Source organism: Pantoea sp. NGS-ED-1003 (assembly GCF_000738765.1).
GTDB lineage: Bacteria > Pseudomonadota > Gammaproteobacteria > Enterobacterales > Enterobacteriaceae > Pantoea > Pantoea septica.
Genome location: NZ_JPQA01000009.1, coordinates 1 through 228,918, shown reverse-complemented (window position 1 = coordinate 228,918; position 228,918 = coordinate 1). Strand labels below are relative to the sequence as shown.

Annotated in this window: 209 protein-coding genes, 6 tRNA genes, 1 other RNA gene and 1 pseudogene (2 of these 217 cut by a window edge); 131 read left to right on the top strand and 86 right to left on the bottom strand. The window is 59.8% G+C overall.

Features of this window, described 5'->3' with window-relative positions; genetic code table 11:
- Positions 1 to 3, bottom strand: partial view of an ABC transporter ATP-binding protein gene (locus tag JS46_RS18330; RefSeq protein ID WP_033754082.1) — the 5' portion only. 831 nt of this gene lie to the left of the window's left edge; the window shows 3 of its 834 coding nt (coding positions 1-3); it begins with the start codon at positions 1 to 3; its stop codon lies beyond the left edge, outside the window.
- Positions 1 to 850 carry the 5' portion of an ABC transporter permease gene (locus tag JS46_RS18325; RefSeq protein WP_033754079.1) on the bottom strand. Its footprint begins 8 nt before the window's first position, so 850 of the gene's 858 nt are visible here — the first part of the coding sequence; its start codon is at positions 848 to 850; the stop codon falls past the left edge of the window. Before JS46_RS18325 ends, JS46_RS18330 begins: the two co-directional genes overlap by 11 nt.
- Positions 847 to 1,899 (bottom strand): ABC transporter permease, encoded by a 1,053-nt coding sequence (locus JS46_RS18320; protein WP_033754077.1) that lies wholly within the window; start codon positions 1,897 to 1,899, stop codon positions 847 to 849. Before JS46_RS18320 ends, JS46_RS18325 begins: the two co-directional genes overlap by 4 nt.
- Complete coding sequence (locus JS46_RS18315; protein WP_033754075.1) at positions 1,899 to 3,467, bottom strand: ABC transporter substrate-binding protein; 1,569 nt, start codon at positions 3,465 to 3,467, stop codon at positions 1,899 to 1,901. The genes JS46_RS18320 and JS46_RS18315 overlap by 1 nt, the downstream gene beginning before the upstream one ends.
- 606 nt (positions 3,468 to 4,073) lie before the next feature.
- On the opposite strand from JS46_RS18315, the gene mgtA reads away from it, so the two are divergent.
- The 7 genes from mgtA to JS46_RS23585 all read left to right on the top strand — a co-directional run bounded on the left by mgtA (position 4,074) and on the right by JS46_RS23585 (position 19,590).
- Positions 4,074 to 6,770: a magnesium-translocating P-type ATPase gene (gene mgtA, locus JS46_RS18310; RefSeq protein WP_033754073.1), complete on the top strand. Its 2,697-nt coding sequence runs from the start codon at positions 4,074 to 4,076 to the stop codon at positions 6,768 to 6,770.
- 10 nt (positions 6,771 to 6,780) lie between these two features.
- Positions 6,781 to 6,867 carry a magnesium transporter protection protein MgtU gene (mgtU, locus tag JS46_RS24840; RefSeq protein WP_369799184.1) on the top strand — a complete coding sequence of 29 codons (87 nt, stop codon included), beginning with the start codon at positions 6,781 to 6,783 and terminating at the stop codon, positions 6,865 to 6,867.
- A gap of 271 nt (positions 6,868 to 7,138) precedes the next feature.
- Entirely contained in the window at positions 7,139 to 8,833 is a 1,695-nt protein-coding gene (locus JS46_RS18305) for a ShlB/FhaC/HecB family hemolysin secretion/activation protein (protein ID WP_033754071.1), read from the top strand.
- A 2-nt stretch (positions 8,834 to 8,835) separates the two neighbouring features.
- Positions 8,836 to 9,363, top strand: coding sequence for a toxin-activating lysine-acyltransferase (locus JS46_RS18300; protein ID WP_033754067.1), 528 nt, complete (start codon positions 8,836 to 8,838; stop codon positions 9,361 to 9,363).
- A 12-nt stretch (positions 9,364 to 9,375) separates the two neighbouring features.
- The gene (locus JS46_RS24760; protein WP_033754063.1) at positions 9,376 to 9,831 is read left to right on the top strand and encodes an ESPR-type extended signal peptide-containing protein; all 456 of its coding nucleotides are present in this window, start codon (positions 9,376 to 9,378) and stop codon (positions 9,829 to 9,831) included.
- A 1-nt stretch (position 9,832) separates the two neighbouring features.
- On the top strand, positions 9,833 to 19,120 hold the full coding sequence (locus tag JS46_RS18290; RefSeq protein ID WP_051905652.1) for a hemagglutinin repeat-containing protein: 9,288 nt from the start codon (positions 9,833 to 9,835) through the stop codon (positions 19,118 to 19,120).
- Positions 19,117 to 19,590 carry a hypothetical protein gene (locus tag JS46_RS23585; protein ID WP_072010461.1) on the top strand — a complete coding sequence of 158 codons (474 nt, stop codon included), beginning with the start codon at positions 19,117 to 19,119 and terminating at the stop codon, positions 19,588 to 19,590. The genes JS46_RS18290 and JS46_RS23585 overlap by 4 nt, the downstream gene beginning before the upstream one ends.
- A gap of 46 nt (positions 19,591 to 19,636) precedes the next feature.
- Here the strand turns inward: JS46_RS23585 and JS46_RS23580 are convergent, their stop codons facing one another.
- Positions 19,637 to 19,819 (bottom strand): SymE family type I addiction module toxin, encoded by a 183-nt coding sequence (locus JS46_RS23580; protein WP_072010460.1) that lies wholly within the window; start codon positions 19,817 to 19,819, stop codon positions 19,637 to 19,639.
- Between the two features lie 20 nt (positions 19,820 to 19,839).
- On the opposite strand from JS46_RS23580, the gene JS46_RS23100 reads away from it, so the two are divergent.
- From JS46_RS23100 to JS46_RS23095, 3 genes and pseudogenes are all read left to right on the top strand, one after another.
- Positions 19,840 to 21,993, top strand: a complete 2,154-nt coding sequence (locus JS46_RS23100) for a VENN motif pre-toxin domain-containing protein (protein ID WP_051905651.1) — start codon at positions 19,840 to 19,842, stop codon at positions 21,991 to 21,993.
- A 763-nt stretch (positions 21,994 to 22,756) separates the two neighbouring features.
- Positions 22,757 to 23,473 (top strand): Imm63 family immunity protein, encoded by a 717-nt coding sequence (locus tag JS46_RS24390; RefSeq protein WP_160173337.1) that lies wholly within the window; start codon positions 22,757 to 22,759, stop codon positions 23,471 to 23,473.
- Positions 23,474 to 23,619: 146 nt separating this feature from the next.
- Positions 23,620 to 24,453 (top strand): annotated as a pseudogene (locus tag JS46_RS23095) (hemagglutinin repeat-containing protein); the annotation flags it as partial.
- A gap of 178 nt (positions 24,454 to 24,631) precedes the next feature.
- Here JS46_RS23095 and JS46_RS18270 read toward each other — a convergent pair.
- The 3 genes from JS46_RS18270 to smpB all read right to left on the bottom strand — a co-directional run bounded on the left by JS46_RS18270 (position 24,632) and on the right by smpB (position 26,457).
- Positions 24,632 to 25,234 (bottom strand): serine acetyltransferase, encoded by a 603-nt coding sequence (locus JS46_RS18270; RefSeq protein WP_033754060.1) that lies wholly within the window; start codon positions 25,232 to 25,234, stop codon positions 24,632 to 24,634.
- A 332-nt stretch (positions 25,235 to 25,566) separates the two neighbouring features.
- Positions 25,567 to 25,930: a transfer-messenger RNA gene (gene ssrA / locus JS46_RS23570) on the bottom strand.
- Between the two features lie 44 nt (positions 25,931 to 25,974).
- On the bottom strand, positions 25,975 to 26,457 hold the full coding sequence (gene smpB / locus JS46_RS18265) for an SsrA-binding protein SmpB (protein ID WP_033754058.1): 483 nt from the start codon (positions 26,455 to 26,457) through the stop codon (positions 25,975 to 25,977).
- Positions 26,458 to 26,616: 159 nt separating this feature from the next.
- Here smpB and JS46_RS18260 point away from each other — a divergent pair, with 159 nt between their 5' ends.
- Together JS46_RS18260 and JS46_RS18255 are read left to right on the top strand one after the other, a co-directional pair.
- The gene (locus JS46_RS18260) at positions 26,617 to 27,051 is read left to right on the top strand and encodes a type II toxin-antitoxin system RatA family toxin (protein WP_033754055.1); all 435 of its coding nucleotides are present in this window, start codon (positions 26,617 to 26,619) and stop codon (positions 27,049 to 27,051) included.
- Positions 27,044 to 27,337: an RnfH family protein gene (locus JS46_RS18255; RefSeq protein WP_033754051.1), complete on the top strand. Its 294-nt coding sequence runs from the start codon at positions 27,044 to 27,046 to the stop codon at positions 27,335 to 27,337. Before JS46_RS18260 ends, JS46_RS18255 begins: the two co-directional genes overlap by 8 nt.
- A 68-nt stretch (positions 27,338 to 27,405) precedes the next feature.
- Here the strand turns inward: JS46_RS18255 and bamE are convergent, their stop codons facing one another.
- From bamE to nadK, 3 genes are all read right to left on the bottom strand, one after another.
- Complete coding sequence (gene bamE / locus JS46_RS18250; RefSeq protein ID WP_033754048.1) at positions 27,406 to 27,753, bottom strand: outer membrane protein assembly factor BamE; 348 nt, start codon at positions 27,751 to 27,753, stop codon at positions 27,406 to 27,408.
- Positions 27,754 to 27,949: 196 nt separating this feature from the next.
- Complete coding sequence (recN, locus tag JS46_RS18245; protein WP_033754045.1) at positions 27,950 to 29,611, bottom strand: DNA repair protein RecN; 1,662 nt, start codon at positions 29,609 to 29,611, stop codon at positions 27,950 to 27,952.
- 83 nt (positions 29,612 to 29,694) lie between these two features.
- A complete protein-coding gene (nadK, locus tag JS46_RS18240) occupies positions 29,695 to 30,573 on the bottom strand; it encodes an NAD(+) kinase (RefSeq protein WP_033754042.1) in 879 nt (292 codons plus the stop codon).
- 123 nt (positions 30,574 to 30,696) lie between these two features.
- Here nadK and grpE point away from each other — a divergent pair, with 123 nt between their 5' ends.
- Positions 30,697 to 31,278, top strand: a complete 582-nt coding sequence (gene grpE / locus JS46_RS18235) for a nucleotide exchange factor GrpE (RefSeq protein WP_033754166.1) — start codon at positions 30,697 to 30,699, stop codon at positions 31,276 to 31,278.
- A 55-nt stretch (positions 31,279 to 31,333) separates the two neighbouring features.
- Here grpE and ung read toward each other — a convergent pair whose 3' ends face one another.
- Positions 31,334 to 32,017: a uracil-DNA glycosylase gene (gene ung, locus JS46_RS18230; RefSeq protein ID WP_033754039.1), complete on the bottom strand. Its 684-nt coding sequence runs from the start codon at positions 32,015 to 32,017 to the stop codon at positions 31,334 to 31,336.
- Positions 32,018 to 32,277: 260 nt separating this feature from the next.
- On the opposite strand from ung, the gene grcA reads away from it, so the two are divergent.
- Complete coding sequence (gene grcA, locus JS46_RS18225) at positions 32,278 to 32,661, top strand: autonomous glycyl radical cofactor GrcA (protein ID WP_033754038.1); 384 nt, start codon at positions 32,278 to 32,280, stop codon at positions 32,659 to 32,661.
- A gap of 217 nt (positions 32,662 to 32,878) precedes the next feature.
- Here grcA and srmB read toward each other — a convergent pair whose 3' ends face one another.
- Positions 32,879 to 34,207, bottom strand: coding sequence for an ATP-dependent RNA helicase SrmB (gene srmB, locus JS46_RS18220; RefSeq protein WP_033754035.1), 1,329 nt, complete (start codon positions 34,205 to 34,207; stop codon positions 32,879 to 32,881).
- Positions 34,208 to 34,362: 155 nt separating this feature from the next.
- Here srmB and JS46_RS18215 point away from each other — a divergent pair, with 155 nt between their 5' ends.
- The gene (locus JS46_RS18215) at positions 34,363 to 35,112 is read left to right on the top strand and encodes a tRNA1(Val) (adenine(37)-N6)-methyltransferase (RefSeq protein WP_033754032.1); all 750 of its coding nucleotides are present in this window, start codon (positions 34,363 to 34,365) and stop codon (positions 35,110 to 35,112) included.
- Here the strand turns inward: JS46_RS18215 and nadB are convergent.
- The gene (gene nadB, locus JS46_RS18210) at positions 35,097 to 36,755 is read right to left on the bottom strand and encodes an L-aspartate oxidase (protein ID WP_033754163.1); all 1,659 of its coding nucleotides are present in this window, start codon (positions 36,753 to 36,755) and stop codon (positions 35,097 to 35,099) included. The two genes, JS46_RS18215 and nadB, sit on opposite strands and share 16 nt — an antisense overlap.
- Before the next feature lie 394 nt (positions 36,756 to 37,149).
- On the opposite strand from nadB, the gene rpoE reads away from it, so the two are divergent.
- From rpoE to acpS, 11 genes are all read left to right on the top strand, one after another.
- The gene (gene rpoE / locus JS46_RS18205) at positions 37,150 to 37,728 is read left to right on the top strand and encodes an RNA polymerase sigma factor RpoE (RefSeq protein WP_010617748.1); all 579 of its coding nucleotides are present in this window, start codon (positions 37,150 to 37,152) and stop codon (positions 37,726 to 37,728) included.
- Between the two features lie 27 nt (positions 37,729 to 37,755).
- Positions 37,756 to 38,409 carry an anti-sigma-E factor RseA gene (rseA, locus tag JS46_RS18200; protein ID WP_033754027.1) on the top strand — a complete coding sequence of 218 codons (654 nt, stop codon included), beginning with the start codon at positions 37,756 to 37,758 and terminating at the stop codon, positions 38,407 to 38,409.
- Positions 38,409 to 39,365 (top strand): sigma-E factor regulatory protein RseB, encoded by a 957-nt coding sequence (rseB, locus tag JS46_RS18195; protein ID WP_033754023.1) that lies wholly within the window; start codon positions 38,409 to 38,411, stop codon positions 39,363 to 39,365. The genes rseA and rseB overlap by 1 nt, the downstream gene beginning before the upstream one ends.
- Positions 39,362 to 39,826: a SoxR-reducing system protein RseC gene (gene rseC, locus JS46_RS18190; protein ID WP_033754020.1), complete on the top strand. Its 465-nt coding sequence runs from the start codon at positions 39,362 to 39,364 to the stop codon at positions 39,824 to 39,826. The genes rseB and rseC overlap by 4 nt, the downstream gene beginning before the upstream one ends.
- A 217-nt stretch (positions 39,827 to 40,043) precedes the next feature.
- On the top strand, positions 40,044 to 41,843 hold the full coding sequence (lepA, locus tag JS46_RS18185) for a translation elongation factor 4 (protein ID WP_033754017.1): 1,800 nt from the start codon (positions 40,044 to 40,046) through the stop codon (positions 41,841 to 41,843).
- A gap of 9 nt (positions 41,844 to 41,852) precedes the next feature.
- Positions 41,853 to 42,827, top strand: a complete 975-nt coding sequence (lepB, locus tag JS46_RS18180; protein ID WP_033754015.1) for a signal peptidase I — start codon at positions 41,853 to 41,855, stop codon at positions 42,825 to 42,827.
- A gap of 133 nt (positions 42,828 to 42,960) precedes the next feature.
- Entirely contained in the window at positions 42,961 to 43,641 is a 681-nt protein-coding gene (gene rnc / locus JS46_RS18175) for a ribonuclease III (protein ID WP_033754012.1), read from the top strand.
- 45 nt (positions 43,642 to 43,686) lie between these two features.
- A complete protein-coding gene (era, locus tag JS46_RS18170) occupies positions 43,687 to 44,592 on the top strand; it encodes a GTPase Era (RefSeq protein ID WP_033754009.1) in 906 nt (301 codons plus the stop codon).
- Between the two features lie 4 nt (positions 44,593 to 44,596).
- Entirely contained in the window at positions 44,597 to 45,325 is a 729-nt protein-coding gene (gene recO / locus JS46_RS18165; RefSeq protein ID WP_033754006.1) for a DNA repair protein RecO, read from the top strand.
- Positions 45,326 to 45,391: 66 nt separating this feature from the next.
- Positions 45,392 to 46,123, top strand: coding sequence for a pyridoxine 5'-phosphate synthase (gene pdxJ / locus JS46_RS18160; RefSeq protein WP_033754003.1), 732 nt, complete (start codon positions 45,392 to 45,394; stop codon positions 46,121 to 46,123).
- Positions 46,123 to 46,503 (top strand): holo-ACP synthase, encoded by a 381-nt coding sequence (acpS, locus tag JS46_RS18155; protein ID WP_033754000.1) that lies wholly within the window; start codon positions 46,123 to 46,125, stop codon positions 46,501 to 46,503. Before pdxJ ends, acpS begins: the two co-directional genes overlap by 1 nt.
- On the opposite strand, the gene JS46_RS18150 is transcribed toward acpS, so the two are convergent.
- Both JS46_RS18150 and JS46_RS18145 read right to left on the bottom strand, forming a co-directional pair.
- Complete coding sequence (locus JS46_RS18150; protein ID WP_033753997.1) at positions 46,500 to 46,748, bottom strand: YfhL family 4Fe-4S dicluster ferredoxin; 249 nt, start codon at positions 46,746 to 46,748, stop codon at positions 46,500 to 46,502. The genes acpS and JS46_RS18150 overlap by 4 nt on opposite strands.
- A 50-nt stretch (positions 46,749 to 46,798) precedes the next feature.
- Complete coding sequence (locus JS46_RS18145; protein WP_033753994.1) at positions 46,799 to 47,638, bottom strand: MurR/RpiR family transcriptional regulator; 840 nt, start codon at positions 47,636 to 47,638, stop codon at positions 46,799 to 46,801.
- A gap of 170 nt (positions 47,639 to 47,808) precedes the next feature.
- Between JS46_RS18145 and yfhb the strand changes: the two genes are divergently transcribed.
- Positions 47,809 to 48,447 carry a phosphatidylglycerophosphatase C gene (gene yfhb / locus JS46_RS18140; protein WP_033753991.1) on the top strand — a complete coding sequence of 213 codons (639 nt, stop codon included), beginning with the start codon at positions 47,809 to 47,811 and terminating at the stop codon, positions 48,445 to 48,447.
- Positions 48,448 to 48,518: 71 nt separating this feature from the next.
- Positions 48,519 to 49,016, top strand: a complete 498-nt coding sequence (gene tadA, locus JS46_RS18135) for a tRNA adenosine(34) deaminase TadA (RefSeq protein WP_072010459.1) — start codon at positions 48,519 to 48,521, stop codon at positions 49,014 to 49,016.
- Positions 49,017 to 49,047: 31 nt separating this feature from the next.
- On the opposite strand, the gene mltF is transcribed toward tadA, so the two are convergent.
- Positions 49,048 to 50,505: a membrane-bound lytic murein transglycosylase MltF gene (gene mltF / locus JS46_RS18130; protein ID WP_033753984.1), complete on the bottom strand. Its 1,458-nt coding sequence runs from the start codon at positions 50,503 to 50,505 to the stop codon at positions 49,048 to 49,050.
- Positions 50,506 to 50,770: 265 nt separating this feature from the next.
- On the opposite strand from mltF, the gene purL reads away from it, so the two are divergent.
- From purL to glnB, 6 genes are all read left to right on the top strand, one after another.
- Positions 50,771 to 54,661 (top strand): phosphoribosylformylglycinamidine synthase, encoded by a 3,891-nt coding sequence (purL, locus tag JS46_RS18125; protein ID WP_033753981.1) that lies wholly within the window; start codon positions 50,771 to 50,773, stop codon positions 54,659 to 54,661.
- 35 nt (positions 54,662 to 54,696) lie between these two features.
- On the top strand, positions 54,697 to 54,876 hold the full coding sequence (locus JS46_RS18120; RefSeq protein ID WP_033753979.1) for a hypothetical protein: 180 nt from the start codon (positions 54,697 to 54,699) through the stop codon (positions 54,874 to 54,876).
- Between the two features lie 348 nt (positions 54,877 to 55,224).
- The gene (locus tag JS46_RS18115; RefSeq protein WP_033753977.1) at positions 55,225 to 56,652 is read left to right on the top strand and encodes a HAMP domain-containing sensor histidine kinase; all 1,428 of its coding nucleotides are present in this window, start codon (positions 55,225 to 55,227) and stop codon (positions 56,650 to 56,652) included.
- Between the two features lie 3 nt (positions 56,653 to 56,655).
- Positions 56,656 to 57,324 carry a two-component system QseEF-associated lipoprotein QseG gene (gene qseG, locus JS46_RS18110; protein WP_033753975.1) on the top strand — a complete coding sequence of 223 codons (669 nt, stop codon included), beginning with the start codon at positions 56,656 to 56,658 and terminating at the stop codon, positions 57,322 to 57,324.
- Positions 57,324 to 58,658, top strand: a complete 1,335-nt coding sequence (gene glrR / locus JS46_RS18105) for a two-component system response regulator GlrR (protein ID WP_033753973.1) — start codon at positions 57,324 to 57,326, stop codon at positions 58,656 to 58,658. The genes qseG and glrR overlap by 1 nt, the downstream gene beginning before the upstream one ends.
- Positions 58,659 to 58,806: 148 nt before the next feature.
- The gene (glnB, locus tag JS46_RS18100) at positions 58,807 to 59,145 is read left to right on the top strand and encodes a nitrogen regulatory protein P-II (protein WP_033753971.1); all 339 of its coding nucleotides are present in this window, start codon (positions 58,807 to 58,809) and stop codon (positions 59,143 to 59,145) included.
- A gap of 56 nt (positions 59,146 to 59,201) precedes the next feature.
- Here glnB and hmpA read toward each other — a convergent pair whose 3' ends face one another.
- Positions 59,202 to 60,386, bottom strand: a complete 1,185-nt coding sequence (gene hmpA / locus JS46_RS18095) for an NO-inducible flavohemoprotein (RefSeq protein WP_033753970.1) — start codon at positions 60,384 to 60,386, stop codon at positions 59,202 to 59,204.
- A gap of 331 nt (positions 60,387 to 60,717) precedes the next feature.
- Here hmpA and glyA point away from each other — a divergent pair, with 331 nt between their 5' ends.
- Positions 60,718 to 61,971 carry a serine hydroxymethyltransferase gene (gene glyA, locus JS46_RS18090; RefSeq protein ID WP_033753967.1) on the top strand — a complete coding sequence of 418 codons (1,254 nt, stop codon included), beginning with the start codon at positions 60,718 to 60,720 and terminating at the stop codon, positions 61,969 to 61,971.
- 116 nt (positions 61,972 to 62,087) lie between these two features.
- Positions 62,088 to 63,227: a 3-phenylpropionate MFS transporter gene (locus tag JS46_RS18085; RefSeq protein WP_033753964.1), complete on the top strand. Its 1,140-nt coding sequence runs from the start codon at positions 62,088 to 62,090 to the stop codon at positions 63,225 to 63,227.
- On the opposite strand, the gene csiE is transcribed toward JS46_RS18085, so the two are convergent.
- Positions 63,224 to 64,492 (bottom strand): stationary phase inducible protein CsiE, encoded by a 1,269-nt coding sequence (gene csiE, locus JS46_RS18080; RefSeq protein WP_033753961.1) that lies wholly within the window; start codon positions 64,490 to 64,492, stop codon positions 63,224 to 63,226. The genes JS46_RS18085 and csiE overlap by 4 nt on opposite strands.
- Positions 64,493 to 64,676: 184 nt before the next feature.
- Here csiE and JS46_RS18075 point away from each other — a divergent pair, with 184 nt between their 5' ends.
- The 3 genes from JS46_RS18075 to JS46_RS18065 all read left to right on the top strand — a co-directional run bounded on the left by JS46_RS18075 (position 64,677) and on the right by JS46_RS18065 (position 67,478).
- The gene (locus JS46_RS18075; RefSeq protein WP_033754161.1) at positions 64,677 to 65,276 is read left to right on the top strand and encodes a DUF1007 family protein; all 600 of its coding nucleotides are present in this window, start codon (positions 64,677 to 64,679) and stop codon (positions 65,274 to 65,276) included.
- Positions 65,267 to 66,250 carry a nickel/cobalt transporter gene (locus JS46_RS18070; RefSeq protein ID WP_033753959.1) on the top strand — a complete coding sequence of 328 codons (984 nt, stop codon included), beginning with the start codon at positions 65,267 to 65,269 and terminating at the stop codon, positions 66,248 to 66,250. Before JS46_RS18075 ends, JS46_RS18070 begins: the two co-directional genes overlap by 10 nt.
- 214 nt (positions 66,251 to 66,464) lie before the next feature.
- Complete coding sequence (locus tag JS46_RS18065) at positions 66,465 to 67,478, top strand: TIGR04086 family membrane protein (RefSeq protein ID WP_033753956.1); 1,014 nt, start codon at positions 66,465 to 66,467, stop codon at positions 67,476 to 67,478.
- Between the two features lie 50 nt (positions 67,479 to 67,528).
- Here the strand turns inward: JS46_RS18065 and suhB are convergent, their stop codons facing one another.
- Positions 67,529 to 68,332, bottom strand: coding sequence for an inositol-1-monophosphatase (suhB, locus tag JS46_RS18060; RefSeq protein WP_033753954.1), 804 nt, complete (start codon positions 68,330 to 68,332; stop codon positions 67,529 to 67,531).
- 122 nt (positions 68,333 to 68,454) lie between these two features.
- Here suhB and trmJ point away from each other — a divergent pair, with 122 nt between their 5' ends.
- The 5 genes from trmJ to sseB all read left to right on the top strand — a co-directional run bounded on the left by trmJ (position 68,455) and on the right by sseB (position 73,308).
- The gene (gene trmJ, locus JS46_RS18055) at positions 68,455 to 69,192 is read left to right on the top strand and encodes a tRNA (cytosine(32)/uridine(32)-2'-O)-methyltransferase TrmJ (RefSeq protein ID WP_033753951.1); all 738 of its coding nucleotides are present in this window, start codon (positions 68,455 to 68,457) and stop codon (positions 69,190 to 69,192) included.
- 108 nt (positions 69,193 to 69,300) lie between these two features.
- The gene (gene iscR / locus JS46_RS18050; protein WP_033753949.1) at positions 69,301 to 69,798 is read left to right on the top strand and encodes a Fe-S cluster assembly transcriptional regulator IscR; all 498 of its coding nucleotides are present in this window, start codon (positions 69,301 to 69,303) and stop codon (positions 69,796 to 69,798) included.
- A gap of 88 nt (positions 69,799 to 69,886) precedes the next feature.
- The gene (locus JS46_RS18045) at positions 69,887 to 71,053 is read left to right on the top strand and encodes an IscS subfamily cysteine desulfurase (protein WP_033753946.1); all 1,167 of its coding nucleotides are present in this window, start codon (positions 69,887 to 69,889) and stop codon (positions 71,051 to 71,053) included.
- A 155-nt stretch (positions 71,054 to 71,208) separates the two neighbouring features.
- Positions 71,209 to 72,495, top strand: a complete 1,287-nt coding sequence (pepB, locus tag JS46_RS18040; RefSeq protein WP_033753941.1) for an aminopeptidase PepB — start codon at positions 71,209 to 71,211, stop codon at positions 72,493 to 72,495.
- A 48-nt stretch (positions 72,496 to 72,543) separates the two neighbouring features.
- A complete protein-coding gene (gene sseB, locus JS46_RS18035) occupies positions 72,544 to 73,308 on the top strand; it encodes an enhanced serine sensitivity protein SseB (protein WP_033753938.1) in 765 nt (254 codons plus the stop codon).
- A 28-nt stretch (positions 73,309 to 73,336) separates the two neighbouring features.
- On the opposite strand, the gene sseA is transcribed toward sseB, so the two are convergent.
- The gene (gene sseA, locus JS46_RS18030; RefSeq protein ID WP_033753935.1) at positions 73,337 to 74,176 is read right to left on the bottom strand and encodes a 3-mercaptopyruvate sulfurtransferase; all 840 of its coding nucleotides are present in this window, start codon (positions 74,174 to 74,176) and stop codon (positions 73,337 to 73,339) included.
- Positions 74,177 to 74,317: 141 nt separating this feature from the next.
- Between sseA and JS46_RS18025 the strand changes: the two genes are divergently transcribed.
- The 13 genes from JS46_RS18025 to JS46_RS17965 all read left to right on the top strand — a co-directional run bounded on the left by JS46_RS18025 (position 74,318) and on the right by JS46_RS17965 (position 94,642).
- Positions 74,318 to 79,204, top strand: coding sequence for an alpha-2-macroglobulin (locus JS46_RS18025; RefSeq protein WP_033753932.1), 4,887 nt, complete (start codon positions 74,318 to 74,320; stop codon positions 79,202 to 79,204).
- Positions 79,205 to 79,207: 3 nt separating this feature from the next.
- A complete protein-coding gene (gene pbpC / locus JS46_RS18020) occupies positions 79,208 to 81,532 on the top strand; it encodes a peptidoglycan glycosyltransferase PbpC (protein WP_033753928.1) in 2,325 nt (774 codons plus the stop codon).
- Positions 81,533 to 81,692: 160 nt separating this feature from the next.
- Entirely contained in the window at positions 81,693 to 82,124 is a 432-nt protein-coding gene (ndk, locus tag JS46_RS18015; RefSeq protein ID WP_003848684.1) for a nucleoside-diphosphate kinase, read from the top strand.
- A gap of 186 nt (positions 82,125 to 82,310) precedes the next feature.
- Entirely contained in the window at positions 82,311 to 83,480 is a 1,170-nt protein-coding gene (locus JS46_RS18010; protein WP_033753922.1) for a bifunctional tRNA (adenosine(37)-C2)-methyltransferase TrmG/ribosomal RNA large subunit methyltransferase RlmN, read from the top strand.
- Positions 83,481 to 83,563: 83 nt separating this feature from the next.
- Positions 83,564 to 84,295, top strand: coding sequence for a type IV pilus biogenesis/stability protein PilW (pilW, locus tag JS46_RS18005; protein ID WP_033753919.1), 732 nt, complete (start codon positions 83,564 to 83,566; stop codon positions 84,293 to 84,295).
- A complete protein-coding gene (rodZ, locus tag JS46_RS18000; protein WP_033753914.1) occupies positions 84,285 to 85,286 on the top strand; it encodes a cytoskeleton protein RodZ in 1,002 nt (333 codons plus the stop codon). The genes pilW and rodZ overlap by 11 nt, the downstream gene beginning before the upstream one ends.
- Positions 85,287 to 85,323: 37 nt before the next feature.
- Complete coding sequence (gene ispG / locus JS46_RS17995; RefSeq protein WP_033753912.1) at positions 85,324 to 86,445, top strand: flavodoxin-dependent (E)-4-hydroxy-3-methylbut-2-enyl-diphosphate synthase; 1,122 nt, start codon at positions 85,324 to 85,326, stop codon at positions 86,443 to 86,445.
- Positions 86,446 to 86,546: 101 nt separating this feature from the next.
- The gene (gene hisS, locus JS46_RS17990; RefSeq protein ID WP_033753908.1) at positions 86,547 to 87,821 is read left to right on the top strand and encodes a histidine--tRNA ligase; all 1,275 of its coding nucleotides are present in this window, start codon (positions 86,547 to 86,549) and stop codon (positions 87,819 to 87,821) included.
- Between the two features lie 39 nt (positions 87,822 to 87,860).
- Positions 87,861 to 88,478 (top strand): YfgM family protein, encoded by a 618-nt coding sequence (locus JS46_RS17985; protein ID WP_033753904.1) that lies wholly within the window; start codon positions 87,861 to 87,863, stop codon positions 88,476 to 88,478.
- Positions 88,479 to 88,497: 19 nt separating this feature from the next.
- On the top strand, positions 88,498 to 89,679 hold the full coding sequence (gene bamB / locus JS46_RS17980; RefSeq protein ID WP_033753901.1) for an outer membrane protein assembly factor BamB: 1,182 nt from the start codon (positions 88,498 to 88,500) through the stop codon (positions 89,677 to 89,679).
- 164 nt (positions 89,680 to 89,843) lie between these two features.
- A complete protein-coding gene (der, locus tag JS46_RS17975) occupies positions 89,844 to 91,334 on the top strand; it encodes a ribosome biogenesis GTPase Der (protein WP_033753898.1) in 1,491 nt (496 codons plus the stop codon).
- A 396-nt stretch (positions 91,335 to 91,730) separates the two neighbouring features.
- Entirely contained in the window at positions 91,731 to 94,163 is a 2,433-nt protein-coding gene (locus JS46_RS17970) for a glucose/quinate/shikimate family membrane-bound PQQ-dependent dehydrogenase (RefSeq protein ID WP_033753895.1), read from the top strand.
- Positions 94,164 to 94,483: 320 nt separating this feature from the next.
- A complete protein-coding gene (locus tag JS46_RS17965) occupies positions 94,484 to 94,642 on the top strand; it encodes a type I toxin-antitoxin system Hok family toxin (RefSeq protein WP_033753892.1) in 159 nt (52 codons plus the stop codon).
- Positions 94,643 to 94,739: 97 nt separating this feature from the next.
- On the opposite strand, the gene JS46_RS17960 is transcribed toward JS46_RS17965, so the two are convergent.
- The 3 genes from JS46_RS17960 to xseA are packed head-to-tail and all read right to left on the bottom strand — an operon-like array spanning position 94,740 to position 97,515.
- Entirely contained in the window at positions 94,740 to 95,084 is a 345-nt protein-coding gene (locus JS46_RS17960; protein ID WP_033753890.1) for a protealysin inhibitor emfourin, read from the bottom strand.
- On the bottom strand, positions 95,081 to 96,094 hold the full coding sequence (locus tag JS46_RS17955) for a M4 family metallopeptidase (RefSeq protein ID WP_033753888.1): 1,014 nt from the start codon (positions 96,092 to 96,094) through the stop codon (positions 95,081 to 95,083). Before JS46_RS17955 ends, JS46_RS17960 begins: the two co-directional genes overlap by 4 nt.
- A 47-nt stretch (positions 96,095 to 96,141) precedes the next feature.
- Positions 96,142 to 97,515, bottom strand: coding sequence for an exodeoxyribonuclease VII large subunit (xseA, locus tag JS46_RS17950; protein WP_033753886.1), 1,374 nt, complete (start codon positions 97,513 to 97,515; stop codon positions 96,142 to 96,144).
- Positions 97,516 to 97,684: 169 nt separating this feature from the next.
- Between xseA and guaB the strand changes: the two genes are divergently transcribed.
- The 3 genes from guaB to JS46_RS17935 all read left to right on the top strand — a co-directional run bounded on the left by guaB (position 97,685) and on the right by JS46_RS17935 (position 101,686).
- On the top strand, positions 97,685 to 99,151 hold the full coding sequence (gene guaB, locus JS46_RS17945; RefSeq protein ID WP_033753885.1) for an IMP dehydrogenase: 1,467 nt from the start codon (positions 97,685 to 97,687) through the stop codon (positions 99,149 to 99,151).
- A 72-nt stretch (positions 99,152 to 99,223) separates the two neighbouring features.
- Entirely contained in the window at positions 99,224 to 100,804 is a 1,581-nt protein-coding gene (gene guaA / locus JS46_RS17940) for a glutamine-hydrolyzing GMP synthase (protein ID WP_033753883.1), read from the top strand.
- 99 nt (positions 100,805 to 100,903) lie between these two features.
- Positions 100,904 to 101,686: a DUF3750 domain-containing protein gene (locus JS46_RS17935; protein WP_033753881.1), complete on the top strand. Its 783-nt coding sequence runs from the start codon at positions 100,904 to 100,906 to the stop codon at positions 101,684 to 101,686.
- A gap of 15 nt (positions 101,687 to 101,701) precedes the next feature.
- Here the strand turns inward: JS46_RS17935 and JS46_RS17930 are convergent, their stop codons facing one another.
- The gene (locus tag JS46_RS17930) at positions 101,702 to 101,881 is read right to left on the bottom strand and encodes a hypothetical protein (protein ID WP_033753879.1); all 180 of its coding nucleotides are present in this window, start codon (positions 101,879 to 101,881) and stop codon (positions 101,702 to 101,704) included.
- A gap of 294 nt (positions 101,882 to 102,175) precedes the next feature.
- Here JS46_RS17930 and JS46_RS17925 point away from each other — a divergent pair, with 294 nt between their 5' ends.
- Complete coding sequence (locus tag JS46_RS17925) at positions 102,176 to 102,700, top strand: AlpA family transcriptional regulator (protein WP_033753876.1); 525 nt, start codon at positions 102,176 to 102,178, stop codon at positions 102,698 to 102,700.
- Here JS46_RS17925 and mgtE read toward each other — a convergent pair.
- From mgtE to ppk1, 5 genes are all read right to left on the bottom strand, one after another.
- Positions 102,694 to 104,127 (bottom strand): magnesium transporter, encoded by a 1,434-nt coding sequence (mgtE, locus tag JS46_RS17920; protein ID WP_033753873.1) that lies wholly within the window; start codon positions 104,125 to 104,127, stop codon positions 102,694 to 102,696. The genes JS46_RS17925 and mgtE overlap by 7 nt on opposite strands.
- 123 nt (positions 104,128 to 104,250) lie before the next feature.
- Positions 104,251 to 104,442 (bottom strand): YfgG family protein, encoded by a 192-nt coding sequence (locus JS46_RS17915; protein WP_033753871.1) that lies wholly within the window; start codon positions 104,440 to 104,442, stop codon positions 104,251 to 104,253.
- A gap of 121 nt (positions 104,443 to 104,563) precedes the next feature.
- Complete coding sequence (gene tehB, locus JS46_RS17910) at positions 104,564 to 105,157, bottom strand: tellurite resistance methyltransferase TehB (RefSeq protein ID WP_033753868.1); 594 nt, start codon at positions 105,155 to 105,157, stop codon at positions 104,564 to 104,566.
- Between the two features lie 38 nt (positions 105,158 to 105,195).
- A complete protein-coding gene (gene ppx, locus JS46_RS17905; protein ID WP_033753865.1) occupies positions 105,196 to 106,722 on the bottom strand; it encodes an exopolyphosphatase in 1,527 nt (508 codons plus the stop codon).
- A 3-nt stretch (positions 106,723 to 106,725) separates the two neighbouring features.
- Positions 106,726 to 108,786, bottom strand: coding sequence for a polyphosphate kinase 1 (gene ppk1, locus JS46_RS17900; RefSeq protein ID WP_033753863.1), 2,061 nt, complete (start codon positions 108,784 to 108,786; stop codon positions 106,726 to 106,728).
- 151 nt (positions 108,787 to 108,937) lie between these two features.
- Here ppk1 and JS46_RS17895 point away from each other — a divergent pair, with 151 nt between their 5' ends.
- From JS46_RS17895 to pstB, 3 genes are read left to right on the top strand one after another with little or no spacing between them, the layout of a single operon-like run.
- Entirely contained in the window at positions 108,938 to 111,022 is a 2,085-nt protein-coding gene (locus JS46_RS17895; RefSeq protein ID WP_033753861.1) for an ABC transporter permease subunit, read from the top strand.
- A complete protein-coding gene (gene pstA / locus JS46_RS17890) occupies positions 111,019 to 112,659 on the top strand; it encodes a phosphate ABC transporter permease PstA (RefSeq protein ID WP_033753858.1) in 1,641 nt (546 codons plus the stop codon). The genes JS46_RS17895 and pstA overlap by 4 nt, the downstream gene beginning before the upstream one ends.
- A gap of 12 nt (positions 112,660 to 112,671) precedes the next feature.
- Positions 112,672 to 113,439, top strand: a complete 768-nt coding sequence (gene pstB, locus JS46_RS17885) for a phosphate ABC transporter ATP-binding protein PstB (protein ID WP_033753855.1) — start codon at positions 112,672 to 112,674, stop codon at positions 113,437 to 113,439.
- Between the two features lie 258 nt (positions 113,440 to 113,697).
- Here the strand turns inward: pstB and purN are convergent, their stop codons facing one another.
- Positions 113,698 to 114,336: a phosphoribosylglycinamide formyltransferase gene (gene purN, locus JS46_RS17880; protein ID WP_033753852.1), complete on the bottom strand. Its 639-nt coding sequence runs from the start codon at positions 114,334 to 114,336 to the stop codon at positions 113,698 to 113,700.
- A complete protein-coding gene (purM, locus tag JS46_RS17875) occupies positions 114,333 to 115,373 on the bottom strand; it encodes a phosphoribosylformylglycinamidine cyclo-ligase (protein WP_033753849.1) in 1,041 nt (346 codons plus the stop codon). The genes purN and purM overlap by 4 nt, the downstream gene beginning before the upstream one ends.
- A 239-nt stretch (positions 115,374 to 115,612) precedes the next feature.
- Here purM and upp point away from each other — a divergent pair, with 239 nt between their 5' ends.
- From upp to hda, 3 genes are all read left to right on the top strand, one after another.
- Positions 115,613 to 116,239: a uracil phosphoribosyltransferase gene (gene upp / locus JS46_RS17870; RefSeq protein ID WP_033753846.1), complete on the top strand. Its 627-nt coding sequence runs from the start codon at positions 115,613 to 115,615 to the stop codon at positions 116,237 to 116,239.
- Between the two features lie 64 nt (positions 116,240 to 116,303).
- On the top strand, positions 116,304 to 117,587 hold the full coding sequence (gene uraA / locus JS46_RS17865; RefSeq protein WP_033753844.1) for a uracil permease: 1,284 nt from the start codon (positions 116,304 to 116,306) through the stop codon (positions 117,585 to 117,587).
- A gap of 91 nt (positions 117,588 to 117,678) precedes the next feature.
- Complete coding sequence (hda, locus tag JS46_RS17860) at positions 117,679 to 118,380, top strand: DnaA inactivator Hda (protein ID WP_222707497.1); 702 nt, start codon at positions 117,679 to 117,681, stop codon at positions 118,378 to 118,380.
- On the opposite strand, the gene arsC is transcribed toward hda, so the two are convergent.
- Together arsC and JS46_RS17850 are read right to left on the bottom strand one after the other, a co-directional pair.
- Complete coding sequence (gene arsC / locus JS46_RS17855) at positions 118,377 to 118,718, bottom strand: arsenate reductase (glutaredoxin) (RefSeq protein WP_033753839.1); 342 nt, start codon at positions 118,716 to 118,718, stop codon at positions 118,377 to 118,379. The two genes, hda and arsC, sit on opposite strands and share 4 nt — an antisense overlap.
- Positions 118,719 to 118,724: 6 nt before the next feature.
- Positions 118,725 to 120,188: a M48 family metallopeptidase gene (locus tag JS46_RS17850; protein ID WP_033753836.1), complete on the bottom strand. Its 1,464-nt coding sequence runs from the start codon at positions 120,186 to 120,188 to the stop codon at positions 118,725 to 118,727.
- A gap of 735 nt (positions 120,189 to 120,923) precedes the next feature.
- On the opposite strand from JS46_RS17850, the gene JS46_RS17845 reads away from it, so the two are divergent.
- The 9 genes from JS46_RS17845 (at position 120,924) to JS46_RS17805 (ending at position 129,596) form a co-directional block, all read left to right on the top strand.
- Positions 120,924 to 121,529, top strand: coding sequence for a DsrE family protein (locus tag JS46_RS17845; protein WP_033753833.1), 606 nt, complete (start codon positions 120,924 to 120,926; stop codon positions 121,527 to 121,529).
- 34 nt (positions 121,530 to 121,563) lie between these two features.
- On the top strand, positions 121,564 to 122,172 hold the full coding sequence (locus JS46_RS17840; protein ID WP_033753830.1) for a DsrE family protein: 609 nt from the start codon (positions 121,564 to 121,566) through the stop codon (positions 122,170 to 122,172).
- 128 nt (positions 122,173 to 122,300) lie between these two features.
- Positions 122,301 to 123,338 carry a substrate-binding domain-containing protein gene (locus JS46_RS22955; protein WP_051905647.1) on the top strand — a complete coding sequence of 346 codons (1,038 nt, stop codon included), beginning with the start codon at positions 122,301 to 122,303 and terminating at the stop codon, positions 123,336 to 123,338.
- On the top strand, positions 123,317 to 124,339 hold the full coding sequence (locus JS46_RS17830; protein WP_033753828.1) for an ABC transporter substrate-binding protein: 1,023 nt from the start codon (positions 123,317 to 123,319) through the stop codon (positions 124,337 to 124,339). The genes JS46_RS22955 and JS46_RS17830 overlap by 22 nt, the downstream gene beginning before the upstream one ends.
- Entirely contained in the window at positions 124,339 to 125,208 is an 870-nt protein-coding gene (locus JS46_RS17825; protein WP_033753825.1) for an ABC transporter permease, read from the top strand. The genes JS46_RS17830 and JS46_RS17825 overlap by 1 nt, the downstream gene beginning before the upstream one ends.
- Positions 125,208 to 126,023, top strand: coding sequence for an ABC transporter permease (locus JS46_RS17820; RefSeq protein ID WP_033754156.1), 816 nt, complete (start codon positions 125,208 to 125,210; stop codon positions 126,021 to 126,023). The genes JS46_RS17825 and JS46_RS17820 overlap by 1 nt, the downstream gene beginning before the upstream one ends.
- Entirely contained in the window at positions 126,020 to 127,009 is a 990-nt protein-coding gene (locus JS46_RS17815; protein ID WP_033753821.1) for an ABC transporter ATP-binding protein, read from the top strand. Before JS46_RS17820 ends, JS46_RS17815 begins: the two co-directional genes overlap by 4 nt.
- A 10-nt stretch (positions 127,010 to 127,019) precedes the next feature.
- Complete coding sequence (locus JS46_RS17810; protein WP_033753818.1) at positions 127,020 to 127,850, top strand: phosphodiesterase; 831 nt, start codon at positions 127,020 to 127,022, stop codon at positions 127,848 to 127,850.
- Positions 127,851 to 128,015: 165 nt separating this feature from the next.
- A complete protein-coding gene (locus tag JS46_RS17805; protein ID WP_033753815.1) occupies positions 128,016 to 129,596 on the top strand; it encodes a diguanylate cyclase in 1,581 nt (526 codons plus the stop codon).
- Positions 129,597 to 129,639: 43 nt separating this feature from the next.
- On the opposite strand, the gene bcp is transcribed toward JS46_RS17805, so the two are convergent.
- Together bcp and JS46_RS17795 are read right to left on the bottom strand one after the other, a co-directional pair.
- Positions 129,640 to 130,107: a thioredoxin-dependent thiol peroxidase gene (gene bcp, locus JS46_RS17800; protein ID WP_033753813.1), complete on the bottom strand. Its 468-nt coding sequence runs from the start codon at positions 130,105 to 130,107 to the stop codon at positions 129,640 to 129,642.
- A gap of 141 nt (positions 130,108 to 130,248) precedes the next feature.
- The gene (locus tag JS46_RS17795) at positions 130,249 to 130,827 is read right to left on the bottom strand and encodes a glycine cleavage system transcriptional repressor (RefSeq protein ID WP_033753810.1); all 579 of its coding nucleotides are present in this window, start codon (positions 130,825 to 130,827) and stop codon (positions 130,249 to 130,251) included.
- 143 nt (positions 130,828 to 130,970) lie between these two features.
- Here JS46_RS17795 and dapA point away from each other — a divergent pair, with 143 nt between their 5' ends.
- From dapA to ypfH, 6 genes are all read left to right on the top strand, one after another.
- A complete protein-coding gene (dapA, locus tag JS46_RS17790; protein WP_033753807.1) occupies positions 130,971 to 131,849 on the top strand; it encodes a 4-hydroxy-tetrahydrodipicolinate synthase in 879 nt (292 codons plus the stop codon).
- 14 nt (positions 131,850 to 131,863) lie between these two features.
- Positions 131,864 to 132,895 (top strand): outer membrane protein assembly factor BamC, encoded by a 1,032-nt coding sequence (gene bamC / locus JS46_RS17785; protein ID WP_033753805.1) that lies wholly within the window; start codon positions 131,864 to 131,866, stop codon positions 132,893 to 132,895.
- Between the two features lie 146 nt (positions 132,896 to 133,041).
- Positions 133,042 to 133,755, top strand: a complete 714-nt coding sequence (gene purC, locus JS46_RS17780; RefSeq protein WP_033753802.1) for a phosphoribosylaminoimidazolesuccinocarboxamide synthase — start codon at positions 133,042 to 133,044, stop codon at positions 133,753 to 133,755.
- A 125-nt stretch (positions 133,756 to 133,880) separates the two neighbouring features.
- Positions 133,881 to 134,741 carry a neutral zinc metallopeptidase gene (locus JS46_RS17775; RefSeq protein WP_033753800.1) on the top strand — a complete coding sequence of 287 codons (861 nt, stop codon included), beginning with the start codon at positions 133,881 to 133,883 and terminating at the stop codon, positions 134,739 to 134,741.
- Positions 134,741 to 136,711, top strand: coding sequence for a tRNA(Met) cytidine acetyltransferase TmcA (locus JS46_RS17770; RefSeq protein ID WP_033753796.1), 1,971 nt, complete (start codon positions 134,741 to 134,743; stop codon positions 136,709 to 136,711). The genes JS46_RS17775 and JS46_RS17770 overlap by 1 nt, the downstream gene beginning before the upstream one ends.
- Before the next feature lie 73 nt (positions 136,712 to 136,784).
- Positions 136,785 to 137,468 carry an esterase gene (ypfH, locus tag JS46_RS17765; RefSeq protein ID WP_033753793.1) on the top strand — a complete coding sequence of 228 codons (684 nt, stop codon included), beginning with the start codon at positions 136,785 to 136,787 and terminating at the stop codon, positions 137,466 to 137,468.
- A gap of 57 nt (positions 137,469 to 137,525) precedes the next feature.
- Here ypfH and JS46_RS17760 read toward each other — a convergent pair whose 3' ends face one another.
- The 3 genes from JS46_RS17760 to JS46_RS17750 are packed head-to-tail and all read right to left on the bottom strand — an operon-like array spanning position 137,526 to position 139,235.
- Positions 137,526 to 137,714 carry a YpfN family protein gene (locus JS46_RS17760; protein WP_033753791.1) on the bottom strand — a complete coding sequence of 63 codons (189 nt, stop codon included), beginning with the start codon at positions 137,712 to 137,714 and terminating at the stop codon, positions 137,526 to 137,528.
- A gap of 23 nt (positions 137,715 to 137,737) precedes the next feature.
- On the bottom strand, positions 137,738 to 138,865 hold the full coding sequence (dapE, locus tag JS46_RS17755) for a succinyl-diaminopimelate desuccinylase (RefSeq protein ID WP_033753788.1): 1,128 nt from the start codon (positions 138,863 to 138,865) through the stop codon (positions 137,738 to 137,740).
- A gap of 1 nt (position 138,866) precedes the next feature.
- On the bottom strand, positions 138,867 to 139,235 hold the full coding sequence (locus JS46_RS17750) for an ArsC family reductase (RefSeq protein ID WP_033753786.1): 369 nt from the start codon (positions 139,233 to 139,235) through the stop codon (positions 138,867 to 138,869).
- A gap of 381 nt (positions 139,236 to 139,616) precedes the next feature.
- On the opposite strand from JS46_RS17750, the gene ypfM reads away from it, so the two are divergent.
- Entirely contained in the window at positions 139,617 to 139,679 is a 63-nt protein-coding gene (gene ypfM, locus JS46_RS24835; protein ID WP_143806259.1) for a protein YpfM, read from the top strand.
- Between the two features lie 97 nt (positions 139,680 to 139,776).
- Here ypfM and acrD read toward each other — a convergent pair whose 3' ends face one another.
- From acrD to narQ, 3 genes are all read right to left on the bottom strand, one after another.
- Positions 139,777 to 142,893 (bottom strand): multidrug efflux RND transporter permease AcrD, encoded by a 3,117-nt coding sequence (gene acrD / locus JS46_RS17745; protein WP_033753785.1) that lies wholly within the window; start codon positions 142,891 to 142,893, stop codon positions 139,777 to 139,779.
- A 170-nt stretch (positions 142,894 to 143,063) separates the two neighbouring features.
- Positions 143,064 to 143,696 (bottom strand): response regulator, encoded by a 633-nt coding sequence (locus JS46_RS17740; RefSeq protein WP_033753783.1) that lies wholly within the window; start codon positions 143,694 to 143,696, stop codon positions 143,064 to 143,066.
- Positions 143,697 to 143,772: 76 nt separating this feature from the next.
- The gene (gene narQ, locus JS46_RS17735; RefSeq protein ID WP_033753781.1) at positions 143,773 to 145,461 is read right to left on the bottom strand and encodes a nitrate/nitrite two-component system sensor histidine kinase NarQ; all 1,689 of its coding nucleotides are present in this window, start codon (positions 145,459 to 145,461) and stop codon (positions 143,773 to 143,775) included.
- A 254-nt stretch (positions 145,462 to 145,715) separates the two neighbouring features.
- Between narQ and JS46_RS17730 the strand changes: the two genes are divergently transcribed.
- The 4 genes from JS46_RS17730 (at position 145,716) to JS46_RS17715 (ending at position 149,766) form a co-directional block, all read left to right on the top strand.
- Complete coding sequence (locus JS46_RS17730) at positions 145,716 to 145,988, top strand: YdgH/BhsA/McbA-like domain containing protein (protein WP_033753779.1); 273 nt, start codon at positions 145,716 to 145,718, stop codon at positions 145,986 to 145,988.
- Positions 145,989 to 146,262: 274 nt separating this feature from the next.
- Positions 146,263 to 147,756: an L-asparagine permease gene (ansP, locus tag JS46_RS17725; protein WP_033753776.1), complete on the top strand. Its 1,494-nt coding sequence runs from the start codon at positions 146,263 to 146,265 to the stop codon at positions 147,754 to 147,756.
- Between the two features lie 126 nt (positions 147,757 to 147,882).
- Positions 147,883 to 148,461 (top strand): GDP-mannose pyrophosphatase NudK, encoded by a 579-nt coding sequence (gene nudK, locus JS46_RS17720; protein ID WP_033753774.1) that lies wholly within the window; start codon positions 147,883 to 147,885, stop codon positions 148,459 to 148,461.
- 243 nt (positions 148,462 to 148,704) lie between these two features.
- Positions 148,705 to 149,766: a DUF1176 domain-containing protein gene (locus tag JS46_RS17715; protein ID WP_033753772.1), complete on the top strand. Its 1,062-nt coding sequence runs from the start codon at positions 148,705 to 148,707 to the stop codon at positions 149,764 to 149,766.
- Here JS46_RS17715 and ampH read toward each other — a convergent pair.
- The 4 genes from ampH to rpiB form a co-directional block, all read right to left on the bottom strand.
- Positions 149,763 to 150,932, bottom strand: coding sequence for a D-alanyl-D-alanine-carboxypeptidase/endopeptidase AmpH (ampH, locus tag JS46_RS17710; RefSeq protein ID WP_033753769.1), 1,170 nt, complete (start codon positions 150,930 to 150,932; stop codon positions 149,763 to 149,765). The two genes, JS46_RS17715 and ampH, sit on opposite strands and share 4 nt — an antisense overlap.
- A 146-nt stretch (positions 150,933 to 151,078) precedes the next feature.
- On the bottom strand, positions 151,079 to 153,079 hold the full coding sequence (gene tkt / locus JS46_RS17705; protein WP_033753767.1) for a transketolase: 2,001 nt from the start codon (positions 153,077 to 153,079) through the stop codon (positions 151,079 to 151,081).
- A 67-nt stretch (positions 153,080 to 153,146) separates the two neighbouring features.
- Entirely contained in the window at positions 153,147 to 154,097 is a 951-nt protein-coding gene (gene tal / locus JS46_RS17700; protein WP_033753764.1) for a transaldolase, read from the bottom strand.
- 276 nt (positions 154,098 to 154,373) lie between these two features.
- Positions 154,374 to 154,838: a ribose 5-phosphate isomerase B gene (gene rpiB, locus JS46_RS17695; RefSeq protein ID WP_033753755.1), complete on the bottom strand. Its 465-nt coding sequence runs from the start codon at positions 154,836 to 154,838 to the stop codon at positions 154,374 to 154,376.
- A gap of 394 nt (positions 154,839 to 155,232) precedes the next feature.
- Here rpiB and JS46_RS17690 point away from each other — a divergent pair, with 394 nt between their 5' ends.
- The 7 genes from JS46_RS17690 (at position 155,233) to maeB (ending at position 164,213) form a co-directional block, all read left to right on the top strand.
- Complete coding sequence (locus JS46_RS17690) at positions 155,233 to 156,564, top strand: MFS transporter (protein ID WP_033753753.1); 1,332 nt, start codon at positions 155,233 to 155,235, stop codon at positions 156,562 to 156,564.
- Positions 156,565 to 156,566: 2 nt separating this feature from the next.
- A complete protein-coding gene (locus JS46_RS17685; protein WP_033753750.1) occupies positions 156,567 to 158,312 on the top strand; it encodes a dihydroxyacetone kinase family protein in 1,746 nt (581 codons plus the stop codon).
- Complete coding sequence (locus JS46_RS17680; protein WP_033753747.1) at positions 158,309 to 159,082, top strand: triose-phosphate isomerase family protein; 774 nt, start codon at positions 158,309 to 158,311, stop codon at positions 159,080 to 159,082. The genes JS46_RS17685 and JS46_RS17680 overlap by 4 nt, the downstream gene beginning before the upstream one ends.
- Positions 159,079 to 159,888, top strand: coding sequence for a sugar phosphate isomerase/epimerase (locus tag JS46_RS17675; RefSeq protein ID WP_033753745.1), 810 nt, complete (start codon positions 159,079 to 159,081; stop codon positions 159,886 to 159,888). Before JS46_RS17680 ends, JS46_RS17675 begins: the two co-directional genes overlap by 4 nt.
- 4 nt (positions 159,889 to 159,892) lie before the next feature.
- Positions 159,893 to 160,750 (top strand): phosphogluconate dehydrogenase C-terminal domain-containing protein, encoded by an 858-nt coding sequence (locus JS46_RS17670; RefSeq protein WP_033753742.1) that lies wholly within the window; start codon positions 159,893 to 159,895, stop codon positions 160,748 to 160,750.
- A gap of 101 nt (positions 160,751 to 160,851) precedes the next feature.
- Entirely contained in the window at positions 160,852 to 161,817 is a 966-nt protein-coding gene (locus tag JS46_RS17665) for a sugar-binding transcriptional regulator (RefSeq protein ID WP_033753739.1), read from the top strand.
- Between the two features lie 116 nt (positions 161,818 to 161,933).
- Positions 161,934 to 164,213, top strand: a complete 2,280-nt coding sequence (maeB, locus tag JS46_RS17660; RefSeq protein ID WP_033753737.1) for an NADP-dependent oxaloacetate-decarboxylating malate dehydrogenase — start codon at positions 161,934 to 161,936, stop codon at positions 164,211 to 164,213.
- Here the strand turns inward: maeB and hemF are convergent.
- Positions 164,208 to 165,110, bottom strand: a complete 903-nt coding sequence (gene hemF, locus JS46_RS17655; RefSeq protein ID WP_033753734.1) for an oxygen-dependent coproporphyrinogen oxidase — start codon at positions 165,108 to 165,110, stop codon at positions 164,208 to 164,210. The genes maeB and hemF overlap by 6 nt on opposite strands.
- Positions 165,111 to 165,142: 32 nt before the next feature.
- Positions 165,143 to 166,009, bottom strand: coding sequence for an N-acetylmuramoyl-L-alanine amidase AmiA (amiA, locus tag JS46_RS17650; RefSeq protein WP_033753731.1), 867 nt, complete (start codon positions 166,007 to 166,009; stop codon positions 165,143 to 165,145).
- A 210-nt stretch (positions 166,010 to 166,219) separates the two neighbouring features.
- Between amiA and JS46_RS17645 the strand changes: the two genes are divergently transcribed.
- The 10 genes from JS46_RS17645 to JS46_RS17600 all read left to right on the top strand — a co-directional run bounded on the left by JS46_RS17645 (position 166,220) and on the right by JS46_RS17600 (position 174,937).
- A complete protein-coding gene (locus JS46_RS17645; protein ID WP_033753728.1) occupies positions 166,220 to 166,645 on the top strand; it encodes a GNAT family acetyltransferase in 426 nt (141 codons plus the stop codon).
- Entirely contained in the window at positions 166,641 to 167,102 is a 462-nt protein-coding gene (locus JS46_RS17640) for a DUF2919 domain-containing protein (protein ID WP_033754153.1), read from the top strand. The genes JS46_RS17645 and JS46_RS17640 overlap by 5 nt, the downstream gene beginning before the upstream one ends.
- Before the next feature lie 64 nt (positions 167,103 to 167,166).
- Positions 167,167 to 167,784: an RpoE-regulated lipoprotein gene (locus tag JS46_RS17635; protein WP_033753726.1), complete on the top strand. Its 618-nt coding sequence runs from the start codon at positions 167,167 to 167,169 to the stop codon at positions 167,782 to 167,784.
- Positions 167,785 to 167,962: 178 nt separating this feature from the next.
- Positions 167,963 to 168,979 (top strand): sulfate ABC transporter substrate-binding protein, encoded by a 1,017-nt coding sequence (locus tag JS46_RS17630; RefSeq protein ID WP_033753724.1) that lies wholly within the window; start codon positions 167,963 to 167,965, stop codon positions 168,977 to 168,979.
- Entirely contained in the window at positions 168,979 to 169,815 is an 837-nt protein-coding gene (gene cysT / locus JS46_RS17625) for a sulfate/thiosulfate ABC transporter permease CysT (protein WP_033753721.1), read from the top strand. The genes JS46_RS17630 and cysT overlap by 1 nt, the downstream gene beginning before the upstream one ends.
- Positions 169,815 to 170,690, top strand: coding sequence for a sulfate/thiosulfate ABC transporter permease CysW (gene cysW / locus JS46_RS17620; RefSeq protein ID WP_033753718.1), 876 nt, complete (start codon positions 169,815 to 169,817; stop codon positions 170,688 to 170,690). Before cysT ends, cysW begins: the two co-directional genes overlap by 1 nt.
- On the top strand, positions 170,680 to 171,768 hold the full coding sequence (gene cysA / locus JS46_RS17615; RefSeq protein ID WP_033753714.1) for a sulfate/thiosulfate ABC transporter ATP-binding protein CysA: 1,089 nt from the start codon (positions 170,680 to 170,682) through the stop codon (positions 171,766 to 171,768). The genes cysW and cysA overlap by 11 nt, the downstream gene beginning before the upstream one ends.
- Positions 171,769 to 171,843: 75 nt before the next feature.
- Positions 171,844 to 172,725 (top strand): cysteine synthase CysM, encoded by an 882-nt coding sequence (gene cysM, locus JS46_RS17610; RefSeq protein ID WP_033753711.1) that lies wholly within the window; start codon positions 171,844 to 171,846, stop codon positions 172,723 to 172,725.
- A 167-nt stretch (positions 172,726 to 172,892) separates the two neighbouring features.
- Positions 172,893 to 173,573 (top strand): response regulator transcription factor, encoded by a 681-nt coding sequence (locus JS46_RS17605; RefSeq protein ID WP_033753708.1) that lies wholly within the window; start codon positions 172,893 to 172,895, stop codon positions 173,571 to 173,573.
- A complete protein-coding gene (locus JS46_RS17600; protein WP_033753706.1) occupies positions 173,570 to 174,937 on the top strand; it encodes an ATP-binding protein in 1,368 nt (455 codons plus the stop codon). Before JS46_RS17605 ends, JS46_RS17600 begins: the two co-directional genes overlap by 4 nt.
- Before the next feature lie 87 nt (positions 174,938 to 175,024).
- Here the strand turns inward: JS46_RS17600 and crr are convergent, their stop codons facing one another.
- The 5 genes from crr to cysZ form a co-directional block, all read right to left on the bottom strand.
- Positions 175,025 to 175,528 carry a PTS glucose transporter subunit IIA gene (gene crr, locus JS46_RS17595; RefSeq protein WP_033753703.1) on the bottom strand — a complete coding sequence of 168 codons (504 nt, stop codon included), beginning with the start codon at positions 175,526 to 175,528 and terminating at the stop codon, positions 175,025 to 175,027.
- Between the two features lie 42 nt (positions 175,529 to 175,570).
- Complete coding sequence (gene ptsI / locus JS46_RS17590) at positions 175,571 to 177,298, bottom strand: phosphoenolpyruvate-protein phosphotransferase PtsI (RefSeq protein WP_033753701.1); 1,728 nt, start codon at positions 177,296 to 177,298, stop codon at positions 175,571 to 175,573.
- Between the two features lie 159 nt (positions 177,299 to 177,457).
- The gene (ptsH, locus tag JS46_RS17585; RefSeq protein WP_007889063.1) at positions 177,458 to 177,715 is read right to left on the bottom strand and encodes a phosphocarrier protein Hpr; all 258 of its coding nucleotides are present in this window, start codon (positions 177,713 to 177,715) and stop codon (positions 177,458 to 177,460) included.
- Between the two features lie 387 nt (positions 177,716 to 178,102).
- Positions 178,103 to 179,074 carry a cysteine synthase A gene (gene cysK, locus JS46_RS17580; protein WP_033753697.1) on the bottom strand — a complete coding sequence of 324 codons (972 nt, stop codon included), beginning with the start codon at positions 179,072 to 179,074 and terminating at the stop codon, positions 178,103 to 178,105.
- A 142-nt stretch (positions 179,075 to 179,216) separates the two neighbouring features.
- Entirely contained in the window at positions 179,217 to 179,984 is a 768-nt protein-coding gene (cysZ, locus tag JS46_RS17575; RefSeq protein WP_033753694.1) for a sulfate transporter CysZ, read from the bottom strand.
- A gap of 218 nt (positions 179,985 to 180,202) precedes the next feature.
- Between cysZ and zipA the strand changes: the two genes are divergently transcribed.
- The 3 genes from zipA to JS46_RS17560 all read left to right on the top strand — a co-directional run bounded on the left by zipA (position 180,203) and on the right by JS46_RS17560 (position 183,545).
- Positions 180,203 to 181,240: a cell division protein ZipA gene (gene zipA / locus JS46_RS17570; RefSeq protein ID WP_033753691.1), complete on the top strand. Its 1,038-nt coding sequence runs from the start codon at positions 180,203 to 180,205 to the stop codon at positions 181,238 to 181,240.
- Between the two features lie 66 nt (positions 181,241 to 181,306).
- Entirely contained in the window at positions 181,307 to 183,325 is a 2,019-nt protein-coding gene (ligA, locus tag JS46_RS17565) for an NAD-dependent DNA ligase LigA (RefSeq protein WP_033753688.1), read from the top strand.
- A gap of 1 nt (position 183,326) precedes the next feature.
- Entirely contained in the window at positions 183,327 to 183,545 is a 219-nt protein-coding gene (locus JS46_RS17560) for a DUF3820 family protein (RefSeq protein ID WP_033753686.1), read from the top strand.
- 27 nt (positions 183,546 to 183,572) lie between these two features.
- Here the strand turns inward: JS46_RS17560 and JS46_RS17555 are convergent, their stop codons facing one another.
- Positions 183,573 to 184,583, bottom strand: a complete 1,011-nt coding sequence (locus tag JS46_RS17555; RefSeq protein ID WP_033753683.1) for a bile acid:sodium symporter family protein — start codon at positions 184,581 to 184,583, stop codon at positions 183,573 to 183,575.
- A gap of 95 nt (positions 184,584 to 184,678) precedes the next feature.
- Between JS46_RS17555 and JS46_RS17550 the strand changes: the two genes are divergently transcribed.
- Positions 184,679 to 185,599, top strand: coding sequence for a LysR family transcriptional regulator (locus JS46_RS17550; protein WP_033753680.1), 921 nt, complete (start codon positions 184,679 to 184,681; stop codon positions 185,597 to 185,599).
- On the opposite strand, the gene JS46_RS17545 is transcribed toward JS46_RS17550, so the two are convergent.
- The 5 genes from JS46_RS17545 to JS46_RS17525 form a co-directional block, all read right to left on the bottom strand.
- Complete coding sequence (locus JS46_RS17545) at positions 185,596 to 185,940, bottom strand: FlxA-like family protein (protein ID WP_033753677.1); 345 nt, start codon at positions 185,938 to 185,940, stop codon at positions 185,596 to 185,598. The two genes, JS46_RS17550 and JS46_RS17545, sit on opposite strands and share 4 nt — an antisense overlap.
- Before the next feature lie 489 nt (positions 185,941 to 186,429).
- A tRNA-Lys gene (locus JS46_RS17540) sits at positions 186,430 to 186,505 on the bottom strand.
- A gap of 4 nt (positions 186,506 to 186,509) precedes the next feature.
- Positions 186,510 to 186,585, bottom strand: a tRNA-Val gene (locus JS46_RS17535).
- A gap of 41 nt (positions 186,586 to 186,626) precedes the next feature.
- Positions 186,627 to 186,702 (bottom strand) — tRNA-Val (locus tag JS46_RS17530).
- 38 nt (positions 186,703 to 186,740) lie between these two features.
- Positions 186,741 to 186,816 (bottom strand) — tRNA-Val (locus JS46_RS17525).
- A 271-nt stretch (positions 186,817 to 187,087) separates the two neighbouring features.
- Here JS46_RS17525 and gltX point away from each other — a divergent pair.
- Positions 187,088 to 188,503, top strand: a complete 1,416-nt coding sequence (gene gltX / locus JS46_RS17520) for a glutamate--tRNA ligase (protein ID WP_033753675.1) — start codon at positions 187,088 to 187,090, stop codon at positions 188,501 to 188,503.
- A 37-nt stretch (positions 188,504 to 188,540) separates the two neighbouring features.
- Here the strand turns inward: gltX and JS46_RS17515 are convergent, their stop codons facing one another.
- Together JS46_RS17515 and JS46_RS17510 are read right to left on the bottom strand one after the other, a co-directional pair.
- Positions 188,541 to 188,894: a YfeC-like transcriptional regulator gene (locus JS46_RS17515; RefSeq protein ID WP_033753672.1), complete on the bottom strand. Its 354-nt coding sequence runs from the start codon at positions 188,892 to 188,894 to the stop codon at positions 188,541 to 188,543.
- A 109-nt stretch (positions 188,895 to 189,003) separates the two neighbouring features.
- A complete protein-coding gene (locus JS46_RS17510; RefSeq protein ID WP_033753670.1) occupies positions 189,004 to 189,792 on the bottom strand; it encodes a formate/nitrite transporter family protein in 789 nt (262 codons plus the stop codon).
- Between the two features lie 354 nt (positions 189,793 to 190,146).
- Between JS46_RS17510 and JS46_RS17505 the strand changes: the two genes are divergently transcribed.
- A tRNA-Ala gene (locus tag JS46_RS17505) sits at positions 190,147 to 190,222 on the top strand.
- Positions 190,223 to 190,267: 45 nt separating this feature from the next.
- A tRNA-Ala gene (locus JS46_RS17500) sits at positions 190,268 to 190,343 on the top strand.
- Positions 190,344 to 190,448: 105 nt separating this feature from the next.
- On the opposite strand, the gene JS46_RS17495 is transcribed toward JS46_RS17500, so the two are convergent.
- The 5 genes from JS46_RS17495 to JS46_RS17475 form a co-directional block, all read right to left on the bottom strand.
- Positions 190,449 to 192,062 carry a rhodanese homology domain-containing protein gene (locus JS46_RS17495; RefSeq protein WP_033753668.1) on the bottom strand — a complete coding sequence of 538 codons (1,614 nt, stop codon included), beginning with the start codon at positions 192,060 to 192,062 and terminating at the stop codon, positions 190,449 to 190,451.
- Complete coding sequence (locus JS46_RS17490; protein ID WP_033753666.1) at positions 192,055 to 192,645, bottom strand: cysteine dioxygenase; 591 nt, start codon at positions 192,643 to 192,645, stop codon at positions 192,055 to 192,057. Before JS46_RS17490 ends, JS46_RS17495 begins: the two co-directional genes overlap by 8 nt.
- Positions 192,642 to 193,622 (bottom strand): ABC transporter substrate-binding protein, encoded by a 981-nt coding sequence (locus JS46_RS17485; protein WP_033753664.1) that lies wholly within the window; start codon positions 193,620 to 193,622, stop codon positions 192,642 to 192,644. The genes JS46_RS17490 and JS46_RS17485 overlap by 4 nt, the downstream gene beginning before the upstream one ends.
- Complete coding sequence (locus JS46_RS17480) at positions 193,622 to 194,707, bottom strand: LLM class flavin-dependent oxidoreductase (protein WP_033753662.1); 1,086 nt, start codon at positions 194,705 to 194,707, stop codon at positions 193,622 to 193,624. The genes JS46_RS17485 and JS46_RS17480 overlap by 1 nt, the downstream gene beginning before the upstream one ends.
- A 187-nt stretch (positions 194,708 to 194,894) precedes the next feature.
- Positions 194,895 to 196,085 (bottom strand): NupC/NupG family nucleoside CNT transporter, encoded by a 1,191-nt coding sequence (locus tag JS46_RS17475; RefSeq protein ID WP_033753659.1) that lies wholly within the window; start codon positions 196,083 to 196,085, stop codon positions 194,895 to 194,897.
- A 367-nt stretch (positions 196,086 to 196,452) separates the two neighbouring features.
- On the opposite strand from JS46_RS17475, the gene JS46_RS17470 reads away from it, so the two are divergent.
- Together JS46_RS17470 and JS46_RS17465 are read left to right on the top strand one after the other, a co-directional pair.
- Positions 196,453 to 197,691 (top strand): Nramp family divalent metal transporter, encoded by a 1,239-nt coding sequence (locus JS46_RS17470; RefSeq protein ID WP_033753656.1) that lies wholly within the window; start codon positions 196,453 to 196,455, stop codon positions 197,689 to 197,691.
- Between the two features lie 136 nt (positions 197,692 to 197,827).
- The gene (locus JS46_RS17465; protein ID WP_033753653.1) at positions 197,828 to 198,409 is read left to right on the top strand and encodes an NAD(P)H-dependent oxidoreductase; all 582 of its coding nucleotides are present in this window, start codon (positions 197,828 to 197,830) and stop codon (positions 198,407 to 198,409) included.
- A 54-nt stretch (positions 198,410 to 198,463) separates the two neighbouring features.
- Here the strand turns inward: JS46_RS17465 and JS46_RS17460 are convergent, their stop codons facing one another.
- Positions 198,464 to 198,820 carry a DUF2502 domain-containing protein gene (locus JS46_RS17460; protein WP_033753650.1) on the bottom strand — a complete coding sequence of 119 codons (357 nt, stop codon included), beginning with the start codon at positions 198,818 to 198,820 and terminating at the stop codon, positions 198,464 to 198,466.
- A gap of 171 nt (positions 198,821 to 198,991) precedes the next feature.
- Positions 198,992 to 199,981, bottom strand: coding sequence for an L-glyceraldehyde 3-phosphate reductase (mgrA, locus tag JS46_RS17455; RefSeq protein ID WP_033753647.1), 990 nt, complete (start codon positions 199,979 to 199,981; stop codon positions 198,992 to 198,994).
- Between the two features lie 216 nt (positions 199,982 to 200,197).
- On the opposite strand from mgrA, the gene JS46_RS17450 reads away from it, so the two are divergent.
- Positions 200,198 to 201,850, top strand: a complete 1,653-nt coding sequence (locus JS46_RS17450; RefSeq protein WP_033753644.1) for a thiamine pyrophosphate-binding protein — start codon at positions 200,198 to 200,200, stop codon at positions 201,848 to 201,850.
- 157 nt (positions 201,851 to 202,007) lie between these two features.
- Complete coding sequence (gene glk, locus JS46_RS17445; protein ID WP_033753641.1) at positions 202,008 to 202,973, top strand: glucokinase; 966 nt, start codon at positions 202,008 to 202,010, stop codon at positions 202,971 to 202,973.
- Between the two features lie 87 nt (positions 202,974 to 203,060).
- Here the strand turns inward: glk and JS46_RS17440 are convergent, their stop codons facing one another.
- Together JS46_RS17440 and JS46_RS17435 are read right to left on the bottom strand one after the other, a co-directional pair.
- Positions 203,061 to 203,786 (bottom strand): LytTR family DNA-binding domain-containing protein, encoded by a 726-nt coding sequence (locus tag JS46_RS17440; RefSeq protein WP_033753639.1) that lies wholly within the window; start codon positions 203,784 to 203,786, stop codon positions 203,061 to 203,063.
- Positions 203,783 to 205,474 carry a sensor histidine kinase gene (locus JS46_RS17435; RefSeq protein ID WP_033754151.1) on the bottom strand — a complete coding sequence of 564 codons (1,692 nt, stop codon included), beginning with the start codon at positions 205,472 to 205,474 and terminating at the stop codon, positions 203,783 to 203,785. The genes JS46_RS17440 and JS46_RS17435 overlap by 4 nt, the downstream gene beginning before the upstream one ends.
- A gap of 259 nt (positions 205,475 to 205,733) precedes the next feature.
- Here JS46_RS17435 and JS46_RS17430 point away from each other — a divergent pair, with 259 nt between their 5' ends.
- Together JS46_RS17430 and alaC are read left to right on the top strand one after the other, a co-directional pair.
- Positions 205,734 to 206,258 (top strand): GNAT family N-acetyltransferase, encoded by a 525-nt coding sequence (locus JS46_RS17430; RefSeq protein WP_033753636.1) that lies wholly within the window; start codon positions 205,734 to 205,736, stop codon positions 206,256 to 206,258.
- Between the two features lie 118 nt (positions 206,259 to 206,376).
- A complete protein-coding gene (gene alaC, locus JS46_RS17425; protein ID WP_033753634.1) occupies positions 206,377 to 207,612 on the top strand; it encodes an alanine transaminase in 1,236 nt (411 codons plus the stop codon).
- A 40-nt stretch (positions 207,613 to 207,652) separates the two neighbouring features.
- On the opposite strand, the gene ypdK is transcribed toward alaC, so the two are convergent.
- The 3 genes from ypdK to JS46_RS17415 form a co-directional block, all read right to left on the bottom strand.
- The gene (gene ypdK, locus JS46_RS24230) at positions 207,653 to 207,724 is read right to left on the bottom strand and encodes a membrane protein YpdK (protein WP_102990980.1); all 72 of its coding nucleotides are present in this window, start codon (positions 207,722 to 207,724) and stop codon (positions 207,653 to 207,655) included.
- A gap of 200 nt (positions 207,725 to 207,924) precedes the next feature.
- Complete coding sequence (locus tag JS46_RS17420; protein ID WP_033753631.1) at positions 207,925 to 208,953, bottom strand: HlyD family secretion protein; 1,029 nt, start codon at positions 208,951 to 208,953, stop codon at positions 207,925 to 207,927.
- 4 nt (positions 208,954 to 208,957) lie between these two features.
- Positions 208,958 to 210,562: an MFS transporter gene (locus JS46_RS17415; protein WP_033753627.1), complete on the bottom strand. Its 1,605-nt coding sequence runs from the start codon at positions 210,560 to 210,562 to the stop codon at positions 208,958 to 208,960.
- Between the two features lie 146 nt (positions 210,563 to 210,708).
- Here JS46_RS17415 and JS46_RS17410 point away from each other — a divergent pair, with 146 nt between their 5' ends.
- The 4 genes from JS46_RS17410 (at position 210,709) to JS46_RS17395 (ending at position 213,303) form a co-directional block, all read left to right on the top strand.
- Complete coding sequence (locus tag JS46_RS17410) at positions 210,709 to 211,494, top strand: IclR family transcriptional regulator (protein ID WP_033753624.1); 786 nt, start codon at positions 210,709 to 210,711, stop codon at positions 211,492 to 211,494.
- A 6-nt stretch (positions 211,495 to 211,500) separates the two neighbouring features.
- A complete protein-coding gene (locus JS46_RS17405; RefSeq protein ID WP_033753620.1) occupies positions 211,501 to 211,953 on the top strand; it encodes a universal stress protein in 453 nt (150 codons plus the stop codon).
- Between the two features lie 10 nt (positions 211,954 to 211,963).
- Positions 211,964 to 212,767 carry a hypothetical protein gene (locus tag JS46_RS17400; protein WP_033753617.1) on the top strand — a complete coding sequence of 268 codons (804 nt, stop codon included), beginning with the start codon at positions 211,964 to 211,966 and terminating at the stop codon, positions 212,765 to 212,767.
- A 254-nt stretch (positions 212,768 to 213,021) separates the two neighbouring features.
- Positions 213,022 to 213,303, top strand: a complete 282-nt coding sequence (locus JS46_RS17395) for a membrane lipoprotein lipid attachment site-containing protein (RefSeq protein ID WP_033753614.1) — start codon at positions 213,022 to 213,024, stop codon at positions 213,301 to 213,303.
- Positions 213,304 to 213,384: 81 nt separating this feature from the next.
- Here JS46_RS17395 and JS46_RS24755 read toward each other — a convergent pair whose 3' ends face one another.
- Positions 213,385 to 213,513 carry a hypothetical protein gene (locus JS46_RS24755; RefSeq protein ID WP_255351578.1) on the bottom strand — a complete coding sequence of 43 codons (129 nt, stop codon included), beginning with the start codon at positions 213,511 to 213,513 and terminating at the stop codon, positions 213,385 to 213,387.
- Positions 213,514 to 213,776: 263 nt separating this feature from the next.
- On the opposite strand from JS46_RS24755, the gene JS46_RS17390 reads away from it, so the two are divergent.
- Positions 213,777 to 214,652: an SMP-30/gluconolactonase/LRE family protein gene (locus JS46_RS17390; RefSeq protein ID WP_033753612.1), complete on the top strand. Its 876-nt coding sequence runs from the start codon at positions 213,777 to 213,779 to the stop codon at positions 214,650 to 214,652.
- A 58-nt stretch (positions 214,653 to 214,710) separates the two neighbouring features.
- Here JS46_RS17390 and JS46_RS17385 read toward each other — a convergent pair whose 3' ends face one another.
- Positions 214,711 to 215,931 carry an MFS transporter gene (locus tag JS46_RS17385; RefSeq protein WP_033753610.1) on the bottom strand — a complete coding sequence of 407 codons (1,221 nt, stop codon included), beginning with the start codon at positions 215,929 to 215,931 and terminating at the stop codon, positions 214,711 to 214,713.
- 275 nt (positions 215,932 to 216,206) lie between these two features.
- On the opposite strand from JS46_RS17385, the gene JS46_RS17380 reads away from it, so the two are divergent.
- Positions 216,207 to 216,443, top strand: coding sequence for a hypothetical protein (locus JS46_RS17380; RefSeq protein ID WP_033753607.1), 237 nt, complete (start codon positions 216,207 to 216,209; stop codon positions 216,441 to 216,443).
- Between the two features lie 36 nt (positions 216,444 to 216,479).
- Here JS46_RS17380 and JS46_RS17375 read toward each other — a convergent pair whose 3' ends face one another.
- Positions 216,480 to 217,379, bottom strand: coding sequence for a DMT family transporter (locus tag JS46_RS17375; protein ID WP_033753604.1), 900 nt, complete (start codon positions 217,377 to 217,379; stop codon positions 216,480 to 216,482).
- A gap of 202 nt (positions 217,380 to 217,581) precedes the next feature.
- Between JS46_RS17375 and JS46_RS17370 the strand changes: the two genes are divergently transcribed.
- The 3 genes from JS46_RS17370 (at position 217,582) to JS46_RS17360 (ending at position 220,699) form a co-directional block, all read left to right on the top strand.
- Complete coding sequence (locus tag JS46_RS17370; RefSeq protein WP_033754149.1) at positions 217,582 to 218,433, top strand: helix-turn-helix domain-containing protein; 852 nt, start codon at positions 217,582 to 217,584, stop codon at positions 218,431 to 218,433.
- Positions 218,434 to 219,003: 570 nt separating this feature from the next.
- Positions 219,004 to 220,449: a carbohydrate porin gene (locus JS46_RS17365; protein WP_051905646.1), complete on the top strand. Its 1,446-nt coding sequence runs from the start codon at positions 219,004 to 219,006 to the stop codon at positions 220,447 to 220,449.
- A gap of 34 nt (positions 220,450 to 220,483) precedes the next feature.
- The gene (locus JS46_RS17360; RefSeq protein WP_033753602.1) at positions 220,484 to 220,699 is read left to right on the top strand and encodes a sulfatase-like hydrolase/transferase; all 216 of its coding nucleotides are present in this window, start codon (positions 220,484 to 220,486) and stop codon (positions 220,697 to 220,699) included.
- Positions 220,700 to 220,781: 82 nt separating this feature from the next.
- Here the strand turns inward: JS46_RS17360 and JS46_RS17355 are convergent, their stop codons facing one another.
- The 7 genes from JS46_RS17355 to JS46_RS17325 all read right to left on the bottom strand — a co-directional run bounded on the left by JS46_RS17355 (position 220,782) and on the right by JS46_RS17325 (position 223,523).
- Complete coding sequence (locus JS46_RS17355) at positions 220,782 to 220,967, bottom strand: AlpA family transcriptional regulator (protein ID WP_033753599.1); 186 nt, start codon at positions 220,965 to 220,967, stop codon at positions 220,782 to 220,784.
- 103 nt (positions 220,968 to 221,070) lie between these two features.
- The gene (locus JS46_RS17350; RefSeq protein WP_033753596.1) at positions 221,071 to 221,319 is read right to left on the bottom strand and encodes a hypothetical protein; all 249 of its coding nucleotides are present in this window, start codon (positions 221,317 to 221,319) and stop codon (positions 221,071 to 221,073) included.
- A 395-nt stretch (positions 221,320 to 221,714) separates the two neighbouring features.
- Entirely contained in the window at positions 221,715 to 221,981 is a 267-nt protein-coding gene (locus JS46_RS17345) for an ANR family transcriptional regulator (protein WP_033753593.1), read from the bottom strand.
- 67 nt (positions 221,982 to 222,048) lie between these two features.
- On the bottom strand, positions 222,049 to 222,315 hold the full coding sequence (locus tag JS46_RS17340) for a hypothetical protein (RefSeq protein ID WP_051905645.1): 267 nt from the start codon (positions 222,313 to 222,315) through the stop codon (positions 222,049 to 222,051).
- Positions 222,312 to 222,521 carry a hypothetical protein gene (locus JS46_RS23090; protein ID WP_051905644.1) on the bottom strand — a complete coding sequence of 70 codons (210 nt, stop codon included), beginning with the start codon at positions 222,519 to 222,521 and terminating at the stop codon, positions 222,312 to 222,314. Before JS46_RS23090 ends, JS46_RS17340 begins: the two co-directional genes overlap by 4 nt.
- A 455-nt stretch (positions 222,522 to 222,976) precedes the next feature.
- Entirely contained in the window at positions 222,977 to 223,249 is a 273-nt protein-coding gene (locus JS46_RS17330; protein WP_033753587.1) for a hypothetical protein, read from the bottom strand.
- Between the two features lie 55 nt (positions 223,250 to 223,304).
- Positions 223,305 to 223,523, bottom strand: coding sequence for a hypothetical protein (locus tag JS46_RS17325; RefSeq protein ID WP_033753585.1), 219 nt, complete (start codon positions 223,521 to 223,523; stop codon positions 223,305 to 223,307).
- A 214-nt stretch (positions 223,524 to 223,737) separates the two neighbouring features.
- Here JS46_RS17325 and JS46_RS17320 point away from each other — a divergent pair, with 214 nt between their 5' ends.
- On the top strand, positions 223,738 to 224,433 hold the full coding sequence (locus JS46_RS17320) for a hypothetical protein (RefSeq protein WP_033753582.1): 696 nt from the start codon (positions 223,738 to 223,740) through the stop codon (positions 224,431 to 224,433).
- Between the two features lie 100 nt (positions 224,434 to 224,533).
- Here JS46_RS17320 and JS46_RS24225 read toward each other — a convergent pair whose 3' ends face one another.
- Positions 224,534 to 224,911: a hypothetical protein gene (locus JS46_RS24225; RefSeq protein WP_152560713.1), complete on the bottom strand. Its 378-nt coding sequence runs from the start codon at positions 224,909 to 224,911 to the stop codon at positions 224,534 to 224,536.
- 303 nt (positions 224,912 to 225,214) lie between these two features.
- Positions 225,215 to 225,895, bottom strand: coding sequence for a S24 family peptidase (locus JS46_RS17315; RefSeq protein ID WP_033753579.1), 681 nt, complete (start codon positions 225,893 to 225,895; stop codon positions 225,215 to 225,217).
- A 116-nt stretch (positions 225,896 to 226,011) separates the two neighbouring features.
- Here JS46_RS17315 and JS46_RS17310 point away from each other — a divergent pair, with 116 nt between their 5' ends.
- The 3 genes from JS46_RS17310 (at position 226,012) to JS46_RS17300 (ending at position 227,756) form a co-directional block, all read left to right on the top strand.
- Positions 226,012 to 226,233, top strand: a complete 222-nt coding sequence (locus JS46_RS17310) for a hypothetical protein (RefSeq protein ID WP_033753576.1) — start codon at positions 226,012 to 226,014, stop codon at positions 226,231 to 226,233.
- Between the two features lie 39 nt (positions 226,234 to 226,272).
- Entirely contained in the window at positions 226,273 to 227,049 is a 777-nt protein-coding gene (locus JS46_RS23085; protein ID WP_051905643.1) for a helix-turn-helix domain-containing protein, read from the top strand.
- Between the two features lie 86 nt (positions 227,050 to 227,135).
- Complete coding sequence (locus JS46_RS17300) at positions 227,136 to 227,756, top strand: replication protein P (RefSeq protein WP_235213015.1); 621 nt, start codon at positions 227,136 to 227,138, stop codon at positions 227,754 to 227,756.
- A gap of 201 nt (positions 227,757 to 227,957) precedes the next feature.
- Here the strand turns inward: JS46_RS17300 and JS46_RS17295 are convergent, their stop codons facing one another.
- The gene (locus JS46_RS17295) at positions 227,958 to 228,401 is read right to left on the bottom strand and encodes a hypothetical protein (protein WP_033753570.1); all 444 of its coding nucleotides are present in this window, start codon (positions 228,399 to 228,401) and stop codon (positions 227,958 to 227,960) included.
- 446 nt (positions 228,402 to 228,847) lie between these two features.
- Here JS46_RS17295 and JS46_RS23555 point away from each other — a divergent pair.
- Positions 228,848 to 228,918, top strand: a 71-nt coding sequence (locus JS46_RS23555; protein ID WP_001568368.1) for an IS1 family transposase, incomplete at its 3' end; no start/stop codon positions are given.

Here is a 228,918-nt window from a genome sequence, read left to right as displayed (position 1 = left end):
CATGGCGGGTATCCAGACGGTCGCGCAGGCCGTCGCCTGTCAGGTTAAAGGCCAGGCTGGCGAACAGAATCGCCGCGCCGGGGGCGGCGGCGACCCACCACTGGTCGAAAATCACTTTGCTGCCTTCCGCTACCATCGAACCCCATTCGGCGGTCGGCGGCTGTACGCCCATGCCGAGGAAGCCCAGGCCGGCGGCGGAAAGAATAATGCCGCCGAGGCTGAGCGCGGCGCGCACCACGGCGGTGGGCAGGCAGAGCGGCAGAATATGGCCGAACATCAGGCGCAGTCCGGTGATGCCCTGCATCCGCGCGGCGGCCAGATAGTCGCTGCGGCGCAGCGCCAGGGTTTCGGCGCGCGCCTGGCGGGCGAAGGGCGGCCAGCTGGTGAGCGCCAGCGCCAGCGCGCCGTTCATCAGGCCGGGACCGAGCATCGCCACCAGCGCCAGCGCGATCACCAGATTTGGCAGCGAAAGAAAGATATCGGTAATGCGCATCAGCACGCGCTCCGTCCAGCCGCCAACATAGCCGGCGGTAATGCCGACCAGCAGGCCGACCGGAATGGTCAGCACCAGGATCAGCGACACCAGCAGCAGCGTCGGGCGCGCGCCGTAGATCACGCGCGACAGCAGATCGCGGCCGAAGCCGTCGGTGCCGAACCAGTGCTGCGCCGACGGCGGCAGCAGGCGCGCCGATATGGTCTGCAGATTGGGATCGACAGGTGCCAGCAGCGGCGCGAACAGGGCGGTCAGCACCAGGATCGCTACCAGGGTCAGGCCGATGGTGAGCGAGGTAACGCGGCGGCGGCGGCGGCGCGGCCGCACGGTTTCGAGTTCAGAGAGTTGTTGCGTCATCGGGTTCTCGGATCGGTTAACCAGGTTAGGGCGTCCGCCACGGCGTTAAGCAGTATGAAGCAGGCGCCGATCAGCAGCGTAGAGCCGAGGATGGCCGGTACGTCGGCCGAGAAGAGCGCGTTGGTCATATAGCGTCCGACGCCCGGCCAGGCGAAGACGGTCTCGGTCAGCACCGAGCCCTCCAGCAGCGTGGCGTAGGAGAGGGCGATCACCGTCACCAGCGTGCCCAGCACGTTAGGGAAAATATGGCGCAGCAGAATACGGCCGCGACCGGCGCCCTTGGCGCGCGCCAGCGTCACATACTCTTTGCTGCTCTCTTCCAGCAGCGCGGCGCGCAACAGACGGGTAATGCCCGCCATCGCCAGCAGGCCGAGGATCACCACCGGCAGCCAGAGGTGGGCGATGGCGTTGCGGAACATCTCCGGATCGCCGGAGAGCCAGCTGTCGATCAGCACGAAGCCGGTTTTCGGCTCCAGCGTATAGACGTAGAGATCGTCGAGCCGTCCCGGACCGGCCGACCAGTGCAGCACGGCGTAAAACAGCAGCAGCCCGAGCAGGCCGAGCCAGAACACCGGCACCGAATAGCCGAGCAGAGAGACGAAGCGCGCCACGTTGTCGATCACGCTGCCTGGCTTCCATGCGGCGAGCAGCGCCAGGCTGACGCCGAACAGGGCAGCGAAGATCATCGAGCAGGTCGCCAGCTCGATGGTGGCGGGAAAGGTCTGCATCAGATCGTTCGCCACCGGCTGATTCGTCAGGTGGGAAAGACCGAGATCGCCACGCGCCAGATGTTCGAGGTAGCGCCAGAACTGCACCAGCACCGGCTGATCCAGTCCCAGCTCGTGGCGTACCTGCGCGTAGGTCGCTTCGCTGGCGTGATCGCCGGCGATCTGCTGCACCGGATCCACCGGCGACAGGTGGGAGAGCATAAAGGTAAAGGCCAGCAGCCCAAGCAGCGTCACCAGCAGCGACAGCAGGCTGGTGACCAGCCGCGACAGGCGCGGCCAGAGCTGCCGGGCGAACCCGGCCTCCGAGGCTGACTGCGCCATTATTTGCTGACCTGCGAGTAGTAGACCATGTCAGGGTTGATGCCCTGCACGTAACCTTTCAGGTTGTCGCGCAGCGCGACCAGGTTGCGCGCCTGCAGACCGATGACGTACGGCGAGTTTTTCAGCACCGATTCCTGCATCGCTTTGTAGAGCGCCACGCGCTTCTGCGGATCGCTCTCCGCGGTCGCCGCCAGCACCTGCTTGTTTAGCTCGGGAATATGCCAGTCGGAGCGGTAAGCGATGGTTTTGCTGCCGTCTTCCGGGTTATAGGCGAAAGAGGCGGCGTTGGTGTTGGGATCGAAGTAGTCCGCGCCCCAGGCGTTCAGCGTCGCCTGATACTTATGCGCCTTCACGCTAGTGGAGACTTCCGAACTCAGGCCCGGCTGCACGTTGATCTTCACGCCGCCTTTGGCGAAGCTGCCCTGCAGCGCCTGCGCGATATCGAGGTAGGGCGGCTGATTGCTGGTGGAGAGATCGAAGCTGACGTTGGTCAGGCCCGCTTTCTGCAGAATCGCTTTCGCCTTTTCAGGATCGTAGCTGTAAGGGGTATCGTTGACCGCGCCGAGGAAGCCTTTCGGCAGGAAGGTCTGATGCACGTCGAACTGGCCTTTCAGCAGGTCGTTGGCGATGCCCTTATAGTCGAACAGGTAGCGCGCCGCTTCCCACAGCGCCGGATTCTTCAGGGTCTCGTTGCCGCCGACGTTGAACTGAATGTAGTAGAGCGACGCCATCGGGTAGGCTTCCGTCTTCACGCCCGCCTTGCCTTTCAGCGCGGCGATCTGATCGGCGCCGAGGTTACGCGCGATATCCGCGTCGCCCTGCTCCAGCAGCAGACGGCGCGCCGCCGGCTCCGGCACGTTTTTAATCAGCACGTTTTTCAGCTTCGGCGCGCCGGCCGGCGAGGTCGGGTTAGCGCTCAGCAGCACCACCTGATGCAGCACCACTTTACGGATCTGATAGGGGCCGCTGCCCGCCGAGTTTGTCGCCAGCCAGCCGTTGCCCAGATCGCCGTTCTTCGCGTTCGCCATCACGGTTTTTTCATCGACGATAGAGGAGACCGGCGCGGAGAGCAGGCTCAGCACGTAGGTCGGGCTGACGTTGGCGGTCCAGCTGATCTGCACGTGGTTGTCGTCGACTTTCTTCAGGAAGGTATCGACATTCTCTTTTGTCCAGCCGAGCTGCGTCAGAATAAAAGAGGGATCGAGGTTGAGCTTCACCACGCGGCCCAGCGAGAAGATGACATCTTCCGGGCGCAGCGGATTGCCGCTGGAGAATTTAGCGTCTTTGCGCAGTTCGAAGGTCAGGCTGCGGTTATCGCTGCCCGGCTGCCAGCTGCTGGCGAGCGTCGGTTTCAGATCCGTCGGGTTTTGCGGATCGGACTGGACCAGGCGCTGATAGATATTGGTAAAGGCCTGCACGCTGGTCAGTTCAAACCCTTTAGCGGGATCGAAGCTGTCGGCGTCATCGATAGACTGAGCGATCACCAGGGTATCTTTTGGCGTGGCGGCCTGTGCGGCAAAGGCGGCGGTCAGCGAAAGCGCCAACAGAGAAGCAGCGGTTTTTTTCATGGTAATTCCTTGCCTTATAAAGTAGTCACGCGAGTGTACGAGAGGGCTTAAAGGAAGAATAGTCTATTATTGGCTAACCTTATGCAGAAAGGTTATAAGGGTGGCGCTCTGGTTATAAGAGACGCAAAGCGGTGTTAACTAAGTATAGAGAAACAGAACCTCAACGAAGCGTATTTAGCCTTAATTTATTCTTTATCCTTTTTTCGCCGCGCTTATAATAGCGGCAACTTTTTACTGGAGAATTCACTTGGACAGTCATTCGATTTGGTTACTGACACCGGCAAGCTGAATTTCCATGCTGCTTGCCATCCGGCGCGCAGCGATCCTCTTTAATAACGATTGCTCCCTGAAAACGCTATTTATTATAAGGCGATCGTTATGCTGTTTTTCACTCACGCGCTTTTTCCTCCACCTCGCTCGCGTAGCTGACCGGCTGCGCCCTGCGCCTGCGTCCTCTCACCGCATCGACAGATAACTGCGGCGAGCGGTTCGCGCCTGCGGCTTATTCGCCCGTCACGCTACGCACTCCCTTAAATATTTTCTTTGATTACGCACGCCTTACTTGGCGTGCCGGGATTGCTTTGCCTGTTACAGGGAGAACTCACCATGTCCGAATTAAAACTGGAAAGCCAGACGCTGGCGAAAAATAGCCGCCGCGCCGCGCGAAGCGGCGCAAAACATTATTTAATCGAGCAGGAAGCAAATCGCACGGTCGAGGCGACGCTGGCTCACTTGCACAGTCAGGCTGACGGGCTGAGCCAGCAGGAAGCGGAACGCCGTCTGGCGCAGTTCGGCCCTAACGAGGTGGCGCAGGAGAAAGCGCCGCCTGCGCTGCTGCAGCTGCTGATGGCCTTTCATAACCCCTTTATCTACGTGCTGCTGGCGCTGGCGGCGGTGAGCTTTTTCACCGACTACTGGCTGCCGCTGCGCGCCGGGGACGAGGGCGATCTTACCGGCGTCATCATCATCTGCACCATGGTGACGCTGAGCGCGCTGCTGCGTTTCTGGCAGGAGTTTCGCACTAACCGCGCCGCCCAGGCGCTGAAGTCGCTGGTGCGCACCACGGCGACCGTAATGCGTGACGGCGCGCCGCAGGAGATCGCCATGCGCGAGCTGGTGCCCGGCGATATCGTACTGCTCAGCGCGGGGGATCTGGTGCCTGCCGACGTGCGTCTGATGCGTTCACGCGATCTCTGCGTAAGTCAGGCGGTGCTGACCGGGGAGTCGCTGCCGGTCGAGAAGGTCGATCTCAGCGCCGAGGTGGCGGCGAAAAGCAGCAGCGGTCGGTCGACGGGCAAAAGCCTGCTGGAACAGGACAACATCTGCCTGATGGGCGCCAGCGTTTCGGGCGGCAGCGCCTGCGCCGTGGTGGTGGCGACCGGCAGTCAGACCTATTTCGGCTCGCTGGCGAAATCGCTGGTCGGCAGCCGCGCTCAGACCGCGTTTGACCGCGGCGTCAACAGCGTCAGTATGCTGCTGATCCGTTTTATGCTGATTATGGTGCCGGTGGTGCTGTTGATTAACGGCTTCAGCAAAGGCGACTGGACCGACGCCGCGCTGTTCGCGCTGGCCGTCGCCGTGGGGCTAACGCCGGAGATGCTGCCGATGATCGTCAGCTCGAACCTGGCGAAAGGGGCGATGGCGATGGCGCGCCGCAAGGTGATCGTCAAACGCCTTAACGCCATCCAGAACCTCGGCGCGATGGATCTGCTCTGCACCGATAAAACCGGCACGCTGACGCAGGATGAGATCCAGCTGTCGCACGTCCTCAACTGCGACGGCGAAGAGGATGAACGCGTGCTGTTGCTCGGCTGGCTGAACAGCAGCAGCCAGACGGGCGGCAAAAACCCGATGGATCGGGCAGTGGTGCGCGCGGGCGCGCGACGCATCAGCGAGGCGCAGCGCAGCCGCTATCACAAACAGGATGAGCTGCCTTTCGATTTTGCGCGGCGTCGCCTGTCGGTGCTGCTGGAAGATCTGCAGCAGGGCGAATCGCTGCTGGTATGCAAAGGCGCCGTTGAGGAGATGCTCGCCGTATCAACCCGGGTGCGCGTCAACGGCGAATGCGTGCCGCTCTGCGCGGCGCGGCGGACGGCGCTGCAAAAGCTGGCTGAAACCTATAACCAGCAGGGCTTCCGCGTGCTGCTGGTGGCGACGCGCGCGGGCGAGATTGCGCTGCCGCTGACGCAGGCGGAGGAGCGCGAGCTGACGCTGGAAGGGATGCTGACCTTCCTCGATCCGCCGAAGGCGAGCGCAGGCGAAGCGATTGAGGCGCTGCGCGCCAGCGGCGTGGCGGTCAAGGTGCTGACCGGCGACAACCCGACGATCACGGCGCGCATCTGCCGCGAAGTGGGGCTGGACGCCAGCGGCATGCTGACCGGCGATGAGATCGAGGCGATGAGCGACATCGAGCTGTCGCAGGCCGCCGAGCGCAGCAGCCTGTTCGCCAGGCTGACGCCGCCGCAGAAAGCGCGTCTGGTGCGGCTGTTCCAGCAGAACGGCCATACGGTCGGCTTCCTCGGCGACGGCATCAACGACGCCCCGGCGCTGCGCGACGCCGACGTGGGTATTTCGGTCGACAGCGCGGCGGATATCGCCAAAGAGTCCTCCGACATTATTCTGCTGGAGAAGGATCTGCGCGTGCTGGAAGCGGGCGTGCTGAAAGGGCGCGAAACCTTTGGCAATATCATCAAGTACCTGAACATGACCGCCAGCTCTAACTACGGCAACGTCTTTTCCGTGTTGATCGCCAGCGCCTTTATTCCGTTTCTGCCGATGCTGTCGATTCATCTGCTGCTGCAGAACCTGATGTACGACGTCTCTCAGCTGGCGCTGCCCTGGGACAAAATGGATGCGGAGTTCCTGCGCAAGCCGCGCAAATGGGATGCCGGCAATATCCGACGCTTTATGCTGTGGATGGGGCCGACCTCGTCACTGTTCGATATCACCACCTTCGCCCTGATGTGGTACGTCTTCGGCGCGAATCATGCGGGCGCGCAGTCGCTGTTTCAGTCCGGCTGGTTCGTTGAAGGATTGCTGTCGCAGACGCTGGTGGTGCATATGCTGCGCACGCAGAAGATCCCCTTTATTCAGAGCCGCGCGGCGCTGCCAGTGCTGCTGACCACCTTCGCCATTATGGCGCTCGGCATCGCCATTCCCTTCTCGCCGCTCGGCGCGATGGTCGGCCTGGTGCCGCTGCCGCTCGCCTATTTCCCCTGGCTGGCGGCGACGCTGTTCGGCTACTGCCTGGTGGCGCAGGGCATGAAGCGGATCTATATCCGCCGTTTCGGTCAGTGGTTCTAGGAGGGCGAACATGAAAAGAAGAGGACTCGACCGGGCATTTATCGGCGTCGCGCTTATCGCCATCGCGCTGATTCTGCTGACGGTGATAGTGCGCTAACTCGCGGGCGGCGAGGCGACTCGCCGCCGTTTTTCTGCTATTTCAGCTGGGCTGTAGATATTTTTGGTATTGATTTTTCCGCCTGCTCTTCTCTTCCAGCGATGCCGCTCTGGCCGCCCATCTCTATACAAAATTGTAAAATCCATTAAACAATCCGCCTGAAAATTCATCAGAAGAGAGTTGTCGCTAACCCGAATTTATGGATAATACGCAGCCAGTTTTACTTAAATTAACATAATTTACGATTACTTTACGCGACAGGGACTGTCTGATGCATCTTCGGCACAAATCTATTCCGCTCTCTTTCTCTCTGCTGGCTGGCGCTTTTTTAACCACGCAGGCCGCTGCCGCCGACGCGCTTCCTGACGCTAACGAACAGATCCGACAGCAACAACAGCGCCAGCAGGCGCTGGAGCAGCAAATTGAACCGAAGGCACCCGACGTGCGGCTTTCGCCGCCCGCTTCCAGCTTCGGACGCATCGACTTTCCCGCTGAAAAACCCTGTTTTCCCATCGCGCGCGTCGAGCTGCAGGGACAGCAGGCGCTGCCGCACTGGCTGCCGCTGCGTCGCATCGCCAGCCAGGCGCAGGGAAAATGTCTGGGCGCGCAGGGCATTAACTTGCTGATGAGCGCCCTGCAAAACCGGCTGGTGGATCACGGCTATGTCACTACGCGCGTGCTGGCGCCTTCGCAGGATCTCAACAGCGGCGCGCTGCGGCTGGTGATCCTGCCCGGCTACGTGCGGGAGGCGAAGCTGACGCCGGAGAGCGATCGTCATCTCTGGCTCTACAGCGCTTTTCCCGCGCACGCCGGCAACCTGCTTGATTTACGCGATATCGAGCAGGGGCTGGAAAACCTGCAGCGGCTGCCGACCGTGGAGGCCGATATGTCGGTGGTGCCCGGCGAACAGCCAGGCGAAAGCGATATCCAGGTGCGCTGGAAGCAGCAAAAAATGTGGCGTGTCGGCCTGTCGCTGGACGACTCCGGCACCCGCAGCACCGGCCGCTACCTGGGCGGCGTCACGCTGTCGCTCGACAATCCCTTTGCGCTGAGCGATCTCTTTTATCTGTCGGCCACGCACGATCTGCAAGGCCAGGGCGGCAAGGGCAGCAAAAACTTCACCGGCCACTACTCGGTGCCGTTCGGCTACTGGATGTTCTCCGTAACGGGCAGCGATTACGACTATCACCAGACGGTCGCCGGCACGAATCAGGATTACCGCTACAGCGGAAAAAGCAAAAGCCTCGATCTGCAGCTCAGCCGCGTGCTGCACCGCAGCGGCTCGCAGAAAACGTCGCTGACCTATGACGTGCTGACGCGCGAAACCCGCAACTATATCAACGACACCGAGGTGCAGGTGCAGCGGCGACAGACCGCCGCCTGGCGTATCGGCCTGCAGCACCGCCACTATATCCGCCAGGCGACGCTGGACGCGGGCGTCAGCTATCAGCGCGGCACGCGCTGGTTCGGCGCTCAGCCTGCGCCGGAGGAGTATTTCGGCGAGGCGACGGCGCTGAGCAAAATCGTGCAGCTTAACGCGCAGTTCAACCTGCCGTTCCGCATCGGCGATCAGCGTTTTCGTTACAACATGCAGTATCTACGCCAGATGAGCAGCACGCCGCTCACGCCACAGGAGCAGTTCTCCATCGGCAACCGCTGGACGGTGCGCGGCTTCGACGGCGAGCGCACGCTCAACGCCAGCCGCGGCTGGTATCTGCGCAACGACATCGCCTGGAGCACGCCGCTGCCCGCGCAGGAGCTTTATCTCGGCGTGGACTATGGCGAGGTGGGCGGCGCAGGCAGCGAACTGCTCACCGGCCAGCACCTGGCGGGCGGCGTGGCAGGGCTGCGCGGGCAGGCCTTTAACACCGGCTATGACCTGTTTATCGGCACGCCGCTCTCTAAACCGGACGGTCTGCGCACCAGCGACGTCACGCTCGGCTTCAACCTCAACTGGAGCTACTGAGCATGCGCGCGGGAAACTATGAGATTAAATCGCCGCTGATCCTCGGCGGCGAAGAGAGCGAAGCGGAAGTGCTGGGCGCCGCGGTCTGGCTCTGGATGCACTCGCTGCTGCATCGCGACGCGCCGCTGCACGCGCTGCCGACGCTGCTGCTGCCGATCGTCAAAAGGCAGCAGTACGTGCTGGTCGCCGAAGCGGGCGAGCCGGTTTTTTTCTTTAGCTGGGCCTGGCTGAACGAAGAGGCCGAGGCGCGCTATCTCACGCTGCCTGCGATCCATTTCCCGCCCGAGGACTGGAACAGCGGCGAGCGCATGTGGTGCTGCGACTGGATCGCGCCGTTTGGTCATACCGCGGCGATGAGCCGTCTGGTGCGCCGCGACCTCTTTCCTCACGCCTGCTGGCGGGCGTTAGACCATCGCGGCGAACAGCGCGGCAAGCGCGTGTTGAATTTTCATGGCGCCAGCGTTAACCGCGAGGCGGCCAAAAAGTGGCGACAGGCGCATCCGCTCGCCGTGGCGTTACCGCAAATCTGATAGGGACATTAGATGAACAGAAACCTCTACCGCATTATTTTCAACAAAGCGCGCGGCATGCTGATGGTGGTGGCTGATATTGCCGGTTCAGGCCGCGCAGGCGGCGCACGCGCATCGGGCCTGGGCCGCACGCTCAGCCGACTCATCGGCCGGGTTGGCGCGCTGAGCTTTAGCCTCTGGCTGGCGATGGGCGTCATCCAGCCCGCCAGCGCCGCCATCGTCGCCGATCCGCAGGCGCCGGGCGGTCAGCAGCCGACCATTATCAACAGCGCCAACGGCACGCCGCAGATCAATATTCAGACCCCTTCCGCCGGCGGCGTGTCGCGCAACAGCTATAGCCAGTTCGACGTCGGGCAGCAGGGCGCCATTCTCAATAACTCCCACAAAAACGTGCAGACCGAACTGGGCGGCATGGTGAGCGGCAACCCCTGGCTCGCGCGATCCCAGCCGCCTGAACGGCTTTGTTGAAGTGGCGGGACAAAAAGCGCAGGTAGTGATCGCTAACCCGTCCGGCATCACCTGCAACGGCTGCGGATTTATCAATGCCAACCGCGCCACGCTCACCACCGGTCAGGCGCAGATGAATAACGGCAACCTCACCGGTTTTAACGTCGAGCGCGGCGAGGTGGCGGTCGAAGGCGCGGGCATGGACAACTCACGCCAGGACTACACCGACATTATCGCTCGCTCGGTGAAAATCAACGCCAGCGTCTGGGCTAAGGATCTGAACGTCACCACCGGACGCAACCAGGTGGATGCGGCGCATCAGCAGGTCGCGAAACAGGGCGACGATGCCGCTTCGCGTCCGCAGGTGGCGCTGGATGTCTCCAGCCTCGGCGGCATGTATGCCGGGAAAATCCGCCTGATCGGCACCGAAGCGGGCGTCGGCGTGCGCAACGCGGGCAACATCGGCGCCCAGGCCGGCGCGGTAACCATCACCGCCGACGGCCGCATCGAAAACAGCGGCAGCATACGCAGCAGCGGCGAGTTGCAGGTCGCCACCAGAGAGGGCCTGAACAACAGCGGCGCGCTCTTCGCCGGCGGCAGCGCCACGGTCGCCAGCGCGGCAGAGCTGCAAAACAGCGGCTCCGTCGCCGCGCGCAATAACGTTACGCTGCAGGCCGCTCGTCTCAACAGCGCGACGTCAGGCATCCTTGCCGCAGGCGTGCAGGATGACGGCAGGCTCGGCGAGTCAGGGGATCTGATGCTCGCGGCCGATGGCGCGCTGAGCGCCCAGGGTGAGAACCTGGCGGGCGGCGGCCTGACCGCGCGCGGCCAGCGCCTGGATCTCAGCGGCAGCCGTACGCAGGGAAAAAACATCACCCTCGAGGCGCGCGACGGCGACATCGCTACGCGCGGCGGCACGCTGGTGGCGCAGCAGCAGCTCGCTGCCCGCACCGGCAAAATGCTGGATAACGACGGCGGCGCGCTGACCGCCAGCAAGCTCGATCTGCAGGCGCACGATCTCTCCAGCCAGCAGGGCCAGATTACGCAAACCGGCGGCGACGACCTCGCTATCGCGCTGCCGGGCAGCCTGAATAACCGCGGCGGACGCATTGCCAGCAACAGCGGCAGCCTGTCCCTGAACGCCGATACGCTCGATAACCAGTCCGGCGAGATCGCCCATGCCGGCAGCGGCGCGCTGACCATCGACGCGCGTAGTCTGCAGGGCGAAGGCGGCAAGCTGCTTTCCAACGGTCAGCTCAGCCTGCGCGACGGCGAGTTTAACCTCGACAAGGGAACGACCTCCGCGCAGCAGATCGACGCCGATGTCGACAGCCTGTCGAATCAGCAGGGCCAACTGGTGCAGAGCGGCAGCGGCGAGATGCGGCTGCATACGCGCGGCGCCCTGAATAACCAGGGCGGCCAGCTGGCGGGCAACGGCAATATCGACCTCAAAGCTGCGGCGCTGGATAACCGCTCCGGCGCCATCATCGCCGCACAGCAGGGCAGCCTGACGGCGCAGGTCAGCGGCGCGGTCGACAACCGCCAGGGCGAACTGGCGGCCAGCCGCGATCTCAGGCTGAACGCCGATCGGCTGGACAACAGCCAAGGCCGCGCGTCGGCGGCAACCGGCGCCGCCAGCCTCGGCACGCAGCAGGCGCTGGCGAATCAGGCGGGCCGTATTGAGGCGAAGGGCGATCTGACCCTCAGCGCCGCCGGTCTGGACAATCAGGAGGGTACGCTGCTGGGCGATAACCTCCAGCTGGGGCTGGGCCAGCGCGCGCTGGATAACCAGCGCGGCGTCATCGCCGCATCAGGCACGCTGCGCAGCGACAGCGGCGCGCTCAACAACGACGGCGGGCTGCTGCAGGCGGGCGGCGATCTGCTGCTCGACACGCACGGCGCGCGCCTGAGCAATCAGCTGAGCGGCGACAGCGGCGGCATCCTGAGTGCCGGCGCGCTGACGCTGCGCAGCGGCGAGCTGGATAACCGCCAGGGGATGCTGGCGGGCGGCGGCGCTACCCAGCTAACCACGCAGGCGCTGAACAACAGCGGCGGCACGCTGGTGGGCAAACAGCAACTGCGGATTGAGAGCGACGGCGCGCTGACCAACGACGCGGGCCTGTTGCAGTCGGGCGGTGACGCCCGTATCGACACGCACGGCTATGCGCTGAGCAACCGCGACAGCGGCAGCAAAGGCGGCATCAGCAGCCTGGGCGCGCTTACGCTTAATGCCGGGGCGATCGACAACCAGCAGGGCTTTATCGCCAGCCAGGGCGATCTCCAGCTAGACGGCGCACAGCTGGATAACCAGCGCGGCACGCTCGCCTCGCAGGCGGCGCTTTCCGCCGCTGCGGCGAGCGTCAGCAACCAGAGCGGCGCCATCAAGGCGGGCCAGGGGCTAACGCTGGAGGCTGCGCAGCGGCTCGATAACCAGGGCGGCACGATCGGCGCAGGCAAGGCGCTGCGCGTCACGGCCGGCGAGCTGCTTAACGGCCAGGGCGTGCTGGCGAGCGGCGACATAGGTAGCCTGAGCGTCGACGCGCTGGATAACCGCGGCGGACAGCTGGCGGCGCAGCAGGCGCTGACGATGCGCGGCGGCACGCTCGACAACAGCGACGGCGGTCTTATCCAGAGCGGCGATGGTCTCGATATCGGCGTAGATACGCTGCTCAACCAGAACAGCGGCGAGAAAGGCGGGCTGACCAGCCAGGGCGAGATGCTGATCCGCGCCGGGCGGATGGAGAACGCGCAAGGGCTGGCCCTGAGCGGAAAAGCCTTGCAGCTGGCGGCGGGCAGCCTGAATAATGCAGCTGGCACGCTGGTGGCACAGGATCAGCTTCGCCTGGACATCGCATCGCCGCAGAACGCGCTGCGCCTCAACACCACATCGATGCTAAACGCGCTGCGTCTCGATACCGCATCGGCGCTGAATAACCGGGCAGGCCTGCTGCAGGGCGGTAGCGTGCTCGTCGACAGCCACGGCCAGGGCGTCGACAACCAGAACGGTACCCTCTACAGCCTGGGCGATCTCAGCCTGCAAGGCGGCGATATCGACAATCAGGGCGGCACGCTGGGCGCGAAGGGCGACCTCAGCCTGCAAAGCGGCGAGCTGGATAACCGCAATAGCGGGCGCGTGGTGAGCGAGCAGGCGGCCAGCCTCACCACCGCGCATCTGGATAACCGCGGCGGGCAGATCCAGAGCGTCGGCGATCTGCTGCTGTCGAGCGCGCAGGGCGTTATTGATAACGCCGCCGGTCTTATCCGCAGCGGCGCGACCGCCGTGATCAACGCGCTGCAGCTCAATAATCAGGATACCCAGGGCGCGCAGCAGGGCATCGAAGCGGCAAACCTCAACGTCACCAGCGACAGCATCGCCAACCAGCGCGGCACGCTGCTGGCCGACCGGCAGCTGGCCATCAACAGCCGGGGCAGCGTCGACAACAGCCAGGGCGAACTCTCTGCCGGAGAGGATCTTTTGCTGCAGGGCGACGGTCTGGCGCTGACCAACAGCGCGGGCGGCGTCAAGGCGGGCCGATCGCTGACGATCCGTGCCGATCGCATCGGCGGTGACGGCCAGATCCTCTCCCGCGGCGATATCACGCTGGTCAGCCAGCAGAGCCTGAACAACAGCGGCGAGATGATCGCCAACGGCAGCTTCAACTTCACCACGCCGGGCGACGTCGTCAACAGCGGCAAACTGCTGGCGGGCGGCAAGCTGGATCTGCGCGCCAGCAATCTGCTGAACGCCGCCAGCGGCGAGATCAATGCCGGGCAGGACTGGCTAACCCTCAACGGGCAGCTCACCAACTACGGCCTGATCGACGGCAAGCAGACGCTGCTCAAAGCCGGCACCTTAACCAACATCGGCAGCGGCCGGATTTACGGCGATACGGTCGGCGTGCAGGCCGGCACTTTCAATAACCTGGCGGAAAACGGCACCGCTGCCACGCTGGCGGGGCGCGAGCGGGTCGATATCGGCGTTCAGACGCTGAACAACCGCGATCACGGCCTGATCTACAGCGCGGGGGATATGGCGCTGGGCGGGCAGCTGGACGCCAGCGGGCTGGCGACCGGCAGGGCCGACACCCTTAACAACCACAGCGCCACCATCGAGTCGGCGGGCGATATGCAGATCGACGCCGGGCAGATCAATAACGTCAACGACCATTTCAGCACCGAGCTGGCGACCGTTTCCACTGAGGCGATCACCGAGTATCAGCAGTCGGGCGACACCGTGCGCTGGAAAGCGGGCGAGCCGGGCGTGTTTGTCGATCGCAACTCCGCCGACTCGCTGCGGAACCTCAACACGCCGGGCAAAACCGGCAGCAACCACGACCGCTTCACCCAGTATGACTACACCCGCACGGTGCAGGAGACGCAGATCGCCGAAAGCGATCCGGCGAAGATCATCGCAGGCGGCAATATGACGGTGAACGCCGATAAGGTGTTCAACGATAAGAGCCAAATCGTAGCGGGCAACACGCTGACGATGAACGCGGGCGAGCTCGACAACGTCGAGGTGGCGGGCCAGCGCATCACCACCGACGACGGTAAAGTCACCAGCTACTACCGCATCCGCCATAAAGGCGGCGACAGCCAGGGCAAAAAACAGTCAGCCTATGCGCCGCCGGAGGTGATTGAGACGATTGCGCTGAAGCCGAGCCAGCTGGTCGATCACGGCGACATTAGCGGTACGCCAGTCTCGCTGGCGCCGCAGAGCGCGCAGGGCACCGACGCGGCGATCGGCCATACCGGCGGCGTCAGCGCCGCCGTGGCGGGCAGCGCGCTTGCGCCTGACTGGCAGGCGGTCGATAGCGGCGCGCTGCCCGCTATCGCCGCCGCCGCCCTGAAGCCGGGGCAGCGTTTTGAAGTCGCCAGTAGCGTCGTGCCGCAGCAGGGCGAAGCGGCGCGCGTGGTGCGCATCGTCGGGCCGGATACGCGCCTGCCGGACAACAGCTTGTTCAAAACCAATCCGTCGCCCGGCGGCAAATACCTGGTGGAGACCGATCCGCGCTTTACCCAGGAGAAGCAGTGGCTGAGCAGCGACTATATGCAGGAGAGGCTGACGCAGAACAGCGACAACGTCCTGAAACGCCTGGGCGACGGCTACTATGAGCAGCGCCTGATCCGGGAACAGGTGATCAACCTGACGGGTCAGCGCTATCTGGACGGCTACAGCAACGACGAAGACCAGTACAAGGCGCTGATGAACAACGCCATCGACTTCAGTCAGGAATACCACCTGACGCTCGGCGTGGCGCTGACGCCGCAGCAGATGGCGCTGCTGACCAAAGATATCGTCTGGCTGGTGAACGCGCAGGTCAGGCTGCCGGATGGTTCCACCCAGACGGTGCTGGTGCCGCAGGTTTACGCGCGCGTTCAGCCTGGCGATGTCGACGGCAGCGGCGCGCTGATTGCGGGCCGCAACCTCAACCTGAACCTGGGCGGCGGCCTGTTCAACAGCGGCACGCTGGCCGGACGCGAAGTGGTGAAGCTGAGCGCCGACAACATCACTAACCTGGCGGGCACCATCAAGGGCGCCAGCGTCGATCTCGCCGCCCGCACTGATATCAACAACATCGGCGGCGTGATCCAGGGCACCGACGCGCTGCTGGCCAGCGCCGGACGGGATATCAACGCCATCAGCACCACGCGCAGCGTTGAGAGCCGCAGCGACGACAACAGCTTTGCGCGCACCACCGTCGACAGCGTGGCGGGCATGTACGTGCAGGGCGACGACGGCAGGCTGATCCTGCAGGCGGGACGCGATATCAACCTGACGGCGGCGCAGGTGGTCAACAGCGGCAAGTCGAGCCAGACGGTGCTTCATGCGGGCCGCGACCTCAGTCTTAATACCGTCACCACTGCAAGCCGCGACGATATCGTCTGGGACGGCGACAACAGTCTGCAGCAGGGCAATACGCAGGAGATCGGCAGCGAAGTGGTGGGCAAAGGCGACGTTTCGCTGCTGGCAGGCAACGATCTTAAGGCGCGCACCGCCACCCTGTCGGCCGACCTCGCGCTGGCGCTGACCGCCGGGCAGGACGTTTCGCTGACGAATGGTGAGAACACCCAGGATCTGGACGAGCGGCATAAGGTGACCGGCAGCAGCGGCTGGCTGTCGAAGAGCACCACCACCACGCGCGATCTGATTGCGCGCCAGACGGCGCAGGGCAGCGCGCTGAGCGGCGACAGCGTCACGGTTGCGGCAGGTAATGACCTGCGCGTGCAGGGCAGCCAGATCGCCGGCACGCGCGACGTCGCGCTGCAGGCGGGCAACGATCTCAGCGTGGCGGGCGCGACGGAGCGCAACAGCGAACAGCATCTGGCGCAGGAGAAAAAGAGCGGGCTGTCGGGCACCGGTGGCATCGGCTTCAGTTACGGCACGCAGAGCCTGAAAACCACCGACACGGCGCAGGATGTGACGAACCAGGGCAGCACCGTCGGCAGCGTGAACGGCAACGTGACGCTGGAGGCGGGCAACCGTCTGGACGTTAACGGCTCCGAACTTATCGCCGGCAAAAACCTGACGCTGGACGGGCGCGACGTCAGCGTCACCGCGGCGCAGAACCAGAGCAGCCAGACCCATAAGGTGGAGCAGAAAACCTCCGGCCTGACGCTGGCGCTCTCCGGCACGGTGGGCAGCGCGCTCAATACGGCGGCGCAGACGGTGCAGGAGGCGAAGTCCGCCGACAGCGGACGGCTGGCGGCGCTACAGGGCACCAAAGCCGCGCTCAGCGGCGTGCAGGCAACGCAGGCCGCGCGCCTGGCGGCGGCGCAGGGCAACAGCCCGGAGAACAACAACGCCATCGGGGTCAGCCTCTCTTACGGCAGCCAGTCCTCTACCTCCACGCAGCGCAGCGAGCAGCGCACCGCCCAGGGCAGCAGCCTGACGGCGGGGGACAACCTGAGCGTGGTGGCGCGCGGCAGCGGCGTGAAAGGTGCCGACGGCGACCTGACGGTGCAGGGCAGCCAGTTGCAGGCCGGCAAGGATGTGCTGCTGTCGGCCAACCGGGATCTGAACCTGCTGTCGGCCGCGAATACCTCCTCGCTGGAGGGGAAAAACGAGAGCCACGGCGGCAGCCTGGGCGTGGGCATCGGCGCTGGCCAGGGCGGCATGGGCATCAGCGTCTCCGCCAGCGTTAACAAGGGCAAAGGCAGCGAGCAGGGCAGCGGCGTCACCCACACCGAGACCCAGGTGAGTGCGGGCAACCAGGTAACGATGGTGAGCGGGCGCGACACCACTCTTCAGGGCGCGCAGGTGAGCGGCGAGAAGGTGAAGGCGGAGGTGGGCCGCAACCTGACGCTGGCAAGCGAGCAGGACAGCGACCGCTACGACTCGAAGCAGCAGAGCGCCAGCGCGGGCGGCAGCTTTACCTTCGGCTCGATGACCGGATCGGCAAGCGTCAACGCCTCGCGCGACAAGATGCACAGCACCTGGCAGAGCGTGGAGGAGCAGACCGGCATCTTCGCGGGCAAAGGCGGCTTTGACGTGAGCGTCGGGAAGCACACGCAGCTGGACGGGGCGGTAATCGGCTCCACCGCGACGGCGGATAAAAACCGGCTGGAGACGGGCACGCTGGGGTTCAGCAATATCGGGAACCACGCGGACTATAAGGTGGAGCACCAGAGCGCGGGCATCAGCACGGGCGGCAGCATCGCCGGTCAGTTTGCCGGAAATATGGCGAACGGGCTGCTGGTGGGGGCGAACCACAGCGGCAGCGACAGCTCAACGACGAAGGCGGCGGTGAGCGAGGGGGCGATAGTTATCCGCGACCGGGATAACCAGGCGCAGGACGTGAGCGGGCTGAGCCGGGACGTGGAGCATGCGAACCAGACGCTCTCGCCGATATTCGACAAGGAGAAGGAGCAGAACCGGCTGCAGGAGGCGCAGCTGATAGGGGAGATTGGCAACCAGGCGGCGGATATCGCCCGGACGGAGGGGCAGATACGGGCCACCAATGCCGGTAAGGCGGAGCTGGCGAAGAACGGCATAACAGAGCCGGGAGAAGGCGCGTCGAAGGACGAGTGGGCGAAGTACAACGAGAAGCTGACGGCGACGGACAGCTATAAGGCGGCGCAGCTACAGTGGGGAACGGGCAGCGCCATCCAGCAGGGCATTCAGGCGGCGACGGCAGCGGTGCAGGGGCTGGCGGGCGGCAACCTGGCGCAGGCGGCCAGCGGTGCGGCGGCACCTTACCTGGCGGAGGTCATCCACGACATGACCACCACGAAGGATGCGAACGGCAAAGAGGTGGTGAACGTCGAGGCGAACCTGATGGCCCACGCGGTGGTGGGCGCGGTAACGGCTTACGCGGCGGGCAACAGCGCGCTGGCGGGCGTCTCGGGCGCGGCGATGGGCGAGTATATCGCGCAGCAGATGTATCCGGGGGTTAAGCGTGAGGACCTGACGGAAGAGCAGCGCCAGACGATAAGCGCGCTGGGCACGCTGGCGGCCGGACTGGCGGGCGGCGTGACGGGTGACAGCACGGCGGGTGCGGTGGCCGGGGCGCAGGCGGGAAGGAATGCGGTTGAGAATAACTCCTTGGGTGATATTGCGCAGGCCCAGTCTGAAGGCAAGACGCTGGATCAGAAGGCGGGTGAGTACGTTGAGGCAGAAAACGAGCGCTATAAGAAAGCAAACTGCGGCGGCATGAGTGCCGAAGCCTGCTCGGTGAAGATGTACATGGAACGGCGCGAAGCGCTGAAAGATACGGTATCACAGGGTGCTGACTTCGTGCCGGTCGTGGGAACCCTGAAAAGTGTTGCGGAAGCTAAGAGTGTGCTGGATTATCTGTTGGCCGCCGCATCCATGATACCGGGAGAGCGTGTTGCTACAGGGGTGCTGAAAACAGCAGAAAAAGCGCTGGCTAAAGGTGATGTGGCTGAAGCATCGAAACTGATTAATAGGGCCAGTGATGAGATATCAGGCTATTTACCGAGTCCCGGACATACATCTTTACCCAGTTCTGGTATCGGATCTAATGCTGCATTTTCAGTTACCAATGCACAATTAGGTAAAAAACTTGGAAAGCATGTTGAAGATTTCGGTGGTAATGCATCGAATGCGGCAGACAGGCAACGTGTATTAGATATAATAAATGATATCGGTTCTAATCCTGATAAGGTCGTCGCCGGTAAATTTGCAGGTCAAGGCGTATCACAAGGCGCTAACCGCGGAGATGTATTCTTCAGAATTAAAGGGAATGATGTTGTTGTTACTAAGCCAGATGGCAGTTTTGTCACTATCCTTAAGGATGGGGTTAATAATACATCGGTGAAAAATGCACTTAAGGGCGATCCGAAATGATAAATCCTTTAGGGCAATATCAAGAATGGGTTAGCCATGTTATTGGTAAGAGACTCTCAGGAGTGAGAGGGTTAATCTATGTTTTTGAAACGCCTGACTTCGAACATCCACAGCAATTACAGTTTATTTTTTCCAATACTGAGAACATAGCCAGTTTCAGGTGTGGTAAAGATGGTTCAACTCTGGAAGTAACAGACTTTCCTGTTCAGGGAGTTGATCTTGGAGAATATGGCAAGGAAGTGATTATGGATCTTTCAAATTTACCGTTATTTGTTGATTATATCGGAAAATCCTTATTGAAAGTTTATTCGATATTTTCTTCGGTAGAGAATGCCTATATAGGCATCAAGTTGGTTTTTGAAAGTGGTTTGTGTTTGATTGCCATAAATGTTGGTGATGAACTAAATATTAGTGACTTTTTATCATCATCATACGAACATGATGAAGGTATCAAATATCGAGAGTTATAAATAGTTAATCTCGGCCACCGCGCCGGGATTTTAATTTATCAGTCAGTTACCCTTCAGTCGCCAGCCGGATGATCAGCTGTCCCGGCCCGCTGATTACCTCTATCTTCTGCCCGGTCGTAAAACCCAGCGCTTCCAGCCAGCGGCCTTTGATCATGAGCTGTGGTAGCGGATTCGGCTGGCCTCTGTTAGGCCGGTATCCCACTTTGTAATAATGCGCCCGCGATCCGATGGCGGCGGTTGTGGGGCTGAGTGTCTCTGGCTTTTCCGGCGTGCAACCTGACGCTGGCGAGCGAGCAGGACAGCGACCGCTACGACTCGAAGCAGCAGAGCGCCAGCGCGGGCGGCAGCTTTACCTTCGGCTCGATGACCGGCTCGGCAAGCGTCAACGCCTCGCGCGACAAGATGCACAGCACCTGGCAGAGCGTGGAGGAGCAGACCGGCATCTTCGCGGGCAAAGGCGGCTTTGACGTGAGCGTCGGGGCGCACACGCAGCTGGACGGGGCGGTAATCGGCTCGACCGCGGCGGCGGATAAAAACCGGCTGGAGACGGGGACGCTGGGCTGGGATGACATTGAGAACCACGCGGACTATAAGGTAGAGCACCAGAGCGCGGGCATCAGCACGGGCGGCAGCATCGCCGGTCAGTTTGCCGGAAACATGGCGAACGGGCTGCTGGTGGGGGCGAACCACAGCGGCAGCGACAGCTCAACGACGAAGGCGGCGATGAGCGAGGGCGCGATAGTTATCCGCGACCGGGATAACCAGACGCAGGACGTGAGCGGGCTGAGCCGGGACGTGGAGCACGCCAACCAGACGCTCTCGCCGATATTCGACAAGGAGAAGGAGCAGAACCGGCTGCAGGAGGCGCAGCTGATTGGTGAGATTGGCAACCAGGCGGCGGATATCGCGCGGACGGAGGGGCAGATAGCGGCGACGAAAGCCGCGAATGAGCGGATGAAGGGGGTCACGCCGGGACAGCTGAAGGCGGCGGAAGCGGAATGGCGGAAGGCGAACCCGGGGAAAGAGCCGACGGCCAGCGACATCAGCGGGCAGGCTTACCAGACCTTCTATAACCAGGCATTCAGTGAGAGCGGGTTCGGCACCGGCGGGAAGCTCCAGCAGGCAATTCAGGCGGCGACGGCGGCGGTGCAGGGTCTGGCGGGGGGTAACCTGACGCAGGCAATAACTGGCGGGTCTGCACCTTATCTGGCAGAAATTATTCATAACCAGACGCTGAATCCGGATGGCTCGGTCAACGTACAGGCGAACCTGATGGCGCACGCGGTGGTGGGTGCGGTAACGGCTTACGCGGCGGGCAACAGCGCGCTGGCGGGCGCCTCGGGCGCGGCGATGGGCGAGTATATCGCGCAGCAGATGTATCCGGGGGTTAAGCGTGAGGACCTGACGGAGGAGCAGCGCCAGACGATAAGCGCGCTGGGGACGCTGGCGGCCGGGCTGGCGGGCGGCGTGGCCGGAGACGGAACGGCAGGTGCGGTGGCGGGAGCGCAGGCGGGAAGGAATGCGGTTGAAAATAACTGGCTACACGAAGATGAATCACGCCAGCTTGATAAGGAAATGCAGGAGTGCAAGAAATCCGGTGGCGACTGTAATAAGGTTGTTGAGAAATACATCAATATCAGTAATAAAAACAGTAAAGAGCTTAAGGAAGCCTGTACCGGCGGCGGTGTTGCCTGTGTGACATGGGAAGAGCTGATACAGGCCGATACCAACGTTGCCCGTGATGCCAGTCACAGCCAGTTTCGGCTGAGTGAGAAACTGAAAGATCCGTCTGCGGCGGCATTGGTGAATTATCTGAACGGAACGGATCTGAAATTCCTGAAGGAAAATATCACCACAGGCGACCGTGTGATGTCCGTAGTTATAGATCCGACTTCATGGCCTGTTCTGGTTATGGGAGGGAAAGCGATAATGACCAACGCTGTCAATAACACCAAAGAGCAGCTTATTGCGGTAGGTATGGGGGCCGGTTTAGGCGCAGGTATTCAGTACGGAACCACAGGCGAAGTGAAATTATCAGACGTGATTGGTTCAGGCGTTATTGGTGCGATTACAGCCAGTAAGGGCTACAACCCGACGATGGTATGGAATGCGGCAGGCGGTTATTACCAAGCTGAAATCAGCGGTGATGATCCCTTCATGGCGGCATTGCTGAGTAAAACAGGGGCATCGGTTGGATATGCGGCGGGTAATGTGATCAAGGTTCCTTTTGATAAAAAGCTCAACCCAATTTCTAAGCAATACGAATGGGTGTCGACAGGTGTCTGGACGATAACAAAACCAGCTCCGCAAAATCCATTGCCATCAATAGTAGGTAACTTCGGTGATTCTGTTGCATCTGGGATGGTTCAAGATAAGCTGAAAGATGTCGGAGGTAAGCAATGAAAAATAGCACCAAGTCATTAGTTAACCTTTTGTATCTATGTTGCTCAATGGCCATTGTGATTTTTATTTTGACAATTTTGGGTCGCTTACTCGGAGCATGGTTGGCTTGGGATATGAATGATAAATTTTCATTTTCATCAGAGGATTTATTTATTTGCCTCAAGCTAACCTGGATGGGGCCCCCGACTGGATTTATTTTTTGGTATTTTTATTACCGATAAATTTTTGTGAATCCCAGCCCTCAGCGGCCGGGATCTTCTTATATACCCTTCTTCAGCCGCCGGATCTTACCGGCGACTAACCGATCACTGCGATCAGATCCGTTACCTGCCTTTGTTCACGGGCAGAGAACTTACAGACCTTCCACAGCGTTTGCATAATCTTTGTGATTTATAAAGGCCTGTATCCGCGGGATGCGCCAACCTTGAAGGTATACTTCAGGGGCTGGATGCAGGAAGTATCAGCCGGGATCAGACTATAACGGCGATAGCGAAGCAGTCGGTAGTAAGCTGGGATACTGCCGCTAGTCGCTATGACCGGGCTATACAGGCACAGGCTATCGTTGGAGCTCTGGCTGGTGCGTCAGGGCTGAAGAGTATGGTAGAGAAACCTACGCGAAACGTTGCGGTAAAACAGCTTTCATCATTAGGAAGAACTGCCGAGCCAATTAAGCTAGGCCCTGACGAAGAAGCAAGCGGCTGGTCGCAGTACGATAAATACCGCTGTGATCCTCACAACTGGAACTGGCCGGAGAAATTGGGTTTTGCTGAAGAACCGATTAAAACAACCCTGCAAATCGGTAAAACTAGACAGAAACGAAAAACCTAACGGGTCATTTTTAGCACCTAAAGGAACACCTTATGGTGAAAGATCTCTAACCCCAGGCGCAAAAGCTGAGCAATACCATGAATATGAGTTCATCAAACCATCACCGGTTATGCAAGGTAAAATAGTGCCTGCTTTTGATGAGCTTGGTGGAAGTGTTCAGATATTGCCTAATATGCAAGAAAGAGTGAATATTGATTGGCTTATAAAAATGAATGCATTCGGGAGGATCGTTAATATGCTGTTTAGTATTGAAGAAATTCAGAACGAAATTGATAAGCTGGTTTCGAAAATTGGTTACCCACCTCATTCTGTAACTGTTTTTTCTGTACCCACTAATGATGGAACTCCTTACGTTTCATTTGAAAACGAAATGTATAATTATATTTCATCAGAAAGAGGGTGCGAATTTTCAAGAAAGACCACGAAATCAATTGATGAACTACTTTATTGGATTGCTTCAGATTTCGTATCAAATATATCTTTCCAATACGAATTTGAACACCGCATGCCCGGGCGAGATGGCCGTCGTATGGCATTTCCTATGATTATTGCATTTATGGCAAGTATGAATAAAGAATGGGAAATTAAAGCACAAAAGGAGATTGATCAGACCCTTTCAAATGCGCCCTATGATGACAGTCTTTATTTGTAAGTTTAGCTGCTCAAATCCCGGCCATCCAGGCCGGGATTACCCTTCCCTGCAGCCGCACTTACTACCTTATGATAACCGGCATCTCCCACGCCTGGTTCAGCGCGCTCGGAAAAAACTCTAGCCACTCGCTGACCTTCTTACGGTTCATCAACGTCTCCGCCAGCGTCAACAAGGGCAAAGGCAGCGAGCAGGGCAGCGGCGTCACCCACACCGAGACCCAGGTGAGCGCGGGCAACCAGGTAACGATGGTGAGCGGGCGCGACACCCTGCTGCAGGGCGCGCAGGTGAGCGGCGAGAAGGTGAAGGCGGAGGTGGGCCGCAACCTGACGCTGGCGAGCGAGCAGGACAGCGACCGCTACGATTCGAAGCAGCAGAGCGCCAGCGCGGGCGGAGCTTTACCTTCGGCTCGATGACCGGCTTGGCCAGCGTCAACGCCTCGCGCGACAAGATGCACAGCACCTGGCAGAGCGTGGAGGAGCAGACCGGCATCTTCGCGGGCAAAGGCGGCTTTGACGTGAGCGTCGGAGAGCACACGCAGCTGGACGGAGCGGTAATCGGCTCGACCGCGGCGGCGGATAAAAACCGGCTGGAGACGGGCACGCTCGGGTTCAGCGACATCGGGAACCACGCGGACTATAAGGTGGAGCACCAGAGCGCGGGCATCAGCACGGGCGGCAGCATCGCCGGTCAGTTTGCCGGAAACATGGCGAACGGGCTGCTGGTGGGAGCGAACCACAGCGGCAGCGACAGCTCAACGACGAAGGCGGCGGTGAGCGAGGGCGCGATAGTTATCCGCGACCGGGATAACCAGACGCAGGACGTGAGCGGGCTGAGCCGGGACGTGGAGCATGCGAACCAGACGCTGTCGCCGATATTCGACAAGGAGAAGGAGCAGAACCGGCTGCAGGAGGCGCAGCTTATTGGTGAGATTGGCAATCAGGCGGCGGATATTGCGCGGACGGAGGGGCAGATACGGGCCACCAATGCCGGTAAGGCGGAGCTGGCGGCGAAAAATATCAAAGAGCCGGGCGAAGGCGCGTCCAGGGAAGAGCGGGCAAGCTATAACGAGAAGCTGACGGCGACGGACAGCTATAAGGCGGTGCAGCAGCAGTAAGGAACCCGCAGCGCCCTCTACCAGAGCTTTCCGGATGAAACAGCCTAACTATCCTTTCCAGTCATTAAATCCTGCGATTCTGTTTCTCTTATAGTAATCCTCATCGTCTTCTCCGTTATCACATTACTATTATCAGGCAGGTCTTTATTAATAAATGACATGGCCCCAATCACCACGTTATCGCCAATAACAATCTGGTCGGCGATAATGCAGCTATTAGCACCAATGCTAACGTTATTGCCTATCTTGATTGAAATTGGCAGCTTAGAAGGATTACTGCCTGTTATGCCAATCGTGGTGTTCTGCCTGATACGGAATGAATGCCCAATAACGGCAGACCCGTTGATGACGATCCCTTGATGATGAGTGATGACAAGTCCGGGTAATATCCTCGCGCCTAACTCAATCTCTGTACCGTATTTCAACGTCAGCTTCCGGTTGATTCGCAGCGCGGCCTGCTTTAAAACGCCTGTTTTGTTTTGATACCAGTAGGAGGCGATGCGCCACCAGAAATAGTAGCGTCGCTTTGGGCATTTAATGGCTTTATGAATGACTCCTGGCCAGGAGAACGGCTTAGCATTCATCATCACTTCTTTCTGCAAACACTTTTTTAGTAGCAGAAGGTTTTTGTCGTTTTGAGCTTTCATCAGCATTCCATTCTGAAGTCTTATTATTTTGTTAAGAGCGTAAGGGTTTTGAGCATTATACGTTAGCCGCTCGCCTGAAGACGACGTTTAACGAGGTATTGCTTGGCATCGTGGAGGCGTGATGGATAAGAACTGGAGTTTACTCCATGAGGCGGTTGCTTCCCTTTGAATGGCGATAAGAAATGCACCTGTGAGGTGATTAAAAACAAAAGTTAGAGGCGGTTAAAAGGTATGCATGAGACGCAACAGACACAAAAAAGCCCGCCAGGCTTGCGCCGTGCGGGCTTTCAGGACTTCTACAGATGACTCTGGTAATCATCTTTGAAGAATTTTGGTGGAGCTGGCGGGAGTTGAACCCGCGTCCGAAATTCCTACATCCTCAGTACTACATGCTTAGTCAGTCTTTACATTCGCCTGGCAGCTGCGGACAGACACGCCACTGACAGACTAGCCTGATTAGATTTAACGCTTCAACCCCAGGCAAGGCATCCACGCGATCTCTTTTGGGTTTGACCTCTCTTGATCCCCGTCCTAAGAGCGGAGGCTAGGGAGAGAGGGCTCTTAGCAGGTTATTAAGCTGCTAAAGCGTAGTTTTCGTCGTTTGCGACTATTTTTTTGCGGTTTTTTAGCGAGGCCTACCGCACCTCGGCATGCACCTTGGGTTTCGCAAATCCCGTCGAATCCAGAATCAGCCCCAGGAACTAACTACTCTAGCAAAAAACTTTAAAACTATCCAGCGATTAGCGGTTACGATTTTTCATGATGCGCGCTTTATCGAGCTTCCACTCGCGCTCTTTAATGTCGTCGCGCTTGTCATGCTCTTTCTTACCACGCGCAACGCCAATCTTCAGCTTGCACCAGGCGTTCTTCCAGTAAAGCGACAGCGCGACTACGGTATAGCCTTCGCGGTTAACGCGGCCATAGAGCGAATCGAGTTCGCGCTGATTAAGCAGCAGCTTACGGTTGCGCGTCGGATCGCAGACAACGTGCGTTGAGGCGACGGCCAGCGGCTGGAAGGTTGAGCCGAACAGATAAGCTTCGCCATCGCGCAGCAGAATGTAGCTGTCGCTGATGTTGGCTTTACCCGCACGGAGCGATTTGACTTCCCATCCTTGTAGCGACAATCCCGCTTCGAATTCCTCTTCAATGAAGTATTCATGACGGGCGCGTTTGTTAAGGGCAATAGTGGCAGAACCGGGTTTATGTACTTTTTTCTTTGTCATAGTGCGGCGTATTTTACATCACTTAGGCGGCCATCGCACCCCTTGTCCAGCGGGGCACCGGGAAACGGGATATTCTAGCACACCTCTCAATGCGGGGAATTTTTGTTTGATCGCTGGAAATGCTACAATTCAGCGGTTTTGTGATGAACAGGAACCATTATGGCTCAGATTAGTCGTTCAGCGCTGGTGCCCTTCAGCGCTGAGCAAATGTACCAACTGGTCAACGATGTGGATGCCTATCCACAGTTTTTGCCGGGCTGTACCGGCAGTCGCGTGCTGGAATCCTCTGAAAATCAGATGACGGCCTCGGTAGACGTCTCAAAAGCGGGCATCAGTAAGACCTTCACTACGCGCAACACGCTTACCGACAATCAGCGCATCCATATGCAGCTGGTCGACGGGCCGTTCCGCAAGCTTACCGGCGGATGGCAGTTTATCTCGCTGGGCGATGACGCCTGCAAGGTTGAGCTGAGCCTCGATTTTGAATTCACCAACATGCTGGTGGAGATGGCGTTCGGCCGCATCTTCAAAGAGCTGGCCAACAGCATGGTGCAGGCATTCACTCAGCGCGCCAAAGAGGTCTACAGTGCCTGAGATTTCCGTTGAGGTGGTTTACGCGCTGCCGGAGAAGCAATATCAGCGCGTTGTCACGCTGGAAGAGGGAAGCACCGTCGAGCAGGCGATCGTCGCATCCGGGCTGCTTGAGCTGCGCCGCGATATCGACCTCAGTCAAAACAAGGTGGGCGTCTTTAGCCGCCCGGTCAAGCTGGGCGATACGCTGCAGGAAGGCGACAGGGTAGAGATCTACCGTCCACTGATCGCCGATCCCAAAGAGCTGCGTCGTCAGCGCGCTGAGCGTTCAGCTGGCGGCAAAAAATAGCGTCAGTCACCACAGTCCAGCCAGAAAAGCAAAAGGCGCCAGCGGCGCCTTTTTTGTTGCGTGTTCGATCAGTCCTTCGATGCAGTCAGATTCGGCTTGTTGTCGATATTGGTCAGTATGCCGTTGCTGTCGAAGGTCAGAGTCAGCGTCTGCTGCTTCACGTTTTCATGGCCTGGCTCCTGACGGAACACGTAATACCAGACGTTGCTGCCGAAAGGATCGCGCATCATCGGCGTACCGAGCGTATAGGCGACCTGCTGCTGCGTCATGCCGTTGTGGATTTTCGCCACATCGTTGGCGACCAGGTAGTTGCCCTGGTTGATATCTGGGCGGTAAACCACGCGCTCAAGAGTGGAGCATCCGGCGGTCATCATCAACATTACCACTGCCGCGGCAGTCAGCGTTTTACAGCGCATCTCTACATTCCTTTTCTGGGGCCAAACGCCTTTTTCTCAGGCTGTTTTTTTGCCATCAAATTCTGAACTCTGCCTGCGGCAGGCTTTATTATTCAGGCGACATAAGTAGCCGATGATAATAAACCTTTTCGCTATTGGAAACCTCTACATCGACAGAGCAAGCATATGACCACGCAGCGGGAAGAAAGTGCGGCAGTTACGCCGCTAAAAGTTCTTTCGCGTTAGCAAGGGTATTACGCGTGACCTCGCTGCCGCCCAGCAGACGCGCCAGCTCCTGCAGGCGCGCGCGCTTGTCCAGCGCCTGCATATGGGTTTCGGTCATCGCGCCGTCGGTCTCTTTGCTGACAAAGAAGTGCTGATGGCCGCAGCCCGCCACCTGCGGCAGGTGAGTAACGCACATCACCTGGGTCGATTCGCCCAACTGGCGCAGCAGGCGTCCGACGACGGCGGCGGTCGGGCCGCTGATGCCGACGTCCACTTCGTCGAAGATCATCGCCGGCGTTTCCATCTTCTTCGCGGTAATCACCTGGATTGCCAGCGCAATACGCGACAGTTCGCCGCCGGACGCCACTTTACCCAGCGGCTGCAGAGGCTGGCCTGGGTTGGTGGTTACCTGGAAGTCGATGCGCGTCGCGCCGTCCGCCGTGAGGTGGTCGGGATTAAACGCCAGCGCAATAGTAAAACGGCCGTGCGGCATAGAAAGCTGGTGCATACTTTGCGTGATTAGCTGCTCAAGTTCGGTGCCGTACTGCTGACGCTGCTGATGTAAACGCTCAGCGCTGCGCAGAGCAGCTTGATAGTGTTCGCTTACTAACTCTTGCAGGCTCTCCTGATCGCTCTCCTGCTGCGAAAGCAGCTCAGCTTCCGTGAGCAACTGCTGATGCAGCTCCGCCAGACCTTCCGGCGCGACGTGGTGCTTACGCGCCAGCGCAATATAGCGCGAGATGCGCTGCTCCAGCTCATACAGGCGGTTGGGATCGAGATCGAGCCGGTCAACGTAGTGGCGCAGCTCATCGCTCGCCTCGCTGAGCTGAATCGCCGCTTCTTCCAGCATATTGAGCACGCCGCTCAGCTTGTCGTCCAGCGTCACCACCTCGGTCACCATCTGACGCGCAGTGTAGAGCAGGCTATTGAGGTTGCTGTCGTCGCCGTCGGCGAGCAGCTGCAGCGCCTGCTGGCTGGTAGAGAGCAGCTGACCGCTGTTGGCGAGGCGCTTGTACTCCTCATCAATTTGCTCGTACTCGTTCGCCTGCGGCGCAAAATCGTTGAGTTCTTTCAGCTGATACTGCAGCAGTTCGCGACGCGCCTCGCGCTCCTGCGACAGCTGCTGATGCTGCGCCAGATTGCGACAGCTCTGATGCCAGGCCTGATAGTCGCTGCGCATCTGGCGCAGCAGATCGTCATGGCCGGCGTAGGCGTCAAGCAGGTGTTTCTGATGGTCGGATTTAAGCAGCAGCTGGTGCGCGTGCTGGCCGTGGATCTGAATCAGCAGCTGACCCAGATCGCGCAGCTGCGACAGCGGCACCGCGGTACCGTTGATAAAGCCGCGTGAGCGGCCGTCGGCGCTGATGACGCGGCGCAGCAGACACTCGTTGCCGTCATCCAGCTGATTCTCCTCCAGCCAGCGCTGCGCAGAGGGCGAGGACTTGAGGTTGAAGCGGGCGCAGAGGTCGGCGCGCGCGGCGCCCTGACGCACCATGTCCGCTTCGGCGCGACCGCCAAGGCACAGACCGAGGGCGTCGATGGCAATAGACTTACCCGCGCCGGTTTCACCGGTAATCGCCGTCATACCGCGTTGGAAATCAATGTCGAGCTCACGAACGATAGCGAAATTACTGATGGTCAGCTGTGCCAGCATAGAATCACCTGTATGGAAAAACAGATATGGTTTTTCGTACAGTATAAACTGGTTTTTTATCCAGTAAAGAGGGCGCGCTGAAATTAGAACAATTTTTTCGACCAGCCTAGTTTTGAGCTTAGCGTATTGAAATAGCTGTAGTTTTTAGGGTGGATCAGGTTCAGATGGTTCTCGCTGCGGCGGATCAACACATCTTCTCCTTCCTGAATCGGCAGGGCGATCTGGCTGTCGCAGCTAATCTCGAGATCGCTGCGGCGCGACGAAAAGCGCAGCCGGATAGTGCTGCTGCTGTTGATCACCAGCGGCCGCGCCGACAGGGTATGCGGGAACATCGGCACGAGCGCGATGGCGTCGAGCGAAGGGGTTAAAATCGGGCCGCCCGCCGACAGCGAATAGGCGGTCGAGCCGGTCGGCGTAGAGATAATCAGGCCGTCAGAACGCTGAGAGAAGGCGAACACCTCGTCGATATAGACCTCGAATTCGATCATGTGCGCCACTTTGCCAGGGTGCAGCACCACCTCATTGATCGCCAGGCCGAGGCGCGGCGAACACTCATCTTTGCAGACGCGCGCCTCGAGCAGAAAGCGGCTTTCAACGAAATAATTCCCCTGCAGCACCTCGTCCAGCTGCTGCTGCGCGTTGTCGGGATCGAGGTCGGTGAGAAAGCCGAGGTTGCCGCGGTTAATGCCGATCACCTTGATGTCGTAGCGCGCCAGCACGCGCGCCGCGCCGAGCATATTGCCGTCGCCGCCGACCACCACGGCAAGGTCCGCCTGCTGTCCAATCTCCGCCAGCGTGCCGGTCTGGGCATCCTGAAGGTTGAGCTCCTGCGCGATCTGCTTCTCAATAATCACTTGATAACCTTTGGACGTCAGCCAGCGCCACAGCATCTCATGCGTGGTGAGAGCGGTAGGGTGACGCGGATGGCCTACAATACCAATGCAGTTAAAGTGTTTGTTCATTTGGTGGGTCTTTCCTCATAAGCCAAAACGGCAAGGCAATGTGATGGGTTCCCTTGAAACCGTCAAACCGATCCCCATAATAAGCGGACTGGCGAGATGAATGTGCAAAACGCGGAGAAATTCATGAGTAGTAAAGAACAGAACACCCCAAACGAGCAAGTCTCAGACGAAATTCAACAGGATCAGCAGCAACCTCAGGAAGCGGAGACGGCAGTAGAGGTGGATCCGCGTGATGAGCGTATTGCGCAGCTGGAAGCTGAACTGGCTCAGTTGCAGACCGGCGTACGCGACGCTCAGCTGCGCGCGCAGGCGGAAGTGGAAAATATCCGCCGTCGCACCGAAATTGACGTTGAGAAAGCGCATAAATTCGCGCTGGAAAAATTCGCCAACGAGCTGCTGCCGGTTATCGACAGCCTTGAGCGCGCGCTGGAAGTCGCAGACAAAGAGAACCCGGAGCTGGCATCGATGATTGAAGGGATCGAACTGACCCTGAAATCGCTGCTAGGCGCCGTGCGCAAATTCGGCGTTGAAGTGGTCGGCGACACCAACGTGCCGTTCAACCCGGAAATCCATCAGGCGATGTCGATGATGGAGTCAGATGACGTGGCGCCTAACCATGTGATGATGGTGATGCAGCGCGGCTATACTCTGAACGGTCGCCTGCTGCGTCCGGCGATGGTTGCGGTCGCGAAAGCGAAAAGCTAAGCAGTCAACGCACGTCAGACGGCCGCACGGTGATGCGGCCGTTTTTATTTGCGGCTCAGCTGGCGGGCAGCTGCGGCATCCAGTCGATGGGCTGCTCGCCCGCCTGCGTCAGCAGGTCGTTGGCCTGCGCGAAATGGCCGCAGCCAAAGAAGCCGCGATGGGCGGAAAGCGGCGACGGATGGGGCGCCTGTAACACATGATGGCGCTGCCGGTCGATAATGCTGCCTTTCTTCTGCGCGTGCGATCCCCAGAGCAAAAACACCACGCCTTCGCGATGTTCATTAATCGCGGCAATAACGTTATCGGTAAAGGTTTCCCAGCCGAAGCGCGCATGAGAATGCGCCTTGCCCGCTTCCACGGTCAACACCGTATTCAGCAGCATCACGCCCTGTTTCGCCCAGCTTTCGAGAAAGCCGTGCTGTGGACGCGTAAAGTCGGGAAACTCCTGCTCCAGCTCTTTATACATATTCTGTAAAGAGGGGGGCACTGGCACCCCGGGCAGCACCGAGAAGGCCAGACCGTGCGCCTGATTCGGGCCGTGATAGGGATCCTGGCCGAGAATCACCACTTTGACATCACTCAGCTCAGTGAGGCGAAACGCATTGAAGACATCTTTCTGCGGCGGATAAACCGTCACGCCAGCCGCCCGTTCGTTCGCCACCAGTTTCAGGGTTTCGGTAAAGTAGGGCTTCTCTTTCTCTTCGGCCAGCACGTCGTGCCAGGTCAGTTTATCCGTCATGGTCTGCTCCCTTATAGATCGATGCCGTTAGCTTAACGGTTCGCCGCACCAGGTTGAAGGTAAAAAATATTTGAAATTTACAAAATATTTTTTAGTTAAAAATTTATCTGAATCAATTAATTGAAATTAGCAGTGAAAAGCGTGGCTGTGAAAATTGACCGAAGTCAAAACCTCTGCAAGAAGCGGGTGTTATATCAAGGCGATAATTTGATTTACTCACCGCGCTGAGCAGGATAGCGCCATGTTCTGGAGAACTGATTATGATCACTGGCATTCAAATTACTCAAACCAATAATCCCGATTTAATGCACTCTTTCTGGCTGATCGACGACGAAAAAGCGGAAGCACGCTGCCTGTGCGCGAAAGGGGGTTACGAAGAAGATCAGGTTGTCGCCGTGAGCGAACTGGGTGAATTCGCATATCGCGAAGTGCCGATGGAAATGAAACCGCAGGTACGCATCGAAGGCGGCCAGCACCTGAACGTTAACGTGCTGCGCCGTGAAACGCTGGAAGATGCGGTTAAACATCCGGAGAAGTATCCACAGCTGACGATTCGCGTTTCAGGCTACGCGGTGCGCTTCAACGCCCTGACGCCGGAACAGCAGCGTGACGTCATTACCCGTACTTTTACCGAAAGCCTGTAATCTGGCAACTTTGGGCGCGTGTAGAAAAAGCGCCCACCATATTGTTAATGGCAGGTTATTGAAAATAGTTAATATTTAACTTTTTCAGCGCTGGCGGCGTGATAATAATCCGGAGCTTTGGCTATTAGCCTTTGTCCGAAGGGAATAATCGTTGTTTTGCGCGCTTAACTAAAAAAAATCGCCTCATTCGAGGCGATTTTTTTATAACGATGCTGATTTATTCCGCATCGCCGCTGGCTGGCGCGGCAGCGCTTGGTTTGCGGCGCTTGCCCACGTTTTTGGCGTCGCGATGACGTTTCTTCACGCGCGGTTTTTCCGCTTCGCTCTCTTTTTTCTCTTTGCGTTTCGCCAGCGCCTTTTTCGACGTTTTTCCGGTGGTTTTGGCGCTTGGCGCGCGCGTTACCGGACGCAGCTCGTCGATCACGCGCGGTTTCAGCGGCTCATTCAAATAGCGGCTGATTTTGCCCAGCAGCAGATGATCGTGCGCTTCCACCAGCGATAGCGCGGTGCCTTTACGTCCGGCGCGCGCGGTACGGCCGATACGGTGCAGATAGGTATCGGCGGTGCGCGGCATATCGTAGTTGATGACGTGGCTGACATCTTCGATATCGATGCCGCGCGCGGCGACATCGGTCGCCACCAGCACGTTGACGCGACCGTCGGTAATGCGTTTGATCGCCTCGGTGCGTTTAGCCTGCACCATTTCCCCTTCCAGATAGCAGCAGCGGATCCCCGCATCGTGCAGCCACTGCACCAGCTCATGCAGACGCTCGCGCTTGCGCACGAAGACGATAGAGCGCGTGGCGTCAGGCTGCTTCAGCAGGTGGATCAGCAGTTTGGTTTTATGCTCCAGATCGTCGGCGCGGTAGTACCACTGCTGGATCTTTTTACGCTCGCGACGGCTGGGATCGGCTTCGACTTCAACCGGATCGTTCAGCAGACGCTCGGCAAAATCTTTAATCGCATCGCCTTCCAGCGTCGCGGAGAAGAGCATGGTCTGCTTACGCCAGCGGGTTTCGCCCGCAATGGTTTCGATATCCTGCGCGAAGCCCAGATCCAGCATGCGGTCCGCCTCGTCGAGGATTAGCGTCTCGACGGCGCGGCAGTCGAAGTTCTCTTCTTTAATATACTGAAGCAGACGTCCGGTGGTCGCCACGACCACATCCTGGTTCTCGCTGAACACTTCCGCGTGGTTCATATACGCCACGCCGCCGGTAATGGTCGCGATATCGAGATGGGTATGTTTCGCCAGCTCGCGCGCGTGATCGGCGACCTGCATCGCCAGTTCCCGCGTAGGGGTCAGGATCAGGATGCGCGGCGGCCCCGATTTCTTGCGCGGAAAATCGAGCAGGTGCTGCAGTACCGGCAACAGGTACGCGGCGGTTTTCCCGGTGCCGGTAGGCGCCGAACCCAGAACGTCGCGGCCCTCCAGCGCGGGCGGGATCGCCTCGGCCTGAATGGCGGTGGGGCGCGTAAAGCCTTTATCCTGCAGGGCTTCCAGCAGGCTTTCGTCGAGTTCGAGTTCGGAGAATGTGGTTACTGTCATGGTCTACCTCAGTTTGGGGCGCTGATTATAGACAGATCGCACGCAATCTTCATCTGTTAATCCGCGCCGGCCAGCCCATTACGTGTATTCCTCACGCCGTCACGTTACACTGAAGCGCTGCCGCACGGCAGGAAAAAAGGTAATGGTTGCAGAGTATGACGCAGGAAAAGCCGCATGTGCGGCCGGTGTTAAAAAGAAACGGTTTCACCTTCAAACAATTTTTCGTGGCGCACGACCGCTGCGCCATGAAAGTCGGCACCGACGCCATTCTGCTGGGCGCCTGGGCGCCGGTCGCTAACGCGCGCCGGGTGCTCGATATCGGCAGCGGCAGCGGGCTTATCGCCCTGATGCTGGCGCAGCGTACCTCTGATACGGTGCTTATCGACGCGGTTGAGCTGGATGTTGCCGCCGCGCAGCAGGCGCAGGAGAATGCGGCGCAGTCGCCGTGGGCGGCGCGCATTCGCGTCCATCAGCAGGATATCGCCGCTTTCGCCGACAGCTGCGGCCAGCGCTATTCGCTGATCGTCAGCAATCCGCCCTATTATCCGCCCGATGTCGCCTGCGCCACGCCGGCGCGCGACGCGGCTCGCTCGACGGCGACGCTGGATCACGCCAGCCTGCTGCGTTACGCGGCACGTTTGATCGACGAAGAGGGCTTCTTCTGCGTCGTGCTGCCGGAAACGGTAGGGCAAACCATGATGACGCTGGCGCAAGAATCGGGCTGGCATCTGCGTTTTCGTATCGACGTGGCGGAATATGCGCATCGTCCGCCGCATCGCGTGCTGCTCGGTTTTTCTCCTAGCGCGGGCGAAACGCTGCTGGAGCGCATGGCGATCCGCAATCAGGATACGCACTATTCGGAAGCCTGGTGCAGCCTGACCCGCGACTTTTACCTCTTTATGTAACAGGGCGTCAGGATCGTCGGCTTCGCATCGGGCAGCATATCGGGATAGTCGCGGGTAAAATGGAGCCCGCGGCTCTCTTTGCGCGCTAGCGCGCAGCGCACCATAAGTTCGGCCACCTGCGTCAGGTTGCGCAGCTCCAGCAGATCGCTGGAGAGACGAAAATGCGCGTAGTACTCGTCGATCTCCTGCTGCAGCAGGTTAATGCGACGCAGCGCGCGCTCCAGCCTGCGCGTGGTGCGTACAATCCCCATGTAATCCCACATAAATAGCCGCAGCTCGTGCCAGTTATGCTGGATCACCACGCGCTCGTCCGCATCGTCTACGCGGCTTTCATCCCAGGCCGGCAGGCTGTCGGGCGCGGCTTTTTGCGGCAGCGTCTGAATCAAATCCTCGGCAGCCGACCAGCCGTAGACCAGACACTCCAGCAGGGAGTTAGAGGCCATGCGGTTTGCGCCGTGCAGCCCGGTATAGCTCACTTCGCCGATAGCGTAGATCCCGTCGACGTCCGTGCGGCCGCGCGCGTCTACCATCACGCCGCCGCAGGTGTAGTGCGCGGCGGGCACGATGGGAATACGATCCCGCGTCAGGTCGAAGCCGAAGGTCAGCAATTTTTCATAAATCGTCGGAAAATGGGCGCGGATGAATTCCGGCGGCTGGTGGCTGATGTCCAGATAGACGCAGTCGACGCCGAGCCGCTTCATTTCGTGATCGATGGCGCGCGCCACGATATCGCGCGGCGCCAGTTCGGCGCGCGCGTCGAAGTCGGGCATAAAACGGCTGCCGTCAGGCCGCAGCAGCCAGGCGCCTTCGCCGCGCAGCGCTTCGGTCAGCAGAAAGCTGCGCGCGTCAGGATGAAACAGCGAGGTTGGATGGAACTGGTTGAATTCCAGATTGGCGACGCGACAGCCGGCGCGCCACGCCATGGCGATGCCGTCGCCGGACGCGACGTCGGGATTAGTGGTGTACTGATAAACTTTCGCCGCGCCGCCGGTCGCCAGCACCACCGCGCGAGCGCTGCAGGTTTCTACCCGCTCGCGGTTGCGGTTCCAGATCCAGGCGCCGACGGCGCGGCGCGGACCGGGCAGGCCCAGTTTGTCCGACAGGATCAGATCGACCGCGTTGCTGCGCTCGAGAATATGAATGCGGGGATGACTCAGCGCCTGGCTCACCAGCGTAGTTTCGACGGCGCGCCCGGTGGCATCGGCGCTGTGAAGGATGCGCCGATGACTGTGGCCGCCTTCGCGCGTCAGATGATAAGGCATATCGCCCGCTGCCTGCGGATCGCGATCGAAGGCGACGCCGTTGTCAATCAGCCACTGCACGCAGTGACGCGCGTTGCTGGCGACGAACGAGACCGCCTCGCGCTCGCACAGGCCGGCGCCGGCGATCAGCGTATCTTCCACATGCGACTCGATGCTGTCGCTCTCATCAAACACTGCGGCGATGCCGCCCTGGGCATAAAAGGTCGAGCCTTCGCTGACCTGCGCTTTGCTCAGTACCAGCACCTCGTAATGCGCCGCCAGCCGCAGCGCCAGCGATAAACCCGCCGCGCCGCTGCCGATAATCAAAACATCGCACTGATAATCTGGAGAGAATGAGTGTGCCATGGTGTTTAATTTACTAAACAAGGGTGGCTTGAGCATAGGCGTTTCGCGCAGGGTTGTGAAGTATTTTAAACGCACAGCCTGCCCTGTCAGATCAGTTAACCGGCAGATAAGCGTAAAAACAACAGATTACATAAAAGTGCATCGGAGGCGCGTTTTTTATATAAAACCTGGCGCATAGACAGGATTTAAAGATGAAAAAGCCTCTGTCATAAGGTACTCTGCCTGCGATTCTGCGTTGATAGCCGCAGTCTGGATTACACTGTCTTGAGAATGAAAAACAAATGACAGCGCCTCCGGAAGAGTCATCATCAGCGCGTTAAGTGAACTTTTTGCCGCACCACCACTCTAAGCGCATGCTTGCTCAGAACCATGAAGATGTGCTGGCAGTTCCTTTACGCATTTAAAAGTATTTGGGGAGACATTACCTCGGATGAGCGAGCAGTTAACGGATCAGGTACTCGTAGAGCGGGTGCAGAAGGGAGATCAGAAATCATTTAACCTCCTGGTTATTCGCTACCAGCATAAAGTGGCGAGCCTGGTTTCCCGCTACGTCCCGTCGGGAGACGTGCCTGATGTCGTGCAGGAGTCCTTTATCAAAGCGTATCGCGCGCTGGAATCCTTTCGCGGCGACAGCGCGTTCTACACCTGGCTTTATCGTATCGCGGTCAATACCGCAAAAAATTATCTGGTTGCTCAGGGGCGTCGCCCGCCATCCAGCGATGTGGATGCGATCGATGCGGAAAATTTCGAAAGTGCTGGCGCGTTAAAAGAAATTTCGAACCCTGAGAACTTAATGTTGTCAGATGAACTGAAACAAATCGTCTTTCGCACCATTGAGGCACTCCCTGAAGATTTGCGTATGGCAATCACGCTCAGGGAGCTGGACGGACTGAGCTACGAAGAGATCGCCGCCATCATGGATTGCCCGGTCGGTACGGTGCGTTCACGTATCTTCCGTGCGCGAGAGGCCATTGATAATAAAGTTCAACCGCTTATCCAACGTCAGTGATAACGGCTACTGGAAGGGTACTTAGGCATGCAGAAAGAACAACTTTCCGCTTTGATGGATGGCGAGGCGCTCGATAACGCGCTGCTGTCAGCACTATCTCAGGATGCAGAGCTGCAACAGCGCTGGACTAGCTATCATCTTATCCGCGACACCATGCGCGGTGATGTAGGCGATGTGCTGCACTTCGATATCTCCGCGCGCGTTGCGGCGGCCCTTGAACAAGAGCCGGCTCGTAAGTTGACGCCGCTGATCGTCGAATCTCAGCCTGAACCGGCCAGCGTTGCGACGATGCCTTTCTGGCGCAAAATGCGTCCCTGGGCGGCGCAGCTGACTCAGGTTGGCGTAGCGGCGTGCGTATCGCTGGCGGTTATCGTGGGCGTACAGCACTACAACCAGCCGAGCGGCATCACTGCAGAACCGTCTGATTCGCCGGTGTTCAACACGCTGCCGATGATGGGCAAGGCTTCGCCGGTCAGCCTGGGCGTGCCGTCTGACGCCTTCGACACCAGCGGCTCCAGCCAGCAGGTTCAGGAGCAGCGCCGTCGCGTTAACGCGATGCTGCAGGACTACGAACTGCAGCGCCGTCTGCATTCCGATCGTCTGCAGTTCGAAACCAACGCGCCGCAGCAGGCGCAGGCGAACGTTCCCGGCAACCAGTCCTTAGGTACGCAACAGCAGTAATGAAGCAGCTTTGGTGCGCCGTTAGCCTGCTGGCAGGCAGCCTGCTTTGGTCATCTACCGCCCCGGCGCAGACATCTGCGTCCGGGGCGTTGTTACAGCAGATGGAGCAGGCAAGCCAGAATCTCAACTACGAATTTGCTTATATCAACGTCTCGCGCATCGGCATCGAGTCGCTGCGTTATCGTCACGCGGTGATCGATAATCGCGTCTATGCGCAGCTGCTGCAGATGGACGGCCCGCGCCGCGAGGTCATTCAGCGCGGCGGCGATATCAGCTATTTCGAACCCGGCCTCGATCCTTTCTCTCTGCCCGGTCAAAACATTATCGACGCCTTGCCGTCGCCTATCTTCGCTGATTTCACTCAGCTCGCCAGCGCGTGGGATTTTATCCCGGTAGGGCGTTCGCGCATTGCCGATCAGCTGTGCGAGGTGATCCGTATCGTCTCGCGCGACGGCACGCGCTACAGCTATGTGGTGTGGCTCGATGTGGACACCAAACTGCCGCTGCGCATCGATCTGCTGGATCGCGACGGCGAAACGCTGGAGCAGTTCCGCGTGATTAGCTTCGCGGTCGACGAAGGCGTGCGCAATCTTATGCAGGGGCTGCAAAAGGCCAATCTGCCGCCGTCGCTCTCGGTGCCGGAAGGCGAGAAGGTCAAGCTCAGCTGGCAGCCAGCCTGGGTGCCGGCGGGCATGAAGCTGGTGTCGCAGAGCCGACGCGATATTCCGGCGATGAATAAAACCGTTGAATCGCGTCTGTACAGCGACGGCCTGTTCAGCTTCGCCATCAATATTACTCCGGCCGACAAAAGCAGCGTCACGCAGACATTGCGCACAGGACGTCGCACGGTGCAGACCGAAGTGCGCAATAATAGCGAAATCACCGTGGTGGGCGAACTGCCGCCTGCCACGGCAAAACGCATAGCGGACAGTATTGATTTGGGGTCGCAACGATGATGAGAGAGTGGGCCACGGTGGTGGCATGGCGTGACGGCATCGCCACGCTGCATACGGAGGCGAAAACCTCCTGCAACAGCTGCTCGGCGCGTAAAGGCTGCGGCAGCCACATGCTGAACAAACTGGGACCGAAAGACGCTCACGTGATGGAAATCGCCAGCGCGACGCCGCTTCATCCCGGTCAGCGCATCGAACTCGGCATCAAAGAGAGCAGCCTGCTCGGTTCGGCGCTGCTGGTCTATATGACGCCGCTGTTTGGGCTGTTTCTGCTGGCGGGCCTGTTCCAGGCGCTGTTTCACAGCGATCTGGCGGCGGCCTGCGGCGCGCTGCTTGGCGGCATCGGCGGCTTTATCGTCGCCAAAGGCGTGTCGCTGAAAGTCGGCGATCGCGCCGCTTTTCAGCCCGTCATTCTGAGCGTGGCGCTTCCGCCTGACGCCCTGCGGGTGGAAAGCGAAGCCTAATCCTCTGCAGGCCGCGTATATCGCGGCCTTTTAGCGCCTGTTTCTCGCCAAAAAGTGTTGTGATTCCGCAACGTTCCATTCTTTTATGCGCGGCCTTAACAGTGTAATATGCGTCGTCATTAATGAGGCTGACAGGATTGTAGGTAAAGAGCGATCTTCCTGAATGTGTCTGTGCTCAGGTTCTCAACTGTTTTTCTACGTGAAGATATTCATATAAATGAAGCACATAAGAAACTTCTCCATCATCGCGCACATTGACCATGGTAAATCGACGCTCTCTGACCGCCTGATTCAAATCTGTGGCGGCCTGACCGATCGCGAGATGGCGGCGCAGGTTCTCGACTCGATGGACCTGGAGCGTGAGCGCGGCATTACTATCAAAGCGCAGAGCGTGACGCTCGATTATAAAGCGCTCGACGGCGAAACTTACCAGCTCAATTTCATCGATACCCCAGGGCACGTCGACTTCTCCTATGAAGTGTCGCGCTCGCTGGCGGCCTGCGAAGGCGCGCTGCTGGTGGTGGATGCAGGACAGGGCGTAGAAGCGCAGACCCTGGCGAACTGCTACACCGCGATTGAGATGGATCTGGAAGTTGTGCCGGTACTGAATAAAATCGATCTGCCTGCCGCCGATCCGGAACGCGCGGCGCAGGAGATTGAAGATATCGTCGGCATTGACGCCACCGATGCGGTGCGCTGTTCGGCGAAAACCGGCGTCGGCGTGCCGGAAGTGCTGGAGCGTCTGGTGCGCGATATTCCGCCGCCGGAAGGCGATCCGGAAGGCCCGCTGCAGGCGCTGATTATCGACTCCTGGTTCGATAACTACCTTGGCGTGGTCTCACTGATCCGCGTGAAAAACGGCACGCTGCGCAAAGGCGACAAAGTCAAAGTGATGAGCACCGGCCAGGTGTACAACGCCGATCGCCTCGGCATCTTCACGCCGAAGCAGGTTGACCGCACGCAGCTGAACTGCGGCGAAGTGGGCTGGCTGGTCTGCGCCATCAAAGATATCCTTGGCGCGCCGGTGGGCGATACCCTGACGCTGTCGCGCAATCCGGCGGATAAAGCGCTGCCAGGCTTCAAAAAAGTGAAGCCGCAGGTCTATGCTGGCCTGTTCCCGGTTAGCTCTGACGACTACGAAGCCTTCCGCGACGCGCTCGGCAAGCTGAGCCTGAACGACGCCTCGCTGTTTTATGAGCCGGAAAGTTCTACCGCGCTCGGCTTCGGCTTCCGCTGCGGCTTCCTGGGTCTGCTGCATATGGAGATCATTCAGGAGCGTCTGGAGCGCGAATACGATCTCGATCTGATCACCACCGCGCCGACCGTGGTGTACGAAGTGGAGACCACCAGCGGCGAAATCGTCTACGTCGACAGCCCCTCTAAGCTGCCGCCGCTGAACAATATCGAAGAGCTGCGCGAGCCGATCGCCGAGTGTCATATGCTGCTGCCGCAGGAGTATCTGGGCAACGTCATCACGCTCTGCATCGAGAAGCGCGGCGTGCAGACCAACATGGTCTACCACGGCAACCAGGTCGCGCTGACCTATGACATTCCGATGGCGGAAGTGGTGCTCGACTTCTTCGACCGTCTGAAGTCGACCTCGCGCGGTTACGCCTCGCTGGACTACAACTTTAAACGTTTCCAGGCTTCCGACATGGTGCGCGTGGACGTGCTGATCAACGCCGAGCGCGTCGATGCGCTGGCGCTGATTACCCACCGCGACAATTCGCAGTATCGCGGCCGCGAGCTGGTTGAGAAGATGAAAGAGCTCATCCCGCGTCAGCAGTTCGACATTGCGATTCAGGCGGCGATCGGCACCCACATCATTGCTCGCTCAACCGTGAAGCAGCTGCGTAAAAACGTGCTGGCCAAATGCTACGGCGGCGACGTCAGCCGTAAGAAGAAACTGTTGCAGAAGCAGAAAGATGGCAAGAAGCGCATGAAGCAGGTCGGCAACGTTGAGCTGCCGCAGGAAGCCTTCCTCGCTATTCTGCATGTCGGCAAGGACAGCAAATAAGGATCCCCAATGGCTAATATGTTCGCCCTGGTTCTGGCGCTAGCAACGCTGATTACCGGCATTATCTGGTGTATCGATCGCGTTAAATGGGCGCCGGCGCGCCGGGCTAAACGAGCGGAAGCGCAGGCTGCGGCCGGTCATACCCTCGACGAGAAAACGCTGGCGAAAGTCAACGGGCAGCCTGGCTGGGTAGAGACCGCCGCGTCGGTCTTCCCGGTGCTGCTGGTGGTGTTCGTGGTGCGCTCGTTTATCTATGAGCCATTCCAGATCCCGTCCGGCTCCATGATGCCGACGCTGCTGATCGGCGATTTTATTCTGGTGGAGAAGTTTTCCTACGGCATCAAAGATCCCATCACCCAGACGACGCTGATCCCGACCGGTCATCCGCAGCGCGGCGATATCGCGGTATTTAAATACCCGAAAGATCCGAGCCTGGACTACATCAAGCGCGTGATCGGCCTGCCGGGCGACAAAGTGGTGTTCGATCCCTACAGCAAAACCCTGACCGTTAGCCCGAACTGCGCCGCCGGCCAGCGCTGCGCCAGCGCGCTGCCGATCACCTACACCAATATAGAGCCGAGCGACTTTATTCAGACCTTCAGCGGTTTTGACGGCAATGAAGCGGGCAACGGGTTCTATCAGGTGCCGCAGGGCGAAACCATGCGCGGCGGACTGCGTCTCGGTACCCGTAAAGAGACGCTGGGCAACGTCACGCACGATATTTTGCTGGTAAACGAAGCGCAGAGTCAGGCGAGCATGTATTATCAGCAGCCGGGCCAGCCGCAGGCGACCTGGATCGTGCCGCAGGGGCAATATTTCATGATGGGCGATAACCGCGACAACAGCGCCGACAGCCGCTACTGGGGCTTTGTCCCGGAACGCAATCTGGTCGGCAAAGCGGTCGCCATCTGGATGAGCTTCGATAAGCAGGAAGGTCAGTGGCCGACGGGCGTACGCCTGAGTCGTATCGGCGGCATTCACTGAGTCATCTGGCCCGGATAAACGGGCAAAACGGTTGGCCTCCTGCGGGGGGCCACTGCACACTAAACAGAATGCGTTGGAAAGCCAGCCCTGTTTCGTATGCAGAGTCACAGACGCACAAAAGAACTGGAATCGCATGAACCCCATCCTCATTAATAAGCTTCAGCGCAAACTGGGCTACACTTTTACTCATCCGGAACTCTTGCAACAGGCGCTAACGCACCGCAGCGCCAGCAGTAAGCACAACGAGCGTCTCGAATTTCTTGGCGATTCCATTCTCAGCTATGTGATCGCCAATGCGCTCTATCATCGCTTTCCTCGCGTCGACGAGGGCGATATGAGCCGCATGCGCGCGACGCTGGTGCGTGGCAACACGCTGGCGGAGATGGCGCGAGAGTTTGACCTCGGCGAATGTTTGCGCCTGGGGCCGGGCGAACTGAAAAGCGGCGGATTTCGCCGTGAATCCATCCTTGCGGATACGGTGGAGGCGCTGATCGGCGGCATCTTCCTCGACAGCAATATCCAGACGGTGGAAAAGCTGATCCTTGACTGGTATCAGTCGCGCCTCGAGCAGATTAGCCCGGGCGACAAGCAAAAAGATCCGAAAACCCGTCTGCAGGAGTATCTGCAGGGGCGTCATCTGCCGCTGCCGTCCTATCTGGTGGTGCAGGTGCGTGGCGAAGCCCACGATCAGGAATTCACCATTCACTGTCAGGTGAGTGGCATGGCTGAACCGGTGGTGGGCGTAGGCTCCAGCCGCCGTAAAGCAGAACAGGCTGCTGCCGAACAGGCGCTAATTAAGCTTGGTCTCGAATAGCAACATCCCGGCGCCTGAACAGGCGCTGAAAAAGTCAGGACTCGAATGAGCGAACAGAATACCTATTGCGGCTTTGTCGCGATTGTCGGCCGACCCAACGTCGGCAAATCCACCTTACTGAACCAGCTGCTGGGGCAGAAGGTGTCGATCACCTCGCGTAAGCCGCAAACCACGCGTCACCGCATTATGGGCATTCACACCGAAGACGAATACCAGGCCATCTACGTGGACACGCCCGGGCTGCACATGGAAGAGAAGCGCGCCATTAACCGCCTGATGAACCGCGCGGCCAGCAGCTCTATCGGCGACGTCGAGCTGGTGATCTTCGTGGTCGAAGGCACGCGCTGGACACCGGACGACGAGATGGTGCTTAACAAGCTGCGCGACAACAAAGTGCCGGTAGTGCTGGCCATCAACAAAGTGGACAACATTCAGGATAAAAGCATCCTGCTGCCGCATCTGCAGTTCCTCAGCCAGCAGATGAACTTCCTCGACATCGTGCCGATCTCCGCCGAAAGCGGAAAAAACGTCGATACGATTGCGGCGATCGTGCGCAAGCGTCTGCCGCAGGCGGACCACCACTTCCCGGAAGATTACATCACCGACCGCTCGCAGCGCTTTATGGCGTCAGAAATTATCCGCGAGAAGCTGATGCGCTTCCTCGGCGCCGAGCTGCCGTACTCCGTAACCGTGGAAATCGAGCAGTTCGTGGCGAACGATCGCGGCGGCTACGATATCAACGGCCTGATCCTTGTCGAGCGCGAAGGACAGAAGAAGATGGTGATCGGCAACAAAGGCGCCAAAATCAAAACCATCGGCATTGAAGCGCGTAAAGATATGGAAGAGATGTTCGAAGCCAAAGTGCATCTCGAACTCTGGGTCAAAGTGAAATCGGGCTGGGCCGACGACGAACGTGCGCTGCGCAGCCTGGGCTACGTAGACGACCTCTGATCCTATGGAAGGCTGGCAACGCGCCTTTGTGCTGCATAGTCGCCCTTACAGCGAAACCAGCCTGCTGCTCGATCTCTTCAGCGAAAGCCACGGGCGCGTCAGGGTGCTGGCGAAAGGCGCGCGTGCGCGCCGCTCGCAGCTGAAAGGCACGCTGCAGCCCTTCACGCCGCTGCTGGTGCGCTGGACCGGGCGCGGCGAGGTCAAAACCCTGACCAAAGCCGAAGCGGTATCGCTGGCGCTGCCGCTCAGCGGCATTACGCTCTACTGCGGCCTCTACGTTAACGAGCTGGTGTCGCGCGTGCTGGAGCAGGAATTTCCCTTCTCTGAACTCTTCTTCGACTATCTGAACTGTCTGCAAACGCTGGCGGCGGCCAACAGCTCGCCGGAACCGGCGCTGCGTCGTTTTGAGCTGGCGCTGCTCGGCCATCTCGGCTACGGCGTCGACTTTCTGCACTGCGCCGGCAGCGGCGAGCCGGTCGCCGACAACATGACCTACAGCTACCGCGAAGAGAAGGGCTTTATCGCCAGTCTGGTCGCTGGCCAGCGCAGCTTCACCGGCCGCCAGCTGCGCGCGCTGTGGGAACGCGATTTTCCCGATGCCGATACGCTGCGCGCCGCCAAGCGCTTTACCCGCATCGCGCTGAAACCCTACCTGGGCGGCAAGCCCTTAAAGAGCACCGAGCTGTTTCGCCAGTTCGTGCCGAAAAAGCGGCCCGATGCCGCCAGCCCGTAGCGCTGTGCCTGCGCCGCGCGCCGCGGTACACTCTGATTTTTCGACATAGTTAAGCTGAGGATTGTCATGGCTGAGTTGCTGTTAGGGGTCAACATCGATCATATCGCCACGGTACGTAACGCGCGCGGCACCCACTATCCCGATCCGGTTCAGGCGGCTTTCGTCGCCGAGCAGGCGGGCGCGGAAGGCATTACCGTGCATCTGCGCGAAGATCGCCGCCATATCACCGATCGCGACGTGCGTATTCTGCGCGACACCATCCAGACGCGCATGAACCTGGAGATGGCGGTTACCGACGAGATGGTGGGCATCGCCTGCGATATCCAGCCGCACTTCGTCTGTCTGGTGCCGGAGAAGCGTGAAGAGGTCACCACCGAAGGCGGCCTCGACGTGGCGGGGCAGCAGGAAAAAATCAACGCGGCGGTGAAGCAGCTGAGCGACGCGGGCATCCAGGTTTCGCTGTTTATCGACCCCGACCATCGCCAGATTGAGGCGGCGGTCGCCAGCGGCGCGCCCTATATCGAAATTCATACCGGCGCCTACGCCGAGGCGCCGGAAGGATTGCCGCGCGAGGCCGAGCTGGCGCGCATCCGTCACGCCGCCACCTTTGCCGCCAGCCTGGGCCTCAAGGTCAACGCCGGCCACGGTCTGACCTACCATAACGTCCAGCCGATTGCCGCGCTGCCGGAGATGCACGAGCTGAATATCGGCCACGCCATTATCGGCCGCGCGCTGTTCAGCGGCCTGGCCGACGCGGTAAAAGAGATGAAGCTGCTGATGCGGGAAGCGCGTCGTTAATGGCTATTCTCGGACTGGGCACCGACATCGTCGAAATCGAGCGTATCGCCGGCGTGATTGAGCGCTCCGGCGACCGTCTGGCGCGGCGCGTGCTGAGCGAAGCCGAGTGGCAGCAATATCAGCGTCATCAGCAGCCGGTGCGCTTTCTGGCTAAGCGCTTCGCCGTCAAGGAAGCGGCGGCCAAAGCCTTCGGCACCGGCATTCGCGGCGGTCTGGCGTTCAATCAGTTTGAAGTTTACAACGATGAGCTGGGCAAGCCCGGACTGCGCTTTTTCAACCACGCCAGCGAAGTGGCGGAAAAGCTGGGCGTCAGGCAGGTTCACGTCACGCTGGCGGATGAGCGTCACTACGCCTGCGCAACGGTGATTATCGAAAACTAGTGGTGCAGCACCACAAACTTCTCCCACAGCGCATCGCGCGATTCGATGTGCTGTGGATCGATAATAATGGTGTTATCGATAGGGCAGACGCTCTGGCAGGTCGGCGCATCGTAGTGCCCGACGCACTCTGTGCAGCGGCTGGCGTCGATCTCGTAGATCGCCGCGCCGAGCGTAATCGCCTGGTTAGGGCATTCGGGTTCGCACATATCGCAGTTAATGCATTTGGCGGTAATCAGCAGCGCCATGATTTCACCTGATCAGCTAAAAACGGCGCCATTATACTCGTGTTCGCCGCCTAGTTCAGCTTTTTCACCAGCGCTTCGCTGTGACGGATATGGCTGGCGGCGCGCTCTGGATCGTTCTGCACCAGCGCCATAAACAACAGGTCGGTGAGCGCCAGCTGCGCCGTGGTCGACGAGATGGCGGCGCTGCGCGTGCTCTGTTCTTCCGCTACGGTATAGAGACAGTGCGTCGCGGTCTGCTGCAGGCTGTTGGGCGTAAAGCCGGTAAACGCCAGCACGTACGCGCCGATTTGCGCGGCTTCCTGCGCCGCCAGATTGATCTCTTTACGCTCGCCGGTATAGGAGATTGCCAGCAGCACGTCGCCTGGACGCATCGCCTGCACGCTGGAGAGCAGCGCGTGCATATCCTGCTCCGCCACCGCATTAATGCCGATCTTCATCAGCTTCCAGGAAAAGTCCTTCGCCACCAGCCCTGACGCGCCGATGCCTACCAGCACGATGCGCTGGGCATTTTTCAGCAGGTGCAGCGTCGCGTTCAGCTTCTCTTCGCTGTTGATATCGAGCGTGGCGCGAATCGCGGAGAGCTTCTCGGTCAGCAGCTTCTCGCCCACGGTTTTCAGCGAGTCGTCGCTGAGAATATGGTTATGTACGGTAATGGCGTCGCGATCCGCCAGCGACTCGCTCAGCGCCAGCTTGAGCGCCGGAAAGCCCTTATAGCCCAGCTTTTGCGCGAATTTCACCACGCTCGACTGGCTAACGCCCGACTCTTCAGCCAGCTTCTGCGAGCTGAGATGGCGCGCCCGATCCGGCTGTGACAACAGAAAGTCCGCCAGCCGACGCTCGTTTAGCGCCAGACGCGGATAGAGCTGACGAATGCGCAGCAATGAGCTCATGCCTGGTCCTCGTTTAAGTAGCCTGCCGTAAGATGCCTCTCTCTGCTGAAGAATAAACTATTCATCTGGCATTGTAGCCACTGGAATTAAAAATAGCCCTTTTCGCCGCTGCCGCGGTTGATGGCTACAATAAGGAACCATAGGGCGAACAAATCAGAAAGGAGCGTTTTTTGACCAAGGGTACACAACGTCGCGTAGTGTTTTTCGATCTGGACGGCACATTGCATCAGCAGGATATGTTCGGCACCTTCATGCGCTATTTGCTCTGGCGTCAGCCGCTCAATTTGCTGCTGGTGGTACCGCTGTTGCCGGTGGTCGGGCTGGGGCTGCTGATTAAAGGGCGCGCGGCGCGCTGGCCGATGAGCCTGCTGCTCTGGTCGATTACCTTTGGCCGCTCGGAGCGCACGCTGCTGCGGCGCGAAGCGGCCTTTGCGCAGTGGTTTCGCCAGCGGGTGACCGCGTTTCCGGTGGTGCAGCAGCGCCTGACCGACTATCTGGGTAGCGATGATGCCGACGTCTGGCTGATAACCGGTTCGCCGCAGCCGCTGGTAGAGCAGGTCTACTTCGACTCGGCGTTCCTGCCGCGCGTCAAACTGATCGCCAGCCAGATGCGGCGCGGCTTCGGCGGTCGCGTACTGGCGATGCGCTGCCTCGGCCATGAAAAGGTGGTCCAGCTCGAAGAGCAGATCGGCACGCCGCTGCAGCTCTATAGCGGCTACAGCGACAGTAAGCAGGATAACCCGCTGCTCTTTTTCTGCCAGCACCGCTGGCGCGTCACGCCGCGCGGCGAACTTCAGCAGCTGGAGTAGGGTTGCATCTTCGATTCTGCGCGCGGGATCGCTATAATGCGCCGCTTTGCTGCTGCCGGGAGTGAGCCTGCGTGAATCAATCTCAAGACGAATACTGGATGCGCCATGCGCTGCGGCTGGCGCGCATCGCCTGGGAACAGGGCGAAGTGCCGGTCGGCGCGGTGCTGGTGCAGGGCGATCGCATTATCGGCGAAGGGTGGAACCGGCCCATCGGCCAGCACGACCCGACCGCGCACGCCGAAATGATGGCGCTGCGTCAGGGCGGCAAGGTGCTGGAGAATTATCGCCTGCTGGATACCACGCTCTACGTGACGCTGGAGCCCTGCGTGATGTGCGCCGGCGCGATGGTGCACAGCCGCATCGCACGGCTGGTCTACGGCGCCAGCGATGAGAAAACCGGCGCGGCGGGTTCGCTTATGGACGTGCTCGGCCATCCCGGCATGAATCATCAGGTGGTGCTGCAGAGCGGCGTGCTGGCGGAGGAGTGCGCGGCGATGCTAAGCGACTTTTTCCGCATGCGGCGCGAGCAAAAAAAAGCGCTGCGTCAGGCGCAGCGCGGAACGGACTAACGCGGCGTCGACGCCGCGCTTCACACGTTACCTAGTTCATGGCGATTTCCGGCGCCACCGCCGGATAGCCGCTGCCCAGCTCCGCTTCTTGCGCCGCCTGCTGGGCCAGGCGCTTCTCCTGCTCCTGCAAATATCCCACCAGGCTCAGCTGATACTTACGGATGTTCTCGACGTAGTTATAGGCTTCGTGACCGCGCGCATAGCCGTAAGTGGTCTGCGCATAGTAGCGTTTCTGGCTCAGCATCGGCAGCCGCAGCTTGACGTCGGCCCAGCTGTCGGGGTTGCCGCCCTGTTTCGCCGTGAGCTTGCGCGCATCCAGCATATGGGCATAGCCCATGTTGTAGGCCGCCAGCGCGAACCAGATGCGCTCATCTTCGGGAATGGTGGCGGGCACCTTTTCCATCATGCGCTGTAGATAGAGGCTGCCGCCGCGAATGCTCTGCTCGGTGTCGGTTCGATCCTCGACGTTCAGGCTGTCGGCGGTGTTGCGCGTCAGCATCATCATGCCGCGCACGCCGGTCGGGGAGGTCGCCAGCGGATTCCAGTGCGACTCCTGATAGGAGATCGCCGCCAGCAGTCGCCAGTCGATGCTGGCCGCATACTTCTCAAACAGCGGTTTGATCTCCGGCAGCGTCACGTCGATGGCGCGCAGGAAGGTGCGGGTATCGACATAGTCGAAGGTGCCGACGTGGCCGAGATACTTCTCCTCCAGGCGCGCCATCACGCCTTCTTCACCCATCGAGTTAAAGAAGTCGAGCATCGCGGCGTTCAGGCTGCTGTCGTCGCTGTGCGGCACATACCAGGTGACCGGCTCTTCATCCGTGACGTCGAACGCCACCGCCAGCTGCGGATGGATGCGCTGCAGCAGGGCGATGGTGACGGAATCGCCAATGGTGTAGTCAAGCTTGCCGTCGGCAACTGCCTCCAGCAGCGCTTTCGGCGCCTGATCGGTGGAGATGACCCAGTTAAGATCGGGATACTGCTTATCGCGCGCCGTTTTCAGCGACGACAGATAGGCGGAGCCGGAAGCGACCCTGAGCTCGCCTTTGAGATCGCCGAGATTTTTCGGGCGCGGCTTATCGACGCGATAGACCAGCTGCTGGGACACGGAGTAGTAGCTCGGCCCGGTTTTATAGCGCGCCAGCCTTTCATCGTTGTAAATCAGCCCCGCCGCCAGCAGGTCCGCCTTGCCGTCGTCGAGATCGTCAAACAGATCGCTGAGGTTTGGGCGCACCGTGACCTTGAGCTTAACGCCCAGATAGTCGGCAAAGCGCTTCGCCAGCTCGTAATCCATGCCGGCCGGGGCTTTATTGATGGTGTAGTAAGTCAGCGGGGAGTTGATGGTACTGATACGCAGCACTCCCCGTGATTTTATCTGCGAAATCGCATCCTGTCCGTTGCCGTACCACGGGATCGATGGCCATAACGCCATCGCCAGCAGCAGGGTGACGAGACCGATCAGCAGATAGTTTAATTTTAGGCGTTTCAAATAGTTGTCTCTCGCTGGCTCTAAGGCCTCTGTCTTTTAAAGGCAGTATTGATCTTTTTTGAACTCCCAGAGCGAGGGGCATTTTGCGCAACTCGGCAGCGTAGAGCAACTTATAAAGCAGATTTTGCGCAAAATTCAGGCAATTCCGCAGGCAGAGAAATTATGCGCAAACGGTTTCGTCGAGCGGGGTGTTTCTCTATAATACCGCCCGTTTTCTGCTGTTGTGCCCCTTGAAGCGTCGCACGGCGCTCTGACGAGAGATTAAATGATGGAAATTCTGCGTGGTTCGCCCGCCCTGTCGGCATTTCGTGTAAACAAACTGCTGACCCGCTTTCAGGACGCTCACCTGCCGGTGAGTGACATTTACGCCGAGTACGTCCATTTTGCCGATGTCAGCGCACCGCTGAACGCTGATGAAAAAGCGCGCCTCCAGCGCCTGCTGAAATACGGTCCTTCTCTCGCCGAACATGCGCCGCAAGGCCGCCTGCTGCTGGTGACGCCGCGTCCCGGCACCATCTCGCCCTGGTCTTCCAAAGCGACTGATATCGCGCACAACTGCGATCTGCCGCAGGTGCGCCGCCTGGAGCGCGGTCTGGCCTTCTACGTGCAGGCGCCGCAGCTTACCGACGCGCAGTGGCAGACGCTTCAGGCGCTGCTACACGATCGCATGATGGAGACGGTTTTCAGCGATCTGTCGCAGGCGGAAGCGCTGTTCGCGCATCACGAGCCACAGCCGTTGAAAAGCGTCGACGTGCTGAATAACGGCCGTCAGGCGCTGGAAGAGGCGAACCGCACGCTGGGGCTGGCGCTGGCGGACGACGAAATCGACTATCTGCTGGCGGCTTTCCAGCGCCTCGGGCGCAACCCCAACGACATCGAACTCTATATGTTCGCGCAGGCCAACTCTGAGCATTGCCGTCATAAAATTTTCAACGCCGACTGGATTATTGACGGCGAAAAACAGCCGAAATCGCTGTTTAAAATGATTAAAAACACCTTCGAGACCACGCCGGACCACGTGCTGTCAGCCTACAAAGACAACGCGGCGGTAATGGAAGGCTCGGAAGTGGGACGCTTTTACGCCGACGCGCAAAAAGGCGAGTATGAGTACCATCAGGAGGCGGCGCATATCCTGATGAAGGTAGAAACCCATAACCATCCTACGGCGATCTCGCCGTGGCCCGGCGCCGCGACCGGCTCCGGCGGCGAGATCCGCGACGAAGGCGCGACCGGACGCGGCGCGAAGCCGAAAGCCGGCCTGGTCGGTTTCTCGGTGTCGAACCTGCGTATTCCCGGCTTTGAACAGCCCTGGGAAGAGGATTTCGGCAAGCCGGAGCGCATCGTCAGCGCGCTGGACATCATGACCGAAGGCCCGCTGGGCGGCGCGGCGTTCAATAACGAATTTGGGCGTCCGGCGCTGAACGGCTACTTCCGCACCTATGAAGAGCGGGTCAACAGCCATAACGGCGTCGAACTGCGCGGCTACCATAAGCCGATCATGCTGGCGGGCGGCATCGGCAACATCCGCGCCGATCACGTGCAGAAAGGCGAGATTACCCTGGGCGCGAAACTGATCGTGCTGGGCGGCCCGGCGATGAATATCGGTCTGGGCGGCGGCGCGGCCTCTTCCATGGCGTCAGGCCAGTCCGACGCCGATCTCGATTTCGCTTCCGTACAGCGCGACAACCCGGAAATGGAGCGCCGCTGTCAGGAGGTGATCGACCGCTGCTGGCAGATGGGCGAAGAGAACCCGATTCTGTTTATTCACGACGTGGGCGCGGGCGGCCTCTCCAACGCCATGCCGGAGCTGGTGAGCGACGGCGGCCGCGGCGGTCGTTTCAACCTGCGCGACATCCTGAACGATGAGCCGGGCATGAGCCCGCTGGAAGTGTGGTGCAACGAGTCGCAGGAGCGTTACGTGCTGGCGGTGGCGCCGGAGAAGCTGGCGCAGTTCGATGCGCTCTGCCAGCGCGAGCGAGCGCCTTACGCGGTGATCGGCGAAGCGACCGAAGAGCAACACCTGAGCCTGAGCGACAGCCACTTCGACAACACGCCTATCGATATGCCGCTAGACGTGCTGCTGGGCAAAACGCCGAAGATGACGCGCGACGTGGCCACGCAGCAGGCCAAAGGCGAGCCGCTGCTGCGCGACGGTATTACCCTTAGCGACGCGGTAAACCGCGTGCTGCACCTGCCGACCGTGGCGGAGAAAACCTTCCTCGTCACCATCGGCGACCGTACCGTCACCGGTATGGTGGCGCGCGACCAGATGGTCGGTCCGTGGCAGATTCCGGTGGCGAACTGCGCGGTCACCACCGCCAGCCTCGACAGCTATCACGGCGAGGCCTTCGCGCTGGGCGAGCGCGCGCCGGTTGCGCTGCTCGATTTCGCCGCCTCCGGCCGTCTGGCTGTGGGTGAAGCACTGACCAACCTGGCGGCGACGCAGATTGGCGATCTCAAGCGCGTGAAGCTCTCCGCTAACTGGATGGCGGCGGCAGGCCACCCTGGCGAAGATGCCGGCCTCTACGAAGCGGTCAAGGCGGTAGGCGAAGCGCTCTGTCCTGCGCTCGGCATCACAATTCCGGTCGGTAAAGACTCGATGTCGATGAAAACCCGCTGGCAGGAAGGCATCGAGCAGCGCGAAATGACTTCGCCGCTGTCGCTGGTGATCACCGCCTTCGCCCGCGTGGAAGATGTGCGCCGCACCGTCACGCCAGAGCTGCAGGCGGACGGCGAAAACCTGCTGCTGCTGATCGATCTCGGCAACGGCGCCAATACGCTGGGCGCCACCGCGCTCTCGCAGGTCTATCGTCAGCTGGGCGACAAGCCGGCCGACGTGCGCGATGCGCAGCAGCTGGCGGGCTTCTTTAACGCGATTCAGGCGCTGGTGGCGCAGCAGAAGCTGCTGGCCTACCACGATCGTTCAGACGGCGGCCTGCTGGTCACGCTGGCGGAAATGGCCTTTACCGGCCACTGCGGCGTCGAGGTCGATATCGCCGCACTGGGCAGAGACGCGCTGGCCGCGCTCTTTACCGAAGAGCTGGGCGCCGTGATTCAGATTAAGGCCGAAGATCGCGCGGCGGTGGAAAAGGTGCTGGCGGAGCAGGGACTGGCAGCGTGCAGTCATGTTATCGGCCGCGCGCAGCGCGGTGACCGCTTTGTGATTCGCTCCGGCGACAGCGCGGTCTACAGCGAAAGCCGCACCACGCTGCGTACCTGGTGGGGCGAAACCAGCTGGCAGATGCAGCGCCTGCGCGATAACCCGATCTGCGCCGATCAGGAGCATGAAGCGCGTAAAGACGACAACGATCCTGGCCTCAACGTTCATCTGACCTTTAATCCGGAAGAGGATGTCGCCGCGCCAATGATCGCCACCGGCGCGCGTCCGCGCGTTGCGGTGCTGCGCGAGCAGGGCGTCAACTCCCACGTCGAAATGGCGGCGGCGTTCCATCGCGCAGGCTTTACGGCGGTTGACGTCCATATGAGCGATCTGCTGGCGGGACGTCGTGGTCTGGACGAGTTCCAGGCGCTGGTGGCGTGCGGCGGTTTCTCCTACGGCGACGTGCTGGGCGCCGGCGAAGGCTGGGCGAAATCCATTCTGTTCAACAACCGCGTGCGCGATACGTTCGAGAACTTCTTCCATCGTCCTCAGACGCTGGCGCTGGGCGTCTGCAACGGCTGTCAGATGATGTCGAACCTGCGCGAGCTGATCCCGGGTAGCGAACTCTGGCCGCGCTTCGTGCGCAACCAGTCGGAGCGTTTCGAAGCGCGCTTCAGCCTGGTGGAAGTGGCCGCTAGCCCGTCGCTGCTGCTGGACGGCATGGCTGGCTCGCATATGCCGATTGCGGTCTCTCACGGCGAAGGTTTTGTGGAAGTACGCGACGGCGCGCATCTGGCGGCTCTGGAGTCCAAAGGACTGGTTGCGCTGCGCTTTGTCGATAACTACGGCAAGGTGACCGAAACCTACCCGGCTAACCCGAACGGCTCGCCTAACGGCATTACGGCGGTGACCAACGAAAGCGGCCGCGTGACCATCATGATGCCGCACCCGGAGCGCGTTTTCCGTACGGTGAGCAACTCCTGGCATCCGGCCGAGTGGGGCGAGGATAGCCCGTGGATGCGCATCTTCCGCAACGCGCGTAAACAGCTGGGCTAAATCCGCCCGGAGCGACAAGACAAAAGGAGACAGCGATGTCTCCTTTTTTATGTCTGTTGGCAAATGGCGACAGATGCCTCTCTCTGCTGTCTCTAAAAGGAGACATTTATCCTGATGATAAATCAACGATTAATATCCAGGGTATTGAAGTGTTGGGTTTTAGCGACAGAAGGGCGCGCGCGGCGGCGCTTCAGGCAACAGCCAGCGAGAAATAACCTGGCAACCCTCTGAAAAGAATGCTATTTCTTTTTTGGCACGAAGTTTGCTAATATCACTGCGTGGCTCATTCTCCTGTTTATGATTGCCCCGCTACGGCGGCAGAGCTCATAAAAACTGAATGACGCACCAAACGGAGCCTGCCGTCCACCAACCGATAATCGTTTGCTCTGCAACGTTATCAAGCATCGGGCGCAACGTTGAGTTAGGCTCCACCTTCTTTTCAGGCGATGCTGCGGCGTCGCTCTCACGGCAGGCCGAACGGCCTGCCGTTTTCATTTCCGCTCTATCTTCCACCGACGGACTTCGCTAGCATTCTCACAGCGTTTATTACAGGAAGCGACCGCGTGAGAAGATGGCGTTTATTTCCCCGATCGTTGCGCCAGCTGGTGCTGATGGCGTTTTTGCTGGTGCTGCTGCCGCTGCTGGTGCTGGCCTGGCAGGCCTGGGAAAGTTTATCGGCGTTGAGCGATCAGGCCGCCGACACCAACCGCAACACCTTCACCGACGTGCGCCGCAGCGAAGCGATGGCGCGCACCGCGCTGGAGCTGGAGCGCAGCTACCGACAATATTGCGTGCTGGGCGACGCCACCCTGGCGCGTCTCTATGAAACCCAGCGCGCGCGTTACAGCCAGATCCTCGACTCTCACGCCTCCAGCCTGCCCGCGCTGGCGGCGTTTCAGACGCTGCGCGCGACGCTGCCGCAGCTTGCCGAACTCAAGTGTGATAACGGCAACCCGGCCGCCGCCGCCTCGCAGGCGCTGGAGAGCTTTTCCGCCGTTAACGCGCAGCTGGTGCAGGAGACGCGCGAAGTGGTATTCGCGCGCGGGCTGCAGCTGCAGCGCGAAATTGCCGATCGCGGCCAGTTTTTCGGCTGGCAGGCGCTTATCCTGTTTATCGTCAGCCTGGCGCTGGTGCTGCTGTTCACCCGCATGATTATCGGGCCGGTAAAAAGTGTCGAACGCATGATTAACCGGCTCGGCGAAGGGCGCGAGCTGGGCGCGACCGTGGCGTTTCGCGGCCCGCGCGAGCTGCGCTCTTTAGGGCAGCGCATCGTCTGGCTCAGCGAGCGGCTGGCGTGGCTGGAGACGCAGCGCCATGAGTTCCTGCGCCATCTCTCCCACGAGCTGAAGACGCCGCTCGCCAGCCTGCGCGAGGGCACGGAGCTGCTGGCGGACGAGGTAGTGGGCGCGCTGAACGGCGACCAGAAAGAGGTCGTGGCGATCCTCGATGCCAGCAGCCGTCATCTGCATCGCCTGATTGAGCAGCTGCTCGACTACAACCGCAAGCTGGTGGAGGGGCCGACGACGCTAGAGACGGTGGATATCGGCGAGCTGGTAGATATGGTGGTCAGCGCCCATGCGCTGCCGGCGCGCGCTAAGCTGATGCATGTGCACTACGATCTCCAGGTGAAAAGCTGTCTGGCGGAGCCTGTGCTGCTGATGCGCGTTATCGACAACTTATACTCTAACGCCGTGAACTATGGCGGCGAATCCGGTAGCATCTGGCTGCGCAGCCAGCTGCACGGCGACAAGGTGTGGATTGAGGTCGCCAACAGCGGCACGCCGATTCCCGCTAAAGAACGGGAAATGATCTTCGAACCCTTTTTCCAGGGGAGTCTGCAGCGTAAAGGGCCGGTTAAAGGCAGCGGGCTGGGACTGAGCATCGCCAAAGACTGTCTGCGCCGCATGCAGGGGGATCTGCTGCTGATCGACAGCAAAGATGCCGACGTTTGTTTTCGTATTGTACTGAATCACACAGCCGGGAATCACTGACAGATGAATATCGTCTTCGCCTCACTTTTTACCGCGCTGCTGAGCCTTTCGCTCAGCGGCTGCAGCGCCTCCCCGGCCGCTTCGTCCGCGCATCGCGACGCCGTCGTCGCCGAGCCGGAGGTCAGGCTTCCCGATTATCTGGCGACCGACTGCGCCAGCGTCTGGCGCAACGAAAGCGCGACAGCAACGGGGAATCCGCTCTACTGGCTGCGCGCCATCGACTGCGCCGAGCGCCTGTCGCCCGCAGAGGCGCGCGCCGAAGCGCATCGCTGGCCGGTGGAAGGCTGGGCGCGCGCCTTTAAAAACGGCATCCTGATGGCTAACGGTAACGTTACGCCGCTGGAACGCCGCGATTACGTCGACGCGCTGGATGCGTACAGCAGCCGCTTTCCCGGCGCGGTGCGTCCGCTGATTCAGCTGTGGCGCGGCAATCAGGTCGCGCAGCTCGATCTCAGCGAAACGCGCACGCGCTTCGCGCATTTGCAGCAGAGCAGCGATGCGCAGCTCGACGTGCTGCGTCAGCAGCAGACGCAGATGCGCCAGACTCTTAACGACACGCAGCATAAGCTGGAGCGCCTGACGGATATTGAACGTCAGCTCTCTTCGCGCAAAGCGCCAGACGTCACCGAAAGTGGCCATGCGCCGGAAACCTCGCCACATGAGGAGCCTTAATGGCCAGACAATCCGCACGTCTGCTGCTGGTGGATGACGATCCCAGCCTGTTAAAGCTGCTGGGGATGCGCCTCAGCAGCGAAGGTTACCAGGTCACTACCGCCGCCAGCGGGCCGGAAGCGCTGCGCCTGCTGCAAAAAGAGCAGATCGATCTCGTCATCAGCGATTTGCGCATGGATGAGATGGACGGGCTGGCGCTGTTCGGGGAAATTCAGAAGCGTAACCCCAGCCTGGCGGTGATTATCCTCACCGCGCACGGCTCGATCCCCGACGCCGTCTCCGCCACGCAGCAGGGCGTATTCAGCTTCCTCACCAAGCCGGTAGACCGCGACGCGCTCTATAAAGCGATCGACGATGCGCTGGCGCAGCGCGCGCCAGCCAGCGATGACCGCTGGCGAGAAGCGATCGTCACCCGCAGCCCGATTATGCTGCGGCTGCTGGAGCAGGCGCACATGGTGGCGCAGTCCGACGTTAGCGTCTTAATTAACGGCCAGAGCGGCAGCGGCAAAGAGGTGCTGGCGCAGGCGATCCACGCCGCCAGCCCGCGCGCGGGCAAACCTTTTATCGCCATAAACTGCGGCGCGCTGCCGGAGCAGCTACTGGAGTCGGAGCTGTTCGGCCACGCCCGTGGCGCCTTTACCGGCGCGGTAAGCGCGCGTGAAGGACTCTTTCACGCGGCGGAAGGAGGCACGCTGTTTCTGGACGAAATCGGCGATATGCCGCCGTCGCTGCAGGTGAAGCTGCTGCGCGTGCTGCAGGAGCGCAAAATCCGTCCGCTCGGCAGCAATCACGATATCGACATTAACGTGCGCATTATCTCCGCCACTCATCGCGACCTGCCGAAGGCGATGGAGAAGAAAGAGTTCCGAGAGGATCTCTTTTACCGCCTCAACGTGGTCAATCTTAAGCTGCCGGCGCTGCATGAGCGCACCGAAGATATTCCGCTGCTCGCCGGCCATCTGCTGCGTCAGGCAGCGGATCGGCATAAACCCTTTGTGCGCAGCTTTTCCGTGGATGCGATGAAACGGCTGATGACGGCAAGCTGGCCGGGCAACGTGCGTCAGCTGGTAAACGTGATCGAGCAGTGCGTCGCGCTTACCTCGTCGCCGGTGATCGGCGATGCGCTGGTCGAGCAGGCGCTGAGCGGCGAGAACAGCGTATTGCCGACCTTTGTCGAGGCGCGAAACCAGTTTGAGCTGAACTATCTGCGTAAGCTGTTGCAGATGACCAAAGGCAATGTCACCAATGCCGCCCGGCTGGCCGGGCGCAATCGCACCGAGTTTTATAAGCTGCTGTCCCGACATGAACTGGACGCCAGCGATTTTAAAGAGTAGCTTTCTGGCGCGATGAAGCGCCTGAGAGCGTCGACGAACGCCCCGGCGGCCGGGATGTGTTGCGGGCAACACGCCTGTAGTCTGCGGCTGCGGGACTATACTTACAGCACCCCATCCGGCCACGGAGGGAGTGAGAAAAGGGTCTGACATGAAAAAGATTGATGCGATTATCAAACCATTCAAACTCGACGATGTGCGCGAAGCCTTAGCTGAAGTCGGCATCACCGGGATGACGGTCTCTGAAGTGAAAGGCTTTGGTCGTCAGAAAGGGCATACCGAGCTCTATCGCGGCGCGGAATATATGGTCGATTTTCTGCCGAAGGTGAAAATCGAAATGGTCGTAGGCGACGACATCGTCGACACCTGCGTGGAAACCATTATGAAAACCGCCCAGACCGGTAAAATCGGCGACGGTAAGATTTTTGTTTTCGACGTGTCGCGCGTGGTGCGTATTCGTACCGGCGAAGAGGACGAAGAGGCGATTTAATACAGGCTTTAACAGATAAAAGGCCGCTTTATAAGCGGCCTTTTACTCACTTTCTGTTACAGCCCCTTATGCGGGCCAAACACTTCATAGTGAATGCGTGAGGCATCGACGCCCGCATCGCGCAGCTGACCGGCGATAAACTGCATAAAGCCGATCGGACCGCACAGCCAGAACTGCGTGCGCGCATCCTGTAATCGCGCAGATTCGGCAGCCAAATCCATCACGCCTTCGGCATCAAAACGGCCGGCGTCGGCCGCCTCCGGCACGCGATACCAGACGCGTTTCTCAAAGTCGCGCAGGCGGGCGCCCGTCTCGGCCACTTCTTCCGCAAAGGCGTGCTGCGCGCCGTTTTCCGCCGCATGCAGCCAGGTCACCGGCGCGGCATGCTGCTGTTCGGCCAGCGCATGCAGCATCGCCAGCGTCGGCGTTACGCCGACGCCCGCAGATATCAGTGCTACCGGCGTCTCCGTATCGACTTCCATAAATACGTCGCCGTGCGGCGCGGTCAGATCCAGCACATCACCGACCTGCGCTTTTTCATGCAGCCAGCCGGAGACGCTGCCTTGGGCGTCGCGCTTCACCGCAATACGGTAGCTTTTGCCGTTGCTGGTGTGGGTCAGCGAATACTGGCGATTCTGCTGAAACTCAAATTCGGCGGGATGCAGATGCACGGTGAGATACTGACCTGGTTTAAACGCCGCAACCGCGCCGCCGTCGACCGGGGTCAGCGTAAAACTTTTGATAACGGAACTTTGCGCGTCGATAGCGGCAATGCGGAACGGGCGCGTGCCGCGCCAGCCGCCTGCCTGCTGCTCGGTTTCCTGATAAATCGCCTCTTCACGCTGGATAAAGACCTTGGCCAGCACGCCATAAGCACGGCCCCATGCCGCCAGCACCTCATCGCCTGGATTTAACAGCTCTTTAATCGTTGCCAGCAGATTCTCACCAACAATCGCGTACTGCTCTGGCTTGATCGCCAGGCTGGCGTGCTTCTGCGCGATCTTTTCAACGGCGGGCAGCAGCGCCGCCAAGTTATCGAGATTCGCGCCATAGGCGCAGATGGCGTTAAACAACGCTTCGCGCTGGTTGCCGTTGCGCTGGTTATTCATATTGAAGACGTTTTTGAGTTCGGGATGCTGCGACAGCATGCGGTCGTAGAAGTGAGCCGTAAGCTTTGGTCCTACGGCGGCAACGGCGGGAAGCGTGGATTTCACGGTAGCAATGGTTTGGGCGTCAAGCATGGGAATACCTCAGGCTGCGTAAAGTTGCATTTTAAATGCATGTTATAATCGTACCCCTGAGGTTGTAAATAACCCGCTGCTAAATTGGGCAATCTCGCTGGCAAGGTTTGGGTACAAATTGAAAAAATCTACGTCACAACCTGATGAAAAATCGTGAAGAGCCTGGCATATAGAAAAGCGTAAAAAACCTTTGCCAGCGGCGAGCCAATCGTTTGCGTGCAAAGCGGAATTGGCGCTACCGTCACCTGGCAAAACGGTTTACACTGTTGGCCTTTGCTCCGTAAGGGAGCCTAAACCGCCGTTAAAAAGTTAGCTGAGTCAGGAGATGCGGATGTTAAAGCGTGAAATGAACATTGCCGATTATGATGCCGAATTGTGGCAGGCGATGGAGCAAGAGAAAGTGCGTCAGGAAGAGCACATTGAACTGATTGCTTCTGAAAACTACACCAGCCCACGTGTAATGCAGGCGCAAGGTTCGCAGCTCACCAATAAATACGCGGAAGGGTATCCGGGAAAACGCTACTACGGCGGTTGTGAATATGTCGATATCGTTGAGCAGCTGGCCATCGATCGCGCGAAAGCGCTGTTCGGCGCCGACTTCGCCAACGTGCAGCCGCATTCCGGCTCTCAGGCTAACTTCGCCGTCTATACCGCGCTGCTGCAGCCGGGCGACACCATTCTGGGCATGAATCTGGCGCATGGCGGTCACCTGACTCACGGTTCTCCGGTCAACCTTTCCGGCAAACTCTACAACGTCGTGCCTTATGGCATCGATGAGAGCGGCAAAATTGACTACAACGAGCTGGCTGAACTGGCGAAAACCCATCAGCCGAAAATGATCGTCGGCGGCTTCTCCGCCTATTCCGGCGTCTGCGACTGGGCGAAAATGCGTGAAATCGCTGACAGCGTCGGCGCTTACCTGTTCGTTGATATGGCGCACGTGGCTGGCCTGATCGCCGCTGACGTCTATCCGAACCCGGTGCCGCATGCGCACATCGTTACCTCGACCACCCATAAAACCCTGGCGGGCCCGCGTGGCGGCCTGATCCTGGCGAAAGGCGGCGACGAAGATCTCTACAAGAAACTTAACTCTGCCGTCTTCCCGGGCGGGCAGGGCGGTCCGCTGATGCACGTTATCGCCGGTAAAGCGGTGGCGTTTAAAGAGGCGATGGAGCCGGAGTTCAAAGCGTACCAGCAGCAGGTCGCGAAAAATGCCAAAGCGATGGTGGAAGTGCTGATTGCGCGCGGATACGACATCGTGTCCGGCGGCACCCATAATCACCTGTTCCTGATCGATCTGGTGAGCAAGAACATGACCGGCAAAGAGGCGGACGCCGCCCTGGGTCGCGCCAACATCACCGTTAATAAAAACAGCGTGCCGAACGATCCGAAAAGCCCGTTCGTCACCTCCGGCGTGCGTATCGGTACGCCTGCCGTGACCCGTCGCGGCTTTAAAGAAGCGGAAGTCCGCGAGCTGGCCGGCTGGATCGCCGACGTGCTGGATAACGTCAACGACGAAGCGACTATCGAACGCACCAAACAGAAAGTGCTGGAAGTCTGCTCGCGCCTGCCGGTTTACGCGTAAGCGTTCGCCTGCGCGATCGTGATTGAGGATGGCTTCGGCCATCCTTTTTTATTGCCGTTTTTAGGCTAAAATCGCGCGCACTTACTTATCATGGACGCTTTGCTGCGGGAGGCAGAATGACCATCGGCTCGGCGAAATGGCTCGGTCTTGGCTATTTCACTTACTTTTTTTGCTACGGTATCTATCTGCCTTTCTGGGGCGTCTGGTTAAAAGAGACCGGCCTCGACGCGGAAAAAATCGGCCTGCTGTTGGGCTGCGGCATGGTGGCGCGCTTCGTGGGCAGCCTGCTGATCGCTTCACAGGTCAAACATCCGGCGCAGCTGATTACCGCGCTGCGCCTGCTGGCGCTGATGACCTGCCTGTTTGCCGCCGGCTACTGGATCGGGCAGCAGTGGCTGTGGCTGCTCTTCGTTATGGTGGGCTTTAACCTCTTTTTCTCGCCGCTGGTGCCGCTCAGCGATGCGCTGGCCGCCACCTGGACGCAGCAGATCGGACTCAAGTACGGGCCGGTGCGGCTGTGGGGATCGCTGGCGTTCGTGATCAGCTCCGCGCTGACCGGGCTGCTGGTGAACCACTGGTCATCGCAGGCGATTCTGGCGCTGCTCTCCGTCGGGGTGCTGGCGATGCTGGGCGGCATGCTGTTGCCGCCGCATACTCGACCGCAGGGCGAAGAGCGGCACAGTACGGCGAGCGGCGGCTGGCAGGCGTGGCGCGATCTGCTGCGCGAGAATAGCGTATGGCGCTTTATGCTGTGTGTCACGCTGATGCAGGGCGCGCACGCCGCCTATTACGGCTTTAGCGCCATCTGGTGGCAGCAGAGCGGCTATTCCGCTTCGGTGGTGGGCTATCTGTGGTCGCTCGGCGTGGTAGCGGAGATTGTGGTTTTCGCCCTGAGCAATCGCCTGTTTCGCCGCTGGCGCGCGCGCGATCTGCTGCTGCTCTCCGGCCTTTGCGCGCTGGCGCGCTGGACGCTGCTGGGCGCGACCGTTGAGCTGCCGTGGCTTATTGTGGGGCAGATCCTGCACTGCGGCAGCTTTACCGTCTGTCATCTGGCGGCGATGCGTTTTATCGCCGCGCGCCGCGGCCCGGATGTGATTCGGCTGCAGTCGATCTATTCAGCGCTGGCAATGGGCGGCGGTATTGCGGTGATGACCATGATCTGCGGCGTGCTGTTCGCGCATCTGCAGGGCCATCTTTTCTGGGTGATGGCGCTGGTGGCGCTGCCGGCGCTCTTCTTGCGGCCGCGCGCGGTTTAAGCCTCCAGCAGCGCCCGGATGCGCTGCTGCTGATGCTCGCTCAGCGGCAGTTCGGCGTGGATTAGCGGCGGCGAATAGAGCGGCAGCGAGGTGGCGTAAGGCGATATCACCAGCGCGATTTCGCGCGGCGCGCCTTCGCGCTGAAAGTCGCTCATTTCCTGATATTTGATATTGATCGGCAGCAGCGAGATTTCGCGGATCTGCTGCTCGATCTGCTGCTCAAGCCGGGCGTTATCGCCCGTCAGCAGCAATACCTGCTTCTCCTGCAGCGCGTTCTCCTGCATCAGCCAGGCGCCGAAGATCACCGCAATCAGGCTCACCTCCTCCTGACTAAAGCGCAAATCGTACGCAGTTTCGAAATCGCGCAGCGCCTGCTGCGTAGTGCGTAGCAGACGCGGATAGAGCCTGGTAACGTCCAGCGCCACGCTGTTATCGATACCGATGCCGAAATGAGCGCGATCCAGCGCCTGCGCCAGATGGGTATAGAGCTGCTCCGTCAGTTCCTCGGGCGCCTCGAAGCGCAGTTCGGCCAGCTGCTCGAAGGCGGCGACCAGCTGTCTGGTGGCCTGCATCAGCCGCTGGCTGCAGGGATGGTCGAGCGCGTCAGGCGCTGGCGCGTGGATCAGGCTAAACAGCAGCGTCCAGAATTCCGCTTCGCTGATATGCGGCGCCAAATGGCAGCGCTTTTGCCAGTGCAGAATGACGTCCATCGCCGCCTCGCGCTCATACTTTTGCTGCAGCCAGGCGAGCTGACGCTCGTTAAACAGCGCGGGCTGACGCTGCATCAGACCATATTTCATAAAGATTTGCAGAAACAGGCGATCGCGCGCGCTGAAGTCGCGGCAGAGCTTCAGGCTGCAGTGCTGGATCAGCGCCTGCAGATTGGTTTCGTCGTAGAGCGCTTTTTCTATTTTCATCGCTTTCAGCCGCTGGCGCAGCGGCGCAGCGAAGTGGTCGCGCACGAAGTTTTCCGACAAGCGCAGCCCGCGCCGCAGCCAGTGCAGCAGGCAAAGTCGCCGATCCAGCTCGGTGCCGTGAATGCGAAAGCTGCCGTCCACCATATGATGCAGTTCCAGCTGGTGATAACGCTGTATCTCATCCCTGACATCTTCGATATCCTGTCGGGCGACAGCGGCCTCGACCCCGTTCAGCTGACAGAGTTTTTCGAGCGTAAGCGCGGGAGTGGGCAGATACAGTAGCAGCAGCAGATGACAACGACGCTGTGAACGGGTGAAGAGTGGTGCCGAAGAGGGAGCAGAACTCATCAGTCTAGATTCCAGCGGTCCGGTATTGCGCTAAGAATAGCCAATGGCGAATAAGGCCGCGGCTTTCGGCTGGTTTTTTGTGCAATGCTTCAGGACGGGTCACAATTTTTTTGTCATTCACCGGAGCGTTTAACCTGGTATGTCTCTTTTTAACTTTAAAAGAAGCGCGCTTTTTACCTTACTAATGGCGCTGAGCGCCGGTAGCTATGCGCATCCGCACAGCTTTATCGACATGCAAACCGAGCTGCTCGCCGACGGCGATGCGTTGACCGGCCTGAAAATGCGCTGGACCATGGACGAGATTACCTCGGCCGATCTGCTTTACGACGCAGGCGATGCGAAGCCCGGCAGCGAAACCTGGAAAAAGCTGGCGGCGGAGGTAATGGCGAACGTGCTGGGCCAGCACTACTTTTCCGAAGTCTGGCACAACGGCCAGCGCGTGAAATTCCTTAACCTGCCGAAGTCCTACGCGCTGTCGCGCAGCGGCAATAAAGCGGTGCTGGAGTTTGTGTTGCCGCTGGCAGAGCCGCCGCAGCTAGCCGGACAGCGTTTCGACATCCTGACGTTCGATCCCACCTATTTCGTCGATATGACCTATAGCGACGCCCGCGCGCTTAGCCTGCCCGCCGCGCTGCAGGGCCGCTGTCAGGTGGCCCTGCAGACGCCGAAACCTGACAGCTCGCTGAAGCAGTATGCGCTGTCGCTCGATAAAGCCGACGCGCCGCCTGAACAGATGGACCTGGGGCGTCAGTTTGCGCAAAAGGTGACGCTGACATGTCATTGATGCTTTCTCAACGCCGCGCGCGTCGCGTCTGGCCGCTGTGGCTGCTGGCCCTTGCGCTGGCGGCGGGCGCGTTGACGCTGTGGCAATACTGGCCGCAAATTCTGCTGCAAAGCGCCATCTGGCAGAAAGGGCTTCATCAGCAGATGACCCAGCTGCTGCAGCAGGTTAAAACCGCGCCCGGACAGGCTGGCGGTTTGTTGGTGCTGTTCAGCCTGGCCTATGGTGTGCTGCATGCGCTGGGGCCCGGCCATGGCAAAGTGGTCATCACCACCTTCCTCGCGACTCATCCGGCGCGCCTCAATCTCACCCTCAGGCTGACGCTGCTGGCGTCGCTGCTGCAGGGCAGCGTAGCCATTGTTCTGGTGACGCTGATGCTGGTAGTGCTGCAGACCTCTTCGCGCCAGCTGCATCTCAGCAGCTACTGGCTAGAGAAGGGCAGCTATCTGCTGGTGATCGGGTTAGGGATATGGATCGGCGTGCGTGCCCTGAAGACGCTGCTTCGTCAACTACGTCCGCGCTCGCCGATAACGATCCGCGCGCTGCGCGCCGATCATCAGCACCACGCGCACTGCGGCTGCGGCCATGCGCATCTGCCGGACGCGCAGCAGGTCGCTGAGGCGGTCAGCGTGAAAACCCAGCTGCTGCTGATAGCGTCAATGGGGCTGCGTCCCTGTTCGGGTGCGATCATGATGCTGCTCTTTTCGCGCGTTATCGGCGTTTATCTCTGGGGCGTCCTGTCGGCCGTCGTGATGGCGCTGGGCACCGCGTTAACCATTTCCGCCATCGGCCTGCTGGTGCAGCGCGCTCGAACGCTGGCGCAGCGGCTGGGCGGTGAAAGCCGCGCGGCCTCGACGGCGGCGCTGGCGATGCCTTTGCTGGCGCTGATCGGCAGCGCGCTGCTGATCGCGGCGGGGCTGGCGCTGTGGCAAAGCGCCGCAGCCGGCGTCGGCGGCGGTCTTCGTCCGTTCGGATAACAATCGCAACAAGGGACGCAAAAAAATATTATCTTGCGTCCTTGCTTTATTCCGCTTTGCTTATCTCAAATATTCACGCTTCGCTAACTGCAATATATTGCCGCTTACTCTGGTGAAAATAGTTTTCTCGTCTACGCTAAATAACAACAACCACATGTATTGTCCTTTTTTTAATATTGATTATTTAACGTTGTCTGTTGCGAGGAGAACCACCATGCACGAAACCCGGATTAATAATGGCACAACAGAAACCATTACTGAAACGCACGCGGGATTACCGTTAAAGCGTATTTCATGGAGCGCCGTATTCGCTGGCGTAATTGGCGCGCTGATTGTGCATATTTTACTGACGCTGCTCGGCACCGCGATTGGCGCCACCACCGTCGATCCGCAGCAGGAGCAAAATCCGCTGCAGCATCTTGGCACCGGCGCCCTGGTGTGGACCGGTCTGAGCATGCTGATCGCCATGGCGGTGGGTAGCTATCTGGCGGGCCGTCTGGCGCAGCGTGAAGGCGCGCTGCATGGTCTGCTGATGTTTGGCCTGAGCACTTTATTTACTATCTGGCTGGCTGTTTCTCTTGCCAGCAGCCTGATCGGCGGCGCATTTAATATTATTGGCGCAGGCTTCCAGGCGGCAGGTAACGGTATTTCCGCAGCGGCGCCGGCAGTGACCGACTTTGCCAAACAGAAGCTGCAGGAAAATAATATCAACCTCGATGATTTGCAGAATGAATTGACTACCACGCTGCGCCAAACCGGCAAGCCGGAATTGCAGCCGGAAAATTTACAGCAGGATGCGAATAGCGAAGCGAATAATGCCGAAAATCAGGCGAAAAATACCGCGCAAAATCCGCAGAACGCCGATACCGATATTACCAACTGGATTAGCGGCGTAATGAATCGTCATGCCGATACTCTGCAGGCGGCTGACCGCGACGCGCTGAAAAATATCATCAAGGCGCGCACCGGTAAGAGCGATCAGGAAGTTGAGCAGATCGTTAGCCAGACCGAACAGAGCTATCAGAAAGCGATGCAGCAGTATCAACAGCTGAAACAGCAGGCAGAACAGAAAGCGCGCGAGGCGGCTGAGCAGGCTGCTGCGGCAACCGCGAAAGCGAGCTGGTACGCCTTCTTTATGCTGCTGATTGAAGCGGTGCTGGCTGGCGTGATGGGACGCATTGGTCGTCGCACTCAACCGCGTCAGGTGCTGAGCCACGAACGTCGTTAAGATTGAGATTGAGTTAATAAAAAGGCGGCTGAAAAGCCGCCTTTTTCATATCAGCGTTTTAGCGCTTCGCTCAGCTCGTCACGCATGCTGGAGAGCAGCGATTTCACTACGCGCGGGTTGCCCGCCACGATGTTGCCCGAGTGCATATAACCGTGACCACCGGTAAAGTCCGTGACCAGACCGCCTGCTTCACGCACCAGCAGTTCGCCGGCAGCAAAATCCCACGGCTTCAGGCCGATTTCAAAATAGCCATCAACGCGGCCGGCGGCGACGTAGGCCAGGTCCAGCGCAGCGGAGCCGGTGCGGCGGAAGTCGGCGCACTGGGTAAACAGCTTCGTGACCACATTCATAAAGGCCGGAGCGTGCTGCTTGGTTTTGAACGGGAAGCCAGTGGCGAGAATCGTGCCGTCGAGATCGCGAGCGGTGCTGCCGCGCAGACGGTAACCGTTAAGCTGCGCGCCCTGACCGCGTACGGCGGTGAAGAGTTCGTTGCGCATCGGATCGTAAACCACTGCCACTTCGGTACGGCCTTTAATGCGTACGGCGATAGAAACAGAGAAGTGCGGCAGGCGTTTGATAAAGTTGGTGGTGCCATCCAGCGGATCGATAACCCATTGAATGTCCTGATCGTCGCCCGCCAGTTCGCCACTCTCTTCAGTAATGATGGAGTGCTGCGGGTAGGATTTGCGAATCACTTCGATAATCAGTCGTTCTGCATCACGGTCAACATTGGTAACAAAGTCGTTGCTGCCTTTCTGGCTCGCTTCGACCGCGTCCGGGGTTTCATAATTCTTGGCAATCAGGTTGCCGGCCTTGCGCGCAGCGCGCACGGCGATGTTGAGCATCGGATGCATCGGTATCTCTCACTGGATGTTAAAGAACGAGGAAAAACGGCGCGGAGTATAGCAGCGCATTCTTTAAATGTCTCGAGTTATGTTAGCATGCTGCCCATCATTTCCTCACTGACGCCAATCTAATGCTGCAAAATATCCGAATCGTACTGGTGGAAACCTCTCACACCGGCAACATGGGCTCCGTGGCCCGTGCCATGAAAACCATGGGCTTAAGCAATCTCTATCTGGTTAATCCGCTGGTGAAGCCTGACTCGCAGGCGATCTCGCTGGCGGCGGGCGCCAGCGACGTGATCGGCGACGCGCAGATCGTTGACACGCTCGACGACGCCATCGCCGGCTGTAGCCTGGTGGTCGGCACCAGCGCCCGCTCGCGCTCGCTGCCCTGGCCGATGCTGGACGCGCGCGAATGCGGCGTAAAAAGCGTGGAAGAGGGCCAGCAGGCGCCGGTGGCGCTGGTCTTCGGGCGCGAACGCGTCGGGCTGACCAACGAAGAGCTGCAGAAATGCCATTACCACGTCGCCATTCAGGCGAACCCGGAATACAGCTCGCTCAACCTGGCGATGGCAGTGCAGATCATCGCCTACGAGGTGCGTATGGCGTGGCTGGCGGCGCAGGAAAAAGCGCAGCCCGCGCCGGTATACGCTGAGTCGCCATACCCGCTGGTAGACGATCTGGAACGCTTCTATCAGCACATGGAACAGATGATGCTGACCAGCGGCTTTATCCGCGAAGGCAACCCGGGACAGGTCATGAGCAAGCTGCGCCGTCTCTACACGCGCGCTCGTCCAGAGCGCGACGAGCTGAATATTCTGCGCGGCATGCTGGCCTCGTTTGAGAAGCGCAAAGGCGAAAAAGAGTAGTTGAGTAAATTACTCGGTTAAATAGTTGACCAAAATACTCGGGAATGTCAGACTTCGGCTATCTTTTGCTAATCCTCCGATAACCGGACGCTATTGAGGTAGTACGCTATGAGACTGACATCCAAAGGACGTTACGCCGTTACCGCGATGCTGGACGTTGCCCTGCATTCCCATCAGGGGCCGGTTCCGCTGGCTGATATTTCCGAGCGTCAGGGCATTTCGCTCTCCTATCTGGAGCAGTTATTCTCGCGTCTGCGTAAACATGGTCTGGTCGCCAGCGTGCGCGGTCCGGGCGGCGGTTATCTGCTGGGCAAAGAGTCCAGCGCAATTGCGGTAGGCGAAGTGATTACCGCCGTGGATGAGTCCGTCGACGCCACCAAGTGTCAGGGCAAAGAGGGCTGCCAGGGCGGCGAACGCTGCCTGACCCATGTGCTGTGGCGCGATCTTAGCGTGCGCATCAGCGATTTCCTGAACAACATTACGCTGGCTGAGCTGGTGAACAATCAGGAGATCCTTGACGTGGCGGACCGTCAGAATTCACAGGACAATCGTCGTTTCCAGAACAACCGCGTTCAGGAAATTAACGTCAATCTGCGCGCCTCCTGATCCCTTTCTGTGCGGCCCTTACTGCTAACGCGGTGAGGGCCGAATCTGCTATAAAGACGTATGATTTTTGATACGGAGCTTTAGCGCAATGAAATTACCGATTTACCTGGATTACGCCGCGACCACGCCGGCCGATCCGCGTGTGGCCAGCAAAATGATGCAGTTCCTGACGCTGGACGGCACCTTTGGTAATCCGGCTTCGCGCTCGCACCGTTTCGGCTGGCAGGCGGAAGAGGCGGTCGACGTGGCGCGCAATCAGGTGGCGGAACTGGTCAACGCCGACCCGCGTGAAATCATCTTCACCTCCGGCGCGACCGAATCGGACAACCTCGCCCTGAAAGGCGCCGCGCATGCCCAGCGCGCGCGCGGTCAACATATCATCACCAGCCAGACCGAACATAAAGCGGTGCTCGACAGCTGCAAACAGCTGGAAAGCGAAGGCTTTACGGTGACTTATCTGACGCCGCCCGCCAACGGCATTATCACGCCTGACGCCGTGCGCGCCGCGCTGCGCGACGACACCGTTCTGGTGTCGCTGATGCATGTGAATAACGAAATCGGCGTGATTCAGGATATCGCCGCCATCGGCGAGCTGTGCCGTGCGCGCGATATTCTTTTCCACGTCGACGCCACCCAGAGCGTCGGCAAGCTGCCGATTGACCTGAGCGAGCTCAAGGTCGATCTGATGTCGTTCTCCGCCCACAAACTTTACGGCCCGAAAGGCATCGGCGCGCTTTACGTGCGACGCAAACCCAAAGTCACCATCGACGCGCAGATGCACGGCGGCGGACACGAGCGCGGCATGCGCTCCGGCACGCTGCCGGTGCATCAAATCGTCGGTATGGGCGAAGCTTTTCACCTCGCGCGCGAGGCGCAGGAAAGCGAGATGGCGCGCCTGGCGGCGCTGCGCGCGCGACTGTGGCAGGGGCTGAGCGCGCTGGACGGCGTGCAGCTTAACGGCGATCTGGCGCAGAGCGCGCCCAATATTCTCAATATCAGCTTTGCTGGCGTCGACGGCGAGTCGCTGATTATGGCGCTGAAAGATCTGGCGCTCTCGTCGGGTTCGGCCTGCACCTCCGCCAGCATGGAACCCTCCTACGTGTTGCGCGCCATCGGCCTTGATGAGGCGCTGGCGCACAGTTCGCTGCGCTTTTCGCTCGGCCGCTTCACCACCGAAGAAGAGATCGACTACGCCATTGCGCTGGTGCAAAAGGTGGTCTCTCGCCTGCGCGCGCCGGTGTCCGCCTCACGTTAACGGCTGCGCCCTGTTCCGGGGAAATCCGGAAACGGCGCGCCTCCAGTTGGATCCGCTGGCGTCACCCGGCAATATCTGTTATCAGGTCTGACGTTTAACGGCTAAAGCCTGCGCTTCTGGCTGGATGATACTTATAACGCATATGGAGTTTCGCGATGACAACACAACCGATGAACATTACGCTGAGCCACCAGCCCGCTGATGCGCGCTGGGGCGAAAAGGCGATTCTGACCAGCCACGACGACGGCATGACCATTCACCTGCACGGCGCGGATCAGCTCACTACTATCCAGCGCGCGGCGCGCAAGATCGACGGGCAGGGCATTCGCCACGTCGCCCTGAGCGGCGAAGGCTGGGATCTGGAGCCGTGCTGGGCGTTCTGGCAGGGCTATCGCAGTCCGAAAGGGGAGCGCAACGTCGTCTGGCCGACCCTGAACGAACAGGATCAGGCGGAGTTTTCCCGCCGTCTGCGCATTATTGACTGGGTACGCGACACCATTAACCTGCCGGCAGAAGAGCTGGGTCCGGAAGATCTGGCGCACGGCGCTATCGATCTTATCAGAGAAGTCGGCGGCGACGCGGTCAGCTATCGCGTTACGCGCGGCGACGATCTGCGCGCGCAGGGCTATCTCGGCCTGCATACCGTTGGACGCGGCTCCAGCCGTCCGCCGGTGCTGCTGGCGCTGGACTACAACCCGACCGGTGACGACAGCGCGCCGGTGTACGCCTGCCTGGTCGGCAAAGGCATCACCTTCGATACCGGCGGCTACAGCCTGAAGCAGAGCGCCTTTATGGACTCGATGAAGTCTGACATGGGCGGTGCGGCGACCCTGACCGGCGCGCTGGCGCTGGCGATTTCGCGCGGCCTGAAGCAGCGCGTCAAGCTGTTCCTCTGCTGCGCCGACAATATGGTCAGCGGCAACGCTTTCCGCCTCGGCGACATCATCCGCTACCGCAACGGCAAATCGGTCGAAGTGATGAACACCGATGCGGAAGGGCGCCTGGTACTGGCCGACGGTCTGATCGACGCCAGCGAACAGCAGCCGACGCTGCTGATTGACGCCGCGACGCTGACCGGCGCGGCGAAAACCGCGCTGGGCAACGACTATCACGCGCTCTTCACCTTCGACGACGTGCTGGCGCAGTCGCTGATGGGCAGCGCCACCAGCGAGAACGAGCCGTTCTGGCGTCTGCCGCTGGCGGAGTTCCACCGCAACCACCTGCCTTCGAATTTCGCCGATCTCAATAATATCGCCAGCGCGGCGCATTCGGCGGGCGCAAGCAGCGCGGCGGCGTTTCTGTCGCACTTCGTCACTCGCTATCAGGAAGGCTGGCTGCACATCGACTGTTCCGCGACCTACCGCAAAGGCGCGGTGGATCAGTGGTCGGCAGGGGCAACCGGCATTGGCGTGCGTACCCTGGCGAATCTGCTGCTCAAGTAAAGGATCCGGCGACGGCGTTGACCGTCGCCTTAGTGAGAAAGGCAAAACATGAACCGTCTTGAAGAGGTGCTGAAGCTGGCGGCAACCGAGCCGGCGCACCGTCCGGAGTTTTTTCAGCTGTTGCTGGCCGCCGACGTCTGGGTGCCGGGCGAAAGCACCGAGACGCAGTTCGCGGCGGATACGCCGGTCGATCTGCAGCACTGGGAAAAAGAGGATGGCCGCAGCGTCATTCCGTTTTTTACCTCGCAGGAGGCGATGAGCGAAGCGATCGCGGGCGAACAGGCTTATCTGCGCCTGCCGGTGCGCACGCTGTTTGAGATGACGCGCGGCGAAACGCTGTTCCTGAATCCCAAACTGCCCACCGGCAAAGAGTTTTCTCCAGCGGAGATCGCCCATCTGCTGGGCGAAGAGGGCGACGCGCTAAGCCAGCAAACCGTGCTGGAAGGCGGCCACGCGCTGCTGCTGTCGGAGGTGGCGACGCCGCCCGCGCAGATGATCGACTCGCTGACGCAGCTGTTCAGCAAATACAAACAGGTGCGCCGCGCCTTTATCGCCAGCATTCGCGAAAGCGCGGACCAGCAACCGAATCTGCTGATCGGCATCGAGGCGGAAAGCGATATTGAAGCGATTATTCAGGCGGCGGGCAGCGTTGCGACCGATACGTTGCCGGACGACGCGCCGATCGATATCTGCGAAGTGGTGGCGGACGAGAAGGGCATCAGCCACTTTTTCACCGCCCACATTACGCCTTTTTACGAGCGTCGCTGGGGCAGTTTTCTGCGCGATTTTAAAGGCAGTCCGCGCATTATCTAATCGGGTGCGGCGCGATGCCGCACCCCGATCATTTCTCGATCGGCAGATCGTCCCGGCTGCCCCATTCGCCCCAGGAGCCGTCATAGAGTGTGACGTCGCGCGCGCCCAGCACGGTCAGCGCCAGGATCACCACCACGGCGGTCACGCCTGAACCGCAGCTCGCCACCACCGGCTCATCCAGCTTCACGCCCGCTCTGGCGAAAACCGCGCGCAGCTCGGCTTCTGGCTTCAGGGCGCCGTTCGCCACCAGATCGTTCCAGGGAACGTTCAGGCTGCGGGGAATATGGCCGCGGTGCAGGCCCGGACGCGGCTCATCGACTTCGGCGTTGAAGCGGTTCGCCGCCCGCGCGTCGACGATCTGCGCGCCGCCCTCATGGCTGATCAGCAGCACATCGGTCAGACGTTTTACCTGCGCCTCGTCGAATGTCGCCTCGAACTCTCCTTCCGGCAGCGCGACCTGGCCGGTCGCCAGCGGCAGACCCGCCGCTTTCCAGCTCTGCAGGCCGCCCGCCAGGATCGACACCTGCGCCACGCCGAACGCGCGCAGCATCCACCAGGCGCGCGGCGCAGAGAAGAGGTTGCCCTCGTCGTAGACCACCAGATGTTTGTCGCTGTGGACGCCCATTTCGCGCATCGCCACGGCGAAACGCTCGGCGCGCGGCATCATATGCGGATAAGGGCTGGTGTGGTCGGAAAGCGCTTCAATATCGAAGAACGGCGCGCCCGGCAGGTGGCCCGCCAGATACTCCGCCGTGATATTGCGCACGGCCTCTTGGCCCGGCGGCAGCATGCGGGCGTCCAGCACCTGCACGTTCTCGTCGGCGTAGTGTTCATTTAACCAGTCAGCGGAGACAAATATGGCTGTCATTGCAACCTCTTCTTATCGTCAGGAAAAGTCCAGTGTCGGGGAATGTGAAGGCTATCTCAAGGGCGGCATTGCTAAAATCGCGGGTTTGCGGTGAAATTGCGCAGCGAAATTAACCCATCTGGGACGGGCGAGGGATTTACCATGGAAAGAGTTATCAAACGTCTGCTCGCTGGCGTCGCGCTGGGCGCAGCGCTGCTGGGCAGCGGCACCTTTATGCTGGCCGCCGCAGAGCCTGCCGCGACGCAGCCGGTGGCGAAAGCGCTCTCGGTTATCGACTTCTCCGAGCTGCAGCTGGACGGCGCGGCCGCGCTGGTGCTTACCTTTAATACGCCGCTCGACGACAAACAGGATTTTGCCGCGCGCGTCGCGCTCATCGACGACAAAAGCGGTAAGGTCGACGGCGGCTGGGAGCTGGCGCAGAACGGCAAGTCGCTGCGTTTTCGTCATCCCGAACCCTCGCGCAAGCTGACGGTCAGCGTAGAGGCCGGCCTGCGCGCCGCCAACGGCACCACCTTAGCCACGCCCTTTAGCCAGTCGCTGACCACGCGCGATATTCAGCCGATGGTGGGTTTCGCCAGCCGCGGCTCGCTGCTGCCGCTGCGTCTGACCCAGGGGCTGCCGATACTGGCGCTCAACGTTGCGCGCGTCGACGTCGATTTCTTTCGCGTTAAAGCCGCCTCGCTAAACGATTTTCTCGCCCAGTGGAACTACGGCAACAATCTCTCTTACTGGTCGTCGCGCGAACTGCTTAATCACGCCGACCTCGTCTACACCGGGCGCTTCGACCTGAATCCGGCGCGCAATACGCGAGAGAAACTGCAGCTGCCGCTGGCGGAGGTGGCGCCGCTGAAACAGCCGGGCGTTTATCTGGCGGTGATGAAACAGGCGGGTTCCTATAATTATACGCTGCCCGCCACGCTGTTTACCCTGAGCGATATCGGGCTGTCGCTGCATCGTTTCCCTGGTGAAATGGCGCTCTTTACCCAGAGTCTGGCGAGCGGCGCGCCGCTGGCTGGCGTCAGCGTGCAGCTGCTGGATGAAAAGGGAAAACAGCTTGCCAGCGGCGTCAGCGACGACAGCGGCTATCTGCGTCTGCCGACGCAGGCGAAAGGCAAGGTGTTAATCGCCACGCAAAAAGAAGAGACCTCGCTTATCGATCTCAACCTGCCGGCGCTGGATCTGGCGGAGTTTCCCGTCGGCGGCCCTCAGGGCTACGACAAGCAGCTGTTCGTTTTCGGCCCGCGCGATCTCTATCGTCCCGGCGAAACGGTCATCGTTAACGCGCTGCTGCGCGATGCCGACGGCAAGCCGCTGCCCGCGCAGCCGCTGAAGGCGGAAGTGGTGCAGCCCAACGGCGAAGTGGCGCAAACCTTTCTCTGGCAGCCGGAGAGCGGCTTCTATCAGCAGCGCTTTGCGCTGCCTTCCTCCGCGATGACCGGCGACTGGACGCTGCGCCTGAACAGCGGCGACAGCCAGCCGCGCAGCTGGACCTTTCACGTAGAAGATTTCCTGCCGGAGCGCATGGCGCTGACGTTGCAAAACAGCGACAGCCCGCTGTCGCCTGACGACGACGTCGTTTTCAATATCGAGGGCCGCTACCTCTACGGCGCGCCCGCGGCGGGCAACGAACTGCAGGCGCAGCTGATGCTGCGGCCGGCGCGCGAAGCGGTCGCCGCACTGCCGGGCTACCAGTTCGGCGACGTGATGGAGCAGGAGAGTAAACGCAACCTGGACGATATCGACGACACGCTGGACGACGAGGGCAAACTGCAGCTGACGGTAGAGAGCGAATGGGCGCAAATCCACTCGCCGCTTAACCTTATTCTGCAGGCGAGCCTGCTGGAGACGGGCGGACGGCCGGTCACGCGCCGCGTCACGCAGGCGATCTGGCCTGCCCCCGCGCTGCCCGGCATCCGGCCGCTGTTCAACAGCGAATCGGTCTATGACTACCGCTACGATCGTTACACCCAGCAGCCGACGGTGCCGGAGAACAGCGTTGCCGACTTCGATATCGTCTATGCCAACAGCAAAGGGGAGAAGCTGGCGGCGAAGGATCTTGAGGTGCGCCTGATCCACGAGCGGCGCGACTACTACTGGAGCTTCTCCGACAGCGAAGGCTGGCAGATGCGCCACGACGAGAAGGATCTGCAGGAGGACGCGCAGCGTATTTCGCTGGCCGCCGGCAGCAGTCGAAAGGTGAGTTTCCCGGTAGAGTGGGGCGCCTATCGTCTCGAAGTGCAGGCTGGCGAGAAGATTATCTCCAGCGTGCAGTTCCGCGCCGGCTACTGGTGGGAGGACAACACCAACGGCACCGGCGCGCTGCGGCCCGATCAGGTGAAGCTCAAACTGGATAAAACCGCGCTGCGGCCCGGCGAGACCGCCCATGTTCAGGTGGAGTCGCCAGCAGCGGGCAAAGGTTATCTGATGGTGGAGTCGAGCAGCGGCACTCTGTGGCGGCAGCCGATAGTGGTGCCTGCGGGCGGCACGACTATCGATGTGCCGCTTGACGCCAGCTGGAAGCGCCACGATCTCTACCTCAGCGCCATTGTGGTGCGCGACGGCGATAAGGCCAGCGGCGCCATGCCCAAGCGCGCCGTCGGTCTGCTGCCGCTGCCGATGGCGACCGACGCGCGTCGCCTCGATCTGACGCTGGACGCGCCGCTGAAAATTCGCCCTGAACAGACGCTGAAGATTAAGGTCAAAGCCAGCCGCGTCGGCGGCGAGCTGCCGCAGACTATCCAGGTGCTGCTGTCGGCGGTGGACAGCGGCGTACTGAATATCAACGACTACAAAACCCCCGATCCCTGGGAAGGCTTCTTTGGCCGCAAGCGCTACAACGCCGATCAGTATGACGTTTTCGGCCAGCTCATCGAGGGCGGTGGACGCCTGGCGACGCTGCGTTTCGGCGGCGACGGCGACGATGAAGCGTCGTCGCGCGGCGGCAAAAAGCCGCTCACCGAGGTCAATATCGTGGCGCAGCAGCTTCAGCCGGTCACGCTGGATAAAAACGGCGAGGGCACGCTGGAGCTGCCGATCCCGCAGTTCAACGGCGAGCTGCGTCTGATGGCGCAGGCGTGGAGCGCCGACAGCTTCGGTTCGACGGATCGAAAAGTGGTGGTGGTCGCGCCGCTGATCAGCGAGCTGGCGACGCCGCGCTTTATGGCGAGCGGCGATCAGGCGATGCTGGCGCTCGATCTCACTAATCTCACGGAGCAGCCTCAGGCGCTGAAGGTCGATGTGCAGACCCAGGGCCAGATCGCGCTGAGCGGGGCCGCCTCGCACCGCGTTCAGCTGGCGAAAGGGGCGCGTACCACGCTGCATATACCGGTGAAGGCGCAGGGCGGTTTCGGCGAAGGCGCGGTGCAGGTGCGGGTCTCCGGCCTGGCGATCGCGGGCGAAGCGCTGGGCGACAGCCAGCGCAGCTGGAAAATCGGCGTGCGTCCGGCTTATCCGGCGCAAACGCTGAGCTTCGATGGCATGATGCAGGCCGGGCAGAGCTGGCAGGTTCAGGCCGCCGCCCTTAGCGGGCTGCAGCCTGAAACGCTAAGCGGACAGCTCTCGCTTAGCAATCAGCCGCCGCTGAATATCGGCCGCTATATCAGCGCGCTTTACGCCTATCCGTACGGCTGCCTTGAGCAGACCGCCAGCGGTATCTGGCCGTCGATTTTCACCAGCCAGGCGCAGCTCGCCGCGATGGGCATCAAAACCAGCAGCGACGAGGCGCGGCGCGCCGCCGTCGATACCGGCATCGCGCGCCTGGCGGGCATGCAGCGCGGCAACGGCAGCTTCGGCCTCTGGAGCAAAGAGAGCGAAGAGGAGTTCTGGCTGACCGCCTACGTCACCGATTTCCTGCTGCGCGCCAGCGAGGCGGGCTACAGCGTGCCGACGGAGACAATCGCGCGCGCCGACGAGCGCCTGCTGCGCTATCTGCAGGATCCGGCGCAGATCGAAACCCGCTGGAGCAGCAACGAGGAGGCGATGCGCTTTAGCGTGCAGGCCTACGCGGGCATGGTGCTGGCGCGTCAGCAGCAGGCGCCGCTCGGCGCGCTGCGCGCGCTCTATGAGAAGCGCGACAAGGCCAAATCGGGACTGGCGCTGGTGCAGCTCGGCGTGGCGCTGAAGCTGATGGGCGATCCGCAGCGCGCGCAGCTGGCGCTGGCGCAGGGCGTCGGCCTGACGCGCGAAGCAGACGGCTGGCTGGGCGATTACGGCAGCGCGCTGCGCGATCGCGCGTTGACGGTGGCGCTGCTGGCGGAAAACCAGCTGCTGCCGGAGATGCAGCCGGCGCTGCTGTCGGAGCTGGCGAAAGCGGCGTATGGCCAGGCCTGGTTCTCTACCCAGGAGAATAACGCCCTGTTCCTGGCGGCGCGCACGCTGCAGCAGCATAAAGGCGAAGCCTGGCAGGCGACGCTGGCGGGCGATGCCCAGCCGCTGGCAGGCAGCGGCCCGCTGACGCAGGGCATGAACCAAAGTCAGCTGCAGCATGGCGTTACGTTGACCAACAGCGGCCAGGTGCCACTCTACGGCGCGCTCAACGTCACGGGTTATCCGCTTGCCGCGCCGAAGCCGATGCACAACGTGCTTAACCTGACGCGCGAATACTTCACGCTCGACGGCAAACCGGCGGATCTGGATAACCTCAGCAGCGGTCAGCTGCTGGTGGTGCGGCTCAAGGTCTCCTCCAGCAAGCGCGTCAGCGACGCGCTGGTGGTCGATCTGCTGCCTGCCGGTCTGGAGCTGGAAAACCAGAACCTCAGCGACAGCAGCGCCAGCCTCGGCGACGGCGCGGATGCGCTGAAAGAGAGCATGATGGATATGCAGCAGGCGGATATCCGCCATATCGAGTTCCGCGACGATCGCTTTGTCGCGGCGCTGGCGCTGAGCGGCTACAAAACTGAGACGCTGCTCTATCTGGCGCGCGCGGTAACGCCGGGCAGCTATCGCCTGCCGCCGCCGCAGGTCGAGTCGATGTACGTGCCGGAGTGGCGCGCCGTGGGCGCGACGCCGGAGAAAATCAGTGTGCGTTAAGGCATGAAGCTGAAAGGCGGACAAAAGCGGTGGCTCTGGCCGCCGCTTGTTCTTTTAGCGCTGGCGCTGGCGCTTTTCGGACTCGACCGGCTGTTTCCGCTGCCGCTGCGCGAGGTGCAGCCGGCGCGCGTGGTGGTCGCGGAAGATGGCACGCCGCTCTGGCGCTTCGCTGATAAGCAGGGCGTCTGGCGCTATCCGGTCACGATAGAGGAGGTCGCGCCCGCCTACCTTGAGGCGCTGCTCAACTACGAAGATCGCTGGTTCTGGCGTCATCCCGGCATCAATCCCATCGCCGTCCTGCGCGCGGCTGGGCAGAATCTGCGCGCTGGCGCCATCGTTTCCGGCGGCAGCACGCTGACCATGCAGGTGGCGCGCCTGATCGATCCGCAGCCGCGCAGCTTCTCCGGCAAGGCGGTGCAGGCGTGGCGGGCGTTGCAGCTGGAGTGGCACCTGTCGAAGCGCGAGATTCTGACGCTCTATCTCAATCGTGCTCCTTTTGGCGGCACGGTGGAGGGCGTGGGCGCGGCAAGCTGGATCTGGCTTGGTAAGCCGCCCTCGCAGCTGACGAAAGGCGAGGCCGCGCGCCTGGCGGTGCTGCCGCAGGCGCCTGGCCGCCTGCGCCCGGATCGCTGGCCGCAGCGCGCCGAGGCCGGGCGCAATAAGGTGCTGCAGCGGCTGGCTGAACACCGCGTCTGGCCGCAGCGGGAGGTCGACGAGATCCTGCAGGAGCCGGTCTGGCTGCCGCCGCGTCAGATGCCGCAGACCGCGCCGCTGCTGGCGCGCCGTCTGCTGTCGCTCTCGGCCGACGCTAAAATCGTCTCGACGCTGGATCTCTCGCTGCAGCGCGAGCTGGAAAATCTCGCCGCCGCCCTTAAGCCGCAGCTGCCGCCGCGCACCTCGCTGGCGATCCTGGTGGCGGATCACACCGATATGAAAGTACGCGGTTACGTCGGCTCGGTAGATTTTCGCGACGACCGGCGCTTCGGACATGTGGATATGGTCGCCAGCGTGCGATCGCCCGGCTCTGTGCTGAAACCCTTTATCTACGGCATGGCGCTGGACGATGGCCTGATCCACGGCGAATCCCTGCTGCAGGACGTGCCGCGCCGCTTTGGCGACTACCGGCCCGGTAATTTTGACAGCGGCTTCCACGGGCCGGTCAGCGCCAGCGAAGCGCTGAAGCGATCGCTCAATCTGCCCGCCGTCCAGCTGCTGGACGCGCTTGGCCCAAAAAGCGTGACGGCGCGGCTGCGCAACGTGGGCCTGAATTTGCGCTTCCCGGCCGGCGCGGAGCCTAACCTGTCGCTGGCGCTAGGCGGAACCGGCGCGCGGCTGGATGAGCTGGTGGCGGCCTACAGCGCTTTCGCGCGCCAGGGCAACGCCGCGCAGCTGCGCTACCTCGCGGATCAGCCGCTGCGGCAGCGTCGCCTGCTGTCGCCGGGCGCGGCCTGGATCGTGCGGCGCATGCTGGCGGGCGATGCGCAGCCTGTCGCCAGCGGCGCGACAAGCAACATCGTGCCGCTGGCGTGGAAAACCGGCACCAGCTACGGCTACCGCGACGCCTGGAGCATCGGCGTCACGCCGCGCTATCTCATCGGCGTCTGGGTCGGCAGACCGGACGCCACGCCGGTCGCGGGGCAGGTCGGCTTCGCCTCGGCGGTGCCGGTGATGCATCAGGTGGCGAACCTGCTGGCTGGCCATATGCCGATCGGCGGCACGCCGCGCGATCCGCGTCCCGCCTCGGTCAGCGCGCAGAGCATCTGCTGGCCCGGCGGCCAGCCGCTGCCCACAGGGGATGAGAACTGTCGCCAGCGCCGACAGAGCTGGGTGCTGAATCAGACCCTGCCGCCGACGCTGCTGGCGCCGGGACAGGAAGGCGTGAACGGACTGCGGCTGCGCTACTGGCAAAACGCGCAGGGAAGGCGGGTGGCAGCGGACTGTCCCGGCGCCCAGAGCCGCGAACGGCTGCTGTGGCCGCTGCCGCTGGAACCCTGGCTGCCCAGCAGCGAGCAGCGCGCGCAGCGTTTGCCGCCGGTCGACGCCGCCTGTCCGCCGCTGCGCCAGGGCAATGCGGCGCCGATGGTGATAACCGGCGTCATCAACGGGCAGCATCTGCAGCCGCTGCCCGGCAAAGCCGTGCTGATGGTGCCGGTGGCGGTGCAGGGCGGTCAGGGCGCGCGTCGCTGGTGGTTTTTAAACGGCGAGCCGCTAGAGCAGGGCGAGGAGAACAGCCGCGTACAGCTGGCGTTGCGCGATGCCGGCCCCTGTCAGCTGGTGGTGATGGATGAGGCGGGAGAGCTGGCGGCCGTTTCCTTTATCCGCGACTGAATGCACATTATTTGCCTGCCTGCATCGACAGATATCAATAATTTTCAATAAATCATACGATAGCTAATAGGCAACGCCCGTTGATCTCCCTATAATCGGCGCGTTTTCTTACCGGGAGCGGGTTCCCGGTTTCTTCAGGATGCTAAAGACAGAGGTCAACATGGCAATCGAACGTACCTTCTCCATCATTAAACCAAACGCCGTTGCTAAAAACGTGATTGGCGCCATCTACAACCGTTTTGAAAGCGCTGGCTTCAAAATCGTTGGCGCTAAAATGCTGCAGCTGAGCAAAGAGCAGGCTGAAGGTTTTTACGCTGAGCACCAGGGCAAGCCGTTCTTCGACGGTCTGGTAGAGTTCATGACTTCTGGTCCGGTTGTGGTATCTGTGCTGGAAGGCGAAAACGCCGTTCAGCGTCACCGCGATCTGATGGGCGCGACCAACCCGGCGAACGCGCTGGCTGGCACGCTGCGCGCTGACTACGCCGACAGCTTCACCGAAAACGCCACCCACGGTTCTGACTCCGCTGAGTCTGCCGCGCGTGAAATCGCCTACTTCTTCGGCGAAAACGAGATCTGCCCGCGCACGCGTTAATCGCGTAGAGGCCAGCCGGAGCGCGCGCTTTACAAATTTCTCGCTAACGCGTCGCCCTCTACCCTGGCATCACACCGCAGATGTTGTACAATATCGCGCCCTTGTTGAGCTAGTCTCAGCAAGGGCGTCTTTTTTTTCTATCCTTAACCAGAGCCATAACGTGTAATAACGAGGCCAGAGAATATTATGTCCGAACTGATTGTGACGCCGTCGTCCGCTTCCCCCGTTGCTGTTGCCCCCAAAAGCGAAAAAATTAACCTGCTCGATCTTAACCGCCAGCAGATGCGCGAGCTCTTTCTCTCGATGGGCGAAAAGCCGTTCCGCGCCGATCAGGTGATGAAGTGGATGTATCACTACTGCTGCGACGATTTCGAGCAGATGACCGACATCAACAAGGTGCTGCGCGGCAAACTGAGCCAGATCGCGGAAATCCGCGCGCCGGAAGTGGCGGAAGAGATGCGTTCTAGCGACGGCACCATTAAATGGGCGATACGCGTCGGCGATCAGCTGGTGGAAACCGTCTATATCCCGGAAGACGATCGCGCCACGCTCTGCGTCTCCTCGCAGGTGGGCTGCGCGCTGGAGTGCAAGTTCTGCTCGACGGCGCAGCAGGGCTTCAACCGCAACCTGCGCGTCTCCGAGATTATCGGCCAGGTATGGCGCGCGGCGAAAATTATCGGCGCCGCCAAAGTCACCGGCCAGCGTCCTATCACCAACGTGGTGATGATGGGCATGGGCGAGCCGCTGCTTAACCTCAACAACGTCGTGCCGGCGATGGAGATCATGCTGGACGACTTCGGTTTCGGCCTCTCAAAGCGTCGCGTTACCCTGTCGACCTCAGGCGTGGTGCCGGCGCTTGATAAGCTCGGCGATATGATTGACGTTGCGCTGGCGATTTCGCTGCATGCGCCGAACGATAAGCTGCGCGACGATATCGTGCCGATTAACAAAAAGTACAATATCGAGATGTTCCTCGGCGCGGTGAAGCGCTATCTGGCGAAGTCGAACGCCAATCAGGGGCGCGTGACCATCGAATATGTGATGCTGGACCACGTGAACGACAGCACCGACGATGCGCACGAGCTGGCGGCGCTGTTGAAAGATACGCCGAGCAAGATCAACCTGATCCCCTGGAACCCCTTCCCGGGCGCGCCTTACGGCCGTAGCTCCAACAGCCGCGTTGACCGCTTCGCTAAGGTATTGATGGAATACGGGTTTACCACTATCGTGCGTAAAACGCGCGGCGACGATATCGATGCGGCCTGCGGACAGCTGGCGGGCGACGTAATTGACCGCACCAAGCGTACCATGCGTAAAAAAATGGCGGGCGAAGCCATATCTGTGAAGGCGCTCTGAAACCGGGAACAGATCGTTTTGACCGGGTCGCGACGCGTGGCAGGCTGCTGCCACGCAATCTCTCTTGCGACCAGGAGAACGAAATGGGTAAAGGATTACCGGCCAGCCTGCTGGCCCTGATTGTTGTAACCGGGTGTGTCAGCCAGCAGCCGCATTCCGGCGCGGCGGAAACGCGTCTGGCGCTGGGAATGCACTATCTGGCGGCGGAGGATTACGCCAACGCGCGCCGCAACTTCCAGCGGGCACAGGCCGCCGCGCCCCGCGACTATCGAATGGCCCTGGCGCTGGCGCGACTGGCGGAGAAACAGGGCCGTCGCGATGAGGCGGCGCGCAGCTACCAACAGGCGCAGCGGCTGGCGCCGGCAAATGGCTTTGTCGCTAACAATTACGGTGCGTTTCTCTGCGCTTTAGGGCAGTATGACGAAGCGCATCAACAGTTTAAGCAGGCGATGAGCGCATCGGAAAATGAAGCGCGCATCGATGCGTGGGAACTGTCGGGATATTGCTATCTTCAGGCAGACGAGACGCTGGCCGCGCGAGCAGCGCTGAGTCGGGCGCTGGAGGCGGATCGCGCGAAAGGCGACGCTCTGCTGGACGAGGCGGAAAAACAACGTCTCCTCTCTCCGGCGCGTGCTCTACTGTTAATAGAGCTTTATCAGCAATATCTGCCTGCTACGGCGCGCAGCTTAGAGTTACAGATACGTTTCGCCGCGCAACAGGGAAACGCTGCTGACGTTACACGTTATGGCGACCGGTTGGCGCGAAGTTTTCCACAATCGATACAGTACCAGCGTTATTTAGCTAATGAATACTGAAGCCACTCAAGACAACTCTGCAGTACATTCCACAGGCGAACGCCTGCGTCTGGCCCGTGAGCAAATGGGGCTGACTCAGCAAAACGTGGCTGAACGCCTGTGCCTGAAACTTACGACCGTACGCGATATCGAAGAGGACAAAGCGCCTGCCGATCTGGCGTCGACCTTTTTGCGTGGATACATTCGCTCCTATGCGCGTCTGGTGCACATTCCTGAAGAGGAGCTGCTGCCGATGATGGCGAAGCAGACCCCGGTGCGTGCGGCCAAAATCGAACCGATGCAGCACTTCTCGCTGGGCAAACGCCGCAAGAAACGCGACGGCTGGCTGATGATTTTCACCTGGCTGGTGCTCTTCGTGGTGGTAGGCCTGACCGGCGCCTGGTGGTGGCAAAACCATAAGGCGTCGCAGGAGGATCTGGTCTCGATGGCCGATCAAAACGGCAGCAGCGGCGACGCGAGCCAGTCTATTCCGCTCGACGGCGGCGCCAGCGACGAGACGGCGGCGCCTGCCGCGCCGGACGAAACCAACGGCGCGGACGCCAGCGCGGCGGCGCCAGCCGCCAGCCAGCCTTCCAGCACCGCGCCCGCGCAGAGCGCTGCTAACAACGCGGCGCCGGCCGCCACTGCGGCGAACAGCGCCGTGGTGTCGCCGAGCCAGGCACCGGTCGATAACGCGGCCAGCCCGTCGGCCACAGCCGGTCAGCTGCCGACCAGCGGCGCTGCCGTTGGCGAAGCGGCCGCCGATCCTAATACCGTGGTCATGAACTTCAACGCCGACTGCTGGCTGGAAGTGAGCGACGCGACCGGTAAAAAACTCTTCAGCGGAATGCAACGCAGCGGTGGTAAACTCAGCCTTTCCGGCACTGCGCCCTATCGCCTGAAAATCGGCGCACCTTCGGCGGTGCAGGTGCAATATCAGAACCAGCCGGTTGATTTAAGTCGTTTTATCCGTAATAACCAGGTTGCTCGCCTGACGTTGGGTGCGCAATAACGCTGCATCGCGCCCGGGGCAATTGTGGAGAAAGAATATGCATAACGAAGCACCCATTATCCGTCGTAAATCGACCCGGATTTATGTCGGCAAGGTGCCTGTCGGCGACGGCGCGCCTATCGCCGTCCAGTCGATGACCAATACCCGCACAACCGACGTAGACGCGACGGTCAATCAGATCAAGGCGCTTGAGCGCGTCGGCGTCGATATCGTCCGCGTCTCCGTGCCGACCATGGATGCCGCCGAAGCCTTTAAGCTCATCAAGCAGCGCGTCAACGTGCCGCTGGTGGCGGATATCCATTTTGACTACCGCATCGCGCTGAAAGTCGCCGAATATGGCGTCGACTGCCTGCGTATCAACCCAGGCAACATCGGCAATAACGAACGTATCCGCCAGGTGGTGGACTGCGCGCGCGACCACAATATTCCGATCCGTATCGGCGTAAATGCCGGTTCGCTGGAAAAAGATCTGCAGGAAAAGTACGGCGAGCCGACGCCGCAGGCGCTGCTGGAGTCGGCAATGCGCCACGTCGATCATCTTGATCGCCTCAACTTCGATCAGTTCAAGGTGAGCGTAAAAGCGTCAGACGTCTTCCTGGCCGTCGAATCTTACCGCCTGCTGGCGAAGCAGATTGACCAGCCGCTGCACCTCGGCATAACCGAGGCGGGCGGCGCGCGCGCGGGCGCGGTGAAATCGGCCATCGGTCTGGGGCTGCTGCTCTCAGAAGGGATCGGCGATACGCTGCGTATTTCGCTGGCGGCCGATCCGATTGAAGAGGTGAAGGTCGGCTTCGACATCCTGAAGTCGCTGCGCATTCGCGCGCGCGGCATCAACTTTATCGCCTGCCCAACCTGTTCGCGTCAGGAGTTCGACGTTATCGGCACGGTTAACGCGCTTGAACAGCGGCTGGAAGATATCATCACGCCAATGGACGTCTCGATTATCGGCTGCGTGGTGAACGGTCCTGGCGAAGCGACGGTATCGACGCTGGGCGTCACCGGCGGCAACAAGAAAAGCGGCTTCTATGAAGATGGCGTGCGCCAGCGCGATCGTCTTGATAACGACGATATGATCGATCAGCTGGAAGCGCGCATCCGCGCCAAAGCGACCATGCTGGACGAAAATCGTCGCATCAACGTTCAGCAGCTGGAAAACTAAGCGTCGGCGCGGCCAGCGCGACTTTGTTCAATGAACCTGTGCGGTTTCATCCTCATAAGGTATGATGCCGGACAGGTTTTTTTGCATTAAGAGATTTTAACGTGGCGAAGAATATTCAAGCTATCCGCGGCATGAACGATTACCTGCCGGCGGATACGGCTATCTGGCAACGCATCGAAGGTACGCTCAAGCAGGTGCTGGCCAGCTACGGCTATAGCGAAATTCGCATGCCGATCGTCGAGCAGACTCCGCTGTTTAAACGCGCCATCGGCGAAGTAACCGATGTGGTCGAAAAAGAGATGTACACCTTTGACGACCGTAACGGCGAAAGCCTGACGCTGCGTCCCGAAGGCACCGCAGGCTGCGTGCGCGCCGGCATTGAACATGGCCTGCTCTACAATCAGGAGCAGCGTTTGTGGTATATGGGACCGATGTTCCGCTACGAGCGTCCGCAGAAGGGCCGCTATCGTCAGTTCCACCAGTTGGGCGCCGAGGTGTTCGGCCTGCAGGGTCCGGACGTAGACGCCGAGCTGATTATGCTGACCGCTCGCTGGTGGAAAGCGCTGGGCATCGCCGACCATGTGCGTCTGGAGCTCAACTCTATCGGTTCGCTGGAGGCGCGCGCCAACTATCGCGAAGCGCTGGTGGCTTTCCTCGAGCAGCACAAAGAGACGCTGGACGAAGACAGCAAGCGCCGCATGTACACCAACCCGCTGCGCGTGCTCGACAGCAAAAATCCCGAGGTGCAGACGCTGCTTAACGACGCGCCGCAGCTGATGGATCATCTCGATGACGAATCGCGCGAACACTTCCAGGGGCTATGCGCCCTGCTGGACGACGCGGGCATCGCCTATCGCGTCAATCAGCGTCTGGTGCGCGGTCTCGACTACTACAACCGCACCGTTTTCGAATGGGTGACCGAGAGCCTCGGCGCGCAGGGCACGGTGTGCGGCGGCGGCCGTTATGACGGCCTGGTCGAACAGCTGGGCGGCCGCGCCACGCCGGCGGTCGGTTTCGCCATGGGCCTGGAGCGTCTGGTGCTGCTGGTTCAAGCGGTTAATCCTGAATTTGAACCGACGCGCGTTGTTGATGTCTATGTTATCGCTTCGGGGCAGGGCGTTCAGTCCGCTGCGATGCAGCTGGCGGAAAAACTGCGTGACGAAGCGCCGGAACTGAAGCTGATGACCAACTTCGGCGGCGGCAACTTCAAGAAGCAGTTTGCACGCGCCGACAAGTGGGGCGCTCGCGTCGCGCTGGTGGTAGGCGAAGACGAAGTGAAAGCCGGTCAGGTAGTGATTAAAGATCTGCGCAGCGGCGATCAGCAAACGCTGGCGCAGATAGAGGCTGCTGCTGCATTGCGCACGCTGTTAAAGTAAGCGTGGCACGGCACCAACCAGAGAAAGGAGAGGGATCGCGTGGAAGTTTATAGCAACGAAAACGAGCAGGTTGACGCGGTACGTCGCTTTTTTGCCAGCAACGGCAAGGCGCTGGCGGTCGGCGTGATTATCGGTATTGCCGCACTCGGCGGCTGGCGCTACTGGGCCAGTCACGAAGAGGGCTCGTCGAAAGCGCTTTCGGCCCAGTATCAGCAAGTGACCACCGCGATGAAAGCCGATCAGCCAGCCACGCTGGATGCGGTAGCGAAATTCGTCAGCGAAAACAGCAACACTTACGGCGCGCTGGCGGCGATGGACGCGGCGAAGCAATATGTCGACGCCAACCAGCTCGATAAAGCGTCTTCCCTGCTGGAAAACGGTCTGAAGAATACCAAAGATGCCAATCTGCAGGCGGTTATCAACCTGCGGCTGGCGCGCATTCAACTGCAACAGAATCAGGCGGATGCCGCCCTTAAAACCCTTGACGCTGTCAAGGGCGATGGCTGGACAGCCATTGTGGCGGATATTCGCGGCGAAGCGCTGCTGAGCAAAGGCGACAAGCAGGGCGCGCGCGATGCGTGGAGCAAAGGCGTCGAGTCAGACGCTTCTCCAGCGCTGAAGCAAATGATGCAGATGAAGATGAATAACTTAAGCTAAGCCAGTCAAGAGAGAGCGCATGGAATTACGTAAATACCTGCTGCCAGGACTGATTTCAGTCACTTTGCTCAGCGGTTGTTCGCTGTTCAGCGGCGAAGAAGATGTAGTGAAAATGGCCCCGCTGCCAAAGGTGGAAAACCAGTTTAATCCCCAGGAAGTGTGGAGCACGTCGGTCGGTGACGGCATTGGCGATTTCTACTCTAACCTGCATCCGGCATGGCAGGATAATACCGTATTTGCGGCGGATCGTTTCGGCGTAGTAAAAGCGCTGGACGCCTCCAACGGCAAAGAAAAATGGAAAGTCGATCTCTCTGAGAAAACCGGCTTCTTCTCGAAAAACATCTCGGCTCTGCTCTCCGGCGGCGTGACCGCGGCGGGCGATCACCTCTATATCGGCAGCGAGCGCGGTCAGCTGTTCGCCTTGAACAGCAGCGACGGCAGTATCGCCTGGCAGACCAAAGTCGCCGGCGAAGCGCTGTCGCGTCCGGTGGTGAGCGACGGCCTGGTGCTGGTGCATACCAGCAACGGCATGCTGCAGGGCCTGGATCAAAGCAGCGGCGCGGTGAAGTGGAGCGTTAACCTCGACATGCCTGCGCTGTCGCTGCGCGGCGAATCTGCGCCAGCGACCGCGTTCGGCGGCGCGATTGTCGGCGGCGATAACGGCCGCGTCAGCGCGGTGATTATGAATCAGGGCCAGCTTATCTGGCAGCAGCGTATCTCTCAGCCGAGCGGCGCGACCGAAATCGATCGCCTGAACGACGTCGATACGACGCCGGTTATCGTCAACGGCGTGGTTTACGCGCTGGCGTATAACGGCAACCTGACCGCGCTCGATCTGCGCTCCGGCCAGATCCTGTGGAAGCGTGAAATCGGCGGCGTGAAAGATCTGATCGTCGATGCCGGCCGCATCTATCTGGTGGATCAGGATGACCGCGTGATCGCGCTGAATGCCGACGGCGGCGTCGCCATCTGGCGTCAGAGCGATCTGCTGCACCGCAACCTGACGGCGCCGGTGCTCTATAACGGCTATCTGGTGGTCGGCGACAGCGAGGGCTATCTGCACTGGCTCAATACCTCGGACGGTCGTTTCGTGGCGCAGCAGAAAGTCGACAGCGATGGCTTCCAGAGCGAGCCGGTCGTCGCCAGCGATAAGCTGATCATTCAGGCCAAAGGCGGCGAGGTTTACGCGATTACGCGTTAACGCGCCACCGGAATTTGCCTTCCGTATAACGGCTCCTGACGCGTCAGGAGCCGTTTCGTTTTTAGTCAGGCATGATATTCTTAGCGCCTTCAGCCTGAACCCGGCGGTTAAAACCGTTATAATCACGCCATTCGGGCGATTAATTTTTTTATTGAGGCACTGTTATGATACCTGTGGTCGCGCTGGTTGGGCGTCCCAATGTGGGGAAATCCACGCTGTTTAACCGCTTAACGCGCACTCGTGATGCGCTGGTGGCGGATTTTCCTGGACTGACACGCGATCGCAAATATGGTCGCGCCGAAGTGGAAGGGCGCGAATTTATTGTTATTGATACCGGCGGTATCGACGGCACTGAAGAGGGCGTCGAAACGCGTATGGCTGAACAGTCGCTGCTGGCGATTGAAGAGGCGGACGTGGTGCTGTTTATGGTGGATGCGCGCGCGGGCGTCATGCCGGCAGACAAGCAGATCGCTAACCATATTCGCTCGCGCCAGAAACCGACGTTCCTGGTGGCGAACAAAACCGACGGCCTCGATCCCGATTCAGCGGTTGTCGACTTCTACTCGCTGGGTCTGGGTGAGATCCATGCTATCGCGGCATCGCACGGTCGCGGCGTAACCAGCCTGCTGGAAACCGCTTTGCTGCCGTGGATGGACGAAGTCGATCCGCGCGAAGTGACGGAAGAGGACGAGAACGAAGCCTACTGGGCGGCGCTGGCGGCGAAAGAGAGCGGCGAAGCGCCGGAAGAAGAGGAAGAAGAGGCGTTCGATCCCACCGGCCTGCCGATTAAGCTGGCTATCGTCGGTCGTCCTAACGTCGGCAAATCCACGTTGACCAACCGTATTCTCGGCGAAGATCGCGTTGTGGTTTACGATATGCCGGGCACCACGCGCGACAGCATCTACATTCCGATGCAGCGTGACGACCGCGAATATATCCTGATTGATACCGCGGGCGTGCGTAAGCGCGGCAAAATCACCGATACGGTGGAAAAATTCTCGGTCATTAAAACCCTGCAGGCGATTGAAGACGCCAACGTCGTATTGCTGGTGATCGACGCGCGCGAAGGCATCTCCGATCAGGATCTGTCGCTGCTCGGCTTTATCCTCAACAGCGGTCGTTCGCTGGTGATCGTGGTGAACAAGTGGGACGGACTGACGCAGGAGATCAAGGACGAGGTCAAAGAGACGCTGGACTATCGTCTCGGCTTTATCGACTTTGCTCGCGTACACTTTATCTCTGCGCTGCACGGCAGCGGCGTTGGCAACCTGTTTGAATCGGTTACCGAAGCCTACGACTGCTCGACCAAACGCGTTAACACCTCTATGCTGACGCGCATCATGAACATGGCCGCCGAAGATCATCAGCCGCCGCTGGTGCGTGGTCGCCGCGTGAAGCTGAAGTATGCGCATGCCGGCGGTTACAACCCGCCGATCGTGGTGATCCACGGTAACCAGGTGAAAGATTTGCCTGACTCTTACAAGCGCTATCTGATGAACTACTTCCGTCGTTCGCTTAACGTGATGGGCACGCCGATCCGTATTCAGTTCAAAGAGGGCGATAACCCCTTTGCGGGCAAGCGCAACTTGCTGACGCCGACGCAGCAGCGCAAGCGTAAGCGTCTGCTTTCGCATCTGAAGAAGAACAAGCGTTAAACCAAAGGGACCGAAAGGTCCCTTTGTTGTTTTCGGAGAAGGCAAACAGGCGGCGCGCTGATAACACATTTGGTTACTTTTGCGATTAACGGCAGGCCTGCACCAGAGCGCGTGAAAATTGAGCCGCTTAACGCTGAGTTTGTAGCAAAAATGCTATTGTCGCGTGTACTGCACGTTATAGATGTTCACCTCATAATGTACCAGGTGGTACAATCCTGCCCCGTATTGCGACGGGAGCGTCCACACCTCATTGTCTCCTTGTTCACAATGCCTGCATCCCGGACACAGGTCCGTACCATTACGAATTAAAATAAAGCGATATCCGACGCATCAGACGTCGTCACGCTTCAGAAGGCTGAGGCGCGGTGGCTTTATTTTTCCAGGAGAGTAAGTGTTATGGCTGAAACATCCTCCCGATCCGGCAAAGGATTGGGTATCTGGTCGATTTTGCTGGGGCTGGTGCTGCTGGCGATCGGCCTGTTCTTTGCAATTGGCGGCGGCAAGCTGGTCTCGCTGGGCGGCAGCTGGTATTTCCTGATTGCAGGCATTGTGATGCTGCTGTCGGCGATCCAGTTCTTCCGCCGCAAGTCCTCAGCCGTCGTGCTGTTTATTGTGGTTTTCGTCGGCACGCTGATTTGGGCGCTGGCGGATGCGGGCTGGTCCTTCTGGCCGCTGGTATCGCGCCTGATGGTGCCGTCGGGCCTGATGCTGCTGGCGTTTCTCACCTGGCCTGCGCTGCGCAAGCGCGAAGGTAAATCCTCGCTGGCGAAGGTCTCTTACGTGCTGTCAGCGGTGATCGCCGTCGGCATGGTCGGCACGCTGGTGCAGATGTTCCAGCCGCATCCCACCGTGGCCTTCACCGGCAAAGCGCTGCCGCTGATCCCGGTCGATAAGAGCAAACCGCAGCAGGACTGGAATAACTATGGCCGCACGCCGGGCGGCGACCGTTTTGCCGCTATCGATCAGATCACGCGCGATAACGTAAAAGATCTCAAAGTAGCCTGGACCTTCCACACTGGCGATACGCCGATCAGCCCGACCGGCAACGGGGCGGAAGATCAGCAAACGCCGCTGCAGATTGGCAACACGCTCTATCTCTGTACGCCGCACAACAACGTGATTGCGGTAGAAGCGGACAGCGGCAAGCAGATTTGGAAACGCGAAATCAACGCGAAAGCGGAAGTCTGGCCGCGCTGCCGCGGCCTGGCCTACTTTGACGCCACCAAACCGCTGACTCAGCCGAGCAAACCTGGCTCGACGCCGGTACCGGCAGTTAGCCTGGCGGCAGGCGATACCTGCCAGCGTCGTATTCTGATGAACACCATCGATGCGCGTCTGATCGCGATTAACGCCGACAACGGCGAGTTCTGCGAAAACTTCGGCGACCATGGCGTGGTTAACCTGAAAGAGGGGCTGGGCGAAGCGCAGGATCCGAAATATCAGCTGACGTCAGCGCCGACGCTGGCAGGCACCACGGTAGTCGTGGGCGGTCGCGTCGCGGATAATGTCCAGACAGATATGCCGGGCGGCGTGCTGCGCGGTTTCGATGTGATCACCGGCAAGCAGCGCTGGGCGTTTGACCCAGGCAATGTCGATCCGAACGCCGTGCTGATGCCGGGCCAGGATTACAAACGCAGCACCCCGAACTCCTGGGCGCCGATGTCATACGATCCGGCGATGAACACGGTATTCATCCCGATGGGCAGCTCCTCGGTGGATCTGTGGGGCGCGAACCGCACCGAACTGGACCATAAATATGGCGCCTCCGTTCTGGCGCTGGATGCGACCACGGGCAAAGAGAAGTGGGTCTACCAGACCGTTCATAACGATCTGTGGGACTTCGATCTGCCGATGCAGCCGAGCCTGGTCGATTTCCCGATGAAAGACGGCACCACCAAACCAGCGGTGGTTATCGGCGGGAAAACCGGCATGATTTTCGTGCTGGATCGCGAAACCGGCAAGCCGCTGACGAAAGTCGAAGAGCTGCCGATGCCGCAGGGCCATATCCCGAACGAGCAGTACACCAAAACGCAGCCGCATTCGACCGAGATGCCGCAGATCGGCAACCAGACGCTGACCGAGTCGGACATGTGGGGCGCGACGCCGTTCGATCAGCTGGCGTGCCGCATCGCCTTTAAATCGATGCGCTACAACGGCTTGTTCACCGTGCCGGATACCGATAAGTCGCTCAGCTTCCCGGGTTCCCTCGGCGGTATGAACTGGGGCAGTATGTCGTTCGATCCGAACAACCAGTACATGTTCGTCAACGATATGCGTCTCGGCCTGTGGGTGCAGATGATCCCGGCAGATACCAGTAAAATCTCTCGCGGCAGCAACGGCGGCGAAGCGATCAATACCGGCATGGGCGCGGTGCCGCTGAAAGGCACGCCATACGCGGTCAACAAAAACCGCTTTATGTCGCCGCTGGGCATTCCTTGTCAGGCGCCGCCGTTCGGCACGCTGTCGGCGATCGATATGAAGACGCGTAAAATCGTCTGGCAGGTACCGGTCGGCACCGTGCAGGATACCGGTCCGTTCGGTATTAAAATGCACGCGCAGATGCCGATCGGCATGCCGACGCTGGGCGGTACGCTGGCAACGCAGGGCGGACTGGTGTTTATCGCCGGTACGCAGGACTACTATCTGCGCGCCTTCGACAGCTCTACGGGTAAAGAGGTATGGAAAGCCCGTCTGCCGGTGGGTAGCCAGGGCGGTCCGATCAGCTATGTTTCACCGAAAAACGGTAAACAGTACATTCTGATCTCCGCAGGCGGCGCGCGTCAGTCGCCGGATCGCGGCGATTACGTGATTGCCTACGCGCTGCCGTAACGGCAAAGCGTCATTAACAAAACCCTGCGCTCCGGCGTGGGGTTTTTTATTTGGCGCGCAATAAAGTGTAAGCGTGGCGGCAATTGCAAAAGCGTATGGGAAGCGGGTCGCTAAGTGGCGGCGTGCCGGTTGGGCAGGAAAGAGAAGAGGTTATAATCGCGACGGCGCTTGAGGTTTCTGCCTTGAGCGATCGGCAAGCTGATTGTGAGGCAGAAAAGAGAAAGCCCCGTAGTTAATTTTCATTAACCCACGAGGCTGCCCAACTGTCCCAACAACAGCAGGGTAGCCTCTGACCGCGCTCTGCGCAAGGAGGAGTGACCATGAAATTGCCACAGCTAACGCTGGTTTTTTGCGTATTACTGGTGTGTCTCACACTTTTAATCTTTACCTGGCTGACGCGGAAATCGCTGTGCGAAATCCGCTACCGGGACAACCAGCGCGAGGTGGCTGCTTCGATGGCTTACGAATCTGGTAAGTAGCAACCGGAAGGCGGGGAATGATCCCCGCCTTTACCGGCTGTTGGCTGGACAGGCCTGAAGCGCCTTCATAAGGCCGCCATCTCTGTGGCGGCCTTTTTTATTGCGCCGGATCGTCGCCGTCTCGCCAGAGCGCTTCCAGCTCCGGCGGCGCGACCTGCTCCGGAATTAGCAAAACGATAGTGCCGACTTCGCGGTGCGTGGCGTAGCTGATCTGTATGCGGAAGTAGCGCTGATCGCTACGCCCGATCTCCGGCGCTTTATCTTCAGGTTCGCCCAGCGGCAGCGCCTGTTCCAGAACCTGACAGACGCGCTGCTTTTGCGGCTGCGGCAGCTGAGCCAGCGCGAAACGCCGCGCGCCGCGCAGGCCGGGAATAAAGGCCAGTCCGCCTTCGCGCTCGACTTCAATCACCGCGTCGTCGGTCAGCTCGGGAAGAGAACTCATAGCACGCCAACCTCCTTCCACGCCTGTTCGATCGACTGCGCCACTGAACGATTAAAGCGGCTTTCGCCGTGCTGAATGGTCAGCTGCGCGAAGGTGCTAAAATCGGCGTCCTGCGGCAGCGATTTGTCGCACACCGTATCGTACCAGGCCTGACCCGCCTGCTCCCAGGCATAGCCGCCCAGCGCTTTCGCCGCCAGGTAAAAGGCGCGGTTGGGTATGCCGGAATTCAGATGCACGCCGCCGTTGTCTTCACGCGTCTTAATATAGTGATCCATATGCGCAGGTTGCGGATCCTTGCCCAGCATCGGATCGTCATAGGCGGTGCCCGGCTCCGCCATCGAGCGCAGCCCGCGTCCGTTAATACCGCTCGCCAGCAGACCTTCGCCGATAATCCAGTCGGCCTGGTCCGCGCTCTGCTTCAGATGGAACTGCTTCACCAGTGAGCCGAAGACGTCTGACAGCGACTCGTTTAGCGCGCCCGCCTGCTCGAAATAGATTAATCCGGCTTCTGTCTCGGTAACGCCGTGCGCCAGCTCGTGCGCCACTACGTCGATGGCGATAGTAAAGCGATTAAAGATTTCGCCGTCGCCGTCGCCGAACACCATCTGCTGTCCGTTCCAGAAGGCGTTTTGATACGCCTTGCCGTAGTGGACGGTGCCGAGTAGCTTTAGCCCCTGATTGTCGAGGGAGTTGCGCTGATAGGTTTGCCAGAAGAAGTCGTAGGTTACGCCAAGATAATCCCAGGCTTCTCGGGCGGCGACATCGCCAGTGTCAGGCTGACCTTCGCTGCGTAGCAGCTCGCCTGGCAGGTTCTGGGTGTTTTTCGCATCGTAGATTTCACGCTCGACATGACCGCCCGTCGCCGTCTGCGGCGCAACCGGCTTTTGCCAGTTCTCCGCCATCAGATGCTGAACGTGCATCAGCGTACGGCGCGCATAGTCCTGTTGATGACTGGAACCGTGGGTGACGATGTTACGCAAGATATAGGGAGGAATAACGCTATAAGACATACCCGACTCCTTGGCACAAGTAATGTGCCAAAAAGTATAGTCTTTGTTCAGGAAGCGGTTTTACGGCGGCGTTTTTTTTCCGGCAGCAGGCTGGTCACCTGGCTTTCCACCCAGCCGTCGTCGAGACGGGTGCGCAGGGTATCGCCGCTCTGCAGCTGGGCGGTTTTTTTCACCACCTGGCCGGTGCTATCGGTAGTGACGCTGAAGCCGCGCGCCAGCGTCGCCAGCGGGCTGACGCCTTCCAGCTGCGCGGCAAGGGTCGCAAAGCGCTGTCTGTCGCGGTTAAGCATCTTTTCCATGCTCTGCTGCAGGCGATAGCGCATCTGTTCCAGCTGGCGCTGCGCCTGAAACAGACGCGGCTGCGGCTGGTGCGCGGCGAGCCGCTGCGCGAGACGATCCTGCTGCCGCAGGCTCTGACGCAGCCGGTTTTCCACTGCCTCGTTCAACCGCTGTTGCAGGCGGAACAGGGCGGTCTGCTGGCGCGCCAGGCGGAGCTGCGGATGCTGCTGTTGCAGGCGATGATCGAGACGGGAGAAGCGGCGTTGTTGCTGCGCCAGATAGTAATCCATCGCCATTTCCAGGCGTTGTTGCTGTGAGAGTAACTGTCGCAGCAGTTCCGTCTGATTTCTGCTCACAATTTCAGCAGCGGCGGACGGCGTCGGCGCGCGCAGGTCGGCGACGAAATCGGCGATAGTAACGTCGGTTTCATGGCCGACGGCGCTCACCACCGGAATACGGCTGGCGAAAATAGCGCGCGCGACGCGCTCTTCGTTGAAGCTCCAGAGATCTTCCAGCGAGCCGCCGCCGCGGCCGACGATCAGCACGTCGCACTCTGCGCGCTGGTTCGCCAGCTCAATCGCGCGCACGATAGCGGCCGGCGCGTCGGCGCCCTGGACCGGCGTAGGATAGATAATCACCGGCAGCGAAGGATCGCGGCGGTGCAGCACGCGCAGCACGTCATGCAGCGCCGCGCCGGTCGCCGAGGTGATCACGCCGACCTGTTTCGCCGGCTCGGGCAGCGGCTGTTTATGCTGCTGGTCGAACAGGCCTTCGCTCGCCAGCTTCGCCTTCAGTAGCTCGAACTGCTGCTGCAGCGCGCCTTCGCCCGCCGGATGCATGCTTTCGATAATCAGCTGATAGTCGCCGCGCGGCTCATAAAGCGTAATGGTGGCGCGCACCAGAATCTGCTGGCCGTGCTGCGGACGGAAGGTGACGCGGCGGTTGCTGTTACGAAACATCGCGCAGCGCACCTGCGCGCCGTCATCCTTTAGCGTGAAGTACCAGTGGCCCGACGCGGGCTGAGAAAAGTTGGAGATCTCCGCGCTCAGCCACACCGATCCCATCTCCTGTTCCAGGAGCTGGCGCACCGTGGTGTTCAGGCGGCTGACGGTAAAAACATTGGCGACTGGCGGTAGCGACATGTGATGGAGATCAAATAGTAAATCAGAGGGTTAATTAACCGATACTACATGGCTGCTGGCGAGGATCAAGACTTTTTCTAAAATAATGCTGGAGGCAAACGATTACGGCCTGTATAATGCCGCGGCAATATTTTATCTGTTCTCATTCACCCCAGGTTGAGATATTGCCATGCTAAGAATCGCTAAAGAAGCCCTTACTTTCGACGACGTTCTGCTCGTTCCTGCTCACTCCACCGTTCTGCCTAACACGGCCGATCTCAGCACTCAGCTGACGAAAAACATTCGTCTGAACATCCCGATGCTCTCCGCCGCTATGGATACCGTAACCGAAGCGGGACTGGCTATTGCGCTGGCGCAGGAAGGCGGTCTGGGCTTTATCCACAAAAACATGTCGATTGAGCGCCAGGCGGATGAAGTTCGCAAGGTGAAGAAACATGAAAGCGGCGTGGTAACCGAACCGCAAACTGTCCTGCCGACCACGACGCTGGCGGAAGTAAAAGCCCTGACCGAGCGCAACGGCTTTGCCGGTTATCCGGTCGTGAATGAAAGCAACGAACTGGTCGGCATCATCACCGGCCGCGACGTGCGCTTCGTTACCGATCTGACGCAGCCGGTTACCGCGGTGATGACGCCGAAAGAACGTCTGGTCACGGTGAAAGAGGGCGAGGCGCGTGACGTCGTGCTGCAGAGAATGCACGAAAAACGCGTCGAGAAAGCGCTGGTGGTGGACGACAGCTTCCATCTGCTCGGCATGATCACCGTTAAAGACTTCCAGAAAGCCGAACGTAAGCCGAACGCCTGTAAAGATGCGCAGGGCCGTCTGCGCGTTGGCGCGGCAGTGGGCGCGGGCGCAGGCAACGAAGAGCGCGTTGACGCGCTGGTCGCCGCTGGCGTCGACGTACTGCTGATCGACTCGTCGCACGGTCATTCAGAAGGCGTGCTGCAGCGCATCCGCGAAACCCGCGCAAAATATCCTGACCTGGAAATCATCGGCGGCAACGTCGCGACCGGCGCAGGCGCGCTGGCGCTGGCGGAAGCGGGCGTGAGCGCGGTGAAAGTCGGTATCGGCCCGGGTTCTATCTGTACAACCCGTATCGTCACCGGCGTGGGCGTGCCGCAGATCACCGCCGTTTCCGACGCGGTGGAAGCGCTGGAAGGCACCGGCATTCCGGTTATCGCCGACGGCGGTATCCGTTTCTCCGGCGACATCGCCAAAGCGATCGCCGCTGGCGCGGCAGCCGTTATGGTCGGCTCTATGCTGGCCGGTACGGAAGAGTCGCCGGGCGAAATCGAACTCTATCAGGGCCGCTCTTTCAAATCTTACCGCGGCATGGGTTCGCTGGGCGCGATGTCCAAAGGCTCTTCCGACCGCTACTTCCAGAGCGATAACGCCGCTGACAAACTGGTTCCGGAAGGCATCGAAGGCCGCGTCGCCTATAAAGGCCGCCTGAAAGAGATCGTTCACCAGCAGATGGGCGGCCTGCGCTCCTGTATGGGCCTGACCGGCTGCCAGACCATCGATGACCTGCGCACCAAAGCAGAGTTCGTCCGCATCAGCGGCGCCGGCATCAACGAAAGCCACGTGCACGATGTGACCATCACCAAAGAGTCACCGAACTACCGTATGGGATCCTGATCCCGTAAGATTTATCGCCCGGCATAAGCCGGGCGCTTTCATTATCAAGTTACCCGCTCTGGAAACGCCTCAATGACGACGGAAAATATTCATAAGCATCGCATTCTGATTCTCGATTTTGGTTCTCAATACACGCAGCTGGTCGCGCGCCGCGTACGCGAGCTGGGCGTGTACTGCGAACTCTGGGCATGGGATGTCACCGAAGAGCAGATCCGCCAGTTCAACCCGAACGGCATCATTCTTTCCGGCGGCCCGGAAAGCACCACCGAACTCAACAGCCCGCGCGCGCCGGAGTATGTCTTCAATGCGGGCGTACCGGTGCTCGGCGTCTGCTACGGCATGCAGACCATGGCGATGCAGCTGGGCGGCAAAGTCGAAGGTTCTAACGAGCGTGAGTTCGGCTATGCGCAGGTGGAAGTGCTGACGCCGAGCGCGCTGATCCGCGACATCGAAGACGCCATCAGCGCCGCGGGCAAACCGCTGCTCGACGTCTGGATGAGCCACGGCGATAAAGTGACCGCTATTCCGTCCGACTTCGTCACCGTCGCCAGCACTGAAACCTGTCCGTTCGCCATCATGGCTAACGAAGAGAAGCGTTTCTACGGCGTGCAGTTCCATCCGGAAGTTACGCATACTCGCCAGGGTCTGCGCATGCTGGAGCGTTTCGTGCTCGATATCTGCGAATGCGAAGCGCTGTGGACGCCGGCGAAAATTATCGAAGATGCGGTTGAGCGTCTGCGCGAGCAAATCGGCAACGATAAAGTCATTCTCGGCCTGTCAGGCGGCGTGGACTCTTCCGTGACCGCAATGCTGCTGCACCGCGCCATCGGCGATCGCCTGATCTGCGTCTTCGTCGACAACGGTCTGCTGCGTCTGAACGAGGCGGAGCAGGTGCTGGATATGTTCGGCGATCACTTCGGTCTGAATATCGTTCACGTTCCGGCTGAGGCGCGCTTCCTCGACGCGCTGGCGGGCGAAAACGATCCGGAAGCCAAGCGTAAAATCATCGGCCGCGTGTTCGTCGAAGTGTTCGACGAAGAGGCGAGCAAGCTGACCGATGTAAAATGGCTGGCGCAGGGCACCATCTATCCCGACGTGATCGAGTCCGCCGCTTCCGCGACCGGCAAAGCGCACGTGATCAAATCCCACCACAACGTGGGCGGCCTGCCGAAAGAGATGAAGCTGGGCCTGGTCGAGCCGCTGAAAGAGCTGTTCAAAGATGAAGTGCGCAAGATCGGCCTGGAGCTGGGTCTGCCGTACGATATGCTCTATCGCCATCCGTTCCCGGGCCCGGGCCTCGGCGTGCGCGTGCTGGGTGAAGTGAAAAAAGAGTATTGCGATCTGCTGCGTCGCGCCGATGCGATCTTTATCGAAGAGCTGCGCAAAGCGGATCTCTACAACAAAGTGAGCCAGGCGTTCACCGTCTTCCTGCCGGTGCGTTCCGTGGGCGTGATGGGCGACGGTCGTAAATATGACTGGGTCGTCTCGCTGCGCGCAGTCGAGACCATCGACTTTATGACCGCGCACTGGGCGCATCTGCCGTATGATTTCCTCGGCCGCGTCTCTAACCGCATCATCAACGAAGTCAACGGCATCTCCCGCGTGGTCTACGATATCAGCGGCAAGCCGCCAGCGACCATTGAGTGGGAATAAGCTTTCCGCTTACACTGAAGCGCGTTGATTAATTCCTCGCCAGCCTGTCGTCAGAGAGGCTGGCGATTTTCTTTCCGCTTTTCACTCCAGGAAATACCTATGCTGCCACTTAAGGCCGTGAGCCTCTGCATTCTGCTGGTGATCCTGCTGTCGCTGGGCGCCAGCCTGGCGCAGGCGACGCGCCACGGCGACCTCTCAGGCGGGCAGGGCGGCTGGTGGTCGGCGCGGCGCGACTCCGCTGGTCTGGCGCCCGATCCGCAGCGCTACGCGGCGCAGGCGATCGTGCAGGTCTACGCCGCGCCGACCTACGGCTGGAAAGGCGCGGTGGCGGTGCATCCGTGGATTATCTTCAAGCGCGCAGGCGAGACGCGCTACAACCGCTATGAGGTGATTAGCTGGGGCAGCGGCGATAAAGTGCGGCGCAACAGCAATTTGCCGGACGGCTACTGGTATGGGGCGAAACCGCGTCTGCTGGTGGAGCACCGCGGCGAGGCGGCGGAGGCGATGATCCCGCGCATCGAGGCGGCGATCCGCTCCTATCCCTGGCCGAATACTTATCACGCCTGGCCAGGACCGAACAGCAATACCTTTCTCGCCCATATCGGACGTGAAGTGCCGGCATTGAAACTCGACATGCCCGCTAACGCGCTCGGCAAAGATTACCGGCCGCTGTGGCGTCCGATTGGCCTGCCGCCGTCGGGACGCGGCATTCAGGTTTCCGTACTGGGCGTCGCAGGCGTAACGCTCGGCGCGGAAGAGGGCTTTGAGCTGAACGTGCTGGGTCTGAATATGGGCGTGGATTTTACGCCGCTGCGCCTGCGTCTGCCATTTATTGGCGGCATCGGCGGCGACAACGTGCAGCAGGACAATCCGCCGGGCTGACGCCCGGCGCAGGCGTCAGCAAACGCCGAAATCGCCCTCTTCATGGTAGAGGTTGACGCTGTCCGCCTTTACCTCGATCTCTTTTTTCGTGGCGTCATCGACGCGCGCGCACCATAACGTCTCGCCTTCCACGCGCAGCACCAGCATCTTCGGGCCGCCGGTTTTCGACTGCACAAAATCATCGGGTTTAAACATGCTTTTCTCCTTGGGTTTTAAGGAAGTGTAGGGCGCGCCGCGGGCCCCTGCATAACATTTTTTGCGGCGCCTCTTCCATGATTTTTTAGGAAATTCCCGCTGTAAAACCGTTCGAGGCATGCTGCTGCGCAGACAGAACTGACTGGCATGGTTGTCATTTGACAACCTAGTGGGTTCGGCGTAAGGTACAGGCAAATGGAAAGAAGACGGCATCCAGATAAAGGGATTGAAGCGGCGCTGCGGCGGGCGGTCGATAAGTGTATTGCAGTGCGCAAACTGCATTAAGGAGCCAGCATGGAATATATCTTTACGCTGCGTTTTCAGTTGCCGAAACCGCTTTTGTCGGAAGAACAACTGCTGCAGCGGCTCATCGAAGCGGGCTGCGACGATGCGCTGGTAGGGTCAGGGGTGCCAGGAAAAGTGGCGCTGGAGTTTACGCGTGAGGCCCCCAGCGCGAAGCGGGCGGTACTGAGCGCCATCCAGGAGGTGCAGAGCGCGGTGCCGGATGCGCAGCTCATCGAAGCGGCGCCCGATTTTGTCGGCCTGACCGATGTGGCCGACATCATCGGCGTTTCTCGCCAGAATATGCGCAAGCTGATGCTGAGCCACAGCCCGCACTTCCCACCGCCGGTACACGACGGCAAAACCGCGCTCTGGCATCTGGCGGACGTGCTGGAATGGCTGGAGCAGCGCGGCAGCTACGCCATTCCTGCCGGGACGCGCGATCTGGCGCAGGTGACGCTGCGGCTTAACCTGCAGCAGGCGATGCAGCGCTATGCGCACTGCCTCGCCGCCGCCGCTGAGGTCGGCAATCAGTGATGCAGCAGAAACAGCGTCGCCAGACCAAGGAAAATAAAGAAGCCGCCGGTATCGGTAATGGCGGTAATCAGTACGCTGGAGCCTACCGCCGGGTCGCGCTTCAGTTTGGTCATGATCAGCGGGATCAAGACGCCCATTAGCGCCGCCAGCAGCAAATTCAGCACCATTGCCAGCATCATGACGCCGCCCAGTTCCAGATTGTCATACATCAGCCAGGTGATCAGCCCCATGGTGCCGCCCCAGAACAGGCCGTTAAGCAGCGCCACGCCCAGCTCGCGCGCAATCAGAAAGGAGAAGTTGCCCGGCTCGACCTGATGCAGCGCCAGCGCGCGCACAATCATGGTAATGGTCTGATTGCCGGTGTTGCCGCCGATGCCGGCGACAATCGGCATCAGCGTCGCCAGCGCCACCAGCTGCGAGATGGTATCTTCAAATAAACCGATAACGCGCGACGCGATAAAGGCGGTACAGAGATTGATCGCCAGCCAGGCCCAGCGGCGGCGCACCGCTTTGCGCACCGGCGCGAACACATCCTCTTCCTGACTGATGCCGCCCATGCGGCGAATATTGCTCTCATTCTCTTCGTTGACCAGGTCGACCACGTCCTCAATGGTGACGCGTCCGATCAGCTTGCCTTTGGCGTCGATGACCGCGGCGGAGATAAGGTTATAGCGCTCAAAAGCGCCCGCTGCGTCTTCGGCCTTGTCGTTGAGCTGGAAGGTGGTGGGTGAGGTATTCATCACCTCCTCGACGCGTTTTTTCGGCTTGTTGAGCAGAATATCGGTCAATGAGAGTTCGCCCAGCAGCAGATTGTCATCATCGGTGATGAAAATCTTGTCTGTGCCGTTCGGCATGCTTTTTCGGTGGCGCAGATAGCGCTGCACCGTCGCCAGCGTGACGTCGGCGCGCACCGTCAGGATATTGAAATCCATAATGCGCCCGACGCGATCGCGATCGAAATCGACCACGCTGAGCACGCGCGCGCGCTGGCCTGGCTCCAGCGAAGCGAGCAGACGACCGGTCAGATCGCGCGGCAGGTAGCGCGCCAGCCACACCTGATCGTCAATATCGAGCGGTTCGATGGCGCGCAGAATATCGCGGTCGCTCATCTCTTCCGTCAGGCTGGCCCAGACGGTTTCCGACGCTTCAACCAGCACATGGCCGCGTTTCGCGACGGGCACCAGCCGCCACAGCGCCTGGCGCGCCTCTTCCGGCAGCGCTTCGAGGATATCGGCTAAATCCGCTGCGTGCAGCTGAGCGATATCCTGCTCCAGCGCAGCCTGGTGCGCCGCATTTTCACGTTGCTGTTCAGGGCTGCGATCGCCAGATTTCTCCAGCAGCGCGTCCACCAGATCCGGCTCACTGAGCAGCAGCGTCAGAATGCGATGACGAATTTCACTTAAACGTTGAGTATGCGAGGCAGACATAACGAGTCCTTTGTGTCTGAAAGTTACAGCACGAAGTGTAGCGTTTCGCCTCGCAAAAGGACGCAAAAAAAGACGCGGTTATTCAGACTGCGTTTAGCTGGAAGATGCAGAGGACATAAAAGGTTAACGGCTGTCGCGGATAGCGGTGCTCAACGGGGCGGCGTCCGGCGCAGCTTTTTTCTGCTGATGATGTTCAAAAGCGGCAGGCAGGATAAAGATCAGACGGCTGAAGAGAATAATAAAGCTAATCAGTAAAACGATCCGGGTAAAGGAACTGGTTTTGGCACGTCTTCGGGAAGGGATGGCGCTGTTCACGCGAGGTGTTTCCTGTAATGACCCTGTTGGGCGATGGCAATATTTAGTCATATCGCTGCGTCGAAATCAATCAATGATTAAAAAAAGAGCAGGGTGAAGGGGCCGCGTGCGCAGCCCCGCTTTACAGGCTGGCTTTTTGCGCCAGCAGCGTGGCGAAGCGGCAGCTGATACGGTTGCCCTGTTCGTCGCGCTTATGCAGCTGACCGACATGTTCGTTATATTTCAGGATGTGCCAGTTGCGGTAGTAGTGGCTCAGCTCGCCCGATTTAAAGGTAAAGGGGAACGCGAGCGGGCAGGGGTAATCGTCAGTGCTCATCGCTGCGACAATCAGGTTATGCCCGTCTCTCACCGTGCTCGCCTGCATATCGGCGATCAGTTGCGGAATGGTCTCCGGCTGCAGGAACATCATCACCACGGTGGAGAGCACGAAGGTGTAACCGCCGTTAAAACGCGTCTGGTTGAGATCGCGCTGCTCGGTATGAATATTGGTAATGCCTTCCTGAGCGACGATCTGCTCAAGACGCGCCAGGCTGGCGGGATTGTGATCCCAGGCGGTGACGTCAAAGCCGTTCTGACTGAGAAACAGGCTGTTGCGGCCGTTGCCGCAGCCGAGATCCAGCGCTTTGCCTGGATTCAGATGCGGCAGCGCCGCCAGCACTTCAGAGTGGGTCGGCGTCAGGCCATAGGTTTCGGCAAAATAGTTTTCTTTAATCATGGTTCGCTTTTATCAGATGGGCGCAGGCGCCCATCTCCTCAGGCTTCTTCTTCCAGCGTCAGCTTCCAGCCGGTGACCTCGGTCCAGTAGGTCTGCTCACGCTCCAGATCGAGCTGCACCAGGTTGTTCTGGCTGAAATAGCCCGCCGGGAACGTCAGCGTCCAGTGGCCTTCGTCGGTGGTCAGCTTAAGCGAGTCGGGACGCGTAGTCGCCTGACGCTGATTGTTGAGTAAGGTGCCAAGGCGCAGCAGGAACAGCAGCGGCAGGAACTGTTTTTTCTTAAACAGCGTCACGCGCGGCAGATCCTCGACCTTGACGGCTTTGCGATGAAAGCGTACCAGCGCCGCCAGCAGCGTTTGCTGATCCTGGTTAAAGCCAGGCAGATTGGTGTTTTGCAGGATATAGGCGGAGTGGCGCTGCATGCCGCTGTGGTTAATGGTGAGGCCCACTTCGTGCAGCATCGCCGCCCACTTCAGCAGCGCCGCCAGCTGCGGGTTCGCCAGCTTAGGATTTTGATCGCGCCACTGTAGATAGAGCTGATCGGTGGTATCCAGCACGCGACGCGCCTGGTCGTTATCGATCGCGTAGTGGTTCGCCAGGCTCTGCGCCGTACGGCTGCGGATATCCTGATGGCGGAAGCGGCCCTCCATCTCGTAAAGCACGCCTTCGCGCAGCGCGCCGTCCGAGAGGCGCAGCTCGCGGATCGCCAGCGCGTCGAACACGCCGCAGATAATGGCCAGGCCCGGCACGAATACCGATTTTCGCTCTTCAGAGAGGCCCGGCAGGCTCAGCGCGCTGAAAGATTTATGCTTCATCACCTCGTCGTAGAGCATATCCAGCCGCTCCGGCGTGATCATTTTCTCTTTCTCGCCCATCGCCAGCAGCACTTCGCACGCCGCCTTAATGGTGCCCGACGCGCCCAGCGCGTACTGCCAGCCGTGCAGGCGATACTGCCACGCCAGCGTCTCCAGCTTCTGCGCCGCCGCCAGACGCGCACGGCGGAAGTTTTCGCGGCTGATCTCGCCGTTAGGGAAGTAGAGCTGAGCGAAACTGACGCAGCCCATGCGGCGGCTCTCGACTAGCTGCGGTTCGAAGTTCTCGCCGATCACCAGTTCGGTCGATCCGCCGCCGATGTCGATCACCAGCTTGCGGCCTTTTTCCGGCTGGGTATGTTCGACGCCCATAAAAATCAGGCGCGCCTCTTCATGGCCGGAAATGACCTCAATAGGGTAGGGGATCACCTCGGCCGCGCGCCGCAGAAACTCTTCTGCATTCACCGCCTGACGCAGCGTGTGCGTGCCGACAATGGTGACGTTGCTGGCGCTGAAGCCCTGCAACCGCTCGGCAAACAGCGCCAGGCAGCTCAGCCCGCGCTCTATTGCCTCTTCGCTCAGGCGATTTTTGCTGTCGAGACCGTCAGCCAGATGGACGCGCTGCTTCAGACGGCCAAGCACCTGCAAAGCGCCATCCACCACGCGCGCAATGACCATATGAAAGCTGTTTGAGCCAAGATCGATTGCCGCAAATTCTTGCGGTCTCGGCGTACTCTTATGAGAAATGGGCATAGATTATTCAGGCTGTTCCAGTTTCTTGATGTAATCATAAATCGCCAGTTGAGAGCGGACCTTACGACGATTGCCGCGCGGAACATAGCGGTTCCCCAACTCTTTATCAACGATACGCGCTTTCACCGTATCACTAAACAGAATAGCGATGATGTCCAGAATGCGTTGCTTCACGCGCGGATCGAGGATCGATACCGCCACTTCGATGCGATGATCGATGTTGCGCGTCATCCAGTCAGCGGAAGAAAGGAAGACTTTTTTGTCGCCGCCATTCTCAAAAATATAGACGCGATCGTGCTCGAGATAGCGATCAACGATACTGATCACGCGGATATTTTCACTGATCCCAGGCAAGTCGGGGATCAGCGAGCACATGCCGCGCACCAGCAGATTCACCTTCACGCCTGCGCCCGACGCCGCATAGAGGCGATCGACCAGACCGTTATCCACCAGGTTGTTAATTTTCAGCGTAATCCCACACGGACGACCCTGCTGCGCATTGGCGATTTCCGCATCCACCAGCTGATAGAGCATCTGGCGTGAGTTTTGCGGCGAGACCATCAGATGCTCGAAGCTTACCGGACGATAGGGGTTTTCGATAAAGTTAAACACCCGGCGCACTTCGTTGGTGATGCGCGCATCGGCGGTGAGCAGCGAATAGTCGGTATAGAGTCGCGCGGTTTTCTCATTGAAGTTGCCGGTGCCGATATGGGCGTAGCGCACCACTTCGTCGCCTTCCCGGCGCGAGATCAGGAACAGCTTGGCGTGAATTTTCAGGCCTGGCGCCGAGAAAATAACGTGCACGCCCGCTTCGGTTAAGCGCTTGGCCCACGAAATATTGGCCTCTTCGTCGAAGCGCGCCTGCAGCTCCACCACCACGGTGACTTTTTTGCCGTTATAGGCGGCGTGTATCATCGCATCCATGATGCGGGAGCGCTTCGCCACGCGATAGATGTTGATTTTGATCGCCAGCACGCTTGGATCGAAGGACGCCTGACGCAGCAGCTCCAGCACATGCTCAAAAGTGTGGTAGGGGTAGTAGAGCAGAATATCGCGGTCGCGAATGGCGTCGAAGCCGTTGCGGAAGCCGTCGAAGCCGATGTGACGGATCTGCGGCAGCGGCCGGTTGACCAGGTTGCTTTTGCCGACGTCCGGGAAGCCGATAAAGTCTTTGAAGTTATGGTAGCGGCCGCCCGGCACGATGGAGTCGTAGTTGGAGATAGTCAGCTTATTACGCAGCAGCTCCACCATGGCGTCCGGCATATCGCGCTGATAGACGAAGCGCACCGGCTCGGCGGTCAGACGCTGCTTCAGGCTAGAGGACATCAGCTCCAGCAGGCTCGACTCCATCTCCGTCACCAGATCGTATTCTGCGTCGCGCGTCATCTTCATCGAGTAGGCGTTCAGCGCATCGTAATCGAAGAAGCCTTTAAAGATATCGTCGAGACAGTAACGCAGAATGTTGTCCAGCAGGATCATCGGTTTGCGGCGGCGCGGCGATTCAGCCGGCAGGTTTATGAAGCGCGGAACCTTATCGGACGGGATCTCCAGCAGCGCATAGCGAATATCGTCGCCGCGAATGATCTCTACCGCCAGATAGGTGTAATCATCCTTCAGGAATTCGGTGAGATCAGTGTCGTGATTAATCAGAATCGGCGTGATGTGCTGGCGTAAATCGTGTTTGAAATAGTGACGCAGCCACACCTGCTGATTGGCGGAAAGCTGGCGTTCGTTAATCAAAAAGATTTGATTGCGCGCCAGCTCCAGCAGCAGTTCGTTATAGAGGCCGTCGAATTCCTGTTCCGACTTCATCACGCGCTGCTGAATTTTCTTCAGCAGATGGCGCGGCAGGCCAGGCGATCCCTGCTCCTCGCCGATCAGGATGCGGCGTTTAAGGTCGGCAAAGCGTACCTTATAGAACTCATCAAGGTTATTGGAATAGATCCCCAGAAATCGCATACGCTCAATCAGCGGGTTGGTTTTATCGGCCGCTTCCTGTAAAACGCGCTCGTTGAAGGATAACCAGCTTAATTCTTTTTCTATATACAGCTTTTCCTGACCCATTCTGACTCCATATCGCGTTCGCAGGACTTAAAGAACCAGTGTCCATCATCATTATGGCGAGAGTATGGCAACCTTGTCCAACGCCAATAGTTGTCTTATCAACCAGCTACGGGCAACATAGCGGCTTAATACCGATCTCATTCAGAGCCGCATGAGCCTAAAGCATATTCCCGTCAACTTCAGCGACCGCCGTCGCCGCGCTATCGATCGCTTTACGCGGCGCATGGTCACGTCCTGCGGCATCGCTATTCTGCTGCTGATGCTGCTGCTCTTTTTCTGGTTGATTTGGGTGGTCCTGCCGTTGTTCGTCGCGCCGGGCCTTCATACGCAGGCCACACAGCAGCTATGGGACAGCCAGCCCGCGCTGATAGTCGGTAATCAGGGCGATCGGGGCTGGCGTATTGGACGCGACGGCGCGGCGCGCTTTATTCCGCTTGACGGTCAGCCCGCCGAAACGCCGCTAATGCTGCGTCCGACGCCGCAGCAGGTGGTGAGCAGCGCCGATGGCCGCACGCTGTTGCTGAGCGCACAAAGCGGGATGCTGCTGCTGCAGCCCGCAGAGGGCGACTGGCGCTTTCCGCTCGGCGATACGCCTTTGAGCCTGCCTGGCGGCGCGGTGAAAACGATGGCGCTGGCGACGCTGAATGAAAATAAATGGCGGATCGCCCTTCTGACCGAGAAGGGGCTCAGCGTCATGACGCTCGCGCCTCAGCAGGCGCCGCGCGCGGTCGATCTGCCGCAGGGGCATGCCGACCATCTGCTGCTGTCGCCGCAGGGCGATCTGCTCTATGCCAGCGAAGGCAATGTGCTGCGCGTCTGGCAGCTCGACGACGAGCGCGCGACCCTGCGTGAAACCGTAACCCTGGCGCAGCCGCCGCGCAGCCTGCATCTGCTGGCGGGCGGGCGAAGTTTGTTAATTCAGGATGGACGCGGCGTAACGCAGTGGTTTGCCATCGCTGGCGAGGAAGGGCCGCGGCTGCATGAAATCCGCACCTTCGTCGGCAGCAGCCCGACCGCGGCGATTATTACGGAACCGCAGCGTCGCGTCTTCGCCACCCTGGAGCCTGACGGCGCGCTGAAGCTGTTCGCCAGCAAGCAGCCCGGCCCGATCCTGCAGCGTCAGCTGGCGGCCGGCGTCACGCGCGCTGCCTTCTCGCCGCGCGGCGACGCGCTGCTGCTGGAGCGTGCCGGAAGCTGGCAGGTATTGCGTATCGATAATCCCTGGCCGGACGTCAGCTGGCGCAGCTTCTGGCAAAAAATCTGGTATGAAAACTATCCCGCGCCGGACTGGGTCTGGCAGTCCACCAACGCCGCAGACAGCTATCAGGCCAAGTTTAGCTTTATGCCGATGGTCGTCGGCACGCTGAAAGCAGCGGCGCTGTCGCTGCTGTTCGCCACGCCGCTGGCGCTGGCGGCCGCGATGTACACCGCCTGGTTTATGGCGCCAGGATTGCGCCGCTGGGTCAAGCCGGCGATTGAAATGATGGGCGCGCTGCCCAGCGTGGTGATCGGGCTTATCGCCGGACTCTGGCTGGCGCCGCATATCAGCCAGGCGCTGCTCGGGGTCTTGCTGCTGCCGCTGACGCTGGCGGCCACGCTGCTTATCTGCGGCGCGCTCAGCCGACATCTGCCGCCGCGCTGGCGTCAGCCGGGACGCGAGGTGATGCTGCTGCTGCCGCTGCTGCTGGTCGTGACGCTGGGCACCCTGATCGTTCCGACCTTGCTGATGCGCGACGCCGCGGAGTGGCTGCCGCACTACGAGCAGCGCAACCTGCTGGTGGCCGGGCTGGCGATGGGCTTTGCGCTGGTGCCGCTGATTTTCACCCTGTCGGAGGATGCGCTGTTCAGCGTGCCCGCGGCGCTGGGGCAAGGGTCGCTGGCGCTGGGCGCCACGCCGTGGCAGACCCTGACGCGCGTGGTGCTGCCGGGGGCGTCGGCGGGGATTTTCGCCGCGCTGATGATCGGCTTTGGCCGCGCGGTCGGCGAAACCATGATTGTGCTGATGGCGACCGGCAACACGCCGCAGAGTCAGGGCGGGCTCTTTTCCGGGCTACGCGCGCTTTCCGCTAATATCGCCATCGAGATGCCGGAAGCGGCGGCAGGCAGCGCGCACTACCGAATACTCTTTCTCAGCGCGCTGATGCTGCTGATCTTTACCCTGATCATCAATACGCTGGCCGAGCTTATCCGCCAGCGCCTGCGCCAGCGATACGGGCAGCATGAGGGCCAGGCATGAAGACGATGCGACAAAACGACCGCTGGCGCTGGCTGACCGCAGGCGCGGTCGCCGTCTGCCTGCTGGCCTTTACCCTGCTGATTGCGCTGCTGGCGTGGCAGGGAATGCGCGCCTTCTGGCCGCAGCGCGTCGACCTCTACCAGCTGACGCAGCCGGAAGGGCAGACCACGGCGCTGCTGGGCGAAACCCTGGAGCATCAGCCGAACTTTCCTGCGCCCGCGGCGCAAGGTGAGGCGTTGCCACCGGTCAGCCACGTTCACCGCTACCTGATCAAAACCGGCAACCGCGACTGGGACGCGCCCGATTTCCGCGTGATCTATGCGCGCGAGGCGCTCAGGGTCAGCCAGCCGAAAGAGGTGATGGTGCTGCAGCGGCGCAGCGGCGGCAATGCTTACGGCTGGTTCGCCGGCCTGCGTGAAGATAATGAGGCGCTGACGGCGCGCGATCCCGATGCGCTGCTGCATCAGCGGCTGGGGCAGGTGCGCGAACTGCTGCATAAAATTCATCGCATCCGTCATGTCGATCTGACCCGGCTCAACGATCAGCTGGCGGCGCTGGATGCGCGCGCCGATCGGCTGCGGCAGCAGCAGCAGTTCGATACGCGCGCGCTGTCGGAGTTCGAGGCGAACCAGGCGGCGCTGCAGCGCCGTTTCGCCCGTCTCAGCAGCCGGCTGGCCGATCTGCAGCGCGAGAGCCAGCGCGACGTGGTGATCCTGCGCGACGCGCAGCACCGCGAGCACGCCATCCCGCTGGCGCAGGTGGTCGAAGCCTGGCGTCCTAACGCCATGAGCGCGCAGCAGAAGCTGACGCACGCGCTGCGTCAGATCTGGCATTTCGTCAGCGATTCGCCCGCAGAGGGCGAGAGCGACAGCGGCGCGTTTCCGGCGATTTTTGGCACCGTACTGATGGTGCTGCTGATGTCGCTGGTGGTGATGCCGTTGGGCGTTATCGCCGCTATCTGGCTGCATGAGTATGCCGGGCGCAACGCCCTGACGCGGCTGGTGCGCATCGCGGTGGTCAATCTGGCGGGCGTGCCGTCGATCGTGTACGGCGTGTTCGGGCTGGGCTTTTTCGTCTGGCTGGCTGGAGGCACGCTCGATCAGCTCTTCTTTTCCCGCTCGTTGCCCAGTCCCACTTTCGGCACGCCGGGGCTGCTGTGGGCGTCGCTGACGCTGGCGCTGCTGACGCTGCCGGTGGTGATCGTCGCCACCGAAGAGGGACTGTCGCGTATCCCCGACTCGCTGCGTCAGGGCTCGCTGGCGCTGGGCGCCACCCAGGCGGAGACGCTATGGCACGTGGTGCTGCCGATGGCGCTGCCGGCGATGCTCACCGGCCTGATTCTGGCAGTGGCGCGCGCGGCGGGAGAGACCGCGCCGCTAATGCTGGTGGGCGTAGTCAAGATGGTGCCGGAGCTGCCGGTCGACGCGGTCTTTCCCTGGCTGCATCTTGACCGCAAGTTTATGCATCTCGGCTTCCAGATTTACGATCTCGCCTTTCAGAGTCCCAACGTCGAGGCGGATCGCCCGCTGGTTTACGCCACGGCGCTGCTGCTGGTGACGATTATTCTGTCGCTCAACCTGCTGGCGATGGCGCTGCGCCATCGGCTGCGCGAACGCTACCGGCTGATGACCCAATAAAAGATGATGACTATGATGCCCGACACCGAAACGGCGCTGACGCTAAACCACCTTTCGTTATGGTATGGCGACCGTCAGGCGCTGCATGATATTTCGCTGCGTATTCCCGAAAAGCGCATTACCGCGCTGATTGGGCCTTCCGGCTGCGGCAAATCGACGCTGCTGCGCTGTTTTAATCGCATGAACGACGTGGTGGATAGTTGCCGGATCGAAGGCGAAATTCTGCTGGGCAGCCACGACATTATGCAGCCGGCGCAGGATCTCTCGGCGCTGCGCCGCCGCATCGGTATGGTGTTTCAGCGGCCCAATCCGTTTCCTAAGTCGATTTATGAAAATGTGGTGTATGGCCTGCGGCTGCAGGGCGTACGCGACAGGCGAGTGCTGAACGAGGCGTGCGAACGCGCGCTGCGTGCCGCGGCGCTGTGGAGCGAGGTGAAAGATCAGCTGGGGCAGAATGCGCTCACGCTCTCCAGCGGCCAGCAGCAGCGACTGGTGATCGCGCGCGCCATCGCTATCGAACCGGAAGTCCTGCTGCTGGACGAGCCGACGTCGGCGCTCGATCCTATCTCGACGCTGGTGATTGAAGAGCTGATGACCACGCTGAAGCAGCACTTTACGCTGGTGCTGGTCACCCACAATATGCAGCAGGCGTCGCGCGTCTCTGACTACACCGCTTTTATGCATCAGGGCGCGGTGGTGGAGTTTGATGAAACGGACCGCATCTTTACCTCGCCGCGCAACCGGCGCACCGAGGATTACATTACCGGGCGCTACGGCTGAGGTAGCGGTACGTGTTCTCACAGGTAGCTAACAAAGTCAAAACGTAGCTGGCATGGGCAGAAGAGCAAAGCATCCTGCGGCAGGGACAAAAACGCCGGGAGCGTTTTTGAACAGCGCAGAGCGCTGGCCCGTTTACGGGCGCACCTCAGGGAGGAGGTGCGTGTCCGCGCAGGCCGAGCGCGTATGGATACCTTGAGCGGCCTGGCGATCGGTCCATGCCCTCTACGTAAGCACGGATAAATCAAACAGCTTTATGCCTTAGTCGTACGCGTAGCCCTGCGGCGGCAGCGGCTGATTATCCAGCCAGGCCTTGCCTTCGCGCATCGCTAACCGACCCTCGACAAACCAGCTAATCACCAGCGGATAGATCGCATGCTCCTGATGCTGCACGCGCGCGGTAACCTCGTCTTCACTGTCGTCAGGGAAGACCGGCACGTGAGCCTGCAGTATCACCGGGCCGCCGTCCAGCTCGTCGGTCACGAAATGCACCGACGTGCCGTGTTCGGCGTCGCCGTTCGCCAGCGCCTGACGATGGGTGTGCAGGCCAGGGTACTTCGGCAGCAGAGAAGGGTGAATATTGAGCAGGCGATCCTGATAATGCGCGACAAAGGCGCTGCTCAGGATGCGCATATAACCCGCCAGCACCACCAGATCCGGCGCGTACGCGTCGATCTCCCGCATCAGCTGACGATCAAAGGCTTCGCGATCGGGGAAATCGCCCGCCGCCAGCGCATGGGCCGGCACGCCCGCGTCGCGCGCGCGCGTCAGGCCGTAAGCGGTCGATTTATTACTGAAAACGGCAGCGACGCTGCCGTTAATCCGCCCGCTTGCGCAGGCGTCGAGGATGGACTGAAGATTACTTCCGTTGCCGGAGATCAGTACAACCAGCTTTTTCATGCGTTGATAACCACGCGCTCTTCCGCATCTGACGCCTTGATCACGCCGATCTTCCAGGCTTTTTCGCCCGCGGCGCGCATCAGCTCTACCGCCTTGTCGGCTTCGGCGGCGCTCAGGGCGATCACCATGCCGACGCCGCAGTTAAAGGTGCGGTACATCTCGTGGCGGCTGACGTTGCCCGCCTGCTGCAGCCAGTCAAAGACAGCGGGCCATTCCCAGCTCTTCTCATCGATCACCGCCTGGGTATGATCCGGCAACACGCGCGGAATATTTTCCCAGAAGCCGCCGCCGGTCAGATGGGCAATCGCATGCACATCCACCTGCTCGATCAGGCTAAGAATATTTTTCACGTAGATGCGGGTCGGTTCCAGAAGGTGGTCCGCCAGCGGGCGGCCGTCCAGCTGTTTCGTCAGCGGATCGGTCTGGCTCACTTCAAGGATTTTGCGCACCAGCGAATAGCCGTTAGAGTGCGGGCCGCTGGAACCCAGCGCGATCAGCACATCGCCGTCCTGCACTTTTGAACCGTCGATAATTTCAGATTTCTCAACCACGCCGACGCAGAATCCCGCCACGTCGTAATCTTCGCCGTGGTACATGCCCGGCATTTCAGCGGTTTCGCCGCCTACCAGCGCGCAGCCGGACTGCAGACAGCCCTCGGCGATGCCGGTGATAACGGAAGAGGCGGTCTCGACGTCCAGCTTGCCGGTGGCGTAATAGTCGAGGAAAAACAGCGGTTCCGCGCCCTGAACCACCAGATCGTTCACACACATGGCGACCAGATCGATGCCGATAGCGTCATGGCGCTTCAGATCCATCGCCAGACGCAGCTTGGTGCCGACGCCGTCGGTTCCGGAGACCAGCACCGGCTCGCGATATTTCTGCGGCAGCGCGCAAAGGGCGCCGAAACCGCCCAGCCCACCCATTACTTCCGGGCGACGGGTCTTTTTCACCACGCCTTTAATACGATCAACCAGAGCATTACCAGCATCGATGTCAACGCCGGCGTCTTTGTAGCTGAGAGAGGTCTTGTCGGTCACTGCGGAATCCCCACGCGATTGCGGTTGGTGGTTAACAAAAAGCGCGGCAATTCTAACAGCGCAGGCAAACGTTTGCGAGTCCCATTGCCTGGTCAAATTGCGCGCCGGACGATTTTCATCAATCCTTGAATGACGGATCAAAACTTAGCCTCTTTGCGCAACGACATATGGCGCGCCTGCGAAAAGGCGGTATAATCCCGCGATTTTTTTTTAGCTCAACTCATTCCGGGAGAACACCAATGAAGATCGTGGAAGTCAAACACCCGCTGGTCAAACATAAACTGGGCTTGATGCGTGAGCACGATATCAGTACCAAGCGCTTCCGCGAGCTGGCGTCGGAAGTCGGCAGCCTGCTGACCTACGAAGCCACCGCCGACCTGGAAACCGAGCGCGTCACCATCGAAGGCTGGAACGGCCCGGTGGAAATCGATCAAATCAAAGGTAAAAAAATCACCGTCGTGCCGATTCTGCGCGCCGGTCTGGGGATGATGGAAGGGGTGCTGGAGCATGTGCCAAGCGCGCGCATCAGCGTGGTCGGGGTCTACCGCGACGAAGAGACGCTGGAGCCGGTGCCCTATTTCCAGAAGCTGGTCTCCAACATCGAAGAGCGCCTGGCGCTGGTGGTCGACCCGATGCTGGCCACGGGCGGCTCGATGATCGCCACCATCGATCTGCTGAAAAAAGCGGGCTGCAGCAGCATCAAGGTGCTGGTTCTGGTCGCCGCGCCGGAAGGCATCGCCGCGCTGGAGAAGGCGCATCCGGACGTTGAGCTCTACACCGCGTCGGTGGATCGCGGCCTGAATGAAAAGGGGTATATCATTCCAGGGCTGGGCGATGCCGGCGACAAGATTTTCGGAACGAAGTAACTGAATCAGCCGACCAGAGAGTCGGCTTTTTTTTGGCAAAAATAAACGTTGAAGGGGATAAATGATGACTCGTCGCGCCATTGGCGTCAGCGAACGACCGCCGCTACTGCAAACCATACCGCTCAGCCTGCAACATCTGTTCGCCATGTTCGGCGCAACGGTGCTGGTGCCGATCCTGTTTCATATCAACCCGGCGACGGTGCTGCTGTTCAACGGCGTCGGCACGCTGCTTTATCTCTTTATTTGCAAAGGTAAAATTCCCGCCTATCTCGGCTCCAGCTTCGCCTTTATCTCGCCGGTGCTGCTGCTCTTGCCGCTGGGCTATGAGCTGGCGCTGGGCGGCTTTATCCTGTGCGGCGTGCTGTTCTGCATCGTGGCGCTGATTGTGAAAAAGGCCGGCACCGGCTGGATCGACGTAATGTTTCCGCCGGCGGCGATGGGCGCGATCGTGGCGGTTATCGGTCTGGAGCTGGCGGGCGTGGCGGCCAATATGGCGGGACTGCTGCCGGCAGAAGGCGAGAGTCCCGACAGCACCACCGTGACTATCTCGCTGGTGACGCTGGGCGTGACGGTGTTCGGCTCGGTGCTGTTCCGCGGCTTCCTCGCCATTATCCCTATTCTGGTGGGCGTGGTGGCAGGCTACGCGCTCTCGTTTGTTATGGGCATCGTCGACTGGACGCCGGTCTACAACGCGCCCTGGTTCGCGCTGCCGACTTTCTATACGCCGCGCTTCGAGTGGGCGGCGATGCTGACCATTCTGCCCGCCGCGCTGGTGGTGATCGCCGAGCATGTCGGGCATCTGGTGGTGACCGCCAATATCGTGAAAAAAGATCTGATCCGCGATCCCGGCCTGCATCGCTCGATGTTCGCTAACGGCTTTTCCACCGTGATTTCCGGCTTTTTCGGCTCGACGCCGAACACCACCTACGGCGAAAACATCGGCGTAATGGCGATTACCCGCGTCTACAGCACCTGGGTGATCGGCGGCGCGGCGATCATCGCGATCCTGCTGTCGTGCGTCGGCAAGCTGGCGGCGGCGATTCAGGCGATCCCGGTGCCGGTCATGGGCGGCGTGTCGCTGCTGCTCTATGGCGTCATCGGCGCGTCAGGTATCCGCGTGCTGATTGAATCCAAAGTGGATTACAGCAAGGCGCAAAATCTGATCCTCACCTCGGTAATCCTCATCATCGGCGTCAGCGGAGCGAAAGTGCACATCGGCGCCGCGGAGCTGAAAGGCATGGCGCTGGCGACGCTGGTCGGCGTGCTGCTGGCGCTGATCTTCCGCGTTATCTCGCTGTTGCGCCCGGAAGAAGTGGTGCTGGACGCCGAAGAGAAGGGCGGTCACTAAACCCCGCGCGGGCAGGGACGCCCGTTATCCTCACCCGGTGAAAACTGTGGTAGACTTGCCCCGTTTTTTGCCTGTTCCTTTTGAGGTGCTTCTGAACACGCCGGCACAACTGTCACTGCCACTTTACTTACCGGACGACGAGACGTTCGCCAGCTTTTGGCCGGGGGAAAATCCGTCGCTTATTGCCGCGCTGAAAGGCGCCCTCAGTCAGCAACACGGCAGCTATCTCTATTTCTGGTCGCGCGAAGGCGGCGGCCGCAGCCATCTGCTGCATGCGGCGTGCGCGGAGATGTCGGCGCGCGGCGAAGCGGTCGGCTATGTGCCGCTGGATAAACGCACCTGGTTTGTGCCGGACGTGCTGGACGGCATGGAGCATCTGGCGCTGGTCTGCATCGATAATATCGAGTGCATCGCCGGCGAAGAGGCGTGGGAAATGGCGATATTCGATCTCTATAACCGCATTCTGGAAACCGGCAAAACCCGGCTCTTTATCACTGGCGATCGGCCGCCGCGTCAGCTCAACCTCAACCTGCCCGATCTGGCGTCGCGTCTCGACTGGGGGCAGATTTATCGTCTGCAGCCGTTGAGCGACGAAGATAAGCTGCAGGCGCTGCAGCTGCGCGCCGGTATGCGAGGCTTTGAGTTGCCGGAAGATGTCGGCCGTTTCATGCTGAAACGCCTCGATCGCGAAATGCGCACGCTGTTCGAAACGCTGGATCGCCTCGATCACGCTTCGATTAGCGCGCAGCGCAAGCTCACCATTCCTTTCGTAAAAGAGACGCTCGGGCTTTAAAGGATCTCCAGCACCGCTTCCGGCGGCCGGCCGATGCGCGCCCGATCGCCGTTGATCACCACCGGACGCTCCAGCAACGCCGGATACACGGTCAGCGCCTCAAGCAGCTGCGCTTCGTCGGCATCTTCCAGCCGCAGCGTTTTATAAAGCTCCTCTTTGGTGCGCATCAGCTGCCGGACGCTGCTCATGCCGAGTTTTTGCAGCAGAATTTGCAGCGTTTCGCGATCCGGCGGGGTTTCCAGATAGCGCACGATCTCCGGCTGAACGCCGTTAGCCTCCAGCAGCGCCAGGGTTTCGCGGCTCTTGCTGCAGCGCGGATTGTGATAAATGGTGACCATGCTGGGTTATCCTTTTTGATACTGCTTGAAGCGAGTTTGCAGCTGACGAAGCTGGTCGATACGCGCGTCGTAGCGCGCCTGCTTCAGGCTGCCGACCGGCACCTGCGCGCTGGCGCTGCTCAGCGTGGTAATCGCCTGATCCAGCTGGCCATTAAGCGCCAGCGTTTCGGCACGCGCCGACATCTCTTCATCATTCAGTCCCTGCTGCGCCGACGCCTGCGCCAGCAGCTCCCAGCCGTTGACATCGTCCGGATGCGACCAGGTATAGCGATTCAAGATGCGGCTGGCGTTAGCGGGCTGTTTCGCCTCGACGTAAGCATTCGCCAGGTTTAGCTGCACTACTGGGCTGTTTTTAGCCGCGCCCGCGGCATTCAGACGGGCGATCGCCTGCTGCGGCTGGTTCAGGCCGATATCGATATCGGTCATGATGTCGAGATACCAGACGTTATCGGGCTGCTTCGCCAGCAGCGGCTCGATGATCTTTCTCGCGTTGGCGAAACTTTTCGCCTGTAAAAACTGCACCGCTTTGCCGTACTGCGCCGCCTGCTGCTCGCGGCTGTTGCCGTGGCTATAGCTGTCCAGCAGTTCGTCGGTCAGCTGGTTGCGGCCGGTGGCGTACATGCCAAGCGCGCGCACTTTCGCCATGTAGTAATCCTGTGATGACTGCACCACCACCGGACGCATCTGGTTGGCGCGGTTGCGCGCATCCGCCAGGCGGCTATCGGGCAGGGGGTGCGTCAGCAGGATCTCCGGCGGCTTCGACGAGAAGCGGCTCTGATCGGCCAGCTTCTGTAAAAAATTGGGCATCGCCTCGGGATCGAATCCGGCGCGCTGCAGCACCTGAATGCCGATGCGATCCGCCTCCTGCTCGTTGCCCTGGGTGAAGCTGATAATACCCTGCTGGGTGCCCGCCAGCGTGCCGGTCAGCGCCGCCATGCCCGCCTGTGGACTGGCCATCGCCAGCAGAATCGACCCCAGCGCTCCGACCCAGGTCAGCGGCGCGTTACGCTTCTGATCTTCCATCGCGCGCGCCAGATGGCGCTGGGTAACGTGCGAGATCTCATGCGCCATCACCGACGCCAGCTGGCTCTCATTTTCGGTAAAGCGGAACAGCGAGGCGTGCAGCACTACGTTGCCGCCAAAGAAGGCGAAGGCGTTAAGCTCGTCGTTCTGGATCAGGAAAAAGTGGAAGGGCGTCTTCACCGAATCGGCATGGGCGACCAGACGCTGGCCGAGTTGGTTGATGTACTCATTAAGCAGCGGGTCGTTGATCAGCGGCGCGCTGGCGCGCAGCTGACGCACGTAAAAGTCGCCCATCTGCATCTCCTGACCGATAGAGAGCGTCGAGCCTGCGGTCGTGCCCATATCGGGCAGCGAGTCGCTGACGTCGGCCCAGGCGGACGCGTGCGGCATCAACATCAGGGTGGGAATCAGCGCGGCGAGTAGCGTTTTCTTTAACCGGTTCAACATGCCTGGATCCTGTAGAGAAACTCTGAGGCCTGGAAAGTACATTGTGCTTTTTCAGGGTAAAAGACGCGTCGCGCCTATCTTAACCAGAGCCTTAAGAGAAAGAAACGGTCTGCTCTGCTATTAGCACGCGCCGCAGCGGCGCTTTTGCAGTAAAAAATTGAACGTTAAGCGCAGGCGCGCTTTCGTTGAAAAACAAAACGCGCATTTATTTCATCAACAGGAAACGGCGCTATAGCAGCGCTGCAACAGGCGTCGCTTTTTTAAGCGAACCGCACGGGATAGCGCACAGTGATATAAAGCTGAGATAGCCAACACGCTTTTTAATTAAAGATATGTAAATTTACTCAAAAAAATTGAAGGTGGCATGTTTTTTTCCAGGCTTACTCTGAAAAAAACGCCCTAAAATGCCTTAGCGAGCGAAAGCGAAAATCAATAATTTTTATTGTGACGTCAGCAAAGCCACTTTGGGAAATATCAATAGCTGGTACGTTATTCAGGGCATTAAATTTTATTTAACGGCGTTCTCTTCTTTAATATCGATCCACTTCCATCCTGACCAACACACACTTCGCCATCGAAAGCGTTCATCAATTAGCTTTATTAATAGTTCCCTTTGAAATTAACGCGCCGCTGGCGGTCAGCGCCGCGCCCTTTTGCCGCGCCGGGGCTGTGGTATAGATAGCTCACCCAATTCGGGATGTGAACCAGCGCTACGCTGTTGTCCGGAGATAATTTATGCGTTCAGCTGTATCTTACGCGCTCATCGCCATTATAGGCGGTGCTGTTGGCGCGGGCGTTACCCAGAGCGGCGCGCTCTATCAAAAAGTCGTTAACCATTTTGCCGCCAAGCCCAGCGATCCCGACGGCTTCTGGAGCACGCCCGCCGTCGACGGCTACGGCAAGATTCATTACGAGCCGGACGCCGCCTTTAAACCGGTCGCGGGCCTGAGCAATAAGATCGTTTTCCAGATTACCCGCAGCGACGGCGCGATGACCGACGTCAATCTCGGCCTTGAGCGCGTGGCGCGCGTGGTCAATCTCTATGTCGCCTCCGGTGTGCCGGCGGAAGAGCTGAAATTCGTGGTCTCGGTAACGGGCGACGCGACGCCTGCGATGCTGGATAACGCCCACTTCAAACAGTTCTACGGCGTAGACAATCCCAACCTCAAGCTTATCAACCAGCTTGATAAGCTGGGCGTAAAGGTCTCCGTCTGCGATCAGTCGGTGGCTTTCCACCATTACCCCAACGACTGGATCGATAAATCGGTCGTCCATGCGCTCTCCAGCCCGACCACGGTCTCAACCCTGGAAAATCAGGGTTACGCATGGCTACAGATGTAATCACACTTCAAAAATAACAAGCAGGAGAATAACGATGCGTCCAGCGGCCTATATTGTGGTGGCGGCGATAGCCGGTTTTATTGGCGGCAATGTGTTACAGCTGCCGGAATTATATGACAAGGTGAGCGGCAAATTTGCCGGTAACACCACACAGCCAGCGGATTTCTGGAGTACGCCTGCGATTGAAGGCTTCGGCAAAATTCACTATGTCGACACGCCCGCTTTTAAACCAGGCACCGTGCCGGGCCTGAGCAATAAAATCGTTTTCCAGATTAACCGTAATGAAGGCGATATTCGTCAGCCGAATCTCGGGCTGGAGCGCGTCGCCCGCGTGACCAACCTCTATTACGCCGCAGGCGTGCCGCTGGATCAGCTGAAGTTCGTGGTGTCGATCAACAGCGATGCGGTACCGGCGGCGCTGAATAACGATCAGTTCCATAAAGCCTACGGCGTGGATAACCCCAACCTGAAGCTAATCGACGAGCTGAAAAAGGCGGGCGTGCAGGTCTCGATCTGCGACCAGTCGGTGGCCTTCCACAATCTGCAGCGCGACTGGATCGATCAGCGCGTGACCCACACCATCTCCAGCGGCACCACGGTGGCGACGCTGCAAAACGAAGGCTACGCCTTCCTGATGCTGTAAACCCTCTCCCGACAGCGGCCGCGCGCCGCTGTCATCTGTTTGTCATTCCGCTGCGATTGTTCTGTCATACAACCCCTTTACTTTGAGCGCCAGTGAGATCGTTCTCATTAGCGCATAAGGGGAGAAAAATGACGGATTTAGTCAGCGTAGCGAAACTGGCGGGCGTCTCGCGCGCCACGGCGGCGCGCGCCTTCTCCGATCCCCATCTGCTGAAAGAGAGCACGCTACAGCGCGTGCTGGCGGCGTCAGACCAGCTCGGCTTCCGTCCTAACCATATTGCGCGCCAGCTGCGCACTCAGAGCTCCACCACCCTCGGCGTGCTGCTGCCTTCGCTGCTTAATCCGGTGTTCGCCCAGCAGCTACAGGCGATGGAGCGTCAGGCGCGGCTGGCTGGCTTCGGGCTGCTGGTCGCCACCAGCGACTATCAGGCGGAACGCGAGGCGGCGATTGTCGAGCATATGCTGCGTCAGCGCGTCGCCGGGCTGGTGCTGACAGTAGCCGACGCGGACCGTAGCGCCGTGCTGCCGACGCTGGCCGCCGCGCAGATGCCCTTCGTGCTGGCGCACAACGTGCCGCAGAGCGCCAGCTGGCCGAGCGTGTGCGTCGATAACCGGCGCGCGATGGCCGAAGCGGCCGGACATCTGCTGGCGCTGGGCCACTGCCATATCGGCATGGTGACCGGGCCGGTCTGGCAGTCCGATCGCGCCCAGCAGCGCTTCCTCGGCTACTGCGACGCCATGCAGCAGGCCGGACTGAAACCCTTTCCGCTGATTGAAATGCCGAGCCATACGCGCTCCGACTTTCAGCAGCTGCGGCCGCGCCTGCAGGGCGCGAATCCGCTGACCGCAGTGATCTGCAGCAACGACCTGCTGGCCATCAGCCTGATGGGCGCTGCCGCGCGCGCGGGCGTTCAGGTGCCGACGCAGCTTTCCGTTATGGGCTTCGACGGTATTGAGACCGGCGAACATCTGACGCCGTCGCTGGCCTCGGTGGTACAGCCCAGCGATCTGCTCGGCGCCTGCGCCATCGATATGCTTTTACAACACGCCAGCGGCGGATCTCGCATGCTGGCGCACCACCTGCGGTTGGGCGAAAGCATCGCGCCCGCGCCGCGCTCTACCTTTGTCAACACCAGGGAATCCACATGTCAACGCACAACAGAATAAAGAGATTAACCGCTGCGGCGCTGCTGGCTGCATGCGGCATGGCGAGCCAGGCCGCCCACGCGGCGGAAAGCGCCATCTGCTACAACTGCCCGCCGGAGTGGGCGGACTGGGGAACGCAGCTGAAAGCCATCGCGCGCGACACCGGCATCCAGGTGCCGCAGGACAATAAAAACTCCGGCCAGGCGCTGGCGCAGATGGTCGCCGAGCAGGGCAATCCGGTCGCCGACGTGGTCTATTACGGCGTCAGCTTCGGCATCCAGGCGGCGGGCGCCGGCGTTATCGCCGACTACAAACCGGCGCACTGGGATGAGGTGCCAACAGGCATGAAGGATCCTGACGGCAAGTGGGTAGCGCTGCACTCGGGCACCATGGGCTTTATGGTCAATGTCGATGCGCTGGGCGGCGCGCCGCTGCCGACATCCTGGGATGACCTGCTGAAGCCGGAATATAAAGGCATGGTGGGCTATCTCGATCCCTCCAGCGCCTTCGTCGGCTACGTCGCCGCCGTGGCGGTTAACCAGGCAAAAGGCGGCACACTGCAGAATTTCGCGCCGGCGTTGAGCTGGTTCAAAAAACTGCAGGCCAACCAGCCGATCGTGCCGAAGCAGACCGCCTACGCGCGCCTGATTTCCGGCGAGATCCCCATTCTGCTCGACTACGACTTCAACGCCTACCGCGCGAAGTATAAAGACCATGCCAACGTCGCCTTCGTGATCCCGCAAGAGGGCACGGTTACGGTGCCGTACGTCATTAGTCTGGTGAAGAACGCGCCGCACGCCGCCAACGGCAAAAAAGTGATCGACTACGTGCTGTCGGATAAAGGTCAGGCTATCTGGGCCAACGCTTATCTGCGTCCGGTGCGTCCGTCGGCGATGTCCGCCGAGGCGAAGGCGAAGTTCCTGCCTGACAGCGACTATGCTCGCGCCACGACGGTGGATTACCAGCAGATGGCCGATGCGCAGAAAGCCTTTTCCGCCCGCTACCTGAGCGAGATCCGTTAATGTCGCTGCTGGAAACCCGCGGCCGCGCGCCGACGGCCCTGCGCCGTCGGGCGCATCATGGCGCGCGCTGGCCCTGGATGCTGCTGCCTGCGCTGCTGTTTCTCGCGGCCTTCTGGCTGCTGCCTTTCGCGCGTCTGCTGCAGATCGGGCTCTCGCCGGATCGCACCACGCAGCAGAGCGGCTACTGGACGGTAGTGAGCCAGCCGCAGTATCTGCAAAGCCTGCTCAACACCCTGCTGCTGTCGCTGGCGGTGACGCTGATAACGCTGCTGATCGCCGCCGTGGTCGGCTGTTTCCTGGCGCGCCAGCGCTTCGCCGGACGCGGCACGCTGCTGGCGCTGCTGACCTTTCCGCTCGCCTTTCCCGGCGTGGTTGTAGGGTTTCTGGTGGTGATGCTGGCGGGGCGACAGGGAGTACTGGCGCAGCTGAGCATGAGCCTGTTCCACGAGCGCTGGACGCTCGCCTATTCGCTCAGCGGTCTCTTTATCGGCTACCTCTACTTTTCGCTGCCGCGCGCCATCGTCACGCTGGTGGCGGCCAGCGAAAAGCTGGATCGTTCGCTGGAAGAGGCGGCGCGCTCGCTGGGCGCCAGCCAGTGGCGCATCACCTGGGACGTTATCGTGCCGGGACTGAAGCCGGCGCTGCTCTCCAGCGGCGCGCTCTGCTTCGCCACCAGCATGGGCGCATTCGGTACCGCCTTTACGCTCGGCACTAGCCTTAGCGTGCTGCCGTTGACCATTTACGGCGAGTTCACCAACTACGCCAATTTCGCCACCGCGGCGGCGCTGTCGGTAGTGATGGGCGCGGTCGCCTGGCTGGGCCTGATGCTGGCGCGCGCGCTGACGCACACTGGAGGAGAGCAACCATGATGAAACGTCGCGCGCTGTTCTGTCTGCAGGTCGGCGTTACCGCGCTGACGGCGCTGTTTATGATCGTGCCGGTAGTGCTGTCGATGCTGGCGGGCGTCACGGAGAATTACTTTATCGGTCTGCGCAGCGGCCTGACGCTGAAGTGGGTTGATCAGGTGTGGGCGCTCTACGCCGACACTTTCTGGCTGTCGCTGCTGATTGCGCTCTGCTGCCTGGCAATCACCGTCGCGATCGGGCTGCCCGCCGCCTGGGGCCTGCTGAAGGCGCCGCCGCGCTGGGCCGCTCGCATCGAAGAGTGCCTGATGCTGCCGGTGGCGCTGCCGGGCCTCGCCACCGCGCTCGGCATTATTCTGCTTTACGGCCGGTTTAACGGCCTGCGCGACAGCTGGCTGTTTATCCTGATCGGCCATGTGCTCTTTACGCTGCCCTTTATGATCCGTCCGGTGCTGGCGGTGATGCAGGCGATTCAGCTGCCGCGCCTCGAAGAGGCGGCCGCCAGCCTCGGCGCCGGTTTCTGGCGCCGCTTTTTCACCGTGGTGGTGCCGAACTGCCGCAACGGCATTCTGGCGGGGGCGTTTATGGTGATAACGCTGTCGGTAGGCGAGTTCAACATTACCTGGATGCTGCATACGCCGCTGACCAAAACCCTGCCGGTCGGGCTGGCGGACAGCTACGCCTCGATGCGGCTGGAAGTGGGATCGGCCTATACGCTGATCTTTATCGTCATGATTTTACCGCTGTTGCTGATGCTCAACGCCTGCAATCACTGGCTCGAGCGCCAGGCGACGCGCAACGCCCTTAAGGAGCTGGCATGAATAACGATGCCGTTACCGTCACGCTGCGCCGCTGCGCGCGCCGCTTTCATCAACACACCGCGCTGCACCCGCTCGATCTCACCGTTCACGCCGGCGAAACCCTGGTGCTGCTCGGACCGTCCGGCTGCGGCAAAACCACCACGCTGCGCATTATCAGCGGTTTGGAAAGCAGCGACGAGGGCGGCGAGGTCTGGTTTGGCGATCGCGACGTCACCGCGCTACCGATCGAGAAGCGCAATGTCGGCATGGTGTTCCAGAACTACGCGCTGTTTCCCAATATGAACGTGGCGCAGAACGTCGAATATGGCCTGAAGGTGCAGGGCGTGGCGCGCGGCGAACGTGAAGCGCGCGTCAAAGAGATGCTGGCGCTGGTGGATCTCAGCGTGCTGGCGAACCGCGCCATCGACAAGCTTTCCGGCGGACAGAAGCAGCGCGTGGCGCTGGCGCGCGCGCTGGCCGCACGGCCGAAAGTGCTGCTGTTCGACGAACCGCTGGCCGCGCTCGACGCCAAACTGCGCGAGCGGCTGCGCATCGAAATCGGCGCGCTGCTGAAAAAGCTCGCCATTACCGCCGTCTACGTGACGCACGATCAGCAGGAGGCGATGGCGCTCGGCGATCGTATCGCGGTGATGGAACAGGGGCGCATCGCCCAGATCGACACGCCGCAGGCGATTTATCAGCGTCCGGCGACGCGCTTCGTCGCCGATTTCGTCGGCGCCATCAACTGCGTCGAGACCGACGCCCGCGGCGAACCGCGTCAGTTCTGCCGACCGGAAGATATTCTGCTGGCGGACGACAGCCGCTATGCGCGTCACGGCTATATCGTCGGCAACACCTTTTTAGGCGCCGTGCAGCGTTTGCAGATCGATATCGGTCTCGCCGCGCCGATTCAGGTCGAGCGCCATGCGCGTGAGGCCTGGCACGCCGGGCAGCGCGTCACCTGGACGCTGGCGCCGCGCGCCGCGCTCGATTTTACCGGTTATTAAGGAGAGCTCTGTGTCCGACAATCCGACGCTGATTGCGCAGATCAGCGACTTGCATATCAAGGCGAACGGTCGCCTGTCCTATAAAAAAGTCGATACCCAGGCCGCGCTGCTGCGCGCCATCGACACGCTGAACGCGCTGCTGCCGCAGCCGGATATGGTGGTGATCACCGGCGATCTGGTCGATTTCGGCACGATCGAGGAGTATGAGACGCTGCGGCTGGCGCTGCGTCGTCTGCAGCTACCGTTTCGCCTGATGCCGGGCAACCATGACGATCGCCAGGCGCTGCGCGCGGTGTTTGTCGATCACGCCTATCTTCAGCACGGCGCCACCCTGAACTGGCAGCTCAAGGTCGGGCCGCTGCAGCTGCTTGCGCTCGACTCCAGCGTGCCGCAGCAGCCCTGGGGCTATGTCGATGAGCAACAGCTGACGTGGCTGGAGCAAAATCTGGCGCGTGACCCCGCCGCGCCGACGCTGGTGATGCTGCACCATCCGCCCTTTATCTGCGGCATCGACCATATGGATCGCCAGCGGCTGCGCAACCCCGACGCGCTGGCGATGGTGATCGCCCGGCATCCGCAGGTTGAGCGCGTGCTGTGCGGCCATCTGCATCGCAGCCTGCAAACGCGCTTCGCCGGCACGCTGGCGGTGTGCGCGCCGGGCCTCTCTCACCAGGTGGCCTTTGACCTGCAGCCCGACGGCCCGGCCCATTTCGTGCTGGAGCCGCCAGGTTTTTTGCTGCACCGCTGGCAGCCGGGGCAGGGCATGGTGACGCACCAGTGCGCCATCGGCGACTACTCCGGTCCCTGGCCCTTCTACGATCGGCACGGACTGATCGATTAGCGCCAGGCGTAAATAAACGGTTTCTGAGAATGTCGCGGTGGGAAAGGTGCTCAGGAGGGCGACAGCGTGTACACTTGGCGGTTGCCTCACCAGGGCAGATCACCTCCAACAATAACGACATTCTCAGGCTTTCAGCATGTACTTATCTTTTGCGGCGGGCGCGCTATGTTAATGCGCCTGCGTCCCCGAACCGATCTGCGTACGCTTATCGCGTTGCTCGCTATCGTCAGCATTGTGGTTACGCTGACCAACACGCTCTATGCCACCTGGCGCGTGCAGCGTATGGCGCTGATCGACAGCACGCTGGAGGCGAATCGCGCCTACGCCACCAAGCTCGCCTCCACCACCGAAATCTTTTTCCAGCTGGCGCAGTCGCAGCTGCACTACAGCGCCAGGCTGCTCGGCGAAAACTTTGACGATCCCGCGCTGCTGCGTCAGGAGGTCGATCGCCTGCGCGAGCAGACCACCAGCTTTAACTCGGTGGCGGTGGTCGACGCCAGCGGCGTGGTAAAGGCTATCTCGCCGGAATCTCTGATGTTGCAGGGCATGCACCTGACCAGCGATGCGTCGCGCGAAGCGCTCAGCGCGCGGCAGCCCGCCATCAGCAAGCCGACCATTTCGGCGGCCAACAACCTGATTATCTTCGTCTCCTGGCCGATCTGGAGCCGCGACGGGCACTATCTCGGCTACGTAGGCGGCACCATCTACCTGAAAAAGAAAAGCATCTTAAACACGCTGCTTGGCGAGCAGTACTACCGTGATGGCACCAGCGTCTACGTGCTCGACAGCGCCAGTCAGGTGCTCTATCACCAGAACGGGCAGCTGATTGGCAAAACGCTGCCTGCGCTGCTGAGCGGCCGCGACGAAAACAGTAACGGCTCGCTGCAGCTGCAGTCGGCGGGCGAACCGCCGCGCCTTGCCGGATACGCCATGGTGCCGACCACCGGCTGGACGGTGGTGGCGCTGAAGCCGACCGCGGTAACGCTGGAGCCGCTCACCGGTCTGCTGATGCAGGTGCTGAAGCACTCGGTGCCTTTCGCGCTGCTGACGCTGCTGGTGGCGGTGGTGCTGGCGCGGCTGATCGCGCTGCCGCTTTGGCAGCTGGCGCGTAAGGCGCGCCAGATGGATGCGCCCGGCGTCTCGCTGGAGCTCGGCATGATTCACGCCTGGTACTTCGAGGCGGCGCAGGTGAAGCGCGCGCTGCTGACCGGCATCGGGCTGGTGCAGGACAAGATCGGCCGCCTGAAGTCAGAGGTGCAGACCGATCCGCTGACGCAGCTCCTCAACCGGCGCGGCCTCAGCGCGGTGCTCGACTTCTATCAGACGATGCGTCAGCCCTTCGCCGTGCTGGCGCTCGATATCGATCACTTTAAGCGGGTTAACGATAGCTGGGGACATGACGTCGGCGATCGCGTGATCAAGCAGGTAGCGGAGACGTTAAGCGCCAGCGCGCGTCAGAGCGATGTGGTGTGCCACAGCGGCGGAGAGGAGTTTCTGATGCTGCTGCCAGTGACCGATATTGATGAGGCGAGCCGTCTCGCCGAGCGCATACGCGCCAGCATCGCCGCCGCATCGATAGCCGACGTCGGCGCCATTACCCTTTCCGTCGGCGTCGCGGCCTGGCAGGATGAGGCGATGCCGCTGGAGCAGAGTTTGAAACAGGCTGACGCCGCGCTCTATCAGGCCAAGCATGACGGGCGCAACTGCGTACGGGTAGCGGAGGCGTCGAAAAGCCTGACCCCGTAAAGAGAAGAGGCGGAATGCGGCGCAGGGCCGCATCCGCGCCGCGTTACGCCGACTTCAGATAGTCCATCACGATGTCGTGATGGTTAGAGGTTTTGAAGTCGTCGAACACTTTTTCAATCGTGCCATCGACGCCCACCAGGAAGCTGATACGGTGGATGCCGTCATAGGTTTTGCCCATAAAGGTCTTTTCGCCCCAGACGCCGAAGGCGGAGCAGACCTGATGATCTTCGTCAGAGAGCAGCGTAAAGTTCAGCAGCTCTTTTTCGGCGAAGCGCGACAGCTTTTCAGGCTTGTCGGTGCTGATGCCGAGCACTTCCACGCCCGCTTTCTTCAGCTCATCCATATTGTCGCGCAGGCCGCAGGCCTGCACGGTGCATCCCGGCGTCATCGCTTTCGGGTAGAAATAGACCAGAACGCGCTGTCCCTGGAAGTCGGTTAAATTTACCTGTTCGCCATCCTGGTCGGGCAAGCTAAATTTCGGTGCGGTATCACCGGCTTTCAGTGGATTCATCACTACTCTCCATTTTTCTTTATGCTGTGGGCGACCTGACATCTGACGAACCGCGTCAGACGGAAAGCCGCCATCAGGGGATATTGCGCCACATAGCCAGACAACAGTGATGTGGAGGAATAGCCCCGGCTTGTTTACAGCTTAGCGTGAACCCTGCAGCGTCGCCGCATCGTCGTCGGCCAGGCTGTAGAAGCGCAGCGTGCCGTCGGCGTTGAGTTCGCGGCACAGGGCGTAAAACGCCTGCTCAAACTGAGAGTCGCCGACGCCCGCCGGGCTGTGCGCGGTAATTTGAATATAGAGCGTCGGCGTCTGATCCGCCTGACCCGGCTTGATGCGCGATCCCAGTTCAGCGATGTTCATCGCATGTTTGTCGAACAGATCGGTAAAGCGCTCGATCAGGTGGGGCGAATCCGGCACTTCGACCTGCACCCACACCGTCGCCGGCATCGGCGGGCGCATTCTGGCGCTGGTACGCTTCATGACGATCAACAGCTCCAGCTCCGCGCCTTTTAGCGGCAGCGTCGATTCAATCAGCGCAATGGCGTTCCAGCTGCCGGAGAGCAGCATAATAAAGGTGAACTCATCCCCGAGCATGGCGAGACGGCTGTCTTCAATATTGCATCCGCAGCTGCTGACGTGACGGGTAATAGTATTGACGATACCCGGACGGTCAACACCCAGTGCGGTGATCACCAAATGGTGGGGCTGAGACTGCGGCAAAGTGGGATTTCCTGTTCATTCGCTAATAACTATAAGGTAAACATAAAAAAAACTGCTGACAAGCGCAGGAGGGGCGTGGCCTGCTTGCTTTTCAACAGAAGTAAAACGTACCATGAAGCACTTGTTTGTCGAGGGGATCGCCAATGTTCACGGGAAGTATTGTTGCACTCGTTACGCCAATGGATGACAAAGGTAATGTCTGCCGTGCGAGTCTGAAAAAACTAATTGATTATCACGTCGCCAGCGGCACCGCGGCGATCGTCTCCGTCGGCACCACCGGCGAATCCGCGACCCTGAGCCATGAAGAGCATGGCGACGTAGTGATGCTGACGCTCGATCTGGCGGACGGCCGTATTCCGGTGATCGCCGGCACCGGCGCCAACGCCACCGCAGAAGGCATCTCTCTCACCAAACGCTTCGAAAACAGCGGCGTAGTCGGCTGCCTGACCGTGACGCCCTATTATAACCGTCCGACGCAGGAAGGGCTGTTCCAGCACTTTAAAGCGATCGCGGAAAGCACGGCGCTGCCGCAAATGTTATACAACGTCCCCTCACGCACCGGCTGCGACATGCTGCCGGAAACCGTCGCGCGCCTTGCTGAAATCAAAAATATTATCGGAATCAAAGAGGCGACCGGGAACTTATCGCGCGTTAGCCAGATCCAAGCACTGGTCGATGAGGCCTTTATAATCGTCAGTGGCGACGACGCCAGCGCGCTGGACCTGATGCAGCTGGGCGGCAAGGGCGTTATCTCGGTCACGGCCAACATCGCGGCGCGTGAAATGGCTGAGCTGTGCGCGCTGGCGCAACAGGGCAACTTCGTCGAGGCGCGTCGTCTGAATCAGCGTCTGATGCATCTGCACCAGACGCTTTTCTGCGAACCCAATCCGATCCCAGTGAAATGGGCGGCGAAACAGTTAGGATTAATCGCCAGTGACACGCTGCGTCTGCCGATGACGCCGCTGAGTTCAGCGGCCATACCAAAAGTTGAGCAGGCGCTGATTAAAGCGGGTTTGCGATAAGTTAGGGAGTTTCAATGAATCATTCTGTAAAGCGCTCAACGGTTGCGACCGTCGTGGCGCTGTCTACTGCGATGCTGTTAACGGCGTGCTCTAGCGATCAGCGTTATAAACGTCAGGTAAGCGGTGACGAGTCCTATTTACAGGCCAGCGAGCTGCACGACCTGCAGGCGCCCGCCGGTATGATCCTGCCGGTAGCACACGGCGATTACGACGTGCCGCACACCGCCGCCAGCGGCAACGTCGGCAAGCAGCTCGACATTCGTCCGCCGGCTCAGCCGCTGGCGCTGGTCAACGGCGCGCGCGCGCAGTTTACCGGCAACACCGGCGTGCTGATGCTGGAAAACAGCCGCGGCGCGGTCTGGTCGCAGGTAACCAAAGTCGTTGAATCGAGCAACTTCCCCATTGCGCAGCGCAACGATGCGCGTCAGCAGCTCACCACCGACTGGGTGCAGTGGAACCGCGCCGACGAAGACAATCAGTATCGCGGCCGCTACGAGATCAGCGTGCAGTCGCAGAGCTATCAGCAGGTGCTGACGGTACGCCTGCTGGAGCTGCAGCAGGAAGGCAAAGCGGTCACCGCGCCGGTGCAGATCCAGCGCTACACCGCGCAGATGCTCAACGCCATCAGCGCCGGCCTGGATAAAATCGACGTCGCCAGCGAAAACGCGGCGGCGGGCCGCGTCAGCGGCAGCATCGACGTGCAAAGCGGCGCGGACGATACCGGCCTGCCGATGCTGGTGCTGCGCACGCCGTTCAGCGTCGCCTGGCAGCGTCTGCCGCAGGCGATGCAGCGCGTCGGCATGGAAGTGACCGACAGCAACCGCTCGCAGGGCAGCATGAACGTGACCTACAAGTCGCCGGGCAGCGGCGCGTGGGATGAGGTCGGCGCGAAAGATCCGGAACTGCCGAACGGCGACTATAAAGTGCAGGTCGGCGATCTCGATAACCGCAGCAGCCTGCAGTTTATCGATCCGAAAGGGCATGTGCTCACCCAGTCGCAGAACGATGCGCTGGTGGCCGTGTTCCAGGCGGCCCTCAACAAATAAATCGCCTCAGGGCCGGAGATTCTCCGGCCTTTTTTTTTCGTCTCTGGCATAATAGCGCGCGGCGAAGTAAACGATTGCGTCGCGGCAATCCCCCAGCGGCCCGCCGTCGCAGAACACCCGAAATTTTCAAGTCTGGAGTTAACAAGATGCAAAAGCGAGCTGAGTTGTATCGCGGTAAAGCGAAAACCGTATACAGCACCGACAATCCGGATCTGCTGGTACTCGAGTTCCGCAACGATACGTCAGCAGGCGACGGAGCCCGAATCGAGCAGTTCGATCGCAAAGGAATGGTAAACAACAAGTTCAACCATTTCATCATGACCAAACTGCAGGAAGCGGGCATTCCGACCCAGATGGAAGCGCTGCTCTCCGACAACGAAGCGCTGGTGAAAAAGCTGGAGATGGTGCCGGTAGAGTGCGTGGTGCGCAACCGCGCGGCCGGCTCGCTGGTAAAACGTCTCGGCGTGGAAGAGGGCATGATCCTCAATCCGCCGCTGTTCGATCTGTTCCTCAAAGACGACGCGAAGCACGACCCGATGGTTAATGAATCCTACTGCGAAACCTTCGGCTGGGTAAGCAAAGCGAACCTGGCGCGTATGCAGGAGCTGACCTTTAAAGCCAACGAAGTGCTGAGCAAACTGTTTGACGACGCGGGCCTGATCCTGGTCGATTTCAAACTGGAGTTCGGCCTGTTTAAAGGGGAAGTGGTGCTGGGCGACGAATTTTCGCCGGACGGCGCGCGCCTGTGGGACAAGCAGACGATGGATAAAATGGACAAAGATCGTTTTCGCCAGAGCCTGGGCGGCCTGATCGAGGCCTATGAAGAAGTGGCGCAGCGTCTGGGCGTTAAGCTCGACTAAAATAATCGCCTGCCAGACAGAGAAAGGAGAGCCGCGGCTCTCCTTTTTTCATTTGGCCGCAAGGCTGGTAGTTGTCTCCGCGCGCAACTAAAATCACGGGAAACTATCTCAATCAGGAGCAGATTATGCGCTGGCAAGGACGTCGCGAGAGCGACAATGTAGAAGACCGTCGAGATCAAAGCCCAGCTTACGGTGGCGGCGGACGTCAGATTCGTATTCCACGCGGAAAGGGCGGCATTATTCTGTTAGTCGTGGTCGCGGTTGCCGGCTATTACGGTTACGACCTGACGGGGTTGCTGACCGGCGGCGATGTCGCTCCCACCAGCCAGCAGCAGCGCGTCAGCACCAATGACGACGAAGCGGCGAAATTTACCCGCGTTATCCTGGCCTCCACGGAAGATACCTGGAGCAAACTGTTCCAGCAGATGGGCAAAGAGTATACCGCGCCGACGCTGGTGATGTACCGCGGCGCGACCCAGACCCGCTGCGGCACCGGCCAGACGGCGATGGGCCCCTTCTACTGCCCGGCGGATCGACGCGTCTATATCGACCTCTCCTTCTATGATGAGATGAAAAACAAGCTCGGCGCGGGCGGCGAGTTCGCGCAGGGCTACGTGGTGGCGCATGAAGTGGGGCACCACGTGCAGAATCTGCTCGGCATCGAACCGAAAGTGCGCGAAATGCAGCAGGGCGCCAGCCAGACGCAAATCAACCATCTGTCGGTGAAAATGGAGCTGCAGGCGGACTGCTTCGCCGGCGTCTGGGGCCACTACGTCAGCAAAGATAACTGGCTGGAAACCGGCGACCTGCAGCAGGCGCTGGATGCGGCGCAGGCGATCGGCGATGACCGTCTGCAGCAGCGCAGCCAGGGACGCGTGGTGCCCGACAGCTTTACCCACGGCACCTCGGAGCAGCGCTACACCTGGTTTAAACGCGGATTCGACAGCGGCGATCCGGGACAGTGCAACACCTTCGCTGCTAACTGATGTCGCCTGAGCAGCTCAGTCGCCAGATGCAGCAGGCAGGCGTCCGGCGGCTTTGCGCCATCAGCGGCGACGAAGAGTGGACTCTGGCGCGCGCCGCGGAGTGGCGCGCCGACTTGCCAGGCGACTGGCTGGTAGTGGGCGACGCGCCGATCGAGGGGCTGCCTCACTGCGCGCCGTCGGCGCTGCGCACGCTGCTGGGTCGCGAATTCACCCACGCTATTTTCGACGCGCGCCGCGGCTTCCACGCCGAGGCGTTCGCCGCGCTGGCGGGCACGCTGCGCGCCGGAAGCTGGCTGCTGCTGCTGACGCCGCCGTGGCCGCGCTGGGCGCAACAGCCTGACGAGGACAGTCTGCGCTGGGCCGATGTCGCCGAACCGCTCCCGACGCCGCACTTTGTGCGCCATCTGCAGGCGAGTTTGCTAGCCGATCCCGCCGTGGCGCTGCTGCGTCAGGACGCGCCGCCGCGTATCTCGCCGCTGCCGCCGCTGCCGCGCTGGCAGTGTCGCGCGCCGGAGCAGCAGCGGGCGATTGTCCATCAGCTGCTGACGATGACGTCAGGCGTCGCGGTGCTTACCGCGCCGCGCGGACGCGGCAAGTCGGCGCTGGCGGGCATGCTGGCGCGGCAGATCCCGCGCGCGCTGATCGCTGCGCCCGCGAAGGCCGCCACCGACGTGCTGACGCGCTTCGCGCAGAACCACTTTCACTTTATGGCGCCCGACGCCATTCTCGCCCAGCGGAATCTGCCCGCTGTCGACTGGCTAATCGTCGACGAGGCCGCGGCGATCCCGGCGCCGATACTGACGCAGCTGGTGGCGCGCTTCCCGCGCGTGCTGCTGACCACCACGGTGCAGGGCTACGAAGGCACCGGCCGCGGCTTTATCCTGAAGTTTTGCGCCGGGCTGGAACAGGTGCGCTACTTCACGCTGGATGAGCCGCTGCGCTGGTCGCGGCACGATCCGCTGGAGGCCTGGCTTAATCAGACGCTGCTGTTTGAGGACGCCGCGCCCGCGCCGCACGCCGCGGCCGGCGCGCCGCGTCGTATGCCTGACGACGCCTGGCGGCGCGATCCCGCGCAGCCGGCGGCCGCTTATCGCCTGCTGGCCAGCGCCCACTACCGCACCTCGCCGCTCGATCTGCGACGCCTGATGGATGCGCCTGGCATGACCCTGTGGCTGAGCGGCGAAGCGCCCGCGCTGCAGGGCGCGCTCTGGCTGGTCGAGGAGGGCGGCTTAACGCCCGAGCTGGCGCAGGCGGTCTGGGCGGGCAAACGACGTCCGCGCGGCAATCTGGTCGCGCAGTCGCTGGCGGCGCACGCCGGATTCGTCGAGGCGGCGACGCTGCGCTCCAGGCGCATCAGCCGTATCGCGGTGGCGGCGGAACAGCGCAGACAGGGCATCGGTCAGGCGTTAGTCGCTGCCGCCCAGCGTCAGCAGGATGTGGATTTTCTCTCGGTCAGCTTCGGCTACACCGAGGCGCTGTGGGCCTTCTGGCGCGCCTGCGGCTTTAGCCTGGCGCGTATCGGCACCCAGCGCGAAGCGAGCAGCGGCTGCTATGCGGCGATGGCGATTCTGCCGCTGACGCCTGCAGGCAGGGCGTTACAGCAGCGCGCCGCGACGCGGCTGGCGCGCGACTGGCCGCAGCTGCGCCTGCAGGTTGCCGAGTCGATCGCGCTGCCGGAGGCACCGCTGACGTTTACTGATGAGGATGCCTGGCTGGTGGCGGGGTTCGCCTGGGCGCAGCGGCCGCTGGAGGCGAGCCTGCCGGTTTTATCTCGGCTCGCGGCCTGCGCCGCTGTGCCGCCGCTGCTGCAGGCCGCGCTGCAGCCCGAGGCGGCGCCCGGCACGCTGGCGCGGCAGGCCGGATTGACCGGGCGCAAGGCGCTGATCGCCCGGCTGCGCCTTGAGACCGGCGCCGTCCTGATGGCACTGGATGCGGCGCGGGCCGAACAGCTGCGTCGGCAAGTAGAATAAATCCACAAACTTGTTCAAATTTTCCCAATAGCGCTCTGCGCAGGGCAGCGTATAGTGATTAAAGGAGGTCACTATGACACTGCAATACGTTATTGTTCAGCAGCCGAGCGCGGAAGCGCAACAGCTGTTCTTGCTCTATCACGGCGTCGGCGACAATCCCCACTCTATGGCGCAGCTGGGCGGCTGGTTCGCGCGCGAATTCCCGCAGGCGCAGGTGGTGGCGGTAGGGGCGCCGTCGCCGGGCCACTACTGGTTCAGCGAAACCGCGCAGCACGATCAGAGCGAGCAGCAGCGGGTTAACGCCGTGCTGCCGCAGTTCGTCGACTCGGTGCGGCACTGGCAAGAGCAAAGCGGCGTGCGCGCCGACGCGACCGCCCTGGTGGGCTTTTCGCAGGGCAGCACCATGGTGCTGGAGGGCGTGAAGGCGCAGCCGGATCTGGCGGGCCGGGTCGTGGCGTTCAGCGGCCGCTATGCGACGCTGCCGGAGCACGCCTCGACGCGCACCACCATCCATCTGATCCACGGCGAGTATGACGAACAGATACCGATGCAGCACGCCGAACAGGCGGCGCAGCGGCTGACCGCGCTGGGCGGCGACGTGACGCTCGATATCGTTGAAGATCTGCCGCACGCGGTCGATGACCGCAGCATGGCGCTGGCGCTGAAGCATCTGCACTATACCGTGCCGAAGCGCTACTTCGATGAGGCGCTAAGCGGTGCGAAACCCGGCGATGACGACGTCATTATGATGATGTGAAAACGCCCTCGCGCAGGCGAGGGCGTTGCAGGACGGTGACGCGGCGAAAAGAGCCGGTTACTTCTTCTTCGGCCAGTTGTCGTCATCGTCCCATTTATCGTTAAAGTCGCGATGCGGCGGCAGGTCGGGCTTGTTCGCCATATATTTTTTATGATCGATGCGCTTCAGATCCTTGTAAACGTTCATCAACACGCCGACCAGTAACAGGATCACAAGGATCCACCAGTAATCTTTAATAAATTCCATTTGCCTGCTCCTCTCGATCGCGATCAGGCGACCAGCTGTTCCATAATGCGCTGATACATGCGGCTCAGCGTCTGCAGATCGGCTGCCTTCACGCACTCATTGATTTTGTGAATAGTGGCATTCACCGGGCCAAGCTCCACCACCTGCGCGCCCATCCGCGCGATAAACCGCCCGTCTGAGGTGCCGCCGGTGGTCAATAGCTGCGGCTTAATTTCATTATAGTGCGAGACCGCCCTGATCACGGCGTCGACCAGCTTGCCGCGCGAGGTCAGGAAGGGCTGGCCGGAAACGTTCCACTCCAGCGTATAGCGCAGCTGATAGCTGTCGAGCAGCGCCGCCACGCGATCTTTAATCATTTGATCGGTGAGTTCGGTGCTGAAGCGGAAATTAAACTGCACGAAGAATTCGCCCGGGATGACGTTATTGCTGCCGGTGCCTGCCTGCACGTTAGCGATCTGCATGCTGGTCGGCGGGAAAAAGGCATTGCCGCTGTCCCACTCGGTGGCGACCAGCGCGTTGAGCGCCGGCATCGCGCGATGCACCGGATTATCCGCCAGATGCGGATAGGCGACATGACCCTGCACGCCGTGGATGGTCAGGTTCGCGGTCATCGAGCCGCGACGCCCGTTTTTCACCACGTCGCCCACCACTTCGGTGCTGGACGGCTCGCCCACCAGGCAGTAATCCACGCGCTCATGGCGCGCCATCAGACGCTCTACCACTTTCACCGTGCCGTTTTTGGCGCTCGCCTCTTCGTCAGAGGTAATCAAAAACGCCAGGCGGCCTTTATGGTTGGGGTGCGCGGCGACGAAGCGCTCTGCCGCTACCACCATCGCCGCCAGCGAACCTTTCATGTCCGCCGCGCCGCGGCCAAACAGCATGCCGTCGCGAATCGTAGGCTCGAAAGGAGGATTGATCCAGCGGCTGGCGTCGCCCGGCGGCACCACGTCGGTATGGCCCGCGAACGCCAGGGTTTCGCCCTGACCGCGCGTCGCCCAGAAGTTGAGCGTATCGTCGATAAGCATCGGCTCGACCTGAAAGCCAATCGCCTCCAGACGCGCAATCAGCAGCGCCTGACAGCCTGCATCATCCGGGCTGAGCGAAGGGCGGCGGATAAGCTGCTGCGCCAGTTCGATTACAGGACAGAACATATTATGACTTCTCCTGGATAAACGCCTGGTAAGCGGCTTCGCTGAAGCCGACAAGCTGCGCGCCGTCCGGCGCGCGCAGTACGGGCCGCTTGATGACGGCGGGGTGCGCCAGCATGAGCGCTTTAGCGCTCTCAGCATCGATAACGGCATTGCGTTCGACGTCCGTCAGCTTGCGCCAGGTGGTACCGCGGGTGTTAAGCAGCGTCTGATAGCCGGACCGATCGATAAGCTGCGACAGCAGCGCATCGCTCAGCCCGCTGGCGCGGTAGTCATGGAATTCAACGTTGATGTCGGCGGCTTCTAAATAGCGGCGCGCTTTTTTTATGGTGTCGCAATTTTTTATGCCGTACATCACCCACTGCGCTGTCATCAGGATTCCTCGTCTGAAAATGAGGCGGTCAGTTTAACACAGAGAGCCGGGGTGCTAAGCGGTGTGAAAAGAAAAGCGGAGAAATAACTGGAATAAAATCATTAGGATTTGTCTTAGTAACCGCTTTCATTTGAACGGTTATTGTCACGCAGTTTATCATGAGCCTGTTAAGAATTATCTTAGTGCGCATCCAGACCGGCTGGTCCGAATCTTTTCCCTGTTTCTTTCACGTTTATAGTAGGTTGCTGAAATGTGCGTCAGCTAGCAGAACGAAAAACTACAGTAATTAATCGACTCTGCCGATAGTGAAAAGTGGTGTAACCGTATTCACATGGCGAAAATTTATGCGTAAAATCGTCAGCACAATAAGAGAGGGTTTATATGATTGACGCTGAAATGGGGAACTGGAAAGAATTCATCGCGGCGATGTTACGCAACAAGTAACGCGCGGCGGAAAAGGCAGGAGACTTCCCCCTTGCTCTGATTCCGACCACACATAGCAATAAGGCAGCCACTTCGGTGGCTGCCTTTACTTTTTTATTCAGTCGTGCGGCTTCGCCTTTAGCGGGAAACGTCGGCGCACCAGTACGAAGAACAGCGGCACAAAAAAGATCGCCAGCAGCGTGGCGGAGATCATGCCGCCCATCACGCCGGTGCCGACCGCGTGCTGGCTGCCGGAGCCGGCGCCCGCGCTGATGGCCATCGGCAGCACGCCGAAGATAAAGGCCAGCGAGGTCATCAGGATCGGGCGCAGACGCTGACGCGACGCGGAGAGCGTCGCCTCGACCAGCTCGCCGCCTTTGCTGTTGATCTCGTTGGCGAACTCCACAATCAGTATGGCGTTCTTCGCCGACAGGCCCACCACCGTCAGCAGCCCCACCTGGAAGTAGACGTCGTTCTCCAGCCCGCGCAGCCAGGTAGCGACAAGCGCGCCAGCTACGCCGAGCGGCACCACCAGCATCACCGAGAAGGGGATCGACCAGCTCTCATAGAGCGCCGCCAGGCAGAGAAATACCACCAGCAGCGAAATCGCGTAGAGCGCCGGCGCCTGTGAGCCAGACAGCCGCTCCTGATAAGAGGCGCCGGTCCACTGGAAGCCGACGCCGAGCGGCAGCTGCGCGACCAGGCGTTCCATGGCGTCCATCGCCGCGCCGCTGCTGACGCCCTGCGCCGCCTCGCCGACGATCTCGATCGACGAGTAGCCGTTGTAGCGTTCCAGGCGCGGCGAGCCGGTCTCCCAGCGGCTGGTGGCGAAGGCGGAGAAGGGCACCATACCGCCGCTGCTGTTGCGCACGTACCACTTATTGATGTCGTCCGGCAGCATGCGGAAAGCTGGCGCGGCCTGCACGTAAACCTTCTTTACGCGTCCGCGGTCGAGGAAATCGTTAACGTAGGTCGAACCCCACGCGGTGGTGAGGGTATCGTTGATCGTGTCGATCGAGACGCCCAGCGCCTGCGCTTTGCGCTGATCGACATCGATCTGCAACTGCGGGCTGTCGTCCAGACCGTTGTGGCGCACGCGCGACAGCGCCGGATCCGCCGCCGCCATCTCCAGCAGTTTATCGCGCATCGCCATCAGCGAGGCGTGGCCAATACCGGCATGATCCTGTAGCTCCAGATCAAAACCAGAGGAGCTGCCCATGCCGGTAATCGCTGGCGGACTGCTGGCGATAACGCGGCCCTCTTTGATGTCGCGGAAAGCTTTGGTGGCGCGTTCGATAATGGCGAAAGAGGTGCGATCCGCCCCGGGGCGCGCTTCCCAGTCTTTCAGACGCACGAACAGGCGCGCCACGTTCTGACCGTTGCCGCCCGGCCCCGAGCCGATAGTAGAGAACACCGACAGCACGTTCTCTTTCTCCTGGGTCATATAGTAGCGCTCGACCTTCGCCACCACGGCGGAGGTTTGCTGCAGCGTCGCGCCCGGCGGCAGCTGCACCTGGGTCAGAAAGACGCCGCGATCCTCAAGCGGCAGAAACGAGGTGGGCAGACGGATAAACAGAAACGCCATCAGGCCGATAATCGCGAGGTAGAGCAGCAGCCAGCGGCCGCCTTTGCGCAGAATGCGCGCGACGCCGCGCTCGTAGCGGTCGGCGTTGCGGTTGAAGTGACGGTTGAACCAGCCGAAAAAGCCGCGGCCGCCGTGATGTTCTCCCTGCGCCAGCGGCTTCAGCAGCGTGGCGCACAGGGCGGGCGTCAGGATCATCGCCACCAGCACCGACAGCACCATCGCCGATACGATGGTAATGGAGAACTGACGGTAGATCGCGCCGACCGTGCCGCCGAAAAAGGCCATCGGCACGAATACCGCCGACAGCACCAGCGCGATCCCCACCAGCGCGCCCTGAATTTGCCCCATCGACTTACGCGTCGCCGCGCGCGGCGAGAGGCCTTCTTCGCTCATAATTCGCTCGACGTTCTCCACCACCACGATGGCGTCGTCCACCAGCAGGCCGATAGCAAGCACCATGGCGAACATGGTGAGGGTATTGATGCTGAAGCCGCAGGCGTAGAGCACGGAAAAGGTGCCGAGCAGCACTACCGGCACGGCGATAGTGGGGATCAGCGTGGCGCGAAAATTCTGCATAAACAGATACATCACGCCGAACACCAGCACGATCGCTTCCAGCAGGGTTTTCACCACGTCGGTAATCGAGGCTTTGACGAAGGGCGTGGTTTCATAGGCGATTTTGGCTTCCAGCCCGTGGGGGAAAAAGTGCGACAGCTCTTCCACGCGCTGACGCACCAGCTTATCGGTGTTCATCTCGTTGGCGCCGGAGGCGAGCTTGATGCCCAGGCCCGACGCCGGCTGGCCGTTATAGCGGCTCAGATAATCATATTTCTCCGCGCCCAGCGCCACCTGCGCCACGTCGCTCAGCGTCACCACCGAGCCGTCGGGGTTGGTCTTCAGGGTAATGGCCTTAAACTGTTCCGGCGTCTGCAGCAGCGACTGCGCGTTGACCGTGGCGTTCAGCGCCTGCTTGTCCACCGAAGGCAGGCCGCCGATTTGGCCGACGGCAACCTGCGCGTTTTGCGCCTCGATGGCGCTTACCACGTCGTCGGTGGTCAGCGAGTAGGCGATAAGCCTGGCGGGATCGAGCCAGATACGCATCGCATACTGCGAGCCATAGGCGTCGACCTGGCCGACGCCGTCGATGCGGCTCAGCGGATCCTGAATATTGCTGGCGACATAGTCTGCAATATCCTGTTTATCCATGCTGCCATCGGTGGAGACGAAAGCGATCATCAGGATATTGCTGTCGCCGGTTTTATTGACCGTCACGCCCTGCGACTGCACCGCCTGCGGCAGCTTGCGCAGCGCCGACTGCAGCTGGTTCTGCACCTGCTGGCGCGCTTCGTCGGGATTGGTGCCGGCCGAGAAGGTGAGGGTGATCTGCGCCTGACCGGTATTGCTGCTGTTGGACGACATATACATCAGATTGTCGATACCGGTCATGTTCTGCTCGATAACCTGAGTGACGGTGTTTTCCAGCGTTTCGGCCGAGGCGCCTGGATAATTGGCGGTGATGCGCACGTTCGGTGGCGCCAGGTCAGGATATTGCTCAATGGGTAGGGAAATAATCGCCAGCGTGCCGCACAGGCTGATTAAAATCGCCAGCACCCAGGCAAAAACGGGACGGTCGATGAAAAAATTCGACATCGAATCGACACTCCTCAGCAGCGTTTCGCTTTTATTATCTGAATGCGGCCCGCGCTTTGCGCGGGTCGTGCGGGCAGGGAAAAGTCACTCTTTCGCCGAAACTTACTCTACGTGCTGCAAATTAGGAAATCGTGGAGAAATTGTGGAGAAAGTGTAAAACCCCCGTCAGATTAGCTATGGCGGTTTTCCAGCCACATAACGGTTGCGGCGACGCGCGAGCGCACGTCGAGTTTTTTCAGCAGATTGCGGATATGCACTTTTACCGTCTCTTCCGAGATATGCAGCGCGGCGGCGATCTCTTTATTCGACAGACCGCGCGCCACCTCTTGCAGCACGTCCCGTTCGCGCTCGGTGAGCTGGCGAAACGGACTGGCGCTGTGCTGGCGCGTAGCGAGATAATCGCGCACCGCGTCGCTGAATATTTTTTCGCCGCTTGCCGCCTGCAGGATCTGGCCGAGCAGCAATTCCGGATCGCTGTCTTTGAGCAGATAGCCGTCCGCGCCGGCGTCGACCATCGCGTCGATATCGCTGCGCGCATCCGACACGGTAAAGATCAAAATGCGCGAACTGATCCCTTCATGGCGCAGCGCCTTCAGCGTATCGAGGCCCGACATGCCTTTCATATTGAGATCGAGCAGAATGATATCCGGCGCCAGACGGCGCGCCTCGGCCAGCGCTTCGGTGCCGTTGTTCGCTTCGGCAATAACGTCCAGCCGCGGCTCCAGCGCCAGCAGCTGGCGAATACCGCGGCGCATTAGCGGATGATCGTCCACAATCATGACCGTCAGCGTAGGTTGTTGCATAGTGACTCCCGGCGAAAACGCAAAAAAGCGCGTCTGAAAAGGTTAAAAAGGGACGTTGTGCGTCAACGCGATACTATTACGTCAGCGGCGTGGCGGGCCGCGGCGGAAAACGCAGCGCGACCTGCGTGCCGCGCGCCTGCGCCTGAATCTTCAGCTCGCCCGCCAGCCGCGCGGCGCGCTCCGACATGGTGGTCAGGCCGTAGTGGCCCTGCGGCTCCTCGGTGCTGGCGATGCCGACGCCGTCATCCGTCACCGTAAGTAAATGCTCACCTTCCGCATTACGCTCATAGCGCACGCTGATAGTTGCGGCGTCGGCGTGGCGAATGGCGTTTAACACCGCCTCGCGGGCAATCTGCAGCAGATGAACCTGCTGCTGCGCATCCAACGTTTCCAGACCGGGCTGGAAGCTAAAGCTAATTTTAGCCGTAACCTGCTCCTGCAACGAAGCGATCATCGCCTGCATCGCCGCCACCAGATCGGCCTGCTCAATGGTCAGGCGGAAGGTGGCCAGCAGTTCGCGCAGCTGGCGATAAGCGTCGGAAAGCGTGCGGTCGACGTCGGCGATAATGCTTTGCGCCTCCGCGCTGGAGGGGCCGAGCGTACGGCGCAGCAGCGTAAACTGAATACGCATAAAAGAGAGCGCCTGCGCCAGCGAATCGTGCAGCTCGCGGGCGATAGTGGCGCGCTCCTCGATCAACAGCATCTGCTGAACCTGCTTTTGCGTCTGCCAGATCCAGACGGCGCGCGACAGCATATTGCCCAGACTCTGCATTAGCGCCTGACGCGGCCGCGGCTGATCGCTTTGCCAGCGCAGCGCGCCGGCCTGTTCGTCATCCTGCTGCAGCGTGACGCCATGCCAGCTTAGCGCCGCGTCGCTTTCCCCGACGCTGAAGCGGCCATGCTCGCTCTCCAGCACCAGCACGCGCAGGTTTTCGCGCTCGCGCACCTGCGCCATCACGCTTTCAAACAGCGCTGCATTGAGCGGCCGGGCGGTCAGCATCTGCGAGCTTTCATACAGCAGCGACAGCGTGCGGTTCGCTTCCTGTAAATCGCGCGTCTTCTCTTCTACCGCGCTGGCCAGCGCCTGATGATGCGAATGCAGACGCGCCGCCATGGCGCTAAAGGTCTGCGCCAGCACCCGCAGTTCATTATTCTGCTCCACCACCAGCGGCGGAAAAGCGAAGTTGCCGCTTTCAACGTAGCGGCTGGCGGTCACCAGCGCATTGAGCGGACGCACCACCTGACGACGGCTGAAGCGAATCGTGCCCAGCGCCAGCGCCACAATCAATACCACGCCCAGCAGGCTGCTGGCCGCCACCAGCTCCATTTTTCTTTCGCTGTAGCGCTGTAGCCCCATGACAAAGCGATCGATCTCGCCGACGTAGTTCGCCACCTGCTGTTGATAGAGCGCAGCCTCGCCGCGCTGCAGCTGCTGTTGCAGCGCGGGCCAGGCGGTACGCAGATGGCGATAGCGGTTGACGACCTCCTGCGGCACCCAGGGACGATCGAGGTCGCGCAGCGCAGGTTTATTGAGCGTCTCTTCATATTCCAGCAGATGCTGCCGAAGCTGCTGCGGCGCGCTGGCGCTGTCCCAGGCCAGCCGGTAACTCTGCATGCGCAGCGAACCCGCCAGGTTGATCGCCTCGGCGTCGCGCAGGCTGCTGGAGAGGGTCATCAGCGCCAGCCCGGTCGTCAGCAGCGCCAGCAGCACGATGGCGCTCAGCGCCTGGGCGATACTGCGGGTTACGGAACGTTTAACAATCACGGCAATATCCCTGTTTTCGGTGCGGGCATTATAAAGGAGAGGGCAGCAAGCTGCCAGGCCCATACAAAGTATCGACACGCCGGGTTACAGTCTGCACAAAAAATGAACTCCTCTGACATAACCCAGGAGAGCGTACGGCGCGGCGTGTAAAAAGCAGACAGGTTTACATCGGCCGGATGTTGGCTTTCATTACGGCGCTAATAATTCTAAGCAGAATTAAACACATCACCTGCAACCCCTTGAAGGAGCATGCTATGAAAAAAGGTATTGTGATTCTGGCCGGTGCCCTGCTGGCAACCGCTTCGTTCACTACGCTGGCGGCCACGCCGGTAGATCAGGACCAGGCGCAGGGTCTGCAAAGCATCGGCAGCGTTTCCGTTTCGAATGCGCGCGGCTCGCTGGATGACGCCACGCGTCAGCTGTCGCAAAAAGCAGAAGAGATGGGCGCAAGCCACTACCGCGTTATCGGCGTCGAAAACCCGGGCGACTCCAGCCTGTGGCGCGGCACCGCAGAGATTTATCGCTAACCCTCAGCCATACCCTTCCATCCCTGTAGCACTTACCGGCCTGCCAATGGCCGGTTTTTTTGTGCAACAAACCCGATTATTACAAAACACTTTGTGCGCCTCGCCGGTATCTTTTGCTTCGTTCACGCAGAACGGGTAGGATTCATCGCCGTAATTTCCCCTGCCTTTTTACTAATAACTCACAGGCAGATAACAGGGTGATTACCCCATTTCGCATGGCGCACGCAATCGTTTGTGATCGCCGTGATTGATGGTCAGGACAAACAGGAAGGCTATGAAATCTACTAAAAAAACCGCAGCCGAAATGCGTGCTGCGAAAAGACGCTGGCTGAACTCACATGACACCGGCTACCACAAGGCGATGGGCAATCGTCACGTTCAGATGATTGCCATCGGCGGCGCAATCGGCACCGGCCTGTTCCTCGGCGCAGGCGGACGACTGCAGGCGGCGGGACCGGCGCTGGCGTTAATCTATCTGGTGTGCGGCATCTTCTCGTTCTTTATTCTGCGGGCGCTGGGGGAACTGGTGCTCCACCGTCCCTCCAGCGGCAGCTTCGTTTCTTACGCGCGCGAATTCCTCGGGGAAAAAGCCGCCTACGTCGCGGGCTGGATGTACTTCGTTAACTGGGCGATGACCGGCATTGTCGACATCACCGCCGTCGCGCTCTATATGCACTACTGGGGCGCGTTCGGCGATGTGCCGCAGTGGGTCTTCGCGCTCGGCGCGCTGGCCATTGTCGGCACCATGAACATGATCGGCGTGAAGTGGTTCGCCGAGATGGAGTTCTGGTTCGCGCTGGTAAAAGTGCTGGCGATCGCCATCTTCCTGGTCGTGGGCGTGGTGTTTCTCGGCACCGGCAAACCGCTGGACGGCAACGCCACCGGCTTCCACTTAGTGACCGACAACGGCGGCCTGTTCCCGCACGGTCTGCTGCCGGCGCTGGTGCTGGTGCAGGGCGTGGTGTTCGCCTTCGCTTCTATCGAACTGGTGGGCACCGCCGCAGGCGAGTGTAAAGATCCGGAAACCATGCTGCCGAAAGCGATCAACAGCGTGATCTGGCGTATCGGCCTGTTTTACGTCGGTTCGGTGGTGCTGCTGGTGCTGCTGCTGCCGTGGAACGCCTATCAGGCAGGCCAGAGCCCGTTCGTGACCTTCTTCTCGAAGCTGGGCGTGCCTTACGTCGGCAGCATCATGAACATCGTGGTGCTGAGCGCGGCGCTCTCCAGTCTGAATTCCGGCCTCTACTCTACCGGCCGTATTCTGCGTTCGATGGCGATGGGCGGTTCGGCGCCGAAGTTCATGGCGAAAATGAACGGCCAGCAGGTGCCTTACGCCGGTATTCTGGTCACCATCGCGGTCTATGTTATCGGCGTGGTGCTCAACTACTACGTGCCTTCGCAGGTCTTCGAGATCGTGCTGAACGTCGCATCACTGGGCATTATCGCCTCATGGGGCTTTATCGTGATCTGCCAGATGCGTCTGCGCAAAGCGATCAAGGAAGGCAAAGCAGACGACGTCAGCTTTAAGCTGCCGGGCGCGCCGGTCACCTCCTGGCTGACGCTGCTGTTCCTGCTGAGCGTGCTGGTACTGATGGCGTTCGATTACCCGAACGGCACCTACACCATCGCCGCTATCCCGATTCTGGCGGTGATTCTGGTGCTGGGCTGGTTCGGCGTGCGCAAGCGCGTGGCCGCTGTCGCGCAGACCGAGCACGATCACCTGCACGACGAAAAGCCGCACGCGCTGGCGGATGACGCCGCGCGCTAAGCGCAAGCGTCCATATTGAAAAGCCTGCCCGTTAACGGCAGGCTTTTTTTATTCCCGCCGCTTATAGTTTTCCCGCGCACTTCCCCCTATGATGGCAGGCTCCCTCAAATCGGCAGTGGAGCCATCATGTCGTTCAAGATCAACATCATCAAAGACAAACTTCTCTCCGAAAACTACTTTATCCTGCGCAACTTCACCTACGAGCTCGCTACCAAAAGCGGCGAGGTAGTGCGCCACAAGCGCGAAGTCTATGACCGCGGCAACGGCGCCACCATCCTGCTCTATAACCGCGAGAAAAACAGCGTCGTGCTGACCCGCCAGTTTCGAATCGCCACCTATGTCAACGGCAATGCCAGCGGCATGCTGATTGAGGCCTGCGCCGGGCTGCTGGATAACGACACGCCGGAAGTCTGCATTCGCAAAGAGGCGATCGAAGAGACGGGCTATGCGGTGGGCGAGGTAGAGAAACTCTATGAAGCCTATATGTCGCCGGGCGGCGTCACCGAGCTGATTCACTTTTTCGCCGCCGAATATAACGAGTCGCTGCGCGATAACGCCGGCGGCGGCGTAGAGGATGAGGATATCGACGTGCTGGAGATTCCGTTCCCGGAGGCGCTGGCGATGGTGAAAGATGGCCGTATCCGCGATGGTAAAACCATTATGCTGCTGCAGCATGCCCAGCTGGCGGGCTGGCTGAAGGCCTGACGAAGGGAATGACGCACGGGGCAGGGCGACGCGTCGCCGCGCATTGTCCGATAAATCCGATTGAGATAAACCCGTGCGCTCCCGATGATGAAAAAGGTGATTTCTGTGGCGCCCTATCGCATTATCGTATGCTTTTTCAGCAGTTAAGTGCGCTTTCCGGACGTGGTCACAGTTTAGGTCCACCCGATGTCCGGCCGTTGCGCTATCATCTCCACTCTGAGATTTTGGGGACCGTTTTTCCTGATGCCGACCTGGACGAAGTCACTGCTGGTATTGCCATTCTTTTTCATTGCCTGTGTTAAAGCCGATCCACTGCAAAAGTCGTTTTCCGACTGGCAGGTGACCTGCAATAACGCCGCGTTCTGCGTAGCGCGCAATATACCAGGCGACAAAGGACTGGTCATGACTATCGCGCGCCATGCCGGCGTCAACGATCGCCCGCTGCTGCGTATCGACTACGGCAGCGCCTACAGCGGCGAGCTGCCCGGTGGGCCGCTGCAGGATAATTTGCTGCTCGATCAGCGCCGTCTGCGTCCCGACTTCAAACACTGGACGGTTGAGCCGCACCACCTCGCCACCAGCAACGCTATCGCCATTGACGAATTTCTCGCGCAAATTCTCGACGCGGACGCGATCCAGCTGACCTATAACGGGCAGGCGGCTATTTCGCTGCATGGCCTGAAAGCGGCGCTGCTGCTGGTGGATGACGTGCAGGGCAGGGTCAACGGCATGAGCGCATGGATAAAACGCGGTTCGCGCGCGCTGTGGGATGTGCCGCCTCAGCCGCCGCTGCCGCAGCTGCCCGACATGGGCGCGCCGCCTGCCGCACTGACGCGCGAGGAAACCAGCGGACTGCTCGATTACGGCACCTGGCGGCTTAACAGCGACGCCTGCTCGCTCGACCCGATGCGGCGCGAAGTCAACGTCGCGCCGCTGACCGACAGCAAAGCGCTGCTGATGGTGAGCTGCGAAATGGGCGCCTATAACGTGATCGATCTGGCGTTCGAAGTGACGCGCGCCGCGCCCTATGTCGCACGCGGCATCACCCTGACGCTGCCGTTTACGCCGCCGCGCGGCGAACGCCAGCTGGAGCTGATCAACGCCGACTATGATGCCAGCACCGGCCAGCTTTACACCTTCAGCAAAGGACGCGGGTTGGGCGACTGCGGCTCCGCCACGCGCTGGCGCTTTAACGGCACCGACTTCACGCTGGCGGAATATGCCGAAGAGTCTACCTGCGATGCCTGGCACAGCAGTGACGACTGGCCGACCCTGTGGGTCTCCCAGCCGCCGCCCGCGCCCTAGCGAATCGCCTGCACCATCATCGGCGAGCCGTTCTGGTTGCCGACCAGCTCCGCCAGCATATCGTTAACGCCGTCGCTCATGGCGGTAAACCGCGTCAGCGGCGAGCGGGTGATCACCACAAATACCCCGACGTTATGCTGCGGCACCATCGCCATATAGGTGATGAATCCGCCGCCGCCGCCGGTTTTCTGAATAATGCCGGGGCGACCGTTTTTCGGGCCCATATAGACCCAGCCCATGCCAATCGCGTCGGCTCTGCCCGGCACGTCCATGCCTTCTACCTTCGCCAGCTGATCGCGGCGATAGATCAGCGTCTGCATACGGTCCACCTGCGGCGAACGCGGGCTGATGGCCGAGTCGAGGAACTGCTGCATCCAGCGGCCCATATCGTCCGGCGTCGAGTAGACGCCGCCGCTGCCGATAGCGGCCAGCGTGTTATTGCAGGGGCTGGCGCCTTTCTCCGCCACCATCAGCCGATCGCACTGCTCAGGCGAAGGCGTAAAAGTAGTGTCTTTCATGCCGAGCGGGCGGGTAATCAGCTGCTGCAGCAGCGCCGGATAGGGCATGCCGGCGGCGCGCGCCAGCGCATCGCCCAACAGGTCGTAGCCCAGATTCGAATAGGAAGCGTCGGTGCCAGGCGCGGCTTTCAGCTTCGCGCCGGCCAGCCACTGCCAGCGATCGCTGCGCGTCGGCCAGACAAACACCGGGCGATGCGGCTTGCCGCCGGGCTGCTCGCGCGGCAGGCCGCTGGTGTGGGTCGAGAGATTAATCAGGCGAATCGGCTGCCCGGCGTAGCTCGGCACGCGCGCGCCCGCCGGTGCATATTTGCTCAGCGGATCGTCAAGGCGAATTTGCCCGCGCTCCGCCATCTTCACCATCACTTCGCTGGTCAGCAGCTTGCTGAGCGAGGCGATGCGAATCAGGGAATCTTTCTGCGGCCGCACGTTGTTGCCGGGACGCGTTTCGCCAAAGCTGGCGAAAACGCGCTGATTGCCGTCGATAGCGACCAGCGCCATGCCGGTGGCGCCGCTGCCGTAAAAAATGTGTTCAGCGTAGCGATCGACGATCTGGGACGAGAGCAGCGGATCGGGCGCGATCTGCGCCTTGCCTGCGAATGGCGTCAGCGAAACCATTAAGGCGAGTAAATAGGGCGTACGTTTTTTCAACGGGAAAGCATCCAGCGAGAGGAATAAGGGAAAGATCCTATAGTAATGGGTTTACGCAAGCGGTGAAGGGGGCGAGGAGGATTTTTTTCTGTTTCAGGCTGTGAGAAAGAGAGGCCCCTCCCGCAGAAGAGGAAGGGCCTGAAGCATTACGCTGGCTTGAGTAACGACTCCGCCTGCGCCACGACGTTTTCCACCGTGAAACCGAAGGCAGGGAAGAGTTTGCCTGCTGGCGCGGATTCGCCGAAGGTGGTCATGCCGACGATTTTGCCGTCGATGCCGACATATTTATACCAGTAGTCGGCGATGCCCGCCTCAACCGCGACGCGCGCGCGCACCGTCGACGGCAGCACCGATTCGCGATAGGCGATATCCTGCTTGTCGAATACGTCGGTGCTCGGCAGCGACACCACGCGCACTTTGTGGCCGTCGGCGGTCAGCTTCTCCGCCGCGCCCAGCGTGATCTCCACTTCGGAACCGGTGGCAATCAGGATGATATCCGGCGTGCCGTCACTCTCCTTCAGCACGTAGCCGCCGCGCGCGATATTTTCGACCTGCGCCGCGCTACGTTCCGGCTGCAGCAGGTTCTGGCGCGACAGGATCAGCGCGGTCGGACCGTGATGGCGCTCAATCGCGGCTTTCCACGCCACCGCCGTCTCGACCTGGTCGCACGGACGCCAGGTGCTGAAGTTCGGCGTCAGGCGCAGGCTGGCGAGCTGTTCGACCGGCTGGTGCGTCGGGCCGTCTTCGCCCAGGCCGATAGAGTCATGGGTATAGACCATGATCTGACGCGCTTTCATTAGCGCCGCCATACGCGCGGCGTTGCGCGCATACTCCACGAACATCAGGAAGGTGGCGGTGTAGGGCACGAAGCCGCCGTGATGGGCGATGCCGTTGGCGATGGCGGTCATACCGAACTCGCGCACGCCGTAGTGAATATAGTTGCCTGCCGGATCTTCTTTAATCGGCTTCGAGCCTGACCAGATGGTAAGGTTGCTCGGCGCGAGGTCCGCCGATCCGCCCAGCAGCTCCGGCAGCAGCGAGCCAAGGTGCTCCAGCGTATTTTGCGACGCCTTACGGCTGGCGATCTTCTGCGGATTGGCCTGCAGGTCGGTGATGAACTTGTGGGTCTCGCTCTCCCACGTCGACGGCATTTCGCCGTTCATGCGGCGCTGGTACTCCTCAGCCAGCTCCGGATGCGCCTGCTTATAGGCCGCCAGCTTGTCGTTCCAGGCGCGCTCGCGTTCGGCGCCCGCCTCTTTGGCGTCCCACTGCTGATAGATCTCCTGCGGGATTTCAAAGGGTGCAGAGGTCCAGCCCAGCTCTTTACGCGCCAGCGCCACTTCCGCGTCGCCCAGCGCCGCGCCGTGCGACTCCTCTTTACCGGCTTTGTTCGGCGAACCGAAACCGATAACGGTGCGGCAGATAATCAGCGACGGCTTGTCGGTGACGCTCTGCGCCTCTTTAATCGCGCGGCTCACCGCCTCGGCGTCATGGCCATCGATCTCGCCGACGACGTGCCAGTTGTAGGCTTCGAAACGCTTATGGGTATCGTCGGTAAACCAGCCTTCGGTTTCGCCGTCGATAGAGATGCCGTTATGATCATAGAAGCCGATCAGCTTGCCGAGGCCGAGCGTGCCCGCCAGCGAGCAGACTTCGTGGGAGATCCCCTCCATCAGGCAGCCGTCACCCATAAACACATAGGTAAAGTGGTCGACGATATCGTGACCCGGACGGTTGAACTGCGCGCCCAGCGTGCGCTCGGCGATCGCCAGACCCACGGCGTTGGCCAGCCCCTGGCCCAGCGGGCCGGTGGTGGTTTCGACGCCCGGCGTGTAGCCGATTTCCGGGTGACCCGGCGTTTTAGAGTGCAGCTGACGGAAGTTCTTCAGCTCTTCCATCGGCAGATCGTAGCCGGTGAGGTGCAGCAGGCTATAGAGCAGCATCGAGCCGTGGCCGTTGGAAAGAATAAAACGGTCTCGGTCGGCCCATGCGGGGTTAGTCGGGTTATGTTTCAGGTAGTCGCGCCACAGCACTTCGGCGATGTCCGCCATGCCCATCGGCATGCCCGGGTGACCTGAGTTCGCTTTTTGTACCGCATCCATACTTAACGCACGAATCGCGTTCGCCAGCTCTCTGCGTGATGACATAGGGTTCTCCCTTCGTTGAGCAGAAGTGCGGGCGGCAAAACCGCCCGACAAAATTAACAGGCAAAAACTACAGGCGCGCGGCCAGCACGTCTTCGAGTTTCTGCTGATCGACGGCAAACTGACGGATGCCGTCGGAAAGTTTTTCGACCGCCATCGGATCCTGGTTGTGCTCCCAGCGGAACTCCGCTTCAGAGAGCGATGCAGGCTGGTGGAAACCTTCGGTCGACGGTTCCAGCTTGCGCTCAACCGGCGCGTCGCTGTTCTGCAGCTCTTCCAGCAGGTTCGGAGAGATAGTCAGGCGGTCGCAGCCCGCCAGCGCGATAATCTGCTCTACTTTACGGAAGCTCGCACCCATGATGATGGTGCTGTAACGGTGCTTTTTGTAGTAGTCGTAGATGCGACGCACCGATTTCACGCCCGGATCTTCGTCGACCACATACGGGTCGAGCGGCTTGCGGCTGTTGTACCAGTCGTAGATACGGCCGACGAACGGCGAAATCAGGAAGACGCCCGCTTCGGCGCAGGCGCGTGCCTGGGCGAAGGAGAAGAGCAGCGTCAGGTTGCAGTGGATGCCGTTTTTCTCCAGCTCCTCGGCCGCCTTGATGCCTTCCCAGGTAGACGCCAGCTTGATCAGAATGCGCGAGCGGTCGATGCCGTGCTCTTCATACAGGCGAACCAGTTTTTCCGCTTTGGTCACGCACATGCCACGATCGAAAGAGAGGCGCGCATCTACTTCGGTCGAAACACGGCCCGGTACGCTTTTCAGGATTTCCATACCGAGGTTAATGGCGACTTTATCGCTGGCGTTGATAATCTGCGTCTCTTTGCTGCCGCCCTGCTTTTTCGCATAGTCGATAGCGTCGTCGATCAGGTGCTTGTAGCCTTCGAGGCCGGCAGCTTTCAGGATCAGAGAAGGATTGGTGGTCGCGTCTTCAGGATGGTAGTTGCGAATGGATTCGATATCGCCGCTGTCCGCCACGACGGTAGTAAACTGTTTTAATGCCTCTAGCTGATTCATCTTTTAACTCCTTGATGAGCAATTCTTTATTGCGAATGATTTCACCCTGCAACACAGTGCATCAGGCGTTCGATGATGAAAATACTCTTTTTCTGATTATTGCGATGGGTTGAACTCATCGGGGCCCCGCACGGCGAAAACAGCGTGACGTCAAACAGGGAGAGCGTGCTGCAACATCCTGTCAGCGAGCCGGGGGGCGAAAATCGCGCATCACAAAGGTTAGCAGAACTGACAGGTTCTGCCGGATGAACCGCACTTTCCGCCCGGTCAGGTGTTTTAGCGGCAGGCGTTTTGCGCCGTCTGTTCGTAAAAGCCGATCTTTTCCACTTTTTCCGTCGATCCGCCGCCTTCAAACTCCGACGCCAGCCAGGCGTTGACGATCGATTTCGCCAGTTCCGGCCCGACGACGCGCGCGCCCAGCGTCATTACCTGCGCATTGTTGCTTTTGCGCGCGCGTTCGGCGGAGTAGGTGTCGTGGCACTGCGCCGCGCGAATGCCCGGCACCTTGTTGGCGACGATCGCCATACCGATACCGGTGCCGCACACCAGAATGCCGCGGGCGAACTTGCCGTCGCTGATGGCGTTCGCCAGGCTCCAGGCGATATCGGGATAAATTGGCAGGTCCTGGCGCGCGTCGTTGCTGTAATCCACCACTTCGTAGTGCAGCGATTCAAGGTGGCGTTTGATCAGGTTTTTCAGTTCCAGCGCCGCGTCATCGGCGCCAATCGCAATGGTGCTCATCCGGTTCTCTCCAGGTATTTAACAGGGCCCGCAAGCCGGGCAGAAAGTGATGCTCGATTTCAGCCTGCCATACTTTTGTTCATATGTTCAAGTATGTTTCATTTGTTTTTAGCGACTCAGATGAGGGCGACGCGCCGTTAACCGCTGTAAAACGGCACCTTATCGGGCATTTTTCTTAAATGTTGTGGAAAAACGTTTCATTTGAGAGCGATCACATTTTTGCAAACTGCGCTTGAGAGATGTTCATTTAATCGTTTAGTGTTCATTTGTTCAGGCAGGCAGCAACAATAAGATCCTTCGAGGTGACCGCCATGACACTTACCGACCCGACTGCGCGCCCTGCGGCGCGCTTACCAGGAAACCAGCGCGCTTCGTCGCGCTGTGGAGGCGTAACATGACGCAACAGACGCAGGCGCAGATCGAACAGTCCACCATTCGCAAAATCTCCTGGCGACTGGTGCCGTTCGTGGCGCTGATGTTCTTTATCAACTTTCTCGACCGTACTGCCATTTCCTTCGCCGGGCCGAACGGCATGACGCAGGATCTGGGGCTGAGCGCCGCGCAGTTTGGGCTCGCCTCGGGCATCTTTTTTATTGGCTATATCCTGCTGGAGGTGCCGAGCAATCTTGCGCTGCACCGCTTCGGCGCGCGCAAATGGCTGGCGCGCATTATGGTGAGCTGGGGCGTGGTGTCGCTGCTGTTCGCCTGGGTAAGCAGCGTCGAGGGGCTCTATACGCTGCGCCTGCTGCTTGGCATTGCGGAGGCGGGCTTCTTTCCCGGCGCGATCCTCTATCTCAGCCTGTGGGTGCCAGCACGCCATCGCAGCAAAATCCTTTCGCTGTTCTACCTGGCCCAGCCGTTGACCGTGGTATTCGGCGCGCCGCTGGCGGCAGGCATGATCGAGCAGCACGGCCTGTTTGGCATGGAGGGCTGGCGTCTGATGTTTATCGGCGTATCGGTGCCCGCCATCCTGATCGGCGTTGTGACGTTATTTTGGCTGGTGGATGCGCCGCGCGACGCGCGCTGGCTTACTGGCGAAGAGAAACAGTGGCTGACGCGCGAGCTGGAGAGCGAGCACGCCGCCAAGCAAAACGCGCATCCTGGCGTGCGCACCGTGCTGGGCAACGGCCGCGTCTGGCTGCTCTGCCTGATCTACTTCGGCTTTATCTATGGCCTTTACGCGCTCGCCTTTTTCCTGCCGACCATCATCGGCGGCTTTCAGCAGCAGTTCGGCACCACCTTTAACGTGATGCAAAAAGGGCTGATCACCGGCGCGCCCTATCTGGTGGCGGCCGTAGTGATGTTTTTCTGGTCGCGCGACGCCTCGCGCCGCGGCTGTAAAACCTGGCATATCGCGCTGCCTGCGCTAGCGGGCGGCATCAGCGTGCCGCTGGCGCTCTATATGAACTCGCCGCTCAGCACCATGCTGGTTATCGCCGTTACCGCCAGCTCTATCTTTGCCGCGCTGCCCAACTTCTGGACCCTGCCGACGCAGTTTCTCTCCGGCGCCTCGGCCGCCGCCGCCATCGCCCTGATCAATACGCTCGGCAACGTGGCGGGCTTTTCGGCGGGCTACATCACCGGCGCGCTGCACGACGCCACGCAAAGTTACACGCTGCCGATGATGGTGGTGGGCGGCTTTATGCTGCTGTCAGCCCTGCTGATGCTGCTGCTGAACCGCCGCCGCGCTGAACCGCTGGCCTCCTCACTTGCTCAGGAGCATTAATCATGACGTATCTCTATAACCAGCCCTCTGCCTTTGCGGCGGAGCTGATCGAAGGTTTTGTCGCGGCCAACGCGGATAAAGTCCGTCAGGTGCCCGGCGGCGTGGTGCGCAGCACGCGCAGCCAGCCCGGCACGGTGGCGGTGGTGGTGGGCGGCGGCTCTGGCCACTATCCTGCTTTCGCCGGACTGGTAGGCCAGGGCATGGCGCACGGCGCCGCCATGGGCAATCTGTTCGCTTCGCCCTCGGCGCAGCAAATCGTTCACGTGGCGCGCGCGGCGCACAACGGCGGCGGCGTGCTGCTCACCTTTGGCAACTACGCCGGTGACGTGCTGCATTTCGGTCAGGCGTGCGAGCGCCTGAGGGCCGAAGGCATCGCCTGCGAAGTGGTGACGGTCACCGACGATATCTCCAGCGCCAGTCTGGAAGAGATTGAAAAGCGCCGCGGCGTCGCAGGCGATTTAACCGTATTCAAAGTCGCCAGCGCCGCGGCCGAAGCGGGCCACAGTCTGGCGCAGGTGGCCGCGCTGGCGCGTCATGCCAACCAGCGCACGCGTTCTTTTGGCGTCGCATTTTCCGGCTGTACCTTGCCTGGGGCGACGCAGCCGCTGTTCCGCATCGACGCCGGACGCATGGCGCTCGGCATGGGTATTCACGGCGAGCCAGGCATCAGCGAAAGCGACGTGCCGCGCGCCGACGTGCTGGCGGAAATTTTCGTCGACAACCTGCTGAGCGAGTTGCCGCCGGGCGTCAAACTGCAGCCAGGCAGGCGCGTGGCGGCGATCCTCAACGGGCTAGGATCGGTGAAATATGAAGAGCTGTTCGTGGTCTATCGCCGCGTGGCGCAGCTGCTGCGCGAACAGCAGCTGGAGATTGTCGAGCCCGAAGTGGGCGAATTCGTCACCAGCTTCAATATGGCAGGCGCATCGCTGACGCTGATGTGGCTGGATGAGGCGCTGGAAGAGTGCTGGCGCGCGCCGGCCAACGCACCGGCCTTTCGCAAAGGCAGCGTGATCGTCGCCGAACCGCTGGAGGCCAGCGAGTGTCAGCAGGCGACGCAGAACGCCATCCCCGCCGCCAGCGTCGCGTCGCAGCAGAGCGCGCAGCGCGTGCTGGCGATACTCGACGCCATTGCTGCCGTGATACAGCGCAATGCTGAACAGCTGGGGCGCATCGACGCCGTTGCCGGCGACGGTGATCACGGCATCGGCATGGAGCGCGGCGTGCTGGGCCTGCTGGCGCAGGCGCGTGACGCTGCGGCGCAGGGCGCGGGGGCGGGCACGCTGCTGTGTCAGGCCGCCGACGCCTGGGCAGATAAGGCGGGCGGCACCTCGGGCGCGCTGTGGGGCGTGGCGCTGACCGCCATCGGCACCGCGCTCGGCGACGAAAGCAAACCCGACGCGCAGCGCGTCGCCGAAGGGGTGAAACAGGCCAAAGAGGGGATTATGCACTTTGGCAAAGCCCAACCCGGCGACAAAACCATGGTCGATGTGCTGGTGCCGTTCAGCGACAGCCTGAGCGCGGCGGTCGCGCGCGGGGAGGCGCTGCCTGACGCCTGGCAGCTGGCGGCGGAAACAGCGCAGGCCGCCGCGCAGGCTACCGCACAGCTGCTGCCGAAGATGGGCCGCGCCCGTCCGCTGGCGGAGAAAAGCCTGGGCACGCCGGACGCCGGCGCGGTGTCGCTGGCGCTGATTGTCGCCACGGTGGCAGAGCGTCTGCGCGCAATCCAGCCGCAGGGAGCCTCGGTATGACGCAGCCCGCTATCTGGCTGGGAACCAGCCTGAAAATGTATTTCAGCTACGCGCAGACGCTGGCATGGTGCCGTGCGGTCGCGCAGATTGCGCGCCAGCATCCTGCGGTGCGCGACGGGCGCGTCGGCCTGTTTGTACTGCCCGCTTTTCCGACGCTGCCGGCGGTAAAAGCGCTGTTTGCCGATACGCCGGTGCGCGTCGGCGCGCAAAATATCGCGCCCGCCGCCAGCGGCGCCTGGACCGGCGAGGTGAGCGCCAGCATGGTGCAGGAGCTGGGCGGAACGCTGGCGGAGATTGGCCATGCGGAACGCCGACGTCACTTTGCGGAAAGCGATGCGCAGATCTCTGCAAAAGTCGCGCTGGCGTTGCAGTCCCAGCTGACGCCTGTGTTGTGCATCGGCGAGGCGCAGCAGGATACGCCCGACGCGGCGGCAGAGGCGTGCGCCATCCAGCTCAGGCGCGCGCTGGCCGAGGCGCAGTCGCTGCACGGTAGCCTGCTGCTCGCCTACGAGCCTCAGTGGGCGATCGGCGCGCCGCAGCCCGCGCCGGAAGGCCATATTCGCGCGGTGTGCCGCGCCTTGCGCCAGCAGCCGCTGCCGCCAGGCATCACGCTGCAGGTGATCTACGGCGGCAGCGCCGGCCCTGGCCTGCTGAGCCGGCTGGAAGAGAGCGTCGACGGCCTGTTTCTCGGCCGCTTCGCCCACGATCCCGCCGCGCTGGCGCAGATAGTTGATGAAGCCGACGCGCTGCTGGCGAGGGAGAGCGTATGAGCCGGATTGGATTAAGCACCTACGCCTTTTTCTGGCGCCTGTCGGATCGCGCGCCACAGCCGCTGACGCTGGCGCAAATGCTGCAGCAGACCGCCGACCTCGGCGTGCCGGTGTTTCAGATTTGCGACTACCCGGCGATTGAAAGCTGGAGCGACGCGCAATTGTGTGCCCTGAAGCAGCAGGCCGACGCCCTCGGCATCACGCTGGAGCTGGGCACGCGCGGCCTCGCCACTGACCATCTGCAGCGCTATCTGCATATGGCGTCGCTGCTGGAGGCGAAAGTCATCCGCTCGATGTGTTTTACCGCCAGCCATCGTCCGTCGCCTGCCGAGGCGCAGCAGCTTATCGCCGATGTGCTGCCCGCTTTCGAACGTCAGCAGGTCAAACTCTGCCTTGAAACCTATGAGCAAATCTCCAGCGCCGATCTGATGGCGCTGATCGATCTTTTCCCTTCGCCCTGGCTGGCGGTCTGTCTCGATCCGGCCAACTGCGTGGCGGGACTGGAGCTGCCGCAGCAGGTCATCGCCAACACCGCCGCGCGCGTCGGCAATCTGCACATCAAAGATTTCGCCTTTTCGCGCCGCGACGGCTGGGTCGGCTTTACCCTGGCGGGCGTGCCGCTCGGCGAAGGGCTGCTGGATTACGACGCGCTGATTGCCAGCGTGCGGCCAGCCGAAAAAGGCATTAACCAGATTATCGAGCACTGGCTGCCGTGGCAGGAGAGCGCAGAGCGCACCTGCAAGCTGGAAGCGCAGTGGACGCAGCGCTGTGTCGAATTCTTACGTCGTAAACAAGATCAGGAGTAACACCATGAGCAATCAACTGAAAACCATTACTGTTATCGGCGCAGGCGGCAAAATGGGCATGCGCATCTCTGCCAACCTGCAGCGCAGCGACTATCAGGTCTTCTACTGCGAAAACTCGCCGCAGGCGCAGGCGCAGATCGGCGCGCAGGGCCGCGAAATTTCTGATGCGCAGTCGGTGGTGCCGCTGAGCGACGTGGTCATTCTGGCGGTGCCGGATATTGTCCTGGGCAAGGTCTCAGAAACGGTGGTCCCGCAGATGAAGCCCGGCGCCGTGCTGCTGACGCTCGATCCAGCGGCGGCCTACGCCAACCTGATCGCCCAGCGTGACGATATCGAGTATGCGGTGGCGCACCCCTGCCATCCGTCGGTATTCCTGCAGCGCTACACCAAAGAGGAGCATGAGGATGCCTTTGGCGGCGTGGCGGCGATCCAGCATATCGCGGCGGCGTGGGAGAACGGCAGCGACGCGCAGAGGGCGGAGCTGGCGAAGGTGATCAACGTGATGTATGGCCCGGTGGATCAGGTGCACTGGGTGACGGTGACGCAGCTTGCCTATCTGGAGCCGACGCTGGTGGAAACCGTCGCCTGCATGGTCGGCGCCTTTATGAAAGAGGCGCTGGACGAGACGGTGAAACATAGCGGCGTGCCGGAAGAGGCGGCGAAAGCGATGCTTTACGGCCATATCCAGATCGCGCTGGCGGTCGCCTTCCGCGCCACCAACCCCTTCTCGGACGCCTGCATGATCGCCATGGAGTATGGACGCGAGAAGATCGTCAAGCCGGACTGGAAGCAGATCTTCGATCAAAAAGAGCTGGATATCGTGATTGCGCGCATGCTGAAAATTGACGCCATCCGCCGCTGATCTGTGACGACGAAAGCGGCTCACGGGCGCTTGCCTGGCTAAGTGAGCCGCATCAGTGTTATAAATCCCGGCAGTTAACGGCAACGCTCAATCAGGTCACGATGGAAAAACATACCCTCGCTCCGGACACGGAACTGCTGACGGAAATCGCCGTCGCTTACTATCAGGATGAGATCACACAGGAAGAGATCGCGCGCAAGTTCGGCATCTCGCGCATCAAAGTCGGACGACTGCTGAAACGGGCGAAAGAAGAGGGCATTGTCGAGATCAATGTTCGCTACCATCCGGTATTCAGCACCCGACTGGAGCAGCAGCTGCTGGATCGCTTTCCGCAGCTGCAGCGCGCGCTGATCGCGCTTGATCAGCAGGATGGCGACGAGCAGCGTCGTCAGGTAGCGGCGCTGGTCTCGGCGCATCTGGCGCAAAATCTCAAAGAGAACACCGTGGTGGCGGTAGGCCAGGGTCGCAACGTCGCGGCGGTGGCCGATCATCCCGGCGCGGTGCCGCTGCGCAACTGTCACTTTATCTGCGGTATCGGCGGCACCCATCGCCCGGGCGACGCCATCAACGCCGATCATATCAGCCGTCGGCTGGCGAAAAAGTTCGGCGGCTTTAGCGAAACGCTCTATGCGCCCGCCTATGTGGAAAACCGTGCGCTGAAAGAGGCGTTTATGCAGAACGGCACCATTAAAGAGACGCTGGATCGCGCGCGCAAAGCGGATATCGCGCTGGTGGGCATCGGCGATATGAATGAAAACAGCTATATGGTCAAACTCGGCTGGTTTACGCCGCATGAAATTATCGACGCCAGCGTCAATCAGGGCGTCACCGGCGACGTGGCGGGCTACGACTTTTTCAACGCTCAGGGCCAGCACGTGGACACGGTGATGAACGATCGCGTCATCGGTCTGAGCATCGACGAGCTGCGTAAAATTCCCTGCGTTATCGCCATCGCTGCGGAAAACACCAAAGCGATGGCGCTGCTCGGCGCGCTGCGCACCGGCGCTATCGATATCGTCGCCACCTCGGCGCAGAACATCCGCACCATCCTCAGTATGACGCAGTAGCGTGCAAAACGGTGTCGCCAGCGGCACCGAACGCCCCGATCGCGATCGCTCCGAGGTTTTCCCTGTCGTCAGCCTTTTATACTGCCAGCGCACCGAAGCTGAAAAAGGAACCGACAATGGACGACCAACTCAAGCAGAGCGCGCTGGATTTTCATCAGTTTCCCACCCCGGGCAAAATCCAGGTTTCCCCCACCAAACCTCTCGCCACCCAGCGCGATCTGGCGCTGGCCTATTCTCCCGGCGTCGCGGCGCCCTGTCTGGAAATTGCGCAGGATCCGCTGGCGGCGCATAAATACACCGCGCGCGGCAATCTGGTGGCGGTGATCTCCAACGGCACCGCGGTGCTGGGGCTCGGCAATATCGGCGCGCTGGCAGGCAAGCCGGTGATGGAGGGCAAGGGAGTGCTGTTCAAGAAGTTCGCCGGCATCGACGTCTTCGATATCGAGATCGACGAGCAGGATCCCGACCGGCTAATCGACGTTATCGCCGCGCTGGAGCCCACTTTTGGCGGTATCAACCTGGAGGATATCAAAGCGCCAGAGTGCTTCTATATCGAGCAGCAGCTGCGCCAGCGCATGAAGATCCCGGTATTTCACGACGACCAGCACGGCACGGCGATTATCTGCACCGCCGCAGTGCTCAACGGGCTGCGTATTGTCGAGAAAGCGATTGGCGAGGTGCGGCTGGTGGTTTCTGGCGCGGGCGCCTCGGCTATCGCCTGCCTGAACCTGCTGGTGGCGCTCGGCATGCAGAAGCGCAACATCGTGGTATGCGATTCGAAAGGGGTAATCTACCGCGATCGCGAAGCGGATATGACGCCCACCAAGTCCGCCTACGCCATCGAAGATAACGGTGCGCGCAGGCTGGAAGAGGTGATTGAAAACGCCGATATCTTTCTCGGCTGCTCGGGGCCGCGCGTGCTGACGCCGGAAATGGTGCAAAAGATGGCGCGCGATCCGCTCATCCTGGCGCTGGCCAACCCTGAGCCGGAAATTATGCCGCCGCTGGCGAAGGCGGTGCGCCCCGACGCCATCATCTGCACCGGCCGCTCCGACTTCCCTAATCAGGTCAACAACGTGCTCTGCTTCCCGTTTATTTTTCGCGGCGCGCTCGACGTCGGGGCGACTACTATCAACGAAGAGATGAAGCTGGCGGCGGTGCACGCCATCGCCGCGCTGGCGCAGGCGGAGCAGAGCGATGTGGTCGCTTCCGCCTATGACGACCAGGATCTTAGCTTCGGACCGGACTATCTGATACCTAAACCTTTCGATCCGCGCTTGATCGTGCAGATCGCGCCGGCGGTGGCGCGCGCCGCGATGGAGTCGGGCGTGGCGACCCGGCCCGTTGAGGATTTCGACGCCTACCGCGAGAAGCTGACCGAATTCGTCTATAAAACCAACCTGTTTATGAAGCCGATCTTCTCCCAGGCGCGCAAGGCGCCAAAGCGCGTGGTGCTGGCGGAAGGCGAGGAGGTGCGGGTGCTGCACGCCACGCAGGAGCTGGTGACGCTCGGTCTGGCGCGCCCGATCCTGATAGGGCGTCCCAATGTCATCGCGATGCGTTTGCAGAAGCAGGGGCTGAAGATCGAGGCGGGCAAAGATTTCGACGTGGTCAACAACGAATCGGATCCGCGCTTCAAGGCGTACTGGAACGAATATTATCAGATGATGAAGCGGCGCGGCGTGACGCCCGAGCAGGCGCAGCGCGCGGTGATCGGCAATCCGACGCTGATCGGCGCGATTATGGTGCATCGCGGCGAAGCGGACGCGCTGATCTGCGGCACTGTCGGCGACTACCATGAGCACTATGACGTGGTGGAGAAAGTGTTCGGCCTGCGCGACGACGTTAAGGTCGCGGGCGCGATGAACGCGCTGCTGTTGCCCAGCGGCAATACCTTTATTACCGACACCTACGTCAACGAAGATCCTACGGCGGAACAGCTGGCCGATCTGACGCTGCTGGCGGCGGAAACGGTGCGGCGTTTCGGCATCGAGCCGCGCGTCGCGCTGCTGTCGCACTCCAGCTTCGGCACCTCGAACGCGCCAGGCGCGCGCAAGATGCGCGAGGCGCTGGCGATTATTCAGCGCCGCGCACCGGATCTGGAAGTGGATGGCGAAATGCACGGCGACGCGGCGCTGGTCGAGAGCGTCCGCCGCGAGCTGATGCCTGACAGCCCGCTGAAAGGGGCGGCGAACCTGCTGATCATGCCCAATGTAGAAGCGGCGCGTATTAGTTACAACCTACTACGCGTCTCCAGTTCGGAAGGCGTCACCGTTGGCCCGGTGCTGATGGGCATCAGCAAGCCGGTGCATGTGCTGACGCGCATCGCGTCGGTCAGGCGCATTGTGAATATGGTGGCGCTGGCGGTGGTCGAGGCGCAAACCGCGCCGTTATAGCCAGTCGCGCACCGGTAAAAAGTCGCGCGTCAGCGCGGCTTCCGGCGAGTCGGGCGCGGGCTGGTAGTCATACTCCCAGCGCACCAGCGGCGGCATCGACATCAGGATGGATTCGGTGCGGCCGCCGGTCTGCAGGCCGAACAGGGTGCCGCGATCCCACACCAGGTTGAACTCGACGTAGCGTCCGCGGCGATAGAGCTGAAACTGACGCTCGCGCTCGCCCCAGGGCAGCGCTTTACGGCGCTCGACGATCGGCAGATAGCCGTCGAGGAAGCCGTTTCCTACCGCCTGCATAAAGGCGAAGCTGGTGTCGAAGTCCGGCGCGTTGAGATCGTCGAAGAAGAGGCCGCCGATGCCGCGCTGCTCGTCGCGGTGCTTCAGATAGAAGTAGTCGTCGCACCATTTTTTATAGCGCGGATAGACCTCGTCGCCGAACGGCTGGCAGAGATCGAAGGCGGTCTGATGCCAGTGCACCGCATCCTCCTCGAAGCCGTAATAGGGCGTCAGATCGAAACCGCCGCCGAACCACCACACCGGATCGGCGCCCGGCTTTTCGGCGATAAAAAAGCGCACGTTGGCGTGACTGGTCGGCACATAGGGGCTGTGCGGATGGATCACCAGCGACACACCCATCGCCTCAAAGCTGCGCCCCGCCAGCTCGGGACGGTGCGCCGTCGCCGACGCGGGCATTTGATCGCCGTGCACGTGGGAAAAGTTAACGCCTGCCTGCTCAAACACCGCGCCGTCGCGCAGCACGCGGCTGCGTCCGCCGCCGCCGCCCGGACGCTGCCAGCTGTCTTCGATAAACTGCGCGCCGCCGTCAGCTGCCGCCAGTTGATTACAGATTGTCTCCTGCAGGTTCAGCAGAAAGGCTTTAACGCGGGAAATATCGGGCATGGCTTCGGACTCATTGCAAAAAAGTGGCGCGATTATACCTGACCATTGCGGCGATCGTACTCATCAAAGTAGCGCGTAATGCCGTCGGCGATTGCCGTAGCGATTTTACGGCGAAAAGCGTCGGTGCCGAGCAACTGCTCTTCGCGCGGATTGGTAATGAAGGAGGTCTCCACCAGCACGGGCGGAATCGACGGCGATTTCAGCACGGCGAACGCCGCCTGTTCGGTGTGTTCGCTGTGCAGTCGATGCACCGGGCGGATCTGATCCAGCACATGTTTGCCCAGCGTCAGGCTGTTGCGGATGGTATCGGTCTGCACCAGGTCGAACAGAATCTGATTAAGGTAGTGATCCTGCTCCTCGACTTTTGCGCCGCCCACTTTATCCGCCGCATTCTCTTTATCGGAGAGATAGCGCGCCATGGCGCTGCTGGCGCCGCGATTCGAGAGGGCGAACACCGAGGCGCCGCTGGCTTCCGGGCTGGTAAAGCCGTCGGCGTGAATCGACATAAACAGGTTCGCGCCGTGCTGGTGGGCGATCTCGACGCGCTGGTAGAGCGGAATAAAGTGGTCGCTGTCGCGCGTCAGCCGTACTTCGATGCGCGGATGCGCCTGCAGCAGCGCGCGCACCTGATTCGCAATCGCCAGCACGATATGTTTCTCTTCCGATCCTTCGCTGCCGACGGCGCCGGAATCGATGCCGCCGTGGCCGGGATCGATCATCACGATGCGTTTGCCGTTTTTCTGTGGCGGCGCAGGCTGCGCGTGACGCGGACTTGCGCGCAGCGGCGCGTTCTCCTCTTTCGCCTGAATCGCGCGTGGGGAGAGCACGGCCAGCGCCAGGCCGGAGAGCAGCAGCTGGCGGCGGTTGGTAAGACGCTTGAGCAGAGAGAGTGTGGGCATGGGCTGGTCCATTAGCGAATGATGTGCAGAGTGTTATATCGTAACATTTTGTTCGCCGCGAGGACGGAACCCTTTCAGCTCTTTACTTTGTATGTCAGGTTGCTAACAGAAAAATTGCCGGTTTTTGTTCCAGGCTGCGCTAACCGGGCTTGCACGCGGCGGCGAATGCGTGATAATCAGCGAATTGTGCTTATTTGCAAGGTAAAGAAGATGGAAATCCGCGCCTTCCGCCAGGAAGATTTTGAAGAGGTGATTACGCTCTGGGAGCGTTGCGATTTGTTACGTCCGTGGAACGATCCGGAGCTGGATATCGAACGCAAGATGAACCATGACGCGGACCTCTTTCTGGTTGCGGAAGTCGGCGGCGAAGTGGTCGGCACGCTGATGGGCGGCTACGACGGCCATCGCGGCTCCGCTTACTATCTGGCGGTGCATCCCGACTACCAGGGCCGCGGCTTCGCCAACGCGCTGATGAACCGGCTGGAGAAAAAGCTGATCGCGCGCGGCTGTCCCAAGATCAACCTGATGGTGCGCGAAGAGAACGATCAGGTAGTGGCGTTCTACGAGAAGCTGGAGTACGAACCGGTGGATTCGGTGCTGCTCGGCAAGCGGCTGATTGAAGACCGGGAGTATTGATGCGGTGAAATATTTGCCGGATGAATATGATGCGAAAGGGCAGCTGCGGCTGCCGTTTCTTTTTTGGCTGACGCTGCTGCTGCTGGCGCGCACCTGGATCCTGCTGGTGATGGCGGGCGCGTCGCGCCAGCAGGGCAGCGATCTGCTGGGACTGTTCTATCCCGATCGGCAGGCATTCTGGCTCGGACTGGCGCTCGGCGCGCCCGCGCTGATCGGCCTGCTGCTGACCGGCTATCGCGCGCGCTGGCCGCGGCTGTGGCGGGCGTGGCGCTGGGTGCTGGCGCTGTCGCTGGCGGTCAATCTGGCGTGGCAGGGCGTGACGTTCGCATCTGGCGATCTGCTCGCCTCGCCCTGGCCGCTACTGCTGACGCTGTTCGACGGTCTGGCGCTGCTGTGGCTGCTGGTCAACGTCAGGCTGCGCGACTGCTTTCTGCCGGAACATCAGCTGGCGGAATAAACTTTTTTGCCGCTGGCGACTCCAATGAGTTCTGCCGTTTGGCACAGTGTTAACAGGAGTTTTCATGAAAGCTTTACCCATTTCGCTGCTGGTTGCCGCCGCGCTGCTAAGCGGCTGCGCCAGTTCGGGTTCCGGTTCCGCCTCTGATTCCGATGTAAGCTGGTGTAACCCGCTGAGCTACCACTGGTCGTCGGCGCTGCCGTGGAACTGGTTTGGTTCATCGCTGACCGCAACCGAACAGGGCGTCGGCGGCGTCGGCAGCACCACTGCAATGAGCGAAGGCGCTATCAGCGACGGCCTGAAAGGCAACTACAAGCTGCGCCAGGGCATGCGTAGCGAAAACGGCGACGTTATCGCGTTCTGGCAGGCGCTGGACGACGGCAAAGTGAAGCTGCAGATCAGCGGATCCAGCAGCGTAGAGCGTATTGAGGTGATGGACAGCGACATCGCCGCGCAGGACGGCGCGAAAATCGGCGACGCCTTTAGCGACAGGTTCAGCAAGGCTTTTAATAACTGCAAGCTGGCGGGCGGAGCGGGCAGCCACGACGTCGAGTGCCGCGCGCCGGGCAGCCAGCATCTCTCCTACGTTTACAGCGGCGACTGGCACGGCCCGGACGGTCTGATGCCGTCGGACGACGTATTGAAAAGCTGGAAGCTAAGCAAAATTATCTGGCAGCGTTAACGCCTTGAGCGTCAGCGCCATTCCCGCCTGACGCATAAACTCTTGCGCCCGCTTATGCCATTTTCGACTTTGAAATCATCAAACGATATATAAAACCGCTACAGCTTTTCATGGGGTTATAAATAAACTGGGCGAACGGCTGGCATAAGCCGGATCTCTTGTTTTCTCAGGGTGCCCCATGACCAAAAGAACGATGAAAAATATCGTTGGCGGTATCGCCTTGTCGCTTAGCCTGGCGGGCGCGGCCAGCGCCACCGAACTGCTCAACAGCTCGTACGACGTCGCGCGCGAGCTGTTTGTCGCCCTGAATGCGCCGTTCGAAAAACAGTGGGATGCCAGCCATCCCGATGACAAACTCACTATCAAGATGTCGCATGCCGGCTCGTCAAAGCAGGCGCTGGCGATCCTGCAGGGGCTGCGCGCCGACGTGGTCACCTATAACCAGGTCACCGACGTGCAGGTGCTGCATGATAAAGGCAATCTGGTGGCAGCCGACTGGCAAAGCCGCCTGCCAAACAACAGTTCGCCGTTTTACTCCACCATGGCGTTTCTGGTGCGCAAGGGCAATCCAAAGCAGATTCACGACTGGGCCGATCTTGGCCGCGACGGCGTGAAGCTGGTCTTTCCCAATCCGAAAACCTCCGGCAACGGCCGCTACACCTGGCTGGCGGCCTGGGGCGCCACCAGTAAAGCTAACGGCGGAGACGAGGCGAAAACCCGCGCCTTTATGGCGCAGTTTCTTAAGAACGTCGAGGTGTTCGATACCGGCGGGCGCGGCGCGACCACCACTTTCGCCGAGCGCGGCCTGGGCGACGTGCTGATCAGCTTTGAATCGGAAGTGAACAATATCCGTAACCAGTACGGCAAAGACGAGTATGAAGTCGTGGTGCCGAAAACGGATATTCTCGCCGAGTTTCCGGTAGCCTGGGTCGATAAAAACGTCGAGCACAATCACACTGCGGACGCGGCGAAAGCCTATCTCAACTATCTCTATACGCCGCAGGCGCAGCAAATCGTGACCGATTTCTATTACCGCGTGAACAATCCGCAGCTGATGGGCGAGCATAAAGATCGCTTCCCGCAGACGCAGCTGTTTCGCGTGGAAGATCAGTTCGGCGGCTGGGATAAGGCGATGAAAACCCACTTCGCCAGCGGCGGCCAGCTGGATCAACTGTTATCAGCGGGGCGTGGATAATGTTTGCCTTAGGTCAGAAACGCGTCCTGCCTGGCTTCGGCCTGAGTCTGGGCACCAGCCTGCTGTTTACCTGTTTGATTCTGCTATTGCCGATCAGCGCGCTGCTGATGCAGCTGTCGCAGATGACACTGGCGCAGTACTGGCAGGTGATCAGCAATCCGCAGATGGTGGCGGCCTATAAGGTGACGCTGCTGTCGGCGGCCGTCGCCTCGCTGTTCAATGCGGTGTTCGGCATGATTATGGCGTGGATCCTGACGCGCTATCGCTTCCCTGGCCGCACGCTGCTGGACGGCCTGGTGGATCTGCCGTTCGCGCTGCCAACGGCGGTGGCGGGCCTGACGCTGGCCGGTCTCTTCTCGCTGAACGGCTGGTACGGCGAGTGGATCTACAACGTCTTCGGCGTCAAAGTTTCCTATACCTGGCTCGGCATCGCCGTCGCCATGGCTTTTACCAGCATTCCCTTCGTAGTGCGCACCGTACAGCCGGTGCTGGAGGAGCTGGGGCCGGAGTATGAAGAGGCGGCGCAGACGCTGGGCGCGACGCCCTGGCAGAGCTTTCGCCGCGTGGTGCTGCCGGAAGTGGCGCCTGCGCTGCTGGCGGGCACCGCGCTCTCCTTTACCCGCAGCATTGGCGAGTTCGGCGCGGTGATCTTTATCGCCGGCAATATCGCCTGGAAAACCGAGGTCACCTCGCTGATGATTTTCGTGCGTTTGCAGGAGTTTGACTACCCGGCCGCCAGCGCTATTGCCTCGGTGATCCTGGCCGCGTCGCTGGTGCTGCTGTTTGCGATTAATACCCTGCAGAGCCGCTTCGGCCGCCGACTGGGAGGTCACTAATGGCGGATATTTCCCACATCAACGCCGCTGACCGCCAGCCGGTCAACTGGGGCAAATGGCTGCTGATCGGCATCGGCGTGCTGGTGTCGCTGCTGCTGCTGGTGGTGCCGATGATCTCTATCTTCTACGAAGCGCTGAAGATGGGGCTGGGCGTCGCCTTGCAGAACCTCGGCGACAGCGACATGCTGCACGCCATCTGGCTGACGGTGCTGGTGGCGCTGATTACCGTGCCGGTCAATCTGGTGTTCGGCACGCTGCTCGCCTGGCTGGTGACGCGCTTTAACTTTCCCGGCCGCCAGCTGCTGCTGACGCTGTTCGACATTCCTTTCGCCGTATCGCCGGTGGTCGCTGGCCTGATGTATCTGCTGTTCTGGGGCGTCAACGGCCCGGCAGGCAGCTGGCTGGACGCGCATAACATTCAGGTGATGTTCGCCTGGCCCGGCATGGTGCTGGCCACCGTCTTCGTCACCTGTCCCTTTGTGGTGCGCGAGCTGGTGCCGGTGATGCTGAGCCAGGGCAGCCACGAAGATGAGGCGGCGGTACTGCTCGGCGCTTCCGGCTGGCAGATGTTCCGCCGGGTAACGCTGCCGAACATTCGCTGGGCGATGCTCTATGGCGTAGTGTTAACCAACGCCCGTACCCTGGGCGAATTTGGCGCGGTCTCGGTGGTATCGGGATCGATTCGCGGCGAAACCTACACGCTGCCGCTTCAGGTTGAATTACTGCATCAGGATTATAACGTCGTGGGCGCCTTTACCGCCGCCGCGCTGCTAACCCTGATGGCAATTGTGACGCTGTTTCTGAAAAGCATGTTGCAGTGGCGTTTAGAGCAACAGCAGCATCGCCTGCAACAGGAGGAAAATCATGAGCATTGAGATTAACCAGATCAACAAATCTTTCGGCCGCACTCCGGTGTTGAACGATATCTCTCTGGATATTCCTTCTGGCCAGATGGTAGCGCTGCTGGGCCCGTCCGGCTCCGGGAAAACCACGCTGCTGCGTATTATCGCCGGGCTGGAGCACCAGAACAGCGGGCAAATTCGCTTTCACAATAAAGATGTCAGCGCGCTGCACGCCCGCGACCGCCAGGTCGGCTTCGTGTTTCAGCACTATGCGCTGTTCCGTCATATGACGGTGTTCGACAATATCGCCTTCGGTCTGACGGTGCTGCCGCGCCGCGAGCGTCCTTCCTCGGCGGAAATTAAGCAGCGCGTGACGCGTCTGCTGGAGATGGTGCAGCTTGCGCATCTGGCGAACCGCTTTCCGGCGCAGCTGTCGGGCGGCCAGAAGCAGCGCGTGGCGCTGGCGCGCGCGCTGGCGGTCGAACCGCAGATCCTGCTGCTCGATGAACCTTTCGGCGCGCTGGACGCGCAGGTGCGTAAAGAGCTGCGTCGCTGGCTGCGTCAGCTGCATGAAGAGCTGAAATTCACCAGCGTCTTCGTGACCCACGATCAGGAAGAGGCGATGGAAGTAGCCGATCGCGTGGTGGTGATGAGCCAGGGCAATATCGAGCAGGTCGGCACGCCGGACGAGGTATGGCGCGATCCGGCCACGCGCTTCGTGCTGGAGTTCCTTGGTGAAGTAAACCGCTTCGACGGCGAGGTCCACGGCTCGCAGTTCCACGTTGGCGCGCACCACTGGCCGCTGGGCTATACCCCGGCGCATCAGGGCGCGGTCGAACTCTTCCTGCGTCCGTGGGAGATTGACGTTTCTCGTCAGAGCAGCCTGGAGACGCCGCTGCCGGTACAGATCCTTGAGGTGAGCCCGCGCGGCCACTTCTGGCAGCTGGTGGTTCAGCCGACCGGCTGGCAGAGCGAGCCTTTTTCGCTGGTGTACGACGGCGATCGAAGCGCGCCGGTGCGCGGTGAACGCCTGTTCGTCGGCCTGCAACAGGCGCGCCTCTATCAGGGCGCGACGCCGCTGCGCGCTGTTGCCTTTGCCGAAAGCGCCTGATATTTTCTCACGCGACAGCGGGCGGGAGCGATCCCGCCCTTTTTTTGATCGCTTAGCTTCGCCGGGAAACGCACCTTGAGCACTCTGCAAAACACCATCGGCAATACGCCGCTGATCAAACTCCAGCGCCTGACGCCTGCCAACGGCAGCGAAATCTGGCTCAAGCTGGAAGGCAACAACCCCGCCGGCTCCGTCAAGGATCGCGCCGCCTGGTCGATGATCCACCAGGCAGAGTTGCGCGGTGAGATCGCGCCCGGCGACCGCCTGATTGAGGCGACCAGCGGCAATACCGGCATCGCGCTGGCGATGATCGCCGCCATGAAGGGCTACGCGCTGCGCTTGCTGATGCCTGAAAATATGAGCCAGGAGCGGCAGGACGCGATGCGCGCCTACGGCGCCGAGCTGGTGCTGGTGAGCCGCGAGCAGGGCATGGAGGGCGCGCGCGATATGGCGCTGGCGATGATGGCGCGCGGCGAAGGGCATGTGCTCGATCAGTTCAATAATCCCGATAATCCGCTCGGCCACTACCAGACCACCGGTCCGGAAATCTGGCAGCAGAGCGCCGGACGCCTGACCCATTTCGTCTCCAGCATGGGCACCACCGGCACCATTACCGGCGTTGGCCGCTATCTGAAAGAGCAAAGCGATAGCGTGACCATTATCGGCCTGCAGCCGGAAGAGGGCAGCGCCATACCCGGCATTCGTCGCTGGCCGCAGGCTTATCTGCCGGGCATCTATCGGCCCGAGCTGGTGGACGAGGTGATGGATATGGGACAGGCCGAGGCGGAAGAGACGATGCGGGCGCTGGCGCGCCGCGAAGGCATCTTCTGCGGCGTCAGCTCCGGCGGCGCGGTGGCAGGCGCATTGCGCATCGCTCAGGCGCGGCCCGGCAGCGTTATCGTCGCGATCGTCTGCGATCGCGGCGACCGCTATCTCTCGACTGGCGTCTACCGCTAACCTCTCTGCTAAACGGCCCGGCTGCGCCTGTCTGGTGCTGCCGGGCCGTTTTTGTCTATAGTCATCCTGAGCATCGTCTGACGTCGAATCTGTAAGGAACGCGTAAAATCGGCTGCGTCCGGCGCCCGCTCAGGACAAAATAGCGGCAATTCAGGCGAGAGACCCCTATGAAAATTTTGTTAGTTGACGACGATCTGGAGCTGGGCACCATGCTCAGCCAGTACCTTATTGCGGAAGGCTTTGAAACCCAGCTGGTATTAACCGGCAGCGCCGGTATCGAAGGCGCGCTTTCCGGCCACTACACCGCAATGATCCTCGATATTATGCTACCCGATATGAGCGGCATCGACGTGCTGCGTCAGGTACGGCAGAACAGCCGTCTGCCGGTGATCATGCTGACCGCCAAAGGCGACAATATCGATCGCGTGATCGGGCTGGAGATGGGCGCGGACGACTATATGCCGAAGCCCTGCTACCCGCGCGAACTGGTCGCGCGCCTGCGCGCCGTGCTGCGCCGCTTTGAAGAGCAGGCTCCGCTGCCGGATAAAAAAGAGCTGCTGCGCTGGGGCGAACTGACGCTCAATCCCGCTACGCGCATGACCGAGTGGCAGGGCAAAGCCTTCGATCTCACCGCTTCGGAATTCAATCTGCTGGATCTGCTGATGCGCTCGCCGGACCGCGTGGTGTCGAAAGATGAGCTGTCGGAAAAAGGGCTGGGTCGTCCGCGCGAAGCCTACGATCGCAGCGTCGACGTGCATATCAGCAATATCCGTCAGAAGCTGGCGGCGCTCACCGCCGACAGCGTCAACATCGAAACGGTGCGCAGCATCGGCTACCGCATTCGATGAAGCAGAACTACCGCGGGCGCATGTTCTGGAAGATTTTAATCGGCTTCTGGATCGTATTCGTTATTATCAGCCAGCTGCTCTGGCTCGGCTTCAGCATCGCCGGCAATCGCCACGAGCCGCCAGAGATTATCGCCACGCGCCGCATCGTCAACTTGCAGATGGCGTCCGCGGTTTCGGTGCTGGAGCGCGGCGGGCTCGGCTCGCTGAACGATATGATGGCGGACTGGGAGCCTAACGATCGCCAGTTTTTTTCCGTAATCCAGCATGATCGCCCCGTTCATTCCGAGCCGCTGCCGGAAACCTTCAATCCGCCGTTTCAGGGCAAGTTTCCTGACGTGATCGTACGCTGGGTAAAAGGGGCGGACGGCAAAGAGTATGAGCTGCGCTATAACGTCAAAGGCCTGCGCGAAGACAGCTCAATGGGCATGGACGGGCCGCGCCGCATTCTCAATATCCCTGAGCCGATGTTTTTTTTCGCCGGCTCGGTCGGGCTGTTATTTAGCCTGCTGCTGGCGTGGAACCTGACGCGGCCGATGCGTCAGCTGCGCGAGGGCTTTTCACGCGTGTCGAATGGCGATCTCAGCGTGCGGCTCTATCCCATGATGCGCAAGCGTCACGATGAACTCTCTAACGTGGCGGAGGCGTTCGACGCCATGGTGGAGCGGCTCGATACGCTGGTGCACGCGCGCGAGGAGCTGCTGCATGATATTTCGCACGAGCTGCGTTCGCCGCTGGCGCGTCTGCAACTCGCCACAGGCTTAGCGCGTCAGACGCCTGCCAGCGTTAACGCCTCTCTGGATCGCATCGACGAAGAGGCGCGGCGGCTGGATAAGATGATTGGCGAGCTGTTGACACTGTCGCGCGCCGAGCATGAGAGCATGCCCGACGAGCAATATTTCGATCTGACCGGCCTGGTGCACGCGGTGGTCACCGATGTGCGCTACGAGGCGCAGATCCCCGGCGTGCAGGTTGATTTCCTGGTGGATGAAAACGCCGATTACACCGTGCGCGGCAATGCCGAGCTGATTCGCCGCGGCATCGAGAACGTGCTGCGCAATGCGCTGCGTTTCTCGCTGCCCGGTCAGCATATTCAGGTCAGGCTGAAGGCGGAGCAGGAGTGGCTGGCGATTCGCGTACGCGATCAGGGACCGGGCGTGGACGATGAGAAGCTCTCCAGCATCTTCGATCCTTTTGTGCGGGTTAATTCGCCGCTGCTGGGCAAAGGCTACGGGCTGGGGCTGGCTATCGTGCGTAAGGTGGTGCTGGCGCATCACGGCGAGGTGCAGGCGATTAACCGGCCTGAAGGCGGGCTGGAACTGACGATTCGTCTGCCGCGCTGGCAGGCGCAGGATAAGGGCGTCTGAGTAACGTTTTTCATCCGCGTAGACACCGGACAGAACAGACAAACAAAAACGGCACCCAGTGGGTGCCGTTTTTCTTAACTAAATCCGTTACTTCTTGATGCGGATCACCGGCGTCTCGCCAACGGTAACCTGACCAGAGAGCTTAACCAGCTCTTTGATCTCATCCATGTTGGAGATCACCACAGGCGTCAGCGTAGATTTAGCTTTCTCTTCCAGCAGCGGCAGATCAAACTCGATCACCACATCGCCTTTCTTGACCTTCTGGCCTTCTTCCGCGATGCGCTTGAAGCCTTCGCCTTTCAGCTCGACGGTGTCGATGCCAAAGTGCACAAACAACTCGATGCCGTTGTCGGACTCGATTGAAAACGCGTGGTTGGTTTCGAAAATCTTACCGATGGTGCCATCGACCGGCGCAACCATTTTGTTGCCGGTTGGTTTGATGGCGATACCGTCGCCAACGATCTTCTCGGCAAACACCACATCCGGTACGTCTTCAATGTTTACGATTTCGCCTGACAGAGGCGCAACAATATCAATCGTCCCAGATGTGCTTTCTGATTTATTGCCAAAAAGCTTGTCAAGAAAACCCATATTCTTCTCCTAAACAGTATTGTTGGGCCAGCGTCTCGTGGATCAGCAGAGTGTTTTCTCTTTGATGAACTTGTTGACCAGGTTCATCAGGTCTTCTGCTGTAGGTTGAGCCAGAGCCTGCTCCGCCAGAGCCTTCGCATCTTCGAAATTAGTATTGCGAATGATTTTCTTAATGCCTGGGATTGAAATGGCACTCATGCTGAATTCGTCCAGCCCCATACCCAGTAACAGTAGTGTAGCACGTTCATCACCGGCCAGCTCACCGCACATGCCGGTCCACTTACCTTCGGCATGAGAAGCGTCGATCACCTGCTTGATTAAATTCAGCACCGACGGCGTCATCGGGTTATACAGGTGAGAAATCAAATCATTACCACGATCGACCGCCAGAGTATACTGCGTCAGGTCGTTTGTCCCAATACTGAAGAAGTCGACTTCTTTCGCCAGATGACGCGCAATCACCGCCGACGCCGGGGTTTCCACCATAATGCCGACTTCGATGGTTTCATCGAACGCTTTGCCTTCTTCGCGCAGCTGCGCCTTCAGGGTTTCCAGCTCGGCTTTCAGGATGCGCACCTCTTCAACAGAGATGATCATCGGGAACATAATGCGCAGCTTGCCGAAGGCGGAGGCGCGTAAAATAGCGCGCAGCTGGGCATGGAGGATCTCTTTGCGATCCATGGCGATACGAATGGCGCGCCAGCCTAGGAACGGGTTCTCTTCTTTCGGCAGGTTCATGTAAGGCAGATCTTTGTCGCCGCCGATATCCATGGTGCGCACAATCACCGCCTGTGAACCGACAGCTTCGGCCACGGCTTTATAAGCCTGGAACTGCTCTTCTTCGGTCGGCAGCGAGTCGCGATCCATAAACAGGAACTCGGTGCGGTAGAGGCCGACGCCTTCCGCGCCGTTGCGCTCTGCGCCGGCGACGTCGCGCACGGTGCCGATGTTGGCGCACACTTCAACCTGGTGACCGTCCAGCGTGATCGCCGGCAGATCTTTCAGCTTGGCCAGCTCATGTTTTTCGCTCAGATACTGGGTCTGAACCGCTTTCAACTCTTCCAGCTCGCTCTCTGACGGATTGACGTAAACTTTGTTGTTCACGCCGTCGAGAATCAGGAAATCGCCGTTTTTCACCGTGGCGGTGACGTTGCCGGTGCCGACGATTGCCGGCAGCTCCAGCGAGCGCGCCATAATCGAGGTGTGCGAAGTGCGGCCGCCGAGGTCGGTGATAAAGCCCAGCACCTTTTTCAGGTTCAGCTGCGCGGTTTCCGACGGCGTTAAATCTTTGGCTACCAGAATCGATTCGTCCTGGATAGCGCTCAGGTCGACGATATGCAGACCGAGAATATTTTGCAGCAGACGTTTGCCGATATCGCGAACGTCAGCGGCGCGTTCTTTGAGGTATTCGTCGTCCAGCTCTTCGAGCGCTTTCGCCTGACCGTCGATCACGGAGTAGGCGGCAGCGTCGGCCGAAGCGTGATCTTTTTTGATCAGGTCGATGATTTCCTGCTCCAGCTCTTCGTCTTCCAGCAACATGATGTGGCCTTCGAAGATGGCTGCTTTCTCTTCACCAAACGTTTCACCCGCTTTCACTCTGATCGCTTCCAGCTGCTGCGCAGCCTGAGCGCGGCCGTCGAGGAAGCGTTTTACTTCCTGGTCAACCTGGTCATCAGAAATCTTCTTGCGGTTGATGACGATCTCATCCTCAATCAACAGCAGAGCTTTGCCGAAAGCGATACCTGGTGATGCTAAAATGCCTGAAATCATAACCCTACCTTTTAATCACGATGGCTCTTAGACCCAATGCGTTGCCATTGTCGCGGGAGCTGTACTCTACGGATGTGATAACGCGGACAAGTTGTCCGCGATCAAGATGTTTGCACTCAATGGGGCAAAGGAGTCGGTATAAAGCAAAAGCTGACTGGATTACTCCAGTTCAGCCATCAGTTTAACCAGATGCTCTACGGCCTGCTGCTCATCTTCGCCTTCTGCGGAGAGCGTCACAACCGTGCCCTGGGTCAGGCCCAGCGTCTGCAGTTTGAACAGGCTCTTGGCGCTGGCGGATTTGCCGTTAGAGGTAACGGTGATTTCTGACTGGAACGCTTTCGCTTCTTTAACAAACTGCGCGGCAGGGCGGGTGTGAAGACCATTAGGCGCGGTGATAGTAACTTCTTGCTGGAACATTCTGTTTCCCCAACGTTATCAGGTTTGGTGTTATGGACTTAAAGTCTAGCCTGGAGCCGTAACTTTAGCCTGTGTAGGTGCGCGGGTATAGCGTTACGCTGACCATTAAATGCGCTTGAATGAGTACGTCATTCCAGTTGAAGGGTCAAAATCCCTGTCGAGCGCTTCAGCTGCTAATTATGCCGTGATTCGCCGTTTCGCCAAATGCGTAAATCGATTCAGCTTGATCCACTTCAAAGGCTGATTAATTTCAGGCACCGAAATAATTGGCAGCTTAAATACCAGAGCTGAGTCACTGAAATCAATCTGGGCGGTGGTGAAAGTGCGATCTGCGCCACAAAAAAGCACCCATTTGGGTGCTTTTTTCAGCGTTTTCGGAATCTGTCGTTACTGCTGCAGCTCTTTCTCGGTGAAAAGATCGGCAAACAGCGCGGTACTTAAATAGCGCTCGCCGGAAGAGGGAAGAATGACCACGATATTCTTATTGGCGAACGCTTCGTCCTCTTGCAGCTTCAGCGCTGCCGCGACCGCTGCGCCGGAGGAGATGCCGGCGAGAATGCCTTCCTCTTCCATCAGTTGACGCGCCGTGCTGATCGCTTCTTCGTTGGTGATCGCCACAACGCGGTCCACCAGATCGAGATCGAGGTTGCCGGGAATAAAGCCGGCGCCGATGCCCTGAATCTTATGCGGGCCAGGCTTGATCTCTTCGCCAGCGATCGCCTGAGCGATAACCGGCGAGTCGGTTGGCTCCACCGCCACGGTGATCAGATCTTTCTTGCCTTTGGTATTCTTGATATAGCGAGAGACGCCGGTCAGGGTGCCGCCGGTGCCGACGCCCGCGATGAACACATCTACTGCGCCGTCGGTATCTTCCCAGATCTCGGGACCGGTGGTCTTCTCGTGAATTTCCGGGTTTGCCGGGTTGCTGAACTGCTGCAGCAGCACATATTTGTCCGGATCGCTGGCGACAATCTCTTCCGCTTTGGCGATAGCACCCTTCATGCCTTTCGGCCCTTCGGTCAGCACCAGGTTGGCGCCCAGCGCTTTCAGCAGCTTGCGACGTTCGACGGACATGGTTTCCGGCATGGTCAGCGTCAGCTTATAGCCGCGCGCGGCGGCGACGTAGGCCAGCGCGATGCCGGTATTGCCGCTGGTCGGTTCGACCAGTTCGACGCCAGGTTTCAGAATACCGCGTTTCTCTGCGTCCCAAATCATATTGGCACCGATACGGCATTTTACGCTGAAGCTCGGGTTACGGGATTCTACCTTCGCCAGAATGCGGCCGTTACCGATGCGGTTCAGTCGAACCAGTGGCGTATGACCAATTGTCAACGAGTTATCTTCATAGATCTTACTCATAGCCTGTCCTTAACTGTATGAATTATTGGGAACCCATTGAGCATACCCTTTCTGTCTACGCGCGGAAGGAAAGAAAACGCATATCTATATGTCCCCACGCAATAAGCCTTGTTGAAAAATGCATAAGGCGCTCTGATAAGTACTAGCGTAGCTCAGCGCGGCCAAGCTGCGCGCGGTAGCGATCAACCCACATCGCCGTCGCGCCGCATACGGCGACCGGCATAATCGCCAGGTTAAGAATCGGAATCATGGTGAACAGGCTGACCAGCGCGCCGAACTGCATATTGGCGCTTTTATGGCGGCGCAGAGCGCTGCGCATCTGCTGAAAACTCACTTTATGGTTATCGAATGGATAGTCGCAATACTGCACCGAAAGCATCCAGGCGCTAAACAGGAACCACAGTACCGGCGCCACCGTCTGGCCAAAGCCGGGAATAAAGTAGAGCAGCAGCAGGCCGAGCGCGCGCGGTAAATAGTAGCCGAGCTTTTGCAGTTCGCGCTTCATAATGCGCGGCACATCCTTCAGCATCGCCATCCAGCCGCTATCCGGCAGCGGTTTGCCCGTCAGGCGGCCTTCCAACTGCTCCGCCAGCAGGCCGCAAAACGGCGCGGCGATCCAGTTGGCAATAGTAGAAAAGAAGTAGCTGAACACCAGCACGATCGAAATGACCGACAGCGGCCAGAGCAGATAGCTTAGCCACTGCAGCCAGTCGGGAATGTGCGCCATCAGCTGCGGGATCCAGCTGCCCAACTGGTAGAAGAGCCAGACGAACGCGCCGCCCAGCAGCAGGATATTGACCAGCAGGGGAATAATGACGAAACGCCGAATGCCTGGCAGACGAACCAGTCTCCAGCCTTCGCTAAAATAGTGCACGCCGTTGAAACTTGAGACAGTGTTCTCGTGGGCCATACAGGCAACTCTCCAGGAAATAATCAGGCGAGACCATGATAACCTGGCTTTTTCTCCTGACCATGAGGCGATTGTGTGAAAAAACAGCAAAAAACCGTGGGGTGACTATCTTATTTGTCAGAAAATACTGCACGAGCTTGCACTTGTTTAGCTGGGCAAATACAGTTAGAGGATAAAGTTTGCCGCGGTGGCAAGGTATTGGAACAACAGAGAATACAATGATGCAGGATTTGCGTCTGATATTAATCGTTGTTGGCGCGATCGCCATTATAGCGCTCCTTCTTCACGGGCTGTGGACCAGCCGTAAAGAGCGCTCGTCAGTGTTTCGCGATCGCCCGCACAAACGGCTCAAACAGCGCGATCAGCGCGACGATGAAGATAGCCTGACCGATGACGAAGAGAGCGTCGGCGAAGTTCGCGTGCGCCATGAGCGGCCGCATCAGGAGCCGCGCATCGATAATTTCCGCGACGAGCAGCAGGATGACGCGCCGGTCTTCAGCGCCGCGCCGGAGAAGCCACGCCAGCCTGCCGCGCGCCCGCAGCCTCAGCAGGAAGCCGATCCGCTGATGACGCCGCAACAGCCGCGTCCACAGCAGTCGCGTCCGCAGCCTCAGCCTGTTCAGACGCCACAGGAACCTGCGCCGCGCTTTGCGCCAGCGCAGCCGATACAGGCCGATCCGCTGCTCGATTTAGATCCGCTGGACGCCGTGCAGCCCGAGCCGCTGTACGAGGCGGAGCCGGAGCCGCAGCAGCCTGTTCGCCACCAGCCGGAACAGCATGAGCCGCAGCCGGTTGAGCCGGTTCGCCAGGAGGCGCCGAAAGCGCCCGGCAAGCCGAAAGAGACGGTGCTGGTGCTGCACGTCGCCGCGCATACCGGCGGCACGCTGAATGGCGAAGCGCTGCTGCAGGGCATTCTGCAGGCGGGCTTCCAGTTCGGCGAAATGAATATTTTCCATCGCCATCTCAGCCCGGCAGGAAGCGGTCCGGTGCTGTTCAGCCTGGCGAACATGGTGAAGCCTGGCTCGTTTAATCCAGATGAGATGTCTGACTTCTCCACGCCCGGCATCTCGATCTTTATGATGGTGCCTTCCTACGGCGACGCGAACCAAAACTTTAAGCTGATGCTGCAGTCCGCGCAGCGTATTGCCGATGACGTCGGCGGTGTGGTGCTGGACGACGAGCGTCGCATGATGACGCCGCAGAAGCTGGAAACCTACAAGAACCGCATACGCGAAGTCATTGAATCCAGAGAATAGGGCACACCGCTAGTTCTGATTCACCAAACCCCCGCCTGTCGGGGGTTTTTTATCTGATGGGGCAATATGAAATCCGTTCAGGACCAAATCACCGAACTGCGCACCACGCTGCGCCATCACGAGTACCTCTACCATGTCATGGACGCGCCCGAGATACCGGACGCCGAATATGACCGCCTGATGCGCGAACTGCGCGCGCTGGAAGAGCAGCATCCCGAGCTCATCACGCCCGACTCGCCGACCCAGCGCGTTGGCGCCGCACCGCTAACGGTATTTGAGCAGGTGCGCCATGAGGTGCCGATGCTGTCGCTGGACAATACTTTCGACGAAGCCGGCTTTCTCGCCTTCAACAAGCGCGTACAGGATCGCCTGAAAAACAGCGACGATATCGCCTACTGCTGCGAGCTGAAGCTGGATGGCCTGGCGGTGAGCCTGCTTTACGAGAACGGCCTGCTGACGCGCGCCGCCACGCGCGGCGACGGCACCACGGGCGAGAACATCACCGCTAACGTCCGCACCATCGGCGCGATCCCGCTGCGCCTGAAGGGCGACGATTTTCCCGCTCGGCTGGAAGTGCGCGGCGAAGTTTTTATGACGCAGCGCGGCTTCGAAAAGTTGAATGCCGAAGGGCGCCGCACCGACGGCAAAATCTTCGCTAACCCGCGCAACGCCGCCGCGGGATCGCTGCGCCAGCTCGATCCGCGCATCACCGCGAAGCGTCCGCTCACCTTTTTCTGTTACGGCTTTGGGCTGCTGGAAGGCGGCGAGCTGCCGGGCAGTCACTATGCGCGGCTGCAGCAGTTTAAAGCCTGGGGCCTGCCGGTCAGCGATCGCGTTCAGCTGGTGCACAGCGCGGAAGAGGCGCTGGCGTTCTACCGTCAGGTTGAGGAGACGCGTCCAGATCTGGGATTCGATATCGACGGCGTGGTGATCAAAGTCGATTCGCAGGAACTGCAGGAGCGCCTCGGGTTTGTGGCGCGCGCGCCGCGCTGGGCGGTGGCCTTTAAGTTTCCAGCGCAGGAGCAGATGACGTTCGTGCGCGACGTTGAATTTCAGGTGGGCCGCACCGGCGCTGTAACGCCAGTGGCGCGGCTTGAGCCGGTGCTGGTAGCGGGCGCGATGGTCAGTAACGCCACGCTGCACAATGCGGATGAAATCGATCGTCTCGGCCTGCGCATCGGCGACAGAGTGGTGATCCGCCGCGCTGGCGACGTGATCCCGCAGGTCGTCAACGTGGTGCTCTCCGAACGACCGGCAGATACGCGCGAAATCGTATTCCCTACCCATTGTCCGGTGTGCGGCTCCGACGTAGAACGCGTCGAAGGAGAAGTGGTTACGCGCTGTACCGGCGGGCTGATCTGCGGCGCGCAGCGCAAAGAGGCGCTGAAGCATTTCGTTTCGCGTCGCGCCATGGACGTCGATGGGCTGGGCGATAAAATCATCGACCAGCTGGTAGAGACCGAATATGTCAAAACGCCTGCCGATCTCTTCAGGCTGACGCCGGAGAAGCTGCTTGGTCTGGATCGTATGGGCCCGAAGTCGGCGCAAAACGTGGTCAACGCGCTGGAGAAGGCGAAATCGACTACGCTGGCGCGTTTCCTTTACGCGCTTGGCATTCGCGAAGTCGGCGAGGCGACCGCCGCCAACCTGGCGAACCACTTTGGCGAGCTGCAAAAGGTGATGGACGCCGATCTGGAAGCGCTGATTGCAGTGCAGGACGTCGGCACCGTCGTCGCTACCCACGTGCGCAACTTTATGGATGAAGAGAGCAACCGCGAGATCATTCGCCAGCTGGTGGATGAGATCGGCGTGCACTGGCCGAAAATCGAGGTGGTTAAGGCGGAAGAGATCGACAGCCCGTTTGCCGGCAAAACCGTGGTGCTGACCGGCTCATTAACCCAGCTCACGCGCGACGAGGCGAAAGATCGCCTGACCGCGCTCGGCGCGAAGGTCAGCGGCAGCGTCTCGAAGAAAACCGATCTGGTTATTGCGGGCGAAGCGGCGGGTTCCAAGCTGGTTAAAGCGCAGGAGCTGGGTATTGAGGTGATTGACGAAGCTGAAATGATCCGGCTGCTGGACGCCTGATATGGACAAGGCGCACCTGGTGGAGATCGCCAATACGGCGATGCCGTTCGGCAAATATAAAGGCTGCCTGCTTATCGATCTGCCGGAGCCCTATCTGCTCTGGTTTGCGCGCAAAGCGGAGTTCCCGTCGGGCCATCTCGGCGAGCTGATGCAAATGACGCTCGCCATCAAGATCGAAGGCCTGGAAGGTCTGGTCAAACCGCTTAAGCGCAATGCGTAAAAAAGCCCGCTTCGGCGGGCTTTTTTATTACTTCTGAGATTCGACGACGGTCGGCTTTATCTGCTGCGCCAGCTTCTTCTCGTGACTGACTTTATAACGCTGGGCGATCCAGGAGCAGACCATAAGCTGCACCTGGTGGAAGATCATCAGCGGCAGCACGATAATGCCCACCGCGCTGGCCGGGAAGAGAATATTCGCCATCGGCACGCCGTTCGCCAGGCTCTTTTTCGAGCCGCAAAACAGTACTACGATTTCATCGGCGCGATTAAAGCCGAACAGACGCGAGGCGAGGAGATTGATCGCCAGTACCAGCGCCAGCAGCAGGATGCAGCCTGCCAGGATCCACAGCAGGGTATCGATGCCGACGCGATGCCAGATGCCGTTGACCACTGCTTCGCTAAAGGCGGAGTAAACTACCAGCAGAATCGAGGTCTGGTCGGTTTTGCCGATCAGGCCGCGATGCTTTTCTACCCAGCCAGCAATCCAGCGGCGCGACAGGTGGCCGAGAACGAAGGGCACCAGCAGCTGCAGCATGATTTTGCCAACCTGCTCAAGGCCGTTAGACGGTGCGTTACTGTGCACGTCCATCACCAGATTCACCAGCAGCGGCGAGATAAAGACGCCCAGCAGGCTTGAGGCCGAAGCGCTGCAGACCGCCGCCGCGACGTTGCCGCCCGCCATTGAGGTAAAAGCAATAGCGGACTGCACCGTGGCGGGCAGAATGCAGAGATAGATAAAGCCGGTATAGATCTCTGCGCTGACGTTAACCGGATGCCACCAGACAATCAGCAGGCCGATAATCGGGAAGAGCACGAAGGTGCTGAACATAATCCACAGATGCAGCCGCCAGTGGCTGCTGCCCGCAATGATTTTTTCACGCGACAGCTTGGCGCCGTGCATAAAAAAGAGCAGGGCGATGGCGGCTGTGGTCAGATAATCGAAGATATCGACGAAGATGCCCTTAGCGGGCAGGAAAGTAGCCAACAGCACCGTAATGATCAGTTTGATCATCATCGGATCGAGTCGCAGGAATCTCATTGTTAAAATCCGGTTAAAAATCACATGAGGTGATTGTGCGGGATATGGGTTTAGAAATAAAATTGATTTATTGCATTAATCTATGAGCCGTTTCGATGAATTATACTTTGCGTCAGCTGCGCACCTTCGTCGCCGTCGCCCATCACGGCGGTTTTAGCCAGGCCGGTCAGGCGATCGGCCTCAGCCAGTCGGCCGTCAGCCACAGCATCAAAGAGCTGGAGGCGGTTATCGGCGTGCGGCTGCTCGATCGCACCACGCGCGAGGTGATGCTGACGGAAGCGGGGCAGCAGCTGGCGTCGCGTATGGCGAGCCTGCTGGAAGAGATGAACACGACGCTGCTGGATATTCGCAGCTACGGCGAACAACGAAGCGGAACGGTACGTATCGCCGCCAGTCAGACCATCTCTGCACATCTGATGCCGCAGTGTCTTGCCGCCAGCCAGAAAAGCTATCCCGACATCAACGTCATTCTGCACGACCGGATGCAGCAGGTGGTTTTACAGAGCGTGCGCAATGCCGAAGTGGACTTCGGCATCGTGATCGGCCCGCTTAACGATAGCGACCTCGACTGCCAGTCGATTCTGGAAGAGCCTTTCTTACTGCTGTGCCGCAGCGACGATCCGCTTGCCGCGGTCGATACGGCGCAGTGGAGCATGCTGGCGGGACGCGACATGGTGTTGCAGGATTACGCCTCTGGCAGCCGCGTGTTGATTGACGCGGCGCTGCGGCAGCAGCAGGTGGAAATTAATGTGGTGCAGGATATCGGACATCCGGCGACGCTGTTTCCCATGGTCGATGCAGGCATCGGCATCAGTATCTTGCCGGCACTGGCGCTGCCGCTGCCGGCGGGCAGGGCGCTGACGGTGCGTCGACTCTATCCTGAAATTAACCGCAGCCTGATGCTGGTCAAGCGTAAAAACCGTTCGCTGACGCCGGCGGCGCAGGCAATCTGGCAGGAAGCGCGTCAGCAGGCGACGCTGCTGACGCAACAACGCACGATCAATCCGGCGTTTTAGATATAGACATTAAGCTGGTTGGCTTCCGTTGGACGATTCACGCCGTCGCCGGCCTTCGCGCCGCTAACCTGATTCGCCGGTTCGCTATTCTGCTGCGCCTGCTCTGTTTGCTTCTGCTCTAGCTGGGCGATCTGCGCTTCGAGCATGGCGATCTGCGACTGATACATCTGCTCCATTTCCGACTTCTGCTCGTCGGTCAGCTCCTGATTATCCGACAGCTCTTTAACCTGCTTCGTGATGTTCTGGATCTGCTTATTCAGTGCGGAAATCTGTGACGAGACGCTGACGTTGCTGCCGGCGCCGCTGCCTGTACTGCCAGATAAAGCGGATATTGATGACATCGGTTTTCTCCTTGCAAATAGACATAATCGTTATCGGTTGAGGAGAAAAAGGCTTGAGGCAAGAAAGCGTTAAGGTTTGGAAAAGATAGAGAAAGCCTACCCCGATTTTTTCTGAAACGCAGCACGATCCTACATAAAGGCGCGCGGGATAGGCCGTGAAGTAAAGCGTCCGCCGCAGGGAAGCGGCGGCCGAGGCCACACGGACGTGTTCACGCCGACTTTACGTAACGGCCCATCCCGTGCGCCTGAAAGGCACTAACCTGCGGCGCGCAGAAACGAAAAAAGCGCCTGAAAGGCGCTTTTCTCTGAATTGGTGGGTCGTGCAGGATGCGCCTCGGCCCGTCCGGGGCCTCGCCCTGCGGGTGATGCGATGCATCAGCCTGAATCGCTCCCGGCGATTCAGTCGAACCTGTGCAGGTTCTCATCCTGCACGCTTACCCGCGGCGCGCAGAAACGAAAAAAGCGCCCATAAGGCGCTTTTCTCTGAATTGGTGGGTCGTGCAGGATTCGAACCTGCGACCAATTGATTAAAAGTCAACTGCTCTACCAACTGAGCTAACGACCCGAAGTGGTGGGTGATGACGGGCTCGAACCGCCGACCCCCTCCTTGTAAGGGAGATGCTCTACCAACTGAGCTAATCACCCACTTCGGTACTGCTTAACAAGAGCGTCATCTGACTGAGATATGGTGGGTGATGACGGGCTCGAACCGCCGACCCCCTCCTTGTAAGGGAGATGCTCTACCAACTGAGCTAATCACCCATATCTTATCTCTTGTTCACTGCGGGCCACCTTTAGAGTGGTGGGTGATGACGGGCTCGAACCGCCGACCCCCTCCTTGTAAGGGAGATGCTCTACCAACTGAGCTAATCACCCCCGCTGTGTGGAGTCGCATTATAGGGATCCTTCGAAGTGAGTCAACGCTTTTTAAAACTAAAATGCGCGTTCGCTTCAAAATTAGACATCACGCGCTGCTTTTAGCCAATATGCTGGTTTTATTAGCAGAAACCCGCGGCTTAACGTCTTTGCGCAGGCGCGCGGTCATTGAGGATTCAACGCCAGGTGCTAGAATGTGCGCACGGTTTTTCGCGTCTAACCCGTTTTTTGTCATCCAGACATAAAACCTGCGCATCTAAGGCACTGCTGAATGAAAATCAAAACTCGCTTCGCGCCCAGCCCGACCGGCTACCTGCATGTCGGCGGCGCACGTACCGCGCTCTACTCCTGGCTTTTCGCTCGCCACCACCAGGGCGAATTCGTCCTGCGCATTGAAGACACCGATCTCGAGCGCTCAACGCCGGAAGCCATCGAAGCCATTATGGACGGCATGAACTGGCTGAACCTGGACTGGGATGAAGGCCCGTACTATCAGACCAAACGCTTCGACCGCTACAACGCCGTTATTGACGAGATGCTGGAAGCGGGCACCGCCTATAAATGCTACTGCTCAAAAGAGCGACTGGAACAGCTGCGTGAAACCCAGATGGCGAACGGCGAAAAGCCGCGCTACGACGGCCGCTGCCGCGACAGCCATGATCATCACGCGGCGGATGAGCCTTGCGTGGTGCGCTTTCGCAACCCGCAGGAAGGATCGGTCATCTTTGACGACCAGATCCGTGGCCCGATCGAGTTCAGCAACCAGGAGCTGGATGACCTGATTATCCGTCGTACCGACGGTTCGCCGACCTATAACTTCTGCGTCGTCGTCGATGACTGGGATATGGGCATCACCCATGTGATTCGCGGTGAAGACCATATCAACAACACGCCGCGCCAGATCAACATCCTTCAAGCGATCGGCGCGCAGGTGCCGGTCTACGCTCACGTCTCGATGATTCTGGGCGACGACGGCAAAAAGCTCTCCAAGCGTCACGGTGCGGTAGGCGTGATGCAGTACCGCGACGACGGTTATCTGCCGGAAGCGCTGCTCAACTACCTGGTGCGTCTGGGCTGGTCCCACGGCGATCAGGAGATCTTCTCTATCCCGGAGATGAAAGAGCTATTTACGCTCGACGCGGTGAGCAAATCCGCCAGCGCGTTCAACACCGAAAAGCTGCAGTGGCTCAACCACCACTACATCAACAGCCTGCCGCCAGAATATGTGGCGACCCATCTGCAGTGGCACATTGAACAGCAGAACATCGACACCCGCACCGGCCCGGAACTGGCGAAGCTGGTGACCCTGCTGGGCGAACGCTGCAAGACGCTGAAAGAGATGGCGGCTTCCTGCCACTACTTCTATGAAGAGTTCGACGCGTTCGATGCCGACGCAGCGAAAAAACACCTGCGTCCGGTGGCGCGCCAGCCGCTGGAAGTGGTGCGCGACAAACTGGCCGCCATTACCGACTGGACGGCGGAAAACGTTCACCATGCGATTCAGAGCACGGCGGATGAGCTGGAAGTAGGGATGGGCAAGGTCGGTATGCCGCTGCGCGTCGCCGTGACCGGCGCCGGTCAGTCGCCAGGCCTGGACGTCACCGTCGAAGCCATCGGACAGCGCCGTAGCGTGGCGCGGATCGAAAAAGCGCTGGCCTTTATCGCTGAACGCGAAGCGCAGGCCTGACAAACAAAAACCGGAAGCGCAATGCTTCCGGTTTTTTTTATTCTTCGCTAATACCCAGCCGCTGCAGCACGCCTTTAATCCCTTCGCGTAAAATCATCGCGGCAAGAAGATCCTGCTCATTCTGTGTCATTTGCTGTACAGAACTTAATAGTAACGCAGGTAAAGAATTTTGTTGCGCAGTGTAGGAAGCGTTTGGCTCGTTCAGGTTACGCATGGACTGGATAAAGCTTTTCACGCGCTCGTCGATATGAATTAATCGCGCCTTACCGCCCTGTACGCCGGGCTTCGGCGTGGTGGTCCAGTTTTCGCGCTTGATCCATTTATTCACCGTTTGCCGACTGTAACCTGTTTCGTTCGCAAGCTCTTCGGGGGTTAACCATTCCTTTTTCACGATGCTGTCCCTGTTTAATACATTAGTTCTACATATTACAGCAAATCGTAACGCGTGAAAGTAAGAGGAAGGGAAATTGCCTTTTGCCTTGTGACAAAAGGCAAAAAAATTACTGCGCAGTGCCTACCGCTTCAGCGGAAGGACGGAAGGCGAGGAAGTAGGCGAGGCCGACAAATACCGCGCCGCCGACGCCGTTGCCCAGAAACACGGCCACGAAGTTCGGCAGATACTCCGCCCAGCTTAGCTGGCCGGCGAAAATAGCCGCAGGCACGATAAACATGTTGGCGACGACGTGCTGGAAGCCGATGGCAACGAAGGCCATAACCGGGAACCACATGCCGAAGATTTTCCCTACCACATCTTTACTGGCGAACGCCAGCCACACCGCCAGGCAAACCAGCCAGTTGCAGCCGATGCCGGAGATAAAGGCGTGCAGGAAGTCGGCGTGCACTTTCGCGCTGGCGATGGCGACGGTCTTCTTCAGGTAGTCGCCTTCAGTCATACCGAGCATATGGCCGAAGAACCAGGCGATGGCCAGGCTGCCGATAAAGTTGGCGATAGTGACCCAGAACCAGTTGCGCAGCACGGCGAAACCGCTGATGCGACGCGCAAACCAGGCGACCGGCATAGTCATCATATTGCCGGTCAGCAGTTCGCCGCCCGCCAGTACGGTCAGGATCAAACCCACCGGGAAGACGGCAGCGCCCAGCAGGCCGCCGAACGAGCCCCAGTCCGCCGGCAGCGAGTTAATCACATGCAGGTCAAGCAGAAAGCCGGTGGCGATAAAGGCGCCAGCCATAAAACCAAGAATTAATAACGTTGGAATAGAGGCGCGGCTTTTAGTGACGCCAGCCTGAATCGCCAGTTGAGCGATCTCTTTAGGTGAATGCAGCGACATAGTATCTCTAATATTATTGATAGTTGTGACAGGGATGGTGTTGTAATAAGGCGTGGGCAGCGATGACCACTTAATTAGCGGGCTAAGTTTTACACGGCTTTTAACGGAAAACAAGAAAAATCCTAAAGGCTGTTTAACCGTAATTTAACCTGACGCGACGGGCAAAGAGGGGGCGAGACGCCCTATTGTTTAACCTCTTCTTTCGCACTCAATAAAAGCGGCTGAAAACAGCGCGATGCGGGATTTGCCGCCTTTTTCAGCGATCAAACGCAGTTTTTGATTTTGCCGTTGACACCCTGAGGGCGGTTTCATATTATGCCGTCCGTCGAGAACATCCGACGGTTTTTTCGGTTCGGGGCTATAGCTCAGCTGGGAGAGCGCCTGCATGGCATGCAGGAGGTCAGCGGTTCGATCCCGCTTAGCTCCACCAAATCGCATCCCAACGATTTGGCACTGAAAAAACGATTCCAGATGTGGGGGTATAGCTCAGCTGGGAGAGCGCTTGCATGGCATGCAAGAGGTCAGCGGTTCGATCCCGCTTATCTCCACCATTTTCTTAGTCCTGATCTCTCAGGCAGCTTCTTAAATCATCTGCAAATCTTACGCAAGCATGGCTGCGCGCAAAAAAAGAGCGACATCGCTGCCGCCCTGTTTACTTACGCCGTTACGCTTTGCTTCTCCGGCTGCAGCACGCGAAAGCCATGCGTGCCGTCGCGGTCCAGCTGCGCCACCAGACCATACTCCCAGTCAAGATAGGCCTGCATTACCGCCGGTTCGATATCGGTGCCTTCATAGGGGCGGCGATAGCGATCGATGGCGGGGGAGAGCAGCGTCTCTTCGTTAGCGTCGGTCGGTAGCCCGGCGCTGCGCCAGGCGGCATTGCCGCCTTCCAGCACAAAGACCGGCTTACCGGTCAGCGTCGCCACCTGTTGCACGGCATAACCCGCCAGCAGGCTGCTGCCGCAGGTCAGGACATAGCGTTCGGCTGGCGGCAGCGCAGCCTTGCCCTGTTGTTGCAGCGTCGAGCGCAGTAGCCAGGCGGCGCCGGGGATATGACTTTTAACGTGGTTGGCGCGCGTGGTGAAATCCAGCACCTGAGTATCGCCCTGCTTTATCCAGTCGTTCAGCTGCTGCGGAGAGATCGTCTCGGCCACAGGCGCTGCCGGCACCTGCGCCGTCCAGCCGCCAGTGGCGCTGAAGTCCTGTGGTTGCAGCCCCTCCAGCACGGCGACTTCCCAGCCCATCTGCGCCAGCCAGGAGGCCGTTATGCTGGCGCGTACCCCGTCGTTGTCAGCCAGCACGATACGCGCGCCGCGCACGCTGGCGTAGTGATCGGTCTCCTGCACCAGCTGTCCGCCCGGCACGTGACGACTACCCGGCAGATGCCCGGCGGCGTACTCGTCGGCGTCGCGCACGTCGAACAGATAGGTCGTGCGCGCCTCCTGCCGCCAGTGCGCCAGCGTCGTCGCGTCGATGCGCGCCACCCCGGCGCGATCCGCCACCTGACGCGCCTGCGCCGCCGCATGACGCTGCGCGGTTTCGCTGACGGCGCCGTAGCGGCGGCTCTGCTGCTGCTCAAGCGCCAGACCGGCCAGCGCCCAGCCGATGGTGCCGTTGCGCAGCGCGTAGACCGGATTGCGGATGCCCGCGTTCACCAGCGTCTGGGTGCCGATAATGCTGCGCGTGCGGCCTGCGCAGTTGACGATCACCGTGGTAGCGGGAGAGGGCGCGATATCGCGCACGCGCAGCACCAGTTCGCCGCCCGGTACGCTGATGCTGCCGGGAATCGACATGGTGTGGTATTCATCAAAGCGGCGGGCGTCGAGCACCACCACGTCGGCTTTGTCGCGCAGCAGCGCATCGACCTCTTCGGCCGCCAGCGACGGCGTATGATTGTGGTGTTCCACCAGCTCGCCAAACGCCTTGCTCGGCGAATTCACATCGATAAACAGCTCGCCGCCCGCCGCCTTCCAGCCGGCCAGATCATCTTTCAGCAGCGTGATATTGGTGTAGCCCCAGGCCGCCGCGCGCTCCGCCGCCGTCTGCGCCAGCCCTTCGCCGTTGTCGTAAAGCGTAATCGCCGTATCGCGGCGAGGAAGGCGATCCAGCCACTCCAGCTCCAGCTTTGAGAGCGGAATGTTTACCGCGAACAGCGGATGCCCTTGCGCATAGAGCGCCTCGTCGCGTACGTCTACCAGCGCCACTTCCTGCTGCTGGCGCAGCGCCTGCTGAATCTCTGCGGCGTCGCGCAGAGGAAAAGTTTTAGCCATGTGAAAGATCCCAGATGTTAGGCAAGTAGCGATTGCTGTAGCCGGAGATAAAAGGTTTTTCGCTGCCGTCTTCGCGATAAACCGCCCGTTTGACCGCGCCGATATTGGCGCCGTAGACGTGAATGCTGACAGAGACGCGATCGTCGAAGGCGTTGCTGACGCGATGGATATCGCCGACGCGCGGCGAGACCGCGTCAATTTCGCCAGGTTCCAGACGAACCGGCGTGCCGTCCGCCGCCAGCGCGCCGTTTTCCGCTTTGAAGCCCTGCGACACTTCCGCGCCGCGCAGCATGCCGATCAATCCCCAGACGCGATGATCGTGCACCGGCGTCTGCTGGCCTGGCCCCCAGACAAAGCTCACCACCGAAAAGCGCTGCTGCGCGTCGGCATGGAGCAGATACTGCTGATAGTGCTGCGGATGCGGCTGGGCGAACGCCTCGTCCAGCCAGTCGTCGTGCAGCAGCAGCGGGCGCAGCAGCTCGCTGCCGCGCGCCAGAATAGTCGCCTCGTCCGGCTGCCGATCGAGCAGCGCGGCGAGCTGCGCCACAAAGTCGCGCAGCCGCTGGTGGTTAAGGTCGCTCACGATTTGTTCTCCTGATAGTGCCGCGCCACCTGATTGGCGCCGCTCGCCAGGCTGAAATCGAAGGCGTCGCTGACGTTGACCGCCTTCGGCAGCACCTGATAGCGATGGAAAAAGTCGGCGGATTTCTGCAGCGTCGCGATAAGCGAGGGATCGAACACCAGCGGGCGAATGCGCGCGTCGTCGATCCAGCTGCTGGTGATGGCGGTCGGCATATTCAGCGTCTTGCTCAGCGCCTGGGCGAGCGGCTGCGGATGCTGCGCCGCCCAGACCTGCGCTTTCGCCAGCCGCGTCAGCAGATCGGCGATAGCTTTACGCTTCTCCGGATTGGCCAGCGCCTCTTTGCGCGCCAGCGCATAGGAGTAGCCCGACATAATGCCGTTGCCGCCGCCCTGCGGCACGCGCACCGTGCCGTCGATTTGGGTCGAGGTGGCGATATAGGGCTCCCACGGCGCCCAGGCGGAAACCGCGCCGGAGGTCAGCGCCGCGCGACCATCCACCGGGCCGAGGAAGCGCAGCGTCACCTCATCGGGTTTCAGGCCGGCGCGTTCCAGCAGGCCCAGGATCAGATAGTGTCCCCAGCCGCCGCGGTTGACGGCGATCTGCTTGCCTTTCAGATCCTTCAGGCTCTGGATCCCGGCGTCGGGACGCGTCAGCAGCGCGATGCTGTCGGGGTTGTTCTGCCAGGCGCCGACCGCTTTAACCGGCGCCCCTGCGGCATAGACGAACAGAAAGGGCAGGTCGCCGGTAAAGCCGACGTCCAGCGCCCCCGCATTCAGCGCCTCCTGCACCGGCGCGCCGGAGTCGAAGGCGGTGAGCTTCAGATCGTAAGGCAGATTATCGAGCTCGCCGGAGGCTTTCAGCGAGGCGAAGCGATCCCCTTTGACATCGCCGAGCCGCAGCGTCACTTTTTCAGCGGCGAAAGCGGAGTTGAGGCTCAGCGCCAGCGCGACGCCGGCGAACAGGGCGGCGAGACGCATCAGGCGCTCCTCTTAACGCGCGTCAGCGCGGCGACTTTTTCGCGCGTCAGCGGCAGCAGCTCGCGGCCGTACTCAACTGCGTCGTTTAGCGGATCGAAGCCGCGGATCAGCACGCTGTCGATGCCCAGGTTGTAGTAATCCAGCAGTGCGTCGGAGACCTGATCCGCCGTGCCCACCAGCGCGGTGGAGTTGTAGCCGCCGCTCACCAGCTTCGCGACGCCGGTCCACAACACTTTATCGTGGCGGTCGCCTGCGTTAGCCGCCGCCAGCAGGCGCTGTGCGCCGACGCTCTGCGGTTTTGGCAGGCCGAAGGTGTAGCCCGATTCGGCCAGCTGCTTCTGCGCCGTTTGATAAATGTGTTCCGCGCGTTCCCAGGCCTCTTTCTCGGTCTTGCCGATAATCGGGCGGAAAGAGATATTGAATTTAATGTCGCGGCCTCTTTTCGCGGCAGCGGCGCGCACGGTTTGCACGGTTTCCGCCGCGCCCTGCAGCGGCTCGCCCCACAGCGCGAAGACGTCGGCGTGACGCGCGGCGACCTCGATCGCCTCCGGCGAAGAGCCGCCGAAGTAGACCGGCAGCTTGCTCTGCAGCGGCTTGATGGCGGAAAAAGCCTGTTCAGCCTGGTAAAACTCGCCTTTATGGTCCCAGGCTTCCGCCGAGGTCAGGCTCTTGTTCAGCACGTGGAGAAATTCGTCGGTACGCGCGTAGCGTTCCGCCTTGTTGAGGAAGTCGCCGTCGCGGCGTTGTTCGCTGTCGCTGCCGCCGCTGATGATATGCACCGCCAGTCGTCCGTCGGTCAGGTGATCGAGCGACGCCAGCTTGCGCGCCGCCAGCGTCGGCGAGACGAAGCCGGGACGGTGCGCCAGTAAAAATTTAATGCGCGAGGTGTTCGCAGCGGCGTGCGCCGTCACTAAAAAACCGTCTGGTTGATCGGACCAGTAGCCCACCAGAATCCGATCGAATCCCGCCTCTTCGTGGGCGCGAGCGAAATCGGCTATATAGTTTTTATCGAATAACGGCCCGCTGGCCGGAATGATTTCAGAGGCCAGACGATGGCCGATCATGCCCAGAAATTGAATGCTCATGCGCTTCTCCCGATGTTGAGTAATGAAAAAACTACGGGGCGACGGGCAGGAGATGAAATTCGATATTGTGCAAAGGATTTGCGGGAATCGGGGAAGGGCGGCGCCGCGCGGCTGAGACGGCGCGGCAGGCGTTATATCAAGCAGGAATAATTAAGAATAAGGGCGAGAACCCGTCTCGCCCTTCTTATCAGAATGCCAGCACCAGTCCGGCGATAGCGGCGGAGAGCACGCTGACCAGCGTGGAGCCGTAGAGCAGTTTCAGGCCGAAGCGCGACACCACGTTGCCTTGCTCTTCGTTCAGACCCTTAATGGCGCCGGCGACGATGCCGATAGACGAGAAGTTGGCGAACGAGACCAGGAACACCGACAGGATGCCTTCAGAGTGCGGCGAAATCTGGCCCGCCAGCTTCTGCAGATCCATCATCGCGACGAACTCGTTGGAAACCAGCTTGGTGGCCATAATGCTGCCGACCTGCAGCGCTTCATGAGCCGGCACGCCCATCACCCAGGCGAACGGATAGAAGACGTAGCCCAGCACGCCCTGGAAGCTGATGCCGAAGATAACATCGAACAGCGCGTTCAGGCCAGAAATCAGCGCGATAAAGCCGATCAGCATCGCCGCGACGATAATCGCCACGCGGAAGCCGGCGAGGATATATTCGCCCAGCATCTCAAAGAAGCTCTGGCCTTTATGGATATCCTGCAGCTGCAGATCCTCTTCGCTGTCGACGCGGTAAGGGTTGATCAGCGACAGCACGATAAAGGTGCTGAACATGTTAAGCACCAGCGCGGCGACCACATACTTCGGCTGCAGCATGGTCATATAGGCGCCGACGATCGACATGGAAACGGTCGACATCGCGGTCGCGGCCATAGTGTACATGCGGCGCTGCGACATTTTGCCGAGGATATCCTTATAGGCGATAAAGTTTTCTGACTGTCCCAGAATCAGAGAGCTGACGGCGTTAAAGGATTCCAGCTTGCCCATGCCGTTAATTTTAGACAGCACGGTGCCGATACCGCGGATCACCCACGGCAGAATGCGGAAGTGCTGCAGAATGCCGATCAGCGCGGAGATAAAGACGATCGGGCAGAGCACGTTCAGGAAGAAGAAGGCGAGGCCTTTGTCATTCATGTTGCCGAACACGAAGTTGGTGCCTTCGCCCGCATACTTGAGCAGATGATCGAACAGGCCGGCGAAGCCCTTCACGAATCCGAGACCCGCCTCGGAATTGAGGAAGAACCACGCCAGCAGCACTTCAATGACCAGAAGCTGGACAATGTAGCGAATACGAATACTTTTACGGTCGTGGCTGACGAGTAACGCCAGCACGCCTACCACCACCAGTGCTAAAAGGAAGTGCAAAATATGGGACATGCTTGCTCCAGATTTGAGGAGGGTTGTAATTTGCTGCGTATTCTATGTAACGCGTTACTTAAAAACGAGATCAAATCCACATTATAAGGATTCGCTATCACCCCTTTTCTCAGAAAACTCTCACCAGTCACAGCCTGTTCACAAATTGTTCACGCCTAATATCCACAAATTTATTGTCTATAATATGTCCGAAGCGTAGAGTGAGATGCATTGCACATTTTTTAGCAAGTCTCGCTTTACCGTAAGGTATAGCAATGGCTATACTTTATAGCATCATCTATCACAACGATAACGATAACCTCATTTCACTTGCCGCGATCAGGCCATAAGCTGCCATGGTTAAACGCGTTCAGACAGGTAGAGAAATATGTTTGAGAGCCGTACCGCCGAGCGCGCCGCTCGCGGAGCCCGAAAAATCAAGCTCGCGCTGCTGGGGCCGGCCTTTATCGCCGCCATCGGCTATATCGATCCAGGCAACTTCGCCACCAATATTCAGGCGGGCGCAGCCTATGGCTATAAGCTGCTGTGGGTGGTGGTCTGGGCCAATATCATGGCGATGGTCATACAGCTGATGTCCGCCAAGCTCGGTATCGCCACCGGTAAAAATCTGGCTGAGCATATTCGCGATCGCTTTCCGCGTCCGGCGGTCTGGTTCTACTGGGTGCAGGCGGAAATCATCGCCATGGCGACCGATCTGGCGGAATTTATCGGCGCGGCGCTCGGCTTTAAGCTGCTGCTCGGCATTTCGCTGCTGCAGGGCGCGGTGTTGACCGGCGTGGCGACCTTTCTGATCCTGATGCTGCAAAGCCGCGGCCAGAAGCCGCTGGAGCTGGTGATCGGCAGCCTGCTGCTGTTCGTGGCGGCGGCCTATATCGTCGAGCTCTTCTTTTCCCAGCCGAAGGTCAGCGAGCTGGTGACCGGCATGGCGCTGCCGTCATTGCCCACCTCCGAGGCGGTCTTCCTGGCGGCCGGCGTACTGGGCGCGACCATTATGCCGCACGTCATCTATCTTCACTCGGCGCTGACGCAGGGCGGCGAAAGCGGCAACAAAAGCCAGCGCTACTCCTCCACCAAGCTGGATGTGGCCATCGCCATGACCATCGCCGGTTTTGTTAATCTGGCGATGATGGCGACCGCCGCCGCCGCGTTCCACTTCAGCGGCCACAGCGGCATCGCCGAACTGGATCAGGCCTATCTGACGCTGACGCCGCTGCTTGGCCATGCGGCGGCGACGGTATTCGGCCTGAGCCTGGTCGCAGCGGGCCTCTCCTCTACCGTGGTAGGCACCCTGGCCGGTCAGGTCGTGATGCAGGGCTTTATCCGCTTTCATATTCCGCTCTGGGTACGCCGTCTGGTCACTATGCTGCCCTCATTTATCGTGATTATGGCGGGCTGGGATCCGACGCGCATTCTGGTTATGAGCCAGGTGCTGCTGAGCTTCGGCATCGCGCTGGCGCTGGTGCCGCTGCTCTCCTTTACCGGCAACCGCGAGATTATGGGCGAGATGGTCAATTCGCGCCTGATGCAGAACGCCGGTCGCGCCATCGTGGTGCTGGTGGTGGCGCTCAACGCCTATTTGCTGATTGGCGAAATCCTCGACCTGTAAAGGCTGCTGAAAGCTGGCCCGATCTATCCCGGGCCAGCTTCGTTTTTAACCTCCCGTGCCGCCGCCTTAACCGTCCGCCTCAACTCATCTACTCTCGATATGCAGCCGTTTTCTCTTCTCTTACAGGAGTCAGGATATGCATGCACTGGTAGTGGTCGCCCATCCCGATCAAGATTCTTTTACCCACGCCGTCGCGCGAACGCTAACCAGCGAGATTCGCGCGCCGCACACGTTTGAAATCGCCGACCTGATAGCAGAGGGCTTCGATCCGCGCTACGCCGCTGCCGATCTCGCGCTGTTTCGCAGTGAGGCCGCGCCGCCCGCCGATGTGCTGGCCGAGCAAAAACGCATTGACGGCGCCGATGCGCTGGTGCTGGTTTATCCCGTTTACTGGTGGTCGTTTCCCGGCGTGCTGAAAGGCTGGATCGATCGCGTCTTTACCCACGGCTGGGCATATGAAGAGACGCCCGACGGCAAAATCGATAAAAAGCTGAGTCGTTTGCAGGTACATCTGCTGGGAATCGGCGGAGCGAATCTGCGCACCTATGCGCGGCGCGGCTATTATGCCGCGATGCGCACGCAGATCGACGAGGGCATTTTTGACTATGTCGGCGCAGCGGTGAAAACGTCGGAGCTGATCTTGCTGCCTGACGCCGACTCGCCGGAGGCACATCTGAAAACGGCGCGGCAAATCGGACATCGGCTGTTCGCGGAGTAAAGGCCGCTTTGCGCGCGCTATCGCGCAGCGGCCTTTAGCCGTGCCGCCGCGTCATCAGTGATGGTGGTGGTCGTGACGATCGTGGCGGTCGTGGCGGTCGTGATGGCGCTGCGCTTCGCGCCAGTGGTGGCGACGTTCGCGTTCATGCCAACGTCGCTCGCGCTCCCACTGCTGATGACGGCGCCACTCTTCATGGCGCCACCAGCGATGGTTGTTGTACTGATAGCGGTCGTTCCACCAGCGTGGCTCGCGCCAGCGGCCGCCGTCCCAGTAATAGCCACGGCGATCCTGGTCTCCCAGGTGCAGCGTTACGCCCGGCGCCAGGCTGATAGAGGCACCGTCAGCCTGAGCGCTGTGGATCGCCAGAGGCGACAGGCAGGTCAGCAAAGCAGCAAAAATAGCAAATTTCATCTTATTCTCCTTATCAGCGACAGTGCCGCTGCGATGCAGGCGTGAAGCCCGCGCATTGCTTGTGTGGCAAGTTGAGTGTCGCTGACAATTGTGAGGAAAATCGGAAGAAAAAGGGGATTGAGACAATTCTGTTCGCAGCAATGCCCGGCGCGGCGGCCGGGCAGGCAAAGATTAAATCAGCACGCCTTCGATAGCGGAGAGCTCGGCGATGGTAAAGTGGCGATTGGCCAGCATCTCCACCGCGTCGTCGATTTGCGCGGTTTTGCTGGCGCCGATCAGCACAGAGGTGACGCGCGCGTCGCGCAGCGTCCACGCCAGCGCCATCTGCGCCAGCTTCTGGCCGCGCTGCTGCGCAATCTCATTCAGCTTGCGCACTTTCTCCATCTTCTCGTCGGTAAGCTGATCTTCACGCAGGAACTTGCTGCCGCTCGCCACGCGCGAATCGTCGGGAATACCCTGCAGATAGCGGTCGGTCAGCACGCCGCCCGCCAGCGGAGAGAAGGCGATGCAGCCGACGCCGTTGTCGCCAAGCGTTTCCAGCAGGCCGTTTTCCGGGCCGCGTTCAAACATCGAATAGCGCGGCTGATGGATCAGGCAGGGCGTGCCGAGATCGCGCAGGATGGCAATCGCTTCCGCCGCGCGATCCGCCGGATAGTTAGAAATAGCGGCATAGAGCGCTTTACCCTGGCGCACCACCTGATCCAGCGCGCGCATGGTCTCTTCCAGCGGCGTTTCCGGATCCGGACGATGGTGATAGAAGATGTCCACATACTCCAGCCCCATGCGCTTCAGGCTCTGATCGAGGCTGGAGATAAGGTATTTCCGCGAGCCCCAGTCGCCGTACGGGCCGTCCCACATGGTGTAGCCCGCTTTGGTGGAGATCACCAGCTCGTCGCGAAAGGCGCGAAAGTCTTCGCGCAGGATGCGGCCGAAGTTCTCTTCCGCCGAACCCGGCGGCGGGCCGTAGTTGTTGGCCAGGTCAAAATGGGTAATGCCGCGATCGAATGCGTGGCGCAGCAGCTCGCGGCTGTTGTCGACGCGCGTGTTGTCGCCAAAGTTGTGCCACAGGCCAAGCGAAATTGCGGGCAGCTTTAGCCCGCTGCGGCCGCTGCGGCGATATTCCATCTGCTGATAACGACCGGGATGCGGAAGGTAGGTCATACGGCTTTCCTGTCAAAGGGAAGAATTTTCAAGCGCAAGGATAGCAGTGTATGCGTTTACACACAGTCACAATGGATCGCAGATCGCATACTTACAGAATAATCCCCCATCGTAACGCCGGGTTGCCAATTTTTTGTTCAGTCGATTGCGCTGCTTTCTCGCCGCTTTGGCAGCATAGCGGATACTCAAACCAGACACTGGTGAAAGGAGTGGCATATGCAACGCTTTACCGTAGGAGATTATCTGCTGGCGCGCCTTCAGGAGATCGGCGTCGGTCATCTGTTTGGCGTGCCGGGCGACTATAACCTGCAGTTTCTCGATCGCGTGATCGCCCATCGGGATATCGGCTGGGTCGGCTGCGCCAACGAACTCAACGCAGCCTATGCGGCGGACGGTTATGCGCGCTGTCGCGGCGCGGCGGCGTTGCTGACCACCTTCGGCGTCGGCGAACTGAGCGCCATCAACGGCACGGCCGGCAGTTTCGCCGAATATCTGCCGGTGATCCATATTGTGGGCGCGCCCGCAAGCGGGGCGCAAAAGCGCGGCGACTGCGTGCACCATACGCTGGGCGACGGCGACTTCCGTCACTTTCTGCGCATGGCGGGCGAGGTCAGCGCAGCGACGGCGCAGCTCAGCCCGGGCAACGCCACGGCGGAAATCGATCGGGTGCTGGCCACGGCGATGCGCGAACAGCGGCCGGGCTACCTGATGCTGGCGGTCGATGTCGCGGAGGCCGAGGTGGCGCCGCCCGCCGCGCCGCTCGACGCCGCGCCGGGTTCCAGCGAACAGGCGCGCCAGGCGTTTCGCGCCGCCGCCGAACGGCTGCTGCAACCGGCGCGGCGGGTGGCGCTGCTGGCTGATTTTCTCGCCGCGCGCTGGCGGCGGCAGGCGGCGCTGGCCCGGCTGCGTCGGCTGCGCGCCGTTCCCTGCGCCACGCTGCTGATGGGCAAAGGCGTGCTGGACGAGCGCCAGCCGGGCTACGTCGGCACTTACGCCGCTGCGGGCAGCGAGCCCGGCATCTGCGAGCTGATTGAGCAGACCGATGTAACAATCTGCGTCGGCGTGCGCTTCACCGATACTCTGACGGCGGGCTTTACCCAAAATTTTACCGCCTCGCAGCTGATCGATCTGCAGCCTTTCGCCGCCAGCGTTGCCGGGGAGCGCTTCGGGCCGCTCAACATGGCGGATGCGCTAAGCGAGCTGGAGGCGCTGTTCGCGCGCTACGGCGCGGGCTGGGCGCTGGCGCCGCAGGTGCAGCCGGTCGAGACGGCAGACGCGCGCGACAATATCAGCCAGAGCGCTTTCTGGCAGGCGATGCAGCGCTTTCTCCAGCCAGGCGACATTATTCTCGCCGATCAGGGCACCGCCGCATTCGGCGCGGCGGCGCTGCGCTTGCCCAGCGGGGCGCAGCTGGTGGTGCAGCCGCTCTGGGGCTCCATTGGCTATACTCTACCGGCAGCCTTCGGCGCGCAGACCGCCGCGCCCGCGCAGCGGGTGATCCTGATTACCGGCGACGGCTCGGCGCAGCTGACTATTCAGGAGCTGGGATCGATGCTGCGCGACGGGCAAACGCCGATTATTTTCCTGTTGAACAATGAGGGCTATACGGTGGAGCGCGCCATCCACGGCGCAACGCAGCGTTATAATGATATCGCGCAGTGGAACTGGACCGCGCTGCCGCAGGCGCTTTGTCTGCATGGACAGGCGCAGAGCTGGCGCGTCACCGAATGTGTGCAGCTGGATGAGGTAATGGCGCGTCTGCAGGCGCCCGACTACCTGACGCTGGTCGAGGTCGTGATGCCTAAAGACGATCTGCCGCCGCTGTTGCATAAAGTGACGGCTTGCCTCGCGCAACGCAACGGAGGGTAAGATTCGGAGTGTTGCCGCTGTCAAGCGGCTTGCCGGACGGGTAGGCTGTGCTCACCACCTTCAACGCTCGTCTTTTGTCGCGGCGAGCGTTGTTGTTTTACCGGCAGACTTTTATAGTGTCCTGCATCTTAGGGACCCCAAGCGGAGCAACAAAAGAATGACAACTTATGCCCTGGTCGGCGACGTCGGCGGCACCAACGCCCGACTCGCCCTGTGTGAGGTGGAAACCGGCAGCATCTCCCAGGCCCAAACATTCTCAACTTCAGATTATGACAGCCTCGAAGCCGTCATCCGCCACTATCTTGGCGAGCAGCTGCAAAACGTTAAAGACGGCTGCATCGCCATTGCTTGTCCTATCACGGAAGACTGGGTCGAAATGACCAACCATGACTGGGCTTTTTCCACCAGCAAAATGAAAGCCAGCCTTGGCTTCGATCATCTTGAAATCATTAACGACTTCACCGCCGTTTCCATGGCGATCCCTATGCTGAAGGCTGAGCATGTGATTCAGTTCGGCGGCGGCGAGCCGGTGAAGGATAAGCCTATCGCGATTTACGGCGCGGGCACCGGCCTGGGCGTCAGCCATCTGGTGCACGTCGACCGTCGCTGGGTCAGCCTGCCAGGCGAGGGCGGCCACGTTGACTTCGCCGCCAACAGCGATGAAGAAGATTTGATTCTGGAAGTGCTGCGCGCCGAGCTGGGCCACGTTTCCGCAGAGCGCGTGCTTTCCGGCGCCGGTCTGGTGAACCTCTACCGCGCTATCGTGAAGGCGGATAACCGCGTGCCGGAAAACCTCAAGCCGAAGGATGTCTCTGAACGCGCGCTCGCCGATAGCTGCACCGACTGCCGTCGCGCGCTGTCGCTGTTCTGCGTGATTATGGGACGTTTTGGCGGCAATCTGGCGCTGAATCTCGGCACCTTCGGCGGCGTCTATATCGCCGGCGGCATCGTGCCGCGCTTCCTGGAGTTCTTTAAGGCTTCCGGCTTCCGCGCCGCCTTTGAGGATAAAGGACGCTTCCGCGACTACGTTTCCCGCATTCCGGTCTATATGATCACCCACGATCAGCCTGGCCTGCTGGGCGCTGGCGCGCATCTGCGGCAGACGCTGGGGCGTATTCTGTAGCGTCTATCAAAACGGCCTGCGGGCCGTTTTTTTATTTGCTCTCCGCTGCATATCACCCGCTGGCTGGCATTTACGCGAACTGTTTTTCTACAGGCGCATCAGCTCGCGAAAGCGTTTTACTTTGCTGCGGCTGACCGGCACCTGAAACGCCAGATCGCGCAGTTTCAGCAGGTAGGTATTGTTAAACCAGGGTTCGATCTCAGAGATTTTGCTCAGGTTCACGCAGTAAGAGCGATGACAGCGGAAAAAGCGCTGCTCCGGCAAACGGGCGCAGAATTCGCTGATGCTCATCGACATCACATAGGCCTCGCGCCGCGTATAGACGAACGTCAGCTTCTCATGCGCCTCCACGTAATAGATATCGTCAATGTCGGTCACGATAATGCGCTCATCCTTCACCAGATTCACCGTCTGCGGGCCGTGGTCGACCGGCGTCTGGGCGACGCTCTGCTGCTGCCCGACCGCTTCCAGCTTGTTAAGCATGGTGACGATGCGCGCTTCGTGATAGGGTTTGAGAATATAGTCAAAGGCTTCCAGCTCGAAAGCCTCTACCGCATGATCTTTCCAGGCGGTGATAAACACAATCAGCGGCCGCTGCGCGAACTGGTGAATATTTTGCGCCAGCAGCATGCCGTCCAGCGACGGGATATTGATATCGAGAAAAATGACGTCGACCCGATGCTGCTGCAAATATTTCAGCACCTCCAGGCCGTCGTCGAAACAGGCCTCGATCTCAATCTTGCTGTGCTGCTGGATCATCCAGCTCAGTTCCTGCTGCGCCAGAAATTCGTCTTCGACAATAATGGCTTTCATTGCACGCTCTCCGCGACGGCAAGCGGCGACTCGGTTAGCAACTCTCCGCTTTTGCTCAGGGTAAAGGCGATTTCGGTGCCGGGCTGCAGCCGGGTAATGTCGAGCCCCTGACCGGTCAGCAGTTTGACGCGGTGATGCACATTCAGCAGGCCGATCTTATTGCCCGGCATCTCATTATTCGCCACGCGACGCATCACTTCGTCGCTGATGCCCGGCCCGGTGTCGCGCACGGCGATACGCACCCGATCGCCGCAGGCCTTAACGCTGAGCGTCACCACGCCTTTGCCGCGGCAGGGCTGAATGCCGTGCACGATGGCGTTCTCCACCAGCGGCTGGATCAGCAGGCTGGGCAGCGAAAAGTGAAGATCGTCGTCAATGTCGTAGATCATCGACAGCTTGTCGCCAAAACGCGCCTGTTCGATGGCGATATAATCTTTTACCTGCCACAGCTCGCGTTTGATATCGATCGTCTCGTCGTCGTTAAGCTCAAGGTTGTAGCGCAGATAGCGGGAAAGGTTAATCACCAGCTGGCGCGCCGTATCGGGATTAAGGCGGATAGAGGAGTTGATGGCGTTCAGCGCGTTAAAGAGAAAATGGGGATTGATTTTGCTCTGCAGGGCGCGCAGTTCCGCTTTATTCGCCATTTCGCGCAGCTGCTCGGCGCGCGATACCTCCAGCTGGGTCGAGATCAGCTGCGACAGGCCGATCGCCATCTCTTTCAGCGAGCCGGTAATGCGGTGCGCGCGGCGATAGTAAATCTTCAGGGTGCCGGTAACTTTGCCTTGCTCACGCAGCGGAATAACGATCATCGAATGAATATCCCTGGTGCGATGCGCCTCATCGTTGTTCTTGATGATGATTTTTCCGCTGGCCATCGCCTGCGCGGTGGTGGGGCTAATGCCGTCGTCGCCGTTCTGGTAGTTCTGCTCGCCGTAGCCGACGTAGGCGAGAATATGGGTCTTGTTGGTAATAGCGACGGCGTCGGCGTTGATATCGTCACAGATAATGGTGCAGATGCGGCGCAGCGAGTCGCTGTTGACGTCGCGAAACAGCGGCAGGGTTTTATTGGCTATCTCCAGCGCCAGCTTGGCCTGTCGCGCCGCAATCGCCTCTTTTTCGCCTTCGACGCTCTGCACCAACAGCACAATCAGGCCGATGCTCGACGCGCCGAGGATCATCGGCAGCGCAATCTCCGACACAATCGCCAGGCCAAGCGACATCGGCTTCGCCCACAGCACGATCAGCAGCATGGTGAGGCTTTCGCACAGCATGCCGCCGATGATGCCGACGCGCCAGCGCTGCGCTTTGGGCACGCGGCGGTTAATGGCGCCGGCCACGCAGCCCGCAATAATGCTGGTGATCAGGCAAGGTACCGAGGTGACGCCGTGAATGTCGATCAGAAAACGGTGCAGCCCGGCGATCGCGCCGGTGACGATGCCGACCCAGGGGCCAAACAGGATGCCGCCGGCCATCACCGCGATCACCCGCACGTTCAGCAGCGAGCCGTCGACGTGAATGCCCGACCAGGTGCTGAAAAGCGCAAACAGCGAAAAAATGGCAATAACGGCCGCTTTCTCCAGCGGCGCATGTTCATCTTTTTGCAGCAGCTGGCGGAAAAGCCGGGTGCGGGTCAGGAAGAAGAGGCAGATCAGCATCAGGGCGGCGCGGTCAAACACCGCCAGCAGCATATCGAAGTGAGAGATCACAGCCAGCCTTCAGGTCATAACAGAGAGAGGCCTATGATAAAAAATGTGATCGCGATGCGCCAGTGTGCAAAAAGAGTGAGCGCTTCCTTCATGTTGTGGATCAATTTTCATGGCTGAAATGGTAAAAAGGGGAAACCTGAGTCGTAAAACAGGGAAGGTTTTTCATTCGCCGCTGGCGGTGAGCCGATAGTGTTTTTTTATTCAGACAGCCGTTATGGCTATCTGCACCGGGAGTAATTTCATGCAGTTAATCACGCCGCGTCTTACCCTCACCACCCTTAAGCCCGAAGACTGGCTGCTGTTCCGTGCCGTGCATGAAGACGTGGCCACCATGACCTGGGTCAGCGAAATTCCTGACGAGGCGGATTTGCGCCAGCGCTTCAACGAACGCCTCGCGCCCTGGCAGGTCAGCAGTTTTCATATGCTCTGCGTGGTGGCGCGCCTGCGCGACAGCGGCGAGCCGATCGGCCTGTTCGGCTGCAGCCCGGAATGGCAGCCTTATCGTCAGGCGGAGGTCGGCTATATGCTGCTGCACCGGTTCTGCGGCCAGGGGTACGGCAGCGAAGCGCTGGCCGGACTGAGCGACTTTCTGCTGAAAGCGGGTTTCCATAAGCTCAAGGCGATGGTGGTAGAAGGAAATGTGGCGTCGCGGCGTATTCTGGAGAAGAATGGCTATGTGCTTGAGGGGACCTTGCGGGATAATTATCTGCTAAACGGCGAATGGGTGAACGATTGGGTGTTTGGCCGCCTGAATCCCGCAGATTAAAAAAATTTTATTCTCCTCTCGACAAGCGCGCGATCGCCGCGTTAAGGTCTTTTTTCGGTCACGGTTGTGACCTGCGTCGCTCGGACGGTCCGGGCGCTTACGTATTCAAGAGGACATTATGGCTGACAACAGCACACCCCGTCGTTTCTCGCGTATCGATCGCCTTCCCCCCTATGTATTTAACATTACCGCTGAGTTGAAGATGGCTGCGCGTCGGCGCGGCGAAGATATCATCGACCTCTCGATGGGGAATCCTGACGGCCCTACGCCGCCGCATATCGTGGAAAAACTTTGCCAGGTGGCGCAGCGTGAAGACACGCACGGCTACTCAACCTCGCGCGGCATTCCCCGCCTGCGCCGCGCCATTTCGCGCTGGTACGCCGAGCGCTATCAGGTAGAGATCGATCCTGAATCCGAAGCTATTGTCACTATCGGATCGAAAGAGGGGCTGGCGCACCTGATGCTGGCGACGCTCGATCACGGCGATACCGTGCTAGTGCCGAATCCCAGCTATCCCATTCATATCTACGGCGCGGTGATCGCCGGCGCGCAGGTGCGTTCGGTGCCGCTGGTGGCGGGCGTCGATTTCTTCGCCGAGCTGGAGCGGGCGATCCGCGAAAGCTATCCGAAGCCGAAAATGATGATCCTCGGCTTTCCGTCGAACCCCACTGCGCAGTGCGTCGAGCTGGACTTTTTCGAACGGGTTATCGCGCTGGCGAAACAGTATAACGTGCTGGTGGTGCACGATCTCGCCTACGCCGATATCGTCTACGACGGCTGGAAAGCGCCTTCGATTATGCAGGTGCCCGGCGCGCGCGACGTGGCGGTAGAGTTTTTCACGCTGTCAAAAAGCTACAATATGGCGGGCTGGCGCATCGGTTTTATGGTGGGCAACAAAGAGCTGGTCGCCGCGCTGGCGCGCATCAAAAGCTATCACGACTATGGCACCTTTACGCCGCTGCAGGTGGCGGCCATCGCCGCGCTGGAGGGCGATCAGCAGTGCGTGCGCGACATCGCCGAGCAGTACAAGCGTCGCCGCGACGTGCTGGTCAAAGGGCTGCATGAGGCGGGCTGGATGGTGGATAACCCCAAAGCCTCAATGTATGTCTGGGCGAAAATTCCCGATCGCTACGCCGCGCTCGGCTCGCTGGAGTTCGCCAAAAAGCTGCTGCAGGAGGCGAAGGTGTGCGTGTCGCCGGGCGTCGGCTTCGGCGACTATGGCGATACCCATGTGCGTTTCGCGCTGATAGAAAACAGCGATCGCATTCGGCAGGCGGTGCGGGGCATTAAGGCGATGTTTCGCGCGGACGGCATTTTGCCGGGCAGCGTAAAAGCGGTAGAAGAAGCAGAGTAAAGCAAAGCGGGGCGACAGCACTGTCGCCCCCTGGCTGGCGCTACAGCATCAGCACGAATGTGCCGAGCCAAAGCAGCGCAAAGAAAGAGATTCCCATCAAGGCGTATTTCACAAACAACTCCTCTGAGCGGTTACGACGATAGCGATCCCAGGCCAGCGCAACGCGAACAGAATGAGAAAAACGCATCAGGTCATCATCGCCTCAGGCATTTTCTCAGGTCGTTCCGAGTAACTCAGAACAGGATCGAACGCTAATTTACGCGTAATTGATCCTAAAATAAATAGCACCAGTGTGAGAGATTCATCACGTTTTTACTCTACTTCAATCTCCGGGATCGCCGACATACCAACCCGCAGCTGCGACAGGTCGGGCTGGTCCGTATCCAGCACGATTTTAACCGGAAGGCGCTGGACGACCTTAGTATAGTTACCTGTCGCATTATCGGGCGAAATTGCCGAGAAGGTCGCGCCGGTCGCGGGCGCGATGCTGTCGACATGGCCGGTGAAATGCTTGCCCGGTAGCGCATCAATGGCGATCTGCACCCGCTGTCCCTGGCGCACATCGCTGAGCTGCGTCTCCAGGAAGTTCGCCGTGATATAGGTCTGCTGCAGCGGCACCACCGCCAGCAGCCGCGTCCCGGCGGAAACGTAGGCGCCGACGCGCGCCGCGCGCTGGCCCACCATGCCATCTACCGGCGCGACGATGCGCGTATAGGAGAGGTTCAAACGCGCCTGATCCACGCTCGCCTGCGCGGCCGCCACGTCCGCCCGCGCCTGACGCACCGCCGCCTGCAGTACGCCTGTCTCTTTCATCGCGGAAGCCACCGCCGCCTGGCTCTGACGCACCGTCGCCGCGGCGGAGCGCTGGGTCGAGCTGGCCTTCTGCTGGTCGTCGGCGGCGATAATGCCGCTTTTATACAGGCGGTTATAGCGATCGGCGTTCTGACCGGCATACTGCGCGGTCGCCTGGCTGGCCGCCAGGGTCGCTTTTGACTGCTCGATGGCCGACTGCTGCTGCTCCAGCTGCGCCTGGCTGCTGAGCAGTTTCGCCTCGCTGACCTGCAGATCCGCCTCGGCGCTCTCGAGCGCCACGCGATAATCGCGATCGTCCAGCGTCGCCAGCACGTCGCCCGCTTTCACCTGCTGGTTATCCTGCACCTTCACCTCGGCGATATAGCCTGACACTTTCGGCGCCACCAGCGTGTAGTCGGCGTTGACGTAAGCGTCGTTGGTGCGGTGATCGTTGCCGGTCAGGGTAGACCAGATAAAAAACGCGATGGCCAGCAGAACCAGCAACAACAGGCTCAGCAGCACGGTTTTTCTCATTACTAAAGCACGCATAATCTTATTTTCTCGATGTCGAAGAGGCAGGTTGAATCAGGGTTTGCGGCGGCCAGACGCGCTTAGGCAGCCAGGCCGTCAGCAGTAATAGCAGCACGGCGAAGGCGATCAGCAGCAGCCAGCTGTCGCTCAGACCGAGCACGGTGGCCTGATGGCGTACCAGCGTGGCGAAGCCGCTCAGGTTCTCGCTGCTGCTGACGCTGCCGTCCATTAGCAGCGGATGGCTGGCGCTGGCGTCGGCGCTGCTCGGCGCGCTCATCAGCCAGGGACGGCTGGCGGCCTGGTCCAGCAAAATGTTGGAGTGGACCTTCTCGCGGTGGCTAAGGAAAACCTCCACCAGCACCGAGGCCGCGACGCTGGAGAAGCCGCGCACGGTATTAAACATCGCCGAGGCGAAGGGGCCTTCCGGCGGCGCCACCACGCTGGTGGCGCTCATCAGAATCGGCAGGATCACCATCGGCTGCCCGAACGCCTGCAACATTTGCAGCGTCCAGAAGTTCTGGCGCGCCCAGTCGCTGGTGATCTGCGCGCTGAGCAGGCAGGCGGTAATCAGCAGCGCGACGCCCGCTGCCAGCACCCAGCGGCAGTCGATCCAGCGGATATTCAGCAGCGCGGCGATCAGCGGCGCGATCAGCAGCTGCGGCAGGCCGACGGTTAACGCCAGCGGCGCGAACTGCAGGGTGCGGAAGCCCTCTACCTGACCAAAGTAGGCGGAGGGCAGCGCCGAGCCGGAGAGCGAGAGGATCAGCACGGTCGCCAGCGCCAGCAGGCCGTGCGTCAGATTGCGGCGCGACAGCATCTGCAGCCGAAACAGCGGCAGCGGGTGAAACCATTCGTTGATCAGAAACACCAGCAACAGCGGGGCGGCGGCCAGCAGCATGGCGGCGATCAGCGGCGACTCGAACCAGTCCAGCCGTTCGCCCTGGGTGAGGGCCAGCACCAGCAGCGCCATGCCGCTGCATCCGGTGAGCATGCCGAACAGGTCAATCTGCTTAAAGCGCTCGAGGCGCAGCGGATCCTGCGGCAGGCCCCAGCCGAACAGCAGCATGGCGAGCAGCATCAGCGGCACTACCTGCCAGAAGACAAACATCCAGCTGACGTCGTCCGTCCAGAACGCCGCCAGCGAGGCGGCCATATTGGGGCCGAAGGTGGCCGTGAGCGCATAGCCGCCCAGCCCGTAGAGCTTAAGCGGCGGCGGCAGAAAGCGCAGCGCCACTGTCATCAGCATCGGCGGCAGCGCGCCGCCGAACAGCCCCTGCAGCACGCGCAGGGCGATAAAGCAGCCGGGCGAAGGCGCCAGCGGCAGCAGAATGCCGCACAGCATAAAGCCGGTCGATACCGTTAGCGAAAAGCGGCGCAGCGAGAAGGTAACGGCAAACCAGGGCGCAATCATCATCGCCGCCACTTCGGCGGCCTGATAGGCCGAGACGATCCAGCTGCCCTGGTCGTAGCTGACGCCGATGGCGGCGCGAATATCCGCCAGCGCGATATCGGTGACGCGGTCGTTAAGGCCTGAGGTCAAGGCGGCGATAAGCACGCCGACCAGGCCCAGCGCCAGGCGAAGCGTAAAGGGGTGCGGCGTCGGCGCAGCAGCAGGCTGAGCGTTCATAGCAGGTTTCTCATTATTATGATGCAGTGTATTGCGATGTGATACAGGCTGCGATTTTACATTTCGATATGCTGTATTGCAATGTGGTACATGCTGTAAATCGTGCCTTTTTCGCGGTAGAGTAGGGCAGCTGAAAAGGACGACTCATGGCAAAACTTCCATCCAGTCGCGAGGATGAAAAATCGGGCGGTATCCAGGTGATCGCCCGCGCGGCAAAAATTCTTAACGCGCTGGGAGAGCACCCCGGCGGCATGAGCCTGGGCGAAATCGCGCAGGCGGTGGATCTGCCGCGCTCTACGGTGCAGCGCATCGTCGCCGCGCTCGATAACGCCCAGCTGGTGCGCAGCAGCGGCGCAGGCGGGTTGCGGCTTGGTCCGGCGCTGCTGAAACTGATCTCCAGCGTGCATACCGACGTCGTCGATCTGGTGCGACCCAAGCTGGAAGCGCTCTGCGCGGCGACCAATGAAACGGTTTCGCTGTCGCGCGCCAGCGGCACGCAGCTGACTATCATTCACCACGTGGTGGCGTCGCGCGAACTGCGCGTGGTGCCGCGCATGGGGCTGAACCTGCCGCTCTACAGCACTTCCGGCGGCCGCGCGCTGCTGGCGCTGGAGTGCGATGACGACGTGCGCCTGATGGTGGGCGAAGCCTACCGCGAGCTAACGGACAAAACCGTCAAAACGCTGCCGCAGCTGATGGCGCTGATTCATGAGGTGCGTAAAACCGGCATCTCCTACGATCGCGGCGAAACCCTTGAAGGTATCTCCACCATGGCGGTGGCGCTGGATACGCTGTTCGGCCGTTTCTCTGTCTCTCTGCTGGTGCCCACGTCGCGTTTTCAGAAAAACGAAGCGGCATATCGCGAAGAGATGCTCAGATGCAAAGAGGCGCTGATACGCGAAATCGGCAAAACTGCCGCTGTTGAAGGATAAACTCTGATGAAAACACTGCTGATGGCTGTTGATAATTCGCCGGTTGCCCAGAAGGTGATCGCCACGGCGATAGAGGAAGCGCTGGCGCACAAGGCGCAGGTTGTGGTGCTCTGCTGTGTCGATCCCGCGTACTCCTCCTGCAACCAGCCGATTGATATTACCGCCGGCGAAGATCCGGAAGATTTCGCCATGGCGCAGGATGAGCAGAACACCGCCGAGCTGGTGGTGCGTCACGCGCTGGCGCCGCTGCTGCGCGCCGGAGTTGACGCGCGCGGGCTGATCGTCGCGGGCGAAGCGGCGGATACTATCGTCGCTCAGTCGCACCAGCTTAACGCGCAGATGATCATTATGGGGCGGCGTCATCTCTCCTCTTTTAACCGCCTGCTAAAGGGCTCGGTGAGCGCGGCGGTGATCGAGCGCGCCCACTGCCCGGTATTAATCGACGTTCGTAAGGATTGAGCAACTTCGCATGACCTCGCTGTGGATCGTCACGCTGGCCGCCTTCGCGCTGCTGGCGCTTATCATCATTGTTCTGATTAAAACCACCCGGCTGCGCGCCTGGCAGGGCGTCGTACTCTTCCTGCTGCCGCTGCTGCTGGCGAACCTGCTCTGGTTCAGCTGGCTGAAGCCGCAGCAGCAGCGCGCCGCGCAGCAGCAGGCGGCGATCGACTATCTGGCGCAAACGCCAGGCTACCGCGTGCTGCAAACGCAGGAGCCGGCACTGTGGCAACTGCTGGTGCAGGAGCTGCAGCTCAAGCTGCGTCTCGGCGAAACGCCGCAGCAGGCGACAGGCGAGCTGCGCGGCTGGCTGGCCGACCTGATTAATCAGCGGCTGATGCGCGCGCCGGATGCGGCCGTGGTCAACTATATCCGCGCCTCGGTCAATGCGATGCAGGCGCTGGGCCAGCGCGATCCGCAACTCTGCTTCCGCTTTCTTTATCCGCAGGTGAGCGGCGGGGTGAATCTGGTGAAAACGCTGTCGCCGGCGCTTAACGCACAGGACGCGGCGGCGATGGAACAGCTCTTGCTGTCGAGTCGCGGCGCCGATTTGCCGGTGGATCAGCCACAGGCGCAGCAGGATCTGCAGCGCATCGTGGCGACGCTCTATAAGAAGTGGGGCGACAAGCTGCAGCAGCTCAATATGCCTGCCGACACCGCGGTCGATCGCTCCTCTATGTGCGCGATGTCTGTCGATCTCTACAGCGCCATCCTCGCATTGCCGGACAAACACGCTGCGAACCTGTTGCGTAGAATGGTGGCTCTCTCTGGCTGACAGGCGAAAAAAAGCCCGCTTAGCGCGGGCTTAAAACCAATCTGAATGTCTTCTTGGGCATAACCTGGTGTGGTGCAGACGCTGTTTTGTCTGAGGGCATCTTCTCACCCTTTTAGCGATAGAGATAACCGTTTGGTAATATCACTTTAATCGGTGAAAACTTACATTTGTGGCGTCAGGTTGGGCAGTTTTCCGATAGCCGGCGCCAGCGCTGCGGCTTAAACTGCCGCAGCAACGAGAGGAAGAAAGAAAAAATGAAATCAATTATCGTCGGCGCGACGGCGCTGTTATTGCTGACCGGCTGTAGCGTCAGCAAACCCGGGGGCTTTGAACGCGTAGATGAAGATCCGAGCGCAAATACGGTGCAGTACCGTTACGATCCGCAGAAATTAAATCGAGATGCGATGGAGCTGGATCTGGCGGATTATTGCGGCAAGAAAGGATTTGATAAGGTGGAAGCGCTAACCCCGCAGGAGAGTCATATTCCTGGGCTGAAAACCAGCTGGTTTCAGTGTAACTACGCGCTGAAAAGCTAATCGAGTTAAATAGTAAAATGAGCGGGTAATATCCCGCCCTTTTTTTATTTTATTATCTTATGCTGTGTGAAATCTTTGCCCTTAGCGGTGATGATGCCAGCCATGCCCGCCGCCGTGATGCCAGCCGCCGCCATGACCTCTGTCGATAATGCACCCGCTCAGCATAGAGATAACGGCAAAAACGGTGGCAACTTTAACGATTTTTTTCACAGAAAGTTCTCCTCTTTTCCGATAGGTACGACATTACGCCGGAATAGTGGAGTGATGATGCAGTGAATGTAGAGTTATTTAGAGAGATATTACGGGATATTTCAGAGCCAGGTCTGAGTAGAGAGGGATTTAATAAGCCTATCGGAACCGGCTGAATAAAAACGATTATCGGCAAGATAATTCTGAAAAGCAAGCGCGGCGTTTTTACCCGCTGGAGCGAATTCAGACTAAAGTATGCTGATGCGAAATAAAAAGGAGCGATGATGAAGCCTGAAGTAAAAAATGTACTGGCGTTGCAGGCGGAGCTGGCCGAGTGCCCCACCTGGTCGGCGCGCGAACAGGTGCTGTGGTGCGTGGATATCCTGGCGCCTGCCATTCACCGCTTCGATCCGCGCAGCGGCGTGCTGGAGAGCTTTCCGCAGCAGGAAGAGGTCGGCTGTATCGGCCTGCGCGAGCAGGGCGGAGTGATTGCGGCGCTGCGCAGCGGCGTCTGGCTGCTGGATGAGCAGGGCAGACCGCAGCGTAAAATTGCCGATAACCCAGGCGAGGCGGCGAAAAGCCGCTTTAACGACGGGCGCGTCGATCCCTGGGGCAATTTCTGGTGCGGCAGCCTGTGGGAGCCGCAGGATAAGAACGGCGCGCTGCTGTGCCGCGTAACGCCGTCGCTGGAGCTGGAGGTGAAAGCGCGCGACATCAAGATATCCAACGGCGTCGCCTTTTCGCCCGATCGCCGCTGGATGTACCACAGCGATACGCCGAACGAAGTGCTCTATCGCTATCCGCTCGATGCGAACGGCGAGCCGGGCGTGCGGGAGATCTTCCGCCAGTTCGACGCCGCAGGCGGCTTGCCGGACGGCGCGGCGGTCGACAGCGAAGGCTTTTACTGGTCGGCGCAGTTCGACGGCGGACGTATCGTGCGTATCGATCCCGTCAGCGCGCAAATTGTTGATGAGATTGCGCTGCCGGTGCGCTGGCCGACCATGGTCGCCTTTGGCGGCCCCGACCTGAAAACGCTCTATATCACTAGCTCGCGCGAGGATCGCACCGAAGAGGAGCTGGCGCGCTATCCGCAGTCAGGGGATATTCTGGCGGTAGAGGTAGAGGTAGCGGGTATTGCGGAGCCGCTGTTTCCGGGATAACGCGCAGGTCATCACTTAACGCATAAAGGCGCGGGCGCCATGGCGCCCGCGCTGCTGCTCAGCTCCGCTGCAGCATCTGCTCTGCCAGCGGCTCGCGCTGAGGCAGGCGAATCATTAGCGACAGCAGCAGCGACATCACCAGCAGCGTCATAATCAGGCTGAAGGTAACGGTAAAGCCGCCGAACAGTGAGGCGATCAGCGAGCCGAGCACGCTGCCGATGCCGAAGCCCAGATAAAGCAGCCCGTAGTTTTTCGTCAGGTTATTGAGGCCGAAGAAATCGCTGACCAGCGACGGGAAGACGGTAATGGTGCCGCCGAAGCTGAAGGCGACGCAGGCGAGCGAAACAAAAAAAGTGGTCTCATTCATGCGGGTAAACAGCAAAATACTCATGCCCGCCAGCGAAATGATCTGCGCCAGTGAAATCACCCGAATACGCGCCATCTTGTCGGAGAGCACGCCGAGCACCAGACGACCGCTCAGGTTGGCGATGGCGATCACCGTCACCGCATTGGCAGCGGTTTGCGCGCTGAGATGCACAAGGCCTTCGCCGATATCTTTCGCCACGCCGATCACATAGAGTCCGCTCATGCAGGCGGTCAAAAACATCAGCGCCAGCATCCAGTACTGCGGCAGACGCACCGCCTGCGCCAGCGTATAGTCGCGCGCCTGTTCCGCGCTTTGACCCGCCGCGCGCTGAACCGGCGCATCGCGCATCAGCAGCGCGCCGAGAATAATCATCCCCATCGCCGCCAGGCCCCAGATAATAAAGGTCTGTTCCAGGCCGACCGCGCCCAGCAGCGCGCCGCAGATAAATTTAAATCCCAGGCTGCCGAGGCCGTACGCGCCGATGGCGCAGGCGGAGATCACGCCCTTGCGCTCGGGGAACCACTTCACGCAGTTCGACAGGGTCATCAGATAACCCGCGCCGTCCGCCAGCCCGACCATCACGCCAGCGCTGAGATAGAGCATCATCAGATTGTCGGCATGGGCTGTCAGCCAGAAGCCGGCCGCCATCAGCAGACCCGCGCCGATAGCGACGCGCCGTACGCCGAATCGCTCCTGCAGCTTGCCCGCCAGCGACGAGGCGACCGCCAGCCCAAGGCTCAGCAGCCCGAACGAGAAGGCGACCTGGCTTACCGTCGCGTCGAGTTTTGACGCCAGCTGCCCGTTAAACAGGCTCCAGGTATAGACCGAACCCAGCGCAAACTGGGTAATGACCGTGCCGACCAGGGTAAGCCAGCGGGTGCGTTGGTAGGATGATGACATTGTCTGATTCATAATTTTCTCTCCCGTCCGGGGATCTGGACACTAACGCCAGATTAAAACGGGGCTACGCGCGCGCGACGAGAAAAAGCATGAACGGGATGAAACGCGTCATGAAATGCCGCTGTCAGGGTATGAACGGCAGCAAATCCGCTTCGCTAAAGTATGAACAACTCAGCAATCTGATAATGATTGGTTACCTGACGTAACCAGATATGTCTCTGAGGCGCTTTCGCAAGCAAAGCGGCAGAATATTTGCCAGGCTTAAAGCTCACTTTACAGGAGGAAATATGAAAGACCGAGCATATGAATCCCTTAGTTGTGAGGACGAAGTCCGCTGCATCATCGGTCAGGCAGTGATTGAACTCAGCGATGAGCAGCAGCCTGTGACCAAATCCACACTGGCATTGAAACTGCTCTCCATGGCCGACCAGGACAATGACGATGAGCGCGTGCTGCTCTACTGGATAGCGCGCAAGGCGATTAACCGACCTCATCGGCTTACCCCTGTGCAGCGCCGGGCATGACGCTCAGCGGGGCGGGCGTTATGCCCGCTCTTTGCTTTATTGCGGCACGCGCCTGCGCCCGCCTGGTAAACGCGCAAACATCACCAGGTTGCCTGCCAGAATCATCGTTAATCCCATAAAGCCTTCCGCATGCCAGTGATATCCTTCATAAAGCGTCGACAGCCCTAATGCCACCAGCGGAAACAGCAGCGTGCTGTAAGCAGCCTGGCTGGCACCGATGCGGCCAACCAGCGTGAAGTAGGCACCGAAGCCAATCACCGAGCCAAAAATCGCCAGATACGCCACCGCGCCCAGCCACTGCCGGTTCCAGACAGGCTGGAGCGATTCGCCCTGCAGCAGCGTGACCAGCGCCATCGCCAGCGCGCCGTAGAGCATCGCATAGCTGTTGGTCGTCAGCACATCGCGCTGCAGGCGCTGATGGCGCAGGCTGATCATATTGCCCAGCGAAAACCCCAGCGTGCCCAGCGCGCTCAGCCCAATACCCCATAACAGCTGGACAGAAGCTTCGCTGCCGTGCAGATCGCGCCAGAAAAGGGCCACCATTCCGCCGGCGCCGAGTGCGGCGGCCGGCAGCAGCCGCAGGGAAGGGCGCTGCCGGAAGAAGAGCCAGCCGTTGAGCGCGTTGTAGAGCACCGCCATCGAAAAGATCACCGACTCTAGCCCGCTGTTGATCCAGGCAGCCGCGTGATAAAAGCAGAGAAAATTAAAGCCGAAGACGCAGCAGCCCTGCAGCAGGCAAAAGAGGTGATCGCGCGTCGTTAGCGCTCGCAGGCGCTTAATTGCCCTGAGCGCCGCCAGCATCACCAGCGACGCCACGATAAAGCGCCAGAACACCGCCGCGCCGACGCTGCCGCCGCTCGCCGCCTGTTGGGCGTAAATGGCGATCCAGGTAGTGCCCCAGATCAGCACCACGGAAAGGTATAAAGCGAGATTCATTGCATGCCTCCTTCAAGTCAGGCCGCAGTATTACCGGAAAAGCGGCAGGCGGCTTGCAACCGCTTGCGGCGCACTTGCAAATTCTTGCGCTTTTTTATCCGTCGCGTCGGATAAGACTGTTCTCTTCAGGCGGCTCTTCATACACTGGAAGCCTGTTAGCAGGAGAACGCCCGTGAATGCCCCGACTTACCAGACTTTCGATATGCTGCAACGTCATAAAGCCCAGCTGCGTCACCACGCCCGGCTTAGCGACGGCACGCAGCTGGCGCACTGGTTCAACAGCGGCGATCGGGTGACCAATCTCAGCAACCATCACACCCTCAGCCTCTATATCGCCGACGGCTACGATACCTGGCACAAAACCCCGAACGGCTGGCGTAACGGCGGCGGGCCGGATCGCTTCTGCCTGATGCCCGCCGGCGTTGAATCCACCTGGGATCTGCGTTCCGATCTCTCGTTTGTTCATCTCTACTGCTCCGAAGCGCATCTGCGCCAGCTGGCGGAAGAGACGTGGGATCGCAGTCCGGCGCACCTTCAGCTGCACGAGAAAGTCTTCGCCAGCGACGATCGCATTACCCAGCTCTATCGCCATTTTCTGCTCAGCTGCGACTGGCAGCAGCCCGCGAATCAGCTGATGCTGAGCAGCGCTTCGACCCTGCTGCTGACCCACCTGCTGCAGCGCTACAGCGACGTGCGCTGGCGCGCGCCTCAGACGCGCGGCGGCCTGGCGCCTGCGGTGCTGCGTCGACTGCTCGCCTTTATCGACGCGCATCTCGATCGGCCGCTGACGCTGGCGCAGCTCAGTCATGAAGCGTCGCTAAGCGAGTTTCACTTCGCGCGCATGTTTCGCCATTCGATGGGCGAAGCGCCGCACCAGTACGTCATGCGGCGTCGCATGCAGCGAGCGCAACAGATGCTGGCGGACGCCTCGCTTTCGCTGACTACCATTGCTCTCAGCTGTGGGTTCCATTCGCCCAGTCATTTCAGCAATCGTTTCAGGCAGATCCATGGCGTTTCGCCTTCGGCTTACCGCAACGGCCAGCGCGGCGCATAAGGTGGCGGCCGGCTAAATCGATACCCGAGGGTGATAAGCAAAGCGTCAAAGCGCCGGAAATTCCCGAGAGATACAAACGATTTTATTTGTCGCCTGTTAGCGGTTCTATTAATAAATATCGGCATTAATAATCTTGCGATAATAGTTAACAACGCGTTTATTATTGTAAGTTAAATAATGGTTTTCAAATTCTTCGTTAATCCGCTCACAAATTTTAAATGCTGTTAATTAAGCCGCTTGCAAATGGCAGTAGCGATGATAATGTGCTTTTGTTCAAAACAGGATTGTCACTGTTTGGGCAGGCAAAACCTGATCTTCGGCGTAAGTTGCGGATCGGTTTTTTTTATTTTTGGATAAAGATTTTAATAAAAGACCACGCGACTACGTTGTCGGGTTATCGCTGGCGGCCAGAAGTGAATAATCATCGATTCATCTAATACAAAAAAGTAAAGCGGCCTCAGTGAGTGATACGGGATTGTGACAGCATCATGCGGGCAAAACCCGGGCGAGATATTTGAAAAGAATATCTCGCCCGGGTTTTTTTATTTTCATATCCTGGGGAAAACAAAAATGCATCATAAACGGCTGGTTTTATCGTTATCACTTTTTGCTATTTTTCCTTTTCTCGCCGAGGCGAATAGCACCGCGCTTCAGGACTACGAGGCCGTTGAGGAGCGGCTGGCTAAGCTGGAAGCAGATAATGACAAGCTCAAAGATTTCAATTTCGCAGGCTATTTCCGCGGCGGCTGGGAGAGCGCCGCGAAAGGCACCACCAACGCCACCGTTACGCTGGGCAAAGGCGTGAGCGCCTCCGGTATCAGCTTTGAAAGGCCCAACTGGGCACAGGGCGCTTTAGGTCGCTACGGCAATGAGTTTTACGGCTGGTACGATCTTATTTTATCCCAGCGCTTTTACAACAAAGATGGCGTCGCTATGAAGGCGGTGGTGCTGCTGGACGGCTCTATCGACCTCGACAGCAGCAATAACAACTTCGCCAGGTCCGACGGCAACGATATCTCTTTCGGCAAAATGTATCTGGAAACCAAAGGGCTGATACCCGGCCATCCTGAAGCCACTTTCTGGGTAGGGCGCAATCAGCTTCCGGCGAAAGAAATCCTGATGTTCGACTGGAAGTACGCCTACACCGCAGAGGGCGGCGGCGCAGGCATCCAGAATTTGCGCATGGGGCCGGGCGCGCTCGATCTCGCGATCGGGCGCAACGACTACAAGGTGTTTAAAACCGACCTGAGCGGCAGTACTTCGGTCGCCACCAATACCGTCCAGATGCGTTACCACGATATCAGGCTGACGCCCGATATCACGCTGGACCTGCTGGGCGATTACGCGATGGCAAACGCTTCTGACAGCCAGAAAAAACGCGCGGCGGCGGGCGAGTTCTTCACGCTAAAAGATGCCTTTATGGCGGGCGCGGCGATCAGGAAAGCCGGGGCGGATAGCGGCTTCAACGAGCTGGTTTTGCAGGTAGCCAGCAACGGTATGGCCACCAATATGAGCCGACTGCACGGCGCCAATCCCTACCTCGGTCACAGCGACAACTACTTTGGCGAGCAGAGCGGCGGCCTTCTCTATCGGGCCGTGACGCAAGGCGAGAATCTTATCGGCGATCATTTCGGCGTTGTTCATGCCATCGCGCTGGGAAAAGCCAGCGATATCGTCGATGCCGAAACCTTTGCGCCGCATTCGGACCTGACCTTTTTTCGCTCGGCCCTTCGTCCCGCCTATATCTGGGAAAATAATAACCAGACCGGCGTCGAACTGGGATATTTCAATCAGAAGAGCAAGCAATTCGGTAAGACGTTAAGCGAGTCGGGCGTTAAAACAACGCTCTTTCATACGATCCGCTTTGAAAAAAGCAGCTTCGGGCTGCTGCCTGAAATTCGCTTTTATGCTACCTGGCTAAAAGCGCTGGACAACCAGCTCGATAATGTCGCCTTTGCAGATAATAAAGATGACCAGTGGAAATTCGGTATTTCTGCGAATGTCATCTTTTTCTGAAGAGACGTTTTTTCTGGGAAAACAGGAGAAGAAAATGAAGCGTAATTTACTGGCTGCACTGATCGGCATGTCCTGTCTGGCCGCGACAACCACGGCGACATATGCCTGGGGGGCGCAGGAAAAACCTAATATCGTCTATATTCTCGTGGACGATCAGCGCTATGACGCTATGGGCTTTATTAACAGCGACGCCGTTACCCCCAATATGGATGCAATGGCGAAAGAAGGAATCACACTCTCTCCTAACTAATATGATAAATAAGGGGTTTTATGAGAGGGGATTATGTTGTGCCCGCATTTATGCCCACAAAAAACGGGCTTGCTGACGCGTGTCATTTCCGGGTAAATGACTGCTTCCAGAGCTGATATTCTTTATATTCCCACCGGGAAGAGCGGCCAAATTTTCGGGGCGGTGGCAGCTTGCCCTGCTGGATTTGTTTGTAGAAGTAGCGATCGGTAAAGCCAGAGTCGCGCACCATGAATTTCATGTCAATAAGTGAATCATCACGAAGTTCCATTATTTTTCTCCTGGGATTAAGCCTGCTCAGGCTGTTCATGATCGGCCAGGCGCAGCCGTAAACATCTTCAGATGCTGGCTGAGCCTGGCGTTGACTCTCTTCTTCAGCGGGATGCGGTATATCGTGAAGAGGAATGCAGCACAGAGAGGGCTGCCGCCAGCGCCTCGTTCATGAAGGAGGCCGGGCCCGTAATCGTCGTGCGCAGACGGAATATCCCCGTCGTTTCCACCACCGCACCGGGCACAACGCTGAGTGCGGCACTGACCACCCGGACCAGGCGCGGGAGGCAGAACAGAGAGGCCGTCAGGATCAGAGAGGCCTGTTTACTGTCCTGCTGACAGATGATTTTCATGGTGTCTCCTGAATATGCGTTAGCCGGCAATACCGGCAAGATAAGCCACAACGATCACCAGGGCGGACAGGGCAAGCGAGCCTGCTGTCAGTCCGGCGTGCGATCGCAGAAATCGTAAAAATCCAGACAAGCGCCCGTAATACCGGGCGCTTTCCGGGATGGTCAGAATGGTTCTTCATTAAGGGTTCCGGGCAAATGAAATCAGATCCCTGCGCAGGGACGGGCGCAGGACGAGGCTGACGTAAGAAAGCGTCTGCTTCTGACCAGCAGTCGGTCGTCGCGCAGGGAGAGGGAAATGACTTACGGGCTGCCGGCCAGGCGGGTGAGTATGCCCGGTGCGGCCGGCAAAACCGGTAACGTGGTGTCGTCATCCAGGATGAATGGGGGTACCTGCATCAGGGATGCCGTTCATCGCCGTCTTCTTTTGCACGAGAAGTCTCGTCGCGTCCTGAAGCAACCGCCAGGAACCGTTCATCCTTTGTCTGACAGAAACCGGCGCGTTTTTCTGCCCAGTTCTGATTGACTGCCCGGCAGGCGCAACCGGCCGCTTTTTTCCACATTTTTGCGGCAAGCGCGTAGTTACCGTCTCTTTCAACCCGCGCTGCGTCAGAAGCAATAAGGGAATACTGACTGACGCGCTGGGCGTAAGCAGGGGATTTCATTTTCTTCTCCTTTCTGTATCACCCACGCCGGCCCTGAACGCTTCGGCCGGCGTGAGCAGGCGGCATGTCAGGGCATCCATCTCATGGCTTTCAGATGGCGGATGGCGTTCAGCTCAGCATTGATCAGGCTATCCACCAGCCGGGCGTAAGCCTCCTCAGCATCTTTGCTGTAAAGCGTGCAGACAATGCCTGACGGCAGGTAAGGGGAGGCAAACTGATGGAGCTTTTCGGGAAAAAGCGATGCAAGCTCCTCCCGCAGCGCCTCCATTTCATCCTCTGCAGCCTCAGCGTCCCGCTGCTCCTGGCGTCGCCCTGTGCGGGGGAAACAGATCATGGCTGTCCCTCCTGAAGCAAAATTTCGACAACATGGTCAAAGGCAATCTGTAACAGCGGCAGCGGTGGCTGGGGTGGAAGGGCTGGCGGCGGCTGGGATGAAAAGCTGGCGCCGGTGACGATATTTTCCGGTGCAAACTCGATGTCGCGGATGGCGTTAAAAGGGCGAGCAAAAGCGGCATCGCCCCTGATGTGTGACTGCATCATGGGAAATGTTCCTCTGTCAGGCTGGGGGGTTAAATCTGGTTGTTGTAGTCGGCATGGCTGAGCAGCTCCCAGTGCCGACCGTTGTCTCGTGAAAGCAGGCGCCAGTGCGGCGTAACGCGCAGTGTCAGGTACCCGTCACGGTAGGTTCGTCTCGCGTGAATATGCCCTGCGCGCCACTGTCTGATCTGCTGTTGTGCGCGCCGGGTTATCCTGTCGGGTGCATGAGGCTTGGACATCATGGCTGCCTCATCTCAGCGGCGCAGGCAGCGGCGAGCTTCTGCACAAACACCCAGACAATGCCTTCTCTGAAGCTGACAAACTGCCGGCTTCGGTTTAATACGCTGGCGGTAAAGGTGTACCGGCCATCCTGGATCTGAATAACCATACCGGGCCTCCTTCAGGCATAAAAAAACCGCCACAGCGGGCGGTTAGGTTCAGGGTTGTCAGTAAAATGTTCACTGCTGCGGGCCTTCCTTGTGTTCCGGGGACTCGCCGCAACAGCAGCAGGTAGGGCGTAAATCTGGATGCGTCTCGTAAATCGGGCCGATGACGGCCTGAAGCAGTTCATCCAGTGAGTTCAATACGGTGGTGCGATAAGCATCGGCCTCTTCTTTGCTGATTTTTCCTTCCTGAGAGCAGGTATGAGTCATGTCGACTGACGCATACAGTTTTTCAGTCACATCGAAAAGGGTCTCGATAACTTTTTCGGCAACTTCGCGGTTTTGCATGGTGACCTCCTGGTCAGATGAATGCCCTGTCGGGCGGGGTTAGCGCAACGGCGTCTCAAAACTCATAGGCGCCATGTTCATTGACGACGACGATGCGTGTCGTTCTGATGAAATCAGCGACCTCATCGCCCACGTTCTGCCAGTGCGTCAGCGCCAGAAGTACATCGCTGCGGCTCTGACAGTGGCAGGCACCCACATACGCCTGTAAATGAACAAGGGCGAGGCGCTGCATTTCTTTTTGAGTCAGGACTTGTGAGGGAGAGTTTTTAGGCATGGTGTTCCTCCGGATTTAGACGTAAAAAAACCGCCTCAGTGGACGGTGCGTATGCCTGCTTTTAACCGCATCAGGCGAGATGGTATCCTCCTATTAACCATGGGTATAAAGGGGAATTACTATGTCGAAATGAAACTGCATAATTGGTTAATAATTGCTACGGTGTTTGCGCTCTGATAGATATGTTGAAGGTCATTACATATTGGAGGATGTTTTGGAAATAGATAAATTAAACACTTTTCTGGCAACAGCTCTGGGTGGCTTAATGCTTAAATGGTTGGCAAGCACTATTAAAGCCTTTTGGAACTGGGTGCATAAAGTGTATCCCGAAGAAAATTTTCTTGTAGATGAGCTTGGGATTAGCGCTCCTCTAATCAGGTTTAGTTACTGTAAATACAAGAAAAATATTAAGCCAAGGACAGCCAAGCAACTCTCTTCTCAAGTCAAAGGGGGAATAGCTATTGCCATTTTTTTCTTACTATCATTTATATGGATTGCGCATTTATTCAGCAAGCTCCCTCTGAATAGCATGGAGGTGACCATGCAATCAAGTCAAGATACAATATGGATTCGACCTGGGAAAGCTCAAAACCCTCAAGGTGCACAAACCTGGAGTATTACCCCAGATATCTGTAAAGATATAAGTGAGCTTAATAAGATAAAAAGTATAAAGAAATCTACAAAGGAAAGTGTTTGCGATTACATGCTAATTCCTGAAAAGATGGAAAAGTTAAAAGATCTCAATTCTAAGAACTACTTTTTTACTATCTTGCTAATTTCAGTTATTCTCCCGGCTTTGCTTTATCTTGCGTCTGTAGGAGTTGCAATGGTTATTGATGTAAGTATAACTAAAAAAATATTTGAATATAATAAAAGGGAATTATCCAAAATTGCGTCTTATATAACCTAGCGGCTCCTTTTTTAATTTGAAGGTGGTGGAAAATGCATGATCTTACCATCTTCAATGATTTTTATGCGTTATGCTATTCAAATGAGAATATCTTTTTTATTCAAACCAATGGTATTGGTGTATGAATACGCCTCTGTTTCACATGGATTGTGCGTCCAGCTTCATTACCGATGCGCTGGTGTTGCGGCTTCGAACGGTATTCCCTATAAGACGAACCACCTTTCATAATCTGTTTGTGATACTCCGTTTCTGTCTCCACTGCCTTACGGACGCGATCGCTTGCTACTCGCCTGCAATGGTTTTCCGCCCGGCTGAGTTCAGTACCCCGTGCTGGTGGTTCCCATCCCAGCTCAGAAGCCAGAATCTCTTCAATCTTGCGGCACTCAATCGCCTCAACCATGCGGCGCATATGCCGGCGTGTTCTGGCGTTATCTTTCACCACAGGTTTAACAGATCTGCCATAGCTGATATTTGCCATACATCCCCCGTTAAGTTACTGGCTGCACAGTCGCAACAATGCACTCAGTAACCTGAGGTTCGGTGCGTTCTCGGCACCTGCCGTAGAGCTTCCCACTCGTTGTTAAAGAGCCAAGGTCATGCAGGTTGATTTAATACCTCTGCTTAAAAAGACTTTATCTTCATGATAAATTCTAGTCAATATCAAAATGATAAATTCACCAAGTTGTGATTTATCTTTTTGATTTAGAAATGTTTGGTTTAGCTCGAAACCTGCATGAGAAGGTTTCGAGAAAAGGGAGCTTATGAAGGGGAGTGAGTGCAATTAACTGGCTTTATCGAGGTGTTCGAGGAAACGCGTATGCTTTAGTATTGCTGCAACATACTGGATTTTTTCAACCTCGTCTGGAGCCAGCGTGATTGGATGATGCTGGCTATTTACACTTGTAAAAAGATAAGACCCATCTCGAGTTTTATTGAAAATTTTTATCATGTTACGCCCGTCTTTGGTCCTTACGAAAACTTCATCTCCGACCTGGACAGGAGTGTTGGGTTCTATTACGACGAATTCACCTGATTGAATCCTTGGCCACATGCTATCGCCTTTCACTTTCAGCCCAAAAGCTTCCAGGTCCTTACTACATATGCATAACCAGCCGGCGTGAAGCTCCATCATATCCACCGAGCCATCTGTGCCCAGTAAAGCCTCTCCTATCACTCGTACAAAACCTTTGGCTGGTGCTCCTACAATCTCAACCTCATCTTCCGGGATATTGTCAGAATGAATGCTATCCAGCCATCCCGTAGGAAGCTTTAGTGAACTTTCAATTCGACGGGCAAGCCTGTCACCAATATTTCTAAATGCCTCATTGCCTAATACCTGGCTGAGTTGGGCGGGGTTCAGTCCACACAGCTCTGCAAAGCCAGCCTTAGTCGCATCGGTTTGCTGCAAATGTTCATTTAGAAGCTTTGACAGGTTGACCTTTCTGATCTCTTTGTTTTCCATCTTTAAATTCTCACATGATTTATCTTCATGATAAATGTTCAAAAAGATAAATTCGGTTGCTTGTAATTTATCTAATTGATAAAGTTGTGGCGGTTTAAGGTAGAGGAGGATAGCGGATGAATAATGAACTTTTACGTTGGCGCAAAGATGCTAGCAAGGAAGAGTGGGCGCTATTAGCTGGTAAGGCAATGACGACCGTAGGCTATCTGGATCAGCTGGCTTACGGTTTCAGAAAGGCCTCTCCCTCAAAAGCCGTTCAGATTGAGAAGGCCTCAGCTGAATTCACCTCAAGGAAGCCGGTAACTAAAGAAAGTCTGGTTTTTGGTTCACGTGCCTAGTCGAGGAAATTCAAAGCACGGCTTTTAAACGGAGCTGTTATGAGCATGACACTCATGACTCAGGCTATGAGCATCAAAGTAGGAAATCCCATCCGAAAGCTGGTGCTGCTCAAGCTTGCAGATAATGCCAATGATAAAGGCGAGTGCTGGCCTTCCTATCAGCATATTGCTGACCAGTGCGAGATCGGGCGGTCCACAGTCAAATCCCATATCAGAGCTCTGGAGGAAATGGGGCTAGTACGACGTGAGTACCGTAAAAATGGAGACCTCAATCAATCGAATCTCTTCCACCTCACATTCGATAAATTAACCCAAAGCAGTACAGAGAGTAGTGGGGCAAATAATGACCTAGGGCAGGATCTGACCGAGGAGGTAGGGCAAATCATAACCGGGGTGGGTCAGGAGCTGACCGAAGGTGGGGCAGGAGTTGTCCCAGGGGGTGGGGCAGGAACTGCCCCCAGAACCAGTCACTCTTTTGAACCAGTCATAGAATCTAAAAACATAACACCCGCCGCTGACGCGACGTGCGTGACGAAAACGGGATTATCTCGTTACGCTTTTGAGGGCAATGTTGTGAAGCTTAACCACGATGATTTCGAGTCGTGGCAGAAACTTTATGCGAATGTCGATCTGATTTACGAACTGCAGAAACTCGACATCGAGTTTTCACATGAGCGGCCGAAAAGCTGGTTTATCACAGCCAGCCAGAAACTCAGCTACCAGAACAAACAGGGCGTACTCCGCGGAGCCGGGCTGGCGAGTCCGCCAGCTCCTCACTGGAACGACCTGAGTGAGTGGGAGAACAATTTCCTGTGAACAATTCCTTCTCAGCCACAAACAACCGGGATTCAAGCGCGCGTCCATACGTTGCCGGATGCGCATCTCGAGCAGCAGAGCGGGGCGTGCACAAAGCCGTTGAACAGCTAGTGGATGTTCTGTTCAGCAACCTCAGGCAGCTGTTCCCTGCGTCAGTCAGCACGGCCCTGAAAGATCCGTGTGACGAAGCTGCGGCGAAACGGCAGTGGATTACGGCGTTTGTGGAGAACGGCATCACCTCGAAGCAGCAGCTGTCGGCGGGGATGAAACGCGCTCGCGCCAGCGGCTCGCCGTTCTGGCCCTCACCGGGTGAGTTTATCCAGTGGTGCAAACGAGACGATTACAGTGCTGTCGGCTTGCCGGATGAAGACGAGCTCTACGACATGGTGATGAAATACTGCGCCCGACGGGGCCTGTATGAAACTCCTGAAAAATATCCCTGGAAGACTAACGCGGATTACTGGATGGTCACTGGCCTGTACAGCACAATGAGGGCGCAGGGACTTACGGAGCAGGAACTGCGCGTGAAGTGTCGCAGCGAGCTGGGTAAAATGGCCGTGCGCATCCGGTCTGGTGAGCAAATCCCGGCACCGCGAGTGCAACTGGAAAAGTTTTACGTGCCGGCCAGCAACGAGAAGGCCCTGAATCACGTGGCGCACCTGAAGGCGCTAATCAAGTCGAAAAGAAGCTCCTCATGGCCAAAGTGACACAGCTCATTCAGACGCCTTCGCTCACGGAGCAGGCTCGGCAGATGATCTCGCTGAAAAGCAGGAGGCGATCCCAGACGGGTATCCGGACCGGCTAGCCGTAATCAGCATGCTTGCGTGGGAAGCCCTCAGCTTGATTTCCCTAACCGGGGTAGAAGTTGTTCAGGGAAGCTTTGCTGACTTTGGATTGTGACAAAGGGCTCAGTGACAACTGAAATGAACGAGGTAATTGCCATATTGTGACTCAATGACAAACTCTTCGTGCAGGGAGCCATACCACACTGGTGGGCTGGTGATGAGGCTAAAGAACAGGGGAGCACCGGTCATTTCATTGAGATCATCTATAAAATTGGTGAGGAGGTTTTGCTTGAGCGATGAAGGCAGAAGCTGGGTATCCGTATGCTCAAAGAACCATGATGCCACTGTTTCCATAAATATTTTTTGAGAACATGCTCTAAGTCGTGGATGCCAGTATGCTGCCGGAAACTTATCTGTGACAGACGAATGATACATCCCTAAGGACGTCAGCAAACTGTCGCTTTCCTCAAGTTTAATCACAAAATAGTCAGACACGCGGTTTGCCGTATCATTCATACAGCCTACAGCCCGCATAAATCCTGTAAGTCGTTCCGCATACTTATCCATTTTTCCTCTTTAAGCGCGTTGCCATATATAACTTCAAGAATAATACTTCATATAAAAAGTAACTATTCGGGATGTTACAAGTCTTTTCTAAGCGCACACGTTAAATAAAGTGAGGGGGAAATAAAAGTTTAAATCGCTTCCGACTGACTAAAAGAAACCGCTAGCGCAAAGTCCGCTTCTGGCACAGAGCGGGCTGGCGTACTTCCTTGGGGCATGCGCGCGCAGTGACCTCTGTTACTGGCTCAGCGGCTAGTGGAGTAGTGATCGTGTAAGGTGAGTCGATTGACACAAAGTAATGTCTATTTAACACTTGGTGTGGCATAGGAGGTTATGGATATGGTAATGCAACAAAGCAGATTGAACAGTTAACCTGTGATATGATTGAATTTGGGGTGATGCTGCCAACTTACTGATTTAGTGTATGATGGTGTTTTTGAGGTGCTCCAGTGGCTTCTGTTTCTATCAGCTGTCCCTCCTGTTCAGCTACTGACGGGGTGGTGCGTAACGGCAAAAGCAC

Bases quoted from the DNA above. Each gene is read 5' to 3' on its own strand.
- JS46_RS17495 (WP_033753668.1), bottom strand. From the start codon at position 192,062: ATGGCTAAAACTTTTCCTCTGCGCGACGCCGCAGAGATTCAGCAGGCG.
- pepB (WP_033753941.1), top strand. From the start codon at position 71,209: ATGACAACACAACCGATGAACATTACGCTGAGCCACCAGCCCGCTGAT.
- JS46_RS18120 (WP_033753979.1), top strand. From the start codon at position 54,697: ATGTCTCCTTTTTTATGTCTGTTGGCAAATGGCGACAGATGCCTCTCT.
- ypfH (WP_033753793.1), top strand. From the start codon at position 136,785: ATGACACTGCAATACGTTATTGTTCAGCAGCCGAGCGCGGAAGCGCAA.
- JS46_RS17545 (WP_033753677.1), bottom strand. From the start codon at position 185,940: ATGTCATCAATATCCGCTTTATCTGGCAGTACAGGCAGCGGCGCCGGC.
- trmJ (WP_033753951.1), top strand. From the start codon at position 68,455: ATGCTGCAAAATATCCGAATCGTACTGGTGGAAACCTCTCACACCGGC.
- JS46_RS17330 (WP_033753587.1), bottom strand. From the start codon at position 223,249: ATGCAAAACCGCGAAGTTGCCGAAAAAGTTATCGAGACCCTTTTCGAT.
- JS46_RS17635 (WP_033753726.1), top strand. From the start codon at position 167,167: ATGAAAGCTTTACCCATTTCGCTGCTGGTTGCCGCCGCGCTGCTAAGC.
- JS46_RS17645 (WP_033753728.1), top strand. From the start codon at position 166,220: ATGGAAATCCGCGCCTTCCGCCAGGAAGATTTTGAAGAGGTGATTACG.
- grpE (WP_033754166.1), top strand. From the start codon at position 30,697: ATGAGTAGTAAAGAACAGAACACCCCAAACGAGCAAGTCTCAGACGAA.
- JS46_RS17560 (WP_033753686.1), top strand. From the start codon at position 183,327: ATGGACAAGGCGCACCTGGTGGAGATCGCCAATACGGCGATGCCGTTC.
- bamE (WP_033754048.1), bottom strand. From the start codon at position 27,753: ATGCGCTGTAAAACGCTGACTGCCGCGGCAGTGGTAATGTTGATGATG.
- JS46_RS24225 (WP_152560713.1), bottom strand. From the start codon at position 224,911: ATGGCAAATATCAGCTATGGCAGATCTGTTAAACCTGTGGTGAAAGAT.
- JS46_RS17815 (WP_033753821.1), top strand. From the start codon at position 126,020: ATGAATAACGATGCCGTTACCGTCACGCTGCGCCGCTGCGCGCGCCGC.
- JS46_RS17715 (WP_033753772.1), top strand. From the start codon at position 148,705: ATGCCGACCTGGACGAAGTCACTGCTGGTATTGCCATTCTTTTTCATT.
- JS46_RS17605 (WP_033753708.1), top strand. From the start codon at position 172,893: ATGAAAATTTTGTTAGTTGACGACGATCTGGAGCTGGGCACCATGCTC.
- JS46_RS17850 (WP_033753836.1), bottom strand. From the start codon at position 120,188: ATGTTGAACCGGTTAAAGAAAACGCTACTCGCCGCGCTGATTCCCACC.
- JS46_RS17825 (WP_033753825.1), top strand. From the start codon at position 124,339: ATGTCGCTGCTGGAAACCCGCGGCCGCGCGCCGACGGCCCTGCGCCGT.
- rseC (WP_033754020.1), top strand. From the start codon at position 39,362: ATGATGAGAGAGTGGGCCACGGTGGTGGCATGGCGTGACGGCATCGCC.
- guaB (WP_033753885.1), top strand. From the start codon at position 97,685: ATGCTAAGAATCGCTAAAGAAGCCCTTACTTTCGACGACGTTCTGCTC.
- purC (WP_033753802.1), top strand. From the start codon at position 133,042: ATGCAAAAGCGAGCTGAGTTGTATCGCGGTAAAGCGAAAACCGTATAC.
- ptsI (WP_033753701.1), bottom strand. From the start codon at position 177,298: ATGATTTCAGGCATTTTAGCATCACCAGGTATCGCTTTCGGCAAAGCT.
- JS46_RS18075 (WP_033754161.1), top strand. From the start codon at position 64,677: ATGGCGCTGAGCGCCGGTAGCTATGCGCATCCGCACAGCTTTATCGAC.
- JS46_RS18260 (WP_033754055.1), top strand. From the start codon at position 26,617: ATGGCTCAGATTAGTCGTTCAGCGCTGGTGCCCTTCAGCGCTGAGCAA.
- JS46_RS17485 (WP_033753664.1), bottom strand. From the start codon at position 193,622: ATGCGTCTCGCCGCCCTGTTCGCCGGCGTCGCGCTGGCGCTGAGCCTC.
- JS46_RS17770 (WP_033753796.1), top strand. From the start codon at position 134,741: ATGTCGCCTGAGCAGCTCAGTCGCCAGATGCAGCAGGCAGGCGTCCGG.
- acpS (WP_033754000.1), top strand. From the start codon at position 46,123: ATGGCTATTCTCGGACTGGGCACCGACATCGTCGAAATCGAGCGTATC.
- JS46_RS17930 (WP_033753879.1), bottom strand. From the start codon at position 101,881: ATGTTTAAACCCGATGATTTTGTGCAGTCGAAAACCGGCGGCCCGAAG.
- JS46_RS17405 (WP_033753620.1), top strand. From the start codon at position 211,501: ATGAAAACACTGCTGATGGCTGTTGATAATTCGCCGGTTGCCCAGAAG.
- JS46_RS17375 (WP_033753604.1), bottom strand. From the start codon at position 217,379: ATGAATCTCGCTTTATACCTTTCCGTGGTGCTGATCTGGGGCACTACC.
- JS46_RS17395 (WP_033753614.1), top strand. From the start codon at position 213,022: ATGAAATCAATTATCGTCGGCGCGACGGCGCTGTTATTGCTGACCGGC.
- JS46_RS17345 (WP_033753593.1), bottom strand. From the start codon at position 221,981: ATGAAATCCCCTGCTTACGCCCAGCGCGTCAGTCAGTATTCCCTTATT.
- JS46_RS17510 (WP_033753670.1), bottom strand. From the start codon at position 189,792: ATGTCGCTGCATTCACCTAAAGAGATCGCTCAACTGGCGATTCAGGCT.
- nadB (WP_033754163.1), bottom strand. From the start codon at position 36,755: ATGCTCAAGCCACCCTTGTTTAGTAAATTAAACACCATGGCACACTCA.
- nadK (WP_033754042.1), bottom strand. From the start codon at position 30,573: ATGAACAAACACTTTAACTGCATTGGTATTGTAGGCCATCCGCGTCAC.
- JS46_RS17955 (WP_033753888.1), bottom strand. From the start codon at position 96,094: ATGTCTTATAGCGTTATTCCTCCCTATATCTTGCGTAACATCGTCACC.
- upp (WP_033753846.1), top strand. From the start codon at position 115,613: ATGAAGATCGTGGAAGTCAAACACCCGCTGGTCAAACATAAACTGGGC.
- JS46_RS17555 (WP_033753683.1), bottom strand. From the start codon at position 184,583: ATGAGATTCCTGCGACTCGATCCGATGATGATCAAACTGATCATTACG.
- JS46_RS17370 (WP_033754149.1), top strand. From the start codon at position 217,582: ATGCTGCAACGTCATAAAGCCCAGCTGCGTCACCACGCCCGGCTTAGC.
- alaC (WP_033753634.1), top strand. From the start codon at position 206,377: ATGGCTGACAACAGCACACCCCGTCGTTTCTCGCGTATCGATCGCCTT.
- JS46_RS17450 (WP_033753644.1), top strand. From the start codon at position 200,198: ATGCAACGCTTTACCGTAGGAGATTATCTGCTGGCGCGCCTTCAGGAG.
- JS46_RS18150 (WP_033753997.1), bottom strand. From the start codon at position 46,748: ATGGCGCTGCTGATTACCGCCAAATGCATTAACTGCGATATGTGCGAA.
- ligA (WP_033753688.1), top strand. From the start codon at position 181,307: ATGAAATCCGTTCAGGACCAAATCACCGAACTGCGCACCACGCTGCGC.
- mgrA (WP_033753647.1), bottom strand. From the start codon at position 199,981: ATGACCTACCTTCCGCATCCCGGTCGTTATCAGCAGATGGAATATCGC.
- JS46_RS17935 (WP_033753881.1), top strand. From the start codon at position 100,904: ATGCTGCCACTTAAGGCCGTGAGCCTCTGCATTCTGCTGGTGATCCTG.
- hemF (WP_033753734.1), bottom strand. From the start codon at position 165,110: ATGCCCGATATTTCCCGCGTTAAAGCCTTTCTGCTGAACCTGCAGGAG.
- JS46_RS17840 (WP_033753830.1), top strand. From the start codon at position 121,564: ATGCGTCCAGCGGCCTATATTGTGGTGGCGGCGATAGCCGGTTTTATT.
- JS46_RS17830 (WP_033753828.1), top strand. From the start codon at position 123,317: ATGTCAACGCACAACAGAATAAAGAGATTAACCGCTGCGGCGCTGCTG.
- JS46_RS17470 (WP_033753656.1), top strand. From the start codon at position 196,453: ATGTTTGAGAGCCGTACCGCCGAGCGCGCCGCTCGCGGAGCCCGAAAA.
- JS46_RS18305 (WP_033754071.1), top strand. From the start codon at position 7,139: ATGCATCTTCGGCACAAATCTATTCCGCTCTCTTTCTCTCTGCTGGCT.
- JS46_RS17385 (WP_033753610.1), bottom strand. From the start codon at position 215,931: ATGAATCAGACAATGTCATCATCCTACCAACGCACCCGCTGGCTTACC.
- ppx (WP_033753865.1), bottom strand. From the start codon at position 106,722: ATGCCCATTTCTCATAAGAGTACGCCGAGACCGCAAGAATTTGCGGCA.
- cysZ (WP_033753694.1), bottom strand. From the start codon at position 179,984: ATGGCCCACGAGAACACTGTCTCAAGTTTCAACGGCGTGCACTATTTT.
- JS46_RS17965 (WP_033753892.1), top strand. From the start codon at position 94,484: ATGAAATTGCCACAGCTAACGCTGGTTTTTTGCGTATTACTGGTGTGT.
- bamB (WP_033753901.1), top strand. From the start codon at position 88,498: ATGGAATTACGTAAATACCTGCTGCCAGGACTGATTTCAGTCACTTTG.
- pilW (WP_033753919.1), top strand. From the start codon at position 83,564: ATGGGTAAAGGATTACCGGCCAGCCTGCTGGCCCTGATTGTTGTAACC.
- JS46_RS18270 (WP_033754060.1), bottom strand. From the start codon at position 25,234: ATGAAAGCTCAAAACGACAAAAACCTTCTGCTACTAAAAAAGTGTTTG.
- JS46_RS17685 (WP_033753750.1), top strand. From the start codon at position 156,567: ATGACGTATCTCTATAACCAGCCCTCTGCCTTTGCGGCGGAGCTGATC.
- glrR (WP_033753973.1), top strand. From the start codon at position 57,324: ATGGCCAGACAATCCGCACGTCTGCTGCTGGTGGATGACGATCCCAGC.
- JS46_RS17550 (WP_033753680.1), top strand. From the start codon at position 184,679: ATGAATTATACTTTGCGTCAGCTGCGCACCTTCGTCGCCGTCGCCCAT.
- glyA (WP_033753967.1), top strand. From the start codon at position 60,718: ATGTTAAAGCGTGAAATGAACATTGCCGATTATGATGCCGAATTGTGG.
- JS46_RS17400 (WP_033753617.1), top strand. From the start codon at position 211,964: ATGACCTCGCTGTGGATCGTCACGCTGGCCGCCTTCGCGCTGCTGGCG.
- JS46_RS17360 (WP_033753602.1), top strand. From the start codon at position 220,484: ATGAAGCGTAATTTACTGGCTGCACTGATCGGCATGTCCTGTCTGGCC.
- JS46_RS17775 (WP_033753800.1), top strand. From the start codon at position 133,881: ATGCGCTGGCAAGGACGTCGCGAGAGCGACAATGTAGAAGACCGTCGA.
- qseG (WP_033753975.1), top strand. From the start codon at position 56,656: ATGAATATCGTCTTCGCCTCACTTTTTACCGCGCTGCTGAGCCTTTCG.
- JS46_RS17740 (WP_033753783.1), bottom strand. From the start codon at position 143,696: ATGCAACAACCTACGCTGACGGTCATGATTGTGGACGATCATCCGCTA.
- cysK (WP_033753697.1), bottom strand. From the start codon at position 179,074: ATGAGTAAGATCTATGAAGATAACTCGTTGACAATTGGTCATACGCCA.
- ansP (WP_033753776.1), top strand. From the start codon at position 146,263: ATGAAATCTACTAAAAAAACCGCAGCCGAAATGCGTGCTGCGAAAAGA.
- tal (WP_033753764.1), bottom strand. From the start codon at position 154,097: ATGAATCAGCTAGAGGCATTAAAACAGTTTACTACCGTCGTGGCGGAC.
- ppk1 (WP_033753863.1), bottom strand. From the start codon at position 108,786: ATGGGTCAGGAAAAGCTGTATATAGAAAAAGAATTAAGCTGGTTATCC.
- JS46_RS17730 (WP_033753779.1), top strand. From the start codon at position 145,716: ATGAAAAAAGGTATTGTGATTCTGGCCGGTGCCCTGCTGGCAACCGCT.
- xseA (WP_033753886.1), bottom strand. From the start codon at position 97,515: ATGTCGCTACCGCCAGTCGCCAATGTTTTTACCGTCAGCCGCCTGAAC.
- pbpC (WP_033753928.1), top strand. From the start codon at position 79,208: ATGAAGCTGAAAGGCGGACAAAAGCGGTGGCTCTGGCCGCCGCTTGTT.
- nudK (WP_033753774.1), top strand. From the start codon at position 147,883: ATGTCGTTCAAGATCAACATCATCAAAGACAAACTTCTCTCCGAAAAC.
- sseA (WP_033753935.1), bottom strand. From the start codon at position 74,176: ATGACAGCCATATTTGTCTCCGCTGACTGGTTAAATGAACACTACGCC.
- cysT (WP_033753721.1), top strand. From the start codon at position 168,979: ATGTTTGCCTTAGGTCAGAAACGCGTCCTGCCTGGCTTCGGCCTGAGT.
- JS46_RS18070 (WP_033753959.1), top strand. From the start codon at position 65,267: ATGTCATTGATGCTTTCTCAACGCCGCGCGCGTCGCGTCTGGCCGCTG.
- pstA (WP_033753858.1), top strand. From the start codon at position 111,019: ATGAAGACGATGCGACAAAACGACCGCTGGCGCTGGCTGACCGCAGGC.
- JS46_RS18085 (WP_033753964.1), top strand. From the start codon at position 62,088: ATGACCATCGGCTCGGCGAAATGGCTCGGTCTTGGCTATTTCACTTAC.
- dapA (WP_033753807.1), top strand. From the start codon at position 130,971: ATGTTCACGGGAAGTATTGTTGCACTCGTTACGCCAATGGATGACAAA.
- JS46_RS17750 (WP_033753786.1), bottom strand. From the start codon at position 139,235: ATGACAGCGCAGTGGGTGATGTACGGCATAAAAAATTGCGACACCATA.
- JS46_RS17820 (WP_033754156.1), top strand. From the start codon at position 125,208: ATGAAACGTCGCGCGCTGTTCTGTCTGCAGGTCGGCGTTACCGCGCTG.
- JS46_RS17970 (WP_033753895.1), top strand. From the start codon at position 91,731: ATGGCTGAAACATCCTCCCGATCCGGCAAAGGATTGGGTATCTGGTCG.
- hmpA (WP_033753970.1), bottom strand. From the start codon at position 60,386: ATGCTTGACGCCCAAACCATTGCTACCGTGAAATCCACGCTTCCCGCC.
- grcA (WP_033754038.1), top strand. From the start codon at position 32,278: ATGATCACTGGCATTCAAATTACTCAAACCAATAATCCCGATTTAATG.
- JS46_RS17355 (WP_033753599.1), bottom strand. From the start codon at position 220,967: ATGGAACTTCGTGATGATTCACTTATTGACATGAAATTCATGGTGCGC.
- purL (WP_033753981.1), top strand. From the start codon at position 50,771: ATGATGGAAATTCTGCGTGGTTCGCCCGCCCTGTCGGCATTTCGTGTA.
- recN (WP_033754045.1), bottom strand. From the start codon at position 29,611: ATGCTGGCACAGCTGACCATCAGTAATTTCGCTATCGTTCGTGAGCTC.
- JS46_RS17340 (WP_051905645.1), bottom strand. From the start codon at position 222,315: ATGATCTGTTTCCCCCGCACAGGGCGACGCCAGGAGCAGCGGGACGCT.
- cysA (WP_033753714.1), top strand. From the start codon at position 170,680: ATGAGCATTGAGATTAACCAGATCAACAAATCTTTCGGCCGCACTCCG.
- JS46_RS18320 (WP_033754077.1), bottom strand. From the start codon at position 1,899: ATGGCGCAGTCAGCCTCGGAGGCCGGGTTCGCCCGGCAGCTCTGGCCG.
- JS46_RS17380 (WP_033753607.1), top strand. From the start codon at position 216,207: ATGAAAGACCGAGCATATGAATCCCTTAGTTGTGAGGACGAAGTCCGC.
- srmB (WP_033754035.1), bottom strand. From the start codon at position 34,207: ATGACAGTAACCACATTCTCCGAACTCGAACTCGACGAAAGCCTGCTG.
- mgtE (WP_033753873.1), bottom strand. From the start codon at position 104,127: ATGTCTGCCTCGCATACTCAACGTTTAAGTGAAATTCGTCATCGCATT.
- guaA (WP_033753883.1), top strand. From the start codon at position 99,224: ATGACGACGGAAAATATTCATAAGCATCGCATTCTGATTCTCGATTTT.
- JS46_RS17315 (WP_033753579.1), bottom strand. From the start codon at position 225,895: ATGGAAAACAAAGAGATCAGAAAGGTCAACCTGTCAAAGCTTCTAAAT.
- mgtA (WP_033754073.1), top strand. From the start codon at position 4,074: ATGTCCGAATTAAAACTGGAAAGCCAGACGCTGGCGAAAAATAGCCGC.
- recO (WP_033754006.1), top strand. From the start codon at position 44,597: ATGGAAGGCTGGCAACGCGCCTTTGTGCTGCATAGTCGCCCTTACAGC.
- rseA (WP_033754027.1), top strand. From the start codon at position 37,756: ATGCAGAAAGAACAACTTTCCGCTTTGATGGATGGCGAGGCGCTCGAT.
- JS46_RS17430 (WP_033753636.1), top strand. From the start codon at position 205,734: ATGCAGTTAATCACGCCGCGTCTTACCCTCACCACCCTTAAGCCCGAA.
- JS46_RS17475 (WP_033753659.1), bottom strand. From the start codon at position 196,085: ATGTCCCATATTTTGCACTTCCTTTTAGCACTGGTGGTGGTAGGCGTG.
- pstB (WP_033753855.1), top strand. From the start codon at position 112,672: ATGATGCCCGACACCGAAACGGCGCTGACGCTAAACCACCTTTCGTTA.
- JS46_RS18315 (WP_033754075.1), bottom strand. From the start codon at position 3,467: ATGAAAAAAACCGCTGCTTCTCTGTTGGCGCTTTCGCTGACCGCCGCC.
- maeB (WP_033753737.1), top strand. From the start codon at position 161,934: ATGGACGACCAACTCAAGCAGAGCGCGCTGGATTTTCATCAGTTTCCC.
- JS46_RS23085 (WP_051905643.1), top strand. From the start codon at position 226,273: ATGAGCATGACACTCATGACTCAGGCTATGAGCATCAAAGTAGGAAAT.
- rpoE (WP_010617748.1), top strand. From the start codon at position 37,150: ATGAGCGAGCAGTTAACGGATCAGGTACTCGTAGAGCGGGTGCAGAAG.
- amiA (WP_033753731.1), bottom strand. From the start codon at position 166,009: ATGCCCACACTCTCTCTGCTCAAGCGTCTTACCAACCGCCGCCAGCTG.
- gltX (WP_033753675.1), top strand. From the start codon at position 187,088: ATGAAAATCAAAACTCGCTTCGCGCCCAGCCCGACCGGCTACCTGCAT.
- csiE (WP_033753961.1), bottom strand. From the start codon at position 64,492: ATGAGTTCTGCTCCCTCTTCGGCACCACTCTTCACCCGTTCACAGCGT.
- JS46_RS18065 (WP_033753956.1), top strand. From the start codon at position 66,465: ATGCACGAAACCCGGATTAATAATGGCACAACAGAAACCATTACTGAA.
- JS46_RS17600 (WP_033753706.1), top strand. From the start codon at position 173,570: ATGAAGCAGAACTACCGCGGGCGCATGTTCTGGAAGATTTTAATCGGC.
- rpiB (WP_033753755.1), bottom strand. From the start codon at position 154,838: ATGAGCACCATTGCGATTGGCGCCGATGACGCGGCGCTGGAACTGAAA.
- pdxJ (WP_033754003.1), top strand. From the start codon at position 45,392: ATGGCTGAGTTGCTGTTAGGGGTCAACATCGATCATATCGCCACGGTA.
- JS46_RS17895 (WP_033753861.1), top strand. From the start codon at position 108,938: ATGAGCCTAAAGCATATTCCCGTCAACTTCAGCGACCGCCGTCGCCGC.
- bcp (WP_033753813.1), bottom strand. From the start codon at position 130,107: ATGAATCCACTGAAAGCCGGTGATACCGCACCGAAATTTAGCTTGCCC.
- JS46_RS18145 (WP_033753994.1), bottom strand. From the start codon at position 47,638: ATGAGCTCATTGCTGCGCATTCGTCAGCTCTATCCGCGTCTGGCGCTA.
- suhB (WP_033753954.1), bottom strand. From the start codon at position 68,332: ATGCATCCGATGCTCAACATCGCCGTGCGCGCTGCGCGCAAGGCCGGC.
- JS46_RS23585 (WP_072010461.1), top strand. From the start codon at position 19,117: ATGATAAATCCTTTAGGGCAATATCAAGAATGGGTTAGCCATGTTATT.
- lepA (WP_033754017.1), top strand. From the start codon at position 40,044: ATGAAGCACATAAGAAACTTCTCCATCATCGCGCACATTGACCATGGT.
- sseB (WP_033753938.1), top strand. From the start codon at position 72,544: ATGAACCGTCTTGAAGAGGTGCTGAAGCTGGCGGCAACCGAGCCGGCG.
- crr (WP_033753703.1), bottom strand. From the start codon at position 175,528: ATGGGTTTTCTTGACAAGCTTTTTGGCAATAAATCAGAAAGCACATCT.
- tkt (WP_033753767.1), bottom strand. From the start codon at position 153,079: ATGTCATCACGCAGAGAGCTGGCGAACGCGATTCGTGCGTTAAGTATG.
- JS46_RS17310 (WP_033753576.1), top strand. From the start codon at position 226,012: ATGAATAATGAACTTTTACGTTGGCGCAAAGATGCTAGCAAGGAAGAG.
- JS46_RS17410 (WP_033753624.1), top strand. From the start codon at position 210,709: ATGGCAAAACTTCCATCCAGTCGCGAGGATGAAAAATCGGGCGGTATC.
- rnc (WP_033754012.1), top strand. From the start codon at position 42,961: ATGAACCCCATCCTCATTAATAAGCTTCAGCGCAAACTGGGCTACACT.
- JS46_RS18045 (WP_033753946.1), top strand. From the start codon at position 69,887: ATGAAATTACCGATTTACCTGGATTACGCCGCGACCACGCCGGCCGAT.
- JS46_RS17925 (WP_033753876.1), top strand. From the start codon at position 102,176: ATGGAATATATCTTTACGCTGCGTTTTCAGTTGCCGAAACCGCTTTTG.
- era (WP_033754009.1), top strand. From the start codon at position 43,687: ATGAGCGAACAGAATACCTATTGCGGCTTTGTCGCGATTGTCGGCCGA.
- JS46_RS17675 (WP_033753745.1), top strand. From the start codon at position 159,079: ATGAGCCGGATTGGATTAAGCACCTACGCCTTTTTCTGGCGCCTGTCG.
- lepB (WP_033754015.1), top strand. From the start codon at position 41,853: ATGGCTAATATGTTCGCCCTGGTTCTGGCGCTAGCAACGCTGATTACC.
- iscR (WP_033753949.1), top strand. From the start codon at position 69,301: ATGAGACTGACATCCAAAGGACGTTACGCCGTTACCGCGATGCTGGAC.
- smpB (WP_033754058.1), bottom strand. From the start codon at position 26,457: ATGACAAAGAAAAAAGTACATAAACCCGGTTCTGCCACTATTGCCCTT.
- JS46_RS17440 (WP_033753639.1), bottom strand. From the start codon at position 203,786: ATGAAAGCCATTATTGTCGAAGACGAATTTCTGGCGCAGCAGGAACTG.
- der (WP_033753898.1), top strand. From the start codon at position 89,844: ATGATACCTGTGGTCGCGCTGGTTGGGCGTCCCAATGTGGGGAAATCC.
- ung (WP_033754039.1), bottom strand. From the start codon at position 32,017: ATGACGGATAAACTGACCTGGCACGACGTGCTGGCCGAAGAGAAAGAG.
- JS46_RS17690 (WP_033753753.1), top strand. From the start codon at position 155,233: ATGACGCAACAGACGCAGGCGCAGATCGAACAGTCCACCATTCGCAAA.
- rodZ (WP_033753914.1), top strand. From the start codon at position 84,285: ATGAATACTGAAGCCACTCAAGACAACTCTGCAGTACATTCCACAGGC.
- tehB (WP_033753868.1), bottom strand. From the start codon at position 105,157: ATGATTAAAGAAAACTATTTTGCCGAAACCTATGGCCTGACGCCGACC.
- ndk (WP_003848684.1), top strand. From the start codon at position 81,693: ATGGCAATCGAACGTACCTTCTCCATCATTAAACCAAACGCCGTTGCT.
- glk (WP_033753641.1), top strand. From the start codon at position 202,008: ATGACAACTTATGCCCTGGTCGGCGACGTCGGCGGCACCAACGCCCGA.
- cysW (WP_033753718.1), top strand. From the start codon at position 169,815: ATGGCGGATATTTCCCACATCAACGCCGCTGACCGCCAGCCGGTCAAC.
- JS46_RS17680 (WP_033753747.1), top strand. From the start codon at position 158,309: ATGACGCAGCCCGCTATCTGGCTGGGAACCAGCCTGAAAATGTATTTC.
- dapE (WP_033753788.1), bottom strand. From the start codon at position 138,865: ATGTTCTGTCCTGTAATCGAACTGGCGCAGCAGCTTATCCGCCGCCCT.
- JS46_RS17420 (WP_033753631.1), bottom strand. From the start codon at position 208,953: ATGCGTGCTTTAGTAATGAGAAAAACCGTGCTGCTGAGCCTGTTGTTG.
- JS46_RS17365 (WP_051905646.1), top strand. From the start codon at position 219,004: ATGCATCATAAACGGCTGGTTTTATCGTTATCACTTTTTGCTATTTTT.
- acrD (WP_033753785.1), bottom strand. From the start codon at position 142,893: ATGTCGAATTTTTTCATCGACCGTCCCGTTTTTGCCTGGGTGCTGGCG.
- JS46_RS17480 (WP_033753662.1), bottom strand. From the start codon at position 194,707: ATGAGCATTCAATTTCTGGGCATGATCGGCCATCGTCTGGCCTCTGAA.
- JS46_RS23090 (WP_051905644.1), bottom strand. From the start codon at position 222,521: ATGATGCAGTCACACATCAGGGGCGATGCCGCTTTTGCTCGCCCTTTT.
- uraA (WP_033753844.1), top strand. From the start codon at position 116,304: ATGACTCGTCGCGCCATTGGCGTCAGCGAACGACCGCCGCTACTGCAA.
- JS46_RS17805 (WP_033753815.1), top strand. From the start codon at position 128,016: ATGTTAATGCGCCTGCGTCCCCGAACCGATCTGCGTACGCTTATCGCG.
- JS46_RS17630 (WP_033753724.1), top strand. From the start codon at position 167,963: ATGACCAAAAGAACGATGAAAAATATCGTTGGCGGTATCGCCTTGTCG.
- JS46_RS17465 (WP_033753653.1), top strand. From the start codon at position 197,828: ATGCATGCACTGGTAGTGGTCGCCCATCCCGATCAAGATTCTTTTACC.
- JS46_RS18025 (WP_033753932.1), top strand. From the start codon at position 74,318: ATGGAAAGAGTTATCAAACGTCTGCTCGCTGGCGTCGCGCTGGGCGCA.
- ptsH (WP_007889063.1), bottom strand. From the start codon at position 177,715: ATGTTCCAGCAAGAAGTTACTATCACCGCGCCTAATGGTCTTCACACC.
- JS46_RS18215 (WP_033754032.1), top strand. From the start codon at position 34,363: ATGACGCAGGAAAAGCCGCATGTGCGGCCGGTGTTAAAAAGAAACGGT.
- bamC (WP_033753805.1), top strand. From the start codon at position 131,864: ATGAATCATTCTGTAAAGCGCTCAACGGTTGCGACCGTCGTGGCGCTG.
- zipA (WP_033753691.1), top strand. From the start codon at position 180,203: ATGATGCAGGATTTGCGTCTGATATTAATCGTTGTTGGCGCGATCGCC.
- purN (WP_033753852.1), bottom strand. From the start codon at position 114,336: ATGAAAAAGCTGGTTGTACTGATCTCCGGCAACGGAAGTAATCTTCAG.
- JS46_RS17845 (WP_033753833.1), top strand. From the start codon at position 120,924: ATGCGTTCAGCTGTATCTTACGCGCTCATCGCCATTATAGGCGGTGCT.
- JS46_RS18300 (WP_033754067.1), top strand. From the start codon at position 8,836: ATGCGCGCGGGAAACTATGAGATTAAATCGCCGCTGATCCTCGGCGGC.
- JS46_RS17415 (WP_033753627.1), bottom strand. From the start codon at position 210,562: ATGAACGCTCAGCCTGCTGCTGCGCCGACGCCGCACCCCTTTACGCTT.
- JS46_RS17295 (WP_033753570.1), bottom strand. From the start codon at position 228,401: ATGGATAAGTATGCGGAACGACTTACAGGATTTATGCGGGCTGTAGGC.
- JS46_RS17960 (WP_033753890.1), bottom strand. From the start codon at position 95,084: ATGAGTTCTCTTCCCGAGCTGACCGACGACGCGGTGATTGAAGTCGAG.
- JS46_RS18010 (WP_033753922.1), top strand. From the start codon at position 82,311: ATGTCCGAACTGATTGTGACGCCGTCGTCCGCTTCCCCCGTTGCTGTT.
- JS46_RS17665 (WP_033753739.1), top strand. From the start codon at position 160,852: ATGGAAAAACATACCCTCGCTCCGGACACGGAACTGCTGACGGAAATC.
- JS46_RS24760 (WP_033754063.1), top strand. From the start codon at position 9,376: ATGAACAGAAACCTCTACCGCATTATTTTCAACAAAGCGCGCGGCATG.
- rseB (WP_033754023.1), top strand. From the start codon at position 38,409: ATGAAGCAGCTTTGGTGCGCCGTTAGCCTGCTGGCAGGCAGCCTGCTT.
- JS46_RS17325 (WP_033753585.1), bottom strand. From the start codon at position 223,523: ATGCCTAAAAACTCTCCCTCACAAGTCCTGACTCAAAAAGAAATGCAG.
- JS46_RS17670 (WP_033753742.1), top strand. From the start codon at position 159,893: ATGAGCAATCAACTGAAAACCATTACTGTTATCGGCGCAGGCGGCAAA.
- JS46_RS17435 (WP_033754151.1), bottom strand. From the start codon at position 205,474: ATGCTGCTGGCGGTGTTTGACCGCGCCGCCCTGATGCTGATCTGCCTC.
- mgtU (WP_369799184.1), top strand. From the start codon at position 6,781: ATGAAAAGAAGAGGACTCGACCGGGCATTTATCGGCGTCGCGCTTATC.
- glnB (WP_033753971.1), top strand. From the start codon at position 58,807: ATGAAAAAGATTGATGCGATTATCAAACCATTCAAACTCGACGATGTG.
- JS46_RS17350 (WP_033753596.1), bottom strand. From the start codon at position 221,319: ATGAAAATCATCTGTCAGCAGGACAGTAAACAGGCCTCTCTGATCCTG.
- arsC (WP_033753839.1), bottom strand. From the start codon at position 118,718: ATGGTCACCATTTATCACAATCCGCGCTGCAGCAAGAGCCGCGAAACC.
- JS46_RS17460 (WP_033753650.1), bottom strand. From the start codon at position 198,820: ATGAAATTTGCTATTTTTGCTGCTTTGCTGACCTGCCTGTCGCCTCTG.
- JS46_RS17760 (WP_033753791.1), bottom strand. From the start codon at position 137,714: ATGGAATTTATTAAAGATTACTGGTGGATCCTTGTGATCCTGTTACTG.
- ispG (WP_033753912.1), top strand. From the start codon at position 85,324: ATGCATAACGAAGCACCCATTATCCGTCGTAAATCGACCCGGATTTAT.
- JS46_RS22955 (WP_051905647.1), top strand. From the start codon at position 122,301: ATGACGGATTTAGTCAGCGTAGCGAAACTGGCGGGCGTCTCGCGCGCC.
- JS46_RS17390 (WP_033753612.1), top strand. From the start codon at position 213,777: ATGAAGCCTGAAGTAAAAAATGTACTGGCGTTGCAGGCGGAGCTGGCC.